Consider the following 226,560-nt stretch of genomic DNA (forward strand, 5'->3'; position numbering starts at 1 on the left):
CGACGCCTGCGCCAAGGGCCAAACCCGACGAACCGAGATCTACGACAACCTCATCACCAGCCTCGACAACACCGAAGCCTCTTGACACCGATCACCCACATAATGCCGATGACAGCGCGTGGCTTCAGCGAGATATGAGTGGTTGGTAGCGCCGCTTGCTGGTCACGAGTTCACCCGCCGCGGCCGACACGGCGAACTGGTAAGTCATCTGGGGTGCGCACGACGTGTGCTCCCGAGCACAGACACGGTCCGGTGCACGTAAGCACACTGAGGCATGACCACGACCAAGCACCCGCAGCACCGCCACAACAAGAGAAGGATCCGCGGCAAGCGCGCTGCCAAGAAGTGGGCCCCGGCGAAGTCCCCGGCGCAGCGAGCCGCGGCGAAGACGGCGGCGGAGCGGCTCGCGGCCGAGCGGGTTGCGGCCGAGCAAGCGGCCGCCGCGTCCAGCCCGCCCGAGCCGGCCCGGCGCAGCAAGAGCCTCTCGTGCCGCTTCGGTTGGCATCACTGGGAGTCCAAACGCGCCGAGGCCCAGAGCTTGCGTGAGTGCACTCAGTGCGGTCGACCCGGGTACCACGGGTGGTATGGCCACGGGGGCGGCCGTGACGGCGAGGGCGGCGACAATCAGAGCAGGCAGCTTTGGCCCATGAGCAATCAGGTCCGGGCAGACCATTCCGGTCGATTGTGCGCAGCCGAGCTCGAGGTGCTCTTGCGAGGTTGGGCGCCGTTCAGCCCCGGTTGGGCGATGACGTGGGCTTTGGATGAACTCCTGTGCCGCGGCCACTTTGTGCGCCTCACGGACAACGGTGCGGGGGTTCCGGGCCGGTTCGTGGGCTATCGGGTCACCATCAAGCCGGTCCCGCGCTCCGCGCGGCCAGCCCTCGCATCGTTCGCCCCGCTCTTCGACGGGCACCCGCGCGACATCACCCCGGAGCGTCTGGCGCGCTATGTGGCGCAGGAGTTCGGGGACAAGCTCGAGGTGGAAGACGGATACCCATGTGGAAGCCCTCAGCACTGGTACGAACGATGCGTGGTCGACCCGCTCCGCGCGGAAGGCCTGGTCAGCGTGTGCGTCGAACAGGCATTGCTCGGATCGCTTCAGCTCACGAGAAACTACCTCGAGCCCACGGCCGACGGCGAGGCTGTCGCCGCCCGGTACCGGGACATTCTCAGCAATCGGCACCGGCGAGACTGGCGACGCCCCTGGCGTGAATCGGAGCCTGTCGTGCCGGGCGACATTGACATCGCTGTCGCCACCCTGCAGCGCAGCCAACGGACGCGTTCGCGGGAAAGACTCTTCTTCAACGACGACGTCGGGGAAGCGCCCTGAGGCAGGGTTTCCGACGATGGCATGTAACCGCGCGAAGCCTTCGGCGGACGACGGGCGAGTTAACCGGATGACCCGTCCGAGCTGGCGGAGGATCTGGAACGGCTCGCAGAGCTCGTCCGCCGCGCGAAAGCCGCTGGCCACCGCCTCTACTGCTGGGTCTGCGTCGAGCCTTCGGCCCCTGCGCGGCGAACGTCCCCTTCTGCCGCTCTTCGAGCGACGTGCCGAGAAGCGGAAGTCGTGAACTGCCGGCCCAAGCGATGTACGTTCCCGCCTATGGGCTGGAGCAATCACATCTGCCGGCGAAACCTTCAAGCCCCTCGAGTGTCTATCGGTGCAGCGTCGGAACGAGGTGAATGCGTTGGCGACAAACACGAGTAAGGCGGCCGCGGCCCTATGCGTTGCGGCGGCCCTGGCTGGATGTTCAGGTACCAGCGGTGGGGTCACTGACGTGCCGTCCGCCGTCCTTAGCTGGGGCCCCGGAGTGCCGGATGACCTCGCACCTGTCGCCGTTGCCACATCACCGACTGCAAAGGGACCGGTACAGATCGCCGCAGGGTGGGATCTGCAACCAGATCAACTGAGGATCACTACATGGGGCAGTTCGGGCTGTCCCCGACTGCCCGATGTGGTCGAGACTCAGGACGACCGCATCGAGATCACGACCGTCGTCTACAACGCGCACGGAGGTGGATGCAACGCAGACGCTAGTCCGACCACCAGCGTCGTGCGAGTGCCTGCTGGGATCGACACCTCTAGCCGCGTCGCGGTCGTCATCGACGGGACAGAGCTGGTGCTCGCGAAGGCTCAGTAGCCCTGGCCCAAAGTGAGCGACGCCAGGTCCGCTTCTGCCGCCTGCCGAGCGGGCTTGGGAGGCCCCGTAGGGCCTCCCCGGACCCGGCCCGGCTTGAACGGGCGGCCTCCCTCTCCAAAGAGGGTGCGATCATCCGGAGCCATCGCACCTAGGGCGGGGACTCGCTGAGATTAGAGGTCATCGCGCTGCTGCGTCCAAGGGATTCCCGGTCGACCGAACGTCCTCTATTGCCGCGTCGAGGCGGTCGTTTCAGCCCTTCCCCGGTTCTACCAAGGCGATGGCGTCGGCCAACCGTCCGCGTCCCGACACGACGGGTGCCTGGTTCACCGACTCCACCTTCGGGGCCGGAGCGGCCTGTTGCGCCAGGGCGCGGTTCATGGTTTGGATGCTCTGCTGCGACAGGACCCAGCCGAGCGGGGCCGTGACTGCGGGAACGGTCGACTCATGGACGAGGACCACCGAGTGTCGGCGCCAGCCCTCGACCGCGGCGCGTACTGCGGCCACGTCCTGCCCTTCGGGAAGGATGGAATCGGCCGAGATGAGGCGTTCGGCTTCGCGCAGCAGCGCCGGGGTGTCGACGAGCGACGCCTTCGCGCGCCCGGTTGTGCGCTGGGGCACGAGCAGCTCCGGTGTCTTCTGCGGGGGCTCGGCCCGCAGGTCGGTGCCGGTGCCGTTGTCGAGGTAGATGACCACCGGCACGATGAGGTCGGGCTTCGCGCTCTGGAGGGCGGTCGCGTTGTGCGCCTGGACGAGCGCGAGCCATTGAGGGGCGAGGTCGACGATCGTCTTGATGCCGGAGTTCTCGACGTACCCGCCGTCGACGACCTGCTGGGCCAGCTGGTCCCCGCACGGGCCCGCGACCCCGCTCGGTGTCACGAACGGGAAGCGGGACGCAAGCAGTGCCGCGGTCGCAGCCGTCACCGGTCCGAGGCACAGGTCACCGGGGCGTGACTGCGCGCCGGCCGCGGCGGCGGAACGGTCCGTGCGGAGGGTCTCGAACAGGTCGAGGGTGTGCCCGGCCGGGGCGGAGCCGGAGTCGCACTCGGCGTCCGGGTTGGTGCTCAACGCGATCTGGCTGATCCACATGCGGCACCCGTCCGAGACCCGGGTGGAGTTCAGCACGAGGGCGCCGCTCCGGCTTGAGGTCGCGGCGTCCCGGCCCTGGTCGGTGGTCGGCAGGAAGGGGACGCCCAGCCCGGATGAGGTCGCCCAGGACTGTTCCATAAGGGCGCCGCGGTCCCGCCAGACCGGGTTGGTGCTCCCCGGTTCCAGCTCGTGGGCGGGGGTCCCGAACATCGGTAGCCCGGTCGCGGCGTAGAGCAGGTCCCGGACGAAGAGGCCGGCGGTGGCCTGCCCGAGCGCGTCTGGTCCGGCCATCTTCAGCACGCCGTCGCGGGCCGGGTTCTGACCGGCGAACCGGGCAACGGTGACCCCGACGGCGCCGCCGCTGGCGCCGCCGGCGAGCAGCGGGCTGGCGCACGGGGACGGTGGGCCCGCGGCCCAGGTGATGTCGTCCGCCTCCGCGTCCGCGCCTGCGGGGGCGGGCACGGACGCGGAGGTGCTCAGCAGGTCCAGCGCAGCCGCCGTCCAGTAGGCGGCGCGGATGCCGCCGCCTTCGGCTGCCACGAGGAACATCGGGCGGACCGCGATGGTTCGTGACCCGGACCCGCTGGACACCTCGTGCGTGCAATCGGCCGTCGCGGTCACCCAGTGGTTGAACGCGGTCGTGAAGTCCCACCGCTTCGTCAGTGCCGCTGAGGTCGTCGTGGCTGCTGCGGGCGCCTCGGCCGTGGCTGTTCCCGAGGCCGCACCAGTGGCCGTACCCGTGGCCGTGCCCGTGGGCGTAGCCGGGGGCGGTGTCCGGACGAGGCCGTTGATGCCGTGCAGGTTCGCGTCGTCACCCAGCGTCGAGGTGAAGAACAGCGCCGCGACGATGATCGTCGTGACGGGAACGGCTGGGGTGTTGATCGGTTTGAACCAGAACACCTCGGGGCTCAGCTTCAGCTCGAGCAGGACGACCGTGCCGCCGAGGACAAGGCACGCGGCCAGTAGAGCGAGCGCGGACGTGCCGATCACACCGACATGGTCGGCGAACCAGCCCGGCGCGAGGCCGATCGCCAGCAGGAGCACGACCCCGGCCGCGAGGACACCCAGGCGGGCCGGCAGGCCGGAAGGCGTGGGCAGCGCCGGCGACATGATCCGGCGCAGCGTCGCCGCAAAACCGGTCGCTGACTCGGGCAGGTCGGTGACGGTCACCAGGTCGGTGACCCAACGCATCACCGGCCACACGTCCACGGCTCCGACGGCGCCGACGAGCAGGCCCACCGCCGCCCAGCCGGCCGTGATGGGCGTCCCGGCCAGGTAGAGGGCCACGATGGAGGTGTAGGACCGCACCAGCCCGAGGGCGGCGATGACGATGGCGGTCGAGGCGATGATGTCGCCGGCGCGGGCCACGACCGCCTTGGTCGCCGCCGGCGGTGAGCCGAAGCTCGGCCTCGGGAACCAGTCCGACCCGGAGGTTTGGCCGGCCGTGCCGTGACGCCACCGGATCACGGCGGACGCTGCCGCGATGAGCATCGGGATCCCGACGAACAGGATCAGCGGCCACCACAGCAGCCCCGGGATCTGCGTCCAGGTCGCCGACCCGTGCACGAGCATCACGACCCAGCACAGGAGCACGAGGACGGGCATGATGACGACGAGCCACAACGACGCCCGCATCGGGTTGTCGTCCGTGGGTGTCGGCGGGTGCCACACCGTGGTGGACCGGAGCCGTCCCAGGGCTAGGAGGCTGACCGCGACGAGGACCACGACGATGGTGGCGGCCACGGCGTGCCCGAACCCGTCGAGGAGCCAGCGTCGCTGGACGTCGGGGAGCTGGTCGAGCAGGTCGTTTCCGGGCATCACGCCGATGACGGCGAGCGGCACCACGGCCAGCACGGAGAACCGCTGCCGGTACGTGCCGACGACCCAGCGACCCAGCCGTCGCCGGTAGGCGGTGTCCTCCCGCGCCCGGTAGAACACCGTGACGAGCGCCGCCACCAGCGAGAGCGTCTTCAGCAGCGTCGCCGCGTACAGCACCCCCGACAGGGCGCTCGCGACCCCCGAGGGCGCGCTGGCCCAGCGGGTCGCGACGAGGGCGAGCACGTCCTCGAGGAGGTCGAACCCGGCCATGAAGGTTACGGCGACCGCGAGCGCTTTCCACGAGGTGCGTTTCGCGGTCCGCGCGGCCCACAGGTAGAGCAGTACGAACGCGATGTCGAGGAGCAGGTAGATCGTCATCCACGTGGTCCGCGCATCCGCGAAGGCGCCGGTGAAGTGCGCGCCCCACCCCTCTCGTGCCGGCAGGCCGAGGCCCATCAACGTGGTGGCCGGCCACGACCGGCCTTCGGTGTCAAGCACCTCTCCGGTGAGCCGGTTGAGCTCGGACATCATGAGGAACAGGACGGCCAGGGCCGATGCCACCCTCCCGACACGGATCCGCATCCGGATGGGCGAGACTGGTGCAGCGACCTGGACCATCGTGACCCCCTGGTGGTGAGCGAGCAGTCACCTCACAGCATCGCGTGGAACCCGCACAGGCACTCCCGAAACGGACAGAAGGGAGCCCGGAACGGCGTATGGCTGAAAGTCGCTGACCTTGAGTGACGCGGAGCTCCTGGCCGTTAAGCGCCGGTCCGCCTGGGTTGAGCCCAGTGCGCCAGCGGAACGGATGCACTCTTCCTGTAATAGCCGATGAGCGTGCTTCGTCAGGTTCCGAGGACACGTGGGTAGCCGGCCCGTCGCGGGAGTCAGACTGGCATGGCCGGGTGAGCCTGGCCGTCGCATATACCCAGATTCCGGAGACTCCGGAGAGCAGCGAAGCAAGCGACTAGGCACCGAAGGCTACAAGCCAACCGCGGGCCGGCCAATGACCACGCGCTCGGGCAACGAACGCTGCGCCAGTGAGGCCCACGGCAAACGCGAGACCGACTGACTACCGGGTGCTGGTCTCGGACGGACGGTCGTGCGGTCGTCGTGGTGGATGCGCTGTTTGGTGTTCGCGGGTTACTGGTAGTGGCGGAAGGTCAGTGAGCGTCGGTCGCGGGTGTTCGCTTGGCGGTTGATGGCATGGTGGAACTCTTGTTGGGTGGCGGCGCCCATGGACGAGGACGTCGCCGTCGGCGAGGTCCAGGGTGGCGGATGCTGACCCCGGGCCCGCGGCTACGACGTCCTTCCGCGGCTCGATGCGAGTTGGTTGATGCAGGTCAGGGCTGTACGTCTGCGAGCATCCGCTCAAGCTGTGCGCGCACGGACTCGGACGAGGGGCCTTGGTCGAGCCGGGCTTGCAGCAGCGTCGCGGTCTGTCCGGGGCAGACGGCCATCATCGTGGCAGCCAGACCCTTGATGACGACCCTCATGTTGTGTTCATCGGGTGGCAGGTCGAAGGTCGGGTTGCTACACGGGGCGTGTGCCGCGGCGATGATGCCGTCCTCGTCGTACTGACCGACCTGTTCGGGGATCCCCCACCTCGTCGCCCACTCGTCATGAACCTGCACGACAGGGCTGGTCCCGCAGGAAGTGAGCGTAGCCAGAGCGACCAGCGCGCTGAGTGACCCTACAACGCGTCGACGGGCCTGCCCCCTGGTGAACTCTTCACGGGCCGGCCGGTCGACTCCGGGCACGGGGCCCACAGCGAGGAGCGGCCGTTCAGGGCTGGACTGGTCCGAGGTGTGCGGCGACATGGTGGCACGGTACGACAGAGCATGGACCCGCACCGATCGCCACGCCCGCTGCGACGGCTCTATGGCGGACCCGCTGCCTGCGGCAACGCGTCAAATCCAAGGCGCGCGTGCAGGCGGCACGGGGCTTCTCCGTGCGCGAGGAGCATCGTCCCGACCCAGGCCAGGGAGACGGTGGAAACGCGTGTCACCTCTGCCATCGCCATGTTCTGCTGCAGTGTGAGGCCGTGCAGGACCCGAGCCCGACGCGCATACGGTGAGGGTTTCCAGCGGCGCCATCGCCGGGGCGCGCCTGCGACGGTCTGCGTTGGTGTCGCAGAGAACCTCTAAGATCACTCACGCACCGGCGATGTGGTTGCGCGCTGCTGCGGGATGATGGCGGCGCTTTCGTGGGTCGGCCGACTCCGTTCACCCTGCAAAGATGACTACCTACGAGAACGTCTTGGTCCCCATCCCTCTGCCTCCAGAATCGGACACTCTCAGACGCGCGGTCGCCGCCTACCTGGCCCGGTTCGAAGGACAGTCCCGGGTTCACACCGAGTCCGACCTGCGCGCATTCCTGACCTGGTGCCGCGGACACGGCCTGGACCCGCTGACCGCGCAACGACCGCACATCGAGCTCTACATCCGGTGGATGCAGGAGACCCGCCGTTACAAGCCTTCGACCGTGAGCCGCCGCGTCGCGGTCGTCGCCGGGTTCTACCGGACCTGCGTCATCGACGCCGTCCTGGCGCAGTCACCGGCCGAGCACGTTCGGCGCCCGAACGTGCCCGCCGAGTCACCCACCCTCGGACTGACCCATCTGCAGTTCGAAGCGATGCTCGCCACCGCCCGCACCTCCACCAACGTCAAGGACTTCGCCCTCGTCGCGATGCTCGGCCTGCTCGGGCTGCGGATCTTCGAAGCCTGCGGCGCCGACATCTCCGACCTTGGCGAAGAACACGGCCACCGCGTCCTACGCGTGACCGGCAAAGGCGGCAAGGTAGTCCTGACACCCCTGCCACCGGCAGTAGCCCGCGCCATCGACCGCGCCGTCGACGCCCGCACCTCGGGACCGATCCTGCGAACCGGCCGCGGCACCCGGATGGACCGACACTGTGCCACTCGACGCCTGCACCACCTCGCCGAAGTCGGCGGCGTGCACGTCGCCCGGATGCACCCACACATGCTGCGCCACACGTTCGTCACGACCATGCTCGACGCCGGCGTTGACCTGCGCGACGTCCAGATCGCCGCCCGGCACGCCGACCCGCGCACGACCATGCGTTACGACCGGGCCCGGAAGAACCTCGACCGCCACCCCAACTACATCCTCGCCGCCTACATGGCCTCAGGCACCTAAACCCAGCGCCGTCACGAGAATGGCGGACATTTGTCGGCGGACGCCGATCGTGACACACTGGTACAAGAACCTGTACCAGTAGGAGATGTCATGGCTGTCACTGCAAGCGAGGCCCGGAAGAACTTGTTTCCGCTGATCGAGCAGGTCAACGAGGACCGCACACCGATCGAGATAACCTCCCGCCGCGGCGACGCGGTGCTGATGTCCCGCGCAGACTACGACGCGCTCGAGGAGACAGCTCATCTGTTGCGGGTCCCAGCCAATGCCCGACACCTGCTCGAGAGCCTGCAGCAGGCACGGTCCGGGCAGCGGGACGAGCACGACCTGGCGCGATGAGGCTGGTCTTCACACCGAACGGATGGGCGGACTACACGTACTGGCTTGCTGCTGACCGGCAGATGCTCAAACGGATCAACCGGCTCATCGATGACGCACTTCGCGACCCGGTGGCTGGCATCGGTAAGCCCGAGCCGCTGCGGCACATGCTGGCCGGCGCCTGGTCACGTCGGATCACTGAAGAGCACCGGCTCGTTTACCTCATCGACGGCGACGATCTGGTCATCCTTCAGGCCCGCTTCCACTACGACTGAGGAGTCATCCGCTCCTGCCGCCGGTAGTTCACGGCAGTTGGGCGAGCCAGTGCTCAACGGTGGGTACGCGCTGCACGAGCGGATGGAAGTAGAAGACGCTCTCGTGATGGATCTCGCCGATAAGTACGACGTGGTTCAGCTCACCGCGGCTGGCTCGCGTGAGTGCTGCGCCGAGCTCGACGAACATGCCCCTGCCGTCGTGCTGAGAGGCCACGACAAGAACGGCGTCCGCCGCGATCACCGCTTCGAGTTCGTCCTGCGCCATCCGGGCCGACCGCTCCGCTTGAGTGGCGTAGCCCTCAGCGAAGGACACATCCGCGCTCCAGTCCAAAGTCAGCTCGTGGCCCGCGGCAAGGGCGGTGTCCTGGACCTGCTGGACCGTGACCGTATCGCTGAGCGGGCCAGAGACGTAGATCTTCATCCGCGCAGCCTGCCAGTTGCCAATGACACTCCTGCGCAGGCCAGGCCAGCGGCTGAGACGACTACCGGATTTGCCGCAGATCGGTCGCGCTGACGAGCGGATGCGACGACCTATGACTCCGGAGGCTGCCCGACAAGGGCGACGGCTGCGACCACCTCTGAGAGGTCCGGGCTCAAGAACGCGACCGCCCACCGGGACTCGCCCTGAGTAGCCGCTTTGAGGACGGGGCGTCAGACCATGCCGCCGCGCGGTCGGGCCAATGTAGGGCGCTTTGTCACCAGGGTGGGCCAGTTTGTTCAGCCGCTTCAAGCGACGCAGATCGCTTCATCTAAGGGCTCATGCATCCACCAACGAGAGCCGAACCCTAGGTGGAACGGGGCCCGCGACCGGCCGTGCGTTGATGCCGAACCAGGCGGTGGTGGGTATGCGTCATGGAGATCGTCGGCGCCCGACCTAGGGCGACGACCCGACAAACGGAGGCCCCTCATGAAGAGACTGCTCATCGTCACCGCCGGCGCGGTCGGCTTCCTGCTCGGCTCGCGGGCCGGGCGGGAGCCCTACGAGCAGTTCATGCGCGCGATCGGCCAGCTGAAGGACGACCCCCGCGTGCAGGAGAAGGCACACCAGGGTGCACAGCTGGTGCGCGAACAGGCGCCGGTCGTCGCGGACAAGGTGGCCGATGCCGCGAGGACGGCGACCTCAAAGGTCACCTCGGCCGTGTCCGGATCATCGGACTCGGGCTCAGACGACGGCTCCGCCCCGTCGTCGCGGGAGGCCACGGCCGACGCCATCGAGGAGGCCGTGCAGTTCCAGAGGGACCACGGACCCAAGGGTCCGCTGCCCTGAGAGCCCGCCACCTGATCGCGGCGCCGGACTCCGGTCTGACTCGGCCAGCGACATGACGCCCATGACGCCGGCCAGATCACGGGACATCGTCCAGACCCAGCCTCCTGCGACCAGTGAGATACGCGCTTATGCCGTAGACCGCGAGCTTCGTCGCACCTCCCCATGGGGCAGCGCGGAGTCCGCGCTGTAGTGCATCAAGTCAAGCTCGGAGCTCGACCGATGCGCACCCTCGTATGTCCGCTACGAAGCCGGCGTGATGAAGACGACTGAGGTCCCGACCCCGTGGAAGGACCCTGTTGCGGTCTCCCGCACGAAGTCGAAATGGCAGGTCACGAGATCTCCGTGCACGTGCGGCTTGGACGTGTCGAGCTGCTGCACGACGACGGGGTCGCCACCGGTGGGCGTGAACGTCGCTGTCGCCTGAAGGGATTGAATGACGAACGTTTGCGTGCTGCCGACCACGTGCCCGGGAGTGAAGTCCCCGTTCCCGTTGAAGGCTGCCTCAAGCGTCTGACCGTTGTTGCAGGTCAACGGGATCGTCGTGGTCTTGGGATCCGCTGACGCTGCGGGCGCAAAGGCGATCATCGCGAATGCTCCGGCGATGGCTGTGGCAGATAAGCGTTTGATCATGGCTTGCCCTCCTCCGAGTACGAGCTTTGCAGACGGGCTGACCAAGCCCTTGGGACTCTGTGCGTTTGAAAGCCCAAGGTCCCGGCGTACTCCTCATCGGGTCGCTGCGCAGCACAACGGCCGAGAGTGGGTCACTTCACCCCCATATGTCCCTCGTGCCGCGTTGAGGGCATGACGCCCGACCATCCCGCGTTGCGCCGCCGGGTCTGCACAGGTCGTGGCGGGGGTCCTTACCGTGTCGCCATGCCCACAATGAGGAACTCAGAGACCATTACGGGTTCCGAAGCTCACGCCATTTCCGGATGTGGCGCTACGACGGCGGCCATGCTCTCGACGCGCAGAGCCGCGTTCAGGTCATGCTCGATATCGCGGGCAGCGAGCGCCAGCGCGCTGACGACGTCGACGAGCCGGGACTCGTCGAAGCGGACCGTCGGCATCGAGACGGTGACGGCTGCGGTGACCCGGTCGCCGACGCGGACGCCCCGGCCGACCGCGGTGACCCCGCTCTCCGTGCGGTCCTTGTTGATGGCGAAACCGCGCTCGCGCACCACGTCGAGCTCCTGGCCCAGCGCGCTCAGGTCGGGCCGCTCGTCGGTGCGTCCGTCCCAGCGGTCGGCGGCGTACAGCTCGGCCCGCTCCTCGACGGTGAGATCGGCGAGCATGAGCTTGCCGCCGGATGTCAGGTGGGCAGGAAAGACCATGCCCTCGCGGTTGCCGACCCGCAGGGCCTGGCTGCTCTCGACCGAGCCGATGAAGCGGGCGTAGTCGCCCGCGAGGACGAGCAGGTTGGCCGACTCGCCGAGGCGGCCCACGAGGGCGTGCAGGTGGGGCATCGCGATGGTGCGCAGCAGTGCGGTGCGTGACTGCGAGTCCGCCGTCAACGAGATCACGGGGCCGGCGTGGTAACGGCGGTCCTCAGCCTGCCGCGCGAAGTCGCGGTAGACGAGCATCGAGAGCAGCCGGTGGGCCGTCGACCGGGCGACGCCCAACCGCTCGGCGGCGTCGGTGACGCTGAGCGGGCCTTCGACCTGCAGCATGACGGCGAGACGGAGAGCGTGGTCGACGCTCGTCAGGGCGTACTGGGGGCGGTTCTTCTGGGCGCGATCCGGGGCCATCGATTCCTCATAGCAGAATTATCTGTTCCGGCATGGCGAACCTAGTCCACAGTCGTGCCTATGGCAATGACGCCCCCCACCCAGAACCGGCCCCTGGCCGCCCGTCGGCCCGCGTGGCTCGTGACGCTCCTCTGCTGGCTCATCGTCGTCTTCGACGGCTATGACCTCATCGTCTACGGGACGACCCTCCCCAGCCTCCTCGAGGAGAAGGGCTGGGACCTCACTCCGACCTCCGCCGGCTTCATCGGGAGCCTCGCCTTCACCGGCATGCTCGTCGGTGCCCTGGGCGCGGGACTGCTCTCCGACAAGCTCGGACGACGACGCACGATCCTCTGGGCCACCCTGTGGTTCTCGCTCTTCACCGCCCTCTGTGCCCTCGCACCGAATGCCGAGGTGTTCGGTGGCTTCCGTTTCCTGGCGGGTCTCGGCCTCGGCGGCCTCGTGCCGTCGGCCAACGCGCTGACGGCGGAGTTCGTCTCGCGCAAGCATCGTTCGACCGTCTCGACGATGATGATGTCGGGAGTACCGATCGGCGGCTCCGTCGCCGCGGTCCTCGGCCTCTGGCTTCTGCCCGCCCACGGCTGGCGCTCCATGTATGCCGTCGCCTTCGCTGCCGTGCTCGTGCTCCTGCCGCTCTGCTACCTCCTGCTCCCCGAGTCGCCGACGTGGCTGCGAGCCCACGGCCGGGTAGCCCAGGGCAAGGCCGTCGAGGCGCAGTTCGGCCTCGTCCACGACGAGAGCGAACACACCACCGAGACGCACGCCCCCGGCTTCCGCACGATCCTGCGCGGGCGGTTCCTCCGACCGACGGTGCTCTTCGCCGCCGCCACGGTCGCCACCCTCTTCGCCTGGTACGGCCTCGGCACGTGGCTGCCCAAGCTGATGGGCTCCGACCCCCGCTTCGAGATGGGTCAGCCCCTGACGTTCCTGCTGGCCCTCAACCTCGGCGCCGTGCTCGGCTCGGTCGTCACAGCCTGGGCCGGAGTGCGGTTCGGGCCGCTCCGGAGCGCGGTCGTCGCCGCGGCGGTGGCTGCCGTCGCCCTCGCGTTCCTGCTCACCTACCCGAGCGACGCCACCCCGATCTACGCCGCCCTCATCCTCGCCGGTGTCGGCACCCACGGCACTCAGTGCCTCATCATCGCGGCGGTCGCGAGTCACTACCCGCCCACCCTGCGCGGCACGTCGCTCGGCTTCGCGCTCGGCGTCGGCCGCCTCGGTGCCGTGCTCGCCCCGCAGGTCGGCGGCCTCCTCCTCGACGCCGGTCTCGGCGTCGGCAGCAACTTCCTCGCCTTCTCCGTCGCGGCCGGACTCGCCGCGGTCCTCCTCGCCGTGACCGCCGTCGTCACGAAGCCCGCCGTCCGGGCACGCTCCGTCGCCGACGTCCTCGTCCACTGATGAAAGGAACGACCATGACCCAGGCAGCCACCTCCCCCGTGCAGATCGAGGCGGTCGACTCCCCCGACCAGCCGACCCCCTCGCCCGAGCTCGAGGCCCTCTACCGCGGCTTCGAGGACGAGCTCCTCGTGCCGCTGTGGACCGAGATCGGTGACCTCATGCCGGCCCACCCCCAGAGCAAGGCGACGCCGCACCTCTGGCCGTGGCAGACCCTTCTCGAGCTCGCCGACCGCGCCGGCCACCTCGTCCCCGTCGGTCGCGGCGGCGAGCGCCGGGCGATCGCCCTCGCCAACCCCTCGCTCGGCGGTCGCCCCTTCGCGACCCCGACGCTCTGGGCCGCGATCCAGTACCTCATGCCGGGAGAGGACGCCCCCGAGCACCGCCACACCCAGAACGCCTTCCGCTTCGTCGTCGAGGGTGAGGGGGTCTGGACCGTCGTCGGCCAGGACGCCGTGCCGATGAGCCGCGGCGACTTCCTCCCCCAGGCCGGATGGAACCTCCACGCCCACCACAACGCAGCCGCGAAGCCGATGGCGTGGATCGACGGGCTCGACATCCCGTTCCAGTGCTACACCGAGTCCCAGTTCTTCGAGTTCGGACGCGACGAGATCTCCGACGCCGAGCGCGCCACGCCTGAGCGCTCGCGGTCGCAGCGGCTCTGGGGTCACCCGGGCCTCCGCCCCGTCTCCGTCCCCGGCCCGACGCCGGCCAGCCCGCTCCTCGCCTACCGCTGGGCCGACACGAACCTCGCCCTCCAGGACCAGCTCGACCTCGAGGACGAGGGGTATGCCGCCACGGTCGAGCCGGGGCACGCCGCGGTCCGCTTCACCAATCCCACGAACGGCGGTGACGTGCTGCCGACGATCCGCACCGAGTTCCACCGGGTGCGGAGCGGCGCCGAGACCGCCTCCCGCCAGGAGGTCGGCTCGTCCGTCTTCCAGGTCTTCGACGGCGCCGGCACCGTGACCGTCGGCGACACGAGCTGGAGCGTCACCCGTGGCGACCTCTTCGTCGTGCCGTCGTGGCAGCCCCTGTCGATCCGCTCCGAGGCCTCCGCCGCCGACTCCGACTCAGGCGCGCTCGATCTCTTCCGTTTCAGCGACAGCCCGATCTTCGAAGCCCTCAATCTCGCCCGCACCTCCGTCTCCGCCCCCGTCACAGAAGGACTTCCCCGATGAAGCTCGCCACCCTCCGCCACGCCGACGGCACGACCGGGGCGGTCCGCATCGACGGCACGACCGCGACGCGGCTGGGCGCCCCAGACGTGGGTTCGTTTCTCGCACAGCCCGACTGGCGCGAGGCGGCCGAAGCGGCAGCCGGCGCGACCGTGGACCTCGGCGCGGCGGCATACGCCCCCGTCGTGACCCGACCGGGGAAGGTCGTCTGCGTCGGGCTCAACTACCGCAACCACATCCTCGAGATGGGGCGCGACCTGCCCCACTATCCGACGCTCTTCAGCAAGTACGCCGAGACCCTCATCGGCGCGCACGACGACATCCAGCGGCCCGTCGAGACCGAGCAGCTCGACTGGGAGTGCGAGCTCGCGATCGTCATCGGTGCGCCCGTGCGGCGGGCGACGACTGCGGAGGCAGAGGCCGCGATCGCCGGCTTCGCGACGCTCAACGACATCACCGCCCGCGACTGGCAGTTCCGCACCAAGGAGTGGCTCCAGGGCAAGAGCTGGGAGGCCACCACGCCCGTCGGCCCGTGGCTCGTCACGCCCGACGAGCTGCCCGGCGGGGTGCGTCCGACCCTCGCGATCCGCACCGAGGTCGACGGGGAGGTCGTGCAGGAGAACAACACCGGTGACCTGCTCTTCGACCCGGTCGCCCTCGTCGAGTACGTCTCGACGATCATCACGCTCCAGCCCGGCGACCTCATCGCCTCGGGGACCCCCGGAGGCGTTGGACACGCCCGCACGCCGGCTCGCTACCTCATGGCAGGGCAGAAGGTCGTCACCGAGGTCGAGGGCCTCGGCCGATGTGAGAACGTCGTCGTGGACGACGGGCGCGGCTGATGTCCACCGCCCCCGAGCAGACCCTCGCGTGGATGCGGGAGGGCACCGACCTCTTCCTCAAGGCGCTGGAGAGCCTCGACGACGAGACCCTCGCCGCCCCGGGCACCCTGCCCGGTTGGACGGGCAGGCACGTCGTCGCCCACGTCGCCGCGAACGCCGACGCGCTCGGCAACCTCGTGCACTGGGCACGCACGGGCGAGGAGACCACGATGTACTCCTCCCCTGAGCAGCGCGACGCCGACATCGAGACCGGGTCGCAGCGTCCCGCGACCGAGCTGCGGCACGGGATGGCCTCGTCGGCGGCCCGCTTGGCGGACTCGCTCGACGCCCTCACCCCCGAGCAGTGGGCCAGGCACGTGCGCACCGCCCAGGGCCGCACCGTACCCGCGACCGAGATCCCGTGGATGCGGTCGCGCGAAGTCATGGTTCACGCCGTCGACCTCGGCGGGGTCGTGACCTTCGACGACCTGCCCGCGGACTTCATCGCGGCGCTGCTGGACGACACCACCGCCAGGCGTTCCGTGGGAGCCGACGGCCCGGCCCTCGAGCTGGCACCCACCGACGACGACCGAACTTGGGCCGCCCTGGGGGCGGGTCACCCGACCACCATCCGGGGGCCGCTCGCGCAGCTCACGGCATACCTCTCCGGCCGACCAGCCACCGGACTGCACGCCGACGGCGGCACCGTCCCCACCCTCCCCCGCTGGCTCTGACCGCGAAAGCTCTCGAAAGGACTCGTCATGACCGCTCACCGCAAGGACGTCGCCGAGGTCGCCGACCTCACGCCCCTCGCCGGCCACCCTGACGTCATCGTCGTTGGCGGCGGGATCGGCGGCCTCGCGAACGCGCTCGCCCTGTCCCGCAAGGGCCTTCGCGTTCGGGTGCTCGAGCGCGCCGCCGAGTTCGGGGAGGTCGGAGCCGGCCTGCAGATCGCGCCGAACTGCACGCGGATCCTCGACCAGTGGGACCTGCTCGACGAGGTCGTGTCCCTCGGCGTCGTACCCGAGAACCTGGTCATGCGCGATGCCGTGGACGGCTCCGAGCTGACCCGGCTCGACCTGGCCGACGCACGCGCTCGCTACGGATTCCCGTACGTCGTCATCCACCGCAGCGACCTGCACGGCACGCTGTTGCGGGCGTGCGAGCGTGCCGGTGTCGACCTTGTCACCGACGTGGCCGTCACCGCCTACGAGCAGGAGGTCGACGGTGCGACCGTCGTCCACGGCAACGGCCGGGAGACGGCCCGCGTCGTCATCGCGGCCGACGGGCTGCACTCCGTCGCACGGCGGCTCGTCTCCGACGACCAGCCCGTGTCGTCGGCGTACGTCGCCTACCGCGGCGCCGTCCCGACGGGCCAGGTCGAGCAGCTCGACATCGCGCTCGACGACGTCGTCGTCTACGTCGGGCCGAAGTGCCACTTCGTGCAGTACCCCCTGCGGGGTGGCGAGATGTTCAACCAGGTCGCGGTCTTCGAGTCCGCCAAGGCTCTCGCCGGCGAGGAGGACTGGGGCACCCCTGACGAGCTGGACGCCGCCTTCGACCAGACGTGCGAGAACGTCCGGGCCGGACTGCCGCTCATGTGGCGGGACAAGTGGTGGCGGATGTACGACCGGGACCCGATCGACCAGTGGGTCGTCGGACGCGTCGCCCTCACCGGCGACTCCGCGCACCCGCCCCTGCAATACCTCGCTCAAGGTGCCGTCATGGCCATCGAGGACGCCTGGGTGCTCTCGGAGCACGTCGGTGCACAGGTGTCCACCGGCGCCGCAGGCGCCACTCTCGACTGGGACGCAGCCCTCGCGGCCTATCAGGCAGTGCGCCCCGAGCACTGCCGACGCGTCCTGACGACGGCCCGCGCCTGGGGAGCGCTCTGGCACCTCACCGGTGAGGAGCGGCTGTGGCGCAACGACGTCATGCGCACGCGTGACGTACGCGACTATGCGTTCGTCGACTGGCTATACGGCGCGACCGCCCTCGTGCCCGAGGGCGAGCCGCAGATGTTCGAGCCGCTCGTCGTCCGGGTCACCGTCCCGTCCGGCGTCTGAGCCCGGGACCGACGCCCCGTCCGACATCGGGCGGCATCGGGGCGTGCTCGAGGCTCAGGCGCGGGGCTTCGTGCCGTGCAGCAGCAGAGGGACGAGGGAGTCGGCCCATCGCCGTCGCACACGGCCGTGCTGGAGCAGCTCGCCGAGACAGGCACCGAAGGCGAGTCCGGCGAGGGTCTCGGCGTCGGTACCGCTACGGATGCGGCCCGAGCGGATGTCCGCGTCGATCTGCCCCTGCAGAGCCTTCAGTCGACTCACGATCCGGGCTTGCAGGGCCGCGCTGAAGTCGGGGTCGGTGCCCGCGAGGACGGTCGCGACACCTCCACGGCCGACCTGCTCCTCGATGAGCGTGCGGGCCTGCTCGAGCACCCAGCGCAGCTTGTCCTCCAAGGGCAGCTCGGGTGCGGGGAAGGGCTCGTCCCCCAGCTTCTCGAGGGTCGCGGCCAGGAGGGCCCCCCGGTCCCGGTAGCGGCGGTAGATCGTCGTGCGCGCCACACCGGACCGGGACGACACCGCGTCGATGTGGACACCACCTGGCCCGTGCTCGCGCAACAGCTCCAGGGCCGCGCCGGCGATCCGGTCGTCGGTCCGGGGGTCACGGGGTCGACCTCGCTCAGGTGTCATGTCGCTCCTTCCGGGAACAAAACGACGATGATTATCGCTACACACAATGTAGCGATAATCAGCAGGTACAGCCTCTTTGGAAAGGAACCCATCATGACGCCCGGCGACGTACTCGTCCCAGCGGCCATCACCATCCTCTTCGTGGTCGCGTGGTTCGTCTTCGGCATCGTCGACAGCACCCGGGACGATCCGTCGACCCGCCCAGCAGACCCGACCTCGCGAGAGACCTCGGAGCAGCGGCTCCCCGAGCGCCGCTGACACAGCAGCGGCATGGACCCTGACGCCCCGGCAGCACCGTGGCGTCCCACCCATCACCACGAACAGACACACACTTGACGGCCCGGCCACCCCGAGCCCGTCGAAGAAGGAGGGCAGACGACGTGGTCGTCTACAACGAGCTGGTCGCCATCACTGCAGGGGCAGGACTGCTGGGCTTCGCCTGGTTCCTCGTCCACCTCATCCGCGGCAGACACATCGACAGCGAAGGGTGGGCCGGCTTCTTCGGCGTGACCGGCCTGATCCTGCTCGTGCTCGGCCTGCACACCACGGTGACCTGGCCCTTCGGCGGCAAGGGTTTCGAGTACGCCAACATCGCCTTCGGCCAGCCGGCGGCCGGCTTCGGCGCACTCCTGCTGTTCGCCGCCGTCTACCTGTGGCGTCATCGGGCACTGTTCGACGCCGACGCCGACGCCGACACGGCCGTCGAAACCGCCCTACGCGCCCTGAAGCCGGTGTCGGTCTTCGTCGGCGCCCTCGGCCTGGCCATGGGGGTCCTGGCCATCTCGTTCGTCCGCTTCCAGCTCGGCGCCGCTCCGCCCGAGGAGCCGATCAGCGGACGCTTCGGCCACCTGCCACTGCTCGAGGCCCTGTTCCTCGGCGGCCTCTGGGGCATCGTCGCGCTCGGAGCCCTGCTCTTCGCCGTGGCTCAGCTGACCGACCGAGCCGCCTTGCTCCTGTGGGCCGCTCGCGCCTGGTTCGTCGGTGGCACGGTGTTCCTCCTCTTCGGCGCGATGAACTTCTACACACACATCGGCATGTACTACAACATCGCCCACGGCACCTCCTACCTCTGGTGACGCCGCTTCGTCGATGACACGGGCCGAACACGCTCACGACCCCTCCACGTGCCGACGTGGAGGGGTCGTGTGCGTGCGCGCGTACGGACGTCTCGGGACGGCCGGTCAGCCGGCGAGACCCCAGTGCTCGCGGAACCCGTCCCGGTAGTCGGTCGAGCCGTACCAGGCACCGGACTTCTCCCCCTCGGCGGTGAGCTCGAGACCGCCGACGTTCCCCGCCGTGACCATCCGCCGGTAGGGGACGGCGACGTTCGTGGTGGCCGCAGCGCCCGGTCATCATCCGCAGTGCCTGTGGCCGGCACGTAGTAGACGATCCGGCCCTTGAGGCCTCCGACTCCCTTCAGTGGGCTGCCGGGCGCGGTGAACGTCTCGACGGCCTTGGTGGCCTGCTCGACGACGGCCTTCGCGGCGGCCGCCTCGGCGCGGGTCGGCTGGGGCGCACCGGTGCCTGCCGCGGTCCGGGCACCGATCGTGGAGGGCAGGGGCTTCGCGTGGTTCGCCAACCCCGGGATCGGCCGGCTCGTGGCGGAGTGACTTCCGAGACCCACACCTGGTTCACCGAGTGGCTCGACTCCGTCGCGCCGGAAGGCCGCCCGGTCGTCCTCGTCGGGTTCAGCCGCGGGGCCGCCTTCGCCGGCGGTCTCGTCCTGTCCGACCCGCGCCGGTACGCGGGGGCAGCGATCCTCCTCAGGACGCTGCCCTTCGAGGCTGGAGTACCCGTGACCGCACACGGCCTCGACGGAACACCGATCATCGTCGCGCAGGGGACGAGGACTCCGTGATCGCGAGGGATCTCCTCGACCGCACACTGAGTGGGGGTCACCCAGCTCAGCTCGACACCTTTCTCGCGGACCACACCTAGGTGCCACCCTGCGCCGCAATCAGTCCGCCGTGCCGATTGATGATGCGGCGCACGGCGTGCTGCAAGGCGGTCAGGCGTTCTTCCCCAGCCAGTCAGGCCCTCCGGCGTCAGGATCTGCCCCGGAGGGTACGCGCACCGACGAATAGGCACCGAGTGAGCCGCAGGGCGGCGTTTAGCGGTTCGAAAATGACCATCCATCGAGGTCGCCGTCTCCTGCGAGCGGGCGACTACTTCGACGTGGGTCGCTGCACGTGCACGTGCACGCAGTCGCGGCGTCGGCGATGGCGGCGGCTGGCCCACCGAGCGGCTCCACTCGCGGCTGCCGCCGCGGCGACCGCCAGGGTCAGAGCCGTAAGGGCCAGGTCTCCCTTGTCGTGGTCGCGTAGACGCATAGCTTCCATGTGCCCGCTATCCCGTTCCTGTAAACGCCTTCAGGCGTAGCCACCACAGGGAACTTGGCGGCGGTACGAATGCGTCCGGGACGAACAGGTGGCGGTAGCGGGCATCAACCCGCCGCCCTCGAACCGTCCGCGGAGATCCCCCACGGTCCGGCACGGGTAGTCGCCACACCGAGCACGTCGACCGCCTGGAGCCTGGACCGCGTCATGCTTTCAGCCTTCGAGCGTCTACGAGGGTGACGACGGCGATCCCCCTCCCCCTTACACCGTCGTCGGGGGCCCCGGGCCGGCCTGACGGCTCCCGGGGCCTCGCCAGACATCACCAACCAAGCGCCCTCGACGGAAGGGACGCAGCACGCCCGGCCTCACCGAGCCTGGCAGCGCCAGACCGGTGGGGTCCGTCGGGGCGGGCGGATGCTCCACAGACACGCTCACTCCAGCCCGGCAACACCGTCCGACCATCAGCGCTGCGTACAGCGTCGCGAACGCCCAGCAGGCGCAGGCATGGTCCCAGCCACGCCCGGACGCCCCCCTCCCCACGCATGGGTCGGGTGGAAGGCACAGGTTGGGTACGTAGAGCGCGTGAGCGCCACCGAACGCGCAGGGAGCCGCTCCGGTCACAGCGCTGAGGACGTCGCGGACCTGATACCCATGGTCCGCCGGATCGTCCACGCCCGCGTCGGCTCTCACCCGGCCGCGGAGGACCTGGTCCAGGAGACGCTCACCCGCGTCCTCGCGGCCAGCCCCACCATCGAGCCGGGCATGCTCGAGCCGTACGCGATCGTGACAGCCCGCAACGTCGTGGCGTCAATGTGGCGCGACGTGGACCGCAAGCATCGAAACCAGCACCGCGTCGTCGACCTGAGCACCCCCGATCCTCCGGAGACGCAGGTCCTGCTCGACGAGGAGCAGTCCGCGATGGCTACCGCGCTGGCCCGCCTGACCGAGCGCGAGCGCCGCACCCTGCTGGACCACGAGGTCAAGGGAACGGACACGCGCACTCTCGCCGCGCGCGAGGGCAGCACGGCAGGCGCTGTGGCAGCCCAGCTGAACCGCACGCGCGCTCGACTTCGTGTCGAGTACCTCTTGGCTGCGGCGCAGATCGAGCCTCCGACCGAGCAGTGCCGGGCGGTCCTCATGGCGCTCAGCAGCGGCGATCAGCGACGTCAGCGGGAGGTTCGCGCGGCCCAGCACCTGCTCGAGTGCGAGCCCTGCGCCGGGTTGAGCCAGCCGCTGCTCGAGCGGGGCCAGCCACGCGACGACCGTCTGACCATCCCGGTCACCATCGACCCCGACATCGTCACGGCCCGTGGGGCCGCGCGCGAGCTCGCGTCGCGCCTGGCCTTCGGGCCCACCGACCTCACGGTCATCGCCACCGCCGTGTCGGAGGTATGCCGCAACATCGTCCGTTTCGCCGGCACCGGCGAGGTCGTGGTCAACCTGCTCGAGGTCCCGCGGCGCGGCATCCAGATCGTCGCCCGCGACGGCGGACCCGGGATCCCCGATGTCGAACGCGCGCTCGACGACGGGTTCAGCACGTACGGCGGACTCGGCCTGGGCCTCCCGGGCGTCCGTCGCCTCATGGACGAGTTCGCCATCGCGAGCGAGCCCGGCCACGGCACCACAGTGACCATGACGAAATGGGAGAAGGCAGACCATGAATGACCGCACCACCGACCACCAGCCGGTGCACGCCGCACCCGAGCACGACTCCGCCAGGTCCGGACCGAGCGGCCACCTGCTGTCGCAGCTCGTGGCGCATCTGCGAGAGCACCGGACCCGGCTCCAGGAGGAGTGGTCACAACGCATCCAGCAGGCCCACCTGCTGACGGCGATGACTCCTCAGGAGATGGCCGCCGAGACCACGTCGGTCTACGACAACTACGTCGAGGTGCTCGAGACGGGGAATGTCGAGGCGCTGCAGCACTACGCGAGGGACCTTTCTGAGCGGATCATTCCGCGCGGCGTCGAAACCCACGAGGTCGTCGGGATCGTGCTGCTGCTACGCGACGTCCTGGCGCGTTCGCTCTTCGAGAAGTACCAGCGTGACTTCTCGATGCTCAACGAGGTGCTCGACGCTTACGAACCGGCGGCGAACCGCATCGCCAACACCGTCGCCGTCAGCTTCGTCGATGAGCGGGAACGCGTCATCCGCCAGCAGCAGGACGCCATCCGTGAGCTTTCGACCCCCGTGCTACCGGTGCGCGAGCGGCTCCTCATCCTGCCCATCATCGGGGTGCTGGACAGCGAGCGCGCGAAACAGCTCACCGAGCAGCTGCTCTCAGGGATCCGCAAGCACCGCGCCAAGGTGGTCGTCATCGACATCACCGGCTCCCCGGACGTCGACGAGGCGGTCGCCAACCACCTCGTGCAGACGGTCGACGCGTCACGCCTGATGGGTGCGAGCGTCATCATTACCGGGCTCTCCCCCAAGATCGCGCAGACCCTCGTGACGATCGGGGTCGACCTGAGCAAGATGAACACCATCGGCGACCTGCAAGGTGGGCTCGAAGAGGCCGAGAGGCTCCTCGGATACGCCGTGACTCGGAAGGAGGTCGACTCGACCTCGTGAACGGCGGACCAGCGCTCGTGTCCATCATGCGGCAGGGATCGACCCTGATCGCGTCGATCCACACTGCCCTGGACGACTCCGAGCTGGTCCGCTTCGAGCACGACCTCGTCAAACAGATCGGGGAGCACCGCTCGCGCGGAGTCATCATCGACGTCGCAGCTCTCGACGTCATCGACTCCTTCGCCGCGCTGACGTTGCGCCGGATCGCTGACATGGCACGACTGCGCGGCGCGCTGACCGTGCTTGTCGGGATCCAGCCGGAGGTAGCCTTCGCGATGGTCCGGCTCGGCATGGGCACGGGTCAGATCCCTACTGCCCTCGATCTCGAGGAAGGGGTGCAGCTCCTCGCGGAGGTTGCCGCGACACGGAACTTCCCCTCTTCTGGCTCCCAGCCCCAGAAACGCACGTGAGCCCCCATCGGCCGGCGCGGCTCGTCGTCGACGACCTCACCCAGGACTACCGCGCGACGCTGCGGCGCTTCCTGCCCCGCCGCGACGAGGCCGCCCGGGAGTCGGCATACGAGCTCGGGCGGCACGCCTTCACGGGCGGTATCAGCCTGCTGGTCATGACGCGCATCCATCAGAACGTCGCCATCGAGGTCCTGCGCGAGACCGGCCCGGACGATCGAGTGGACGTAGCCGAGCGTTCGGGCGAGCTCCTGCTGGAGGTGCTGGCCGCATACGACATGAGCCACCGCAGCGTCCTGGAGCCTCGACACGACGACCGGACGCCTTGACGGCGATCGCATGACGCGGGATCCATAGCCGATATCCGGACTGATCGGACCAGTTCGTGCTCGAACTTTGCGCAGGGCATCTCCCATAGGTCCTGTCAGCTCGCATCATGTGATGCGTGAGGCGTGCTCTTCAGAGGTGACCGACGGCCCACGAGGCCGCCCGTACGCCGATGAAGGAGTCACACCCATGAAGCTCACCTACAAGCTCTGCGCCGCCGGAGTCACCCTCGCCACCACCGCGGCCTTGGGCCTCGCGCCGGTTGCCAGCGCCTCCGCGGCGCCTGCCGCGGCCGCAGCCGCGCCCGCGGCCGCCACACCGAGGACGACGGCTTCGTCGACGATCAACCAGGTCGTCGCTGGCGTGGGCACGTTCACCGGCTCGTTCGCCCCGACGTCGTTCAGCAACCAGAACGGTCAGCTCGCCGTGACCGGAATCGTCACTGGCACCCTGACAACCCTCGCCGGTGCCACGATCCCGGTGACCCGGACGGTCACCACGACGGTGGCGAACGCCACCGCTGCCGGCACGTGCGACATCCTCAACCTCGTGCTCGGACCGCTGCACCTCAACGTGCTCGGCCTCACCGTCGACCTCAACCAGGTGGTCCTCAACATCACGGCCCAGTCGGGCGCCGGCAACCTGCTCGGCAACCTCCTGTGTGCAGTGGCTGGACTCCTCGACGGCAACGGCATCAATGGGCTCGCCAACCTGCTCAACCGCCTCCTTGGTCTCTGACGCGGTTCAGCTCGCCCCGCTGCACTCCCGGGTCTGATCTCGCTCGGGAAGGAGGGCTCCGGTCCGGCGAGGGACCGGAGCCCCTCCGGCGCCCCGGACGCGGTCCGTCACGACAAGCAGCGTGACGGAGTGCGCTTGTGGGGATCAGGTCTGAACGACGACACGGTCGGGGCCGTGTCTGCCGGAACCCGGCACCATTGAAAGGCACTCATGCTCGCCCTCTCCCTCACCTCTCCGCTGGTCGGCCTGGCGCTGATGCTCGTCATGCAACGCATCGAGGACCACATCGTCCCTTCAGAGCGTCGCTGAGCCCAGGATCCAGGTCACTCGACGACACTCCACACGCGGCCCGTCGTACACGCCACGTGCGGCATCGTCACCTTCGCCGGGCTCATCCTGTGGGCCCGCGGACCGCTCAGCCGTCGACGCCGGTCGAGCCGTGCGGCTGCCCCACGGGTTTCGACTCGGGCGAGCCCCGCTCTCGCAGGTAGATGCTCAGCACGACCATGCTCGCGACGGCCAGGAACTCGGACTGCCAGTTCTGAAACGTGCGGTTCCAAAAATCCGGGGCAGCCGCGTACTGAGCCCAGTCGAGAGGGGCCTTGAGGTCCTGGATCTGATCTGCGTTGTATGCCGAGCGTCCGGCGATGAACTGGGCCAGCCATGAGAGCAAGAAGATGGCCGCCATCGTCAGTCCGAGCGACCGCGAGAACAGCCGCAGGCGCCACCCGCCGGCCTTCGCCCAGGTTGGCGAGTCCCTTTGGGCGTACCGGCCGACTTTCTGGTCCTTGTCCGACTCCCGACCCAGCGTGTCCAGCGGCTTCGATTCGGGAGAGCCCTTCTGGGCCAGCCAGACGGTGAGCAGGATGAAGAGGAGGAACTGCAGGTACTCCGACTGCCAGTTCTCGGCCACGTCGACGGCGAACTGCGAGGAGGTCACGTACCGGAGAAGCGTCATCAACGGAAGGCCGGCGTCGGCCGCCTGCCGGTTGTAGGAAGCCAGTCCCGTCAGCGCTTGCCCGACAAGCGCCGCGACCAAGAGGGCCGTGAACGCCAAGGTCAAGCCCTGCTCACGTACCCGCTTCATCGCTGCGCCAGCCCGACGAAGATGCAAGCAGCCAGCACGACCCCAATGAACACGAGGATGGCGATGAATGCAGCGCGCACGGTCAAGCTCCCTTGAGCTCACACGAGAAGGGACGATCTTGTTCCTGGGGGGTGCAACCAGCAGCAGTCACACGCCAGCCGGAGCCGAACCGTGCCAAGAACACCGTGTCGTGCTCGAGCCGCACCATGGCGTCCTGGCCAAACACGTCCACGGAAATCACCCTCCCAGCGCTCGGCAAGTTGGCATCCTTGATCCCCTGGGCACACGGACCCGAGGAGTCTTCAAGTTCTTGACGGGTCTGTGGAGCCAGCAGCGCACAGGCTGCCTCTGGCTGCGCGTCGACGGACGCGGTGAAGCTGGTGGCGGCCCGAGCGGCATCCGTCGCCGCGGGCGAGCTGTCGCCGGAACAGGCTGCCAACGCCCAACAGGCGCACACCGCCAACACGGTAGGCACGCGAAGACGAGTCATGGCGCGACCCTACGGTCTTGACGCGTCCACGTGAGGCACCGGCGCCGGGTTGCCAGAGATCTCCCAGCCGCGCACCCACCTGTCTCCGCGCGACAGGAACCCAACAGCCGTCCGTCACCGCCGAGCTGGACAGCGTTCGCCGTCCCAGCCATGCATCGGGCGGCACTGCCGTGCCAAACCCGAGATGGGATGCACCGTCTCCCCTCACGCAAGCCGCGCCCGGATCACCAGGGCGCACCAGACGGTTGTGTGTCAGAGGCGTGCTGACCTCGGTGTCGGCGACGTTGGCGAGCGCCGTCCGCAGTCGCCAGGGCCCGAACCTCACAAGCAGCTCATGCGCGGTGACGACGACCTGGGCGGTGGCCGGAGTGATCCCGAACGCGAGCGCGGGCAGTCGGTAGCGACCCTCGAATGCGAACTCGAATTCGCGAGTCACGTCGTGCGCCGCAAGCTGGACGGCGGGTCGAGGAGCCCTGCGACGCCGCGTTGCTGCTCGCCGAGGTAGGCATCGAGCACGAGGAGCCCCGCGGTGGCCGCGGGGGTGGCCCATCGCAGCCAGCTCATGCGGTGGGTGAGTCGGTGGGCCTTGTCCTCCACCGCAGAATCCCCCTGAGCGTGCTCGAGCGCGTCGTCGAGCTCGGCACTGGATCGGTAAGTCTCGGCGCTGACCATGATCGCCGTCCCTGTCAGCGCCGTCTTGAGGATGACGGCCGCCGCCGTGGGAGGGTGACCGACGACGCGGCGCCTGTTATCGGCCAAGATCGCGAGGCCGCTCAGGAGGTGCAGGCCGATAGCCGCACCCTGAACTGGACCCCAACGGCGCCACCCCTCGTCGGCGATCTCGCCTCGGTCGCGGGCGTCAATACTCTTGCGGCTGGCTGGTTGCAGCGCGACAGCGCCAGCCAAGGAGCCGCCGAACCATGCTGCGTTGGTGAGCACGTGCGTGGCACGAACGAAGGTGCTGTATGCCGTCATGCGAAGTCCTGGTGCATCTGGCGCACGCGGCGCGGTGTTCGGTGGGGACTTGGCCGTACCCGTTTCCCACCCCGAGACACCTCGGCTCCGCTCTATGCCGTTACGCGTGCACGTCGTCGACACCGGTCCGGCTTCCGGGCTGACTGATCTCGCGACCAAGGCCGAGCCGTTGGCCTACGGCGGTGCGCCCTGGAGGCTGCGCCCCGCAGCGTCCGAGGGACTCGAGCAAGGAATCGCTCGGACGACGCCGCCTCCCAGACCACAGGGGAGGTCGAGGAGACGGCGCCGCCAACCAGGACGTACCCAGGGTCGGATTGGCCGAACTCCCGTGAGCCGGCCAATCCGCCAGACCTGACAGGTGACTCGCAGATCTTCACTGGGCGCCAAGGCGTAAGAGGTGTCGGCCTGCCCGTCCCGAGGGCGTTCCAAGCGCCGGTGGGTGTGGCACAGGACATCACGCCCACCCGTGTGGTTCGGGCAGTGTGCGATGGGTACGAAACGGCTGGACGGCACAGTTTGCCGGTCGTCCCCCGCCCCCCTTGCTCGAAGGAGCGCCTGTGTCCACCGATGCCATCGTCCTGCTCAAGCAGGACCACAAGGACGTGCGCGAGCAGTTCCGCGCCTTCCGCAAGCCCGACCAGACCCCGGTCCAGAAGCAGAAGATCGTCGACACGATCCTCGAGCTGCTGACCGTGCACACCTACATCGAGAACGAGGTCATGTACCCCCGCGTGCGGGACCTGCTGCCCGACCTCGAGGACGACGTGCTCGAGTCGTACGAGGAGCACCACGTCGCGGACGTGCTCTGCATGGAGCTCGCGGCGATGGACGCGACGGACGAGCGGTTCGACGCCAAGACGACGGTGCTCATCGAGAACGTCGAGCACCACATGGCCGAGGAGGAGCAGGACTGGTTCCCGAAGGTCCGCGAGGGCCTCGGGCGCAAGCAGCTGCAGGAGCTCGGTGAGGAGCTGCTCGCAGCGCGGAAGAAGGCGCCGCGCCGTCCCGAACAGCCCAGTGCGATGAAGAAGGCCATCGACGCGGTCGTCTCCTGACCCAACCTGAGCGAACGTCGGAGAAGTCCCCCTACAAGGAGAGTCCATGAGCGGCCAGATCCCCCCGGTCCCCATCGAGACGGAACCCAGCAGTCCCTGCGACTGCGACAACTGCCCTGCGGACTGCACGTGTGACTCGTGCTCATGTGAGGACTGCACGTGCGCAACATGTAGCCACGCCGCATGACGATCTGTCGGGCCGGCTGACAACGCGTCAGTTTCCGCCCGGCGCCTTAGTTTCCGGTTGGTCCGCACCCGCAGGCTGCTCGCGACGCCGCCCGCACTCCACGGGGAGTCGCCCGGTGACGCGCAGGACCTCGGCGATGTCGTGCAACTTGATGTTGCCGTCCTGTGAGAGCCGTCGAAGGTAGGCAAATGCCGCGTCAGGAGCCATCTGGTAGCGCTCCATGAGGATCCCGATCGCTTGCCCGATCTCCTGGCGGGTCACCATGGCCGTTTCGAGTTGAGCCACCTTCTGCGCCATCCCAATGGTGGCTCCGATGTGCACGGCAACACCCCGCGCCATGTCAATCTGTCCGTCCGAGGGACCAGTAGCCTCCTCGAAGCTCAGTGTGAGGACTCCCACCGGTCGGCCGTCCCACACGAGCCGAGAAGCCAGCACTGACGCCAACCCACTTCCGGGAAGCTCCTCGGCGAGCCGAGCCCACGGGTGGGGGCGCTCGTCTGCCGACCGCAAGAGGGCCCTCCCGCACTTCCCACGCAATGCGGACACGCTAGGGCCTTCACCCACGCGTTCTTCGAGATGATCGAGGCAGCGCGCCTGCTCGGTCGTCGCCAACAGCAGGCTGCTCACGCCACCGCGCTGGACGAGACGGATCGAGGCATGCTGTGCAACGGGAGATGCCTGGAGCCCGTCAGTGAGCACGGCGCAGAGTGTCAAACACTCACTCGTCGGATCGGTGCGGGCCGTGTCTGGAGACATGTGCAGCGACTTCACGCCCCTCACAAGGTTGTCTTGCGGGGGCATCGCGCGGTCGCGAGCGGTGCTCAACTCGGGAAAAATGGACATACAGATCACCGGAGTCGTCCTTGACGGCCGTGGCTTCCCTCGCGCCTTGAAGGTGCCGTCATTGACCCAGACCGTCAGGCGTGGCGGTTCAGACCAACGTGTCCGTCATTGCACTGGATCGTACTCGGCAGATACTCAGTCCGGGGCGAGGCCTAACCGGGAGTCGTATGACCATGCCGGCCGTATCCCCGTTTCGAGGGAGCTTTGGGCACGTGCCGCGTACGGCGGGACGTTCATGATCCTTCGCTTCCTTGCCTGGTCGATGGGGACGGCGGCGGCACCGTCGCCCCATCGATGTCGCGGCTCCAGACCTACTCCAGCAATGCAGTACCAAGGGGCCCTGGCTGTGCAGGCTCATCACCTGCGAACCGCCGGTCGTGATGCGGATGGCCGCCGTCGTGCCTCATGCCTCACCGGTGAACGCACTGACGATCGCCCGAGCCAATGCCACCACGCTCGTACCTGCCTGTGCGGCAGCAAGGTACAGGCGTTCCTCTGCGACGCTGGCCTCGATCCCGCGCGAGCTGACGAGCAGGCCCACGGCCTGGTCGACGTACGCCTGGCCCTTCAGTCTCTCCGGACTCCGGACTGCTTCGAGTCGGGTCGAGAACGACAGGTCGGCGTTGGACACCACGCCCGGAGCCCAACCGCCGAAAAGCCTCGCGAGCTCACTCTCCTGTCCTTGGAAGGATGAGGCGTGGCCGCCATAGAGATTGACACCTCCAGTCACTATCCCCTCCTCTCCGAAGGGGATTGACAGGGTGCTGCGGACACCTGCCGCCGCGGTCGCCTGAGCAAAAAGCTGCCAGCGCCCTTCGTCGAGGAGGTCCTCGACAGCGGTCCCCACGATCTCGTCGTCCGCGACCGCCTCGACGCATGGGCCCCCGTCGATGTACTGGACCGCGTCCATCACGGCGACCTCCAGACCCGTGGCGACATACGTCAGTACGAGCTGCTCGGCCACCAGTGTCAGACTCAGACCGACCAGCGTCGGGATCTTCTCCTTGGCCGTCGCTGCCACCTCCGCCAGGTCCCCACGAAGGTCACTGTCGCCGAACCGTTCCAGCTCCGACAGGGCTTCATCCGTTTCGGGTATCGGCTCCATCGCCGTCCGTCACCTCCCGCGTCCTCGACGTCATCGCCGTCGGCGCGCCTCACGTGCGCCTGTCCGTCACGTGCCCATCGACCAACCATGCAAACCCGCACGCGGCCGCGATTGTGTTCCGCTGGCGCGACAAGGGAGGCCTAGGCGGCTAGGGCGATCGCAGCATTTTGGTTGTCGCGCGTCGCCCCGGGGAGCAGAGCGATCGCGAGGCTCACCAAGGCCTGCCGGACCGGACTGCGTCAGAGCCTCGCTAGTCGAGCCAGGTACTTGGTCAGGTCAGGCGCTGCTCGTGCTCCGGCACTACGCCGTGACGAAGCGCTCCATCACTTGGGGCCCTGTCTTGGGTCGGCGTCGCCGCCGTCGGCTGCGGCTGCTCGGCGAACGAAGCGCGACGAGCCGCCAGCTCTGCGAGGAGCAGACGCTCTCGCCTGCGCAGGGCGGCCTCCCGACTCACCTGCCCGGGAAGAGGTCGCGGACCAGCATGATGGGCCTGCTCCCGGAGCCGGTCCTCGACACGAGTGAGCTCGGCCAGCAGGTCTCTGACAGTCAGCTCGGCCAGAGGGTGGAATTCGTCAGTCGACACGTCGATGGCGTACCCGGCCCAAGCCATCTCAAACGCTCACGCTCTGCGTCTGCAGCGCGTCAGGAAAGCGCAGATTCCCGCTCGGTCACGGCTGTCGTCAGGTGTTGCACGCAGACGTATGTCGTGGCACCGTCAGAGAGTCAGAGCGGTCCAAGACAGCGCCGACTCAGTCATCCCGGCACAGGGAGATGAGTCATGGCCTCACGCACTGTATATGCCCGCATGGTGCTGACCGAACGTGATCAGCGGACAACCGCCCTTTTCGAGCGCCTCCTCGAAGCCTGCGACGACGCCGTGCGGCAACCCATCGTCGAGGAGATCGTCATTCTCTACCTCGATCTATGCAGCTCCATGGCGAGCCGCTACGTGGGTCGCGGTGTCGAGCACGACGATCTCGTTCAAGTGGCCCGGCTCGCCTTGGTCAAAGCCATCAACGGGTTCGAGCCGGGGCGGGGTCCGTCCTTCGCCGCGTACGCGGTCCCGACCATCTCGGGCGAGCTGAAGCGTTGGTTCCGTGACCGCGGTTGGATGGTTCGGCCCCCCCGACGTCTGCAAGAGCTGCGGGCCCGGCTGAGAGGGGTGCGAGAAGAGCTCGAGCAGGAGCTGGGAGGCACCCCCTCGGACGATGACCTCGCGGCGGCCGTCGGCGTGTCGGTCGACGAACTCCGGGAAGTCGCACAGGCGTCGACGGCGTTCCATCCGCTGTCGATCGACTGCTCTCCGGGAGATGACGACCATTCGAGTCTCGCGACGTTCCTTTCCAGCCCGGACGGGGACCTCGAGCGCGCGGAGGACCGAGCCTGCCTGTCGGGCGTGCTCTCACAGCTCGATGACGACGAGCGAGAGCTGTTGCTCTTGCGCTTCGTCGACGGGCTGACGCAACGAGAGATCGGGGACCTTCGTGGGGTCAGCCAGATGCAGGTGTCCCGTCGTCTCCGGCGGATCGTTGTGCGTCTGCAGGAGCAGTTCGTCGATGAGTCGCACAGCCACTCGTCGAGCGAGCTGAGTTCCGCCTCGTGATCGGCGCCCTCGTCGGCGTCGGCCAACGGAGCGTCGTGCGTGGCCGATCGACGCTCGTAGGACCTCTGGTCCGAGCGACCTTGCAGTTATCGGCGCCCGCCCTCGTGGCCCTCTTGGGACGGTCGTTGTACCGGACGCGGCCCTGCGCTGCCTCGTCGAGGACCCGGCCGCCCCAGGACCTCGGGACCGATGCGCCACAACGGATTCCGGCGGTTTGACCGCCCGTCCGACGGGTATCTCAGCACCAGGAGCGCCGGCTCCGTGCTCGAGGAGGCCCTGATGGGTGTGTGCGACATGTGCGGCAACGACTACGACCGCAGCTTCACCATCACCCGTGGCGACCGCTCGCGCACCTACGACAGTCTCGAGTGCGCTGTCACGGACTGGGCGCCGGCGTGCGGGCACTGCGGTTGTCGTGTTCTCGGCCACGGGGTCGAGAAGAGCGGCACGGTCTTCTGCTGCTCACACTGCGCCGAGTCCCCCGATCGCGCCATGCCCCGTTTCGGCGCAGCACCGACGTGAGGTCGCCCGCCGTCCCCGCCCCAGCGGACGCGCCAAGGGGACGACGTCGTCGTGACCGATGTGCTCGGTCCGAATGAGAGAGCCTCAGGCGGGTTGCAGTCACTCTGAATGCCCCTGTCGTGCGGAGGTTCACCAGCCTTGCGCCGGGAGATGCGGGGGCGACCGACGATCATCGGTCGCCCCCGTCGCGCTGATGTCCCGAGGTCAGCCCTGCGACTGGTCGCGGACGGTGTCCGCCGACTCGGAGGCGCTCTCCCGCACGTTCGTCGCGGCTTGCTGGCCCTCGTCCTTGACGTCCTGAGCGGCCGCCTGTGCTGTCTCCTTCACCGACTGCACGGCGTCCTGCGACGGCTGCTTGAGGTGCTCGGCTGACTCCCTCGCCACGTCCTTGGCCACGGCTTCTGCCTCCTGAACCACTGGCTCGGCCTTCTCCTTGACGGTCTCCGAGAGCTGGCGCTCCTTCTCTGACGCCGGGAGCAGCGACCCGAGGAGCCAACCGGCTCCGAGCGCGATGACACCGGCCGCCAAGGGGTTGCCCTGGGCCTTGCGCTGAACGGTGTGGCCGGCGTCGCTCGCTGCGTCGCCGACGCTGTGCGCCAGGCCAGAGGACCTGTCCCCGGCGTCGGATGCCGTCCCCATGACGCGGTCCCGGACCGAAGCAGCGCGGCCTTTGACCTTCTCGGCCTGACGCTGCGCGATGTGTCCGGGGCTCACGGACTCACCGAGGGCGTTGACGTCGCGGCTCAGCCCCTCGCGGGTGCGCTCGATGTCAGCCCGGATCGCATCCGGGTCGTTGGTGGTCGGGTAGTTGGTGCTCATCGTTCCTCGTTTCCCTTCAGCGCGTCCGGGACCCGCTTGGCGGTCTCCGTCGTGCGCGGCAGTCCTTGGATCTCCTTGGTGGTGCGTCGCCCCATCGCGGCGAGGACCGCCGCGATGACGGCCCACACAGCCATGACGATGACGGCGGCCCAGCCGCGACTCTCGAGAGCGTTTGACAGCCACTCCCACACGGCGAGCGAGAGGAAGAGCAGCGTCATCCACGCGGCGAAGGCCGCGCCGCCGAACATTCCAGCGGCCTTGCCGGCCCGCGCCGTCGACTCGCGCACCTCGGCCTTGGCCAGTTCCACCTCTTGCCTGAGGAGCGTGCTGAGGCCTTGGCTGATGTCACCCACGAGTTCGCCGATGGACGCGTGCTCTGCCTTCTCGTGCGAGCTCTCGAAGCCGGCACGGGAGGTCGCGTATGCGGTGTCCTCGTCAGGACGACCGATGGGCAACGGGTCCGTCGTGGTCACCGCCGGGTCCGCACCGGCATACGGGCCTGCTGCCGTCGCACCCGCCGAGCCCCCCGGGCTCGTGTCCCTGTCGGTGCTGCTCTCCGGCCAGGTGCTCATCAGCGCACCCCGCCTCGGCCTTCGGTGTAGCTCTCTTCGGGCGGGTCGGACGTCACGCCCCCCGTCATGGACGTCAGGGCGTGGGTGTCGCTGTCGCGTACGCCAACCGTGTAGGGCTCGCTGCGCACTGGCGACTCGGACGGCGGGATCGCCGCCGACCTCGGCATGCCGGAGGCGACAGGCGTCGTCCCGGAGCGGGTCGGTGCCGTCGCGCTGCTGACGCCGGACCCGCCACCGCTCTCGGCGGTGAGCCCCCGCGTCAGGCGTCCGCCGACGACTCCGAGGACTGCCGCACCGAGCAGGAAGGCGCCGGGTCGACGTCGGGCCAGGGAACGCAGCTCGTCGAGCATGTCTCCCGGCTGACGGTTCTCGAGCCAGTCCGCGGCCGACGTAGCCCGGTCCGCGGCCTGCCCGGCCGCCTCCCCCGCAACACCCTGCTGCGAGGAGCTCGAGGCCATCTCCCGCAGCTCGTCCGCGAGCGAGCGCAGGCCGCTCACCGCTCGCTGTCCCTGCGTGGAGGCCTGGTCGTCGAGCTCACCACGCAGCTGGGTCAAGAGCTGGCGCAGCTGGGTCGCAGCCTCCGACGCGACGTCCTTGGCACCAGCCGCCGCGGTGTCGGCGACGCGACGGCTGCTGTCCGCGGCGTCGGAGGCCACCGACTTGGCCTCGGACTTGACGCTCGTGTTTCCGCCGTTGGAGCCGACCGACGCGGACGTCGCTCCGGCGCTGTGGGTGCCGGCGGTGGCGGAGGGCGATGTGGCGCCACCGGCCAGATCGTCGGGCACGGTGGTCTCGTACGGTCGTTCGGTCATGGTTCTGGTTCCTTCCGTCGACGCAGGAGCGGGCGGCCCCTTGCTCGAGCTGCCCGTTCGAGCCGGTGTTGCTAGTCCCCGGATACCCATCGAAGGAGAGTCGAACCATTCTCGAAGTGGGCGTGTGAATCGCGGTGGACTGGGTATGAAGAAGTTCTTATTTCATTGTGCGACAAGCCATTCGCGCCGCGTTCGCAGCACGTGTGCGTGGGCTGGCCGGTGCCGCCCTGCTCACAGCTCTTGACGCACGCCGGCCTCGTGTGCGACCGGGGCGAGCTCGTCTCGGGCCGGAGCCGTCATCGTGCTCGCTCCCGCGCCGCGCCGTCCAATGGGTAGGACCGTCGTATGACGCACGTCCTCGAGCTCGAAGGCCAGCGCGGCATACGCGGCGACGAGGGCGAGCACGACCCCCACCCATCCGGCCGCGGTGAGCCACGCGGGGGAGCCCGTGAGCTGGCCGATGCCAGTGATGGCGAAGCGGACAGAGCTGCAACCCAGGACGGCCAGTCCCGCCAGCTTGGTCGTCGCCGCCGCGGTCGGCACCGTCATCGCGACGGCTGAACCGAGCAGAAGGACCCCGAGCGCGGGTGACGTGACTCCGGGTGCTGAGCCGAGCATCGTGAACCCCACGGCGGCCCAGGTCCCGGCGAGGACTCCCATGCCCGTGCCGGCCACCGGGTCGCGCGCCAGGAATCCCAGGACGCAGGCGATGGTCTGGAGCGGCACGGTCAGCACGAGCAGGCCCAAGGCGACGACATGTCCCTGGTCAGGCTGGAGAACCCCGAGCTGAAGCATCGCGACCGCGGTCGTCGCGACCATGAGGGCGAGGAAGCCGAGGGGAAGGGGGTTCCCGAGCGGCCGCACCACGATGCGGGTCTCGCTCTCGTGGGCCGCGGAGCTCTGGGTGCTCATACGACCAGCGCCTGGGTCGAGCACTCCTTGATCTTCGCGTTGGCCCACGTGGCCTGTCGCTTCGTCTCGGCCTGGCATCGAGTTGCCAGCTCCAGCAGCTCGTCATGGACGATGGCCTGCGCGGCCTGCCCGATCATCTCCCAGTCGGTCAGCACGCTGGAGGCACGGAGGTAGACGTCACGCAGGTCGCGCACCATGACGAGCTCGGTCTCCGCGGAGCGTCCTCGGCGCTCGGACACCCACTGTCGTGCCCCGTCGACCAGCGTCGGCGTGCTGTCCGGGACGGGCTCGAGCTGCTCGCCGAAGGAGGTGGCGATGAAAGCGATCTCGCGCACGTGGCGGGTCGACCACTCTGCCAGGTGTCGGCCCATGCGGTGCACCTCGTGGTCCGCGCGGTGCTCGTCGGCAACCCGCAGGAGGGTGCGGGCGAGCTCGTTCTCGTCGTGGTGAAGGTCCCGCAGGACGGTCCCGATCCTCATCGACGTTCTCCTCCCAGCGGCGCTGAAACCGGCGCCGACGCGGTGTTGTCCGGGGCCGGGGCCGGCGTGCCGTCTCCGTCGGCGACCTTGCGCACGGCGCAGGCAGCAGTCTTGAAGATGGGCTGCTTGGAGGCCGGGTCCCAGTCGGTCGACGTCAGCTCGTTGGCGGCACGCCCGTGCTCCCCCGGTCGCCAGCCCTCGCCCGTGTCCCAGTAGCCGTAGTGGAACGGCAGGAACACGACTCCGGGACGGATGCCGCTCACGCGCACCCGGGCGCGAACCTCGCCGCGCGTGGTCACGACCTCCGCGAGGTCCCCCTCGCGCAGCCCGTACCTCTCGGCATCGGACACCGACACCTCGACCCAGACGTCCGGCGCCGCGGCCTGCAGCTCGGGCGCGCGCCCGGTGCGGGTGCGGGTGTGGAAGTGGTAGACGGTCCGTCCGGTGATGAGCTGGAGCGGATGCTCCTCGTCGGGCATCTCGTGCGGCGGCCGGTAGTCGGAGGCCTTGATGACGGCCCGGCCGAAGGGGTTGAGCGCGCGGTACTCCTGCTCCTCCACAGGCGCGCCCGTCTCGAGGTCGCGCCCGTAGGTCTCGCAGTCCTCCGGCGACGCCCAGAAGGCACCACCGGCGTACAACCGCTCCGTGCCGCCCGGGGCCTCGTCGGTGCAGGGCCACTGGATGCCGCTGCCGCCGCGCAGCTTGGCGTAGCTGAGGCCGCTGTAGTCACAGGGCCGCCCCCGGCTGCACTCCCGCCACGCGTCGAAGGCCTCCTCGGGGGTCGACCACTTGACGAGAGGCTGGCCGTCCTTGTCCTGCAGGTTCATCCGGTTGGCGAAGTCCACGAAGATGTCGAGGTCGGACCGGGCTTCTCCTGGTGGTTCGACGGCCTTCTCCGATAGGTGGACGGTGCGGTCGACGTTGGTGAAGGCTCCGGTCTTCTCGCCCCACGCAGCGGCCGGCAGCACGACATCGGCAAGCTGGGCGGTCTCCGTGAGGAAGATGTCCTGGACGACGAGGAAGAGCCGCTCCTGCGAGAGGATCGAACGCATGCGGGCCAGTTCAGGCATCGACACCACGGGGTTCGTCCCGGACACCCAGAGCATCCGGATGGAGCCGTCCTCGACGTAGCGCATGATCTGCATCGCGTGCGTGGGCGGCGTCGCGTGCGGGATCTGTTTGGGCTCGATGTTCCAGACCCGTGCGAGGTCCTCGACGTGTGCCTGGTTGCTCCAGTTGCGGAAGCCGGCCATGTCGCCGTCGGCCCCGCACTCGCGGGTGTTCTGCGCGGTGGGCTGTCCGTTCATCTGGAGGATGCCGCAGCCCGGCCGCCCGATCATGCCGCGCAGCAGGTGCAGGTTGTTGACCTGCACCGCGGCGGCCGTTGCCTGGTGCGACTGGTAGAAGCCCTGAAGGACCGTGGAGAGCAGCGCCTGCGCCTCCCCGACGAGACGGGCCGCCGCCCGGATGTCGTCGGCCGGCACGTCGCAGATCGTGCTGACGAGCTCGGGCGTGTAGCGCGCGACCGTGTGCACGAGGTCCTCGTAGCCCACGGTGTGGGACTGCACCCAGGCCTCGTCGACGTGACCGTTCGCGACGACCTCGTGCAGCAGGCCGTTCATGAGGGCGACGTTGGTGCCGGCTCGCGGTGCGAGGTGCACGGTCGCGGCCCGCGCGACGGGGGTGGGGCGGGGGTCGACGCAGATGACCGCCGGCGGCTCGTCCCCCGCCAGCCGGTCGAGGATCCGCATCCACAGCACCGTCTGGGTCTCCGCGACGTTGTGGCCGAAGAGGGCGATGACGTCCGCATGGTCCACGTCGGTGTAGGACCCGGGCTGACCGTCACTGCCGAAGGTCTCCTTGAGCGCCTCGGCCGCAGTAGCAGTGCAGAGACGGGTGTTGCCGTCGACGTGATTGGTCCGGATCCCACCGTGCGCCACGAGCGCCAGCGTGTAGTACTCCTCGAGGAAGAGCTGGCCGGTCGTGAAGAAGCCGACGGCGCTCGGGCCCTGCTCCTCGAGCAGCTGCTTCGTCCGGTCGACGACGACCGCCATCGCCTCCTCCCAGGAGCACGCGACGAGCTGTCCTTCGCGGCGCACGAGCGGGCGGGTCAGGCGGTCGGGCGACTGGATCGCCTGCCAACCGTAGAGGTCCTTGGGGCCGAGCCGTCCGCGGTTGACGCGGTCGTCCGGCCGCCCGCGGACCCCGACCATCCGACCGTCGCGGACCGCGATATCGAAGGCGTCCCCGTTCGAGTGCAGGGTGGAGGCCGTCTGCACCCAGCGGTCGACGTCATCGGAGCCGACACCGGGCGCGAGGTGGGCGTCGACCCGCACGGGCCAATCGCCACCTCGCGAGAACGGCGTGCGGACACCCCAGACATCGGCGATGCGGTCCTCGGTCGGCACAGGTGTCTCCTCGTCACTCGGCCGTCGGCGATCGGCACACGGTCAGGGTCAGGGCTGCGCCCTTCGGCCGTCCCTTACCCCACGGATGGCGCGTGAGTCGGCGCCGAGGCCCGTCCGGGGTCGGTTCGTCCCTCGGCGCCGCGCGCGACAGGACACGACGCCGACCCCTCGACGGCGACGACGACACCTGACCGGGGCAGCGCGGGGACCCTGCTCCACGACCAGCCGAGGTCCTGTCCGCGCACGAGCTCACCGCCGAGTTCCGCCAGACGGGCGCACGTCAGGGCCACGAGGCCGACGGCGACCATCTCCCCAGGGCATCGGTGCCCGTCCTCGGGACGGCCGCCACCCTGTGGCACGAACGGGGGGCTCCACTCGGCAGCGGTGCCGAGGAACCGCTCGGGGTCGAACTCGTTGGGCCGCTCCCACTCCTGCGGGTCGTGGTTCGTCGCCATGACGTCGAGCAGCACGCGCCGGCCCGCAGGAACCGGGCAGCCCTCGAAGTCGGTGTCCTTCGTGGCCACGGCGGCCAGCAACGGGACGAAGGGGAAGACGCGTCGCACCTCGTGAGCGAAGGCGGTGGCCAGAGGCCCACCGACGCCGACACCGCGTTCGTGCACCTCGTCGCGCAGCCGCCGTCGCCAGTCGGGTGACTCGGCCAAGGCGACGGCCCCGAACGCGGCGAAGCGGGCCACGGCGACGGTCGGCCGCAGCACGTTGAGCAGCTCTACGGCCGCAGTGTGGACGTCGAGCAGGGCGCCGTCGACATCTCGTTGGGCCGACACCCGGGACAGGATGGAGTCGGCCCGCACGGCCCGTCGTCCCTCACGCGTTTCGCGCACGAGCCGTTCGGCCCAGCGGTCGCAGACGAGCCTGCCGCGCCAGGCTTTGGCGTATGGCACCCCGGGGGTCGCGAAGCCGTCCACGATGKCGGCGAGGTCGCGGGATCGACGGTCCTCGACGTCGGGTGGCACGTCGATCCCGGCCCACCGGATCACGGCACGGCCGTAGACCTCCGTCGCCATGGGGTAGACGACACCTCCCCCACGGGCGCGCCACTGCTGCAGGGCTTCGTCGAGCAGGCCGTCAGTGATGTCGAGCAGCTCGGCCACGCGTTCTGCGTCCATGAGCGTCTCGACGAACATCGCCTTTCGGAGGCGGTGCTCCTGACCGTCGAGCGCGTGGATGGCGCCTCGTCCGAAGAGCGGCCGTGCGACGGCCTGCGGCATCGCGCCGCGACGGCGCATGAGCGACGAGTCGTAGAAGAGGCGTACGCCGTCGGACCCGCCGACGACGGTTGCCGGCTTCCCCAACAACCGCACCGTCACGGCATACCGCGGACGACCTGCTGCTTCAGCGGGTTCGCGGCGCTGCCGAGCCCGGGCCGTGAAGACGTAGCCCCTGCGGAGCAGGTCGAGCGTCTGGTCGAACCACATGGTCACCTCCTGGTCGGTCCTCACCCACTACCCGATGCCCGCTCGGGCAAATCCTCGACTCACCGCCCGGGTGCTTGGGACGGTCCGGACGGAAGGCCCTCCACGAGCCCTTCCGCGACAGCCCGGGCGAGCCGTGCCGGACCCTCGAAGACCTCGGCCGCACCGGCATCGCGCAGCTCGGCCTCGCTGAAGCCACCGGTGAGCAGACCGACCGACGGCATGCCTGCGCTCTTCGCTGCCTGGGCATCCCACGTCGCGTCCCCCACCATGACACCGGCCGAGCCGCCGACCCGTGAGAGTGCGACGTGCAGCAGGTCGGGGGCCGGCTTGCTCTCCTCCGCGTCGTCCGCCGTCGTCCACGCGTCCGCGAGCGCCTTCCCGTCGAAGAGCCCGAGGAACGTCTCGACGTGCTGCGGCTGGCCGGAGCTCGCGAGGACGAGGTGGTGGCCGCGGGCCTTGACCGCCTCGAGCAGCGTCCTCGTCCCGTCGAAGGGCCGGACCTCCTGGATGAGGCGGTCGAACTCCTGCGTCCAGCGGTCTCGCAACGGTCCCCCCACCCGCTGCTCCGCCTCGTCGCCGGCCACATGGGCGACGAGCTTGTCCCCGCCCATGCCCACGGCGCGGTGGATCCGCCAGATCGGCGGGAACAGCTCGTGGTGCGCGAAGGCGCGTGCCCAGGCGAGCGCGTGGTGGTAGTTGCTGTCCACGAGGGTGCCGTCGACGTCGAGGATCACGGTGTCGATGAGGGTGTCGCTGCTGCGGTGGGTCATGGTTCCGACATACCCACGGCGTCTGAACGGTCTCCCGAGCCGGAACGTTCGAGTGGTGTCACGAGGGGCGACGCCGCGCCGCCGACACTCGCACGCGGCGGTACCGAGGAGCTCCTCGACGCTGCCCGGGAATCAGCGGGTGTAGGCGCTCCGGACGATGGTCTCCGCCATCCGTGTGACGCTGAGTCGAGCTTCCCGCGCCTGCTGCAGCAACAGCGCGTATGCCTGCTCCGTGCTGATGGCGCGCTGGTAGGCAAGCACGCCCTTGGCCTGCTCGATCACAGTGCGCCCCGTCAGGGCGGCCTCCACGAGCGCCGCCACGGCGGGCTGGCTCAGCTGGCTCGGCGTGAGCATGACAAGGGTCGCCACGTCGGCGAAGGCCTGCCCCGGCTCCAGCGACTCGTGGGTCAGCTCGTGGTCGTGGAAGAGGTTCAGCGCGCCCAGCACCTGCCCGTGCCAGTGCAGTGGGTGGGCCTCTACCGCCAGGTAGCCCGCCGCCTCGATCATCGGCGCGAGATCGGGCCACCGAGCCCGGATCTCGACCAGGTCGTTGCCGACGACCGTCGAATCGGTCGTCGCTGCCTCTGCGCAGGGGCCACGACGTTCCTGTGCCTGGTAGAGCTCGAGGTCCAGGCCCCGGTGGGACGTGGCGGTGAGGACCTCGAGCACGCCGTGCGGTCGGAGAAGCAGCATGCCCGCCGCCGATGCGTCCATCGACTCAGCGGCATCGGTGAGCAGCTGCGCGAGCACGTCCGTGACGTCGTGGTCGCATACCAGCGTCGAGGCGGCCCGGGCCATGGCCTCCATGGGAGTGATCTTCATGGCCGGCCGGTCCCGTCCTGAGGGTCCCGCGTGATGTCCTCGTTGAGCTCCCCGGTGAAGTCGAGCTCCCGTTGCACGACCGCGGCAGCGACCCGAGCCAGGGTCCAGCCGTGCGCGAAGGCGTGGGCGCGAAGCAGGGCCAAGGCGTCCTCGGGGTGCACGTGCAGCTGAGCCGTCACCATGCCGGTGGCCTGGTGGACCTGGGCCCTACTGGCCCACGGCCCGGTCAGGTCGGTGGCCAACGTGTCGGGGTCCTGGAGCAGTGCAACGCCGACGGCGTCGGCGAGGAACTGTGCGATGGGCTCCTCGAGGAGAGGACTGGTCTCGAGGGACTGGTGACAGGTGAGGACACCCATGATCTTGCTGTCCGGGTGGATCGCGATGGCGGTGATGCGGACCCCGATGAAGGCGTCACGGACGGCGAGGTCGAACTCGGGCCACCGCGCGTCCACGTCGGCGACGCCACGCGGCGTCAGCATCCCGATGTCCGACCTGATCTGGTGGCCCGAGGCGTAGGCCGTCGGACCGGGTCCCTGGCCCAGGACGTCCTGGAGATCCTCGAGCCGACTCGCCCGATCGTCCGTGGAGCACAGAGTGACCCGGTGAGGCGTGGTGTAGGCGATGGTGAGTGACGCCCCGGCAGCACCCATGAGGTGCACGGCGGCCCGGCACAGCCGCTCGGGCAACGACGGGTACTGGCTCTGGGCGGCCACGGTCCGCGCCAGCTCGGCGAGCAGCGCCGCCTTGGCGCTCACGGTGGGCCCGGCCGGCTCATCGGCGGGGTGTGAGAAGGGGGCAGGGCCTGGGGTGCCGCCGACGGGCTCGGTCGTCGGCGCGAGCCGTGCGGTAGGTAGGCCGTGACATCCAGACAGCCGGTCTCCACGACGTCATCGGCGATCTCGGCGATCTTGCGGTTGCTGTTCTGGCTCGCGATGCGCAGCAGGTCGAAGGCCTGCTCGTCGGTCACCTTGTGGGTCGCCATGAGAACCCCCATGGCGACGCCGATCCTTCGGTTCGTCTTCAGGGCGCGCTTCAGGTGCTGCACCTGATGACCGTAGAACATCGCCGTCGCGACCTGAACGCCGTGCGTGGCCAGAAGGAGACCGAGGAGGGCGTCGTGGTCCGTGAAGGCGTCGGGCTGCTCGGCATAGAGGTTGAGCCCGGCAACTGTGTCGTCCGCGGGCAGCACCAGTCGGTAGGAGAGCATGCTGTCGAGGCCGAGCTCATCCGCGACGCGACGGCCGTAGGCCGGCCAGCGCTCGTCGGTGCGCAGGTCGCGTGGGCGATACATCGTGCGAGCAACGATGGCGTCAAGACACGGACCTGACCCCAGCTCGTACTGGATGGAGTCCGCTCGACGTGTCCGGTCGTCGGTGGCGGCCACGGTGACGAAGTGGTGGTGGCGCAACGTGGTGACGCTCGCGCCCGCTGCCCTGGGGAACTGTTCCCTCGCGACCGCGGTGATGGCCTCGAACGGATCCAATGGCTGCAGCTGGGCCAACCGCGAGCCGAGGTCGGCGAATGCTTCCGCAACGATCCGGAGGTCACCGAGATCGTTGTCGATCCTTCTGGCGCTGCTCGTTCCGCCCATTGCCTTCTCCTCCTGCCTGCGCCGCGGGCCGGAACCCGCGTCGCCGCCCTGAGGCTGGGACACCAACGGTCAAGGGAGACCTCAAGACCCCAGACTACGCCGGGTGGCCCCCGACGTACCCAGCCGCCCAAGCCTCTTCGCCGCGAGGGCAGGTTCCTATACATCGTCGGTGAAGGCCTCCATGAGAGCTCGGGCGAGCACGAAGACGGCCACACCAGCGCGGGCGGCAGCGGCTTGGAGCCGCCCTTCGGCGTCGTCCGGAGTCAGCCCTCGAGCGCTGATGAGCAGGCCGACGGCCTGGTCGACATAGGCCTGGCCCCGTAGGCGTTCAGGGCTCCTGACGGCTTCCAGTCGGGACTCGAACGACAGGTCTGCGTTGGCCACGGCACCGGGAGCCCAAGCGCCGAAGAGCTCGGCCAAGACCTCAGCCTTGCCCTCAAACGTCTCCTGCTCGGCTCCGTAGAGGTTGACTCCCCCCGTCACCACCCCGCTGTGCCGGATAGGCATCGACAGCGTGCTCCGGATCCCTGCGGCGGCCGTCGCCTGAGCGAAGAGCAGCCAGGTCGACTCGTCGAGCAGCCCGTCGCTGTCGCTGGTGATGATGGTGTCCTCGCGGATCGCCTCGAGGCAGGGCCCGTCATCGGCGTACTGCACGCCGTCGAGGGCCGCGATGCGGTAGTCGGAGGCGACATACGTCAGGACGAGGTCGTCGGTCGTCAGGGCCAGGCTGACGCCCACCAGACCGGGCACCGTCTCGCGAGCCGTGGCCGTGAGGCGTTCCAGATCCTGGCGTAGGTCCACGTCGCCATAACGTTCGAGCTCCAAAAGCGCCTCGTGTGTCTCGGGTATCGGTTCCACCGTCTCTCCATCGACGTCGTGGTGCCGCGGGCCGGTCCTGGTGGATGACCTGAGTGGCCGTTGGCCTCATCCGACACGTGCCCGGGATCGTCGATTCCAAACAGGAGCCCTGGCGTGCTCGACGCAGAACGCCCGATGGACGGGGGGAGCAGATGGGTACGGAACCCTCGGACCTGCAGCAGCGGGTTGTCGACCACCAACCACAGGCGACCGTGATTAGACAAGGAGTTGCCGCCTTCGACCCGTCCCGGTGCGCCCTGCGCGTGCAGGGACTGACGGGAGCTCAGCCCGATGACCGACACGATGAGCCATGACCGCGTCCCCGACTACCTGCGCGGCGTGGCAGAGGACTTCGACCGTCTCGGCCGCGCGCTCGGGCGGGCCGACGCGAGGAACGCCTTCGGCGCCGTCACACGCCTGGCCGTCGAGCGGGTGCCTCGGGCTCGAGCCGCGAGCATCACAACCCTCAGCCACAACCGGTTCGTCACCGCGGCCGCATCGGACGACGTGGCCCGTCAAGCGGACGCCATGCAGTACGAGCTCGGCTCCGGGCCCTGCGTCGACGCCATCGTCGAGCACACGATCTACCAGCCGAAGGACCTCGCCACCGACGAGCGGTGGCCGGTGTACGGCCGTCGCGTGGCATCAGAGCTGGGTCTGCACAGCATGCTGTCGTTCCGGATGAACCTCGAGTGGACCGACCTGGTGGCCGGCCTCAATTTCTACGCCGAGGAGCCGAACTCGTTCGACGACCACGACCTCGCGGAGGGCCTGCTGCTCACGACACACGCAGCGCAGGCCGTCACTGCCGCACATCTGCGCGACCGGGTCGACAACCTCGAACGGGCCCTGAGCTCCAATCGCGACATCGGCACCGCCGTGGGTGTACTCGTCGCCCAGCACAAGTTGACCCGTGACCAGGCGTTCGACCTGCTGCGGATCGCCAGCCAGAACACCAACCGAAAGCTGCACGACGTCGCGCTCGACGTCATCGACACCGGGGCACTGGACGTCACCCCGCACGGCCAGCCGTAGCAGCGGCGCGGGCCACCCGGCATACCACCTGCGCTCCTGACACCGAGCGCACACCGGCACCATCGGCGGCTCCAGGTGCTAGCAGGCCTCGAACCGGTGAAGCATCCTCGGCACGCTGCGGACCACGTCGCGGGCGAGGAACCCGGGCTGCGCGTCCTGCAGCGCCTCCCCGGCGCGCGCATGCAACCACGCCGCCCAGACCGCAGCCTGCTCGGGGGTCGCACCCCTTGCGAGGAGGCCGGCCGCCGCGCCGGCCTTGGCATCGCCTGAGCCTGCCGTCGCGAGACCGGTGGGCCCGGAGTCGCACGACCACGACTCGCCACCCGGACGAACGACATACGAGACCTCTCCCCCGCCGAGGACGACCGCCTCGGTGGCGTCGGCCACCGCCCGGACCGCCCCGAGCTGGTCGTCCGAGACGTCCTCTTCGGGTCGGTCCAGAAGGGCTGCCAGCTCCGACACGTTGGGGGTGAGCAAGGCCCTGCCTGCCAGATGACGGACGCCATCGAGCCGCCCGGTGAGGTATGCCGTCCCGAGGGCGTCGAGCACCAGCCGAGTGCCCAGGTGGGGAACGATTTGTGCCGCAAAGAGATTCGCGCTCTGGGGCTGACCCAGGCCAGGCCCCAGCAGGACCACGTCGGCGGCAGACGCCAGCTCGAGCACGCGGTCGGCCCCCGCAATCGCCAGCTCGCCGTCATGCAGCACGGGCAGCCCCTCGACGAAGGCCTCGGGCAGCGCAACAGCCAGGGTCGCGGCGGTGTCGGCGGCAGTGGCCACCTGCACCTTTCCGGCTCCGACCCGGAGCGCGGCCTCGGCGGCGAGGAGGACTGCACCCGGCGTCTGCCGGGCACCGCCCACGACCAGCACGGTGCCCCGATCGGACTTGTCACCGCCGGGGTCCGGCAGCCGCCAGCCCCGCAGGAGCGCCTCGTCCACCTGCGCGGGATGTTCGTCAGGCACCGGCCTGCCTCCTCTCGCGCGGAGTGGACGGTTCTGTCGCAGTGGGCTCGTGGGTCTCCTCGACGGCAGCGTCCTCGAGATGGCGTACGTCGGCGAAGGACTCCAGCTCCAGAGGCGTACCCGGGCGCCCTCGGTAGCGGGTCAGCGAACAGTTGGCGAGAGGCTGCGACCGGTCCAGATCGAGCAGTGTCGTCTCGTCGAGACCCTCGAGGGCGAGGCGGAAGCTCATGATGACGGCTTGGTGGCTGAAGACCCAGACACTGCGACCTGAGTGAGTCAGGGCCAGGTCGAGGAGCACCTGGCGCACTCGCAGGGCGACGTCGGTCCAGCTCTCTCCTCCCGGCGGACGGTAGTAGAACTTGCCGAGCCGCGACCTCCGCTCGGCCTCCTCCGGATAACTCGCCCGAATCCCCGAGCCGGTGAGCCCGTCGAAGACTCCGAGGTCGCGCTCCCGCAGCCGTTCGTCCCAGGTCGGCTGCATCCCGATGGCCTGGGCGACGATGCGTGCGGTGCTGGCCGCCCGCATGTACGGGGAGCTGAGCACGACGTCGGGGCGGCGCGCCTCGGTCTGGGCGACGTGCTGCGCCAGCACCATCGCCTGTCGCACGCCGCGCTCGGACAAGGGAGTGTCTGGGTCGCGGGTGTCGAGGTCGAGATGGCCTGCACCGGCCTTCCGCGCCTGAGCATCGGCGACGTTGCCCATGCTCTCGCCGTGGCGAACCAGGACGAGCGCGTCCAAGGTGCCGGGGATCTGCTGCCCCGCTTCACTCAGCGTCATGCCGTGCCCGCTCGGAGTCGTGGCTGCCCCCGGCGCGACACTTGGAGATGGAGTCTGCATGTCACACAGGTACCCGAGGTCACGTCTGCAAAACGCCCGCATGCTAGAGCGGTGGCGCTTGGTGGACGTCCACCGACGTCCTCTCAGCTTACAGGTCGTGCGGGTGCCGAGGCCGAGCTGACCGACTCAGGCGCAGGTCACCGAGGACCGCGTCGAGCCCCCGAACGTGCTCGACACCCACCATGCGGTCATGACGCTGCCACACACGGACCAGACGTCGCACCAGGGCCGGTCCCTGCTCCCGGTCGACCGAGTAGCCGAGCTCGGAACCGGCCAGGTGCGGCGTGTAGAGGACGAGCACGACGCGCATCGGCTCCTGTCGCTCGTCGTGCGGAGCGCCCATGCACCGCAGCTCGCTGACGCGTCCGGCTCTCACTCCGTCAGCCGAGAGGACCCACCGTCCGATGAAGGTGCTGACGCCCCGGGCTCCCTCACGCGGTGATCGGGCCGGCACCGGAGGCGGGTCGTGTCGGGTGCCCACCCGACGGGTCGCCGGGTCGAGGCCGTTCGACTGGTCGGTTCCCTTGCCGCCGAGAGCTCCCGGGAGGCGGGATACGACATACTCCCGCAGCCAGGTCTCGAGTCCGAAGGTGACCGAGAGCGCTTCTGCCGCCGCACGGTTCACGTGTACGGCCGAGTCGATCCGTGTCACGTGGACGATCGGGATGACCACGGGTCGCGGGTCCTCGGCTGTGTGCAGGCGACGCCAGACCGCCTGCACCCATTGACCGAGCAGTCCGGGGAGCCGCTGGCTCAGCGCGGCAGGCCCAACCATGAGCCCCGTGACGAACCAGTCGGGCCCCTCTGCGATGACCTCGAGGTCGTCGACGTTGCCCAGTAACGTGCCGCTCGGTCCGACGATCTGGTGGTCCAGCAGCCGCAGGACGATGTCGTGCGCCTCCTCGGCGCGCCTGGCTGTCACTGTCCCGCCCTCGTGACGACCATGAGCGGGATGGCTGCGACGGCGGCCACCAGCACGACCAGCAGATAGGCCGTGCCGAGGGTGTTGGCGAGGCGACCGTTCACGTGGCGACCCATGTAGGTCCGGTCGTTGGCGACGACGAGGATCGGGAAGTAGGTCAAGGGCAGGGCCACAGCGCTGAACACGACCGAGTACTCGGTGAGCATGATCGGGTCGGCCGTCGTGAGCAGCACCCCTACCGCCACGATGGTGGAGAGCAGGACCACGGTGTGGAAGCGGGCGGCCTGCAGGGGCGCGACGTACTTGCCCCACTGCCAGCCGAAGTACTGCGCGATGCTGTAGCCCACCGAGAGCCCGGTCTCACAAGCCGCTCCGAAAGTGGCAGCGAAGAAGCCCAACAGGGCGAGCGCGAGTCCGAGGACCCCCAAGGCCTGGCCGACGGGCATGCCGATCTGGCCCAGTGTGTCGACCTGGACCCCCTCGGGCAGATAGACGACCGCTGCCACCGCGGCGATGGCCACGGACAGGAGACCGCCGAGTGGGAAGCCGATGAAGACGTTCGCGCGCATCGTTCCGAGATCGGTATCGGTCCAACGCTCCTCGACTCCCCCGGACGAGAAGAAGAACACCTCGTAGGGCGTCATGGCCGCGCCGAAGAGCGCGACGGCGTAGTAGAAGTACGTCGTGTGGCTCTCGTCCTGCGGAACGGCCGGTCGAGTCACCTGATGCCACAGGTCAGCCCAGTCCGGTCCGAGCCGCCAGAGGGCAACGGCGAAGACCACCAGCGCCAGTCCCGCGAGGCCGAAGGCATTCTCCAGCACCGAGAACTTCACCCGCCACAGCACGATCCACACCGCTGCACCGACGACAGGGATCCAGAGGTACGGGTTGACGCTCGTCGCCAGCTGCAGGGCGAGCGCCACGCCCCCGATCTCGGCCGTGAAGGTGAGGAGGGTGACTGCCATCGACGCAGCGAGGTTGAGCAGCCCCATCCTGGGACCCAGCCGTTCCCGCACCAGATCGAAGGTGGCCCGCCCACTGACGGCCGCGACCCTGCCGCTCATCTCGGCGAAGACACAGATGCCGACGATGCCGAGCAGCACGACCCACACCAGGGAGAGACCGAACCGGGCACCGACGAGGCCGTTCGTGACGAGGTCTCCGATGTCGACGAAACCGCCGATGGCGGTGAGGATCCCGAGCGCGATTGCGAAGATCTTCTTCACGTCAGTCGCTCCGAGCGTGCCTCCATACGGTCGGCGAGGGCGCGCAGCTGCATCACGCTCCTGCGCATGCCGGCGCGGTCGTCACGGCGCACGGCGATGCGAGCGTCGGCGAGTGCGTCATTCGTGTCCGAGAGCAGGCCTCCCACCTCGTCCCGCAGGCGCACATCGGCCGCCGACGGCGGGTCCACCGAGCCGAAGCTGTCCTCCACCGGGCCGATGGCGTCCTCGCTCTCGGTGACCACCGTGTCGGCGTACGTTCGGGTCAGCCGTTCCTCGAGCAGGTTCTCAACCGCAATGGCGCCCGTACGCGCGTCGCTGACGGCCGAGTCCAACGCGCGGATCGCGTTGCGTTGGTAGGCGCCCGAGTCGAGGGCCGGAGCGATGCACCCGGACAGAAGGGACGCCGAGAGGGCGGCGCCGAGAGCGCCACGGCGTACAGCGGGCAGGAACCCGGCCGCCGGGATCATCGTGGTGCTCGCAGCATCCGCCAGGCCAGGTAGGCCAAGCCCGCGCCGAAGATGAGCCACCCGCCCGCCAGAGACAGCCCTTCGGTCATGACGAGCCCTTACCCAACCCTCCGATGCCCAGCGGGCGCCCTTGCCGGTCAGCTCGCAGAGGTCACCGCGGTCCTTGACAGCGAAGTGCCGCCGTTGTGGCGTTCAGCGTCGGCGTCGCCCGGCACGACATCATCCTGACCTACGTCTCGACGCGCCACGAGGCTGCCGTTCTCGACGGTGTGCAGTACGTCGATGACGGGCCGTGCCAGCTGGCCGCGCGGACCGGCGACATCGTGGCGGTGGACCACGAGGGACTCCTCGACGAGGGCCGCTGGCAGCTCTTCGCCCAGTCTGGTGCCGCCAGCGGCATCCTCAGCACGCTCTCCTTGCCCGTCATGGAGGGAGACCGCGTCATCGGCGGTGTCAACCTCTACGGCAGCCGCTCCGACACCTTCGCCGGTCGCGTCGAGGACGTCGCGTCCATCGTCGGCGGCTGGGCGACGGGCGCCGTCTCGAACGCCGACCTCAGCTTCGCGACGCGCCTCGAGGCAGCTCGCGCGCCCCAGCGTCTCGAAGACCTGCAGACCATCACCGAGGCGGTGAGCATCCTCGTGGACTCCAAGGGCGTGCCGTCGACCATGGCCAAGACCAAGCTTCACGAGGCCGCGGCGCAGGCGGGCATCCCGGTGGTGACGCTCGCCCTCATGGTCATCGGCGAGCGGCGCGGCGCCGATGAGGGCTGAGGCCATCCGCCGCCAGTCGGGCGCGGCGGTCGGGCCGGGCGATCTGTCGGCCGCCGCTCCTCGACTCGGGCCCGATGATCCGAGACGCTTGACCATTCTGCGTGGTCCGGGTGATGCCATCATTTGCGTATGACCACGTACCGCCCCGATCGAACCACGGGCGCTGCTTCCGGTTTGCGGGCAGCGGCCGCCCTCAGCACGCTGGCTCGCAACTTGGCGGAAACCCCAGGTGTCCTGCCAACCCTGCATGAGATCGCTGCCCAGTCGGTCGAGCTGGTGCCCTGTGACTGGGCCGCTGTCGTCGTTGCAGAGCGATTCACGTCGAAGCCGGCTCGGCTCGCGGGCGCGACCGACGATGAGCTGATGGTCACGGTCTCGGCGGTGGCTGGCGAGGTGGGCCGAAGCCCGGGGATCGCAGCATTCGAGTCCGGCGAACTCGTGTGCTGCAATGACCTGTTGGACGAGTCCCGCTTCTGCGAGTACGCCGCTCTCATCGTCGCCCGAACGCCCATCCGCGCCGTGCTGTCCGTTCCCCTGCGCATGAACGACACGACTCTGGGAGTGCTGACGATGTACAGCGCCCAGCCACACGTGTTCGACGAGGTGGCCGAGTCGCGGGCGGCACTGGTAGCCGAGCACGCCGCTGTCGCTGTGGAGGCGGCCCGCAGTGACGACCGCGCCGAGCACCTGGAGATGGCTCTGGAGCACAGCAGGACCATCGGCGCCGCCATCGGCATCCTGGTCGAGCGTCACCGCATCCTTCCCGACGAGGCCTTCCAGCGCTTGCGCGAGACAAGCCAGCACCACAACCGGAAGCTCGCCGAGGTCGCCGCGGACCTCGTGGAGACCGGCGCCCTTCCCGGCGAGTGATGGCACCGATGGCCCGATAGCACACCGGTGCGTCGGGAGAGCGAGGCATCAGCTGCGACCGATGTACCAGGCAACATCGTCGTCGGTCGCCGTTCCCTAGGCCGCGGTGTCGGCCATCATCGGCGAGCCCTGGTCGAGAATCGCCGTAACGTCCGGGCGTCCGATGCGTTGTAGGAGTAGCGGGACGGCGGTCTCACCACCCCGAGCGACTGCCGTCCTGCGACCCCTCGCCTAGCCAGAGACGACCCCGCGCCAGATCCAGGTGGTTGATGTGGACACGATCAAGGTTCCATGCACGACTCACGGCTGCGACGGCGAGGTCTACGCCGCGCGAGAGCTGAACGAAGAAGGCACCGTCTGGCAGATCGTCTGGTTCGAGGACGTCCCGGTGGTCCTTTGCTCCCGCGGGTGCAGGGCGCCCGAAGAGTTGGTCGGCCTCATCGAGCCCGACATACGCGCCGCCTGACGTGGCCGCCGTAAGGGTCACGCCGCCGGCAGCGATCGTACGGGTGGTGGGGCGATGGCCGGAACACCCGAGCGGCCGCCGCTGCGCCTCACCCTCCACAACCTGGGAGCGCGTCGTCATCCTGTAGACGCTCGAGCGCCGGATCATGACGCGCACTTGCGTGGGCGCACCCGCCGATGGTGCCCAGTTCCTGTGCCATCAACAGACCCACGTACCCGCCGATACCTCTGTCTCGGCGGGCACGCACATGGCCAGCGACATCCACTCCACTTGTGCATATGACGCGGCCGCTCACGCCACCTCTGCGAGCCGCGTCACCTGCACCCTGCCGGGCAGCCCGGAGCCCCGGCCGCGCCGGCGTCACGTGGAGGAACCGCCGGAACCCGGCGTCCAGCCGCCACCGATACCGTCCGAGCGACCGCGTGCCTTGCGCGCCTCTTCGTCAGCATCATGGGGCGACAAGGGTCGACCGCGGCGTCGGCGGTCGGACATGACGGCCCATGTGACGGCCACGGCGAGAACGACGAGTGCAACGATGAGGCCCGGCATGGGGCCCTCCTTCGGACATGCTCAATTTGCGCGCCGAGGCCAGAAGACCGCCTCGGTCCCCCGAACCGCTGGAGCTCACGCCCCCGCAGGCGCACCAGGACGTGGAGCCGGCGCCCTCCTACTGCTCGGCGATCCATCGGTCGAGCACGGCACTCGCTGCCCAATCAGCCGCGCGCCCACCGTGAACGCGCGAAGGGACGCACGCGCCCGAGCGGCGCCCCGCCAGACCTGAGTCGACGAGCGCATCGATGGCGCGGTGACCGGGTTTCACGCTCCCCGTGCCCACGTGTGCTCATGGGAACGATTGGGTGCGCCGCTCCAGGGCCTCGATGACGCTGGGACAGACGTCCACGCCGTAGAGGCGTTCCACGCTCTGCATCCCGCCCGGGCTCTCAGCGTTGATCTCGACCACCTTGTCTCCGATCACATCAATGCCCACGAGGAACATCCCGTCTGCCACGAGCTTCTCGCTCATCACGTCCACCACGGCGAGCTCGGCGTCGCTGACCTCGAGGGGAATGGAGCGACCACCTGTGCTGATGTTGGCTCGGGGGTCGTTGCCGGTGGGCACCCTCCGGAACGCCGCGAGCTTTCCCTCTCGCTCGAGGATGCGTCCTTCGAGGACGAAGATGCGTGCGTCACCGCGCTCTCCGCCGTCGATGAACTCTTGGACGATGGCATAGCCGTCGAGCAGCACCGATTCGGTCATCTGCGCGAGGTTGGTCTCATCGGCGTCCTTGATCATGAAGACGTTTCGGCCCTTGGCCCCGTACAGGGGTTTGACGACGGAGTGACCGACCGTCTGGACGAACCGCTCGATCGCCCCGGCGTCGCGCGTCACCAGAGATCGGGGTCGGATCTTCTCGGGGAACTCCTCCAGGTACAGCTTGCTGGTGGCGCGGATCAGGGACATGGGGTCGTTGACGACCACGACGCCTCGGGCCTTGAGCATCTGGCCGAAGACTGCACCGAGTGGGCTGGCCCAGGGGCGCTCCTGCAGGTCGGCGATCGACTCGTTGCGCAGGACCACGGCGTCGAGGTCGTCCAACACGATGCGTTCGGCGTCGCTGTCCTGGGTCCGTGCCATGAAGGTGCTCAGCGTGTCACCGTCGTCGATGTTGGCGAGCCGGGCCCGGCCGACCAGCTGCCCGTTCCGCTCTCCGAGCTCGACATCCCCGACGCCGAGGTACCAGACCTCGTGGCCCCGCTCGGCAGCGGCTCTCGCCAGCCTGGTGGTCGTGTACTCGTCGACCTCAGTGGCGACGTCGTTGACGAGGAAGGCAAGTCTCATGCCGGCACGGCTCCTTCGTAGAGGTCGATGACGGACATGCCCCGACGTATGCCGTCCAGCCGTTCCTGCGCGCCCGGCACGTCCAGCCATCGCGGACGCACCCATGGCGCTTCCAGTACCTCGCGGTCGAGCAGATCCTGAATCAACGGGACGTGGTCGACCGCGAGCTTGCCGACGAAAAGGACGTCGAGGTCGATGCCCTCTGCCAGCAGGTCAAGGAGACGGCTGATCCCCCTGAGGTAGATAGCGTCCTTGACGGACCCGCCCGCGACGAAGACGCGGATGGTGATGGACCACGCGGTCCGCGCCGGGATGTCGTGGTCCTCTCTCAGAGACTCGAAGATCTCCAGGAAGTCGGCCCCGTGCAGCATCTGATCTATGGCGACGACTCGCGCCGCGAGCACCCGCAGCCGGCGGGGGTCCAGCCCGCCGACCAAGTACTCGGCCAGCACAGCGAGTCCCTCCTGGGTCTCGTCATAGCCGGGCAGACCGATGGTCAAGAGCTTCAGCGGTTGCCTGGCACCGTTCTGGTACGTGACGACGTGAGTGCCGACTTCGTGGTGCAGCAACGCCTCGACGCGGTCAGCTCTGATCGCCGCGGCTTCGGGGATCAGCAGATGGCCGAACGAAACCATCAGCTCCGAGATGTCCTCGCGCACATGGACGTTCACGGGGAAGCCCGGGTACGAGGCGGCGTATCGGTGGAACTCGGCACGGGCAGCTTCCGCGAAAGCCCCGGCCGTGACGCAGATTGCCGCGGCGACCTGGGCGGGGATTGTCCGCAGCAGCTCTTGCGCGTCTGCTGCCAGGGCGCGGGTGATCCCCCCATACAGCTGCAAGGAGCCGTAGACGAAGCGCGACGTGTCGCGGTCCTCCAGAGCCGTCACTTGTCTGGCTATCTCGTCTCGCTTGGCTCGCAGGAGTGCATGCAGTGCAGGGTCCGTGACGGTCTCGATTTGGAGATCGTAGAGATCACGCCGGACCAGGTCCGGGTCGAACTCCAAGGGCCGCAACCGCAAAGTCGGCGCGCGGCTGAAGTCACCGCGTTCGAAGTCGACCCACGCCTCAGCCGCATTGACAGGCGTCACGTTCAGAAGCAGGTCCACAGCGCGCTCCAGGCCGGTTAGGCGAGAGTCGATCTCAAGAGCCGGACCCAAACGCTGCTCTGTCAGCGGTGACACGCCATCTACATACCCAGGCCGCCATCGCTTGCGCCCGCAGAGAGGCGACATCATGTAGAGAACGCGCGCCAAATCGTGGCAAACCGGCTGCTGGACGTTCGTCACATGCACCGTGAGGTGGCCCTCGAGGTGCTTCGCAACAGCGAGCCCGACGGGTAGGTGGTCTTCATCGAGAACGTCGGAAAGCTGCTGTTTGAAGTGCGTAGTAGCTGCCCACTCGGTCGCGATACGAAGGATCGTTGATGGCATCCTCGCCCAGTTCGGGCGAGTCCTTGATCTGGTCCTTCGTCCGGTCGATGTAGACGCTGTTGGCGTTCCAGTCGACACGCTCCAACGTTCCCGCCGGAAGTATGACCTTGCGCCCGAAGATCCAAGGCCAGGTGTCGACCACCACATAGCCAGCACCAACATCGCGGGTGGCTGCGTCGACCTTGCCGATGTCCCCATCTACCGCGTGCACCTTGAAACCCGTCAGGTCACCCTGACGGTCAGTCACCCCTGCGCTCTCCCGATAGTTCCAAGCGTCCCAGTCACGAGCCGACATTTCGCGTTCTCCTCTCGTTCGAGTCGTGCGGTGAACGTGAGGTACCCGCCCGAAGCATGGTGTAACGGGTCGGATCAATTGCCTGAAACTCGCATGTCAGGCCATTCAGACCATCAGGACAGCAGCGCGCTTCCGCGTACGGGCGGCCCGGTGAGCGGGTACCAACGAGGTGAGGCCACGGGGCGGGCCTCGATCGATATCCCTGAGCGGAAGGAGAGTCTGTGGCGACGCCGGCCGCCGTGGACGAACGAACGATGGATGACGCTACAAACACCGGAGGACTACCTACGTGCCCGACGTGTGGGGCAACCCGCGGCCGTGCGGCAGCCCCGTACCAGGAGGCGACGACTGGTTTCGCGGTCTACACGTGCGCCTCTTGCGGGGCACAGTTCGAGGGTTGGACACCCTCGACACCGGTCGAGGACATTACCGCCACCGATCCAGTCACGGAGCAGACCTCCTCGCAGGAGTCTTCTGACCCTCTCGAGTGAGACAGCCTCGCGCCCAGCCCACAATCAACCACGAGGTGAATGACGGCTTGAGGTCGAGGCGCCCACCGAGCCGGATGACGATGCGCGCGAGAAGATCTGCCTGCGACGGTGCAGACGGGCACCGGCGCCGCGACTCCTGCGCGCCCCGGACGATCTCGGGCAGAAGCGGGCCCGGGGAGGGATGGACGCTGGATGAGCCACCTCGTCCGGGCACACTCAGCAGGAGATGATGTCCAGTCGTCGGAGTAGGAAGAGGACGGTGGCGGCGAAGTCGTTGTCCGCGGTCTCATGCGCGACGCGGTCCCAGTCGACCTGCTCTCGCAGCGCCCGCGTGACCGGAAGGACCTTGGCGAGATCGCAGTAGTGCTCGTCGAGCGCGTTCAGCTTGTGCACGAGCAGCTCGGTGGCCTCGAGCACTGGCATCTCGACCGACAGAACGTCCATCGTCGTCGCGCGCTGGACCTCAGCACGATGGACCGCCCCGCCGACCGGGCCGTGGATGATGTCGACCATGGCCCCATCGGCGTAGACCTTGAACAGCCAGTCCTCCGGCGGTTGCACGACATCGAGGCCCTCGTCGGCCAGGTGCTGGGCCACATCGTCCGCGTCCTCGTCCGCGACGAGGAAGTCCACGTCGTGGTCGGGTTCCGGCCCTCCACGGGCCCATGCCGCATAACCACCCATCAGCGCGAACGGCACGCCCGACCGCTTGAGGGCCACGGCCACGGTCTTGAGCGCCTCACGAAGGTCCGGTGCATCGTCCACTCCCATGGTGTTGGTTTACCCATGCGAGCCCGTCCGACGCCAGCGCGCATTCGCGTGTGCCGGCCCGTCGGCGGGTAGGACCCTGTCATGAGAGTCGCGACGTTCAACATCCTCAACGGGCGCGTGCCGACCGACCAGCACGTCGATCTCGTCGGATTCCGCGAGGCGATCCGGCGCCTCGACGTCGATGTCCTGGCGATGCAGGAGGTGGACCACAACCAGCACCGCTCGGACCACGCCGATCTCACGGCCATCGCGGCCGAAGCGATGGGGGCACCCGAGCACAGGTTCGTGGCCGCTCTGTCCGGCAGCCCCGGTGCGACCTGGATCGCCTCAACCGGCGAGGAGCAGCCGGACGCCGCCGCGTACGGCATCGCCCTCGTGTCACGCTTCCCCGTGCGGGGGTGGCGGGTCGTCCGGCTCGCACCGGTGCCGGTGCGGATCCCGATGCGCTTCTCAGGTCGCCGCCTCCCTGAGCTGGTGCGCGACGAGCCTCGGGTCGCCGTCGTCGCCGACGTCGAGTCCCCTGACGGGGAGGTCACGGTGGTCAACACGCACCTGTCGTTCATCGACTGGTGGAACGGACGTCAGCTGCGCCGCCTCGTTGCCGACATCGCCGACGACACCGGGCCGGTGTTGCTCATGGGTGACCTCAACATGGGACCCGAGCGCGCGACGCGCCTCACAGGGATGACATCGGGCGTGCAGCTGCTGACCTATCCGGCGGCCGGACCGAACCAGCAGATCGACCATGTGCTCGTGCGTGGAAGCGTACGGACCCACCGCGGCGAGGCCGTGGCGCTCCCTGTCTCTGACCACAGGGCGCTGGCTGTGGACGTCGAACTGCTCCAACACCCGGTCTGAGCGACGCCGCGAGCGGGCCAGCCCCAGCCTCCCCAAGGAAACCGAGAATGCGCCAAGATCGTGACATGGCCGCTTCGCACCATGAAGAGACAGAGCGAAAGTTCGACGTCGAAACACGAACCGTCTTGCCGAACCTCACCTCCGTTGAGGGCGTGGTCTCGGTCGACCAAGCCAGCGAGTTCCAGCTCGATGCCGTCTACTTCGACACCCCGGACTACGACCTCGCCCGCAAGCGAATCACGTTGCGGCGCCGGACCGGCGGCACGGATGACGGGTGGCATCTGAAGCTGCCTGCCGGCCCAGACACCAGGACTGAGATTCGCGAGCCACTCGGCCCCGCAGGAGGTGACGTTCCTGACCCACTACGGATGCGGGTGCGGGCCATCGTCCGCGATCGACCGCTCGCACCGATCGTTATCGTGAACACGACGCGGCGTGAGTACGCCCTGCGGGATGCCGAGGGCTCCGTCCTCGCGCGGGTCTGCGACGACTCGGTGCTCGGTCAGCTGCTCGGCGACGACGAGCCCGACCAGACCTGGAGGGAATGGGAGGTCGAGCTAGACGTAGGTCCTGCCTCGGTGCTTGACGCCGTCACCGCGGTCCTGCTCGCCGCGGGCGCTGTCCCCGCGAGCACCGGGTCGAAGCTGGGTCGCGTCGTCGGCGAGATCCCAGTCGTCATGCAGCCGCGGCCGTCGAGGAAGCAGCTCGCCAGGGGCACCGCCGGCCAACTGCTGTCCGCGCACCTGACCCAACAGACTGCTCGTCTGCACGAGCACGACGCCGGGGTGCGGGCCGGCCACCCCGAGTCGGTCCACCGGCTTCGGATCGCCGCCCGGCGGTTGCGATCCGCCCTCAGCACCTTCCGGCCGATCCTCGATCGGACCGTCACCGTTCAGGAGGACCTGCGCTGGCTCGGCCAGTCGCTCGCGCCGGCGCGGGACGCGCAGGTGCTACGTGAGCACCTGCTCGCCCTGGCCTCGTCGGAGCCGGATGAGCTGGTCATCGGCTCTGCCGTGACGCGCATCGACGACCAGCTGCGCGCTGATCACCAGACCGGACTCGTGGGGGCCCGCGAAGCGCTCGACAGTGACCGATATCGGCGCCTGCTCGACACCCTCGACACTCTCGCCGCCAGCCCCCCGCTGCGGCCGCGCGCGGACACGTCGGCGCGCACCATGATGCCGCGTCTGCTCGCCCGTGACGTGAAGCGGCTTCGTCGCGCAGTGCGAGCCATCGAGGCCGCCCCGGACGCCGCCCACCGCGACATGGCGTTCCACGAGACCCGGAAGAAGGCCAAGCGCCTGCGTTACGCCGCCGAAGTTGCAGCACCCCCGCTGGGCAAGCGGGCTCGTTCACTCGCGAAGTCCGCCAGACAGACGCAGAAGGTGCTCGGCGCGCACCAGGACTCGGTCAACTCGCGCGGCCGTCTGCGCGAGCTGGGAGTGCAGGCGCACTTGGCCGGGGACAACAGCTTCACCTTTGGTCGGCTCCACGCTCTGGAGCAGGTTCGCGCCGAACGTGCCGAGGCCGAGTTCGAGACGGTCTGGACCAAGTTCAGGCACAAGCAGATTCCGCGCTGGACCGCCTAGCAGGGATACACCGACGGCCCCAAAGGGCTGACCGCGGCCGCCAACATGTGGTCCCCGGTGGGCCGACTCTGCACCATCTCATCACGGCGTTCGAGGGCGACCGATGACCGATCCCTCACCGATCCCCGACCGATCCCTTTCGGTGCCAGTCGCAGCAGCGGTTCCCGGTTCCCTTCCTACGGGGACCGGAACCGGTGCGACCGATCCCCGCGACCGGTTTCCCGACCACGACAACCCTCACCAGCCCGACCCACCGAGAGGAGCCTCGGACGAACGCGCACGCAGACCGCGACCGGACCGGGCCGCGGACATCTGAGGGCGCCCCGGGAGTGCCCCTCAGCAGTCACCGGGACGCCAACATCCAAGTACCCACAGATGACCGCGATCAGGCATTCCATGCGGTCGGCGGAAACCAGGCGGACCTCATGGACGACGCCGCCCATGAGGAGGTGACGCCTGGGGAGGGCGGGCGACGCCGTCACTTCCACGGACGTTACGGCCCACGCCTTCGAAATACCTTGGGCCCAGAGGGCCACGCATCACCCGCCCTCCCTTCTTGAGGCTGCGCGTGCGACGTGGGTCTCGAGCCGCATCGACGTGCACTCGAGATCGTCGACGATCGCTCCGGTGGCGGAAGCAGGACCCGCATCGGCTCTCCAACTACCGCATGACTGGCGCCGTCGATGGTCGTCAGGAGGCGCGCGGCCTCGCCGGCCTCGCCGGCGACGTGATGGCTGCTGGTGGCGCCCCAGGATCAAGACCCTGAGGCCCTGCCGAGGCGCCGAGAGTTGCCGCAACGAGCCACCCGCGGTGGGCGGGGCCGTCGTCGAAGGCGTTGCCTGCAGAGATGCTCACGAGACTCCAATCTTGAAGGCCGGCAGTCTGACTCGCTCCGGGTCCATCTGAGCGAGCTTCTTCAAACCCAGGGCAAAGGCCACAAGCCCCTCGTCCGTCCATTGCGGGTCATGCAGCTCACGCATGGACGTGAAGTGAACGTCAGTGGAGGTGTGCCCCGTCGGTATGCGATTAGGTCAGCGGCGTGCGATGCCCCTATGAACCGGACGATCTCATCACCACAGACGGCGGCAGGGCGCGCGAATGGTTGACCGGCTGAAGAGGTGTTCACCATGAGCACGGCACGCTCCGCCATGTGGAGATGCGCCGGCAGCAAGCTCACTGCGCAGGCGGATTCGCTTCACCGATGCATCAAGGTGCCCTAGCGCCAGGCGGAGGTGATGACTCGCGGTGCGAGATGTTGATCGCCTAGTGATTGCGCGACCCCACCAAGCCAAGTCGTGTACCTCTTGCGCGACGGGCGGGCACTATGGCCACCGGTGTGTGTACCTGACTCAGCAGGGCACGGCGAACATGCCCAGAGCTTCCGCCCAGCAGTCCCCGGTGGCCCCTAGAACCTAGAACAAGCAGGCTGGCGCCGCCGGCCTCGTTCATCAGGGCCTCTACTGCTCCGACTGGCAGCACGCGATGGCGCACTTCAACGTCCGGAAACGCTTCTTCGTACGGTCGCAGCAGGCGCCTGAGGTGCTCACGTTGTTCGCGCTCAGCAATGGCATTCTTGCCGCGCCGTAGATCAGGCGTGAGCGGTGACCAGGCGCGCACCGCGGTGAGACCGGTGCTGCGGCGCCGGGCCGCATCGAACGCGAACCCCAACGCGTCAAGGGGACTGCCCACTTGACTCACACCCACAACGACCCGGCCTTGGGATGATCCCGGTGACGGCCGCTCGGCCAAAGTCACTGCTACGAGGGGGGTGCGCGCCTTCTCGGCGATCCTGGTCGCGGTCGAGCCTCTCAACAGTGCCCACGCTGTCTGCTGCGCGCCGGCCCCTACTACCAGGAGTGCGTCCGTGGTCCCTTGGGTGAGCAAGGCGTCGATCCCCGACCCGTTATGAGGGTGGGTCGAGACCTCGAGGTCCGGGACAACCTTCAAGGCGTGGCACATTGAATCGTGTAGGACGTGCTGCGCAGCCTCCAACGCCACGGCGCTCTGAGCTGGCACGCTCAACGCCGCCCACGCGTCAGTCAGCGTCGGAAGGCGGAACGCGTGCACGATGCGCAGCGGAACGTTGCGGGCCGCCGCCTCCGCGGCCGCCCACTCCAAGGCGGCGCCACTGCGGGCGTCGTGAGCCACGCCGACGATCAGTTCTCTCGGCGGTACCGGCAACAGGGCAGCCTGGCCGTGACGCCACGACGGGTCAGGCACTGGTCCTTGCTGGGGAGACATGCCGGACTCATCTGTTAGCGGGTGTGACGGCCAACGGCCTCTGCACTGCTGACCCCGGCGAGGCAAGAGCGGTGCGCAGCCGGGCCCTGCCTCGGTGAATGCGGGTTCGCACGGTGGCCTGCTTGAGGCCGAGCTCGGTGGCGACCTCTTCGTTGCTCAGCCCGCGAAGGTCGCGCAGAACGATGACCTCTCGAAAAGCCGGCGGCAAGGTGTCCAGGGCTCGTTGCAGTCGGGGCTCGAGAAGGGTGGCGGTGACAGCGTCGGCCGGGTCCAGCTCGCTGCTGCGCAACAGGCGTTCCTGAGACTCGGACATTGGGCTGAAACGGAGCCGGTTACGACGCCGCACCTGGTCGATGTACAGGTTCTTGGTGATCCGGGCCAGCCACCCGCGAAAGCTGCCCCCCGGAACGTAACAGTGCAGTGCACCGAAGGCACGGACGAATACGTCCGACGTGAGGTCCTCAGCGTCATGCTGGTTGCGGGTCAGACCCCGCGCTTGGCGAAGAACGAAAGCATGGTGGTCTAGCACGATCTGCTCCCAAGACACACCCTTTGGATCGAACGTCTGCACTTGCGCCCCGAGCGGACGACGGGTGTCCTGACCTAGCCCGGGGACCCCGACGCGGCGGCCGCTGGCAGTTGCTGTTCTGGGCATGAGAACTCCTGTCTCGGGTATGCAGCTGGACGACGCACGTCGCTGGCCTAGTAGTCGCGGGGCAGGACCGCTGGCGTCAGCGCGGACGCTTCAGGTCCTGGCATCTACGGGGTCCGTACCGGAGGAGCTTGGGCCGACACTGGCCTTCCCCCGAGATGCTGATGGCGAACGAGGGCTGCGGCCATGATGGCAGCGATGGCGAACAGTCCGGCGTTGACGATCAGTCCCGCATGCACGCCGGAGGTCAGGGCGTTCTGCAGCGCGGTCCGCGCCGGCGCAGGTAGCGAACGAGGGTTCAGCGTGCCCTTGGAGAACGCGAGGACGATGTCGTCCTGGAGCGGACCGGTCACCCCCGAGGTGGTCAGTGCCGCCGGGAGGCGACTGGTGGCGCCGCTGGTCAGGATGGTGCCTAGCACGGCCGTGCCCATGACGGCGCCGACCTGCCGGAAGGTGTTGACGAGCCCGGATGCCATCGCCGCGTGTACGGGCGCGACGCTGGTCAGCGCTGCGGCGGTGCTGGCGGCCACGACGAAGCCGAGGCCGGCGCCGAACAAGGCCAACGAGAGTTCCAAAGACAGGTGGTAGGTGGTGGCGTCAGCAGAGAGCATGACGATGCTCGCCGCCGCGCTGAGGCTGAGCCCGGCGACCATCGGAATGGTGAACCCGATCTTGCGGACGAGCTTCGCGGTGACAGCCGAGGCGAGGATGAACGCGAGCATCTCTGGCAGCAACCTCAGCCCAGTGGCGAACTGCGTGAGGCCCAGTACGCGCTGGAAGAACAAGACGACCAACAACGTGACGCCGGTGAAGCCAAACAGGCCGACGGCGGAGACAACCATCACTACCGAGAATGACCGCGAGCGGAACAGTCGGACGTCGACCATGGGGTCTCGCGCGCGCAGCTCGACACCCACGAACGCTGCTGCAGCCACGGCGGCCACGGCGAAGGACACGACGACCCGAGGATCTCCGTAACCACGACTTCCGCCCTCGATGATCCCGAATACCCCGCACGAGACGGCCAAGGTCCCGAGGACCAGTCCGGCCGGGTCGAGCCGTTGGCCGGGTTGGCGAGACTCCACAACCCACGGGAGCGTGACCGCTAGGGCTACTGCTCCCAAGACAACATTCGTGAGAAACACCGAGTGCCAGCTGTAGTGCTCGAGTAGCACACCAGCGATGACGGGGCCGGCGGCCAATCCGATGCCTGACGCTGCGGCCCACAGCCCGATGGCTTCAGTGCGGCGATGCGGGTCGGTGAACGTCACGGTGATCAGGGCGATGCTGTTGGGCAGGATGAGGGCGGCGCCGAGCCCGGCGATTCCCTGCCCGGTCAGGAGAAGGGAGACGTCTTGTGCCGTCGCGACGGTCAGGCTGCCGAGAGCCAGCACGACCACACCGCACACCAAGAGGCGCTTGCGCCCATAGAGGCTACCCAGGGTTGAGGCGCTCAGGATCAGTGCTGCCACCGGGAGGGTGTACGAGCTAGCCACCCACACCAGGGTGCTGGGCAAGACGTGCAGGTCGTTGCCGATGGCGGTCAAGGTGCCGATGGTGGCTGTGATCTCCAGGAACGTCATTCCTGCTGTCAGGCACATCGCGAACAGGGTGATGCTAGGGCTACCAACGCGGCGAGAGCTGATGCGGGTGGCGTGGCTCATGACGGGCTCCGGTGCGTGATGGGAAAGAGGCAGGCATGCGCGATCCGAGGGCCGCGGCCCTCGCCCGTCCGCGCTCTGTGCACGGGGCGAGGGCCGTGACCTGCTCGGTGTCGGATCAGGGGACGGTGCCGAACGGACCGAGAGAGTTGAGGTCGAGTCGCAGCGTCTCGGCCATCGCCCAGGCGTTGGGGAGGGTGAAGACGTCGGCGCCCCCGAGACGGTCCTTCCAGCGGGGCACTAGCTCGTCAGTGGCCTGAGCCGCGACGGCGTCCAGGTACGCGCGGAACACCGCCCAGTTGTTGCCCGTGTCGATGCTGGACATGGTGGCGGCGAGGTCGACCGCGCTGAGCGCCGACTCGGTAGTCGCCTTCAGGTCGGCCAGGTACTCCACCTGTACGTGGACGTCGTGGCGCGTTCCGGGGCGGGTGACGTGACCACCGACCAGATGCTCGAAGTCGTAGCTCAGGGCTTGCTCGGTGACCGAGACGAACCCGGGCACGAAGGCCGAAAGGGCCAGGTTGGAGAACGGCACCCATCCGGGGAAGATGACGTCGACCAGCATGAGCACCCGTTGCCCCGGAGCGTGGATGAAGCTGTTGCCCTCGCTGTGGTTCGGTCCGGGGTACCGCATCTCCAAGGTGTGGTCGCCCGCCTCGATGGTCGCCGTGTGGTCGAACACGTGGGTGGCACGGGGCCGGTGCGGGTCGCCGAGCAGTTCCAGACGTTGCGCCGTGGCGCGGTGGGCGTACCTGGGCACGCCTTCGGGATAGATGGACATGGCCCCGCAGTGGTCGGAGTGGTGATGGCTGTACACCACCTCCGTGATGGGCTTCCTGGTGACCGTGCTGATGGCGCGAAGGATGTTGTGCCCCAAGGTCGGAGGCGCGTCGACGGCGATGACGCCCTCGTCGCTGACGACGAACATCGTCTGGTAGCTACCATCGCCGATCCAGAAGATCCCATCGGCGATTTCCTCAAGGGCGTATCCGGCGTCCGGGATCTGTGGGCCCTGGGCGATGTCGGGCACCGGGTAGGTCGGCGCCTCCCTGCGGCGCTTTGCCTCGTCGGCGAAGTAGGACGATGAGGCGGTGTCGGTGCTGGCGACTGCTGTGGACATCGGCCCGTCCCCTCAGACTCGACCGGGCAGGCGGGTGGTGAGCTCCTGCAGGATCCAGCGGTTGCCTTCGCTGTCGTGGAACGAGGCGTACGAGGCATAGGAACGTCGGTCGGGATCGGGACCGCTGGCGCGTCCTTCGGTGCCTCGGTGGAAGCCGCCACCGACGCCGCCCTTGGCGTCATGGAACACCTCGCTGACGTCGACACCGCGGGCAACGAGCTCGCTGCGGGCGGCGTCGATGTCCGCCACTGCCATCAGGACGTCTGACGACCCAGGCTGTGCAGTGGTGACCTCCGTGCCGAAGATGACCGATGCGGGCGACCCCGGAGGAGTCACCTGCAACAGGCGGTATCCGGTCGGCGAGTTCGCTTCCGCGTCCACACGCCAGCCGAGTCCGGTGTAGAAGGCCTTGGCGCGGTCGAAATCGGCGACCGGGATGATGACGACCTCGATGCGGAACGTTGTTCCGCTCGGCCCCGGGGACGTAGCGTTTGTGCCCGGTTCCACTTCAGTGCTGGTCATGGTCTTGCCCTCCTGGTTTGGGTGTGGGGCCGGAATCGGCAACTCGAGTGTTCGTCTTCGCGTGCGGCGGGCGCCCCCGTGAACGCCCCTTGAGTGACACGGGTCAAGCACGTCTCGCCCCCGGGGACGCGTCCCGGACGGACGTCGAGCAGGGCACGAACGGGGTTCCGCATCCACGGACCGAAGGCACCAGCAGATGGGGCAGATCTGCCGAAACCCGTCCCTTCGCCGGTTTCTCGTCGTCGCGTCATCTGGCCCGTGCGACATCAGCCCGTGATGCGGACCAGTGCTTCCACGGGCGCGGTATCCCCACGCCACGAGCAAGGTCGTACGTATCCCGAATCCGCATCGAGGGTCGGGCCCTTGAAAGGCACGAACATGAACCCCACACCCACCGGTGACAGTGACCAGCGCGCTGCCAAGCCCTCGACCCGGCGTGGTCTGTCGCGCCGTACCTTCGCCGGCGGCGCTGCAGCCGCGTCGGTCCTGACCGCGGTTGGCGTTTCGCAGGCCGTCGCCTCAGTGAGCGGTCGGCGCCCGACTGCACGACTGGGCACTGCCGCGAACGCACCCGGTCTTCCAACGGGTTTCGCCAAGACCTTCAAGAGCCGGTTCGTGACCGCGAACGGGGTGCGTCAGCATGTCGTCATCGGCGGCGACGGGCCGCCCCTGCTGCTCGTCCACGGCTGGCCGCAGACCTGGTACGCCTGGCGCTTCGTGATGCCGGAGCTTGCCAAGAGCTACACAGTGATCGCCGTCGACCAGCGCGGGATCGGGCTCAGTGACAAGCCGGCAGGCGGGTACGACAACGGCAACATCGCCATGGACCTGGCCAGTCTCATGACTTCGTTGGGGTACGCCAAGTTCGCCGTCGCCGGCCACGACACCGGCATGGTCGCCAGCTACGCCTTGGCCGCCGACTACCCCGACCGGGTGGCGCGGGTCGCCCTGATGGAGGTCCCCGGGCCGCCTTCGCGCGTGGCGTCGCCGCCGGCGTTCCTGCCTGGGCCCGCCAACAACAAGCTGTGGCACATCCCCTTCAACCGCATCGGCAAGACCGCCGAGCAGCTCATCACCGGCCGCGAAGACATCTTCTTCGGCTACGAGTTCAAGATTCAGGGCGGCACCCTGCCCGCCGACCTCGTCAGCTACTACATCGGCCTGGTCTCCGACCCGGTGTCCCTGTCTGGCAGCCTCGGCTTCTACCGGGACTTCGATGGAACCCTGGACCAGAACGACGAGCGCGCCAAGACGCCGCTACCCATGCCCGTCCTGGCCGTCGGTGGGGTCGAAGGGTGGGGCACTGCAGTGGGCGAGCACCTGGATGGTCTCGCGACCAGCATCCAGACCGTTGCCGTTCCCGGCGCTGGGCACTGGGTCGCCGAACAGGCCCCGGCCACGCTGGTGACGGAGTTCAAGGCGTTCTTCGCCCCGTACCGGGCGGCCGTGGGCTAGGAGCAGGCGTCCCCCTATTCATGCGTGCGCAGCAACGCTCTGGGCGGTCGTGGAGGAGCGGGGTCGGGCGGTTGCTATGCGAATGGCACCGCCCGACTTCGTGCGTTCCGCTCACTGGTGTGAAAAGAGGAAACACGGACTGCTTCCGCACCCACCACGCCGGCATCGCGACGGGCGGCGGGCATTCGCCTTGTGCGCCACCGACGAACGTTGGTGCGGAGATGATGATCCGCCACCGACGGCGCAGCCCGTAGGCGGACTCAGTCCGGACCGCCAGGCGTCGAGGTAACGAACGCAACTTAGAGGCACTGGAGACCAGTATGGAACAACCTGATCACCCGCCGGCCGGCGAGGTGAGCTCCGAATCTGCACCTTCCTACGCGATGAAGCTGGAGGTCGTGGTCATCCCCGTCGCGGACGTCGATGCAGCCAAGGCGTTCTACGCGCGGCTGGGCTGGAGGCTGGACGCAGACAAGACCAGCGGGCACACGTTTCGTCTCGTCCAGTTCACTCCCCCGGGGTCGTGTTGCTCCGTCCAGTTCGGGACCGGGCTCACCGGAGCCGCCCCTGGGTCCGCGCAGGGCCTGCACCTGGTCGTGTCCGACGTTCCTGCGGTGCGGAATGATCTGGTTCGACGCGGAGTAGACGTGGGACCGGTGTTCCACTGCGCCAGCGGTTTCGCCTGCCGGTTTCCCGGCAACGACGAACAGCTCCCCGGGCCGCACCCAGACCGCGCCACGTACGGGTCGTTCTTCAGCTTCCCCGACCCTGACGGCAACACCTGGATTGTCCAGGAGATCACGACCCGCCTTCCCGGCAGAGTCTCCGTCGGTGTGGTCACGTTCGCATCAGCCCACGTTCTGTCCCAGGCGCTGGCGCGCGTAGCGGCCAGCGCCTCGGAAGGTTCACCGGCCATCGATCTCGGGTGGGCGGATCGGGTGGCCTCCTCGTTGATCGCGCAGTACGCCGACGGCGTCGCCCACTCGTGACGACGCCGCCCTACGCGGTGGTGTTACCGGCCGCCGAGCAGCCGCTCCAGCGCCCGACTTGCTTCGTCGACGGCTTGGTCGGTCGTCCGGCCGCCTTGCCGAGCTGTGATGTACGCCGCGTACCAGTCGGACCAGTGATGTTTGGGCGCTGCCGCCTCGTACGGGCCGTGGTGCTCCTCGGCCTCACGCAGGAGCACCGCGAGAACTGACACGTCCATGATGTTCATCCCTTCTCATGTGGCTCATCGCAGCCTCTGTGCGGGTCTCCGATGGTGGACACCGCAGCTGCGCCGGCAACACCCAATGTTCCGACACAGCCAAAACGCTCGCGCCCGAGAAGCTACGGGTTGCAGCACTGGTCGGAGGGCGCCGCCACCAACTCGTCGTCATCTGCCTGCGAGTGATTGCCTAACCGAACGTGAACGCGTACGCCTCGGCACCAGATCCGTCGAACGTGATGGACAGTGTCCGAGCGCGCACCGGGCCGGCGGATCGCACCAGCTGATAGAGCCGCCCATCGCGCAGCACACCGCGACCGTCCACATCCACGTCGAGACCGTGGGAGGCGCCGGGAGGTCGATCGTCAAGCAGTACTCGGAACGCGACAGAGCCAGATCCGGGTTGAGAAGACAGGACCAGATGGGCGTCACGAGCTTGAAACCGGATACGTACAAGGCCTCCCGCCCGGGTGACAGTTGCCTTCTCCGTCGTCGTGGCCCAGCCGCCTTCCAAAACCCACCCGTTGAGTGGGAGGCCTACTCCATGTTCTCCCCCGGCCCTCGACGCCTTGACCGGACCGCTTCCACGGCCGCTACCTAGGTACGTCTCGGGCGAGGACAGGTTCGCCCAGTCCGCCTCGACCTCCACGCCCTCTGCATGCACCGGAGCCAGCGGTCGCTCCACTCCTAGCAGCCGCTGAACGGCTCTTTCACAGTCCCCATAGGACCCTTCGCCGAAATGATGCTCGACCAGCCTCTGGTTCCGGTCGAGAAGGTACAAGGCCGGCCAGTAGTCGTTGTGGAACGAGCGCCAGATCGCGTAGTCGTTGTCCAGAGCCACGGGGTAGTCGATCTGACGAGTCCTGGCCGCCTGCCGCACCAAGTCCAGATCGTGCTCGAAGCTGAACTCGGGTGTATGAACGCCCACGACGATCAACCCGTCATCGCGGTATGCCTGCGCCCAGGCTCGGACATGAGCTACGGTCCGCAACCAGTTGATGCAGGTCAAGGTCCAGAAGTTGACCAGGACCACATTCCCAGTGAGCTCTTGCGGTGCCAGCGGCGACGAGTTCAGCCACGAGCTGGCACCGTCGAATGTCTGCACGGCCGTCCGGTGCAGCTGACGAGCCAGTGCGCCGGCGGCCGCGACACCGCCGAGGCCGACGACTCCTAGACCGAACGTGCGACGAGACAGGCGCGGCCTGAGCCTTGAAGCACCTTCGGAGGAAAGGGCGTCCCTTGCCTCGTGGCTTGCATTGATGTCTGGCCCGGGCATGCCACAACCCTGCCCGGTGCCCTGCCTGTGCGCGCCCGTGAACACCACGGGCTGGTCTACGGGCGGTGTCTTGACCGAGCCATCCTCAGGCCCCGTTGGAAGGCGGCGTTCGGCCGGTGCCCCAGCCGGGCGTTCTTACGGGCGCGAGCAGCAGCGCTCAGGGCGATCGTGGGGTGCAGCGCTTATCGCGGCCCACAAACTTCGCCGCGGCAGCGTCGACATTGAGCATGAGCGCACGGGCACAGTGGAGGGCTTGAGCATGGAGACGTTGACTTATGATCTGGTCGTTCTGGGCGCCGGCGCTGTCGGTGAGAATGTCGCGGACCGAGCAGTCCAGGGCGGTCTTTCGGTTGCGCTGGTCGAGCGCGAACTGGTCGGCGGGGAGTGCTCGTACTGGGCATGCATGCCGTCGAAGGTGTTGGTGCGCCCCGCGCAAGTGCTGCATGCAGCACGCCAGGTCCCTGGTGCTGCCCAGGCTGTCGTCGGGGCCGTTGATGTGGAGGCAGTGCTCGCGCACCGCGACTACTTCACCAGCAACTGGGACGACCGCGGACAGGTGCGATGGGTGGCCCGCGCGGGCATCGATCTGGTCCGCGGCCATGGCCGGTTCACGGGGTACAAGCAAGTCACGGTGACCAAGAAGGACGGCCTGGTGCTTATCAACGCCCGTCACGCAGTGGCAGTCGCCACGGGCTCAGACCCCGACCTGCCTGACATCGAGGGTCTCGCAGACGCCGACCCGTGGACCAGCCGGGATGCCACCAGCGTGAAGGACGTGCCGACGTCCTTGGCCATCGTCGGCGGGGGCGTGGTCGCCGCGGAGATGGCTACCGTGTTCGCGAGCCTGGGCTGCCAGGTGCACGTCATCGCTCGGCACGGGCTGCTGGAGTCCATGGAACCGTTCGCCGGCGAGAGAGTCACCACCTCTCTGCGGGCCATGGGAGTCGAGGTGCTCCTCGAGACCGCGACCACAGGCATCCACCGCACCGATTGCGGCGTCGAGGTCGAGACCACGGCCGGGCTGATCGTCGCTGACGAAGTGCTCATCGCGACGGGGCGCACACCACGCACCACCGACATCGGTATCGAAACCATCGGTGGCATCCCCGGCCACTGGCTTCCCACCGACGACACTCTTCGCGTCCGCGGCTACGACTGGCTGTACGCCGTCGGGGACGTCAACCACCGCGCGCTGCTCACCCACCAGGGTAAGTACCAAGCCAGGGCTGCGGGGGACGTCATCGCCGCTCGTGCGGCGGGCAAGCGCCTGCTTGACGAGCCGTGGGGGCAGCACGTCGCCACGGCCGACCACGCATCCGTCCCGCAGGTCACCTTCACCATCCCCGAGGTCGCCTCCGTCGGGCTGACTTCGCACCAAGCCTCGGAAGCCGGGTTCCGAGCCCGGGTGGTGGACTACGACCTTGGTGGCGTCGCAGGGGCCGGCGTCCACGCCAACGGATACGTCGGTAAGGCGCGCATGGTCGTCGACGAGGATCGGCAGGTCGTCTTAGGGGTCACGTTCGTCGGTCAGGACGTCTCAGACCTGATTCAGGCCGCAACCGTCGCCGTCGTCGCCCAGGTCCCCCTCGAGCGGCTGTGGCATGCCGTCCCCGCCTATCCCACCCTCAGCGAGGTCTGGCTCCGGCTCCTGGAGACGTACGGCCGGCCGTGAGGCAAGGCCGTACAGCCCTTAGGCCGCGCGTAGTGCGAGGTCTATGATTTGGGCCACGGCGCCGCGTACTCCACGGCGCTGCCTGGAGGTGGCGGATGTCGTTTCACAGGGACCCAAGCACCACGCTGCGGGGTCGAACGAGCGAGTGCGCCCTTCTCGAGGCGCACGTGGAAGCGGCTCGGTCAGGCCACAGCCGCACGGTGGTGCTTCGCGGTGAGGCTGGCATCGGCAAGACCGCACTTCTGGAGTACGTCGCAGCTCACAGCAACGGTTGCCGGATCGTCCGCGCCGTTGGGGTCGAGTCAGAAATGGAGCTTCCATTCGCGGCGGTACACCAACTCTCTCGTCCCCTTCTTGACGATCTTGAGCGCCTACCGACACCGCAACGTCTCGCCCTCGAAACCGCCTTCGGTCTCACCTCAGGGCCACCACCAGACCGCTTCTTCGTCGGACTCGCTCTGCTGAGCCATCTTTCGGACCTGGCCGAGGTAAACCCGCTCGTGTGCCTCATCGACGACGCCCAGTGGCTCGATCGATCCTCCGCGCAAGTGCTGTCCTTCGTGGCGCGGCGACTTCAAGTCGAGTCGGTCGTCATCGTTCTAGCCGAGCGCGACGGGGATGTCCCCAGTGAGTTCGAGGGGCTTCCGGAGCTGCGCCTGCGCGGGCTGACGGAGGGAGACGCCTCCGAGCTGATTTCGTCGACGAACTTGGGACCGCTTGATGAGTCGGTTCGCGGGCGGATCATCGCCGAGGCCCGTGGCAATCCGCTGGCTCTGCTCGAACTGCCGCGCGGGCACACGTCGGCAGCCATTGCCGGCGGCTTTGCCGTACCCGACATGCTGCCGCTGCCCAGTCGCATACAAGCCAGCTACGGCGGCCGAGTGTCGCTGTTACCCATCGAGACCCAGAGTCTGTTGCTCTTGGCGGCCGCGGACCCAGTTGGAGATCCCAACTTGCTCTGGCGTGCTGCGTCTGAGCTCGGAATCCCTTTGGCCGCGGCGGCCCCCGCTGAGGCCGCCGAGCTTCTTCACATCGATACACGAGTGGCATTTCGACACCCTCTGCTGCGCTCGGCCGTGTACCAAGCGGCCTCGCCAGCCGAGCGCCGGAACGTCCACAGGGCCCTTGCGGCAGCTACCGATCCTGAGATCGACCCGGATAGACGTGCCTGGCACCGCGCTCAGGCCGTGCTTGGTCCCAATGACCTTGTGGCCGCTGAGCTCGACCGGTCAGCCGGTCGGGCGCAGGCCAGGGGCGGTATCGCCGCGGCCGCCGCGTTCATGCAACGCGCCATGGCGTTGACCCAGGATCCTGGCAAACGAGTCGAACGTGCGCTGGACGCCGGTCAGGCCAGCCTCGAGGCCGGCGCTTTTGACATGGCCCTTTCGCTAGTGGCTTCAGCCGAGGACGGGCCGCTCGACGATCTCGGTCGAGCTCGCGTAGATCGACTGCGTGCGGAGATCGCATTTGCCCAGAACCGAGGCGGTGAAGCCCCGGTCCTGCTGCTCGCGGCCGCCCGAAGACTAGAGGGGCTCGACGTCCGTCAGTCCCGGAACACCTACCTCGACGCGTGGGCTGCGGCGCTGTTCTCGGGCCGGCTGGCAGGTCACGGCGGCAGTCTGCTGGACGTCTCCCAGGCGGTGCGGACAGCGCCCGAGCCAGAGACCCGCCTCCCTTGTGATCTCCTCCTTGAGGCCTTGTCGCTGGTGTTCACGGCCGGGCGCCCCGCAGCCGCACCCGCCCTGGCGCGCGCCGTCGCGGCGTTTGCGAGTACCGAGGTCTCCGACCAGGAGATCCTGCGCTGGGGCTGGCTCGCCTCTCGAGCAGCCAACATGATCTGGGACCACGAGCAAAGCCTCAGGATCGGCATGCGCGCGGTTCGGCTCGCGCGCGCGTCAGGAGCTTTGGAGGCTCTCGCCGTCGTTGACAACGCCTGTGGGCAGGCAGCCGCAGTCGGCGGTGACTTCACGACGGCCGCGCTGCTGATGGCGGAAGTAGCGGCGCTCAAAGAGTCCACCAAGACCCGCATCGCTCCGCATGCTGCGCTTGCCCTCGCGGGACTTCGCGGCGGCGAGGCCGGCGCCTCGCAGTTGATCACTGAGGTGATCGCCCACTCCACGGTCGGTGGCCAAGGCACAGCAGTGCAGTACGCCTGGTGGGCGAACTCCGTGCTCATGAACGGTCTCGGCCGGTACGAGGAGGCGCTCGCCGCAGCCGTGGAAGCCACCGAGCACACACCTGAGCTGTTCATAGCCTCATGGGCTCTGAGCGAGTTGATCGAGGCCGCCACGCGAACCGATCACCCTGACCTCGCGCGAGATGCCTTGGATCGACTCGGCGAACACATTGAGGCCTGCGAATCTGAGTGGGCACATGGGCTGCATGCCCGAGCCCGCGCCTTGGTCAGCGAGGGTGAGGCCGCCGAGTCCCTCTATCGTGAGGCGATCGACCGGTTGAGCCTGACGCCGGTCCGCCCTGAACTAGCACGAGCCCACTTGCTCTTCGGTGAGTGGCTGCGGCGCCAAGGGCGACGCCTGGACTCACGAGAGCAACTTCGCACCGCCCACGACATGCTGACCACGATAGGCATGGAAGCCTTTGCTGAGCGAGCCCGAACTGAACTTCTGGCGACTGGCGAGAAAGTGCGTAGCCGTCCCAACGAGGCCGCTGAGCGCCTGACAGCGCAGGAGGCACAGGTCGCCCAGCTCGCGGGTGGCGGCCTGACAAACACGGAGATCGCGGCACGTCTCTTCCTCAGCGCACGCACTGTCGAATGGCATCTGAGCAAGGTCTTCGCGAAGATCGGCGTGAGTTCCCGAAGAGAGCTGAACGCCGCGCTTCCAAAAGCTGGCCTCGCAGCCATGCCGGCTTCTTAGGATCGGTGGTCGACCACGTCGGGGTTCTGGCTATCAGTTCGGGGCTGGCCAGGACCAGTTCAGACGGGCGTTATCCGCCGCGGTGGGGTGCGTGGTGGCGACGCCGTCAAGCTGCTGTGCTGGTGCGCAAATCACTCCAAGAGGCACCCGGCAGTTGCCCGTCGGGATTACGAACGTCGAGCACCTGGGCAGTGCCTCACCGTGAGCAGCCAGAGGCGGGATCTCATGTGGCGAAGCAGGACGCTCACCGCGGGCCCAAGGCCACGGCCCGACGGAGGGGCGGCGTGAAATCTTGCGGACTTATTGCGGACCAACGGGGATGACTAAACACATCACCGCAGGTCAGAGGCCTAAAAGTGGATGAGTCGGCCGATACGCCGGGTTCTGTTCCGCGTCCCCGTTACCGGTGACGTGGCGACGGCCATCCATCTAGGCCGACCATTGCTGGCCGGCTCGAGCGTCCTACCCGCGCACTCGACCGGGCCGGTCTCCTCGGCGCCCGAGGGCGCCATGCATACGCTGTCTGGACTTGCTCCGGGTGGGGTTTACCGAGCCGCTCCAGTCACCTGGAGCGCTGGTGGTCTCTTACACCACCGTTTCACCCTTACCGGCTGCCGAAGCGGCCGGCGGTCTGTTCTCTGTGGCACTGTCCCGCGGGTCACCCCGGGTGGCTGTTGGCCACCACCCTGCCCTGTGGAGCCCGGACGTTCCTCGGCAGGGCCGAGGCCCTGACGCGACCGTCTGGCCGACTCATCCGCGCACCAGCATAGGGGCGTATGCCGTCCGCTGCGTCCGCGCCCACCGGCGAGCCACTCCCCCGGCCGGCAGCTCGAACCGGCCCCTCCCGGCGCCGAGGGGGACCGGACGTCCGCTCAGACGACGCGGCGGAACGCCAGGACGGCGACGTCGTCGTGCCGGTCCGGGTCGGAGACCGCCTCGGTCAGCTGGTCGAGGACCTCGTCGAGGTCGGTGTCGTCGTCGGCGCCGGTGAAAAGCTCCTCGGCGGCAGCTCGCAGGCGCTTGAGCCCGATGTCGATGCTCTCTCCGCGGCGCTCGACGAGGCCGTCGGTGTAGAGCAGGAGCAGGTCACCGACCTCGAAGGGCACCCGGGCCGAGGCTCGGGGGACCTCACCGAGGCCGTGGACCGGCGAGCCGTCCTCGCTGACGAACCGGGTGCGACCGCCCTGGACGAGCAGCGGCGGCGGGTGCCCGGCGACGACGAGGGCGAGGTCGTCCCGCTCCGGCTCGAACAGCAGGTAGACGGACGACGCCATCTGGGTCGGCGGCTCGGTCGCCATGAAGCGGTCCATCGCACCGGCGAGCGCCTCGGGCTCCGGATCCTGGGTCGCCAGCACCCTTGCAGCAGAACGCATCCGCGAGCCAGCGACAGCCGCGTCGACCCCTCGGCCCATGACGTCACCGAGGACCACCGTGACCCGGCCGTCGTCGAGCCCGCTGACGTCGTAGTAGTCACCACCCACGTCGGTGCGCCCCGCCTGTCGGTAGACCGTCCCGATCTGCCAGCCGGGGATCTCGGGCAGGTCCTGGGGCAGCAGCGTCGCCTGGAGCACCGACGCGACACGGCGCGTCTGGGAGTAGAGGTCGGCGTTGTCGATGGCCAGACCGGCCCGTCGGGCGAGGTCCTCGGCGAAGGCGACGTCGTCGCGCGTGTAGCGGCGACCGGACTCGGCCGCCACGAAGGTCAGCACCCCGAGCACCCGGTCCTTGGCCATGAGCGGCACCGTCATGGCGCTTCGCAGTCCGAGCTCACGCGCCACCCGGAGGTGCTCCTCGTCGCGGGCCGCGGCGACGAGCATCTCGTCGGTGACGTTGTCGATGAGCAGGCTCTTCCCGGTGCGCGCCACCTGGGCCGCCCCTCCGGGCCGCTCGGGGTCAGAGGGCCATCGGGTCTCGAGCTCCTTCGCGAGCTGCACCTTGTCGGGGTCGACGTGCGCGACGGCGAGGGTCCGCAGGACACCGTCGTCGACCATCTGGACCGAGCACCAGTCCGCGTGCGTCGGCACGGCGAGCGACGCGACCTGGCGCAGCGTCTGCCGGTAGTCGAGGGTGGTGGCGAGCGCCTGCGACGCATCGGCCAGGAACTCCAGCTGGGCGGCTCGGGTGGCGCTCTGCGCCTCGGCGCGCAGGCGCAGCATCGTCTGCGCGCACATGTCCGCCAGCACGCCCAGCACCCACACCAGATCCGGGTCGACCGGTCCGACGAGCCCGTCGAAGCGGAAACCGACGGCCCCGATGGGCGAGCCGTCGGCTCGGGAGATGAGCGGCAGCGTCACCGACGACCGCTCCGTGCCGTCATCGAGCTCCGGGTAGCGCTCGAGGAGCTCGGCCCGGCCCGTGACCGACACGATCTGGGTGGTCCGGACGGCGTCGGTGAGCGGCGAGCGGGCGTCGAGCTCGAGGCTGGCCCACTGCCGGGCCTCGGACGCGGTGAGGCCGTGGGTGGCGATGGTGCGCAGACGCATCGGGCCGTCCTGGACCGCCAGGACGGCCCGCGAGGCGCCCATGACGGTCGACGCACGCTCGGTGATGGTCTCGGTGAGCTCCTCCAGCGTCGTGGCAGCCGCGACCTGGGCCGCGATGCCCGCCAACGCCGCCAGCCTCGGGGCGACCGACGCACGGCTCGCCGCCGGGCTCTGCCATGGCGCGTTCATGGGGTCATCCTGACAGCCGAAGGGCTTGGGCAACCACGGATGCCGCAGAAGTGGGAGCATGCAGAGGTGAGGGGTCAAGGGGTGGCCAGGGGACGCGAGCTCCGTCGTGTCGAGTTCGGCCCTGACGACCTGCGTCGCGTGCGTGAGATCGTGCGGGCGATCGCGGGCGAACGCATCCCGGACCGGGCCGACAACGCCGTGCTGGCCGTGCACGAGATCGCGGTCAACAGCATCGTCCACGGAGGCGGTCACGGCGTCCTGCTCATCGACGAGACGGCCGACTCCCTCGTCTTCACGGTCGAGGACGACGACGGCACCGGGTCGGTGCCGGAGGTCCTCGCGCTCGACGACCAGTCGACGAGCGGCCGCGGGCTGTGGATCGCGCAGCGGCTGAGCGACCGGCTGACCATCGAGGCCCGCCCCACGCGTACGCGCATCCGCGTGCACCTGAGACTGGCGTCCTGAGCCGACGGGGTCCCGGGAGGGCGGACCGTCAGGTCAGGATCGGTCCGCGTCGACCCGGTCCGGGTCCACGCCGTCCGCTGTCTCTGCGGGAGCAACCTCGACAGGCGCGACGTCGACGTCGGGCGCCTCGACGACGTCGATGACCTGGTCGAGGTGCATCAGCCTGACGAGCCGCAGGGTGATCTCGCCGCAGACGAGCTGGAGCCGGGCGTCCGCCGCCACGACGCGGTGGTAGAGCCCGATGATCGCCCCGAGACCCGAGGAGTCGAGGAAGGTGACGGCGCGCAGGTCGACGACCACCGCGGCGCCCGGTGCCACGGCGATCTCCTCGAACGCTGCCCGCACGTCCGGCACGGTGTACGTGTCGATCTCGCCCGCGAGCCGGGCTGTGGTGACGGCGCCGTTGACCGAGACCGTGACGCTCATCGAACCTCCTGTGGACGTCGGTGTCCTCGCCCTTACGTTAGGACGACTTCGGCTGATGTGGGAGCAGATGTGGCTCAGCCGGTGGTCTGGCGCTCGACCGCAGTGGTCGCCACGTAGACGCTGTTGGACGAGGTGCCTCCCGTGAGGGGGTTCGCGAAGGACACCTCGTGCGCGGCGACGTCGGCGAAGACCTCTGCCAGCAGGGCCGTGAAGGCGTCCTCGGGCGGGTCGTCGGACCACAGCGCGAAGACCCCACCGGGGTGCAGCGTCGCCGCCAGACGCGAGAGGCCGTCCCGGGTGTAGAGGTCCGCGTGGCTGGGGTGGAGCACGTGGTGGGGCGTGTGGTCGACGTCGAGCAGCACGGCGTGCAGCAGGGCCGGCGCGTCCCCGAAGCCCTGGCCCTGACGCGCCAGGGCGAAGAAGTCGCCCTCGAGCAGCGTGGTCCTCGGGTCGACGGTGAGGGACGCAGTGTCGGGGAGCAGCTGCCGCTCGTGCCACGAGATGACGGGTCCGAGCGCCTCGACGACGGTCAGGGAACGCACCCGGGCGTCCTCGAGCGCCGCCACGGCCGTGTAGCCGAGACCGAGACCGCCGACGACGACGTCGAGGCTCTCGTCGTCGCCACCGCCCTCCCCCACGGCGGCCAGCCCGAGGCGGGCCAGCTCGACCTCCGCGACCGTGAAGAGGCTCGACATGAGGAACTCCTCGCCGAGCTTCACCTCGTAGACGTCGACGAGCAGCGACGGCTCGAGCCGGCGACGGAGGCTGATCTCGCCCATCGGCGTCTGCTGCCAGTCGATCTCCTCGAAGCGCCGGCTCACGAGGTCAGCCGAAGATCGGGGTGAGTGAGCCGGCCGGCAGGTCCTTCTCGACGGACGCGAGGCGCCACTTGTCGGCGAAGACGGCGACGTGCAGCCCGTCCTCGCGCGTCAGCGACTCGGCCCCGGGCCGGCTGTCGACGATCGGCATCGCGGCCGCCGTGACGGCACGCGCCACGGAGTAGCCGAGCGGCTCGAGGCGGATCGGCGAGCCGAACTCGTGCTCCATCCGGTGCTTGGCGACGTCGAACTGCATCGGACCGACGGCCGCGAGCACCGGCGCCTGTGCACCGCGCCGGTCTGAGTGCAGCACCTGGACGACGCCCTCCTCGCCCAGCTGCTCGATGCCCTTGCGGAACTGCTTCTGCTTGCCGGTGACCGCCGCGCGGGCGACGGCGAAGTGCTCCGGAGCGAAGAGCGGGATGCGGGGGAAGGCGACCTTCTCGTCGGCGAAGAGGGTGTCGCCGACCCGGAGGGCGTTGGCGTTGACGAGGCCGATGACGTCGCCCGGGAAGGCCTCGTCGAGCGTCGACCGGTCGCGGCCGAAGACGCTCTGCGCGTACTTCGTCGCGAAGGGACGGCCCGTGTCAGCGTGCGTCACGACCATTCCGCGCGTGAAGCGGCCCGAGCACACCCGGACGAACGCGAGCCGGTCCCGGTGCGCCTTGTCCATGCCCGCCTGGATCTTGAAGACGAAGCCCGAGAAGGGAGCCGACACCGCCCGGGGGTCGCCGGAGCGGTCAGGTCGGGCCCCCGGGGCGGGGGCGAGCGTCACGAGCGTGTCGAGCAGCTGGCGTACGCCGAAGTTGAGGACGGCCGAGCCGAAGAGCACGGGCGAGGCCGCGCCCGAGAGGAACAGCTCGAGGTCGAGGTCGTGGCCCGAGGAGCGGAGCAGGTCGTACTCCTCGACCGCGTCGGTCCAGACCGAGCCCAGCAGCTGCTCGGCCTCCTCGGCGGGCATCCGCGTCGTGATGGCCTCGGTGGCGCCGCCGGGCGTACGCGTGAACTGGACGAAGTCGCCCGTCGCGCAGTCGAGCACGCCGTGGAAGTCGCCCGCGACGCCGACCGGCCAGGTGAGCGGCATCGGGTGCAGGTCGATCCGGTTCGTCAGCTCGTCCATGATCGCGAGCGCGTCGAGGCCGGGCCGGTCCCACTTGTTGACGACCGTGATGACGGGCACGCCACGGGCCCGGCAGACCTCGAAGAGCTTGAACGTCTGGGGCTCGATGCCCTTGGCGGCATCGACGAGCATGACGGCGGCGTCGACCGCTGCGAGCACGCGGTAGGTGTCCTCGGAGAAGTCCGCGTGACCGGGGGTGTCGAGCAGGTTGATGACCGTGCCGTCGTAGGCGAACTGGAGCACGGCGGAGGTGATCGAGATGCCTCGGTCCTTCTCCATCTCCATCCAGTCGGAGACGACGCCGCGCCGGTTGCCCTTGCCGTGCACCGCGCCGGCCTCGCCGATGGCGCGCGCGTGCAGCGCGAGGGCCTCGGTCAGGGTCGACTTGCCGGCATCGGGGTGCGAGATTACCGCGAAGGTGCGGCGTCGGGCCGCCTCCTCGGCGACGGCTCCCCCGTGGTGGCCCGCGCCGTCGGGGTCTCGGCGGTCCGCGAGCTCGCGGTCGTGCAGGGCGGTGGCGTCCATGGTCCTCCAGTGATCGCCCCAAGTCTGTCACCGTCGGGCCCGATCGCCCGAATCGGCACCGCCCGCCGGACCGCCGGCCCGAGGTGACCCGAGTCACACCTCGCCGATCCCGTCAACGATCCACGGCCGTCGTTCGTCGTGCATGGGAGATGACGATCGCAACCGACCCCAGGACCATGACGGAACCGCTGACCGACGACCTGCCCGACACCCGACCCGGCGCCTCCGCAGACGCGGAGCCCGACGCACGGCCCAGAGCGAAGCTGCTCGATCTCTCCCTGACCCAGCTGCTCGGCGGCTCGATGGCGGCGGCCACGGCAGCAGCCCTCGGCTCGCGACTTGGCGTCGTCGGCACCATCGCCGGGGCCGCGGTACTCAGCATCATCTCGGCGATCGCGGCCAGCCTCTACACGAACTCCATGGCGCGAGCCAAGGAGGCCGTCGTGCTCGTGCGCTCGCGCCGGGGGCCCGACGGCGTGGACGTCGAGGTCGTGCGGGAGACGTGGTGGCGCCGTCCCGATCGCGTGACCACGCGACGGGTCCTCGTCACGACCGGGGCCGTCTTCGCCCTCGCCGCGGCCTTCCTCACCGGCCTCCAGCTCGCCACGGGGGCCCAGGTGACCGGCACGGACCTCGGAGGCCGCACCAGCGCGGGCGCCGTGGTCGACAGCCCCGCCGGCACCACGGGCGACGCCGCGGGCGACGGCACCCGCACCGACACCGGCGCGCTCGACACGACGCCCACCGCACCCGCGACGCCGACCGGCGCAGCGACTGCGCCCGCCGGGTCCACGGCGGGTCAGGCGACCTCCACCGGTACACCGTCCGCGACGACCCCCGCGACGCCGGCCACCCCGGCCACTCCCGGTGGGGCGACAGGATCGACCGACCCGGCCGCGCCCACGACCCCGGCCACGCCCGACCCGGGCGCGAGCACCCCGAGCGCCCCCGTCACCGCTCCCTGAGCATCCGAGCCACCTGCTGACGTATGCCGTCCGCCCCACCGGGCGTGACGGCATACGTCGTCTCTGGCCGGTCGGCGTGTGCAGACAGTGGGGTCCTGACGCCGCTGGCTGCACACGAGGCGGCCCCGCCGTTCAGCGTCGCTCGGGCCAGGGCCAGTCGACGTCGACGGACCCGCCGACCGCGAGCCCGGACCACTGCTCCGAGAGCCGGTCGAGGTCGGCGAACACCGCGGCAAGCTCGCGGGCGCCGAGGTCGGTGGCTGCTGCCTCGGCCCGCTCGTGGTGGAGGTCGGGCGTCATCCCGCGCTGCCGGAGCCACGCCGGGTAGACCGCGGCCGCGAGCTGCTCCGACCGGCCGATCTGCGTGCCGCGCGCCTTGTTCCGTCGTTCGACCCGGCGCGCCCACGCCTTCGTGCGCGTCTCCTGGGTGGGCACGAAGGTGCCCGCATTGCCGCCTGCGGCGAGCTGGCCGAAGATGCCGTCGCGCAGGCCGAACCGGTGCTCGACGACGAGGTGGACGAGGTCGTGCGGCGCGAGGTCGCTCCACCCCGGCGCCGGGCTCATGACGAGGTCCGTCGCGAGGTCACGCTCCACGCACACCTCGTAGCGCCGTTCACCGGTCCTGACGAAGCGCACCCGCATGCCGACGATGCTAGGAGCGCTGAGCAGCCCCGAGCCAATGGATTTCGGCCGGCTCCGTCGCGCCGACGGGGTGTCCTCAGGCGACCGAGAGCGTTATCGTGCCGGTCCCGACGTCGGCGGCGTCGACCCGCAGGGTCACCGTCTCACCGGCCTTCGCCGACCCGCTCGCCTTGGCCACGACGGCGAGGTCGATGAGCTGGACGATGACGCCCTTGTCGTTCTCGTCGACGACGACGCCCTGCACGGTGCTCCCCACGAGCGGGTGCAGCTCGGCGGCCTCGACCGCGTCGGTGCAGGCCCGCTCGACCCCGTTGGTACGCCGGTCGGAGGTCGCCATGATCTCGGGGAGGGTGGGCAGCGCCTCACGGACCCAGCCCGGCACCTCCTCCCCCGCCGAGAGCGCCTCGCACACCACGAGCCCGAAGCGGTCGACGAGGCGCCGCAGCGGAGCCGTCACGTGCGCGTACGGGTTGGCGACGGCCGCGTGCGTCGGCTGCGCGGGCACCTCGCCGTCGAAGGGGGTGTAGCCGGCGCCGCGGAAGAGTGACGTCGCCTCGTGGATGAGCGCGAGGTGCCGCGGGTTGCTGCGGTCCAGCGTGCGCAGCAGCTCGCCGTACGACAGGTCCTTCGGCCAGTCGACACCGGCGGCCCTGGCCTGCCGGCGGAAGCGTGCCAGGTCGCGCGGGTCCGGCGGCGGCATGGTGCGCAGGATGCCGATCTTGCCCCAGAGCATGAGGTCGGCCCCGCCCATGCCGGTGAGCAGCGAGATCTGGGCGTTCCAGTCCTCCGCGGCGAGCAGCGGCCGGAACGAGATCCGGAAGCCGCCGTCCTCGTCCTCCTCGACCTCCTGCTCGGGCATCGGCAGGGTCGCCCCGCCCCGCTGGCGCTCGAGCAGGACGCGCTTCTCGCCGACCTCCTTGAGCAGCACGAGACACTCCTCGGCGGTGCCGGCGTCCACCTCCTTCTGCACCTGCTCGTAGTCGTAGCGACGGACGCTGCGCACCATCGCGCGGTAGACCTCGACCGCCGTGCCCTCGCCGTCGGCGGCGAGGGTCATGTCCCAGACGAAGGCAGGACGCACCTGGTCGGGCAGCAGGCTCGCGGCGCCCTCGCTCAGCTCCGAGGGGTGCAGCTGGACGCGCTCGTCGGGGCAGTAGACCGTCTGGCCGCGGCGGCGCGCCTCTGCGTCGACGGCGCCACCGGCGCGGACGAAGGCAGGCACGTCGGCGATGGCGTAGCGCACCCGGTAGCCGTCGCCGCTGCGCTCGATCGACATGGCCTGGTCGAGGTCCATCGACGTCGGCGGGTCGATGGTGATGAACGGGACGGCCGTCTCGTCCCGCTCCGGCAGGGTCGCGGCGCCGGCGGCTGCGGCGGCCTCGGCCAGCACCTCCGGCGGGAACCGGTCCGGCACCTCGAACTCGCGACGCACCGCCTCGAAGCGCGCCGTGAGCTGCCGTGCCACGTCGCCGGGCTTCGTCGCCGGGCGGAAGACGATGTGTCGCTGGGCCATGGCGTCACCCTACGCACCACGACGTGCTCGCCGGAGGTTGAGCACCCGCGCCACTCCGCGGCGGGCCGGGCGATCGTTCGTCGCCCGCGACACGCGCGGGGATGAGACATCACTGTCCCGTTTGCCTAGGCTGACCCCCGTGCTCATCCTGCTCCCCCCGTCCGAGGGCAAGACCTCACCCCGGCGGGGGCGGTCGCTCGACCTCGGCAGCCTCTCGTTCCCCGAGCTGACGCCCCTGCGCGAGTCGGTCGTCGAGACGGTGGAGCGGCTGAGCGGCGAGCCCGACGCAGCGCGCGTCCTCGAGATCAACCCGAACCTCGTCGCCGACCTCGAGCGCAACACGGTCCTGCGCAGCGCTCCCACGGCGACCGCCTCGCACGTCTACACCGGCGTGCTCTACCAGGCGCTCGACGTCGACTCGCTCGACGCGGCCTCCAAGCGCCGCGCCAACCGCTGGGTCGTCGTCGTGTCGGCCCTCTTCGGCGCGCTGCGACTCGGTGACCGCGTGCCGGCCTACCGCGTCAACATCTGCAGCACCCTCCCCGGCGTCGGCTACCTGTCGCACGAGTGGCGCAAGGAGCTGCCGTCGGCGCTCGACGCCGCGGTGAAGCCGCGCGAGCTCGTCGTCGACTGCCGGTCGAGCACGTATGCCGCAGTGTGGCGTCCCACGGGCGAGCGCGCCGAGCGCTGGGTGCACGTCACCGTCCCCGGCGCCTCGCACATGGCCAAGCACACCCGCGGCCTCGTGACGCGCGAGCTCGTGCAGGCCGAGGCGCCGCGCACGCCGCAGGCCCTGGCCGAGCGGCTCTCGGAGCGCTTCGACGTCGAGCTGACGCCCCCGCCGCGTCCGGGCCGGCCGTGGCAGCTCGCCACGACTCCGAAGGCCTGACGTGCTCGACCTCAGCCTGCTCGTCGAGCGCGTGGCGCCGATCCTCGTCTTCCTCGTCGCGATCACCCTCGTCGCCGAGATCTGCGACCTGTCGGGGCTCTTCGACGTCATGGCGCACCACGCCGCGCGCGTCGCCAAGGGACGCGTGCTCGTGCTCTGGCTGCTCATCGTCGGGCTCGCGGTGGTGTGCACCGTCGTGCTCAGCCTCGACACGACCGCGGTGCTGCTGACCCCGGTGGCCATCACGGTGGCCCGTCAGGTCGGCGCCCCACCCCTGCCGTTCGCCATGACGACGCTCTGGCTGGCCAACACGGCCTCCCTGCTCCTGCCGGTCTCCAACCTCACCAACCTGCTGGCCCTGCACCCGTTTGCGGCGCTCGGGGTCGGGACCCTGGGCTACATCAAGCTGATGGCCGTGCCGGCCGTCGTCGCGATCGTCGCGACCGTCGCCGTGCTCTGGCTGCTGCACCGGCGCGACCTCCGCAGCACCTACGACACGCCACCGCCGGCCGAGCCTCACGACCGGGTGCTCATGCAGGTCGCCGGCGGGGTCTGCGTGCTGCTCGCCCCGGCGTTCGTCGTCGGCGTCCAGCCGGCCCTGGCGTCCGCGCCGGCCGCCCTCGTCCTGCTTGCCGCGACCTACTGGCGTGCGCCCGAGCTGCTGCGGCGGATCAAGATGCCGTGGCTCACGGTGATGGGCATCTGCATCCTCTTCCTCATCATCGACGCCGCCCTGCGCCTGGGGCTCGAGGCGTGGCTGCGCACCATCGTCGGGCACGGCACCGGCCTCGGCGACCTCTTCAGGGTCAGCGGCCTCGGCGTGCTGACCTCCAACGGCATCAACAACCTGCCGGCGTACCTCGCGCTCGAGCCCACGGTGGCGGACGCCCCCGCCCGCCTGGCCGCCCTGCTCATCGGGGTCAACGCCGGGCCGATCGTCACGATGTGGGGCTCCGTCGCGACGCTGCTCTGGGCCTCGCGCTGCCGGTCCGCCGAGCTTGCGGTCGACGTCGGTCGCATCGCGCGCACGGGCGCCCTGTGCGCCGTCACGGTCGTGACCGCCGCCACCCTGGCCCTCGCCGCCACCACCTGACCGGCCGACCGGGCCGACGGCATACGCCATGCCGTCGACCCCACACCCTCGGGCCAGGCGCACGCCTTGGGCGGTGTGCGGCTGACCGCGAGGGGTGCAGACGCTCGCGTCAGCCGAGGGCGCGACGGAGGTCGTCGACGAGGTCGCGGACGTCCTCGAGGCCGACCGAGACCCGCAGCACGCCGTCCGTGATGCCGACCGCGGCCCGCGCCTCGGGCGTCAGGCGGCGGTGCGTCGTCGTCGCGGGGTGCGTGATGAGCGACTTGGAGTCACCGAGGTTGTTGGAGATGTCGATGACCTGCAGGGCGTTCATGAGGGCGAACGCCTCGTCCTTGCCCCCGTCGAGCTCGAAGGTGACGACGGTGCCACCGGCGAGCATCTGACGCTTGGCCAGGTCGTGCTGGGGGTGCGACTCGAGGAACGGGTGCACGACGCGGCGGACGCTCGGGTGCGCCTCGAGGAAACGCGCCACCTCGAGGGCGCTGTCGGCCATCCGCTCGACGCGCAGCGACATCGTCTCGAGCCCCTTGACGAGGACCCACGCGTTGAAGGGCGACATCGACGGCCCCGTGTGCCGCATGAGGTTCTGGACCGGCCCGTCGATGAACTCCTTGGGCCCGAGCACCGCGCCGCCCAGGGTGCGGCCCTGGCCGTCGATGTGCTTCGTGGCGGAGTAGACGATGATGTCGGCCCCGAGGTCGAGCGGCTTGGAGAAGACCGGCGTGCCGAAGACGTTGTCGACGACGACCTTCGCGCCGGCGGCATGGGCCAGCTCGGTCACGGCGGCGATGTCGACGAGCTCCTGCATCGGGTTGCTCGGCGTCTCGAAGAAGACGGCGGTCGTGGGCTCGGCGAGAGCCTCGCGCCACTGGTCGAGGTCGGCGCCGTCGACGAAGACCGTCTCGACGCCCCAGCGCGGCAGGATCTCCTCGAGGATGACGAAACACGATCCGAAGAGGGCCCGCGACGAGACGACGCGGTCGCCCTGGCCGAGGAGCGCCGCGAGCGCGACGAAGACGGCGGACATGCCCGACCCGGTGGCGAAGCACGCCTCCGCGCCCTCGATCTGGCGCAGCCGCTCCTCGAACATCGCCACCGTCGGGTTGCCGTAGCGGGAGTAGACGAAGCGGTCGACGTCACCCTTGAAAGCCGCCTCGGCGTCCTCCGCGGTGTCGTAGACGAAGCCGGACGTCAGGTAGAGAGCCTCCGAGGTCTCCTCGAAACCACTGCGGGACAGGCCTCCCCGCACGGCGAGGGTGTCGGGGCGCCACTGCTGGCTCGCGTCGCTCATCCCTGCACCCACGGCAGGCCCGCAACCTTCCACCCGGAGACCGCGCGGTGGCGCTGCTCGTCGTGCGGTCCCTCGAAACCCTCGAGGACGTTGTGCGACCGGGACCACCCGTTGCGGGTGGCCGCCTCGGCCGCGGCGACGGAGCGCACCCCGGAGCGGCAGAGGAAGTAGACGGGAGCGTCCTTGGGCACCCCGGCGGCCTCGAGGTCGGCGGTGAACCGCTCGTTGACCGCGCCCTCGGGATAGGTCTGCCACTCGACGAGGACGACGTCCTTGCCGATCCCGCCGAGGTCGGGCAGTCCGACGTAGGACCACTCCGCCCTCGTGCGCACGTCGACGAGCGCCGCACCGGGCTCGTCGCGCAGGACCGTCCAGGCCTGCTCGGGGGTCACGTCACCGGCATAGCTCATGCCCCGAATATCGCACAGCGTCCGTCAGGCGAGATGGTCGGTCCGATTGGTGAAAGCCACCGACGCGGACCCGTCCTCCCAGACCTCCACGGCGGTGAGGCTGCCGGCCGCCGTGGCCAGGGCCCAGAAGCGTCCGACGGGCGTGCCGAGCACGTCGCTGAGCACCGAGAGCACGCCTCGCCTGCTCGTCACCGCGACGACGGTGCCACCGGTCGCGGCGAGCGAGTGGTATGCCGTCCGCACCCTCTCGTCGGCACCCTCGCCGGGCGTCTGGCCGGACCAGTCCCCCGACGTGTCCGCCTCGACGTCGAGCGCCAGGGCGAGGTCGGCCGCCACGCGCGTCGCGAGGTCGTCGTCGGCGCCGACGACCCGCGTGCCGGGGCCGACGAGGCGACGCACCGCCGCGACGATGCGAGGCGCGGCGCCTGCGTCGTGCGGCTCCTGGACGAGCAGGAGGCGCAGCGGGCGGACTCCTGGCTGAGGAGTGGACACGTCGGAGATGCCCTGAGCCGCAAGCGATTCCGCGTCGGTCATCGAGTCAGTCTCGCCGTCACCCTCGACGGCGAGGACCCGGTGGACGCTCTTGCCGTCCATCGCGTCGTTGCTCAGGGCGTCGGCGTCCTTGTTCTTCTCCCGCGGGATCCACTCGAAGTCGACGCTGCCGCCGGCGTCGGAGATCTCGGCGCACAGGTCCCGGGCCTCGAGCGCGAGACGTCGCATGTCCTCGTGTTTGATCTTCCACCGCCCCGACATCTGCTCGACGACGAGCTTGGAGTCCATCTTGACGCGGACCGACGCACCGGGGTCGAGGTCGAGCACGGCGCGCAGGCCGGCGAGCAGGCCGGAGTACTCGGCGACGTTGTTGCTCGCCTTGCCGAGCGGCTCGGCGAGCTCGACGAGGACCCGGCCGGTCGCGGGGTCACGGACGAGGGCGCCGTAGCCGGCCACCCCCGGGTTGCCCCGGGACCCGCCGTCGGCCTCGATGACGAGCCGGCGTCCCGACCCGCGAGACGCAGCGGTCACAGACCGGACTCGCCCGTGCGGATCATGATGCGACGGCACTCCTCGCAGCGCACGACCTCGTCCTCCGGGGCGTTGCGGATGCGGGAGAGGTCGACGTTGCCGAGCTCGAGCCGGCACCCGCCGCACCGGCGGTGGCGCAGCTCTGCGGCGGCCATGCCACCGCTGCTGGCGCGGATCTTCTCGTAGAGGGCGATGAGCTCGTCACCGACACCCGCGACGATGTCGGCTCGTCCGGAGCCGACCTTCTCGGCCTCGGCGTCGAGCGTCGTCAGGGCAGCGGTGCGCTCGGACTCGAGGGTCTCGACGCGCGCGGCGAGCTCGACCCGGGCGGCCTCGAGCTCGGTCACCCGTGCGCTGAGCGACTCGGACCGCTCCATGACCTCGAGCTCGACGTCCTCGAGCTCGGCCTGACGGCGCGCCAGCGACGTCAGCTCGTGCTGGAGCGCCTGCAGGTCCTTGGCGCTGCCCTGGCCGGCGTCGAGCCGCGCCTGGTTGCGTGCGGCGCGGTCACGCACGAGCTGGACGTCCTGGTCGGACTTCGTCAGCTCGCGCTGCACGTCCCCGGCAGCCGTGCGGGCGTTGACGATCTCCGTCTCCAGCGCAGCGAGCTCGCCCCGGGCCGCCTCGACCGCAGGGGTCTGCGGCAGCGTCGCCTTCGCGTGGGTGATCTGGTCGAGACGCGTGTCGATGGCCTGCAGGTCGAGCAGGCGCCACTGGCGGGACGGGTCGGCTTTCAGGACACACCTCCGGTTTCGGGAGCCGCCCGGTCGACCCGGGCGGCGTTCGCACCGACGACGAACGTCCACGGCTCGGTGCGGATGGCTGAGACTCTGGACTCGACCCTAGTCGCTCCGGGGACCTGTTCCAGCGCCGTCATCAGCCGCTCGCGGCCGCTGGCGAGCCACAGCGACTCCGTCGCCCAGTGGCCCGCATCGATGAGGTAGGGCGTGCCGCCCCGCGCCTCCTCGCGCGCCTCGAGCACCGGGTGGTGGCGCAGGTCGGCCGTGACGTAGACGTCGGCGCCGCTCGCACGCACCTCGTCGAAGCGGTCGTCGCCCGAGCCGCCCATCACCGCAACGGTCCTCACGACCCCGTCGGGGTCGCCGCTGACGCGCATGCCCCCGGCCGTGTCGGGCAGGGCGGCAGCAACGATCTCGGCGAACTCGACCAGCGTCATTGGCGACGCGAGCACGCCCACCCGACCGATCGCGTTCGCGCCCTCGGTCGACAGGGGGCGCTGGTCGGCGAGGCCGACAGCGTCGGCGAGCACCGTCGAGACACCGGGGTCGGCGACGTCGGCGTTCGTGTGACCCACCCAGAGCGCGACACCGGCGCGGACCAGCGCCGTGACCGAGGCGCCCTTGGCCGACGACGTCGCGACGGAGTGCACCCCGCGCAGCAGCAGCGGGTGGTGCGTCACGAGCAGGTCGGCGCCCCACTCCCGTGCCTCGTCGATGACCGCGAGGGTCGGGTCGAGGGAGAAGAGGACGCGGCGTACCGGCTGGTCGAGGTCGCCGACCACGAGGCCGACGCGGTCCCAGTCGGCCGCGTTCTCGAGGGGGTAGAGCGACTCGAGCGCCGCGACGACGTCACGGAGGCTGAGGGTCGGGGCGAGGTCGTCCACGTGGGCCCGGCCGGGCTCGAACCGACGACACCCGCGGTGTAAACGCGGTGCTCTACCAACTGAGCTACAGGCCCTCACGCGCCGACAGGTGACACGCGGGGCTCACCGGCAGGCGGCGGTCAGCCTACGGCATCGCGCCCAGTCGCGCGGAGCGTCGCGAGCGCCTCGCGGTAGGCCACGAAGTCGCGTCCCTGACCGATGCCGCGGACCTCGGTCCAGACGATGTGTCCCGTGCGGTCGAGGAGGAAGGTGCCGCGCAGCGCGAAGCCGTCCTCGTCGTTGAGGATGCCGTAGCGCCGCGCCACCTCGCCGTGCGGCCAGAAGTCGGACAGGAGCGGGAAGAAGTGCCCCTCGGCGTCGGCCCACGCACGCAGCGTGTACATGGAGTCGCACGAGATGGCGAAGACCTGGATGTCGTCGTCCTGGAAGTCCTCGAGCCCGTCGCGGATCTCGCGCAGCTCGCCGCGGCAGATGCCCGAGAACGCAGCCGGGTAGAAGACGACGACGGCGTTCTTGACGTCGCGCACGGCCGACAGGCGGACGTCGACGCCGTACTGGTCGACGAGGGTGAAGTCGGGCGCCAGCGCGCCGACGCCCAGCGGGGCGGACGCCTGGACCGGGGACTCGGTCGGGTGCGCGTTCGTCATGGCGGCAAGTGTGACACCACTGCCCGGGTGTCGCCGCCACCCTCGACAGCGGGCCGGGGCCCCGGCCCGTCGGGCCGGTCCCGGGCCGGACGTCAGGCGTGGGTCAGCGGCGCGGACCCTTCGGGGGCATGAGCCGGGTGGCCGCCCAGTCGGCGGCGACGTTGACCTGCCCACCGGTCGTGAGCCCCGCCGTGGACGCGGCCTCCTCGACCTCGCTCGCGTCGACGTGGCCCGGCCGTCCGGCCTTCGGCGTCAGCAGCACGATGAAGCCCTGGTCGAAGAGCTTCGTCAGCCCGTCGACCATGAGGTCGACGAGGTCGTCGTCGCCGTCGCGGTACCAGAGCAGCACCCCGTCCGCGCCGTCGTTGAAGTCCTCGTCCTCGAGCTCGGTCCCGATGGCGTCCTCGAGCTCGAACCGCAGGTCGTCGTCGACGTCGTCGTCATAGCCGAACTCCTGGACGATCTGCCCCTTGGCAAATCCGAGCTTGCTCAAGGACGCCGCTCCCGCGGTCTCGCTCACTGTCACCGGTCCTCTCGATCGTTGGCGCGTCGTGTCATGGCGTGGTGCCACGACATCAGTGCACTGGCTCCGACGCTATCGCGCAAGCCCGACCCGGTGGGTGCGCAACGCGCACGCCGCGCCAGAGGGAGCACACGGCATACCAGCGGGTGGGACGGCGGAGACGCCGCAGTGGCCGTCCCGGGGCTGGACCCGAGTGTGACGGCCACCACGGTTTGGTAGAGGATGGGTGGGTGCAGCGCCGTGGCCGACCGGCCGCGGGCGCCGCCTCGCGACGAGAAAGGACCCACGACGTGGCATCCGAGGCCGGACCGATCCTCAACGGCATCCCCAGTCAGCTCCCGGACATCGACCCGGACGAGACGCAGGAGTGGATCGACTCGCTCGACGCCGTCCTCGACGAGAAGGGCCGGACGCGGGCGCGCTACATCATGCTCAAGCTCATCGAGCGCGCGCGCCAGCAGCAGGTCGGCGTCCCCTCCCTGACGGCGACCGACTACATCAACACGATCCCGCCGGAGCGCGAGCCGTGGTTCCCCGGCGACGAGGACGTCGAGCGCGAGATGCGCCGCTACATCCGCTGGAACGCCGCGATCATGGTGCACCGCGCCCAGCGCCCCGGCATCGGCGTCGGCGGGCACATCTCGACGTACGCCTCCGCCGCGACGCTCTACGAGGTGGGCATGAACCACTTCTTCCGCGGCAAGGACCACCCCGGCGGCGGCGACCAGATCTACTTCCAGGGCCACGCCTCCCCCGGCATGTACGCCCGCAGCTTCCTAGAGGGCCACCTCACCGAGGCTCAGCTCGACGGCTTCCGCCAGGAGAAGAGCCACCGCGTCGACGGCACCGTCGAGGCCGTCCCGTCCTACCCGCACCCGCGGCTGCTCCCCAACTACTGGGAGTTCCCGACGGTGTCGATGGGCATCGGCCCGATGAACGCGATCTACCAGGCGCAGTTCAACAAGTACCTCCACAACCGCGGCATCAAGGACACCAGCCAGCAGGACGTCTGGGCCTTCCTCGGTGACGGCGAGATGGACGAGCCCGAGTCGCGTGGCCTGCTCCAGCTCGCGGCCAACGAGGAGCTCGACAACCTCAACTTCGTCATCAACTGCAACCTGCAGCGCCTCGACGGACCGGTCCGCGGCAACGGCAAGATCATCCAGGAGCTCGAGGCGTTCTTCCGCGGCGCCGGCTGGAACGTCATCAAGGTCGTCTGGGGCCGCGGGTGGGACCCGCTGCTCGCCGCCGACCGCGACGGCGCGCTCGTGCACATCATGAACCAGACGAGCGACGGCGACTACCAGACCTTCCGCGCCAACGACGGCAAGTACGTCCGTGACCACTTCTTCGGTCGCGACCCGCGCACGGCCAAGATGGTCGAGGACTGGTCCGACGACCAGGTGTGGTGGGACCTGAAGCGCGGCGGCCACGACTACCGCAAGGTCTTCGCGGCCTACCAGGCGGCGCGCCAGCACACCGGCCAGCCGACGGTCATCCTCGCCAAGACGATCAAGGGCTACGGCCTCGGCTCGCACTTCGCCGGCCGCAACGCCACTCACCAGATGAAGAAGATGACGCTGGACGACCTCAAGGCCTTCCGCGACAGCCTCCGCATCCCGATCACCGACGAGCAGCTCGAGGCCAACCCCTACCAGCCGCCGTACTACCACCCGGGTGCCGACAGCGAGGTCATCAAGTACTCGATCGACCGTCGCCAGAAGCTCGGTGGCACGCTGCCGAGCCGGCGCGTCGACTTCGAGCCGGTCAAGCTGCCCGGCGACGAGGCGTACGCCCAGGTCAAGAAGGGCTCGGGCAAGCAGGAGGTCGCCACGACGATGGCGTTCGTCCGCCTGCTCAAGGACCTGTTGCGCGACAAGGAGTTCGGCCCGCGCATCGTGCCGATCATCCCCGACGAGGCGCGCACGTTCGGCATGGACGCGTTCTTCCCGACGATCAAGATCTACAACCCCAACGGGCAGAACTACACGCCGGTCGACGCCGAGCTGATGCTCGCCTACCGCGAGAACGTCAGCGGCCAGATCCTGCACCTCGGCATCAACGAGGCGGGCTCGCTCGCCGCGTTCACGGCGGCCGGCACGTCCTACGCGACGCACGGCAAGCCGATGATCCCGATCTACGTCTTCTACTCGATGTTCGGCTTCCAGCGCACGGGTGACTCGATCTGGGCGGCCGCCGACCAGATGACGCGCGGCTTCCTCATCGGCGCGACGGCCGGCCGCACCACCCTGACGGGTGAGGGCCTCCAGCACGCCGACGGCCACAGCCCGCTCCTCGCCGCGACCAACCCGGCCGTCGTGCACTACGACCCGGCCTACGCCTACGAGATCGCGCACATCATGCAGGCCGGCCTCAAGCGGATGTACGGCGAGGGCAACACGCCCGAGGAGTCGAACGTCATCTACTACCTCACGGTCTACAACGAGCCGATCCAGCAGCCGAAGGAGCCCGAGGCCGTCGACGTCGAGGGCATCCTGCGCGGCATGCACCGCATCTCGGTCGCCGACACCGAGGGCTGGACGCACGAGGCGCCGCGGGCGCAGCTGCTCGGGTCCGGCGTCGGCGTGCCGTGGGCGCTCGAGGCGCAGCAGCTGCTCGCCGACGACTGGGGTGTGGCCGCCGACGTCTGGTCGGTCACCTCGTGGAACGAGCTCCGTCGTGACGGCCTCGCGGCCGACGAGCAGGAGTTCCTCTCCCCCGACGGCCCGCCGATCAAGCCGTGGGTCACCCAGTGCCTCGAGGGCACCGAGGGCCCGGTCGTGGGCGTCTCCGACTACATGCGGGCCGTCCAGGACCAGATCCGCGAGTGGGTCCCGGGCACGTACGCCACCCTGGGCGCCGACGGCTTCGGCTTCTCCGACACCCGTGCCGCGGCCCGCCGCTTCTTCCACATCGACGGCCCGTCGGTCGCCGTGCGGACGCTGCAGCTGCTCGCCAAGGAGGGCAAGGTCGACGCCGACGTCCCCCGTCGCGCCGCCGAGAAGTACCAGCTCGACGACGTCACCGCCGGCACCTCCGGCAACGCGGGTGGCGAGAGCTGACGCTCCCCCGCTGACGTATGCCGTGTGGCCCGGTCCCTGCCCAGGGACCGGGCCACACGCACACCCGCCCACCCGTCCCACGGCATACGCCGTCGGGGCGATCCGCGCGATTGGATAGGTATGCGCTGCTGTGCATATACTTACATCCATGTCCAAGGTCCTGACCTCGCTCCCCGTCGGTGAACGTGTCGGCATCGCCTTCTCCGGCGGCCTCGACACCTCTGTGGCTGTTGCCTGGATGCGTGAGAAGGGCGCGGTCCCGTGCACCTACACGGCCGACCTCGGGCAGTACGACGAGCCCGACATCGACTCCGTCCCCGGCCGCGCCGGCCAGTACGGCGCCGAGATCAGCCGCCTCGTGGACTGCAAGGCCGCGCTCGTCGAGGAGGGGCTGTCCGCCATCGCGTGCGGCGCCTTCCACATCCGCAGCGGCGGCAAGACGTACTTCAACACGACCCCGCTCGGCCGGGTCGTCACCGGCACCCTGCTCGTGCGCGCCATGCAGGACGACGGCGTCTCGATCTGGGGCGACGGCTCGACCTTCAAGGGCAACGACATCGAGCGGTTCTACCGCTACGGCCTCATGGCCAACCCCAGCCTGCGCATCTACAAGCCGTGGCTCGACGCCGACTTCGTCACCGAGCTCGGCGGCCGGCACGAGATGTCCGAGTGGCTGACCGCACGCGAGCTGCCCTACCGGGCCTCCGCCGAGAAGGCGTACTCCACCGACGCGAACATCTGGGGTGCCACGCACGAGGCGAAGACCCTCGAGTTCCTCGACGAGTCGATCGAGGTCGTCGAGCCGATCATGGGCGTCAAGTTCTGGGACCCGTCGGTCGCCATCGAGACCGAGGACGTCACGGTGCGCTGGGAGCGCGGTCGCCCCGTCGCCGTCAACGGCACGGAGTATCCCGACCCCGTCGCCCTCGTCGACGCGGCCAACCGCATCGGCGGCCGCCACGGCCTCGGCATGAGCGACCAGATCGAGAACCGCATCATCGAGGCGAAGTCGCGCGGCATCTACGAGGCCCCCGCCATGGCGCTGCTCCACATCACCTACGAGCGCCTCGTCGCGGCGATCCACAACGAGGACACGATCGCCAACTACCACGCCGAGGGCCGCAAGCTGGGCCGCCTTCTCTACGAAGGCCGCTGGCTCGACCCGCAGGCGCTCATGGTCCGTGAGTCCATCCAGCGCTGGATCGCCTCGGCCGTCACGGGCGAGGTCACGATCCGCCTCCGTCGTGGTGACGACTGGTCGATCGTGGGCACCGCCGGGCCGGCCTTCAGCTACCACCCCGAGAAGCTCTCGATGGAGCGCACCGAGGACGCCGCCTTCGGTCCCGTCGACCGCATCGGCCAGCTGACGATGCGCAACCTCGACATCGCCGACTCCCGCGCCAAGCTCGAGCTGTATGCCGCCCAGGGCCTTCTCGGCGCCGATGCCCGCGAGCTCGTGGGCGAGCTGACGCCGGGTGGCGCGGCCGCGATCTCGGCCAACCCGGCTGCTGTGGGCGTCGACAACGAGGACGACGCGCTCGACCGCGCCGCCATGGAGTTCGGCACCGACTGAGCGTCCCTGACACCGTCGTTCGAGGTGATCCCGGTGGCCGGCCGGCTGCCGGGATCACCTCGACCCGGTGAGGAGGCGGTCCTGCGAGCACTCCGATCGGGTAGGGGCCCGGTATGAGCGACAACGGAAGAATCACCGTCCAGCGCACCATCGACGCCCCGGCCGCCGAGATCTTCGACGTGCTCAGCAACCCGAAGCGCCACCCCCAGCTCGACGGGTCCGGCTTCGTGCGGTCCGACGAGAAGGCCGAGCGCCTCCAGAAGGTCGGCGACGTGTTCCGGATGAACATGGCCGGTGACCACATGGGGGGCGAGTACCAGACCGACAACTCGGTCTCGGGCTACTCGCACAACTCCCTGCTCGCATGGAAGACGGCGCCGGCCGACACCCCGCCGCCCGGGTGGGAGTGGATGTGGGAGCTGTCGCCGGAGGGCCCGAACGCCACCCTCGTGACGCTGACCTACGACTGGAGCCACGTCACCGACAAGGAGATCCTGTCCAAGGTCAGCTTCCCGCTCGTCGCGAAGAGCCAGCTCGAGGACAGCCTCGGCAACCTCGCGTCAGCCGTCTCGAGCTGACCGACGCACCCGTCGGCGGTCCGGGGGTCTCCCCGTGGCCGCCGCTAGGGTGGCCGGTCATGGACTCGAGCACCCATCTCACCGAGAGCGACCACGTCGCCGGCCAGTACGCCTCCACGGACAACCTCCGCACACGGCGTGACGTCTGGCGCCCGGGCCCCGAGGGCGTGTCCCCCGTGGACGTGCTGCGGACGCTCGTCGTCTCGTCCCAGCCCAGGCGTGTGATCGAGATCGGCTGCGGCACAGGAGCGTTCGCTCGCTCCGTCCTCGACGAGGCCCCGGACGTCGACTACGTCGCGACCGATCTCTCCCCCGCGATGGTCGAGGCGACCCGAGCCTTGGGCGTCACCGCGGAGGTGGCGTCCTCCGACATCCTGCCCTTCGGTGACGGCTCGTGCGACGCCGCCGTCGCGGCCTGGATGCTCTACCACGTGCCCGACCTCGACGGCACCCTCCGCGAGGTGCGCCGCGTCCTGCGCGACGGGGGCACGCTCTACGTCGCGACGAACGGCCGCGAGCACCTCGCCGGGCTGCTGCGCGAGGCGGGCGGTGACGCGCTCGTCACCCAGTTCATGTCGGAGAATGCCGCCGAGGTGCTCGGTCGACACTTCGAACACGTCGTCCAGCGCGACGTCGAGACCCGCGCGACGTTCGCCGACCACGCGACCGCGAGCGCCTACCTCGCCACCTTCTCCCCCGACCTCGCGGCCTCCCTCCCCCACTTCGAGGGTCCGCGGACGTATGCCGGCCACACCGCCGTCCTGTCGGCCCGCTGACCCGATCCTCCCGCCGGGGCCCCGCCCCCGGCCACGACCGTCAGGTGCGCACCCACCGTTTGTGAGCGGCATACAAAGTCGGGGCAGCCGGACACCTAGGCTGGGCCCGTGAGCGGACCGCGGCAGCACCCGAGCGAGGCGACGTCGCGCGCCGTCGAGCGGAGCGCCGGCGAGCTCTCGACGCTGGCTGCCCAGCGCATGGAGGAGCACCTGCGGTGGTACCGCGACCTCTCGGCCGAGGAGCGCTCGCAGGTCGGGCTCGTCGCCCAGGCCGGCATCTCGCAGTTCATCGCGTGGTTCCACCAGGAGGAGAGCCACCCACCGTCGGCCATCTCGATCTTCGCGAACGCGCCGCAGGAGCTGACCCGATCGGTCAGCCTGCGCCAGACGCTCGACCTCGTGCGGACCGTCGTCGACGTCGTCGAGTCGCGGGTCGAGGGCCTCGCCGCCCCCGGGGACGAGCAGCTGCTGCGCGAGTCGGTGCTGCGCTTCTCCCGTGAGATCGCCTTCGCCGCCGCGGAGGTCTATGCCGGCGCGGCCGAGGCCCGTGGCGCGTGGGACGCCCGGCTCGAGGCGCTCGTCGTCGACGCCGTCCTGCGCGGCGAGGCCGACGACTCCATGCAGTCGCGGGCCAGCGCCCTCGGGTGGGGGGAGCTCGCAGACGTGACGTTCGTCGTCGGCAGCACCCCCACCGCGAGCGGCGGAGCGGTACCCGCCGTCGACGACCTGCGCCGGGCGGTCCGGCAGCACGGGGTCGAGGCGCTCGCCATCGTCCAGCGCTCGCGGCTCATCGCGATCCTCGGCGGCACCCGTGAGGCGCCGCGGGTCGTCGAGGCCGTCGCGGACTGCTTCGGGCCCGGACCGATCGTGCTCGGGCCGACCGTCCCGCACCTCTTCGCGGCCGGACGCTCGGCACGCGCCGCCCTGAGCGGGCTCGCGGCCGCGCCCGCATGGCCCGATGCGCCGCGCGTGCTCGAGTCGGACGCCGTGCTGCCCGAACGAGCCCTCGCCGGCGACCCCCCGGCCCGCCGCATCCTCGTCGACCGCATCCACCGGCCGCTGTCCGCGGCCGGTCACGCACCACTCCTCCAGACGGCGACCGCCTACCTCGAGCACGGTGGGTCGCTCGAGGCGACGGCGCGGGTCCTCTTCGTGCACCCCAACACCGTGCGCTACCGGCTGGGGCGCATCTCCGACGTCACGGGCTACGACCTCACGACTCCGCGCGAGGGCTGGGCGGTGCGCATCGCGCTCGCCCTCGGGCGCCTCACGACGACCCCGGCCACTGGCGCAGCCGGATCCGCCGGATCCGCAGGGTCTGCCGGGTCTGCCGGGTCTGCCGTCGTCGGTGCTGCCGGCAGCGAGGGCGACGGCGTCGCGGCCGCGGCGTCGCGGGTGCCCCGGCTGCGGCCGCGCACGACCGATCGTTCTCCCTTGGAGGAAACCTCCAAACTATCCCCGACGACTTCGTGACATTCGGTGGCGAGGTCCTCACCGGTAACCCGGAAAGGTTGAGCACGTGCTAGCGATCGTCTGCCCTGGACAGGGCTCCCAGACCCCCGGCTTCCTCGCCCCGTGGCTCGAGCTCGACGGCGTGCGCGAGCAGCTGTCCTCCCTCGGCCGCGCCGCCGGGCACGACCTCGTGGCCCACGGCACCGAGTCCGACGCCGAGACGATCAAGGACACCGCCGTCGCGCAGCCGCTCATCGTCGCGGCCGGCCTCGTGACCGCCTCGGCGCTCTTCCCGTCACGCGCCGAGCTCGCCGCCACGGGCGCCGTCCTCGCCGGACACTCCGTCGGGGAGCTCACCGCCACCGCACTCGCGGGCGTCATCACCGACGACCAGGCGATCGCCCTCGTCGCGACCCGCGGCCGCGCCATGGCCGAGGCCAGTGCAGTCACCCCGACCGGCATGGCGGCCGTGCTCGGCGGCGACCCCGAGGAGGTCCTCGCGGCCCTCGAGACCCATGGTCTGACGCCGGCCAACATCAACGGCGCCGGCCAGGTCGTCGCCGCGGGCACCCTCGAGCAGGTCGAAGCGCTCCGCGGGGCGGCGCCGGCCAAGGCTCGGGTCATCCCGCTCCAGGTCGCCGGGGCGTTCCACACCCACCACATGTCCCCTGCTGTCGACGCGCTGGCCGCCGCTGCGGCTGACGTGACGCCGTCGGCGCCGACCGTCCGCCTGCTGTCGAACGCCGACGGCGCCACCGTGGCCGACGGACCCGACGCCCTCGACCGGCTCGTGCACCAGGTCAGCAACCCCGTGCGCTGGGACCGCTGCATGGAGACGATGCTCGCGCTCGGCGTCACGGGCCTGCTCGAGCTCGCCCCGGCCGGCACCCTCGTCGGTCTCGCCAAGAGGGCCATGCCCGGAGTGGAGACCGTGGCCGTCAAGACGCCCGACGACCTCGAGGCGGCGCGCACCCTCGTCGCCGCTCACGCGTCCACCTGACGACACCGACGTCCCATGACTGGCGCACCGACCCCGACAGGGGCACGCTCGTGGAGAGGTCCCCGTCCGGCGGCGACCCCGTCTCACCAGGACCTCCCCCGCGCCGCACCACGACCCACCTGAAACCTCACCCTCGAGAAGGCCTCACGTGACATCCACCAGCGCCACCGCGCCGACGCCCAAGGGCACCGGCACCCTCGTCGACACCGGCGCCGCGCGCCACTCGCGGATCCTGGGTGTGGGCGCCTACCGCCCCGCCCGCGTCGTCATGAACTCCGAGATCGTCGACAAGATCGACTCGAGCGACGAGTGGATCCGGGAGCGGTCCGGCATCATCAGCCGCCACTACGCCGCCCACGACGAGAGCGTCATCGACATGGCCGAGGCCGCCTCCCGCCAGGCCCTCGAGCACGCCGGCGTCACGCCGGAGCAGATCGGCTTCGTCCTCGTCGCCACCGTCACGCACCCCTACCAGACGCCGGCCGCGGCGCCCGAGCTCGCCTCTCGGCTCGGCTCGACGGCCCCGGCCCTCGACATCTCGGCCGCCTGCGCCGGCTACTGCTACGGGGTCGCGATGGCGAGCGACATGGTCAAGGGCGGCTCGGCCGACTACGTCCTCGTCGTCGGCGTCGAGAAGCTCAGCGACTTCACCGACCCCTACGACCGCGGGAGCGCGTTCATCTTCGGCGACGGCGCCGGCGCGTGCGTCATCGGCCCGAGCGACACCCCGGGCATCGGCCCGACGGTCTGGGGCTCCGACGGCACCCAGCGTGACGCCATCACCCAGAGGCAGGCCTGGACCGACGTCCGCGAGTCGTGGCAGTCCGCGCAGGCCGACAAGAACGTCTGGCCCGCCATCGGCATGGCCGGTCAGACCGTCTTCCGCTGGGCCGTCTGGGGCATGGCCCCGGTGGCGCAGCAGGCCATCGACAAGGCGGGCATCAAGGCCGACGACCTCGACGCCTTCATCCCGCACCAGGCGAACATCCGCATCATCGACGCTATGGTCAAGCAGCTCAAGCTGCCGGCCGACATCCCCGTGGCCCGCGACATCGTCACCACGGCCAACACGTCCGCCGCCTCGGTGCCGCTCGCGATGACCCGCATGCTCGCCGAGAAGGAGATCCCCAGCGGCGGCCTCGCGCTCCAGATCGGCTTCGGTGCCGGTCTGGTGTATGCCGCGCAGGTCGTCGTGCTGCCCTGAGCACTCCCAGCACGGGCAGTCACAGCACTCCCGCCGGTCCCGACGGGTCATTCGGGCCACGGATCGCCATCCACCACGGATGACAGCCCCGAGCACCACCGCAAGCACGAACCGCCAACACGAACAAGGAGCAGACAGATGGCTCAGTCCGAGCAGGAGATCCTCGAGGGTCTTGCCGAGATCGTCAACGAGGAGACCGGCCTCGACACCGCGTCCGTCGAGATGGACAAGTCCTTCACCGAGGACCTCGACATCGACTCCCTCTCGATGATGACGATCGTCGTCAACGCCGAGGAGAAGTTCGGCGTGCGCATCCCGGACAGCGAGGTCAAGAACCTCAAGACCGTCCGCGACGCCGTCACCTTCATCGCCGGCGCGCAGTCCTGATGCACCCGGTCGGCGCCCGGCACCACCGGGCGCCGACCGAGCCGCACCAGCGGCTCTCGCCACCCACGCAGCACCGCAGCAGCCTCGTCAGACCCAGCACCACTCGCACCACCCCACCCCACTCGACTCAGAGGAGCACGTCACCATGACGTCCAATCGCGACCGACGCGTCGTGGTCACCGGTCTCGGAGCCACCACGCCCCTGGGCGGTACCGCCACGGAGACGTGGGAGGCCCTGCTCGCCGGCCGGTCCGGCGCCCGTACGATGGACTTCGACTGGGTCGCCAAGTACGAGCTCCCCGTCACGTTCGCCGCGACGATAGCGACCCCGCCGATCGACGTGCTCGCCAAGGTCGAGACGCGCCGTCTCGACCCGTCGAGCCAGTACGCCCTCATCGCCGCACGTGAGGCGTGGGCCGACGCCGGCGCCCCTGAGGTCGACCCCGAGCGACTCGGAGCCGCGATCGGCTCCGGCATCGGCGGCGTGTGGACCCTCCTCGACCAGTGGGACGTGCTCAAGGAGAAGGGCCCGCGCCGCGTCTACCCGCTCGCGGTCCCGATGCTCATGCCCAACGGGCCTGCCGCAGCCGTGTCGCTCGACCTCGGCGCCCGCGCCGGGGCCCACACGACGGTCAGCGCGTGCGCGTCCGGCGCCGAGAGCATGGGCTACGCCATCGACATGATCCGCACGGGCCGCGCCGACGTCGTCGTCGCCGGCGGCACGGAAGCCGCCGTCCACCCGCTGCCCATCTCGGGGTTCGCCGCGATGCAGGCGCTCTCGACGCGCAACGACGACCCGGCCCGGGCCTCGCGTCCCTACGACACCGGCCGTGACGGCTTCGTCCTCGGTGAGGGCGCCGCCGTCATCGTCCTCGAGTCGGAGGAGCACGCCCGCGCCCGCGGCGCCCGCATCTACGCCGAGCTCGCGAGTGTCGGCATGTCCGCCGACGCCCACCACATCACCGCCCCCGAGCCCAACGGCTCCGGTGCGGCACGGGCGATGCTGTTTGCGGTCGAGCGGGCCGACCTGTCACCGACCGACATCATCCACATCAACGCGCACGCCACCTCGACCCCCGTCGGTGACGTGGCCGAGTACAACGCCATCAAGCGGGCCTTCGGCGACCACACCGAGAACATGTCGGTGACGGCCACGAAGTCGATGACCGGGCACCTGCTCGGCGCGGCGGGTGCGCTCGAGGCGGTCATCACGATCCAGTCGATCTACCACCGTCTCGTGCCGGCGACGATCAACCTCGACGACCAGGACCCCGAGATCCCCCTCAACGTCGTCACGGGTGAGCACCAGAAGCTGCCCGACGGCGACCTCGCCGCCCTGAACAACTCGTTCGGCTTCGGCGGCCACAACGTCGCCCTGGCGATCCGCAGCATCTGACTCATCGCCACGCCGGAACCAGAGCCCTGACTGCTCAAGAGTGGTCAGGGCTCTGGTGTCCGTTCGTGATGCCATGCCGGAGCCTCCATCGGCGCACGGATACCGACCTCATGGTGCGCCCGAGGATCTCCGCGGTCTCGGCGAGCGATGCGACAGCAGCAGCTCGTCCTGCGCCGCCGTCCACTTCTCTCGCTTGACGCCGCAGCGACCGGCCTTCTCCGGCAGTGGCTGCCACGCCGCGACCTCGGCCGCGGCGCTCGCCTTTCGAGCCATGACCGGCCAGTCCCCCGCCTGCCAGCAATGCCCTGCCATCAGCGCTGCGGACGTGTTGGTCACCATCACGTTGAACACTCGGTCACGGGTGTTCCGCCGTGTGGAGCGTCGTACACCGCAGACCTCCCAGACCTGGTCCTCGAAGAACCGCGCCATGGGCTCGGAAGCGGTCACCAGGCTCACGAACGGCGCACCCGTCCGCGTGAACCCCACCGATCCATCCCCATCGAGCACCCCCCGCAGGTACGCCCTCGACACCAGCCCACATTCTCTCGGTGGAGCCACGTCGCGCTCATGTAGCTCGATGCCAACCTTGCCCTTGTGGTCAACACACCCCGAGTGCCATCCGTCCGTGTGCAGGAGTCCGAGCAGGTAGGAAACCTCGGGTCGGGACGGATCTAGCAACATGATCAGACGCTAGGCGGTGCCACCGACACAGCCTTCGCACTGGCAGGTCTCGGCCGGGTGGCGGCGTCCGTCGGGAGCGCGCCACCCGGCATACGTCCTCGGTGTCAGGCGCTGCGCGCCGTGTCGTGCGCCGACGGGCGCACGTTGCCGGGGAGCTCGGTCGTCGGGCGCCCCTTGGCGAGCAGCTGCCCGCCCCAGACGCCCCACTCGAGGCGCTGCTGCGCCACGGCCAGGCAGGCCTCGGCGAGCGGGCACGCCCGGCACACCGTCCTGGCCTGATCGGCCTCGGCCTCGGTGGCCGGCCAGAAGAGGTCCGGATCCTCCGCCGCGCAGAGCGGCAGGGCGCCGCCCAGCTCGAAGGGATGCTCCGACGCCGCGCGGAAGATCCACGCGTCGAGCGCCTGGCCGCCCCGGGTAGCCGGGCGGAGACCGACCTGTCCGAGGGACTGGGTCCGAAGGGTCGTACGGTTCCTCGTCATCTGGCGGGCTCCTTCCCGAGCTCGGTGACGTGCGTCGCGGTCGATGTGGTCGTCCGGGCGAAGTGCAGGTGCACCCGGGTCGGGACGTAGGGCTCCCAGCGAATCGGCATCCGCGCCTCGTCCGGGGTGCGGTCACCCTTGCGGAGGTTGCACGGCTCGCAGGCCGCCACTGCGTTGGTCCACGACGTCGCACCGCCGCGCGATCGCGGCAGGACGTGGTCCATGGTCGTGGCCGTGAAGCGGCCGCAGTAGGCGCACTGGTGCCGGTCGCGAAGCAGCACACCCTCACGCGAGTAGGCGGCCCGGGTGCGCGAGTAGAGCCACTTCTGCTCGACGTACCGCACCAGCCGCACGACGACCGGCACCTGGTAGGGGCCGAAACGCTCCGTGGCGTGGACCTCGACGGGGGTTGCGACGCCACGCCAGATCATCCGCACGGCGTGCCGCACCGAGACGCGGTGCAGCAGCGTCTCGTCGGCGTTCCACACCTCGACCTGGGTCATGGTCGGTCCTCCTCTCCGTGGTCTCGTCGGGTCGTCGTGGGTCGTCAGGTCGACAGGCGGCACGAGAAGAGCCGCCCCGTCCGGGTCTCCCGGGGGCGGCTCGACGATGGGAGCGGGTGAGGCTCGTCGCGTCAGCGAGGTCGCAGGCGGGGATGCCGTGGCTGGGGGTGCCGGATGCCGCACTCCCCGACGAACGGGTAGGCCACATCGGCGAGGCACAGGCTGCGCTTCGCTTTCATGGTGAGTCCCGTTGCCATGACAGGCCTTTCGTCTGCGGACGGTGAGAAGTATTGGGGCACAGCGGTCGCCGCGCCCCGGTCGATGATGACAGGCCGCAGCACGCGTCGGCCAGTGGTTTTCCGAGGACCGTTCGCTGCACCAGACATGACGAGGGCCCGGGAGCACGAACCGCCCGGGCCCTCGTCACCTCGTGCACCGCGCTGGAGCCGCGGCGGGCGAGACGTCTGGTGGTCAGCCCACCTGGTGCAGCCAGCGCACGGCGGCGCCGTCACCGGCGTAGCGGAAGACCTCGAGCTCCTCGTCCCACGGGACCCCGAGCAACAGGTCGATCTCGTCCTGGAGCGCCTCGACGTCGCCGCGCGTGCGCAGGATCGCCTCCCGCAGGCGGTCCTCCTGGACGACGGCGTCTCCGGACGCCGACGTCATGGCGTGGTGGATGCCGAGCCGCGGCGTGTAGGACCATCGAGCGCCGTCGCAGCCGGGCGACGGCTCCTCCGTCACCTCGTAGCGCAGCCCGTCCCAGCCGCGCAGCGCGCTGGCCAGCTCGGCCCCGGTGCCCGGGGCGCCGGTCCAGGACAGCTCGGTCCGCACCATGCGCGGCGCGGCCGGCTGGGGGATCCAGTCGAACGTCAGCGGCTGGTCCAGGACGGCCTCGATCGCCCAGGTGATGTGCGGGCAGAGCGCGGCCGGGGCTCCGTGCACGAACAGAACCCCGCGTGTCGTGGTGCGCGGCATCGCGACAGCCATCCGAACCTCCTGAAGTTGCAGGGACGTCTTCCCCAACGCCTGCTGCTTCACGTGCCGGTGGACTGACTCGGTGGTGCCGGATGAACGTGCTCGACTGCGAGCACTCGCCCCATTGTGCACCACGAGACACATCGGCACCAGCAGTCTCAGGAACCGATATGTGGCTTTCGCTCCGCTCAGCTACCGGCGGCCACGCCCGGGAAGAGGTGGACCTCGTCGCCCCGGACCTCCACCTTGTGGGTGCGCACCGGCTTCGTCGCCGGAAGGCACATCGGCTTGCCGTCGCTCAGGCAGAAGCGGGTGGCATGGAGCGGGCACTCGACCTCGCCGGCCTCGATCCACCCGTCGGCCAGGGAGGCGTCCTCGTGCGAGCACGTGTCGTCAAGGGCGTAGTACGTGCCGTCGTCGTCACGGAAGAGCGAGATCGGTTCGTCCGTGCCCGTGACCGCCGTGTCGAGGACGAGCGCCTCACCGGGCTCGACGTCGTCGACCGCTGCCACGCGGATGCCGTCACTCATGCTCGTCGTTTCCTCACGTGCCGGGGTCGGTGGTCAACGGCGAGCCTAGAGGTTGGGTGCCCGGCGACCGCGCCCGCCCCGTGCCCGCCCCGCGCCTGCCCAACGCCCGCCTCCACGACGGTCGCCGACCGGTCGCTAGACTCCGACCGATCTCAGCGGCCGAGCCGCTGACGGTCCCGGGGCAGTAGCTCAGCCGGTCAGAGCAGCGGACTCATAATCCGTCGGTCCAGGGTTCAAGCCCCTGCTGCCCCACCGGATACCGGAGGCGCCGGCCCGCCGCCACCGTGGGGCTGGCCGGCGGGGTGCGACCACCGCCGGCCAGTCCTGCACCGAGTGGCCCGCTCGCGGACCGGTCGGTACCCGGACGGTGTTGAGGGGAGAGCACGGACCCCGGGGGTGGGAGTCGGGCCCGGTGCTCGTCGACCACGAGGGCCGCGCCGTCCGCCGGGCCGCGCCGACCCTTCTCCCGAGAAGGGGCCTGCGGGCCCTGCCCCCAGTGTCCACCCGCGCCCGCACGTCCCGTGAGGAAACCCCACAGATCGGGGCAGTCAGGACACCCACCCACCACGGGCCACGACGTCGCCGGACAGCGGTCGGGGCGGGTCCCGCCGACTCCCCCGGCAGAACCCGCCCCGTCCTCACCCCCAGCCGGCTCCCCCGCCGGTCCTACCCCGACCCGTCCCCCCACGGTCCTGGTCGGGCTTCCTCCCCCACAACGACCACTGTGCCGTGCGGACTGCAAGATCGAAACCCCCCAAATGCCGTGGTTTCCGCAAGATTGCCGCAAGCCGGGCGACGGGATCCGTCGTGTCACACGGCCCGGGCCGACCGTTCCGCCGGTCAAACTTCGTGACCCGCCAAGGCCCCGCGGCGACCCCGGCGCCGAGTAGGTTCCGAGAACTGCACGCCGGCGCCACCACAGGGGAGATCACGTATGCCACGCAAGCCCGCCCTCCGCTGGATGGCCGTCACGGCCGCCGCGTTCAGCGTCGTCGCCGCCGGGTCCTCCGGCGCGACGGTCAGCGCCGCTCCGACCGGTGCCAGCCACGCCCCCACGGAGGCCTCGCCCGGTGCGGCCGCGTGCGAGACGGCGCCCGACGTCGCGCGCGTCCGTGCCGGCAGCACCGCCAAGGAGCCGGAGCTGTACTCCACGAACGAGGCGAACGCATACGGCGTCGTCAAGGACGCGCCACGGATGCCCAACGGCAGCGTCCACATCCCGACGGTCTTCCACGTCGTCTCCGACCACGCGCTCTCGGTCACCGAGAAGGCACGCTGGCAGCGACTCATCACCGCGCAGATGATGGTGCTCAACAACTCGTACAGCGGCAGGACCGCCCAGGGCGCGGCCGACTCACCGTTCCGCTTCTCGCTGGCGAAGATCGACTACACCGTCAACGCGCAGTGGTACACCGTCACGCCGGGCAAGACCGAGCGCGACATGAAGAAGGCGCTCTACACGGGCAACTCCGAGACGCTCAACGTCTACTCGGCGAACATCGGCGGGGGTCTGCTCGGCTGGGCCTATTTCCCCAAGGGCTACAACAACGGCCGCGACTTCATCGACGGCGTCGTCATGCTCGACGAGTCGATGCCCGGCGGCACGGCCGGCAAGTACGCCGAAGGTGACACGCTGACCCACGAGGTCGGCCACTGGCTCATGCTCGAGCACACCTTCAAGGGTGCCTGCTCCGCCAGCGGCGACTTCGTGGCCGACACCCCGCGGGAGGCCGTCCCGCAGTTCGACTGCCCCACGGGGGCCGACACGTGCAGCGCGCCCGGGCTCGACCCGATCCACAACTTCATGGACTACACGCAGGACTCGTGCATGAACATGTTCACCCGGGGCCAGGTCGAGCGGATGAACGACGCCTGGGTCGCCTTCCGCAGGGTCCCGACGACCTGACGGTCAGCGCCCACGCAGCTGCTGGCGTATGCCGGGTGCTGCGGACGTCGGAGCCCGCCGGCCTCGTGGCCGGCGGGCTCCGACGCGTGCGGGTCGGGTCAGAGGCCCGGGAAGACCGCCCGCAGCGCCGGCAGGTGCTCGGCGCCGGTGACGTCGTCGGGCGTGTGCTCGGCGTCGAGGCGGCCGTAGACGAGGCGAACGAGCGACTCCGCGGGCAGCACCACGTCGGTGGTGTCGGCCGAGGGCTCTCCGCCGGCCGTCGTCGCGGCGGCCTCGTCGACGGGCTCGAGGCGGATCGCGTCCGCGCCGACGTCGAGCCGGAAGCGCCGCTCGGTCCCCTGCGTGCCGACGACGACCGAGGTGGGGCCGACGTCCGCCGACGGCCGGCCGGCGAAGGCGACCGTGCCCGGCAACCGGTCGACGAGCAGGTCCACGGCCTCAGGCCCCACGGTCGCGGCGGGGTCGAGGACCACCTCGACGTCCCACGTATGCACGGCGTGCTCGGCCAGCCGGGCGGCGGCGACCCCTGAGAGGTCGGACGGGCCGCCGAAGAGCTCGACCTCGAACGGCGCTCCGGACGACGCGACCTCCTCGAGCCGCTCGACGAAGCGGTCGTTGGCCACGACGCTCTCGCTGACCTGGTCGGCCGGCGTCATGGCGTCCCACCGCGCCCACACGGCCTTGAAGGCGTCGCCGTCCGGGGCGGCGCCGTCGGCGAGACCCGAGTCGAGGAAGAGGCCGAAGATCTCGGCCTGGCTGCCGAGGTGGGACGCGACCTGGGCGATGCTCCAGTCGGCGGGGTAGGCCCTGCTCTCGTACTGCTGCGGCTCGACGCGGTCGAGGACGCCCCGGAGCCTTTCGTGAGACGTGCGGACGGCGTCGATCCAGGCTGCCTGCGGGGTCATTGCTGGCTCCATCTGCTCTACGGGATACGGTCTCATGCGCCAACCGCCCGACGGCGTCCCCGATTCCCGACCGGCCGAGAGACGGACATTGTCCCCATCAGTCACATACGTCACCGATTCCCGACGCATTTTCGCGGGAACCGCCCCCTGCACATCGGCCCGACCTATGGTGGTCGTGACCGGCCGGTCAGGACGTGGGGGCGTTCGTGGGGGCCTTCCGGTTGCGGCGGCGCGACCGCCGGGAGAGTGTCGATGGTGACAGTGGGTGTGCCTCGAGGGGGTGGCTTGACGGTGACAGATGCCAATGAGCGCAGCGGTCCGTTCGTCCTGAACATCAGGATGAGCGGTCGACTCGTGCCTTTCGCGACGATGCTGCTCCTCTTCGCCCTGCTGCCGTTCCTCGGGGGCAGCACCCCCCAGACCCCGACCGCCTCGGTCGTGCTCGCGGCCGGCTCGCCGGCCGCGGTCCAGGACGCCGTATCCGCCGTGGGACAGGCCCGCAAGGAGCTGACCGGCTCGGTCACCGGCTCGCCGACGGTCGCCCTCGCCCCGGTCGACTCCGCGTTCAGCGCCGCCATCGGAGGCGGCCTCTTCATGTTCCCGGCGATCAGCCTGGCACCCGCCACGGCCCAGGCCATCGCGGCCCCGATCATCGGCCGCCCGCTGTTCATCCACCCGGTCCCCGGCGGCGAGACCTCGCCCTTCGGGCCGCGCATCCACCCGCTCCTCGGCCGCCCGATGTTCCACACGGGCATCGACCTCGCCGCCGCCTGCGGGACCCCGATCCACGCAGCCGCCGACGGCACGGTCATCTACGCCCGCGTCTCCGCGTCCTGGGGTGGACGCACGATCATCGAGCACACCCCGACGCTCAAGACGGCCTACGGCCACCAGTCGAAGTTCCTCGTCACCGAGGGTCAGCACGTCAAGCAGGGCCAGGTCATCGGCCTGAGCGGCACGACCGGATGGTCGACCGGGTGCCACCTGCACTTCGACGTCATCGTCAACGACCGCTACGTCGACCCTGCGCCGTACCTCGGCTTCGCGCCGTCAGCCACGGCCTCCGTGCCGTATGCCGTCGTCCCGCACCTCGTGCTCGACCCGGGCGGCCGCGTCATCCGGACCGTCGCCGACGGCGACGTGCCGATCCCCCAGGCGACGCAGGCCCCGAGCGACATGACGAGCACAGGTGGTCGGCCGCCGACCTCGACCCCGACCACGTCGCAGCCCGGGACCACGACGGTCATTCCGACGACGGTCATTCCGACGACGCGTCCCTCGACGACGACGAGCGCCCCGAGCCCGACGACCACGTCGAAGCCCACGACCACCAAGCCATCGCCCACCACGACGACGAGCGCGCCGTCCACGACGGTCCCGCCGCCGACGACCCCCGCTCCGGCCACGAGCACGACGACGACCGCCCCGCCGAGCACGACGACGACCACGGCCGACCCGCCTCCCGTGACCACGAGCGACCCGCCGCCGCCCCCGCCGCCGTCGTCGTCGGTGGCTCCGAGTGCTCCTGCGGCCGCCCCGGTCGCGGCAGACCCCACGCCGACGGCCACCGTGACGGAGACGGCGACCCAGGTCCTGAAGACCGCCACGGAGATCGCGACCGCGATCGCCACGGCCATCGACACCTCGACGAGCCAGCCCACCGACTCGTCGACGACGGCCGCGGTCGGTCCCTGAGCGGGACGCCCAGTGGCCCCGGCCCGCGGGCCGGGTGGCGGCTGACCGGTCCGTTTTCGATCTAGGACCGGGTACGCGTGCTTCGACGGCACTCCTCACGATTCGAGCACGCTCGGCGCGGAGGGTGCTCGACGGTCCCCGGAGCCGATAGCTTTCCGGAATGGACGACGTGAACCCCGACACCGCGGCGCCGAGCGATCGCACCCCGGACACGCCTCGTGACCCCATGGTCGTCATCGACGGCGTCAACAAGCACTTCGGCGACCTGCACGTGCTGCGCGACATCAACCTCACGGTCGGCAAGGGCGAGGTGGTCGTCGTCCTCGGACCGTCCGGCTCGGGCAAGTCGACGCTGTGCCGCGCCATCAACCGCCTCGAGACCATCGAGTCGGGCACCATCTCGATCGACGGCAAGGCCCTGCCCGAGGAGGGCAAGCCGCTCGCGCAGCTGCGCGCCGACGTCGGGATGGTCTTCCAGTCCTTCAACCTCTTCGCGCACAAGACGATCCGCGACAACGTGACGCTCGGACCGATCAAGGTCCGCAAGAAGTCCAAGTCCGACGCGGACCAGCAGGCGACCGACCTGCTCAAGCGCGTCGGCGTCGAGGCCCAGGCCGACAAGTACCCCGCGCAGCTCTCCGGCGGACAGCAGCAACGTGTCGCCATCGCGCGCTCCCTCGCCATGGGGCCCAAGGTCATGCTCTTCGACGAGCCCACCTCGGCCCTCGACCCGGAGATGGTCAACGAGGTCCTCGACGTCATGGTCGGCCTCGCCAAGGAGGGCATGACGATGATCGTCGTCACCCACGAGATGGGCTTCGCCCGCAAGGCTGCCGACCGGGTCGTCTTCATGGCCGACGGCCAGATCGTCGAGACCGGCACGCCGCAGGAGTTCTTCACCCACCCGAAGAGCGACCGTGCCAAGGACTTCCTCGGCAAGATCCTCACCCACTGACCCACCCACCGAACCCACTCACCCCACGGGACCTAGCGACAGGGAGCGGCACGCAGCACCGCGTGCCGCGAGCAACCACTCAGGGAGGAACCCAGATGAAGGCACGACGAATCGGAGCCGTAGCTGCGGCTGCGACACTCGCTCTCACGCTCGCCGCGTGTGGCTCCGGCACCAGCGGGGGCGACGCCGGCAGCGGCGACGCGCTCAAGATCGGCATCAAGTTCGACCAGCCCGGCCTCGGCCTCAAGAAGGGCACCGAGTACACCGGCATGGACATCGACGTCGCCAAGTACGTCGCCAAGGAGCTCGGCACCTCCGAGGACAAGATCACCTGGGTGCAGGCGCCCAGCGCCCAGCGCGAGGACCTCATCTCCACCGGTCAGGTGAAGTTCATCGTGGCGACGTACTCCATCACCGACGCGCGCAAGGAGAAGGTCTCCTTCGCCGGCCCCTACTTCGTCGCAGGACAGGACCTCCTCGTCCGCGCCGACGACACGTCGATCACCGGTCCGGACAGCCTCAACGGCAAGAAGCTCTGCTCGGTCAAGGGCTCGACCTCGGCCCAGAAGGTCAAGGACAAGTTCGCCCAGACGGTGCAGCTGCAGGAGTTCGGGACGTATTCCGAGTGTCTGCCCGCTCTCGCCACCGGCGGCGTCGACGCCCTGACGACCGACGACGCCATTCTCGCCGGCTTCGCGGCCCAGCCCGAGAACAAGGGCAAGTTCAAGCTCGTCGGCAAGCCGTTCTCGACGGAGAACTACGGGATCGGCCTGAAGAAGGGCGACACGGCCCTCTGCCAGAAGATCACGGACGCGATCAAGAAGATGCAGAGCGACGGCTCCCTGCAGAAGGCCATCGACGCCAACCTCGGCCCGGCCAACTACAAGCCCGGCCCGGGCAACCCGCCCACGCCGGCTGCGTGCTCCTGACCGACTCCCACCTCGAGGGCGGGTCGCTCACCACACGGTGCGCGGCCCGTCCTCGGCGGGGGCCGGGACTCCGACCCGTGAACCCCTGACCCACTGACTCGACAGCGGAAAGGAGCGTCGTGCTCGACATCCTCGAGAAGTACGACATCCTCGGCGCGTTCTGGATGACCATCAGGCTCGCCTTCTTCTCGGCGATCGGCGCTCTCGTGATCGGCACCGTGCTCGCAGTGATGCGGGTGTCGCCGGTGGCGATCCTGCGCCGTCTGGGCGCGTTCTACGTCAACACGGTGCGCAACACCCCGCTGACGTTGCTCATCTTCTTCTCCATCGCCGGCCCGTACTACATCCTGCAGATCAGCCTCACCGACAAGAACTCACCGACAGCGCTCGTGGACAACGGCATCCGGTGGGCCATCGTCGCGCTCGCGGTCTACCACGCGGCCTTCGTCTGCGAGGCACTGCGTAGCGGCGTCAACACCGTTCCGCTCGGTCAGGCCGAGGCCGCCCGCTCGATCGGTCTCACCTTCGGCCAGAGCCTGCGCGAGGTCATCCTCCCGCAGGCCTTCCGCGGGGCAGTCGCCCCGCTGGGCTCGGTGCTCATCGCGCTGACCAAGAACACGACCGTCGCCTCCGTCATCGGCGTCGCGGAGGCCTCGCTGCTCATGAGCGAGATCATCGAGAACGAGACGGCGAGCGTCACGGTCTTCCTCGTCTTCGCGCTCGGCTTCGTCGTCCTCACGCTTCCCGTCGGCGTGTTCTTCACCTCGCTCTCGCGTCGTCTGGCGGTGAAGCGATGAGTGCCGAGTCCGTTCTGTTCGACGCCCCCGGGCCCCGGGCCCGGCGGCGGCACGCGATCCTCACCGTCTTCGGCGTGGTGCTCGCCGTCGCCACCATCGGCGCCGTGCTGTGGAAGTTCAAGGCCCAGGGCCAGCTGGAACCCGAGATGTGGACCGTGCTGTTCAGCGCCGACGTGTGGACGCAGTACATCGTCCCGGGACTGATCAAGACGCTCGAGGCCGCCGCGATCTCCATCGTCCTCGCCCTGGCCTTCGGGCTCATCTTCGGCATGGGCCGGCTGTCGCAGCACCGGGCGCTGCGCTGGGTGTGCGGCGTCATCGTGGAGTTCTTCCGGTCCGTGCCTGTGCTGCTGATGATGTACTTCACGTACTCGTACTTCTCGAGCAACGGCGTCTTCACGAGCGAGATCAACCCGCTCGCTGCCGTCGTGACCGCCCTGACGCTCTACAACGGCTCGGTGATCGCCGAGCTGGTCCGGTCGGGTGTGTTCAGCCTGCCGAAGGGCCAGGCCGAAGCCGGCGTATCGATCGGCCTCACGCCTCCCCAGGTGATGCGGTCGATCCAGCTGCCGCAAGCCCTCACCGCGATGCTGCCGGCCCTCGTCGGGCAGCTCGTCGTGATCCTCAAGGACACCGCGCTGGGCACGGCGGTGCTCTACCCCGAGCTGCTCCAAGCGGCCCGCGACATCGGCACCGGATACAGCAACACGATCCCGGCCTACATCTTCGTCGCGATCATCTTCATCCTGATCAACTACAGCCTGACGGTGGTTGCCGGCCGGGTGGAGCGCCGCCTCAGCCGCCGCGGACGCGGGCCCCGCAAGGGCGCACAGGCAACAGGCGTGGTCGGTGCCGACGCGGCGGGGACCCCGAGCCGCTGACGCGAGCCGACGACACGGCATACGAGAAGGGCCCCGACACCAGCGGTGTCGGGGCCCTTCTGCGCGGTGCTCCCCCGATTGGACTCGAACCAATAACCTGCCGGTTAACAGCCGGCTGCTCTGCCAATTGAGCTACAGGGGAATGCTGCTGCGCAACCATAGCAAAGCATCAGCGCCGTCGAGAAATCGGGTTCGGCGGGTCGCCGACGACGTCCGGACGAGCCTGCGGGACGCCGTGCAGGCACCCGTCAGAGCCCCACCTCGGAGCGCAGCCGGGCCATCCGCTCGGCGGCTTCACGAGCCACCTTCGGGTCGCTGAGGTCGGCGCCCTTGCCCGGGATCGTCTGCTCGAGCAGGGCGCCGCTGGCCAGGTCCTGGCGGATCACGACGCGCACCGTGCGGCGCCCGGCGGTGCGGAACTCGTCGGCGAGCACCACGCTCGCCTGCAGCCGCTCACGCAGGGTCTGCTGGAGGAGCGAGGGCTCCGTCAGGTGCCAGCGCGCCGGGACGCCCTGGTCGACCCACGTGACCGTGAGTCGGGACGACTCGCCCTGCCACGTGCCGGACTCGGCCTCGTGCCAGGCGCGGCGCCAGACGAGCCCGCCGTCGGCGTCGACGAGGACCAGGTGGTAGGTCGTCGCGACGACGTGCGAGCCGCTCGTCTCGTCACGGGACCAGGCGAGCACCAGCTCGCCCGGGTCGAGCGGGACGACCGCGCGGACGTCCGCGGGCAGCGCCGGTCGACGCCGCCGTTCGAAGAGTGCCATCAGCCCATCCCCGCCTTGATCGCCGCGAGCTCGCGCTGGAGCGTCTGCAGCTGGATGCCGAGCTCACGGGTGCGCTCGGGCGACGGTGTCTCGGCGTGGTCGAGCCGGCGCATCTCGCTCATCGAGTCGGCGATCTGGCGCGTCAGGGCGATGGTGCGCACCCGGTCGAAGAGCTCGTCGACGTAGCGCGACGTGGGCAGTCCGGTCGAGGCGTCCATCCGCGTCGGCAGGGTGTCGACGGCGAGCTCGCTGACGAGTCCGGCGACGGGCGACGGGGCGGCCTCGGTGACGGCCGAGGTCCAGGCGCGGGCGTTGCCCTTGTCGCCGCTGTGGTGGGCGATGCGGATGCCGTCGAAGACTGCCCGGTGTGCCGGCGCCGAGAAGGCGTCGGGGGTCAGCAGGTCGATGGCCCCCGGCTTGAAGACCGTGGGGAACTGGAGCAGGACCTGGAGCAGCTGTCGCTCGGCGTGGACGACGGGGTCGCGACGGTCGGGCACCGGCATGCCTCCACCGTCGGCCACGTGCGGTTCGGCGTCGTCGCGGCTGTCGCCACGATCGGGGCCGTTCCGCTCGCTCCGTTCGGTCCGCGCGTCCTCGTCGACCTTGATCTTGCCCGCGCGCGAGACCTCGGTGGCGACCTGCTCGACGTCGAGCCCGAGCATCCCGGACACCTCGCGGGTGTATTCGGGCCGCAGCGACTGGTCACGGATCGAGGCGATGATCGGCGCCACCGCGCGGACGGCCTGGATGCGGCCCTCCGCCGTCGCGACGTCGAAGCGCTTGATCGTCGTGCGCACCGCGAACTCGAACATCGGGACGGCGTCCTCGATGAGCGCCTGCACGGCGGGGTCTCCTCCGGCCTGGCGCAGCTCGCAGGGGTCCTTGCCCGACTTCTCGACGGCGACGAACGACTGCGAGGTCCACTTCTCGTCGTCGGCGAAGGCCCGCATGGCCGCCTTCTGGCCGGCGGCGTCGCCGTCGAAGGTGAAGATCACCTTGGCGGGCGCGAGGCCGGCCTCGTCACGCATGAGGCGACGCAGGGTCTTGATGTGGTCCGCGCCGAAGGCCGTGCCACACGTGGCGACGGCCGTCTCGACGCCGGCGAGGTGGCAGGCCATGACGTCGGTGTAGCCCTCGACGACAACGGCCTGACGGCCCTGCGAGATCTTTTTCTTGGCGAGGTCGAGGCCGTAGAGCACGGTCGACTTCTTGTAGATCGGCGTCTCGGACGTGTTGAGGTACTTCGCCTCGATGCGGTCGTCGTCGAAGATCCGGCGCGCGCCGAAGCCGACGGTGTCGCCCGTGATGTCGCGGATCGGCCAGACGAGACGCCCGCGGAAGCGGTCGTAGAGCCCGCGCGCACCGCGTCCGGCGATGCCGCCGGTGACGAGCTCGTCGTCGGTGAAGCCCTTGGCACGCAGGTGGCGCACGAGGTCCTCTCCCCCGCGCGGCGCGAAGCCGATGCCGAACTGCTTGACGTGCTCGCTGTTGAAGTCGCGGGCGCGGAGGAAGTCACGGGCCTGCCGAGCCTGGCCACCGGGCGCGAGGAGCAGCTCGGTGTAGTACTCCTCGGCGACGCGGTGGGCCTCGACGAGCCGGCTGCGGCGGCCGAGCCCCTCCTCGCGCGGGCGGTCGCCGTTCTCGTAGCGCAGCTCCATGCCGAGCTTCTGCGCGAGCCGCTCGACGGCCTCGGAGAAGCTGAGGTGGTCGACCTTCTGGATGAAGGAGATGACGTCGCCGCCCTCGCCGCAGCCGAAGCAGTGCCACGCACCGACGGCCGGGCGGATGTTGAACGACGGCGACTTCTCGTCGTGGAAGGGACACAGGCCCTTGAGCGACCCCGGACCGGCGGAGCGGAGCGTCACGTGCTCGCGCACGACGTCCTCGATGGACGACCGCGCCTTGACCGCCGCGATGTCCTCGCTGTTGATCAGCCCCGCCATCTGCCTCCTGTCGCCATCCGTGATTCTAGGTGCTCGCCCGGGTGCGACCCGTCACCGGCACCACCGGCTGTGGAGGGAGAGCGCCCGGACGTCGGTGAGCGAGGCCACCTGGTCGACGACGACGCGCAGCCGCTCCCCGTCGTCGACGGCGGCCTCGTGGTCAAGCCGGAAGGCCACGTCGAGGCGCTCCTCGGGCGCGGCGGCATACGCCTCGACGACGGCACGCACGACGTCGCGCTGCCCCGACATGATCGCCAGGCGCTCGTCGGTGGTCATGACGAAGTGGTTGGCGATCGCCTTGAGCACGGAGCACTCGGCTCGGGTGTCGTCCGGCACGACGAGGTCGGCCTCGAAGCGACACAGCTCGCCCGGCCCGTGCCGCTCGCGCGTGGCCTGCTCGACGACGAGCACGAAGTGCCCGATGAGCCGGCTGGTCATGTCCTTGAGCTGCGCGAGGTCACCCCGCGAGCCGTCGTATGCCGTTGGCACCGTTCCCGAGGCGAGGATGCGTTCCAGCGCGTCCCCGAGCGCGTCGGCGCCGAGGTCGGGCGCGTAGGTGCGGCCCGCGACGTCGATGACGTCGGCCATGTCGCGCGAGTGGAGCAGCCGGGGGTCGATCCAGCCCGAGGCGATCGCGTCCTCGACGTCGTGGACGGAGTAGGCGACGTCGTCGGACCAGTCCATGACCTCGGCCTCGAGGCATCGACGCTGCGGCTGCGCGCCGTCGCGGATCCACTCGAAGACGGGCAGGTCGGACGGGTAGACGCCGAACTTGTGGGTCTCGTAGGGGCCGTCACCGCGCACCCACGGGTACTTCGTCGTCGCGTCGAGGCTCGCCCGCGTCAGGTTGAGCCCGGCGGACGTGCCGTCGGGGTGCGCCCGTTTGGCCTCGAGCCTCGTCAGCAGGCGTAGCGTCTGTGCGTTGCCCTCGAACCCGCCGATCCCCGAGGCGATCTCGTCGAGGACCGTCTCTCCGTTGTGCCCGAAGGGCGGGTGGCCGAGGTCGTGGGCCAGGCACGCGGTGTCGACGACGTCGGCGTTACAGCCCAAGGCTGCCCCGAACTCACGGCCGATCTGCGCGACCTCGAGCGAGTGGGTCAGCCGGTTGCGGACGAAGTCGTCGTGGCCGGGGGCCAGCACCTGGGTCTTGGCGGCGAGCCGCCGCAGCGACGACGAGTGCACGACCCGCGCCCGGTCGCGGGCGAAGTCGTCACGGTCGGCGCGCTTCTGGGCAGGGTCCTCCGCGACCCAACGCTCCCGGTCCCGACCCTCGTAGCCCACACCGGAACTCTATGCGGCGCGGCGCGGCCGACCACGGCGCCGCTCCCGGGGCGCATACTTCAGGGATGGAGCCGCTCAGGCTTCCAAACTCAGGAGCGCGCCATGGGCGACAAGTCACCGAAGTCCCACATGTCCACGAAGGCCAGATCGCTCAAGGAGAAGCGTGCCGACAAGCACGCGAAGTCCGCCGCCAAGGACCACACCGAGATCATCCCGCCCAAGGCCAAGCGCTGACCACGGTCTGACGCGGGCACGGACCCGGTCCCGCCTCGGCGCGGCTCAACCGAGCTCGGCCTGCATGCGTCGCACCCAGGCCGGCTCGGTGCCGTAGCGCTGCGTCTTGATGAGGCGCAGGTGGGAGCAGTCGTCGACGAGCTCGGCCATGCGCTTGTCGCGGGTGGCCTCCTGCTTCGCCGTGAGCACCCAGTTCGTGGCGAGCTTGCGGTAGGACGGTGTCGCGCCGTCCCAGAAGGCCGACGCGCGGGGGTCGGCGCGCAGCATCGCCTCGTAGTCGTCGGACCAGGTGAGCTCGCGGTTCTCGTAGGCGTAGACGCCGGAGCGGTCCTCGCGTCGCTTCGCGAAGGCGGCGAGCCCGGCCGGACGCATGCGCCCGGCGGCGGTGAGCTCGGCGACGGCGTTGATGTTGATGGCGCTCCAGTTGCTGCCCGACTTGCGCGGGGTCCACCGCTGGCGCACCGCGTCCTCGTCGATGCGCTGGGCCATCGAGTCGATCCAGCCGAAGCAGAGCGCCTCGCGCACGGCGTCGGCCCACTGCAGCCCGCGGGGCTCGACGTGCTTCTTGTTGAGGCCCATCCACAGCTCGCTGGCGCTCTCGTGGTGCGCCTCGAGCCAGGCCCGGAAGTCCTCGGCGTCGTCGAAGAAGGTCGCGGGCCGCTCGCCCGATCCGCCCTGTCGCATGCCCCGATCCTGCCACCGGCCACCGACGCTGGGAGGATCGTCGGCGTGACCGACCGGATCCTGCTCGCCGCCCGCAACAACGCCCTCTGGTGCGACGCCGTCGCTCGCTCGCACGGTGTCGCGTGCACCCTCGACGACGTGGCGTGGACGGCGTCGACGCGCACGCCGCCCTACTACCCCGACGCCGTGACGCTGTCGCCGGACGCCGGCGAGTACGACGTCCTCGCGCGCGTCGACGACTCGGACGGCTGCTCGGTCAAGGACTCGTGGTCGCGTCTGGACCTGTCGATGGAGGACTTCGCCCGGCTCGTCGTGGGCGAGTGGGTCTGGCTCGACCCCTCCGGACCGGCGCAGCCTGCTCCCCCCGGCCGCTGGCAGCGCGTCACGACGCCCGACGCGATGGCGGCCTGGGTGCGCGCGTGGGCGAGCGACCCCGACGCCGAGGCGATCCTGCGCCCGTCACTCCTCGCGGAGCCCGGCGTCGCGTTCCTCGCGCAGCGCGCGTCCGACGACCCGCAGGCCCCTGTCGTCGCGGGTGCGATCGTCAACGTGACGGGCGCCGTCGCCGGCCTCGGCAACGTCTTCGCGCTCGACGGCGACGTGGAGCGGGCCTGGGGCGCTGCCGCTGCCGCCGCACGCGACGTCGTGGGCGGCACACCGCTCGTCGGGTGGGAGGCCGGCGCGAGCGTCGACGCGGCGGTCGCGGCCGGCTGTGAGCGGATCGGCCCGCTCAGCGTGTGGCTGAAGTGAGGCTCAGCCGCCGCTGACCGACAGCTCGGCCTCGGCGATGGTGCGCCGGTGCTCCTCGGAGAGCTCGCGCGACTCGAGCCAGCGATCGGGCAGCGCGACGGTGCGCGACGACCCGGCCCGCCCGCGCTGGCCCTCGGCGGCCTCGCCCGGCCACGGCACGTCGGGGTCGAGCGTCGCGAGCAGGCGGTCGAGCGCCGCCATCGAGTCGACGAGCGCGAGCGAGTTGCGGATCGTCGAGCCGGCCGGAAATCCCTTGAGGTACCAAGCGATGTGCTTGCGGATGTCGCGGCAGGCGCGCTCCTCCTCGCCGTAGAAGTCGCACAGGTAGGCCGTGTGCGTCCGGAGCGTCTCGGCGACCTCCCCGAGCGTCGGGGTCACCCGCGCCGAGGTGCCGGCGAAGGCGGCCGCGAGATCGGTGAAGAGCCACGGGCGCCCGAGGCAGCCGCGCCCGACGACGACGCCGTCGCAGCCGGTCTCGCGGACCATGCGCAGGGCGTCCTCGGCCGACCAGATGTCGCCGTTGCCGAGGACGGGGATGCTCGTCACGGTCTCCTTGAGCATCCGGATGGCGCTCCAGTCGGCAGTGCCCGAGTAGGCCTGTGCGGCAGTGCGGCCGTGCAGGGCGACGGCCGCGACGCCCTCGGCCTCCGCGGTCAGGCCCGCGTCGAGGAAGGTGAGGTGGACGTCGTCGATGCCCTTGCGCATCTTGACGGTCACCGGGATGTCGCGCTTGGCGCCTTCCTCGACGACGGCGCCGACGATGGCCCTGAAGAGGTCCTTCTTCCACGGCAGCGCGGAGCCGCCGCCCTTGCGGGTGACCTTCGGGACGGGGCAGCCGAAGTTGAGGTCGATGTGGTCGGCCCGGTCCTCGCTGACGAGCATGCGGGCGGCGGCGCGCGCGGTGGCGGGGTCGACGCTGTAGAGCTGGATGGAGCGGGGGTTCTCGTCGGGGTCGTGCTCGATGAGGCGCATCGACTCGGGGGTGCGCTCGACGAGGGCGCGGGAGGTGATCATCTCGCTGACGTAGAGGCTCGTCGCGCCGCTGGCACCGCCGATCGCGCGGCCCTCGTTGCCGTACTCGCGGCACAGCCGGCGGAAGGCACGGTTCGTGATGCCGGCCATCGGCGCGAGCACGACGGGTGACTCGATGACGTGGCGGCCGATGCGCAGCGGGGGCAGCACGGCACCCGTCGCGTCTGCGGGGGCGGCCTCACCGGCCTGCGTCACGGGGGTCATCACGTCGGTCACGGGCTCGATTGTCCCCGATCAGGCGCGCTCGGCCGAATCGGTGACCCTGCGCGCGAAGCGCAGGAGGGCATCGGCGAAGGCCTCGGGCTGGTCGAGGCCGGACAGGTGCCCGGCCCGGCCGACGATCTCCTCGCGCGCGCTGGGGCACGCGCGCAGGTAGGCCCGGGCCCCGATCCGCAGCTGGTCGAACTGGCCGTTGAGGAGCAGCACCGGGCACTGCACGTGCTCGAGCATCGACGGTCGGCAGAGCGCCATGACCTCCCGCCAGGCTGTCGCCGTCGGGGCGAAGAAGTAGCCACCGGCGATGACCGGGTCGATGCGCTCGGGCGGGTAGAGCCGGTGCAGGACACGGTCGTTGACCCGCGTCATCCGCTCGGCGCCGAGTCGGTCCGTCAGCGCCGCGACACCCCGGTAGACGGCGGCCCCCGGACCGGTCGGGACCGCGCTGGACCCGGCGAGGACGAGCCCGTCGAGCGTGTCGTGGCGGGCGGCGGCATACGCCATCGCGGCGTAGCCGCCGAGCGAGTGACCGACGAGCACGACGGGGGTGCCGGCGGGGACGGCCCCCACCGCTTCGCCGATGACGTCCGCGCACCGCGCGAGCGTGAAGTCCTCGTCCGCGCGGGCGCCGTGCCCGGGCAGGTCGACGAGAGTCAGGTCGACGTGGTCGCGCAGGAGCGGCACCTGGGGCGCCCACTGGGTGCTCGACAGGCGCGACCCGTGCACGAGGACCAGGTGAGCACGCACACGGCGAGGATGCCACGATGGCCTGGTGACCCACCTCATCACCGCCACCGAGCTCGCCCACGAGATCGAGGACGTCGTCGTGCTCGACGTCCGCTGGGCACTGACGACGGCCAACACGTCTGCGGGGCGGACCGACTACGACGCGGGCCACGTGCCCGGTGCCTACTTCGTCGACCTCGACGCCGAACTCGCCGCACGCCCGGGCGACGGCGGGCGCCACCCCCTCCCGGACCCCGCCGTCGTCGAGGCGATGCTCCGCCGCGCCGGCATCAGCGCGCACACCCGTGTCGTCACGTACGACGGCAAGGAGTCGTATGCCGCCGCGCGGGCCTGGTGGGTGCTGCGCTGGGTGGGCATCGCCGACGTCCGGGTGCTCGACGGGGGGTATGCCGCGTGGCTGGCGGCCGGACTTCCCGTCTCGACCGAGGAGCCCGCCGACCGGCACGGCGACGTCGAGGTGCGGCCCGGTCACCTGCCGACGCTCGACGCCGCCGGTGCGGCCGCCCTGGCCCGCGACGGGCTGCTCCTCGACGCTCGGGCGGCTGAGCGCTACGCCGGCGAGACCGAACCCATCGACCCCGTGGCCGGACACGTCCCGGGATCGCTCAACAGCCCCACGGCCGCGTGGATCGCCGCCGACGGCACCTTCCGCCGGGACCTCGCCGAGCACTGGGAGCGGGTGCGCGCCGGTCACGACGTCGGAGGCGGCGCCGTCGGCGTCTACTGCGGGTCGGGGGTGACCGCGGCCCACGAGATGCTCGCGCTGGCCGAGCTCGGCGTCGACGCCGTGCTCTACCCCGGCTCGTGGAGCGAGTGGATCCGCGATCCTGCGCGGCCGGTCGCGACCGGCCACTCCCCCGGCTGAGCTCCTCGCCTGTCGGAACCTGCTCCGCTCTCCGGAGCAGGATGCGACGGGTGACGGGCATGGCGCTTGCCCTCTGGTGGTTCAGAGGTCGCGGTCGAGGCGTCGCTCGAGCCTGCTGAGTGCTCGCGCGGCCGCGGCGCAGACGGTCTCGTCCGGGTCGTCCAAGGCCTCGTGCAGGGCGGCGGCGTGCTCTCCCTCGCCGGTGACCGCGAGGACACGTGCGGCGGCAGCCCTGACCCTGGGTACGGCATCCGTCCTCACGAGGTCGGCGCAGGCCTCCGCCGCGGGACCCACCTCCCAGCGGGCCGCCACCTTCGCGCACATCTCGCGGACCCGCCAGGCCGGATCACCCAGTCCTGCAACGACATCCGGTCCGGACCGCTCGGTCCAGACGTAGAGCAGGGTGCGGGCGGCCCACACCCGGGACCAGTAGCGGGTGGCGTCGTCGAGGTGGTCCGGCGAGCCCCAACCGGACGCGACCTGGCCGCCGACCCAGCCGATGTCGGGCAGGTCGGGGTCGCCCCACGCCGCCCGCCCGGCGAGCAGGTCGGCGCACCATGACGTCAGCACCTCGTCGCCGAGCGCATCGGCGGCCGCTCGCGCCCGGTCACCGGGCGTCGCGCGCAGCACCTCGTGCTCGACCATGCCGGCAGTATGCCGCCGATCCCGGACGTCCTGCGCCCGGGACGGGCCGGACCGCGGCGACCTCGCCGACCGACCCCGCCGCTGGCACGGCACCACAGGCGCACGTATGCCGCCCACCCGGGTGGGCGGACGGCATACGTCAGCGGTGCGGTGGCGTCGTGTCAGCAGCCGATGAGGCGCTGCGCGAGGTAGCCCTCGACCTGGTCGAGGGCGACGCGCTCCTGGGCCATCGAGTCACGCTCGCGGATCGTCACGGCGTGGTCCTCGAGCGTGTCGAAGTCGACGGTGATGCAGAACGGCGTGCCGATCTCGTCGTGGCGGCGGTAGCGCTTGCCGATGGCGCCGGCGTCGTCGAAGTCGATGTTCCAGTGCTTGCGGAGGGTGGCCGCGAGGTCACGCGCCTTGGGCGAGAGGTCGGCGTTGCGCGAGAGCGGCAGCACCGCGGCCTTGACCGGCGCCAGGCGCGGGTCGAGGCGCAGCACGACGCGCTTGTCGACGCCGCCCTTGGTGTTGGGGGCCTCGTCCTCGTGGTACGCGTCGACGAGGAAGGTCATGAGCGAGCGCGACAGACCTGCTGCGGGCTCGATGACGTAGGGGGTGTACTTCTCGCCCGTCTGCTGGTCGAAGTAGACGAGGTCGGTGCCCGAGTGCCTGCTGTGCGTCGACAGGTCGAAGTCGGTGCGGTTGGCGATGCCCTCGAGCTCGCCCCACTCCGAGCCGGCGAAGTTGAAGCGGTACTCGATGTCGACGGTGCGCTTCGAGTAGTGCGAGAGCTTCTCGGGTGCGTGCTCGTAGTGGCGCAGGTTGTCGGGGTTGATGCCCAGGTCGACGTACCAGCGGGTGCGCTCCTCGAGCCAGTACTGGAGCCACTCGTCGTCCTCGCCCGGCTTGACGAAGAACTCCATCTCCATCTGCTCGAACTCGCGGGTGCGGAAGATGAAGTTGCCCGGCGTGATCTCGTTCCGGAAGCTCTTGCCGGTCTGGGCGATGCCGAACGGCGGCTTCTTGCGCGAGGCCTGCATGACGTTGTTGAAGTTGACGAAGATGCCCTGGGCGGTCTCGGGGCGCAGGTAGTGCAGGCCCGACTCGTCCTCGATGACGCCGAGGTAGGTCTTGAGCATCATGTTGAACTCGCGGGGCGCGGTCCACTGGCCCTTGGTGCCGCAGTCGGGGCACACGATGTCGGACATCGGGATCGAGTCGGGGTCCTCGATGCCCTTCTTCTCGGCGAGCGCCTCCTGGAGGTGGTCCTGGCGGCGGCGCTTGTGGCAGCTGAGGCACTCGACGAGGGGGTCGGTGAACGTGCCGACGTGGCCCGAGGCGACCCACGTCTCGCGCGGGAGGATGATCGAGGAGTCGAGGCCGACGACGTCGTCGCGGCTCGTCACCATCGACTTCCACCACTGACGGCGGATGTTCTCCTTGAGCTCGACGCCGAGGGGGCCGTAGTCCCAAGCAGACCGGGTGCCTCCGTAGATGTCACCGCTCGGGAAGACGAAGCCCCTGCGCTTGCAGAGGCTGACGACGGTGTCCACGATGGAAGTCTGCTTGGCCATGCGGGACAGGTTATCGGGCCGCCGCCACTGCTTTGCCACGCGTCCGGGGTATGCCGTCGCGTCCCCTAGGCTCGTCGCGTGGCCCTGAGCTTCCGTTCCCGTCTCGAGCACGCCTCCTACCCGTGGGTGGAGCGCCTCAACGCCGTCCCGCGTCCCGTCGCGCTCGGCGGCCTCGTCGTCCTGCTGGCGGTCGGCATCCTCGCGCCACGCCCGTGGGGCGGCATCGCCTTCCTCGTCGTCGCGGCCTTCGTCGGCTGGCTGCTCTTCCTCACGTGGCAGCGACTGACCCTGCCCGAGCGGCTGATGCGCACGGCGGTGCTCGTGCTCGCCGTGGCCGTCGCCGTGGTGAGGATCGTCCCGGCCGGCTGACAGCCGCACCGTTCGCGAGAACGGTTTTGACAATCATTCTCACTTTGAGAATGATGGGTGTCATGCCCCCCGCTCCCCCACGCCGCGCCCTGTCCGCGATCGTCGCCGCGACGGCACTGGCGCTCACGACGGCCGCCTGCCAGAGCGGTCCTGACACCGGATCCGGCGCCGGCTCCGCGGACGGCTCGATCGTCACGTCCTTCTACCCCATCCAGTTCGCGACGCAGCAGATCACCGGTGGCCGGCTCCCGGTGACCGTCCTGACGAAGCCCGGCGCAGAGCCGCACGACCTCGAGCTGGCGCCGCAGGATATCGGTGGCATGACGAAGGCACGCCTCGTCGTCTACGCCGACGGCTTCCAGCCGGCGGTCGACGAGGCCGTCGGGCTCGTCGACGCCGCGAAGGTGCTCGACGTCGCTGATGTCGCGAAGCTCGTACCCGCGTCGACCGACGGCAGCGACCACGCTGACGAGTCCGGCACCGAGACCGAGCCGCACGACACCACCGACGCCGGTGACGGGCACGACGGCCACGACCACGGGGCGGACGACCCCCACTTCTGGCTCGACCCGTCGCGCTACGCCGCCGTGGCCGAGGCCGTCAGCGCGCGCCTGTCGCAGGACGACCCGGAGAACGCCGCGACCTACGCGAAGAACACCGCGGTCTTCGTCGAGAAGCTATCCGAGCTCGACGACGAGATGCGGACAGGCCTGCGCCAGTGCACGGTCAAGGAGCTCGTCACGAGCCACGCCGCCTTCGGCTACCTCGCGGCGCGCTACGGCTTCCACCAGCGCGGCATCACGGGCGTCTCGCCCGAGGCCGAACCGAGCGCGGCAGCCCTCAAGGCCGTCGGTGACCTCGTGAGGTCTGCCGGCGTGACCACGATCTACCAGGAGACGCTCGTCGAGCCGCACTTCGCCCAGACCGTCGCGGAGTCGACGGGTGCGAAGGTCGCGACGCTCGACCCCATCGAGGGGATCACGAGCGCCTCGGTCGGCACCGACTACTTCGAGGTCATGCGGAGCAACCTCGTGGCCCTGCGCGACGGTCAGGAGTGCTCATGAGGTCGGCACCGCTCGTCCCCCGGGATGCCGCACAGTCGGACGCGGTCGTCACCCTGCGCGGCGCGAGCTTCGGCTACGGCGACGGCACCGTCCTCAGCGACGTCGACCTGTCCATCCGCAAGGGTGAGATCGTGGCGATCGTCGGACCGAACGGGTCGGGCAAGTCCACGCTCATGAAGGGCGTGCTCGGCCTCAACGAGAAGGTCGCCGGCACGGTGACGCTCTTCGGCATCGACAGCACCGAGTTCCACGACCGCGCCCGCCTCGGCTACGTGCCCCAACGGCATACGCTCTCGGCGTCCGTCCGGGCCACCGCCGAGGAGATCGTCGCCACGGGGCGACTCCCCCGCATCGGCTGGCTCGGCCGGCTCCGCGCCACCGACCGGCAGATCGTGGCTCGTTCGCTCGACGTCGTCGGTCTCGCCGACCGCGCCGCGACCGAGGTGAGCACGCTCTCGGGCGGCCAGCAACGCCGGGTCCTCATCGCCCGCGCCCTCGCCGGGCAGCCCGACGTCCTCATCATGGACGAGCCGACCGCCGGGGTCGACGCCGCGAACCAGCACGTGCTCGCCGACGTCCTCGACCGCCTCGTCGAGCGCGACGTCACCATGGTCATCGTCACGCACGAGCTCGGAGCGCTCGAGCGCCTGCTGACCCGCATCGTCGTCATCGACGGCGGACGCATCCGCTTCGACGGGACACCCCGCGCGTATGCCACGGCGCGCGACAGCGTCCACCACGACCACGACAGCCACCACCACGACCTCGAGCTCGAGGGCCACCACCCGTCGCTGTCCCACGGCCCGCTCGACGTCGACCGCACCGACAGGAGCCGACCGTGATCGACCTGCTCTCCGTCGACTTCATGCAGCGGGCGCTCATCGCCGCCCTGCTCGTGGGCACCGTCGCGCCGATGGTGGGGATCTTCCTCGTCCAGCGCCGGCTCTCGCTCATCGGCGACGGCATGGGCCACGTCGCCCTCGCCGGGGTCGCGATCGGCCTCGTGTCCGGGGCCGCGCCGGTGCTGACGGCGCTCCTGGCCGCGGTCATCGCCGCCGTCGTCATCGAGCTGCTCCGCGCCCGCGGCCGCACCAACGGTGACGTGGCCCTCGCGGTCATCTTCTACGGCGGCATCGCCGGCGGCGTCGTCATCATCAGCAAGTCTCCCAGCGGCACTCCCGCGAACCTCATGAAGTACCTCTTCGGGTCGATCCTCACGACCCAGCGCACCGACCTCTACGTCTTCGCCGGGCTCGCGCTGCTCATCTCCGTCACGACGTGGGCGCTGCGGCCGCGCCTCTTCGCGGTGGCCAACGACGAGGAGTACGCCCGCGCCGTCGGCCTGCCCGTGCTGCCGCTCAACATCGTGCTGGCCGTGCTCACCGCGACCACGGTGGTCGTCGCCATGCGCGTCGTCGGGCTCCTGCTCATCAGCGCGCTCATGATCGTGCCCAACGCCGCGAGCCAGCTCGTCGCACGGTCCTTCAGCGGCGGCGTCCGGTGGGCCATCGCCTTCGGTCTCGTCTCCTCGGTCGGCGGCGTGGCGCTCTCCTACCCGCTCGACACACCGTCCGGTGGCACCATCGTCCTGCTCGCCGTCGCGCTCTTCGTCGTCACCGCCGTCGTCACCAGTGTGCTGGCCAGGGTCGGCGGGAGGAGGCACGACGTCGCGGAGACCCACGCGCACGAGCACGGCGCCGAGTGCGGTCACCCTGCGGTGACGCACGGCGACCACGTCGACTACGTCCACGACGGGCACCTGCACGCCGCCCACGAGGGCCACTACGACGAGCACGGCGTCCATCACGACCACCCCGCCCCGCCCGGCCCGGAGACGGCGGGCGCCGGCCCGGCCGGCACTACCTCCGGCACGACCTCCGGCCCGACGACAGGATCGAGATCATGACGAGCAGCACCAACACCTCGGGCTCCGCGGCGACCTCACGCAAGCCGACCCGGCAGCAGGTGGCCGTCGCCGAGCTGCTCGAGCGCTCCGACGACTTCACCTCCGCCCAGACGGTTCACGCCCGGCTCCGCGACGCGGGAGCCGGCGTCGGGCTGGCGACGGTCTACCGGACGCTCCAGTCGATGGTCGAGGCCGGCACCGTCGACGTGCTGCGCACCGACGACGGCGAGGCCGTCTACCGGGCCTGCTCGACCCACCACCACCACCATCTCGTGTGCCGGGCCTGCGGTCGCACCGTCGAGGTGGAGGGCCCGGCCGTCGAGAAGTGGGCCGACAAGATCGCGAGCGACCACGGCTTCAGCGGTGTGACGCACACCCTCGAGATCTTCGGCACCTGCGCCGACTGCACCGCCACCGCCGACTGAACCCAGCAGCTCTCCGCACCGAACGCCGCGTTCGGTCTCGAAAGCCGTGTTCTACCGAGGTTTTCGACACCGAACGCGGCGTTCGATCGAGAAGGCTGCGTGCCGCTGCCGTCAGGAGCTGGCTGTCGGGGCGTCGACGGCTCCGCCGTAGCGGCGGTCGCGGTCGACGTACTCCTCGATCGCGGCCCAGAGATCGCGACGGTCGTAGTCGGGCCACAGCCGGTTCTGGAAGACCATCTCGGCGTAGGCCGACTGCCACAGCAGGAAGTTGCTCGTGCGCTGCTCTCCGGAGCTGCGCACGAAGAGGTCGACGTCCGGCATCGTCGGCTCGTCGAGGTAGCGCTTGATCGTCTTCTCGTCGACCGAGCCCGGTCGGAGCCGACCGTCCTTGACGTCGTGGGCGATCCGTTGCACGGCGTCGGCGATCTCGGCACGCCCGCCGTAGTTGACGCAGAAGTAGAGGGTGAGCCCGGTGTTGTGCTGCGTCAGCTCCTGGGCGATCTCCAGCTCCTTGATGACCGAGCGCCACAGGCGCGGCGCCCGACCCACCCAGCGCATCCGCACGCCCCACTCGTGGAGCTGGTCGCGTCGTCGGCGGATGACGTCGCGGTTGAAGCCCATGAGGAAGCGCACCTCGTCGGGAGACCGCCGCCAGTTCTCGGTCGAGAAGGCGTAGGCGGACAGGTGGGTCACGCCGACGTCGATGGCTCCGGCCACGACGTCGAGCAGCGACGCCTCCCCGGCCTCGTGGCCCTTGGTCCGCGGGAGCCCTCGCGCGTTGGCCCACCGGCCGTTGCCGTCCATGACGATCGCGACGTGCTGGGGCAGCAGGGCAGGCGCGATGACGGGCGGGGTGGCGCCGGACGGGTGCGGGAAGGGCTTGGCGTACATGGGGCTCCGGTCGGTCGGGATCGGGTTCGCTGCTGGCTCAGGCGCGCTCGACGAGGCGCAGCGACCGCAGCCCTCGCTCGATGTGCCACTGGAGGAAGGCGGAGACGAGGCCGTTGCCCTGCCTGCGGCACCGCTCGTCGCTCGCGTCGGCGACGTCCCAGTCGCCGGTCAGCAGTGACGCGAGCAGCTCGAAGGTCTCGGGGGCAGGGGCGCTCGAGCCGGGCGGACGGCATACGGAGCACACGGCGCCGCCGGCCTGCACGTTGAAGGCCCGGTGCGGGCCCGGGGCGCCGCACTTCGCGCAGTCGACGAAGCTCGGTGCCCAGCCGGCGACGGCGAGCGAGCGCAGCAGGTAGGCGTCGAGGACGAGCCCGGCGTCGTGGCTGTGCTCGGCGAGGGAGCGCAGCGCGCCGGCGAGCAGGAGGTACTGCTGCGTCTGCGGCTCGTGCTCCTCGGTGAGCTGCAGCGCCGTCTCGAGCATCGAGGTGGCGCACGTGTACGCGATGTAGTCGCGGGCGATCGCGTCGCCGTAGGGCGCCAGGGTCTCGACCTGCGTGACGGTGTCGAGGTTGCGACCCTCGTAGCACTGCACGTCGATGACCATGCCCGGCTCGAGGCGCGACCCGAAGCGCGACTTCGTGCGGCGCACCCCCTTGGCGACGGCGCGGACCCGACCCCGCGTGCGGGTCAGCATCGTGATGATGCGGTCGGCCTCGCCCAGCTTGTGGGTGCGCAGGACGATCGCCTCGTCACGGTAGAGGGGCATGGGTCCATTGTCTCCCCCGCCGAGGCGTCGGCGGCACCGCACGCGCCGGTGTCCACGAGGTCGACGCGAAACACCGCCGGGAGTCGAACACCCGTTCGACCCATGGGCTATCGTGGGGCCATGGACCTCTCTCTCCAGGGTTCGCTCCTCGACCTCACCGACGCGATGACGCTGCGCGACGTCGGCACCGGGAAGACCCGCCACCACCTGGCCCACGGCGCGTGGGTCGACGTCCGTCCCGGCTGGCTCGCGGCCGGCGACGAGCTCTTCACGGCCCTGCTGCGTGACGTGCCGTGGCACGCCGAGCGCCGGCAGATGTACGACTCCGTCGTCGACGTCCCCCGGCTGACGAAGTTCTACGCCGGCGACGAGAGGCTACCCCACCCGATGCTCGTCGAGGCCCGCGACGCCCTGAGCCGTCACTACGCGCCCGAGCTCGGCGAACCGTTCGTCACGGCCGGCCTGTGCCTCTACCGCGACGGTCGCGACAGCGTCGCCTGGCACGGCGACCGCATCGGGCGCTCGCGCGACAGCGACACGATGATCGCGATCCTCTCGCTCGGTTCCGCACGCACACTCGCCCTCCGTCCCCGTGACGGTGGACCGATCCCCGGCTCGACGACAAAGAGCTTGCGCTATCCCCTGGGACATGGTGACCTCGTCGTGATGGGCGGCTCGTGCCAGCGGACGTGGGACCACTCGGTCCCCAAGACGTCCGAGCCGATGGGGCCGCGCATCTCGGTGCAGTTCCGTGTAGCCGGCGTTCGCTGACAGGAGACCCACGTATGCCGTCCAGCCGCTCAGGTGGCCCCCTTCCCTTCCTCGACCACCTCGCGGCCGACTCGGCCCGCTTCCGGACGGTGCTCGCGACGGCACCAGCCGACGCCCGGGTGCCGACGTGTCCCGACTGGAACGCCGACGACCTGCTGTGGCACCTCGGTGAGGTGCAGTGGTTCTGGGGCGAGATCGCCGAGCGCGGGCTCACCGACCCGGCCGACCTCGACGCGATGAACGCGACCCGTGAGCAGCGTCCGGGCGACCGCGCCGGGCTGCTCGCCTTCTTCGACCGCTCGAGCGAGCGGCTGCACCGGGTGCTCAGCGGCCTTCCGCCCGAGACGCCGCTCTGGATGTGGTCCGACGACAAGACCGCCGGCTACATCCGTCGGCGCCAGGCCCACGAGGCGATGGTGCACCGCGTCGACGCCGAGCTCACGGTCGGTGAGCGGAGCCCGCTCGACTGCCGGCTGGCCGCCGACGGCATCGACGAGGCCCTGCGGATCATGCGCGGCCACGAGCCCGAGCCCGACCTGACGCACGTGCCGGTCTCGGCGCCGGTGACGATCGCGACGGTCGATGCCATGCACGCGTGGACGGTCACCCCGGTGCGCGTCACCGGCACGTGGAACGGCGACGAGATCGACGTGCAGCGCTTCCTCGTCAGCGACGGACCGGACGATGCCGCGGCGGCCGAGATCAGCGGGTCCGCAGCCGACATCGACTGCTGGCTCTGGAACCGTCCTGTGGAGGGCGAGATCACGCGCGACGGCGACGCGGCAGCGCTGGCCGCGGTCGACGCCGTGCTCACCGACTCGATCGACTGACCCGGACGGCTCAGCCGGTGCGGCGCCCGAGGCGACCTGCTCGCCTCGGGCGAGGGAGCCAGGCGTGGACCATCGCGGCCAGGACGACGACGAGAGGGACGAACGCGAAGAGGTAGCGCGAGCGTCCCTGGAGCACGAGCGTGAAGGCCGCGATGCCGAGCAGCGAGGCGGCGACGAGCAGCGTCTCCCGCCGGTAGGGCGCGCGCAGCAGCCCGACGCCGGCCACGAGCAGCACGGCCAGCCACACTGCCTGGGTCACGTCGGCGCGCAGCTGGTAGCCCGACCCGTGGAAGCCGTTGAGGTCGTGGACGATCCCGGTCACGCCGGTCGCCGGCGCGAGCGTGCCGGGCAGCGAGTCGGGGCCTTCGCCCCACGCCCAGAACATCCCGTCGCCCCAGTTCCAGGCCGCCTTGCTGCCGTAGAAGGCGAGCGTGCCGCCGAGACCTCGCTCGGCCCACCGGTCTGCGAAGGCGCCTGCAGCATACGTCTTCATCTCGGCCTGGCTGCGGCCGGTCACCGCGTCGACCATCTCCCGTGAGAACGCGCCGTAGCTGACCACGCCGGTGGGCGAGTGCTGCTCGTCGGCGCCGAGCGCAACCCACCAGAGGATCGGGGGCGAGACCGCGGTGTCGATGCGCGCGGAGTCGACCCCGGAGGCCGCGGTGGCCGCGGCGCCGAGGCCCACGCCGAGGACGACGAACGCGAGGGCGGAGGCCGCGCAGGCGGCGATGACGCCCGCGCGCCGGGCCGGGAGGAGGTCGTGGTCGAAGATCGCCACGACCGCCGTCAGGACCGCCGCGATGGCGATGACGACCGGCGTGGTCTTGATGGAGTAGGCCACCGTGACCGACACGATCGCGAGCAGCCACAGGACGACTCGTCCCGTGCGCGGCCGCGGCGTCATGGCGCGGACGGCCAGGGCCACTCCCCCGACGACGAACGGCATCGCATAGAAGTCGGTGTAGGGCACCGCCAGCCACGGGCTCGTGCCGACGAGGACGAGGGTCGCGAGCTGGGCGCCGAGGGAAGGACCGCGACCCGCCACGCGCCCGACGAGGTCGTGGACGGCATACAGCGTCAGGCCCACGCAGATCCCGTTGAGCGGGATGAGGACGGCGTCGGGTGCGAGCGAGAACGCCTGTCCCACAGCGACGCCCATTCTGTCGATGGCGAGCAGCGGCAGGTTGTTGGGGTAGAGGGAGAGGTAGTCGTACTCGCCCTGGCTGAGCCGTCGCCCTGCTTGGAGGCTGCGTGCCATGTCCATGACGATCCGCGCGTCCCAGCCGTAGCGGTAGCGCGTCATGAGACCGACGAGCGTCGCGACGAGGCCTCCGCCGATCGCGATCACCACCGGCACCCAGCGCCGCTTCGCCCACGCAGGGACGCGGACGACCGCAGCGAGCAGCACCAGCCCGAGGGTGACGGGCACGACCACCTGCCAGCGGTGCTCGACGTTGACCGGTCGGGGCGCGACGAGTCCGACGACCGCGACCGCGACGAGCGAGACCCCGGCCAGTCGAAGCAGCGCTCGACCGACCGGGGACTCCATGGCGCCAGACGCTACCCCACGCGGGTGGGCGTCAGATCAGGCGTCCGACGAGGGGCTCGGAACGGCGTCGCGGTGGGCGCGGTTGACCGCCGAGACGATCGCCTTGATGGACGCCGTGACGATCGACGGGTCGACGCCGACACCCCAGAGGACGCGGTCGCCGACGGCGCACTCGACGTAGGCCGCGGCGCGCGCGTCGCCACCCGCGGAGAGGGCGTGCTCGGCGTAGTCGAGGACCCGGACGTCCGGGGTGCCCTCTACGGTCGAGAGCGCATCGACGAAGGCCGCGATGGGGCCGTTGCCCGTGCCGGTGACGGTCAGGGACTCGCCACCGTCGCGGACGGTCGCCTCGATCGTGCTCGCCCCGTCGACGGTCGAGTCGGTGACGACGTTGACGAGCTCGAAGCGGCCCCATGCCCGGCTCGGGTCGGGGAGGTACTCGTCCTGGAACTTCGCCCACAGGTCGGCTGGAGCGACCTCGCCGCCGTCCTGGTCGACACCGCGCTGGACGACACCGGAGAACTCGATCTGCAGCCGACGCGGCAGGTCCATCTGGTGCTCGGTCTTCATGATGTACGCGACGCCGCCCTTGCCGGACTGGCTGTTGACGCGGACGACGGCCTCGTAGGAGCGGCCGAGGTCGTGCGGGTCGATGGGGAGGTAGGGGACGCCCCAGACGAGGTCGTCGATCCCCGTGCCCTTCGCCTCGGCCTCGGACGCCATGGCCTCGAAGCCCTTCTTGATGGCGTCCTGGTGCGAGCCCGAGAAGGCCGTGAAGACGAGGTCGCCGCCGTAGGGGTGGCGCTCGCCCACGGGCAGCTGGTTGCAGTACTCGACGGTGCGGCGCACCTCGTCGATGTCGCTGAAGTCGATCTGCGGATCGACGCCCTGGCTGAAGAGGTTCATCCCGAGGGTGACGAGGCAGACGTTGCCGGTGCGCTCACCGTTGCCGAACAGGCAGCCCTCGATGCGGTCGGCGCCGGCGAGGTAGCCGAGCTCGGCCGCGGCCACGCCGGTGCCGCGGTCGTTGTGGGGGTGCAGGCTCACGACGATCGACTCTCGGCGCTCGAGGTGGCGGACCATCCACTCGATCGAGTCGGCGTAGACGTTGGGCGTCGCCATCTCGACGGTCGCCGGCAGGTTGACGATGATCTTGTGGTCGGGCGTCGGGTCGATGACGTCGACGACGGCGTTGCAGATCCGCATCGCGAAGTCGAGCTCGGTGCCGGTGTAGGACTCCGGTGAGTACTCGTAGTAGATCGTCGTGTCGGGGATCGTCTCCTCGAGCTTCTTGCACAGGCGCGCGGCCTGGACGGCGATGTCGATGATGCCGTCCTGGTCGAGGCCGAAGACGACCTTGCGCTGCAGCGCCGACGTCGAGTTGTAGAAGTGGACGATGGCCTGCTTGCTGCCCCGGATCGCGTCGTAGGTGCGCTCGATGAGGTGGTCGCGACACTGCGTCAGCACCTGGATCGTCACGTCGTCGGGGATGTGTCCGCCCTCGATGAGCTCACGGCAGAAGTCGAAGTCGGTCTGGCTCGCCGACGGGAAGCCGACCTCGATCTCCTTGTAGCCCATCTTCACGAGCAGCTGGAACATCCGGAGCTTCCGCTCGGAGTTCATCGGGTCGATGAGCGCCTGGTTGCCGTCGCGCAGGTCCACGGCGCACCAGCGCGGGGCCGACGCGATGCGTTTCGTCGGCCACGTGCGGTCCGGGAGCTCGAACGGGATCTGCTCGTGGAAGGGGACGTACTTCTGGAACGGCATTCCCGACGTCTGCTGGGGATGGATCATCGCGTCACTCTCTCGTCTGCGTTTCGCTCGGTGTCCGGCCGGACACGGGAAACTCCGCGACGAGGAGGGCCGGGGTCAGGCCTCGTCGCGGCAGAGAAGAAGGAGGCTCACCGCTCGCACCCGTTCACCGTATGCCGGTCGCTCCGCTCGCGTCCACCCCTCGGGACCGCTGCCCGGATCGTGAGACACGGGGCTGCTCAGGGAAGCGGCATGCCGTCCGGACCGGTGTTCGCCACGGTTCCGCGCGTGCCCGGCGGATCGGTGACGCCATAGCTGACGTCGTCGCGGTCAGAGCCCATCGCCGCCCATCCGAGCTCCACTCCGAGCGGAAGGGCGCCTCCTCCCGAGGCCCGTTGGTCCCGAGCCTCGCTGGGTCCCTTGCCGAGCGACCGCCAGACGCGCGCCTCGGACGCGACGATGTCGAGATCGGTCCATGCGTGAGCCTGCTCCGGCGTGAATCCTGCAGCGACCCAACGGTGCCGGACCGACGGGTCGATGCCCGAGGCATCGAAGGCACGTGCCTCAGCCGGGGTGAGGGTGGGATCGGCGAGAACCAGCTCCCGCGCCTCGCGCGCGCCGAAACCCGCATCGCTCCACCGCCGGGCCCGCTCGAGGTCATCTCCCTGCCACACAGCGACGTCGTCGACGGTGAGACCGGAATCGAGCCAGTGCGCCACGTCGCCCGGGTCTCGCTCGAGCAGGACCATGCCGAGCCGTTCGACATCGGCATCTGCAGGCAGCCCGGCCCGCCGCCAGTCGATGATGTGCCGGACCACGTGGGCACCCGGCTCCTCGCGCATCGCGATCACCTCGGCCCAGGCCCGGGCCTGCTCCAGGTCGAGCCCCGCGCCATCGCCCTCGAGAGGTGCCAGCAGGGTCTCCACGTGACGGGGACCCAGCCCCAGCCTGATCCAGTGCTCAGCGCCCCGCGGTCCACGCTCCGTCCCGATCCAGCTGCGCGCGGCGTCAGCCTGCCGTCCGGTCCACATGGCCCAGACCTCGTCCTCGGTACGCGACAGGAGGTCCTGAGCAGCCCGCATGTTCGCGAGGGAGTCCCAGCCGAACCCGTTCCGGTCACGGTGCTGGCCGATGACGAGCAGCAGGCTCGACAGCGGGATGGTCGCCCAGGGCGAGCGCAGCAGCCAGATACGGTCCCGGGGCGGGGGCGGGAGGTCGACGGACCGGGCCATCCGCGCGAGCATCCACCGCTGGTGGGCGTCACGTCCCGTCTCGGGGCCGAGCCGGGTCTCCTCGTCGTCGTAGGACATGAGTCCGAAGCACGGCATGCGGTCACGGACCCACCGACGGTGTTCTCTCGGCCAGATCGCCGGGAGCAGCGCCCACTCGAAGCCCATGAACCCGGCGGGCAACGGCTCCCAGCCCTCCGCAGCGAGGCTCGCGATCTCTGGCAGATCGGCCAGCCCTGGAAGCGTGAGCCGTTCGCCCGGGGCGAGCACCCGGTCCTCACCGATCTCGAGCATGGCCTCGATGTCAGCCAGGGCAGGAGGCAGCGGCTCGAGATCAGCCTCGGCCACCGCTGGTGCCTCGGCTCGACCCCACGGGTCGTCGTCCCTCACGCTGTCGCACCAGAGCCGGTGGTGTCCGCCTCGGTCGATTCCTCGCGGGCATCGGCGATCTGCTCCTCCGGACGCGGCGGCACCGTCTGGTCCTCCTCGAGGACCTCGAGCTCGTGGTCGTGCGCTGGCTGCTCGGACATGTCTGCCTCCTTGCCCGGAGTGTAGGGCGAGACGCTGACCTCAGGCGCCCTGGCAGACCATGAGCGCGTTGCCGTCAGGGTCCTCGAACTGCACGAAGACGACGACGCTGCCGACGTCCTCGACGTCCGAGGTGATCCTCACGCCGAGCGCCTTCGGGGTCTGCCCGTCCGTCGGGATGTCGTAGATCGTGCCGTCGTGGGAGGTCACGTCGGTCTCGAAACCGAGCACGGCGGCATACCACCGGATGGCAGCGGCCATGTCGCGGACCGGGAAGAAGACCTGACCGACGCGGCGCTGGATGGGGCTGCTCATCGCGGCAGGCTGGAGGACCGGGCCACGAACGAGAAACCCGTTGCGTTGCAGTGCCCGTCGCAGGTCAGAAGCCGAGGCGCTGGAGCTGCTTGGGGTCGCGTTGCCAGTCCTTGGCCACCTTGACGTGGAGGTCGAGGTAGACCTTCTGCCCGAGGAGCGCCTCGATGCCCTTGCGGGCGTTCGTGCCGACCTCGCGCAGCCGGGAGCCGCCGCGTCCGATGACGATGGCCTTCTGGCTGGGGCGCTCGACGAAGACGTTGACGCGCACGTCGAGCAGCGGCTTGTCGTCGGGCCGCCCCTCGCGCTGCACCATCTCCTCGACGACGACGGCGAGCGAGTGCGGCAGCTCGTCGCGCACGCCCTCGAGCGCAGCCTCCCGCACGAGCTCGGCGATCATGACCATCTCGGGCTCGTCCGTGAGCATTCCGTCGGGGTAGAGCTGCGGCGAGCGCGGCAGGAAGGACGCGAGGACGTCGCGCACCTCCTCGACCTGGCTCCCGGAGACGGCGGAGCACGGGATGATCGCGTCCCACTCCCCCAGCTGGTCGATGGCGATGAGGTGCTCCGCGAGCCGTTCGCGGTCGACGGCGTCGGCCTTCGTGGCGATGGCGACGACCGGACGGCGCCGGACCGAACGCAGCTCGGCGAGCTCGTGGGCGATGAAGGTGTCGCCGGGGCCGATGCGCTGGTCGGCCGGCAGGCAGAAGCCGATGACGTCGACCTCGAGGAGCGTCTCGCGGACGAGGTCGTTGAGGCGCTGGCCGAGGAGGGTCCGCGGCTTGTGGAGACCGGGGGTGTCGACGAGGATCAGCTGGGCCGTCGCGGTCGTGGTGACGCCCCGGATCGTGTGACGGGTCGTCTGCGGTTTCGAGCTCGTGATCGCGACCTTCTGGCCCACGAGCGCGTTGGTCAGCGTCGACTTGCCCGCGTTGGGCCGCCCCACGAGGCAGGCGAAGCCCGCCCGGTAGTCGGCGGACCGGTCGGTCGTCCCCGAGGCCGCGGTGTCGCCGTGCGTCGGGTCAGCGTCCTGGGTGCCCATGGGCGTCCTCCGTCTCGGTGTACGCGGCGTCGTCCTCCGGCACCGAGGCCCGGTGCACGATGACCGACGCGACGCGGTGGCGGCGTCCGGCCATGCGTTCGGCCGTCAGCTCCAGCCCAGCGACCGTACCGGACGACCCGACGATCGGGACCCGGCCGATCACCTTGGTGAGGAGTCCGCCGACGGTGTCGACGTCCTCCTCGTCGATGCTGACGTCGAAGAGCTCGGCGAGATCGTCGATGTCCATCGACGCCGGCACCCGCAGGGTGCCGTCCTCGAGCTGCTCGATGCCGGGCGCCTCGCGGTCGTGCTCGTCGGCGATCTCGCCGACGATCTCCTCGATGATGTCCTCGATCGTGATGAGGCCGGCGGTGCCGCCGTACTCGTCGACGACGATGGCGAAGTGGTTCTGGTCGCGCTGCATCTCGCGCAGCAGGTCGTCGACCGGCTTGCTCTCGGGCACGAAGTGCATGGGCCGCATGACCTCGGTGGCGGGGTGGCGGCCGTCCTCGGGGGCGGCGTTGAGCCGACGGGCGACGTCCTTGAAGTAGAGCAGGCCCCGGACGTCGTCGCTGTCCTCGCCGACGACCGGGATCCGGGAGAAGCCCGAGCGGAGGAAGAGCGACATCGCGCTGCGCAGCGTCTTGTCCGCGTCGAGGACGACCATGTCGGTGCGCGGCACCATCACCGCGCGGGCGAGGGTGTCGCCGAGCTCGAAGACCGAGTGGATCATCTCGCGCTCGTCGGCCTCGATGACGTCGGAGTCACCGGCCATGTCGACGAGGTCGCGCAGCTCGGACTCGGTCTGGAAGGGGCCGTCGGTGTAGCCCTTGCCGGGCGTGACCGCGTTGCCGAGGACGACGAGGAGCTTGGCCACCGGCCCGAGCACGCGGCGCAGGCCGACGGCGAAGGGGGCGCTCCACAGCGCGACGGTGTCGTAGTTCTGCCGTCCGAGGGTGCGCGGCGAGACGCCGACGACGACGAACGACACGACGGCCATGATCGTGATGCTGATGAGGGCGCGGCTCCACGTCGACTCGAAGCGCCCGGCGACGGCCAGGGTGACGAGCACCGCCGCGGTGGCCTCGGCGACGACGCGCAGGAACGCGATGACCGAGAGGTATGCCGGTGAGTCGCCGACCACGGTCATCAGCGACTTGGCGCCCGACCGACCTTCGTCGAACAGCTCCTGGGCGCGCACGCGGGACATGCGGAAGATGGCGGCCTCGGCGGCCGACAGCAGGAACGCCACGACGATGCTGATGAGGGCCGGGAGCGCGAACTGCGGGAACATCTCGGTCTCTCGTCCGCGGTCAGGCGCTCGGGCGGTTGCGCGTGGCGAGGAAGGTGAGCAGCAGCTGACGTTGCAGCTCGAACATCTCGCGTTCCTCGTCCGGCTCGGCGTGGTCGTAGCCGAGCAGGTGGAGGATGCCGTGCGTCGTGAGCAGCAGCATCTCCTCCATCGGCGCGTGACCGGCATCGAGCGCCTGCTTCGTCGCCACGGACGGGCAGAGCACGATGTCGCCGAGGGTGCCCTCCTCGGGCTCCTGGCCCTCGCGACCCGGTCGCAGCTCGTCCATCGGGAAGCTCATGACATCGGTGGGCCCGGGCAGGTCCATCCACTGCACGTGGAGGACCTCCATGGCGTCCTCGTCGACGAGCTTGATGCAGAGGTCGGCCTGCGCGTGGACCCGCATCTGCTCCATGACGTAGGCGGCGCAGGCCAGCAACTCGAGCTCGTCGACATCGCGGTCGGTCTCGTTGAGGACGTCGATGCTCACGCGCCGGCCTCCGTGGCGTCACGGCGTCCGCCGTGGTCGTCGCGGTCGTCGCGGTGGTCGCGCCCGTGGTCGTCGCGGTCGGCTCCCCGGTCCGGGGAACGGTCGGAGTTCCGCCGCGACCCACGGTGGTCACGGTGGTCGCCCGATGCGGCCCGGGACCGGGCCCGACGCTCGGCACGCACCTCGTCGCGCTCGTAGGCGTCGACGATGGCGCTGACGAGGCGGTGGCGCACGACGTCGTGCGAGGTCAGCTCGGCGAAATGGACGTCCTCGACGCCCTCGAGGATGTCGCGCACGACCCGCAGACCCGACCGGGTGCCACCCGGGAGGTCGACCTGGGTGATGTCGCCCGTCACGACCATCTTCGAGCCGAAGCCGAGACGCGTGAGGAACATCTTCATCTGCTCGCTCGAGGTGTTCTGGGCCTCGTCGAGGATGATGAACGCGTCGTTGAGCGTGCGACCGCGCATGTACGCGAGCGGGGCCACCTCGATCGTGCCGGACGCCATCAGCCGCGGGATCGTCTCGGGCGAGACCATGTCGTGCAGCGCGTCGTAGAGCGGGCGCAGGTAGGGGTCGATCTTGTCGTTGAGCGTGCCGGGCAGGAAGCCGAGACGCTCGCCGGCCTCGACGGCGGGGCGGGTCAGGATGATGCGGTTGACCTGCTTGGCCTGCAGCGCCGCGACCGCCTTGGCCATCGCGAGGTAGGTCTTGCCGGTGCCGGCGGGGCCGATGCCGAAGACGACGGTGTGCTCGTCGATCGCGTCGACGTAGCGCTTCTGGTTCAGCGTCTTCGGACGGATCGTGCGACCGCGGCTGCTGACGATGTTCATCGTCAGCACGTCGGCCGGGCGCTCGGCCGTCTGCCCGCGCAGCATCGAGATCGACCGCTCGACGGCGTCGCGGTTGAGCGGCTGGCCGGTCGAGACGATCGTCAGCAGCTCGTCGACGAGGGTGTCGATGATCTCGAGCTCACCGGCGGGTCCCGCGAAGGTCATCTCGTTGCCGCGCACGTGGGTGTCGACGAGCGGGAACTGGCGCTCCATGGTGCGCAGCAGCTCGTCGCGGGGACCGAGAAGAGTCACCATGTCGATCGGCGGCGGGATCTGCCGGGTCAGCACCGGCGTGTCACTGCCGCTCTCGGCTCCCACGGGGAGCTGCGTGCCGTCAGGGGCGTCAGGGCCGTCGCTGTCGGATGGTCGAGGTTGCGCGTCATTCATCGTGGTCACGAGTCTACGTGTCGCGGCCCGAGCTCCTCACCACGAATTCCGCAAGGTCCTTGCTCTGCTGCACGCGTGACGGCTCGTGGACGTACATCATGTGGCCGGCCTCGTAGTAGGCGTGCTCGACGTTCGCGAGCCGGTCGGCAGGAAGCTGCAGGTGGGCCACCACGTCCTCCGCTGCGAAGTGCGGCGTGGCGCCGTCGTAGTAGCCGTAGGCGATGTGGACCTTGAGGTGCGGGTTCTGGCGCATCGCGCGCTCGAGCTTCGGGGACACGTCGATGGGCCGCCCCTCGAAGTCCTTGAACGACCACGGGTGCACGAGACGCGAGATCTGCTCGTAGTGCAGGTCGCTGACGTAGCCGAGCTCGTCGCGGACGTAGTGGTTCCAGGCCGCGGCGTAGGGGCCGGCGATGGCGTCGTGAGACGGGTCGGCGTCCATGTTCTCGGCGATGGCGGCGGCGGCCGGTCCCGTGAACCGGGCGTCGAGCCGCCCCACGGAGAGGCGCTCGTCGCGCAGCAGCTCGGTGAAGTAGCGCCAGTGCTCGATGCGCAGGTCGGCGCGGTCGACGTAGTCCTCGGTCAGCCCCGAGAGCCGGGCCAGGGTCGAGACCGCCTCGGCGCGCTCGGCCTTCGTCAGCCGGTGGCCACGAGAGAGCACCCACGGGTAGTCGCGGGCGGCATACGCCTCGGCCTCGTCGAGGACGGACCGCAGCGAGCGGCGGCCGTGCTTGCCGTGGAAGTGGGCCACGGCGGCATACGTCGGCAGGTAGAGCGCGTGCGCGCGGTCGTTGCGCTGGTTCTCGAAGTCGACCGAGCTGAGGTCGAGGACGCTGCTGATGAGGACGAGCCCGTTGAGGTACATGCCGTAGCGGGACTGGAGGTGCTCGGCGAGCGCCGCGCCGCGGAGGGTGCCGTAGGACTCCCCCGCGACGAACTTGGGCGACATCCAGCGGCCGTTGCGCGAGGTCCAGAGCCGGATCAGCTCGCCGACGGACTCGATGTCCTTCTGGTAGCCGTGGTAGTCCCCCGGCTTGCCGCCCTCGACCGCGCGTGAGTAGCCGGTCGACATGGGGTCGATGAAGACGAGGTCGCTGACCGCGAGGAGCGACTCGGGGTTGTCGACGAGGTCGTACGGGGGCGGCTGGAGGGCGCCCACGTCGCCGCTGACGACGCGGCGCGGACCGAGCAGGCCGAGGTGCAGCCAGACGCTCGAGCTGCCGGGACCACCGTTGAAGGCGAAGGTGACCGGACGCGTGCGCGCATCGGCGTCGTCGAGGACGTAGCTCGTCATCGACAGCTCCGCGCGCGCCTTGTGGCCGCCGAAGGTGCCGTCCTTGTGCTCCTCCTCGCGGAGCACGACCCGCCCTGTCGTCGCGGTGTAGCGCAGCCGACGCCGGCCGATCTTGAGCGTGTGGTGAGTCGTCACGAGGTCGTCGACGGGGTCGACCGGCTTCGCCTCGGCGGCATCGGTCTTCGGCTTCTCGGCCGCCGATCCCGTTGTCGCGTCGGGCTTCTCGTCGATGGTGGAGGTCTCGTCGCTCACACCATCCTCCCCTCGGTGAAGGCCGCGCCGGCGAGCAGGTGGACGTGTGCGTGGAAGACGGTCTGGCCGGCGCCGCTGCCGGTGTTGACGATCATCCGGTGGGCGTCGGTCACGCCCTCCTGCTCCGCGACGCGGGCCGCGAGCCGGAAGACGTCGGTGAGGTCGTCACCGGACGCCGCCGCCAGGGCACCCACCGTCGGCTCGTGGCGCCTCGGCACGACGAGGACGTGGATCGGCGCGGCGGGGCTGATGTCGCGGAAGGCGATCGACCGCTCGCTCTCGGCGACCCGGTCGGACGGGATCTCACCGGCGACGATCTTGCAGAAGAGGCAGTCACTGGGGGTCTGCGAGGTCATGACTGCACCCTAGGCACGACGTGGTCGGCGCGCACCCGTGCGGCCCGGCGCGGCGCTGCTCGCCCGCACGACGAGCTGCGTCGGCACGAGGGTCGTGCCGGTGGTCGGCCCCGTGCCCCGCACCTGGCCGAGCACCTGCTCGACGCAGAGCCGGCCGATCTGCTCGAAGTCCTGGCGCACCGTGGTGAGCGGGGGGATGTATGACGCCGCCTCGGGCACGTCGTCGAACCCGACGACGCTCACCTGCTCAGGGACCCGCAGGCCGCGGTCGTGGAAGGCTCGGAGGAGCCCGAGTGCCATCTGGTCATTGGCGGCGAAAACCGCTGTGCAAGAGGGCTCGTCGGCCAGCCGAAGACCGATCTCGTAGCCGGACTCGGGCGTCCAGTCACCGTGCAGCACCCGAGGCACCTCGAGCCCCCTGGCCACGAGCCGCGCCCGCCAGGCATCGCGACGCCGCTGGGCGGCATACGAGCTCTCGGGGCCGGCCACGTGCCACACGGTGCGGTGCCCCAGGTCGAGCAGGTGGTCGGTCGCCGAGGCGGCGCCCGCCGCCTGGTCGGTGTCGACGACGGGGTGACGGTCGCCGGCGTCGTCGGAGTCGGCGACGACGACCTTGAAACCGGGCGGGTAGGGCGCGGGGGCGTCGCTCGCGAGGTGGGTCTCCATGATGGCGACCACGGCGTCGACGGCGAGCTCACCGGCCCGCGTGAAGGCTCCGCGGACGGCGTCCTGGGAGGGGGCGTTGACCGGGATGAGGGTCACCGCGTAGTCGTGCACGGCGGCCGCCGCGACGATGCCCTCCAGCGTGCGCACGTTTCCGGTCGTCGACAGGGTGAACGTCATGACCCCGATGGCGCGGAACGCCCCACGCTTGAGGGCTCGCGCCGCGCTGTTGGGACGGTAGCCGAGCTCCTCCATGGCGCGGAGCACCGTCTGGCGCGTGCTCTCGACGACGCTCGTCTCGCCGTTCGCCACGCGGGACACCGTCTGCGACGAGACGTTGGCGAGGCGCGCCACGTCGGCCATCGACACCGCTCGTCGCTCCCCCACCGTTCCTCCTGCTCGTCCCATTCGTCCTGCTCGCGTATGCCGTCCGCTTCCGACGCCATCCTGCCAGCCGCCGCGAGACGGCCCCTTGACACCCGTCCAGCCCGGCTGGGACCGTGTCGGCGGCCGATGTTTGCGCAAACATACGCTCATTCCGGGCGTGGGGTGCGCATTCACCCCGGACCGCCACCGCCGTCGCTCCAGGAAGGCACCAACCCATGAGACCCCGTCCCACCCGCGTCGCCTCGGGCGCCCTGGCGACCGTCACGGTCGCCGTCGGCTCGCTGCTCGCCGGTTCCGTCGCCGTTGCGGCGCCCGCACCGGCCGCTGCTTCCACGACCTCCGCCAAGGCCGCCTCCCCCAGCGGCGACGGTGTCCCCGTCGTGCGCCTCACGCCCGACCCGTCCTACCAGCAGCCCGCCTTCGAGGGCTGGGGCACGAGCCTCGTGTGGTTCGCCAACGCGACAGGCGACTACCCCGACGCCGTCCGCAACAAGCTCGCCGACCTCGTCTTCGGCAAGGACGGGCTCGCGCTCAACATCGCGCGCTACAACATCGGCGGCGGCAACGCGCCGGACGTCGAGGACTACCTGCGTCCCGGCGGCGCCGTGCAGGGCTGGTGGAAGGCACCGGCGGGCACGACGCGGACCGACGTCGACTGGTGGTCGCCCGACGACGCGGCCGACTGGAACTGGGATGCCGACCAGACCCAGCGCTGGTGGGTCGACCGCATCAAGGGCGGCATCACGAAGTGGGAGACCTTCAGCAACTCCCCGCCATGGTTCATGACCGAGAGCGGCTACGTCTCGGGGAACTACAACGCCGGCCAGGACCAGCTCAAGCGCACGAGCATCGGCGACTTCACGGCATACCTCGTCAAGGTGACCGAGCACCTGGAGGCGGCGCACGGCATCAAGGTGGACACCATCGACCCCTTCAACGAGCCGAACACGAGCTACTGGGGCACCCAGCTCGGCGCCGACGGCCGGCCCACCGGCGGCCGCCAGGAGGGCGCCCACATCGGACCACAGCTGCAGCAGGACGTCGTGCGCTCGCTCGACCAGCGCCTCGCGGGCTCAGGGACCGACGCGAAGATCGCGGCGATGGACGAGACCAACCCCGGGACCTTCGTCACCAACTGGATGAGCTACCCGGCCGACGTCAAGGCCGCCGTGTCGCGGATGAACGTCCACACCTACGGCACCGCCCAGCGGACGGCCGTGCGTGACCTCAGCAAGTCCGACGACAAGCCTCTGTGGATGTCCGAGGTCGAGGGCAGCTGGGGCAACGGCCAGAGCTTCACCTCCATGGAGCCCGGTATCGGCATGGCGCAGCGGATGACCGACGACCTGCGCGAGCTCGAGCCCTCGGCGTGGGTCTTCTGGCAGCCCGTCGAGGACTACGACAACATGAAGCCCGGCGGGGAGAGCGCGGCGGGCGCCAACTGGGGCAGCATCCAGATGCGCTTCGACTGCACGGCCAAGGACACGCTGGCCACCTGCCCCATCTACACGAACCAGAAGTTCAACACCGTGCGCAACTTCACGCACTACATCCGTCCCGGCGACCACGTCGTCAAGGTCGACGACACGAGCACGATCGCGGCGATCCGTCCGGACGCGCGCACCGCGACCCTCGTGCACACGAACGGATCGACGACAGCGCAGGACCTCGCGATCGACCTCTCGAAGTTCGGCAAGATCGGCCCCAAGGCCAGCGTGACCGTCGTCGTCACCGACGCCGACGGCGCACTCCGGTCGCAGACCCCGGTGGCGGTCGACGGCACCTCGGCCACGGTGCGAGTGCCGGCCCAGTCCGTCACGACCCTCGTCGTCTCCGACGTCCGTGGCGTCGCCACGGACGCGCCGACCTTCCAGGAGGGCCACGTGTACCGCTTCGTCGGCGTCCAGAGCGGGCGCTCCCTCGACGCCGAGCAGACCGGTATCGCGATCCGCACGACGGACACCGCGAGCGCCGACCAGCTCTGGACCGCGACGAAGGTCACGGGCGGCGACACGAACCGTGAGCGCTACCAGCTGCGAGCACTCGACGGTCGTCAGGTCGCCCTGCGATCCGGCGCTCTGGTCCTCGAGGCGGCGCAGACCACGCCGGACGCAACGGCACAGTGGTACCTCTCGACCACGGGCGACGGCACGTGGACGATCTCGAGCGCGACCGGTCCCGGCAACGTCGAGGTGGGCGGACAGGCCACGGCCGACGGCTCGTCCGTGGGGGTCTGGCAGCCGAACGCCGCCGCGAACCAGCGGTGGCGACTCGTCGACGAGACCGTGCGCGGCGTCGCCGACGTCGCGGTCTTCACGATGCCCGGAGTTGCTCCGACCCTTCCCACGGCGGTGACGCCCGACCGCGTCGGCGCCGCGACGGCCGCCCTGCCCGTGACGTGGCGCCCCGTGCCCGCGGTGCGGTGGGCCCGCCCGGGCCAGGTCTTCGTCTTCGGCACGGCCACCGACCCCGCCACCGGGCGGGAGTACGCGGCGCGGGCCGTCGTCACCGTTGACGCCATCTCGTCGACCACGCCGGCCGCGGCACGCACGTACGTCGGCGGCACGCCGGACCTGCCGGCAACCGTCACGGCGACGTCGGACCGCTACGACGTGACGGTCACCCTGCCGGTGGCGTGGGACACGACCGGCGCGGCGTACAACTCGGTCGGCACGGTCACGCTGCCCGGCCGAGCCACCCTGCCCGACGGGTCCACCGCACCGGCCACGGCGGTCGTCACGGTGACCGAGCCGGTCGAGGCCAATGCGGCCCTCGCCCCGGGCACGACGGCCTCGGCCACCTTCACGGAGCCGGGCTACTCCGTGCAGGGCATCGTCAACGGCGTGCTGACCGACAAGGCCTGGTCGAACTGGCGCTCGGGCACCCAGCGTCCCGGCGACACCCTGACGGTCACACTGCCCGGCGCTCGGGACGTCACCCGGGTGACGACCCGCTTCTACCAGGACGGCGGGAACGTCAGCTACGCCCGGACGCTCCACGTCGAGGCGCTCGTCGGCAGCACCTGGACCCCCGTGTCGAGCGAGGTGACGGTGGCTGCGAGCGGACCAGCCGCACCGGTGGTGACGGTGCCGATCACCCCCACACGTACCTCGGCAGTGCGGGTCGTCATGACGGCGGCGAGCTACATGACCGTCAGCGAGGTCGAGGTCCTGGCCAAGGCGGCCGGCTGACCCGACCGGTCGCTCGAACCGCAGGTCCACGGCAGCCCCCGGGCAGCCGTGGACCTGCGGCGCATTCCGGACCCTCACGCCTCCGACGTGTCAACCCTGTGCTCCCGTTGCGCGTCATCTGTCCGTGAGAACGTTGGGTATGCCGGCCGGCCAGCTCAGCGACCCCGCGGCCTCCGGGGCCGCTGGTCGTCCCGCCACTGGCGGTGGTGGGGCTCCCGCCCCGGACGCGGCGGGGGTGGTCACCCCCGGCGGGTCCGAGCTGCCGACCGACCCCGACGTCGCCATCACCGAGCTCTACCACGCGCACTGGCACCGGCTCGTCCGCCTGGCCTGGCTGCTGCTGCGCGACCAGCTGGCAGCGGAGGACGTCGTGCAGGACGCGTTCGTCGCGACGCACCGCAGCTGGTCGGCCATCCGGGACGGCGGCCGCGTCGTCGGCTACCTCCAGACCGCCGTCGTCAACGGGTGCCGGTCGGTGCAGCGGCACACCGTCGTCGTCGACCGCCAGAACGTCCGCGACGCGGGCGCCGCCGACGCCCCGGGTCGAGGCACCCACGGCAGCGCCGAGACCCAGGTGCTCCACACGGCCGACCGCGACGCCGTCCTGGACGCGCTGCGCACCCTGCCCTCCCGGCAGCGGGAGGTGCTCGTGCTGCGCTACTACTCCGACCTCTCCGAGGCCCAGATCGCCCACACCCTCGAGATCTCCCCCGGCGCCGTGAAGACCCACGCCCACCGCGGCCTGACGGCCCTGCGCCGCACCATCGACCCCCTGGAGCTGTCATGAACACCGAGCCGACGCGACCGGGCGAGACGCCCGGCGAGGAGCCGACCCTCATCGGTGCCGGCCTGCGCCCCGTCGAGGACCGGGTGCGCCGCGCCCTCGATGCCGAGGCGCGGTCGATCACCCCGACCGACCGACTCGGCGCGATCCTCGCCGACGCCCATGCGTCGGACGAGTCGTCCTGGGGGGCCGGCACCGGCGCCGGCCCCGGGTCCCGGCGCCACCGGTGGCTCGTGCCTGCGGTGGCGGCGGCCGCCGCCGTCCTCGTCGCCGGCACCGTCTGGGCCGTGAACCGGCCGTCCGCGCCGACACCACCGGTCGCCGGGACTCCGACCGCCGTGGCCACCTCGACCGCGCGGGCGTCGACCCCGACCTCGTCCGGCGCACCGTCGAGCGTCCCGACCCGGACCGCGCAGCGGCCGACCTCCCCGGCGACGACCGCGCTCCCGCCTCCGGCCACGACGACCGCGAGCGTGCCGGTCTACTACCTCGGCCCGGTCGTGGCCGGCAGCGACCAGCTCCGTCTCTTCCGCGAGTTCGTGTCGACCGGTGTCACGACGCCCGTGACCGGTGAGGCCAGGGCCCTGGCCGCGCTCCGCCTCGCGACGGGCACCCCGCCGAAGGGCTCCTCCTACGCGTTCGCGTGGTCGGGGGTGACCGTGCAGTCGGTGACGATCGGTCCGGGCGCGATCACCGTCCGCCTCTCGTCGGGCACGACCAGCACCGACTCCCTCGCCGCGGAGCAGCTCGGCTGGACCGCACAGGCCGCGGCGGGCACGGCACGGCCCGTCCGCTTCGAGCTCGCCGACGGCGGCAACGAGGTCTCACCGGGCCACCCCGTCTCGGCGTCCTTCACGCGGCCCACCGACCCGATGACGGTCCTCGACCAGGTCGCACCCGTCTGGGTCGACGAGCCGGCCCGGGGCTCCGCCGTCAAGGCCGGCGCACGGCTCACCGTCAAGGGCGTCGCCAGCACGTTCGAGGCCACCGTCGAGTGGGAGCTCCTCCGCGACGGCCAGCGCGTAGACCACGGCTTCACGACGGCTTCGGTGGGTGCCCCGGACCGCGGCACGTACCGGTTCACCACGAAGACGTCGCTGGCGCCCGGCGCCTACGTCGTCCGCGTCTTCGCCAGCAGCGCGAAGGACGGGTCGCCGATCGCGGAGCAGCTCGTCCCCGTGACCGCTCGCTGACCGGACCCGCTCCGCCCCGTTCGAGGTGATCGCGGCACCCAGACCCCTGACGGGATCACCTCGAACCAGAGGGCGTATGCCGTCAGGTCCAGCGGGTGCGTGCACTGAGGACGGCGAGGGCGGCGGGACCGGCGGACGACGCCCGCAGGATCGTCGACCCGAGCCGGACCGGTCGCGCTCCCGCGGCGCTGAGGGCCTCGATCTCGCGGTCGGTGATGCCACCCTCCGGACCGACGACCACGAGCACGTCGCCCGATGCGGGCAGCTCGACGGACGCGAGCGGCTCGGTGGCGTCCTCGTGGAGCACGAGCGTGAGGGCGGCCTCCCCGACACGGGCCACGAGCGGAGCGAGCCCGATCGCGGGGGACGTCACCGGCACACGCGACCGGCGTGACTGCTTGGTCGCCCGGGCCACCACCGCGGCCCACTTGGCCAGTGACTTGGCGGCGCGGTCTCCGCGCCAGACGACGACGGAGCGCTCCGCCTGCCACGGCACGACCTCGTCGACACCGAGCTCGGTGGCGGCCTCGACGGCCTGCTCGTCGCGGTCGCCCTTGGCGAGGGCCTGGACGAGGACGAGGCGTGGGGCCGGCTCGGCCTCGTCGCTGACCTCGATCACGCGGCCCCGCACCCACGCCCGGTCGACGTCGGTGGCCTCGAGCAGGGCGCGCCGGCCCGCACCGTCGGCGACGAAGTAGCGCTCACCCGGTCGGATGCGCACGACCGTCGCGGCGTGGCGCCCCTCGGCACCGTCGAGGAGCAGGGACGCCCCGACCACGGCGCCGGCGACCTCGGACGGCTCGCCGAGGAAGAGCTGGTGGGTCACCGGGCGCTCACGTGGGGGTCACTTCTCCTTGAAGGCGTCGCGCAGCTTGCCGAACAGCCCCTTGTTGGCGGGGGTGAGGCGACCCTCGTGCCGCTCCTCGCCGCGCAGGGTCGCGAACTGGTGCAGCAGCTCCCGCTGCTCCTCGGTCAGGCGGGTCGGCGTCTGCACCGTGGCGTGCACGAGCAGGTCGCCGCGACCCCCGTGGCGCAGGTGGGTGACGCCGAGGCCGCGCAGGGTCAGCACGTCGCCGCTCTGCGTGCCGGGCTTGATCTCGAGGTCCTGCATGCCGTCGAAGGTGGACAGCTTGAAGCTCGTGCCGAGCGCGGCCGCGGCCATGGGCAGCTCGACGTTGCAGTGCAGGTCGTCACCGCGACGGGTGTAGGTGTCGTGGTTGACGACGCGGATCTCGACGTAGAGGTCGGCCTTGGGCCCGTTGCCGGGGCCGACCTCGCCCTCTCCGGTCAGCTGGATGCGGGTGCCGGTGTCGACGCCCGCGGGCACCTTGAGCTTGAGCGAGCGACGGGTGCGCACGCGGCCGTCACCCGAGCAGTCGTGGCACGGGTCGGTGAGGGTCGAGCCGTAGCCCTGGCAGTTGACGCACGGGCGCGAGGTCATGACCTGGCCGAGGAAGCTCCGCTGGATCTGCTGCACCTCACCGGCGCCCTTGCAGATCTGGCAGGTCTGGCGACCGGTCCCGGGCTCGGCTCCGTCGCCGTCGCAGCGCTTGCAGCCGACCGCGGTGTCGAGCGTCAGCTCCTCCTCGGAGCCGAAGACGGCCTTCGACAGGTCGATGTCGAGGCGCACGAGGGCGTCCTGGCCGCGCTGCACGCGGGCCCGGGGTCCGCGCGTGCCGGCCTGGGCGCCCGCGCCGAAGAAGGCGTCCATGACGTCGCTGAACGAGAAACCCTGTCCCGCACCGAAACCGGCGCCACCGCCCGAGGCGAAGGGGTCGGCGCCCATGTCGAAGGACTGGCGCTTCTGCGGGTCGGAGAGCACGTCGTAGGCCTGCGAGACCCGCTTGAACTCCTCCTCGGCCTCGGCGCCGGGATTCACGTCCGGGTGCAGCTTGCGGGCGAGCCGACGGTAGGCCTTCTTGATCTCCTCCTGGCTCGCGTCGCGCGAGACCCCGAGGACGGCGTAGTAGTCGTTCAAGCTGAGATTCCTTTTGGTACGTGGTGCTTTCGGTTCCGGCGCGGCGCTGCGCCGGCGGACTGGCCGCTGTGCTGCAGGTGGGTCAGGTGGCCTGGTTCTCGTCGAGGATCTCGGAGACGTAGCGCGCGACGGCGCGGACCGAGGCCATCGTCGTGGGGTAGTCCATGCGGGTCGGGCCCAGCACTCCGAGGCTCGCGACGCGCTCGGCACCGGAGCCGTAGCCCATCGACACGAGGGACGTCGACTGGAGCCCGGTCACGGGGTTCTCGGACCCGATGCGCACGGAGACGAGGTCGGGGTCGTCGCCGAGCTGGCCGAGCAGGCGCAGCAGCGTCACGTGCTCCTCGAGGGCCTCGAGGATCGGGCCGATGGTGCGGGGGAAGTCGGTGCCGGCGCGTGCGAGGTTGGCCTGACCGGCGAGGACGACGCGCTCCTCACGCTCCTCGACGAGGGCGTCGCCGAGGGCGGACACCACGGCCTCCATGGCGGCACGGTCGGCCTCGTCGGCCTCGTCGACGAGGCGCCGAAGGCGGGTCGCGGCCACGGTGAACGGCACGCCGGCCGCCACCTCGTTGATGCGCGCGCGGATCGAGGCGACCAGCGCCTCGCCCGTGCCGTCGGAGAGCACGCGGCCCGTGTCGACGACGCGCTGCTCGACGCGCCCGGTGTTGACGATGAGCACGATCATCAGGTGCGAGGAGCCCATCGGCACGAGCTCGATGTGGCGCACCGTCGACCGCGTGAGCGAGGGGTACTGCACGACGGCGACCTGACGGGTCAGGCTCGCGAGCAGGCGCACGGTGCGGTCGACGACGTCGTCGAGGTCGACGGCGCCCTCGAGGAACTGGCCGATGGCCCGGCGCTCGCCCGACCCGAGGGGCTTGACGGCGCTCAGCCGGTCGACGAAGACGCGGTAGCCGGCATCGGTGGGCACGCGCCCGGCCGACGTGTGCGGCGCGTGGATGAGGCCCTCCTCCTCGAGCAGGGCCATGTCGTTGCGCACGGTCGCGGCGCTGACGCCGAGGTGATGGCGCTCGACGAGGGCCCGGCTCCCCACCGGCTCGGAGGTCTGGACGTAGTCCTGCACGATCGCGCGCAGCACCATCAGCCTGCGGTCCTCGCTCATCGCGTCCCCTCCTTCACGGGTCTGGCACTCTCGATCGACGAGTGCCAAGTCTACGTCGTGCCTCGCGGATCTCCGATTTCATCCAACCGTATGCCGTCGGGGCAGCTCCGACCCCGCCCGCGTGGCGGCTGCGTCCGGGTCCACCAAGCGGCATACCCTCCCTAGTCGTGTCCCCCAACGATCGCTACGGATCCGACGTGCTCAGCGGCGACTGGCGTGCCCCGCGCCGCGGCCGGTCGACCCCGACCCCGGCCGAGCCCGACCTCGTCGTCGAGGAGGTCGAGACCGGCTGGGTCGGCGCCGTCGTGCGGGTCGAGAAGGCCGGCGGCATGCACGTCGTCCACCTCGAGGACCGCCGCGGGCGCACCAAGGCCTTCCCCCTCGGCCCGGGCTTCCTCGTCGACGGCGCCCCGGTGACACTCACTCCCCCGCAGGCCGCCGCCGGCGCTGCCCTCGCCGACGCCCGCCGGGCCGCGTCCCGGACCGCGAGCGGCTCGGTCGCCGTCGAGGGAGCGCGAGCGCGCGTCGCGAGCGGGTCGCGGATCTACGTCGAGGGTCGTCACGACGCCGAGCTCGTCGAGAAGGTCTGGGGCGACGACCTGCGCGTCGAGGGCGTCGTCGTCGAGCTCATGGACGGCGTCGACGACCTCGCCGGCATCATCTCCGAGTTCCAGCCGGGACCCGGTCGGCGCCTCGGCGTGCTCGTCGACCACCTCGTCCCCGGCACCAAGGAGGCCCGCATCGTCGCGCAGGCCCAGGCGCTCCCGGGCCTGTCCCAGCACGTGCGCATCCTCGGCCACCCCTACGTCGACGTCTGGCAGTCCGTGCGCCCGGAACGGCTCGGCTGGCAGCAGTGGCCGGTCATCCCGCGCGGGACGTCGTGGAAGCACGGCATCTGCGCCGAGCTCGGCTGGGCCCACGCGAGCCAGGCCGACATCGCCAACGCGTGGAAGCGGATCCTCGGCACGGTGCGCACCTACGCCGACCTCGAGCCGACGCTGCTCGCGAGCGTCGAGGAGCTCATCGACTTCGTCACCGAGCCCGGCGCCTGAGCGGCGACGGGCGCCCGGGACGCCGTGGCGGGCAGGGCGCCCAGGTCGCCCAGGTCGCCCAGGTCCCCCAGGTCACTTCTTGAGGTAGCCCTGGACGTCGACGACGAGGTAGGACGCCGCGCTCGTGTGCACCGTGATCGCCCCGTCGGCGCCGACGGGGACGACGACGGCGTTGACCCGGGCGCGGCCCGAGGCCACGGTGACGTTCGCGGGGGTCGGTCGGGTCGTGCCCGAGGCGTACGCCGTCACGGCGGTCGTCGCCGTCGGCGCGATGGGCGTCAGGGTGATCGACACGGCCGCCACCCCGACGGTGGGCACCCCGGCCCGGCCGAGGACGGGCACCGAGACGGTCGAGCCCGCCGCGACGCGCCCCGTCGGGGCACCGAGCCCGATGCGCGTGTCGAGCACTCGTGACGGGGCGAGCGCGACGTGGTCACCGCCCGTCCTGAACCAGCCGACCACGTCGACGAGCAGGTCGGTCTCGGCCGTGGACTGGATGGTCACCTTGCCGCCGGTGCCGATCCGCGACACGACGACGCCCGTCATGGCGGCGTCCGCGTCGTAGCGCACGTGCGCGGTCGTCGGCCGGGTCGTCCCCGTCGGGTATGCCGTCAGCCAGCCGCCCGCGCTGGGCGCGGCCGCCGAGACGGCGAGGACGACGGCCGACGCCCCCGTGCTCGGGACGATGCCGGCGCCGGCCACCGGCAGGTCGACGCTGCCGTTCGCGGGCACGCGCACCTGGGCGGTGCCGAGACCGGTGCGCGTGTCGAGGACACGGGCCGGCGTGACGGAGACGAGGTGCCCCGTCGTGGGGTACCACCCGACGACCTCCGCGACGAGGTGCGCCGCCGCCGAGGTGTAGAGCCGGACCTTGCCGTCGGTGCCGAGCCGGGCCGGGACGAGCTCGCTGATCGTGCCGGCGGCCGGGTAGGTGACGCTGCGGGAGCCGGGCCGGGTCACACCGGACGGGTAGCTCGTGAGGTAGCCGGCCGCGGCGGGCGCGGTGACCGTCACGTTGAGGAACGCGGTGCCGACCCCGCCGCTCGGGACGCCGCCTCGGCCGCTGACCTGCAGGCCGATCGACGTGCCGGCCGCGACCTTGGCGGCCGGAGCCCCGAGGCCGGTGCGGGTGTCGAGCAGCCGGGTGGGGGTCACGGGGCGGTAGACATCGGTGTCGACGACCGTCGCGCCCTGGTCCTTGAGGTGGATGAAGCCGTTGGGCCACTTGCCGCCGGCCCGGGTGACCTTGCGCCACTTGAAGTCGCCACCCCAGTTGTCCTCCGACACGAGGATCTCGTCGGCCGACACCACCTTCTCGACGTAGGCGACGTGTCCAGTCGAGGAGAAGGAGGTGTTCCACCAGGCGACCGAGCCGACGGCAGGGTCGTCGTTGGTCTGGCTCGGGAAGGCCGGACCCCAGTTGTAGGCGTTGCCGGACAAGGTGGCGGGCTTGGTGTTGGGCAGGCCGTTCTTGACGAGGCGGTAGGCGACGTAGTTCGTGCAGTTGTGCCCCGTCGACTGGCGCCAGTAGCTCGTGGCGCTGTTGTCCTTGTAGCCTGAGTTCGGGTAGCCGGCCGCCTGGCACGGGTCGTAGCCGGTGCACAGCACGATCCACTCGGCGGAGCGGGCCGGTCCCGCCCGACCGACCGTCCCGACGGCGCCGAGCAGGAGCGCGACCAGCGCGAGGAGCACGGCGCCGGTGCGCGTCCGTGCGGGACGGCACCCCCGAGCGGCGGCGGTGCCGGGCCCGGAGAGACGTGGCTCGGCCATGGGGTCGCGCTCGAGTGGCATCGGTGTCTCCCGTGGTCGCCGTGGGTGCTCTCGGCAATCTAGGACAATCGGGCCACACGATCACTGGTTTCCCAGAAATCCCATGCGACACGCGAGAGATCTACGTGACCTCGGACCACTCCTGTGTTAATGACACGGCTGTCATTTGTGCTGCTGCGGCTCCGAGCGGTCCTCGCGTCGCCGGCGGCCGGGGACGGCGAGGCGGGCGATGACCTGCTCCTTGAGCGAGGTGAAGGGCGGTCGCACCCAGACCGTGGTGTCGGGCCTGGTGGGCAGCGTGAGCACGGCCTTGTCGTGCGAGAAGAGCGCGACGGACCGCTCGCCGTGGTACGCGCCCATGCCGCTGGGCCCCACCCCACCGAAGGGCAGGCCGGGGACAGCGAGGTGCGCGAGGGGGATGTTGAAGCCGAGCGCGCCGGACGAGGTGTCGCGCACGAAGCGCTGACGCACCTCGTCGGAGCTCGTGAAGACGTAGAGCGCCAGCGGCTTGTCACGGCGGTTGACGACGTCGATCGCCGCGTCGAGCCCGTCGACGGCGACGAAAGGCAGGACGGGCCCGAAGATCTCCTCACGCATGACGAGCTCACGCGGGTCGTCCGCGTCGTCGACCTCGACCAGAGTCGGCTCGAGGTAGCGCGTGGACGCGTCGGACCGACCGCCGGCAACGACCCTGGCCGGGTCGACGAGAGCGGTGAGCCGCTCGAAGTGGCGCGCGTTGACGATCCGGCCGTAGTCGGCCGATGCCGACGGGTCGTCACCGAACGCCTCTCGGATCGCTTGCCTGAGAAGGGGTTTGAGGGCATCGAGCGTCGAGCGGCTCGCGAGCACGTAGTCGGGCGCCACGCACGTCTGGCCGGCATTGGTGAACTTGCCCCAGACGAGCCGCCGGGCGGTCACCTCGAGGTCGGCATCGTCGGCCACGTAGGCCGGGGACTTGCCCCCGAGCTCGAGCGTCACCGGCGTCAGGTGACGGGCGGCTGCCTCGAGGACGACCCGGCCGACGACTCCGTTGCCGGTGTAGAAGATGTGGTCGAAACGCTCGGCGAGCAGGGCGGTCGTCTCCGGGACCGCACCCTCGACGACGTGGACTGCCGCGGCGTCGAGCTTCAGGGGCAACAGGCGTGCGAGCACCCGCGAGGTGGCGGGGGCGACCTCGCTCGGCTTGAGGACGACGGCGTTGCCGGCGGCGAGCGCGCCCACGAGCGGGGCGAGGCACAGCTGGACCGGGTAGTTCCACGGCGCGATGACGAGGACGACACCGAGCGGCTCCCGCACGACCTTGGCCCGGCCGGGTGCGAGCGAGAGCGGCACCGGCACGCGGCGCGGGGCGGTCCACGACCGAAGGTGTCGCAGCGTGTGGTCGATCTCGCGCACGACGAAGCCGGTCTCGGTGACCCAGGCCTCGGTGGCGCTCTTGCCGAGGTCGGCGTGCAGCGCCTCGGCGAGCTCGTCCTCGTGGTCGACGAGCAGCGAGCGCAGGGCCCGCAGCTGGGCAACGCGCCACTCCCGGGGCTTGGTGACCCCGTCGTCGAAGGCGCGTCGGGCCGCGGCGACGACCTCCGCGGCGTGGGACACCGCTCCGCGGCTCGCGTGGGAGTCCGCCGCGTCACCGGTGGTCGTCGACAGGGTCTCGCTCATCGGGGGCCTTCCTCGTCGAGGGCTCCTCAGGAGGCGAGGAGCCGGTGCACCACCGTGTCCGCGAGCAGGCGCCCGCGCCGGGTCAGGACGAGACGCGAGTCCCGCAGGACGGCCGTGCCGTCGAGCAGTCCGTCGGCGATGAGGCCGGCCACGGCGGTGCGACCCGATCCTCGCAGATCGGAGACCGGCAGTCCCTCGACGAGGCGTGTGCCGAGCAGCACACGCTCGTCGTAGCGCTGGTCGTCGGTGAGCATCTCGCGCGCTTGGGCGGGCGACTCCCCCGCACCCAGCCGGGCGGCATACGCACTGGGGTGCTTGACGTTCCACCAGCGGAGGCCGCCCACGTGGCTGTGGGCGCCCGGCCCGACGCCCCACCAGTTCGTCCCCGACCAGTAGGCGACGTTGTGGCGGCACCGGGTCCGCTCCGAGCGCGCCCAGTTGCTCACCTCGTACCACCCGAACCCGGCGGCGGAGAGCAGCTCGTCGGCGAGCTCGTACTTGTCGGCCTCGTCGTCGTCCTCCGGCGCGGGCACGAGCCCGCGGCGCACCTGGGCCGCGAGCTTGGTGCCGTCCTCGACGACGAGCGCGTAGGCCGAGATGTGGTCGGGCTCGAGGGCGACGGCGGTCTCGAGGCTGCGTCGCCAGTCCTCGTGCGACTCCCCCGGCGTGCCGTAGATGAGATCGACGCTGACCTGCATCCCGGCCGCCTTCGTGGCGGCGACGGCTCGCGCGACGTTGTCGGGGTCGTGGGTGCGCTCGAGCGTGCGGAGCACGTGGGGCACCGCCGACTGCATCCCGACGGAGACGCGCGTGAAGCCGCCCTCGGCGAGCTCCCGGAGCGAGTCGGGCGTCACGGAGTCGGGGTTGGCCTCGGTCGTGACCTCCGCGTCGGGGGCCAGTCCGAACCGCGTGCGTATGCCGTCCAGCACCGTCACGAGGTCGGCGGACCTCAGCATCGTGGGAGTGCCACCACCGACGAACACCGTTGACACCGCGGGCGCTTCGTCGCCCAGGACCGAACGGGCGAGGTCGAGCTCTCGCAGGGCGGCGTCGGCGTACGTGTCGATGCCGATGCTCGCGCCCGGGCCGCCGAGCTCGGTCAGCGTGTAGGTGTTGAAGTCGCAGTAGCCGCAGCGGACCGTGCAGAACGGCACGTGCACGTAGATGCCGAGGTCGGTGCCCGGGAGGTCGGCCAGGGCCGCGGCGGGCAGCTCACCCGTGCTGGGAGCGGGGTCGCCGTCGGGGAGGGCTGAGGGCGGCATACGTCCATTGTCCCAGTCCGGAAAGCATGTCCCGTCCACTCCGCCGGTCGTACGCTGCCCCCATGCCCGAGGCGCCCTCGTCGCGACGCAGGAACGTGCGGTTCCTCGCGACGGTCACGCTGGTCGTCGCCGCACTGGCGGTCGCGCTGTACGTCGCCGTCGTCGCACTGCGCGGCGGGGAGCCGGCATCCGCGCCCGCCGCGGACGGGGTCTCGTGCACGGCTCCCCCGCTACCGCCCTCGGCGTTCCCGACCTTCACGGCAGCTCCGGACGCGTCCGTCGCAGCGGGCTCGAGCTGGATCGCCGACGTCCGCTCGACGTGTGGCGACCTGACGTTCCGCCTCGACGGGAGGCGCGCCCCCAGGAGCGTCGCATCGTTCGTCACGCTGGCCCGGGCGGGCTACTGGACCGACAGCGTCTGCCACCGGCTCACCACGGACCCGGCGCCGACCGCCTTTCTCCAGTGCGGTGACCCGTCAGGACGCAGCACGGCCGAGCCCGGCTACGACCTGCCTCTCGAGAACGTGCCCGCGGATCGGACCTACCGGGTCGGCGACGTCGGGCTGGCCCGGGGGGACGGCTTCCCCGGGACCGCCGGTGAGTTCTTCGTCGTCCACCGCGACTTCACGGTGCCGGCCGGGGCACCGGTCTACTCCCTCATCGGCAGGGTCACGTCGGGGCAGGAGGTCGTGCAGCACATCGCGGGGCTCGGCGGCGAGGACTTCCGGTCGGACGGGCCCCCCTTCACCTCGATCAGCGTGCTCTCCGTCGGAGTGCACGCCGGTTGAACGCCCTCAGCCGCGCCGTCGGGACAGCGGCCCGAGGGAGTCTGCGCGGTCGAGCCGCTCGGCGAGGAAGCGACCCTCGTCGTCGAGGTCGAAGGTGAAGCTCGACGCGAACGCCTGCTGGGTCCATGAGCCCTCGGGGTGCTCGAGGTCCGACCGGCTGCGCACCGCCGTGAGGTCGTGACCGCGCAGGGCCGAGATGAGGTACTCGTTGCGGGCCGTGTAGGCATCGGGTCCGAGCGCGAAGACGCGCTTGGGCGTCCGGCAGAAGGCCAGCGAGAAGAGGCCGCTGCCGGCGAAGCCTGCGATCGTCCCGGCGGCGCGGAAGAGGGCCACCTGCTCGGCGAGCGGGTGGTCCTCGGGGTGGACGACCTCGAAGCCTCGATCGACGAAGAACGCCTCCACCTCGGCGACGTTGTGGCACGAGCGCTTGAGGGAGGGCCGACGGGAGACGAAGATCCGGCGAGGGCGCTCGCGCTTTTCGGCCGAGGCGACGACGTGGTCCCCGACGCGGTCCCAGATGGCCGCCATGGAGGGGTGGACGAAGCGCGGCAGCGAGAACATGCCCGTCGAGGTGTAGAGCCGCTCGGGTCGGCAGGGGGCCGTGAAGACGTGGATGTCGTCGGGCGTGATCCCGAACGCACCGAGGATGTCGATCTCGAAGGGCGCGAGGACGGCCGGCTCCCGGTCGTGCTGGAGCGTCAGGAGCACCTTGACGTCGGGTTCGAGCTCGCGGACCCGCTCCCAGGCCCACATCCGGCTCAGCTGCTCGGTCATGAGGTGACCGAAGTGCCCCGGCCACTCGGAGTCGAGGTGGAACCAGGCACCGGGCAGCTCGTCGGGGGCGCTGATGTCCCGCCGCACCGTCCCGAACCGGGGCGCGCGCTCGACGACGTAGACGTTGGCGATCCGTTCCATCCAGCTCTGGCGGAACGTCTCGGGAAAGAGGATGTCGTCTCGCGTCACGATCTGCCCGCGCGAGCACGTCGGGGCGTCGTAGCGCCGCAGGACCATCTCGGGTACGGCGAGGCGGGACTGGATGTAGGGGTCGGCCTCCCGGTTGACGTCGTAGGCGCACGTCGCGGTCCACGTCACCGGCGGCAGGGCATCGAGCCGCTCCCCGAGCTCCGGCCGCCCTGCGAGGACGGCGTCGACCTCCGCCTCGCGCAGCTTCGGGGCGACGCGCACGCCGTTGACGACCCGGAGCACCTTGCTGTGGACGTGGACCTGCTCGAGCGAGCGCCCGAGCCCCTCGACGTCCCGGTAGGCAGGCGCCTCGACCCGGTCGTCGTGGAAGTCGCGGGTGCGCGCCTCCAGCGCTGCGGCCACGAGGCCCCACAGGTCGCCGGCATAGGCAGCCTCGGGCGGCAGGTTCTCATTGGGCAGGGCGTCGTCGACCGCGATCCGGGTGCCGCCGTCCGATGCCGTCAGCGACGCGGAGAGACGCTGCAGGAGCAGAGCCTCCGGGCCCGGAGTGGCGGCGGAGTCCTCGACCGGGTGCGGGACGAGCCGGCGGGCGACGTACTCGCCGCCCCGGCGCAGGTGCATGAAGACCCGCTGGAAGAGCAGTGCCTGGTCGTTGCCGTCCTCGTCGGACGCGTCGACGACGAGGTCGAAGGGTCCTTCGACGGTGAGCCGCGCATGCGTCGTCGAGGCGTCGTCGGGCAGCTGCACCGTCGACACGCGCAGGCCCGGCCACTGGCCCGCGAGGATGGTCGACCACGGTGCGGCGTCAGGGCCGCCCACGACGAGCACGGCGCCGTCCGTGCGCCCCTGCAGGGCGTCGACGACGACCTCCATGGCGGCGAGGTGCGGCCGCACGTCGGCCCACCGCTGCTGGTCGGCGCGCCGGACCAGCTCGCTCGCCGGGTGCACCGCCGGCTCCCCCACGGCGGGGTCGGCGGCATCACCGTCCGTGGGTCGCGTGGCTGGCACAGGGGACATCCAAGCACGCCCTCGCCACCGGGAGGGTCAGGACGGGACGGTTGCCGGAGAGCTCACAGGCCGCGCTCAGCCCGAGTGCGTCGTGACGCCGTAGCGGCCCCGGGAGGCCAGCGCCCAGCGGGCCGCGGGCACCGACACGAGCGCGATGACGACCATGGAGGCCGCGAGGACCAGCCAGCCGGTCTCGCCGAGGTCGACACAGAGGTAGGTGACGACCGGCGGCGCAACGACCGCGAGGACGCTGAACCCGAGGCCGGCGAAGCCTTGGTACTGACCCTGCCGCTCGTGCGGCGCGAGGCCCATCTGCAGTCCCCACTGCCCACCCGAGCCGATCATCTCGCCGACGACGTGCACGAGGGAGCCGGCGACCAGGGCGGCGACGGCGAGCCACGTCGACCCCCTGTCGGCGAGGGCGACGATCGCGAAGCCTCCGGCGATCCACCACGCCCCACGCACGAGCGCCCGGGCGCCGGCCACGACGGAGTCGGCGCGACGTGACAGCCGGACCTGGAAGAGCGCGACGGCTGCGGTGTTGATGACGAGCAGGACGGCCACCATGACCGTGGGCGCGGCCGTGTGGGCCGAGACGTAGAGCGCGAGGCCGAGCTCCATGACGAAGAAGTGGAGGGAGAAGAGCCCGGTGATGACGGTGATGACGACGTAGGGCCAGTCGCGGATGACCGCGAGCCGCGGCTCGCCGACGGCACGCGCGTGCGGGGCGATGTCGGGCAGCCGCGTCGAGTTCCAGGCGGCGAACCCCGTGAAGACGGCGTTGAGGACGAAGACGGTGACGTAGGCCCACCGCTCGTCGATGATGAGCGCCGCACCACCGAAGACCGACCCTAGGCCGAGCGCCGTGTTCGTGACGGCCCGGAGGTAGGCCTTGAAGAGCACTCCCCGACCACCGGTGGCGAGCTGGGCGATGACGCCCTGGTTGACCGCGCCCGCACCCCGTTCGAAGAACGCGAGGACGCCGAGCAGCAGCGCCAGCATCCACGGGGTCGTGGCCAGGACCGGCGGCGCGCTGAAGACGGCCGCGCCGACCATGAACGCCGTGAGCACCCGGCGCGGGCCGCGCGTGTCGCCGAGGTGCCCGGCCGGCACCTGGACGACGATGCCGACCACCGCCGACACCGACATCGCGAGCGCCACCTCGGTGGCGCTGAAGCCGACCTGGCGGGTGAAGTAGAGGGCGCTCGTCGTGAGGACGGCGCCGGCGCCGAACCGGTTGGCGAACGACCCCAGCGCGAGGATGCGCAGGTCGCGGTCCACCGGGATGCCCCGCCGGGTCAGCGGTTGGGTCGTCGTCGACGTCATGACACTCTCCTCGTCCCACATTTCTCTCGACGTCAAGATATCTGGCGGTGGGCACATCGGTGCAAGTCGTTATCGACCGTCGCATATGGTGCTGGGGTGTACCGCCCCAACTGGATCGAGCTCGACGGCGTCGTCAACATGCGTGACCTGGGAGGCATGGTGACAGCCGGTGGCGACACCGTCCGACCGCGCCGGCTGCTGCGCTCCGACAACCTCCAGGACCTCACCCCCGGCTCCGTCGACGCCCTCGTCAACCGCTACGGCGTCAGTGACGTCGTGGACCTGCGCACCGACGTCGAGGTCGCCAAGGAGGGCGACGGCCCGCTCCGCGCGCTGGACGGCATACGACACCACCACCACACGCTCTACCGCGAGGACACGACCGAGTCGGGCATCCCGGCCGCGGAGCGCGCTCTCCCCTGGGAGACCGACGAGCGCCGCGACGCCGCGGCGGCCGACGCCGCCGAGCGCAACGGCGGCCACCGCCCGAGCCACGACCAGTTCTGGTCGGAGCACTACCTCAGCTACCTCGCGAGCCGCCCCGACTCGGTGGTCGCGGCGCTGCATGCCATCGCCTCCAGCCAGGGCGCGGCCATCGTGCACTGCGCCGCCGGCAAGGACCGCACCGGCACGGTCGTGGGACTCGCGCTCAAGGTCGTGGGCGTGCCCGACGACCTCGTCGTGGCCGACTACGCGGCGTCGGCCGAGCGCGTCGCCGCGATCATGGACCGGCTGCGCGCCAAGGAGGCGTACGCCGCGAACCTCAAGGACAAGACGGTGGCGCAGCAGTCGCCGACCACCGACACGATGCGCCTGCTGCTCGCCACGCTCGACGAGCGCTACGGCGGCCCGCTGGGCTGGCTCGACTCCCAGGGCTGGACGGCGGCCGACACGGAGCGCCTGCGCCGCAAGCTCCTCGAGGCCTGAGCCGCCACGGCCCATGGCGTTGGGGCGACAGCCCGACGGCACCACAGAGGCTGCGGCTGTGGCTACTTCTTCTTGTCGCCCTTGTCGCCGTCGCTCGACAGCGCAGCGACGAAGGCCTCCTGCGGCACCTCGACCCGTCCGACCATCTTCATGCGCTTCTTGCCCTCCTTCTGCTTCTCGAGGAGCTTGCGCTTGCGGCTGATGTCGCCGCCGTAGCACTTGGCGAGCACGTCCTTGCGGATGGCGCGGATGTTCTCGCGGGCGATGATCCGCGAGCCGATGGCGGCCTGGATCGGGACCTCGAACTGCTGGCGGGGAATGAGGTCCTTGAGCTTGCTCGCCATCATGACGCCGTAGGCGTAGGCCTTGTCCTTGTGGACGATGGCCGAGAAGGCGTCGACGGTCTCGCCCTGGAGCAGGATCTCGACCTTGACGAGGTCGGCGACCTGCTCGCCGTCGGGCTCGTAGTCGAGCGAGGCGTAGCCGCGGGTGCGCGACTTCAGCTGGTCGAAGAAGTCGAAGACGATCTCGGCGAGCGGCAGCGTGTAGCGCATCTCGACGCGGTCCTCGGAGAGGTAGTCCATGCCGCGCAGGTTGCCGCGCTTCTGCTGGCACAGCTCCATGATCGCGCCGACGAACTCCGACGGCGCGAGGATCGTGGCGCGCACGACCGGCTCGCTCACCTCGCGGATCTTGCCGTCGGGGTACTCGCTCGGGTTGGTCACGTGCACGGCCTTGCCGTCGTCCATCGTGACGTCGTAGACGACGTTGGGCTGGGTCGAGATGAGGTCGAGGTCGAACTCGCGCTCGAGCCGCTCGCGGACGATCTCGAGGTGCAGCAGGCCGAGGAAGCCGACGCGGAAGCCGAACCCGAGAGCCGCCGACGTCTCGGGCTCGTAGACGAGCGCGGCGTCGTTGAGCTTGAGCTTGTCGAGGGCGTCGCGCAGGTCGGGATAGTCCGAGCCATCGATGGGATACAGACCCGAGAAGACCATCGGCTTCGGGTCGCGGTAGCCGCCGAGGTCCTTGGAGGCCGGCTTGCTCGCGTTGGTCACCGTGTCGCCGACGCGCGACTGTCGCACGTCCTTGACGCCGGTGATGAGGTAGCCGACCTCGCCGACGCCGAGACCCTTGCCGGGCACCGGCTCGGGGCTGATGACGCCGATCTCGAGCAGCTCGTGGGTCGCCCGGGTCGACATCATGACGATCTTCTCGCGCGGGCTGAGGTTGCCGTCGACGACGCGGACGTAGGTCACGACACCGCGGTAGGTGTCGTAGACCGAGTCGAAGATCATGGCGCGCGCCGGGGCGTCGGGGTCGCCGACGGGGGCAGGCAGCGTGCGGACGATCTTGTCGAGGAGTGGCTCGACGCCCTCGCCGGTCTTGCCCGAGACCCTGAGGCAGTCCTCGGGCTCGCAGCCGATGAGCTTGGCCAGCTCCTCGGCGTACTTCTCTGGCTGGGCCGCCGGCAGGTCGATCTTGTTGAGGACCGGGATGATCGAGAGGTCGTTCTCCATCGCGAGGTAGAGGTTCGCGAGGGTCTGTGCCTCGATGCCCTGGGCGGCGTCCACGAGGAGCACCGCACCCTCGCAGGCGGCCAGCGACCGGGACACCTCGTAGGTGAAGTCGACGTGCCCCGGGGTGTCGATCATGTTGAGGGCGTACGTCGTGCCGTCGAGCTCCCACGGCATGCGCACGGCCTGGCTCTTGATCGTGATGCCGCGCTCGCGCTCGATGTCCATCCGGTCGAGGTACTGCGCGCGCATCGCGCGCGCGTCGACGACGCCGGTCAGCTGCAGCATGCGGTCGGCCAGCGTGGACTTGCCGTGGTCGATGTGCGCGATGATGCAGAAGTTGCGGATCAGGTCCGGCGGCGTTGCGTTGGGTGCCAACGCGGATCGGGCCATGGGCGACACGTGGGACGAACCTCGCAGAGTCAGGGTGACGGGGATGGTGCTGGTCGGTGGGCGGGCGGCGCTCGAGTCAATCGAGCCGCTCGGAGTGCCCCCGCAGCCCCCACAGTCTCCCATGCTTTGGGGATCTGCCGCTCACGCCCTCGTGGCCCGCGCCGACCACCGACCCGAGAGGTGACGCACAATGGCGGCCATGCGCGCCCAACCCATGCAGGTCCTGCCCGTGGCCCCCGGGTCGCACGTGCCGCTGCGCCGTCACGTGCGGCACCCGCGGGAGATCCTGACCCTCGTCGTCGCGATCATCGCCTCGCTGCTCCTGCTCCTGGCCGCCTTCGCAGAGGTGTCGGCCGCCATCGACGAGCAGCGCACGCCGGACGTCTACGCGCTGGCGCTCGTGTTCGCCCCGCTGCTCGTCTGGTTCGCGCGCGGGCAGCTGTGGGCGCAGCAGCGGCTCACCGGCATCAAGCTGACCCCCGAGCAGTTCCCCGAGGCGTACGCGATGCTCGTCGACGCCGCGAGCCGCTCTGGCCTCTCCTACGTGCCCGACGCGTACGTCGTGCTCGGCAACGGTGTCATCAACGCGGCGGCGTCCGGCCACGGCTTCCGACGGTTCGTGTTCGTCAACAGCGACCTCCTCGAGGTCGGTGGAGCAGCACGCGAGCCCGACGCGCTCCGGTTCGTCATCGCCCACGAGGTCGGGCACATCGCCGCGGGTCACGTCAGCTACTGGCGCATCCTCGGCACGTTCGCCTCCCAGTGGATCCCGCTCGTCGGGTCGACGCTGAGCCGGGCCCAGGAGTACACCGCGGACAACTACGGCCACGCTCTCGCACCGCAGGGTGCCCGGTCGGCGATGGCGACGCTCGCCGGAGGCAAGTACCTCGGCCGGTCGGTCGACGTCGACGCGATGGCCGACCGCGCCGTCACCGAGCCCGGCTTCTTCGTGTGGGTGACCAACGCCGCTGCGAGCCACCCGGTGCTGCTGTGGCGCATGCACGCCCTGCGCGACCGACGCCGTCCGGGGCGGCTGCTCTGGCGCCCGAGGGAGCCGTGGCTGTGGGGCACTCCCGCGGCGCCCGGCGCCTACGCCCTGCCCGCCATGGTCGGCTTCTCGCCGACGCCGCTGGCCGAGGTGCTGTCCACCCGGCAGGTGGCCGATCGCGTCCCCGTCGACGCCGTGGCCAACACCGCGTCGGGTGCCCTGTCCAGCGCCGTGCCGTATGCCGTGCCCGCCGTGGTGACTGAGGGCGCGGACGCGGCCCCGGAACCTCGTCGCGACCCGACCGGCCAGCCGGAGCCGGTCCGTGACGACGACCGCTGGCGCCCCTGACCCGTCGGGCGAGCGCCCCGCCGCAGTCGAGCTGGGCGCTTCGCCCCAGTCGAGTGAGCGCACCGTCCCAGTCGAGTGAGCGCCCCGTCCCGCCGTCAGGCGTTCGTCGTGGCCGACACGGCGGCAGCGTGCTCGACCTGACGCCCGGAGCCGGTGGCAGCAGCACTCGCGCGGCGCTCGAGCACCGCTGACAGCACCGCCACGCCGACACCGAGCACGGCGAGACCGGCACCGACGAGGCTCGGCGCGCCGTAGCCCCAGCCCGCCGCGAGTACGATCGAGCCGAGCCAGGCGCCGAGGGCGTTCGCGGTGTTGAGCGTCGAGTGGTTGAGCGCGGCCGCGAGCGACTGCCCCTCGTGCGCGACGTCCATGAGGCGCGTCTGGAGCAGCGGCACGACGATCGAGGGCAGCAGACCCAGGACGAAGACCATGACGACCGCGAGCCAGAGGATCTGGGCGGCCCACCCGAAGAGGGCGAGGAGCACGGCGATGGCCGCGAGCGCCCCGATGATCCCCTTGAGCACGCCGACCCGGTTGGCGACCCGGCCGGCGAGCACCATGCCGACGACCATGCCGACGCCGTAGGCCGCGAGGACCCACGGGATGTAGCGCTCGTCGAGCCCGGCGAGCTCGGTCATGGTCGGGGTGATGAAGGAGTACATCGCGAACATGCCGCCGAAGCCGACGACGCCGATGAGGAGCGCGAGCCAGACCTGAGGCCGGCGCAGCGCCTGCATCTCGGCCCGCATCGACTCCTCACCGCTCGGCGGCTGGTGCGGCAGGAAGACCGCGATGGCCGCGACGGTGAGGGCGGCGATGACGCCGACGAGGACGTAGGGCAGGTGCCACGAGAAGCGCTGCCCGAGCAGGGTCGCGAGCGGCACGCCGACGACGTTGGCGACACCGAGGCCACCGAGGATGGCGGCGACGGCCGCCGTGCGGCGCCGGTGCGACACGAGGGACGCGGCGACGACCGAGCCGATGCCGAAGAAGGCACCGTGCGGCATACCCGCGAGGAAGCGGGCAGCCATGACCGTCGGGTACGTGTTCGCCGCGAGGACGGCAAGGTGCGCGACGGCGAAGAAGGCCATGAGCCCCATGAGCAGACCCTTGCGCGGCGCCTTGGCGAACGCGATGGCGATGAGCGGCGCACCGACCACGACGCCGAGGGCGTAGGCGGAGACGTAGTGACCGGCGGTGGCGATGCCGACCCCCGTCCCGTCGGCGATCTGCGGCAGCAGGCCCATCGTCACGAACTCCGTCGTGCCGATGGCGAACCCACCGACGGCGATGGCGAGGATGGCGAGGGTCGTGCGGCGTGCTGCGGGACTCACAGGGCTCTCCGGGTTCGGTCGTTCGTCGGCATCCACGATGGTGGCGGCGGGCATGAGTGGTGCGGATCGCCGTCGACCCGGTCTCGGACCCCAACGGTAACGGTGCCGCGGCTACGGTGATTCCCATGCCCAGCACCTTCGAACGCCTGGTCGGTCGCCTGCGCGGCCTCGTGCGAGCCTCGCCCTCAACGACGCGCACCCGTTCGTCCGCGCCCAGCGCGCCGCAGCGTCCGGCTGCCACCTCGACTCCGTCCGCCACCGCGAGGCCCTACCCCGGCGACGCGACGACCTTGCCGGACACCACGTATGCGCCGCGACCGGACGGCCGCCCCGATCCCGGCGAGATCGTCTGGACCTGGGTGCCCTACGAGGAGGACCACAGGCAGGGCAAGGACCGGCCGGTGCTCGTCATCGGGCGCGAGGGCGACTGGCTCGTCGCACTGCCCCTGACGAGCAAGGACCACGACCGCGACGAGCAGCAGGAACGACGCTCGGGCCGCGAGTGGGTCGACGTCGGCACCGGCGCGTGGGACGGCCGAGGGCGCCCGAGCGAGGTCCGGGTCAACCGGCTCGTCCGGGTCGACCCCGACGGCGTGCGCCGCGAGGGTGCCGTGCTCCCCCGCGACCGCTACGACGAGGTCGTGGCCGCTGCGCGCGCCCACCACGGCTGAGACGCAGATCGGGCCCGCCACCACGAGGTGACGGGCCCGTTCAGACGAGAGGGTGGTGCGTCAGAGCGACGCGACCTTCTTCGCCAGCGCCGACTTCTTGTTGGCAGCCTGGTTCTGGTGGATGACACCCTTGCTGACAGCCTTGTCGAGCTTCTTCGAGGCGGTCTTGAGGGCCTCGGCAGCAGCGTCCTTGTCGCCGGAGGCCGTGGCCTCGCGGACCTTGCGGACCCACGTGCGAAGCTCGCTCTTGACGGCCTTGTTGCGCTCGGTGCGCGTCGCGTTCGTCTTGATGCGCTTGAGCTGCGACTTGATGTTTGCCACGTTGATGGTTTCTTTCGTTCGGTCGGATGGTTGCCGTTAGAGGGCGGCAAAGCTGCTCGGGACCGGGCGTGGGGACACCCTGCGTGAGCGGCTCTGGATGGTGCATGCATGCGCGCACGACCTGAGCGCGCACGCAAGGGTCAAAGTTACCAGCGGGCGGGGCGCTCGACCAAACCGGAGGTATGCCGTCCGGCGCGGTCCGCGCGGTCGTCCGGTGAGCTCGACCTCAGCGGGCCGCTCGCGCCCGGGAGATGGTCAGGATCGCCCGCTCGACGGCGTACACGGGGTCGCGGCCGCCGCCCTTGACCTCGAAGTCCGCGGCTGCCACCGCCTGCACGGCGACGGCGAGCCCGTCCGCGGTCCAGTGGCCGACGGCGCGGCGGGCCTTGTCGATCTGCCACGGGGCCATGCCGAGGCTCTTGGCGAGCTGGGCCGAGCTGCCCCGGCCGGCCGCGCCGACCTTGATGAGCTGACGCAGCTGCGAGGCGATGACGGCGACGATCGGGACCGGGTCGACCCCGGTGGCGATGGCGTGTCGGAGCAGGCGCAGCGCCTCGCCGGACTGCCCGGCGATCGTCGCGTCGGCGACCCGGAAGCCCGTGGCCTCGACCTTGCCCCCGTGGTAGGTGTCGACGACGGCGTCGTCGATCGTGCCCTCGGTGTCGGAGACGAGCTGGGAGCAGGCCGCGGCGAGCTCGCGGACGTCCTTGCCCACGGCCTCGATGAGGGCCCGCACGCCCTCGCTCGTGATCTTGCGCCGGGCCGCTGAGAACTCCTTCATGACGAAGTCGGTCTTGTCGCGGTCGGTCTTGATGGCCGGGCACTCGATGACGCGGGCCCCGGCCTTCTTCATCGTGTCGAGGACCTTCTTGCCCTTCATCCCTCCCCCGTGCGCGACGACGAGGCCGACGTCGGGGTCGGGCGCCGCGAGGAGCGCGAGCAGGTCGAGCTGGAGCTCGTCGGGCGACTCATGGAGGTCGCGCACGACGATCGTCTTGGCGCCGCCGAAGAGCGAGGGGCTGGCGTGCATCTGGAGGGCGCCGGACTCGTAGGTCGCGGCCTCGATGCGGATGACCTCGACGTCGGCCTCCTTGGCGCCGGCGAGGACGCCGGCGACGGCCCGCTCGACGAGGACGCCCTCGGGGCCGGTCACGAGCACGAAGGGAAGGATGGCCGGGTCGGTCATGGCCGCAACTCTGCCATGCGACGGCGACACCGCGGGACGCCCGGGATCCCGGCAAGCCCGCTGACGCGTGTCAGTCGAAGAGGGCGCCCGACGCGATGGTCAGCCCGAGCTGCTCGACGCGAGCGGCGATCGTCTCCTCGGGCAGCTCGAAGTGGTCGACGAGCTCGTCGAGCTGCATGCCGGTCTCTGCTGCGTCGCGCAGCTCCTCGTCCTGCTCGTCGGTCCACGCGTGCCCGGACGTCACCGCGCTGCGCGAGGAGACCGGAGCCGGCGGGGCCACCGCGACCGGCCTCGGGTGCTCCGTGCCGTCGGCGTCGGACCGGGCCCCGGTGAGCGACCGCAGGGCCGGCTCCTCGACGGCGACGGGCGGCGGCGCCATGGCGTCGAGCCGGGCCAGCGCGGAGAGCACCATCTTCCTGTCGGTCGTCGGGTAGAAGGGGGGCAGCGAACGCTGGAGGAAGCCGGCATACCTCGCCGTCATCATCCGGGAGTCGAGGAAGGCCACGACGCCGCGGTCGTCGGCACGGCGCACGAGACGTCCGGCGCCCTGGGCCAGGCGCAGCGCGGCGTGGGTCGCCGAGACGGCCATGAAGCCGTTGCCGCCCATCCGCGCGATCGCCTGCGACCGGGCGGAGGCGAGCGGGTCGTCGGGTCGCGGGAACGGGATGCGGTCGATGATGACGAGCTGGCACGACGAGCCCGGCACGTCGACGCCCTGCCACAGGGTGAGCGTGCCGAAGAGACAGGTGCGAGGGTCGCGCGCGAACTGGCGCACGAGGGTCGTGATCTGGTCCTCGCCCTGGCAGAGGACCGGGATGTCGTCGCCGAACCGCGCGCGCATGACCTCGGCGGCCGTCTGGGCCGCCCGCATCGACGAGAAGAGACCGAGGGTGCGGCCTCCGGCAGCACGCACGAGCTCCTCGATCTCGTCCAGCGTGTCGTCGCCGGCGCCGTCACGGCCGGGCGGCGGCAGGTGGGCGGCGACGTAGGCGATGGCCTGCTTCGGGTAGTCGAAGGGGCTGCCGACGTCGAGGCCCTGCCACGTGGGAGCGCCCTCGCCGCGCAGCCCGATCGTGCCGGCCACCGCGTCGAACGTGCCGCCGAGCTCGAGCGTCGCGGACGTGAGGACGACGGTGCGCGCCTCGAAGACCTTGTCGCGCACGAGCATCGCGACGCTCATCGGCGCGACGCGCAGGACCGGCCCGCGGCGCTGGTCGCGATTGAGCCAGACGACGTCGAGCTCGCGCTCCTCGAGGATCCGCTCGGCGTTCTCGTGGATCTCGTCCACGGCGGCACGGGCCACCTGGCGGGCGCCGTCGGCCTCCTGGCCGGGCGGTGGCTTGAGGTCGCTCTGGACGGTGCGGGCCGTGTCACGCACCCGGGCGAGCGCGAGGCCGACGGAGTCGGGGATGCCGAGCATCCGCCCCTCCTCGAGCGGCTCGAGCGCCTGGGCGAGCATCTCCCCCGCCTCGTCCATGGCGGCGGTGTTGTCGGACATGCGACCGGCCTTCTTCGCAGCCGTCATGACCATGGTGCCGGTCAGCTCGTCGGTGATCGTCGCCGTGACGCGGTCGACGAGCTCGTGGGCCTCGTCGACGACGAGCACGTCGTGCTCGGGCAGCATCTGCCGGCCCTCGAAGGAGTCGATGGCCATGAAGGAGTGGTTGGTGACGATGACGTCGACGTCCTTGGCGGCCTCGCGGGCGCGCTCGACGAAGCACTCGGCGACGAGCGGGCACTTGCCACCCATGCACTCGTGCGCCGACACCGAGACCTGCCGCCACGCGCGCTCCGAGACGCCGGGCACGAGCTCGTCGCGGTCACCGGAGTCGGTCGTGCTCGCCCACTCGCGCAGCCGGACGACCTCCTGGCCGAGACGGCCGACGGCGGCGTCGACCTGCCCGACCGACAGCAGTCCGTCCTCGTCGTCGGGGAAGCCACCCTCGAGCTTGTTGAGGCACACGTAGTTGCGCCGCCCCTTGACGAGGGCGTAGGTCGGTCGTCGCCCGAGCACGGGCGCGAGCGCATCGGCGACCCGCGGCATGTCGCGGTCGACGATCTGTGCCTGCAGCGCCAGGGTCGCGGTCGCGACGACTGCCGGCTTGCCCGCCTCGAAGGCGTGCGCGACGGCGGGCACGAGGTAGGCGAGCGACTTGCCGGTGCCGGTCCCGGCCTGCACGAGCAGGTGCTCGCCGCCGTCGATGGCGTGAGCGACGGCCTTGGCCATCTCGACCTGCCCGGGGCGCTCGGCACCGCCGACCCCCGACACCGCTGCGTGGAGGAGGTCGTCGAGCGCGGGTCGCTGAGGCATTGGATCAGCGTATGCCGCAGGGCCGACTCGCCGTGCCACCCGTCCCCCGCGTCGCGTGACCCGCGGTCCGGTCCGCGCGCAGGGGCTGTGGCTCGGAGGCTCGGAGGCTCAGTGACTCCGTGCCCAGCGTTCGCCGAGCTCGGTGCCCGTCGGCGCGGTGGCGTCGAGCGTCGAGGGCTCTGGCGTGCACAAGGCGTCGAGCTGCAGGCCGAGGTAGCGGCGCCGGAGGGCGACGGTCCGCTCGGGGTCGTCGACGCGTACGGCGGTCAGCTGCTCGAGCAGCATGGGGACGTCAGCTGCCTCGACGTCGCTGCGCAGGCGACCGGTGGCCTGCGCCCGCTGCACGAGAGTGTCGACGAGGTCGCCGCCGCGGACGGCGAGGTCGCGCAGCTCGACCGTCGACCGGAACGTGCCGGCCAGCCGGACGGTCAGGGCGTGGACGTCGGCCTCGACCACGTCGGCGAGGAAGGCCTCGAAGGCTGACCACGCGTCACGGTCGTCGGCGAGCGCCCGCTCGGCCAGCTCGACGAAACGGCGTAGCCCGTCGCCGCACACCCGCTGCAGCAGCTCGTCCCGGCCGGCATAGCGACGGTAGAGACCACCGACACCGACTCCGGCCGCCTGCGCGACCGCGGCCATCGAGGCCTCCGGATCGCGCAGCAGCACCTCCCGCGCCGCCTCGACGATGGCAGCGTCGTTGCGCGCCGCCTCCGCCTGGCGACCGCGTCGCGGGCGGTCCCGCGCGTCGTCGGCGTCGGGCTCCCCTGGCGTGCGGCTCGGCATGGACCGACCGTACCACTTGAACGGAACGCACCATTCCGTTAATGTCTATACGGAACGAACCATTCCGATAGAGAGGCACCCCGATGGACACGACGCAGACCGCCTGGACGATCCTCGACGCGGCGCACGCGGCCCTGCGCGACACCGTGACCGCGGTGCGCACCGACGAGTGGGACGGCCCCACCCCGTGCTCCGACTGGACCGTGGCGCAGGTGCTCCAGCACGCAGCCGGCGACCAGCAGGCCTACGCCGCGTTGCTCGGCGAGGGCGACTTCCCGGCATACGACCCCTTCTCCCCCACGGGCACGCTGGAGACGAGCGCGCTCGAGCTGCTCGACCCGCCGCTCAGGGCATCCCGCCTTGCCTTCTCGCGCGTCGGCGCGGACGACCCCGCGGTCGCCGTGCCGCTCCCGCAGGCACGGCTGGTCGCTCCGGTCGCCGTGGGCGCGGCCGCGCTGGACGCAGCGGTGCACGCCTGGGACATCGCGGTCGCGACCGGCCAGCCGTCCCCCATGGACGCCGGGCTCGCCGCGCAGCTGTACGCCGTGGCTGTCGAGATCGTCGAGCCCCTGCGCGGATTCGCCTATGCCGCAGCACTGCCCGGCGTCCAGGGTGATGCCGTCGACCGGCTGCTGCGCTACCTCGGACGAGACCCCAGCTGGTCCCCGACGCGCTGAGCCGCAGCCGTCCGTCTCCGACCGTCCGTCCGGACGTGCCGGCCTGGGACGGACGTCACGCCACCGACTGCGCCGATCTCGTTGTGCCGAGGCAGGTCCGGGGGTTGTATCGAGGTATGAGCGCACCCCTGCCCACCGACCTCGACATCGCGAACGCGGCGACCCTGCGTCCGCTCGCCGACGTCGCCGCCGACCTCGGCGTCACGTCCGACCACCTCGAGCCGTGGGGGCGTGACGTCGCGAAGATCGACCTCGCCGTCCTCGACGAGCCACCCCACCAGCCCGACGCGAAGTACGTCGTCGTCACCGCGATCACGCCGACGCCGCTCGGCGAGGGCAAGACGACGACCTCCGTCGGGCTCGCCCAGGCGCTGCAGCGGCTCGACAAGCGTGCCGTCGTCGCGCTGCGCCAGCCCTCGATGGGTCCGACGTTCGGGATCAAGGGCGGTGCGGCCGGCGGCGGCTACAGCCAGGTCGTCCCCATGGAGCGGCTCAACCTGCACCTGACGGGTGACTTCCACGCCGTCACGTCGGCCCACAACCTGCTCGCCGCGATGATCGACAACCACCTGCACCACGGCAACGCGCTCGGCCTCGACGTCCGCAACATCACGTGGCGCCGGGTGCTCGACGTCAACGACCGGGCCCTGCGCAGCGTCGTCATCGGGCTCGGTGCACGTCAGGACGGCGTGGCCCGCGAGACGGGGTTCGACATCACGGCCGCGAGCGAGGTCATGGTGCTGCTCACCCTCGCGACCTCGCTGCGCGACCTGCGCGAGCGCCTCGGCCGGATCGTCGTCGGCTACACGACCGAGGGGAAGGGCGTCAGCGCCGAGGACCTGCACGCCGCCGGAGCGATGACGGCGATCCTCGCGGACGCCCTCAAGCCCAACCTGCTCCAGACGCTCGAGGGCGGGCCGGCCATCATCCACTGCGGGCCGTTCGGCAACATCGCGACGGGCACGTCGTCCGTCACGGCCGACCTCATCGCCATGCGCGGCAGCGACTACGCCATCACCGAGGCCGGCTTCGGGGCCGACATGGGAGCCGAGCGCTTCTTCGACGTCAAGTGCCGGGTCAGCGGGCTCAGGCCCGACGTCGCCGTGATCGTGGCGACGGTCCGCGCGCTCAAGACCCATTCGGGGAGGTATGCCGTCAAGGCCGGAAAGCCCCTGCCCGCGGGCCTGCTCAAGGAGAGTCCCAAGGACGTCGAGGCCGGGTTGGCCAACCTTCGCAAGCACGTCGAGATCGTGCGTCGCTTCGGCGTGCAGCCCGTCATCGCGATCAACGCCTTCCCCGACGACCACGACTCCGAGCACGCCGTCATCCGCCGCTTCTGCAACAGCCTCGGGGTCCGCTCAGCGGTGACCCGTCACGTCGCCGAGGGCGGGGCGGGAGCGCTGGAGCTCGCCCAGGTCGTCATCGAGGCCGCGCACGAGCCGACGAGCTTCGAGTTCCTCTATCCCCTCGACCTGCCGCTCGAGCAGAAGATCGAGGCCATCGCCACACAGATCTACGGCGCCGACGGGATCGACGTCAGCCCGGCGGCGGCCAAGGCGCTCAAGGACTACGAACGGCTCGGCTACGGCGGGCTGCCCGTGGTCATCGCCAAGACGCACCTGTCGATCTCGTCCGACCCCTCGCTGCGCGGAGCCCCACGCGGGTGGCGGATGCCGGTGCGCGAGGTCCGGGCAGCGGTCGGGGCCGGCTACGTCTACGCGATCTGCGGAGACATGCGGACCATGCCGGGCCTGCCGACCTCCCCCAACGCCGAACGCATCGACATCGACGAGAACGGTTCCGTCACCGGCCTGTCCTGACCCCGGTAGGCCTCCTCACGACCGCTCCGACCGCCGCGGCACCGTCTCGTCGGAGCTCGGCCGAGCTCGTCACCGGTCAGTCCAGGGGCAGGCCGTCGACGCGACGGGCCATCGCGACGTCGTCGCGGTAGTCGGTGGCGGTGAGGCGGAGCCCGCGTGGCACCCGGCCCACCTCGGTCCAGCCCGACCGCTCGTAGAACTCCCCCAGACCGAGGCCGTCGCGGTAGTCGAGGCGCAGCAGCTCGACCCACGGCAGCTCGCGTCGGGCGATGCCGACCATGCCGCCGAGGAGGATGCGGCCGAGGTTGCGCCCGTGGGCGGCCGGGTCGACCATGAGCCGCTTCAGCCCGGCGACGTGGTCGTAGGGGAAGCCTCTCGAGTGCTCCCAGAAGCCGATGCCGAGCAAGGAACCGCCGGGATCCCTGAGCACACAGAGCAGCGAGCGCCGCGCCCGGACGTCGTCGAGGTGCCCGTCGAGCGCGGCCGCCACGTCGTGCCGGGTCGCGCCGGGCAGGAAGCCGACGGAGCCACCGGCGTCGTTGACGCGCACCCAGAGGTCCACGACGGCCTCCCGGAGCTCGGCGCCGACCGCCTCTCGAGGCACGGACGCGACCTTCGGCGCCTCGAAGTAGGGCATCGGCTCGCTGTCCGGCTCGCCCTTCATCCGCCGGGTGCCGACCTGGACGAGTCCCGCCGACACCGCCGTGCGCATCGACGCCGCATTGACGGCGTCGACCATCGCCGTCACGAGCGCGTCCGGGCGGTGCTCGACGCCCCACGCGACGACCGCGCGCGAGATCTCCCGCCCGAGACCTGCACCCAGGCGGTCGTGCGCGAGTCGGTAGTAGAGGTTGAGGCTCGAGGCGTCGGAGTCCTTGTGCCGCAAGCCCGCCCACCCGATGACCTCGCCGGTCGCGCGGTCGACGACGGCGGCATACCCCAGCTCGTCCCGCTCCCAGTCGGCGACGTCGTCCGCGAGACGCTCACGGCACCGCTCGGGGCTCGGCATGCTCGAGGGCGAGTGGGCATACGTGCGCGGGTCGCTGTGGAGGCGGACGTAGTCGTCGAGGTCATCGGCCCGCGGACGGCGCAGGACGAGCCGCTCGGTCGTCAGCCAAGCTCCCCCGTCGTCGGCAGCAGCGGTCACGGCGCCTGTCGCTCGGGCGCGCGCGTCTCGCAGGCGGCCAGAGGCGCGCCGTCGCAGCAGGGCTCGATGTAGAGGCACTTCGGGCAGCGGTTGTGCGCCTGCTCGGCATACATCTGGGTGCCGCAGTAGGGGCACGGGATCTCGAGGGCCATGCTCCTCATCCTCCCCGACACCCCCGACGGCCGGGCACCGACATGCCGAAGGGCCCGGTGAGGGGCCCTTCGGCGGTGTCCGTCAGCTGGCGACGACGGCGTAGGCCGCGAGGTCGGGCTCCATGCTGGGCGTGACCTTGGCGCGCAGCCGGGTCCCTTCGGCCACGTGCTCGCTCTCGAGGATCTCGCCCTCCTCGTGGAGGCGCGAGATGAGGTCGCCGCGCTCGTAGGGCACGAGCACCTCGACCTCGATGTCGGGCTTGGGCAGCTCGTGGTCGATGAGCGCGCGCAGCTCGTCGAGCCCGGCGCCGGTGCGCGCCGACACCGTGATGCAGTGCTTCTCGTGGCGGCGCAGCCGGTCGAGCACCTCCGGGTCGGCGATGTCGGCCTTGTTGACGACGATGATCTCCTTGATCTGGTCGCCTCCGACCTCCGCGAGCACCTCGCGCACGGCCGAGATCTGGCCCTCGGGGTCGGGGTGCGAGCCGTCGACGACGTGCAGGAGCAGGTCGGAGTCGCCGACCTCCTCGAGCGTCGAGCGGAACGCCTCGACGAGCTGGTGGGGCAGGCTGCGCACGAAGCCGACCGTGTCGGCGAGCGTGTAGACGCGACCGTCCTCGGTCTCGGTGCGGCGCACCGTCGGGTCGAGGGTCGCGAAGAGCTGGTTCTCGACGAGGACGCCGGCGCCGGTGAGGCGGTTGAGCAGCGAGCTCTTGCCGGCGTTGGTGTAGCCGGCGATCGCGACGGACGGAACGCCGCCGGCGCGGCGCGAGTGGCGACGGGTGTCTCGGCTCGTCTTCATGCCCTTGATGTCGCGGCGCAGCTTGGCGATCTTCGTGTTGATGCGACGGCGGTCGAGCTCGATCTTCGTCTCACCGGGTCCACGCGAGCCGATGCCCTCACCGCCGGCGACCCGGCCACCAGCCTGACGGGACATCGACTCGCCCCAGCCACGCAGGCGCGGCAGGAGGTACTGGAGCTGGGCCAGCTCGACCTGGGCGCGGCCCTCACGGCTCTTGGCGTGCTGGGCGAAGATGTCGAGGATGAGCGCCGTGCGGTCGATGACCTTGACCTTGACGACGTCCTCGAGGGCGCGCCGCTGGCTCGGGGCCAGCTCGCCGTCGCAGATGACGGTGTCGGCGCCCTCCTCGACGACGATGTCGCGCAGCTCGATCGCCTTGCCCTTGCCGAGCCAGGTCGCCGGGTCGGGCTTCTGACGACGCTGGACGACGCCCTCGAGCACGGTCGAGCCGGCGGTCTCGGCGAGCGCCGCGAGCTCACGGATGGAGTTCTCGGCGTCGTCGGCGGTGCCCTCGGTCCAGACACCGGCCAGCACGACCCGCTCGAGGCGCAGCTGGCGGTACTCGACCTCGGTGATGTCCTCGAGCTCGGTCGAGAGGCCCTGGACGCGGCGGAGCGCGGCGCGCTCCTCGCGGTCGAGCTGGTCGCCGTCGTAGAGCGGGTATGCCGTCTCGTCGGTCTCGTGGAGCTCCTCGGCCAGCGCGTCGGCGCGGGTGGCGAAGAGTGTGCGCTCCCGCTGCACGGCGCGGTCGGTGTCGCTGGGGTGGTTCGTGTGGTTGCTCGTCATGTTCTCCCTATGGTCCCACCCCTAGAACGCCACGAGCCACTCGTTTGTGCCCGAACCGGCGTGCAGGGCACGGCGGGTTGGGTGCCGCGGACGACGGGCCGGGGCCGATACGGTGACCGTGATGAGCGAGCCGACCGACCACTACTTCACCGCCGAGCCGGCCACCCCGGAGGAGCGTCGCACCATCGAGGTCACCCTCGACGGGCACCGGTACACGCTGACGACGGCCCGCGGCGTCTACTCCCCCGACCGCCTCGACCCGGGCACGGCCGTGCTGCTCCAGGGCGCTCCCGACCCGAGCCCGACCGGCGACCTGCTCGACGTCGGCTGCGGCTGGGGCCCGATCTCCCTGACGCTCGCGCTCCGCTCCCCCGGCTCCAGGGTCTGGGGTGTCGACGTCAACCGCCGGTCGCTCGACCTGGCGCGGACCAACGCCGCGGCGGTGGGGGTCGACAACACGACCTTCTGCGAGCCGGACGACGTGCCCGACGACGTGCGCTTCACGACGATCTGGTCCAACCCGCCGATCCACGTCGGCAAGGCCGCCCTCCACGCCCTGCTCGAGCGGTGGCTCCCACGCCTGGCCGACGACGGCGTCGCGCACCTCGTCGTCCAGAAGCACCTCGGCTCCGACTCGCTCCAGCGGTGGATCACCGAGCAGGACTGGGGCCTCAGGTGCACCCGCCTGTCGTCCGCCAAGGCCTTCCGGATCCTCGAGGTGCGCCGTTCCTGACATGGACGGGGCCGTCGACGACGCGCGTGCCCTCGTGGCGCACTGGTTCCCCGAGGCGCGGGCTGCGTGGCTCGGCGGGAGCGTCGTCCTCGGCTCCGCCACCCCGGGCTCCGACCTCGACGTGACCGTGCTCCTGCCCGGGCCACCAGCGCCGTACCGCGATGCGCGGCGCTTCCGCGACTGGCCGGTCGAGCTCTTCGTGCACACCGAGACGTCGCTCGGCCACTACGTGCGGCGCGACGTCGCCGGCGGGCGGCCCACCATGGTGCGGCTGCTCGGAAGCTCGGTCGTCCTCCTCGACAGCGACGGGTCCGGTGCCCAGTGGCAGCGGACGGCGCAGCAGCTGCTCGCCGCGGGACCTCCCCGGCTCACCGGCGACGACCTCGCCACGATGAGGTATGCCGTCACCGACCTGCTCGACGACGTGACCCACGCGCACGACGCCCACGAGCGGCTCGTCTGCGCCGTGCTGCTCGCCGACGAGGCCGCCCACCTGCTCCTGCACGGATCGGCTCACTGGTGGGGCCGCGGCAAGTGGGTGGCGCGCGAGCTGGCCGACTTCGACGAGCGCGAGAACACCTCTTGGCGGGAGAGGCACGAGAAGGCGCTCGTCACGGCGGCTGCCGGCGACGTGTCGCTGCTGCTCGCCTTCGCCGACGACGTGCTGGCCCGCCATGGCGGTCCGCTGTTCGAGGGCTTCAGGCTCTCCGGCACCGACCCTGCTGCGCCACCGGCTCCCGGTTCGACCTGATCCCGAGCCCCGGGTGGCTGCCGCCACCACCCGAACGGGAGCCGACGGTCGTCAGAGCGGGAAGTCCCCGTCGGCGACGAGCACCGCGGGTCCTGCGAGCTCGACCCGCTGGCCGGCCAGGGGCGTGACGGTGAGGCGCCCACCCGGCACGTCGACCGTCCACGGGCTCAGGTCCTCCACCCCGGACCAGAAGCGCGTCGCAAGGGCGGCCGCAGCAGCGCCCGTGCCGCACGACCGGGTCTCGCCGACCCCACGCTCGTGGACGCGCATGGCGATGTGACCGGGTCCGACGGCTCGGACGAACTCGACGTTGGACCCGTCGGCCGGCTCCGGATGCAGCTCGGGCGCCTCACCGAGGTCGAGGTTCTCGAGGGCGATGCCCTCGGGCAGCATGACGACCGCGTGCGGGTTGCCGAGGTCGAGGGTCAGCGCCGGCACGGGCTTGCCGTGGCGCGGCTTCACCATGACGTCGAAGCCGTCGCGGCGGGCACCCTCCTCGTCGCCGAGACGCCACGGACCAAGGTCGACGGCATACCCCTGCTCGACGACGCGCACCGTCTTGACACCGGCACGCGTGGCGATGCTGAACGTCGAGCCGAAGGCGAGCCCCTCCCGGCGGAGGTACTCGGCGAAGACGCGCGTGCCGTTGCCGCACATCTCCGCCAGCGAACCGTCGGCGTTGCGGTAGTCCATGAACCACTCGGCCTCGCGCGACTGGGCGCGGACGGCCTCGTCGGTCGACAGCGCCGTGCGCACGACCCTGATGACGCCGTCGGCCCCGAGGCCGGCGTGCCGGTCGGCGATGCGCTGCACCTGGGCGGGGGTGAGCTCGAGCGAGCCCTCGAGGTCGGGGACGAGGACGAAGTCATTCTCGGTGCCGTGGCCCTTGGTGAAGCGCGTCATGTCAGTCATTCTCCGGTATGCCGTCGCGCACCCGCGCATCCGCCTCACGAACCGCCGCGAGGGCCCGGTCGAGCAGGTCCGGGTCGGTGGCATCGAGCCACACGATTCGGGGGTCGGGCCGGAACCACGACTCCTGCCGGCGGGCGTAGCGGCGCGTCGCCTGGGCCGTGTCGCTGCGCGCCGTGGCCTCGTCGAGGGCGCCGTCGACGACGGCGATGGCCTGGCTGTAGCCGATGGCCCGACTCGCGGTGACGCCGTCGCGCAGACCCACGGCGAGCAGGGCCTCGGTCTCATCACGCAGCCCCGCCTCCCACATGCGCTCGACACGCCGCTCGATGCGTTCCACGAGGACGTCACGGTCGACGCGGAGGCCCAGGACCACTGCCGGAGAGACGAACTCACGCGTGGGCATCGACGCACTGAACGGGCGGCCGGTGAGCTCGATGACCTCGAGGGCCCGGATGACCCGTCGGCGGTTGCCGGGCAGGATCGCGGCGGCGGCCCGTGGGTCGAGAGCGAGCAGCCGCGCGTGCATCGCGTCACCACCGACCACCTCGGCCTCGGCCTCGAGGCGCCCGCGCACGGCGGCGTCGGTGGGCGGGATCTCGAGCCGGTCGAGGGCGGCTCGGACGTAGAGCCCCGAACCGCCGACGAGGAGCGGCCGGTGGCCCCGCCCGCGGATCGCGGCGATGTCGACGCGGGCCGCCGCCTGGTAGCCGGCGACGCTGGCCTCCTCGGTCACGTCGAGGACGTCGAGCTGGTGGTGGGCGATGCCGCGCCGCTCGGCGGCGGGGAGCTTGGCCGTGCCGATGTCCATGCCGCGGTAGAACTGCATGGCGTCGGCGTTGACGATCTCACCACCGAGCCGCGCGGCGAGGTCGAGGGCCAGGTCGGACTTGCCCGTCGCCGTCGGCCCGACGACCGCGACCACGGGCGCACCGACCGTCGGCGCGTTCTCGGGCGTCACGGCGTACGGGACCGGAGGCCGGGCGGGTCCGTCACGAGGGGCGCGCGCTCAGCCGATGAGGTCGTCGGCGTACTCGTCGACCTCGTCCTCGTCGTGACCGAAGGGGTCCTTGTCGACGCCCGGGTGCCACGAGCTGCCGGGCTTGCCCCACCCGTTGCGCTTGACGGCCTTGCGGGCCTTCTTGGACTGGCGGTCGTCGAGACGGTCGACGTAGAGCGTGCCGTTGAGGTGGTCGTACTCGTGCTGCATGCACCGGGCGAACCAGCCGGAGGCGTCGAACTCGACGCGGTTGCCGTCGATGTCGAAACCGATGACGTGGGCGCGGTCGGCGCGCTTGAGCGGGAAGGCCTCACCGGGCACGGAGAGGCAGCCCTCGGTCTCCTCGTCGGGGTTCGGGCGCTCCTGCGGGATCTTCGAGGTGGTCACCGTCGGGTTGATGACGTGTCCCTGCTCCGGGACGCCGTCCTCGTTGGCCATCTTCCAGATGAACACCCGCAGCCCGACGCCGATCTGGGGTGCCGCGAGCCCGACGCCGTTGGCCGCGACGTTCGTCTCGTACATGTCCTCGACGAGGGTGCGGAGCTCGTCGTCGAAGTCCGTGACGAGGGCGGCGGCCCGGTGCAGGACGGGCTCACCGGTGATGACGATGGGGCGCACACTCATGCACCAAGTCAAGCACGTGGGGACGCGCTGACCCGAATCGGCTCAGACGACAGAGCAGCCCGACGCCACCGGGGTGACGGCCGGTCGACCGATGGACGGCATGCCGAGGCTCACGGCCGGCTTGCCCGTGCCTTGCGGCGCGTCCTGGAGCGCCGCCCAGGCGTCACCCCCGGGGGTGCGCCGGACGGCATACGTCCCGCCCTCGAGGCCCGAGTCGGCCACGAGGTGGTGCGGCGCGCCGTACGTGACCTTCACGGTGACCATGTCGCCGGGGCGGGGCACCTCAGCGCCCTCGGGAACGGCGAAGTGGACGAGCCGGTTGTCGCGGGCCCGCCCTGACAGCCGCTTCGTCTCGACGTCCTTGCGACCCTCCGACGGCGCGACGAGCACCTCGACCTCACGGCCCTCGACGGCGCGGTTGCCGGCCCAGCTGAGCTCCTCCTGCAGGGCGATGAGTCGCTCGAAGCGCTCCTGCACGACGGCCTTGGGGACCTGGTCATCCATCGTCGCAGCGGGGGTGCCGGGCCGGATGGAGTACTGGAAGGTGAAGGCGCTGGAGAAGCGTGACTCGCGGACGACGTCGAGCGTGCCCTGGAAGTCCTCCTCGGTCTCGCCGGGGAAGCCGACGATGATGTCGGTCGTGATCGCCGCGTCCGGGATGTGCTGGCGGACGGTCTCGATGATCCCGAGGAACTTCGTGCTCCGGTAGGAACGGCGCATGTCCTTGAGCACCTTGTCCGAGCCGGACTGGAGCGGCATGTGCAGGCTGGGCATCACGTTGGGCGTCTCGGCCATCGCGAGGATGACGTCCTCGGTGAAAGCAGCCGGGTGCGGGCTCGTGAAGCGGACGCGCTCGAGGCCCTCGATCTCGCCGCAGGCACGCAGCAGCTTGCCGAAGGCGAGGCGGTCGCCGAACTCCACGCCGTAGGTGTTGACGTTCTGGCCGAGCAGGGTCACCTCGACGACGCCCTGGGCCACGAGCGCCTCGATCTCGGCGAGGATCTCGCCGGGGCGACGGTCCTGCTCCTTGCCGCGCAGGCTCGGCACGATGCAGAAGGTGCACGTGTTGTTGCAGCCGACCGAGATGGAGACCCAGGCGCTGTAGGCCGAGTCCCGACGGGTCGGCAGGGTCGAGGGGAAGACCTCGAGGCTCTCGAGGATCTCGACCTCGGCGCGCTTGTTGTGGGCCGCCCGGTCGAGCAGGGCGGGCAACGACCCGATGTTGTGGGTGCCGAAGACGACGTCGACCCACGGCGCGCGCTGGACGATGGTGCCACGGTCCTTCTGGGCCATGCAGCCGCCGACCGCGATCTGCATGTCGGGGTTCTTCTGCTTCGCCGGGCGCAGCTGACCGAGGTTGCCGTACAGCTTGTTGTCGGCGTTCTCGCGCACGGCGCACGTGTTGAAGACGACGACGTCGGCGACCTCCGGCCGCTCCCCGGTCGGCAGGCTCGCGAGGTCGACGTAGCCCGCCGTCTCGAGCAGCCCGGCGAGTCGCTCGCTGTCGTGGACGTTCATCTGGCACCCGTGGGTGCGGACGTCGTAGGTGCGGGGCGAGCCGGCGGGCGCGGTCGTGGCGGCCTCGGGCGTGGGCGCGAAGTTCTGCATTGTCATGGCACCGACAAGGGTACGTCGTGCAGCGCGCTCCCACGGCCGGGCGCCGTCGACGCTCTGGTCCGGCCTCGATCCCAGCGCGCGAGACGAAGGAATAGGGGCGACGGTGGACCTGTTGACCCCATTGCTTGACAGTTCAACAACTTGGGTGAATCATAGTTGTTGAAGATTCAATAACCTACTCCGAAGGACACATCATGGGCCTGTTCAACCGCACCAAGGACGAGACCGTCTCCGAGACCCCCTCGGTCGCTGTCGAGAACATCTCCGGCGACTACACCATCGACCCGAGCCACACGCGCATCGGCTTCTCCGCCCGCCACGCGATGGTCACGAAGGTCCGCGGCCACTTCGACGAGTTCGAGGGCTCGGCCCACGTCGACACCGTGACGCCGGCGAACTCCTCGGTCACCGTGACGATCCAGGCCGCCAGCGTCACCACGGGCAACGAGCAGCGCGACGGTCACCTCAAGACCCCTGACTTCTTCGACATCGCCACCTACCCGCAGATCACGTTCGTCTCGACGAACGTCGAGCGCGACGGCGCCGAGTGGGACATCACCGGCGACCTGACCATCAACGGTGTCACCAAGTCCGTGACGATCCCCTTCGAGGAGACCGGCTCGGCCAAGGACCCGTTCGGCAACACGCGCGTCGGCTTCGAGGGTGACGTCACCATCGACCGCACCGAGTGGAACCTCTCCTTCAACGCGGCCCTCGAGACCGGTGGCGTTCTCGTCAGCGAGAAGGTCAAGCTCGAGTTCGACGTCTCCGCGATCGCCAACGTGCCCGCCGAGGTCTGAGCAGCACCGCACCACAGCACACCCAAGGGGGTGAGGACCACACGGTCCTCACCCCCTCGTGGTGTCCGGAGGGCATGCCGTGAGCACCGCGACGCTCCTCAGTCACGACGGTGCTCGGGCAGCCCGTCGACCGCGTCGCGGATGATCGGCCACGCGACCTCCCCCGAGTAGCCCTTGCGAGCGAGCAGCCCGGCCAGACGTCGGGTCTGGACCTCGGGAGCCAACCCGCGCATCGAGCGCAGCTTCTTGGCCACGAGCTGCTCGGCCCGAAGCCTCTCGTCCCCGGCACCCACCTGACCGAGCGCCTCGTCGGCGATCTCCTGGTCGATGCCCTGCTTGCGCAGCTCGTGCGCGAGCGCGCGCCGGGCCAGGCCCTTGTCCGACTGCTTCGAGCGGACGAGCATCTGGGCGTACGCCTCGTCGTCGATGAGACCGACCTCGGCCATCCGGTCGAGGACCTTTGCCGCCACGTCGTCCTCGCAGCCGCGCTGGCGCAGCTTCTTCTCGAGCTGGGCACGGCTGCGCGGCGCCATGCTCAGCTGTCGCAGGACGATCGCGCGTGCCACCGACTCGGCATCGGCCTCGGGCACGGCCGTCTCGACGTCCTCCGGCGGGGGCGCCCAGTCGGGTCGCTCCCCCACGTCAGCGGAACCCCAGCCGGAGCGCGGTTTGGCAGACCGGCGCCCCTGACGGCCGGAGCCGCTGGCACCGCCCGACCGGCCCGAACGCCCGCCGCCGCGGGACCCTCCCGACGGGCTCGACCCGTCGGATCGGGTCATGCGTGTGCTCGCGGGCCGCGCGCTCTCATGCCCGGTCGGCTCGGCGCGGACGGGCACGGACCACGGCAGTACGGACCGGCTCGCACCGGCCTCGGCCGCCGACTCCCCCGAACCTGCATCCGAGCCTTCCGCCGACGCACCGCCGGCTCGCACCCCGGCCACCCCCTCGGCCTCAGCCAGGGCGGCCGCGGCGCGAGCCAGACGGTCCCGTGCGGTCTCCTGTTCGGAGAGACCCATGATCAGAAGTCGACAGGCACGTCCGAGACCTCGGCGGGCTGGTCGACGCGCGGCCCGACGCCGAGCTTCTCCTTGACCTTCTTCTCGATCTCGTCGGCGAGGTCGGGGTTGTCCTTGAGGAAGTTGCGGGCGTTCTCCTTGCCCTGGCCGAGCTGGTCGCCGTCATAGGTGTACCAGGCACCGGCCTTGCGGACGAAGCCGTGCTCGACGCCCATGTCGATGAGGCCGCCCTCACGCGAGATGCCGTGGCCGTAGAGGATGTCGAACTCGGCCTGCTTGAACGGCGGGGAGACCTTGTTCTTGACGACCTTGACGCGGGTGCGGTTGCCGACCGGCTCGGTGCCGTCCTTGAGGGTCTCGATGCGACGCACGTCGAGGCGGACCGAGGCGTAGAACTTCAGCGCCTTGCCACCGGTCGTCGTCTCGGGCGAGCCGAACATGACGCCGATCTTCTCGCGGAGCTGGTTGATGAAGATCGCCGTGGTGCCGGTGTTGTTGAGGGCGCCGGTGAGCTTGCGCAGCGCCTGGCTCATGAGTCGCGCCTGCAGGCCCACGTGGCTGTCGCCCATCTCACCCTCGATCTCGGCGCGCGGCACGAGGGCCGCCACGGAGTCGATGACGATGATGTCGATGGCACCCGAGCGGATCAGCATGTCGGCGATCTCGAGCGCCTGCTCGCCCGTGTCGGGCTGCGACACGAGCAGGGCGTCGGTGTCGACACCGAGCTTCTTCGCGTAGTCCGGGTCGAGCGCGTGCTCGGCGTCGATGAACGCCGCGATGCCACCGGCCTTCTGCGCGTTGGCGACCGCGTGGAGCGCGACGGTCGTCTTGCCCGAGGACTCCGGGCCGTAGATCTCGACGACGCGTCCGCGCGGCAGACCGCCGATGCCGAGAGCGACGTCGAGGGCGATCGATCCGGTGGGGATCACCTCGATGGGCGGACGGATGTCGTCGCCGAGGCGCATCACCGCACCCTTGCCGTAGCTCTTCTCGATCTGGCCCATCACCGAGGAGAGGGCCTTGTCCTTGTCCTTTTCCTGCACCGAAGCCATGTCGGTCACCTATCTGCCGTCTGCGTTGCGGTCGTCTACCTTCGACCCGGGCCACGGCCTCGTGCTGCGAGGTCCGCTGTCGGGTCAGACGCTAGGTGCCGGCGCCGACATCGGGAGGATCCACGAGACGGCCTGTGGACGATGCGGGTGGTGGCGCAGGACCTGTGGAGAACACTACCGAACAGGTGTTCGAAGTCCGTACGACACGCCGATCCCGGGTCAGCGTGTCGCTCTCAGCCGCGTCAGCGCCCGGTCGAACGCGGCGTAGGCCGTGTCGGAGAAGAGCCAGAACCGCGCCTCGCGCACCCCGCCGTGCACCGTGAGCGCTCCCGCCAGCGCCTCGAGCGACACCACCGCCGCCGCGTCGAGCGGGTAGCCGTAGACCCCGCACGACACGGCGGGGAAGGCGAGCACCGCGCAGTCGGCGGCGTCGGCGACCTCGACCGACCGCACGTAGCAGCTCGCCAGGAGCTCCGGCTCACCGTCACCTCCCCCGCGCCAGACCGGGCCGACCGTGTGGATGACGTGCCGCACGGGCAGCCGACCGGCGCCGGTGATCTTCGCGTCGCCGGTGTCGCACCCGCCGAGCAGCCGGCACTCGGCGAGCAGAGCCGGCCCCGCTGCCCGGTGGATCGCCCCGTCGACACCGCCGCCGCCCAGCAGGGACCGGTTCGCGGCATTGACGATGGCGTCGGCCGAGGCGTCGCTCGTGATGTCGCCGTGCCGCAGCGTGATCCGCGACAGACCGGGGTCGAGCGACGCCGGCATCAGCGACCGGCCTGACCGCCCTGGGCTCCCCGGGCGACACGGGTGTCACGTCCGAGACGTCGCTCCGGTGGCACGTCCATGTCGACGCACAGCGCTTCCCACACCGCACGCGGCGCCTCGCCATCGGCGAGGGCCTGCACGACGGTGCGGTTGCCGAGCGCACCCAGCACGTGGTCACGGGCGAGCGACCCGGCATACGCCGCGCCGAACTCGTCGTCCATCAAGGTCCAGAAGTGGCTGATCCGCACCACTGCAGTGTGCCACCCGGAGCACCGGAACCGTTCCGCGCGAATCCGTCGTCGGAGCGTTATCGCAACCGGCCGCGGACGTCCGGCGCTGCCGGTATCGTCCTCTCGTCCCGCGCGCAACCGCAGGACGCACCGAACTCTTCAGGGGAGCACACCATGACCGAGCCCACCGAGCCCACCGAGCCCACCGAGCCCACCGAGCCCACCGAGCCCACCGAGCCCACGCACGGGGCGAGCCAGCCCTACACCTACCCGACGCCCGCCGGAGCGGCCGAGACCGTTCCCGGCGAGGTCACCCTCTCCGACGACCCGCAGCCGCCGACGTCCGGGGGCCGCAAGCGCACGGGTCTGCTCGTCGGTGGCGTCGTCACCGCCCTCGTCCTCGGTGGCGCCGGCGCCTTCGCCTTCCAGACGCTGAGCGGCGGCGGTTCGCAGCCCGCTGACGTGCTGCCCGGCGACGCCTACGCCTACGTCCGTCTCGACATCGACCCGTCCGCCGGCCAGAAGATCGCCGCCGTGCGCTTCTTGGGCAAGCTGCCCCAGGTCAAGGACACGCTCGGTGCCGACGACCCCCGCAAGCAGCTGTGGCAGCTCGCCTCGAAGGACGCGAGCAACGACTGCGTCGCCAGGTTCAGCTACGACACGGACATCGCGCCCTGGCTCGGTGACCGGGTCGGCGCCGCGATCCGTCCCGGTGGCACCGCGGACGCGCCCAACGTCGCCATCGCGATCCAGGTCAAGGACGAGTCCGCGGCCAAGGACACCCTGACCAAGCTGTTCGCCTGCGACAAGGGCGGGTCCGACACCGAGCTGCGGATGAAGGACGGCTACGCCATCGTCACGCCGCCCGGCGTGGGCGACGCCACCCTCGCGGCTGCCGCCAAGGGCACGCTCGCGCAGAACGCCGACTTCACCGCCGACATGGCGGCCCTCGGCGAGCAGGGCATCCTGTCGGCCTGGTTCGACATGGGCACGGGACTGAAGGAGATCCAGAAGTTCAGCGGCACGACCGGCATGGACGCGACGGCCCTGGCCTCGGCCAAGGGACGCTTCGCGACGGCGGTGCGCTTCGACGCCGACTACGTCGAGATGGCCGGCGTCGTGCGCGGCGCCGACGCGACGAAGTCCGTCAAGGGCGACGGCAGCGAGGTGGCCTCGCTGCCGGCCAACACGATGGCTGCCTTCAACGTCTCCGGCGCCGACCAGATGCTCGACTCGGCGTGGCCCCAGCTGAAGAAGCAGATCGAGAGCCTCGCCGCCGCCGACGGTGAGTCCGACCCGATCGGCATGGTCGAGCAGCAGCTCGGCATCAAGCTGCCCGACGACCTCAAGGTGCTGCTCGGCCGCTCCTTCACCCTGGCCATGCCCGAGCAGGACCTCAAGAGCGACGTTCCGGTCCTCGGGGCCAAGGTCGTCTCGAGCGACGCCAAGCGCGCCGACGAGCTCGTCGGCCGACTCATGGAGTCGGTCGGCGTCGGCGGCGACGTGCTGACCCACAAGGTCGAGGGCGACAAGGTCTTCGTGGCGACGACGCCCGACTACGCCGACGACCTCAAGTCGGGCGGCAAGCTCGGCGACAGCGACACCTTCAAGGTCGCGGTCGGTGACGTCAGCAACGCGACGGCGACGCTCTTCGTCGACCTCGACAAGGTCGACGCCATCGTCAAGGGCGACGTCCACGGCGAGGCCAAGTCCTTCCTCGAGTCGCTGCGTGCCGTGGGCTTCACCGCCACCAACACCGGCAACGGTGAAGGCTCGTTCACGTTGCGCGTCCTGGGCGACTGACACCACCTCGCACGCACGAAGGGCCCCGCTCCGGCGGGGCCCTTCGTGCGTGCGGTGTGCGGTGGGTCAGTCGTGGTGGACGAACCCGCTGATCCCGAGACCGCCGGTCATCGGCACACGGATCTGGTTGCCCGAGTAGGCGATTCCACCCACGACGGGTGACGTGACCGACCACCATGCGGCGTCGAGGTCACTCACCTCGGTCGTCGGTTCGGCAGCCACGAGCGCTGCCGCGGCCCCGACCCCGACGTGGCTCTCCATCATCGAGCCCACGATGGTGCGCAGGCCGACGTCGTGGGCGCGGCGCAGCATGTCGCGGCCCACGGTGAGCGATCCGCACTTGGCGAGCTTGACGTTGACGAGGTCCGCCGCGCCGAGCCGGATGATCCGTTCGAGGTCGTAGGGCCCGTAGCACGACTCGTCGGCCATGACCGGCAGCCCGACCCGCTCCCGCACCCAGGCCAGGCCCTCGACGTCGTCGGCCACGACCGGCTGCTCGACGAACTCGACCCCGAGGTCGGCGACCTCGAGTGCGCGGATGACCTGGACGGCCTCCTCGCGCGTCCACCCCTGGTTGGCGTCGAGCCGGATGCCGACGTCGGGTCCGACGGCGTCGCGCACCGCCGCGACGCGCTGCACATCGGTGCTCGCGTCGGTGCCCACCTTCATCTTCAGGGTGCGGAAGCCGTCGGAGACGCGCGCGCGCGCCGTGGCGGCGAGGGCGTCAGCCGCACCTGCCGACAGGGTGACGTCGGTCGTCAGCACCTCGCGTATGCCGTCGGGCCGGGTCGCGAGCAGCGCCGCCACCGACGTGCCCTCCGCCTGGGCGACGAGGTCGTGCAGGGCCGCGTCGACCGCGGCCTTGGCACCGAAGTTGCGGGCGACGGACCTCTGGACGACGGCAGCGGCAGCGGCGAGGTCGCTGCGGTCGTCGAGCCGGTGGCCCGTGACGGCAGGCGCGAGCATCTGCTCGATGCACGCCGTGGCGCTCGCGAGCGACTCCCCCGTCACCTGCCACACCTGGGGCGCCTCGCCCCAACCCGTGCGGCCGTCGCTGTCGGTGATCGTCGCGACGACGGTGTCGGTGGTCTCGGTGCGGCGCAGGGCCGTGACGAACGGGGTGTGGAGCCGCACGGACGAGGTCGTCGTCGTGACCCGCGCGACGGTCGTCATGCCTGCTCCCCCTCGGACCCCGGCTGCGCCGCGAGGTCGGTCACGGACTCGGTCACGGACTCGGTCACGGGCTCGGTCGGGTCGTCGGTCGGGTCGTCGGTCGGGTCGTCGGTCGGGTGCTCGGCACGCCAGACGTCCCGGGCGATGCCGGCAACGAAGACGGCGGCCTCCGTCTCGTCGAGGTCGATCGTCGTGCAGACGGCGATGACGAACGGCTCCTCGCCCACCGGCCGCACGAGCGCGACGTCGTGGGAGACGCCCGGGATCCAGCCTGACTTGCTCGCAGTCGGGGTGCCCGGGGGCAGGCCCGCCGGCGCCTGGTCGACGTGCTCCTGCCGGGCCAGCATCGCCTCGACGGGCGCCAGCACCTCGTCGCCACCGAGCGCGGGCTCGCGGCGCCCGACCGCGGCCATGACGAGCCCGAGGTCGGCGGCGGTCACGGTGTTGGTGATGCCGGCTCGACGGGCCACGGCGTCCTCGATGCCGCGCCCGACCACGGTGGCCGGCGAGCAGCCGACGATGCGCAGCACCTCGGCGACCTCGTCGAGACCGACGACGTCGACGAGCAGGTTGGTCGCGATGTTGCTCGAGTGGGTGATGGCCTGCTCCGCCAGCTCTCCCAGCGTGCGGGTGCCGCCGAGCGCCGCCCAGGTCTGCGGGTCCTGGTCCTCGGCCTCGTCGAGGTCGAACGGGGAGCCGTCGAGCACCGAGGCGAAGGTGCCGGTCACCGCGACCGGCGCGTCGAGGTCGAGCTCGCCGCGCACGACGCGGCGGAAGGCCGCGATGACGAGCGGGAGCTTCATCGTGGACGCGGCGTAGTGCGGCGCGAACGCGTCGTGCTCGTAGCGGGGCCGTCCGTCGAGGTCTCCCAGCCACACCGACACCGTCGCGTCAGGGTCCGAGGGGTTCGTGGGGTTCGTGGCTTCCGAGGGGTCCGAGGCCGAGACGGCCCGGTCCAGTCGTGAGTCGAGGTCCGAGAAGGGGCTGGGCACCCCAGCACGGTAGACGATCAGGCAGCGGAGGCGGACACCACGTCGCCCGACGGGACGGGCAGCGAGACGGTCGGGGCGAGGCCCTCGCTCTCGGCCATCCGGTTGGACACGTCGATGAGGACCTGCGACAACGGCAGGGCCAGCGCCCCGCAGATCGAGGCGAGCAGCTCGGACGAGGCTTCCTTCTCGCCGCGCTCGACCTCGCTGAGGTAGCCGAGGGAGACGGAGGCCGTCGCGGAGACCTCACGGAGGGTGCGGCCCTGGGCGCGTCGGCGCTCACGGAGGACGTCGCCGAGCTCGCGCCGCAGCAGTGTCGTCATGTCGTCCTCCTTCAGGTCGCTGGTGTCGTGCGTTCGGGTGCCGTGCCGTCGTCGGGGTGACCCGACAGCCCTACCGTACCCCGAGGGCCCTACGGCGGCGCAGGTGTTTGGCGCGTGGCGCCCGTCTCCTCCACCGCGAGCCGGAGCACCGCGTCGACGGTGGCCGACCGGATCTGGGCCCTGGTCCCGTTCAACTCCAGGGCACGCGTCACTGTTCCCGACGGGCCGGAGACTGCCACGTGGACGGTGCCCGCGGGCTTGCCCTCCGACGGTCCCGGGCCGGCCACACCGGTCGTCGCGAGGCCCCACGTGGAGCCGAGCCGACGGCGTACGCCCTCGGCCATGAGGGCGGCCACCTCGGGGTCGACGGTGCCCACCCGTGCGACGAGCTCGGCAGGCACGTCGAGCAGCGCCGTCTTCACCGCGGCGGCATACGCGACGACCCCACCGAGCAGCACCACGGACGCGCCGGGGGTGTCGGCCACGGTGGCGGCGACGAGCCCCGCGGTCAGCGACTCGGCACAGGCCACGGTCTCGCGTGCCTCGGTCAGCCGGGCCACGAGACGTGCCCCCGGCGCCTCGGACACGTCGTCCACGTCAGTCCCGCTTCGCCGTCCGGGGTGGCGCCGGGTCGCCGGTGGACCCGTCCGGCGTCTCGGACCTCGCCTCCCGGGCGGCGGCGCGGGCGGCCCGCCGGGCCAGCGTGCGCTCACTCGTCTCGCGCAGCCGTGCCGCCTTGAAGACGTAGTCGATGCCGCTGACCACGGTCATGACGAGCGCCGCCCCGAGCACGACGTAGGCCACGAGCAACCACGCGCTGCCGAACGGGAGCACCCAGAGCGGGAAGGTCAGGGCCCCGAGCGACAGCGTCTGGAGCATCGTCTTGAGCTTGCCGCCACGGCCGGCCGGCATGACGCCGTGCCGGATGACGACGAAGCGCAGCACGGTGATGCCGATCTCGCGCACGAGGATGACGACGGTGACCCACCACCAGACGACACCGAGCACCGACAGCCCGATGAAGGCGGTGCCCGTCAGCGCCTTGTCGGCGATCGGGTCGGCGACCTTGCCGAAGTTCGTGATCTCGCCCCGGCGGCGGGCCAGCTTGCCGTCGATGCCGTCGGTCACCGCGGCGAGCGCGAAGACGACCCACGCCCAGAAGCGCCACCAGGGGTCGCCGCCGCCGTCCAGGAAGAGGAGCACGCCGTAGACGGGCACGAGGAGGAACCGGAGCACCGTCAGGGCGTTCGGCAGGTTCCAGTCGGTGGGGCGGGGCGCGGGACCCTCCCCCCGGTGGAAGGTCTGCGGGGTCATCGCGGCTCCGCGACGAGGTCGATCCCCTCGGTGCCGACGACGACGGCCCGCACGAGATCGCCGACCTGCGGCGCCGGGGCGTCGCCGAGGACGCGCACGATGGTGACGCCGTCGACGTCGGGACCCTGGAACGCGGCTCGGCCGACGACCGAGCCGTCCTCGTCGTCGATCTCCTCCACGAGCACCTCGACGTGGTCGCCGACCCGCTCCTCGGCGCGCTGCGCGTTGAGCTCCTCGACGAGACGCGTGAAACGGTCGAGACGCTCGGCGACGACCTCGGGAGCCAGCTTGCCGACATACCCCTCGGCCTCGGTGCCGTCCTCGTCGGAGTAGCCGAAGACGCCGACGACGTCGAGACGGGCCTCCGTGAGGAAGGCCTCGAGCTCGTCGAGGTCGGCCTCGGTCTCGCCCGGGAAGCCGACGATGACGTTGCAGCGGATGCCGGCCTCGGGTGCGTCGGCACGCACCCGCCCGAGGAGCTCGAGGAAGGCCTCGCGCGAGCCGAACCGGCGCATCGAGCGCAGGAGCGGCTCGGACGCGTGCTGGAAGGAGATGTCGTAGTAGGGCACGACGCCGGGGGTGTCGGCCATGGCGCGCAGCAGGCCGGGCCGGATCTCGGCCGGTTGGAGGTAGGAGACGCGGACGCGCTCGATGCCCTCGATCGCGGTCAGCTCGGGCAGCAGCTTCTCGAGCAGGGCGAGGTCGCCGAGGTCCTTGCCGTAGCTCGTGGAGTTCTCGGAGACGAGGAAGAGCTCCTTGACGCCCTGCTCGGCGAGCCAGCGGCCCTCGGCGACGATGTCGGCGGGACGGCGCGACAGGAACGCGCCACGGAACATCGGGATGGCGCAGAACGAGCAGCGACGGTCACAGCCCGAGGCGATCTTGAGCGGCGCCCACGGACGACCGTCGAGGCGCGCGCGGATGACCCGGGGACCGGAGGCGGGGGTCGGCACGTCGTCGTCGAGGTCGGGGCGGGGGTCACCGTGGCCCGGCAGCGCGACGGACGCGGAGCCCTGCTGGCGCTCGACCGGGGTCAGCGGGAGCAGCGTGCGGCGGTCGCCCGGCGTGTGGCTCTCGACGTGTCCACCCGCGAGGATCGTCTGCAGGTGCGTGCTCATGTCGCGGTAGGAGTCGAAGCCGAGCACGGCGTCGGCCTCGGGCAGCTGGTCGGCGAGCTCCTTGCCGTAGCGCTCGGCGAGGCAGCCGACGGCGACGACCTTCTGCGTGCGGCCGCCCTCGCCCTTGAGGTCGGAGGCCTCGAGCAGCGCGTCGATGGAGTCCTTCTTGGCCTGCTCGACGAAGCCGCACGTGTTGACGACGGCGACATCGGCCTCGGACGCGTCGTCGACGAGACGCCATCCCTCCGCGAGCAGCCGACCGGCCAGCTCCTCGGAGTCGACCTCGTTGCGCGTGCACCCGAGGGTGACGAGTGCGACGCTCTTGTCGGCGCTCGGGTGGGGAGGGGTCATGCGTCCACTCTAGATGCCGGGGTGTTCAATGGCCGACATGCTCGGAACCGCCCCACACGGCCACGACGACCTGCTCACGAGGGCACGCGACCTGCTGCGGGCGCACCCCCTCGTCGACGGCCACAACGACCTCCCCTGGGAGGCGCGCGAGCAGACCGGCTACGACTTCGAGGCCCTCGACATCTCCGGCCGCCTCACGACGACGCAGACCGACCTGCCCCGCCTCACCGAGGGCGGGGTCGGCGCGCAGTTCTGGTCGGTCTTCGTGCCGAGCACCCTCCAGGGCGACTCGGCCGTCACGGCGACGCTCGAGCAGGTCGACGGCGTGCACCGGATGATCGGGTCGTATGCCGACCGGCTGGCGCTCGCCCGCACCGCGGACGAGGTGGAGGCTGCCACCGCGACGGGCCGCGTCGCGTCGCTCCTCGGCGCCGAGGGCGGACACTCCATCGGCTGCTCGCTCGGGACCCTGCGGATGCTCCACGTCCTCGGCGTGCGCTACCTGACGCTGACGCACAACGACAACACGCCGTGGGCCGACTCGGCCACTGACGTGCCCGTCGTCGGCGGCCTCAGCGAGTTCGGCCGCGAGGTCGTGCGCGAGATGAACCGCCTCGGGATGATGGTCGACCTCAGCCACGTCGCCGCGACGACGATGCGGGACGCGCTCGAGACCACCGACGCACCGGTCATCTTCAGCCACTCCTCGGCGCTGGCCCTGTGCGACACCCCCCGCAACGTGCCTGACGACGTGCTCGGCGCGCTGCCCGCCAACGGCGGCGTGTGCATGGTGACCTTCGTCCCCGAGTTCGTCTCGCCCGCGACCGCCGCCTGGCGCGTCGAGGCCGCCGCCGCCGCGGCGGAGGTCGGCGTCGAGGCGCGTGACTGGGAGGCGTTCGGCCGGTTCACCGCCGGGTGGCAGCGTGAGCACCCCAAGCCCGACGCGACGGTCGAGCAGGTCGTCGCCCACCTCGAGCACGTCCGCGAGGTTGCCGGCATCGACCACATCGGCATCGGCGGAGACTACGACGGCACCGACACCTTCCCGGTCGGGCTCGAGGACGTCAGCGGCTACCCGCGGCTCGTCGCGGCCCTGCTCGCACGGTCGTGGTCCGAGGCCGAGGTCGCGCAGCTCGTCCGCGGCAACACGCTGCGCGTCATGCGCGACGTCGAGGCCGTGGCCCGCGACCTCCAGACGACCCGCACCCCGAGCCTCAGGACGTTCGCCGAGCTCGACGGCACCCGCTGAGCAGCTGAGCCCGACCCGGGCACACGGCATACGCCCTCGGTGGGCGCAGCCCGCTACTGACGGAATCGGGCGATGGTGAGCCCGACGAGGCGGGCGACGACGAGCGCGACGTAGAGCATGCCGGCGATCTGCTGGAGCAGCACGAACGACCGCGCGTGCGGGGTCACCGCGTAGATGTCGGAGAGGCCGGTCGAGGTCATCGTCGTGATCGAGAGGTAGAGCAGCTCGTACCAGGTGCGCACCCCCGGCAGGGTCTCGCCGTAGATGGTGAACGAGTTCGGCCAGATGAACTGCACGGCGACGTAGAGGTAGGCGAAGCCCCAGGCGACGACGGTGAACGTCGCGCCCGTGGCGTAGAGCTCGTCACGGGTCACCCAGTTGTCGGCGAACATGTACCGCAGCAGGCCGTAGCCCGTGTAGAAGTAGAAGAGCGCGTGCAGCAGGGCGCTCCAGAAGGCGATCGGGCTGTTGTCGGGCCACACGGCCTCGGCCACGGTGAGCAGGACCACCGGCCCGCCCAGCACGACGGCGACCCACGTCAGCGCCGGGGTCGCCCGCACCGCGCGCACGGCGAGGAAGAGCACGAGCAGGCCGATGAGGCCGAAGACCGCGCGTCCCGCCTCGCGGTAGTCACCGAGGGTCGCGGTCTCGACGAAGGGGTAGGCCAACAGCGCACCCAGCTGGACGAAGAGGAGCAGGGCGCACGGCAGCTCGTTGACCTTGCGCCGCAGCTGGTCGAGCCGTGAAGGCGGCCCGGCGCGACGGGGCGATGACGGCCAGAGCTCCAGCGACGCACTCACGACTCGGACTCTAGTGGCGGGCCCGTCAAGAACGCGTCAAGAGCCGTCAGCGCGCGGTCAACGGCTGCAGGGCGCCCGGCGGGCGACCCTAGGAAGGAGTCATGTTCACCTCCATCCTCCTGCTCGTGGTCGGCGTCGCCGTGCTGGTGTACCTCGTCCACGTCCTGCTCCACCCGGACCGGTTCTGATGAGCGACACCGTCAGCGGGCTGCTCACGATCGCCGTCCTCGTCGCCGCGCTCGCCGCCGTCCACGTGCCACTCGGGTCGTGGATGGCACGCGTCTTCACCGACACCCGGGACTGGCGCGTGGAGCGCCTCGTCTACCGCCTGTGCCGCGTCGACCCCGCGTCCGAGCAGCGCTGGAGCACGTATGCCGTCGCTGTCCTCGGCTTCTCCGTCGTCGGCGTCGTCCTGCTCTTCGCGCTCATCGCCCTGCAGGGCTTCCTGCCGTTCGCCCGCGGTGCGTCGATGAACCTCGACACCGCTCTCAACACGGCCGTCTCGTTCGTGACGAACACCAACTGGCAGTCGTATGCCGGGGAGTCGGGCACGTCGCCGCTCGTCCAGACGCTCGGGCTGACCGTCCAGAACTTCGTCTCGCCGGCGGTGGGGCTGGCGGTGGCCGTGGCGCTCGTGCGCGGCCTCGCCCGTTCGAGCGGGGCCGAGATCGGCAACTTCTGGGTCGACCTCGTGCGTGGGTCGCTGCGTGTCCTGCTGCCCCTCGCCGTCGTCGGGGCCGTCGTCCTGCTGCTCGGCGGCGTCATCCAGAACCTCACGGCGCCGACGGAGGTCACGACGCTCTCCGGCGGGTCGCAGGTCGTCCAGGGCGGCCTCGTCGCGTCGCAGGAGGCGATCAAGGAGCTCGGCACGAACGGCGGCGGCTACTTCAACGCCAACTCCGCCCACCCCTTCGAGAACCCGAACGCCATCACGAACCTCGTCGAGATCTTCCTGCTGCTCGTCATCCCGTTCTCCCTGCCGCGGACCTACGGCATCCTCGTCGGCGACCGGCGGCAGGGCTGGGCAGTGCTCGGCTTCATGGCGACGCTCTGGGGCCTCATGGTCGCGGCCGTGACGTGGGCCGAGGTGAGCGCGGCGAGCGGCCCGCTCGGCGGACTCGAGGGCAAGGAGGTGCGTTTCGGCGTCTGGCCGTCCGCCCTCTTCGCGGCGAGCACCACCGGCACCTCGACCGGCGCCGTCAACTCGATGCACGAGAGCTACAGCCCCCTCGGTGGAGGCGGTGCGCTCGTCCACATGCTCCTCGGCGAGGTCTCCCCCGGCGGTGTCGGGTCGGGACTCTACGGCGCCTTGCTCCTCGCGATGCTGACCGTGTTCATCTCCGGGCTCATGGTCGGGCGCACGCCCGAGCTGCTCGGCAAGCAGATCGGTCGGCGCGAGATCACGCTGGTCGCGCTGGCCCTGCTCGTCATGCCGGCCCTCGTGCTCGTCTTCACGGGGATCGGCATGGTGGCGCCCCTGGTGTCGTCGCAGATGCTCGCGAGCGGCCCGCACGGGCTCACTGAGGTGATGTACGCCTACGCCTCGGCCGCCAACAACAACGGCAGCGCGTTCGCCGGCTTCTCGGCCGACACGCCGTACACGAACCTCACCCTCGCCCTGTGCATGTTCCTCGGCCGCTTCGTGCCGATCGTCCTCGTGCTGGCCCTTGCCGGTTCCCTGGTGGCGCAACGACGTCGGCCAGCCAACGCTGGCACCCTTCCCACCCACACACCCACGTTCGCGGGCCTCTTCGTCGGGGTGGCGATCATCGTCACCGGACTCACGTTCTTCCCTGCCCTGGCCCTCGGTCCCCTCGCGGAGGCACTGTCATGACCCCGTCCCCGACGACGACCCCGTCGTCCCCCGACACCACCGACCCGCGCGCCCCCGGCGCCCACGGCGGCTCGGCCCACCGGCGCGGCGGCTCCGGCAGCGAGATGCCTCTCATCAGGGCGGGGAAGGCCCCGCTGTCGCTCGGCACGCTCGCGCGCCAGCTGGTCGCGACCTTCCCCGAGGCCGTGCGCAAGCTCGACCCGCGTCACGTGTGGCACAGTCCCGTCGTCTTCGTCGTGTGGATCGGCTCGCTCCTGACCACCGTCGTCGCCATCGTCGACCCCTCGTGGTTCGCGTGGAGCATCACCCTGTGGCTGTGGGCCACCGTCCTCTTCGCCAACATGGCCGAGGCCGTCGCCGAGGGCCGCGGCAAGGCGCAGGCGGCCACGCTGCGCGCCACCCGGACCACGACGACGGCGCAGCGCCGGAGCGCCGACGGCTCCGTCGAGACCGTGGCTGCCTCCGACCTCACGATCGGCGACGTCGTCGTCGTGCGTCCCGGCCAGGTCATCCCCGGTGACGGGGACGTCGTCGAGGGCATGGCCACCGTGGACGAGTCGGCGATCACCGGCGAGTCCGCTCCCGTCATCCGTGAGTCCGGTGGTGACCGGTGCGCCGTCACGGGCGGCACGACAGTGCTCTCCGACGGCATCACGGTGCGCATCACGACCAAGCCCGGTGAGACCTTCATCGACCGGATGATCGCCCTCGTCGAGGGCGCGGCACGGCAGAAGACGCCCAACGAGATCGCGCTGACCATCCTGCTCACCACGCTGACGATCATCTTCGTCCTCGCCGTCATGGCGATCCAGCCGCTCGCCGTCTACTCCGGCCAGGAGCAGTCTGTCGTCGTGCTCGTGGCCCTGCTCGTCTGCCTCATCCCCACGACGATCGGGGCGCTGCTCTCCGCGATCGGCATCGCCGGCATGGACCGGCTCGTGCAGCACAACGTCCTCGCGATGTCGGGCCGTGCCGTCGAGGCAGCGGGCGACGTGTCGACGCTGCTGCTCGACAAGACCGGCACCATCACGTTCGGCAACCGCCGTGCAACCGAGCTGCTCGCGGCCCCCGGCCTTCCGGACGTGGAGGTCACCGAGGAGGCATACCTCTCCTCACTGGCCGACGAGACGCCCGAGGGGCGCTCGATCGTCGAGCTGTCCGCGCGGGGCCTCGCCGACGAGACGCGTACGCGCTTCGACGGAGTCCGGCGCGAGGGTGCCACGTTCGTGGAGTTCACCGCGCAGACCCGCATGTCGGGGATCGACCTGCCCGACGGCACGGCCGTGCGCAAGGGCGCGTCCGATGCCGTGTGCCGCTGGGCTTCCGACCACGGAGGTGGCGTTCCGTCCGGGGTGCTCACCGAGGTCGCCGGGATCGCCAGCTCCGGAGGGACCCCTCTGGTCGTCGCGTCGAAGCAGCCGGGCGGGCCGGCCCGGGTGCTCGGCGTCATCCACCTCAAGGACGTCGTCAAGCCCGGCATGAAGGAGCGCTTCGCCCAGCTGCGCGCGATGGGCATCCGCACCGTCATGATCACGGGCGACAACCCGCTCACGGCGAAGTCCATCGCGGAGGAGGCCGGGGTCGACGACTTCCTCGCCGAGGCCACACCCGAGGACAAGATGGCCCTGATCCGGAAGGAGCAGCAGGGCGGCCGTCTCGTGGCGATGACCGGCGACGGCACGAACGACGCCCCCGCTCTGGCCCAGTCGGACGTCGGCGTGGCGATGAACACCGGAACCTCGGCGGCCAAGGAGGCGGCCAACATGGTCGACCTCGACTCCGACCCGACGAAGCTCATCGACATCGTCTCCATCGGCAAGCAGCTGCTCATCACCCGCGGGGCGTTGACGACCTTCTCGATCGCCAACGACATCGCGAAGTACTTCGCGATCATCCCGGCGATGTTCGTCGTGCTCTTCCCCGGCCTCGAGGCCCTCAACATCATGGGCCTCTCGACCCCGAAGTCGGCAATGCTCTCGGCCGTGATCTTCAACGCCCTCGTCATCGTCGCGCTGATCCCCTTGTCGCTGAGGGGGGTTCGCTACCGGCCCTCCGGAAGCACTGCCCTGCTGCGGCGCAACATCCTCATCTACGGAGTCGGCGGCGTCATCGCCCCGTTCATCGGCATCAAGCTGATCGACCTCGTCGTGAGCCACCTCCCCGGAATGATGTGAGACACGTGGACAACGTCATCAAGCAGTCCCTCGCGGGCCTTCGGGCCATGCTCGTCCTCACCGTGCTGTTCGGCGTGCTCTACCCCGCCGCAGTGTGGGGCGTCGGCCAGGTTGCCGGACGCGACCAGGCGGCCGGCTCGCTCGTCTCGTCCGGAACCAGGGTCGTCGGCTCGAGCCTCATCGGCCAGCAGTGGCAGGGCGACGAGTGGTTCCACGGTCGCCCCTCGGCCAGCGACTACGCCGGCGACACGAGCGGTGGAACCAACCTCGGGCCCGGTGCTGACCTCGAGGCCGAGGTCGCCAAGCGCGTGGGGGCAGCGGGTCTCGACCCTTCGACCGCTCCCGCCGACGCGCTCACCGCATCGGGCAGCGGGCTGGACCCCCACATCACGCCGGCGTATGCCGTCGCCCAGGTCGAGCGCGTCGCCGCAGCCCGCGGTCTCGACGTCACCCGGGTCCGGGCCCTCGTCGAGGAGCATTCACAGGACCGCATCGCCGGCTTCCTGGGCCAGCCGCGGGTCGACGTCCTCGAGCTCAACCTCGCCCTTGCGCGTCTCTCGGCGCCGAGCGCCGGGTGACCTGAGAGGATCAGCGCATGGGTCGAGGGTCGCTTCGGATCTACCTCGGGGCCGCGCCCGGAGTCGGCAAGACGGTCGCGATGCTCGACGAGGCGCACCGGCGCCTCTCGCGGGGCACGGACGTCGTCGTCGGCTACGTCGAGACGCACGGGCGGTCCCACACGGCGGCCATGCTCGAGGGCCTCGAGGTCCTCCCTCGTCGCACGGTCGAGTACCGCGGCAACCGGCTCACCGAGCTCGACGTCGCCGCGGTCCTCGCCCGACACCCTCACGTGGTCCTCGTCGACGAGCTCGCCCACACCAACGTCCCCGGCTCGGGCGCCCCGTCGGGCGGCGGGGCCGGGGACGCGTCGCGTGGCGGGCACGAGAAGCGCTGGCAGGACGTCGAGGAGATCCTCGAGGCCGGCATCGACGTCATCTCGACCGTCAACATCCAGCACCTCGAGTCGCTCAACGACGTCGTCGAGTCGATCACGGGCATCCGACAGCAGGAGACCGTCCCCGACGAGGTCGTGCGCCGGGCCGACCAGGTGGAGCTCGTGGACATGTCACCCGAGGCGCTGCGCCGTCGGATGGCGCACGGAAACATCTACGGACCCGACAAGGTCGATGCCGCCCTCGCCAACTACTTCCGGACGGGGAACCTCTCCGCGTTGCGCGAGATCGCGCTGCTGTGGCTCGCGGACCGGGTCGACGAGGCGCTCGAACGCTACCGGGCCGACCAGGGCATCAGCGAGCAGTGGCCGACTCGCGAGCGCGTCGTCGTGGCCCTGACCGGCGGCGCCGGCAGCGAGACGCTGCTCCGGCGAGGTGCCCGCATCGCCACCCGCGCGGCCGGCGGTGACCTCATCGCCTGTCACGTCCGGTCGTCCGAGGGCCTCACGTCGACCGACCCTGCCGTGCTGGTTCGGCTGCGGCAACTGGCTCGCGACCTCGGGGCGGAGTTCCAGGACGTCTCCGGCCAGGACGTCGCAGAGGCGATCCTCGACCACGCCCGCGGCGTCAACGCGACGCAGATCGTCGTCGGCGTCAGCCGGCGAGGCCGGTGGCAGCAGATCCTGCGTCCGAGCATCGCCTCTGAGGTGGCCGACGGCTCGGGCGACATCGACGTCCACCTGGTTCCTCACGAGGGGTCGAAGGTTGCCAGCCGTCGCCGGAACGCCACTGGCCTGCCCGCCCGCCGGGTCGTCGGCGGGATGCTGTTCGCCGTCGTCGCCCTCGTCGGGCTGACCGCCGTGCTCGTCGCCACCCGGGAGGGGCACACGCTCTCGCTCGACCTGCTCCTCTACCTCGCGCTGACCGTCGTGTGCGCCCTCGTGGGTGGCATCTGGCCGGCGCTCTTCTGCGCCGTCGTCGGCTCGCTCGTCGTCAACTGGTTCTTCACCGAGCCACGGGGCACGCTCACCATCAGTGACCCACCCAACGCCCTGGCTCTCGCCGTCTTCGTGCTCGTGGCCATGGCGGTCTCGTCGGTCGTCAACGTCGCAGCCCGGCGCACCGAGCAGGCGGTCTCGGCCGAGCGCGAGTCGTCGGCGCTCGCCGCGATGAGTCGCGACCTGCTCGCCGAGCCGCGACCCCTGCCGGCCCTGCTCGACCGTGCGCGCGACGACCTCGGCATGCGCGCTGCCGTGCTCACCGAGTCGCACCCGGACCAGCCATCGACCGTCGTCGCCTCGACCGACCCCCACCTGCCCGCGGGCACCGTGCTCCCGGCCGGCGCCGTGTGGGCTCTGGACATCACCGTCGACGACGGTGTCCACCTGCTGCTCGACGGACCGCCCGTGGCGGCAGAGGACCAGCGCGTCGTCAACGCGTACGCCACCCACGCCGCGATCCTGCACGGACGCGAGCAGCTCGTCCGGGCCGCGCGCGAGGCGGCCGGGCTCGCCCGCGACAACGCCGCGCGCACGACCCTGCTCGCCGCCGTCTCGCACGATCTGCGCACGCCCCTCGCGAGCATCAAGGCGGGGGTCTCCACGCTGCGCCAGTCCGGTCTCGACCTGACGGCCGACGACGAGGCAGAGCTGCTCGAGTCGATCGAGGAGAGCGCGGACCGCCTCGACGCCCTCATCGGCAACCTCCTCGACCTGTCCCGGCTCGAGACCGGTGCCGTGCGCGCGCACCACCACTCGATCGACCTGCTCGACGCCGTGGTGTCGACGGTGCGCACCACCTCCGCCCCCCAGCGCGTCGAGGTCGACCTCGAGCCGGACCTCCCCCTCGTGCGGACCGACCTGGGACTGCTCGACCGCGTGCTCGCCAACGTCGTCGAGAACGCCCTGAGGCACAGCGGCGACGCAGAGGTGCGCCTCACGGCAGGCCGGATCGGAGACACCGTGCAGCTGAGGGTCATCGACCGCGGACCGGGCGTGTCCGATGCCGACAAGGAGCGCATCTTCGCTGCGTTCCAGCGGGCCGGGGACGCCCCGCAGGGCGACGGCCTCGGCCTCGGCCTGGCCGTCGCCCGGGGACTGATGACCGTGCTGGGCGGCTCGCTCGTCCCGGAGGACACCCCCGGCGGTGGCCTCACGATGGTCGTCGAGCTGCCCCTCACCCCGACGGTCCCCTCGGTTCGAGGTGATGACGGCACCGACGTGGCTGACCGCATCACCTCGACCGAGCCGGCCGGGCCTGCCGAGCCTGCCGAGCCTGCCGAGCCTGCCGAGCCTGCCGAGCCTGCCGAGCCTGCCGAGCCTGCCGAGCCTGCCGAGACGAAGGAGGACGCGTGACCCGAGTGCTCGTCGTCGACGACGACCCGCGGCTGCAGCGCACCCTGACGATCGCGCTGCGGGCCCACGGCAACGAGGTCGTCACGGCCGCCGACGGTCGCACCGCGGTTCAGTCGGTGCTCGAGGACGCACCCGACGTCGTCATCCTCGACCTCGGGCTGCCCGACCTCGACGGCACCGAGGTGCTCCGCCGCATCCGCGCCGCCTCGGTCGTCCCGGTCATCGTCCTGTCGGCACGTCACGAGTCCGACGACAAGATCGAGGCGCTCGACCTCGGTGCCGACGACTACGTCACGAAGCCCTTCGGCGTCGAGGAGCTCCTCGCTCGGGTGCGCGCGGCCGTGCGCCGCGGCGGCGACCTCGGCCGGCACCTCGGGCCGGTCGTGACCGACCACTTCGTCCTCGACTTCGCCGAGCGGAGGGCGACCGTCGAGGGCGAGGACGTCCGTCTCACGCCGACCGAGTGGCGGGTGCTCGAGGCGTTGTGCCGCGAGCCCGGTCACCTCGTCCAGCAGCAGGACCTGCTCCGAGCCGTCTGGGGCCCTTCGTACGGGCGCGAGTCGAACTACCTGCGCGTCTACGCCAACCAGCTGCGCCGCAAGCTCGAGCCCGACCCGACGAACCCGCGCCACCTCGTCACCGAGCCCGGTCTCGGCTACCGCTTCAACCCCTGAACCGCCGGGGCGGGCGGGACTCGCGGCTGTCGGGTGTCGGGCCCTCGGGGGTCAGTAGCGCTCTCGGCCGCCGCGGTCGGTGAGGTTCCAGGCGTCCTCGGACTCCTCGTCGTGCTCGTCGACCGTGCGCGTCATGTCGCCGGGCGTCCACCGCGCCATCGGGACCGCGGTGGTCTCGTCCTCGTGGGCACGCTGCTCACCGCGCTCGGCGACGAGCGAGGCCGTGCGCTGCGGCGCGACCTCCTCGTCGGGCTCCTCGGCGTAGCCGGCCGACGCTTCGGCAGGCTCCACGTCGACGGGCGGGGCGGCATACGGCTCGGCGGGCTCGATGATCTCGGCGAGGTCATCGGCGTCGACGGGCTCGTTGGGGTGCGGCACGTCCTCGCCGCGCAGCAGCGCGAGCGTCTGCTCGAGGTCGTCCGGGCGCACGAGCACGTCGCGGGCCTTGGAGCCCTCGCTCGGGCCGACGACGCCGCGCGACTCGAGCAGGTCCATGAGCCGTCCGGCCTTGGCGAAGCCGACGCGCAGCTTGCGCTGGAGCATCGACGTCGAGCCGAACTGGGTCGTGACGACGAGCTCGGTGGCCTGGAGCAGCACGTCGAGGTCGTCGCCGATGTCGTCGTCGATCTGCTTCTTGGGCGCCGCGACGGTGACGTTCTCGACGTAGTTGGGCTTGAGCTGGGTCGTGACGAACTTGACGACCTCGTGGATCTCGGACTCGTTGACCCACGCGCCCTGGACACGCATCGGCTTGCTCGCGCCCATCGGCAGGAAGAGCGCGTCACCCTGGCCGATGAGCTTCTCGGCGCCGGGCTGGTCGAGCACGACGCGGGAGTCCGCGAGCGAGGACGTCGCGAACGCCATGCGCGAGGGGACGTTGGCCTTGATGAGGCCCGTGACGACGTCGACCGACGGACGCTGCGTCGCGAGGACGAGGTGGATGCCGGCGGCACGGGCGAGCTGGGTGATGCGCACCACCGACTCCTCGACGTCGCGCGGGGCGACCATCATGAGGTCGGCGAGCTCGTCGACGACGACGAGGAGGTACGGGTAGGTCGTGATCTGGCGCTCCGAGCCCGGCAGCGGCTTGACCTTGCCGGCGCGGACCGCCTTGTTGAAGTCGTCGACGTGCTTGAAGCCGAACGCCGCGAGGTCGTCGTAGCGCTGGTCCATCTCCTTGACCACCCACGCGAGGGCCTCGGCGGCCTTCTTGGGGTTGGTGATGATCGGCGTGATGAGGTGCGGGATGCCTTCGTAGGCCGTCAGCTCGACGCGCTTCGGGTCGACGAGGATCATCCGGACCTCCTCGGGCGTCGAGCGCATGAGGATCGAGGTGATCATCGAGTTGACGAAGCTCGACTTGCCCGATCCGGTGGCGCCCGCGACGAGCAGGTGCGGCATCTTCGCGAGGTTGGCGATGACGTAGGCGCCCTCGACGTCCTTGCCGACACCCATGACCATCGGGTGCTCGTTGGTGCGGGCCGTGTTGCTGCGCAGCACGTCGCCGAGGGACACGTTCTCGCGGTCGAGGTTCGGGATCTCGATGCCGATGGCGGACTTGCCCGGGATGGGGCTGAGGATGCGCACGTCGGCCGAGGCAACGGCATACGCGATGTTCTTGGAGAGCGCGGTGACGCGCTCGACCTTGGTGCCCGAGCCGAGCTCGACCTCGTAGCGCGTGACCGTCGGGCCGCGGGTGAACCCCGTGACGGCGGCGTCGATGTCGAACTGGTCGAAGACGTTGGTCAGCGACTCGACGACGCGGTCGTTGGTCTCGCTGCGCGTCTTGTGCGGCGGCCCCGGCGTCAGCATCGCGTGGTCGGGCAGCTGGTAGGTGATGTCGCCGCCGAGACTGAGCTGCTCGACGCGAGCCGGCAGGTCGGACATGGGCGGGGGGATGAGCTCGGCCTTGGGTCCGACCTTGCTCGTGTCGGGCGCCCCGAGGGTCTTCGGGTCGGTGGCGTCGATGACCTTCTCGCCGCCCTTCTCGCCGCCGGGACGGGGAGCCAGCAGCCCGGGAGGCGTCGGGCGCTTCTCGCCGGGTCGCAGCTGCGTGGTCGCCTCGTCCTCGAGGGCCTTCTGCGCGGCCTGGCGGAACGCCTCGTCGCCGTCGCGGTCGGCGAGGTCGACGGCCTTGCGGCGCGCGCGCTTCACCGCTGCGGCAGGGGCGTCGAGCGCCTCGTCGGGCTGCTCGTCGACGTGGTCGCGGTCGATGACGAGGGCGCGCAGCTGGCGCAGGCGGGTCGGGATCATGTTGACCGGCGTCGCCGTGATGACGAGCAGGCCGAAGAGACCGAGCAGGACGAGCAGGACGAGCGCCCCGTAGGTCGAGACGGCCGCCGCGAGCGGGCTCGAGGCGAGGAAGCCGAGGATGCCGCCGGCGGCACGCATGCCGTCGGCGCCGTCGGGCGGGTTGGGGATGCCGTCGGCAAGGTGCGACAGACCGCACGCGGCGAAGGTCAGGGCGATGGTGCCGACGACGACGCGGTTGGTCGCCGCGTCGTCCTGGGGAGCTCGAAGCATGCGCAGGCCGAGGGCGAGCAGCACGAGCGGGACGGCGTAGGCGACGCGGCCGAAGGTGCCGGCGAAGACGGCGTGCACCACCTGGCCGAAGGTGCCGGAGACGCCCCACCACTCACGCGCGGCGACGACCACGGCGAGCGCGATGAGCGCGAAGCCGATGCCGTCGCGGCGGTGCTCCGGCTCGAGGTCGGCGGCGCTGTGCCCGACGCGGCGCACCGCTCCCCCGGCCATGTGCGAGACGCCCATCCAGGTGTTGCGCATCGCGCCGAACGGGAAGGGGAGGCCTCCGCCCCGCGTCTTGGACGCGGTCTTGGCGGCGGGCTTGCGGGCCGCGGGCTTGCGCTGCGCGGGCCGGCCGCCCCGGGCTGCGGGAGGGCGTGACGAGGCGCTGCCCGCGGACCCCTTGGCGCGGGTGGCCGCGGCGGAGCTCGAGCGCTGGCTGGTGGACGGACGTGACGCCATGCTCGCACCGTACGTCAACGCACCGCTGAACTCACGCGTCACACGCGCAACAGGGCTGACCAGTCGGACGCGGCTGCCGTATGCCGTGGGCGCGCCCGTCACCGTCCCGCGAGGTCCCCGGCGGGGTCGGCGTCTCAGATCGCGACACCCGGGGACCGACCGGTGGACAGCCGGTGACCGACCCCTTTATCGTCGTGCGCAGGTCATGAGTGCCAGTGACAAGCCCCGGCTCGCTGGCCAGCAACCCTCCTCCGCGGTGGGGTGCTCCGGGTGACGACCAGGCCACCCTCGGTCTGAACGCGTGATCGAGGTCGGCAAGCGCGGACCTGCACCGGGTGGGTCCCATGACCCAGGAGCACTCCCATGTCGGTCCTTCCCTCGACGCACCCAGCGGCCTCCCTCTGTGGCGGCTCCCCCGCACCCGTCGTGCGCACCCGCGCCCTGCACGTCGTGCCCGAGGCGCGCACCCTGCCCACCGTCGTCGGCGCCGGACTGCGCGTGCCCACGCTCCACGGCGACACGGCATACGCCAACCTCGACCACGCGGCCTCGACGCCGGCGCTCGAGACGGTCCAGGCGGCCGTCGACCGCGCCCTCGAGACCTATTCCTCCGTGCACCGCGGCGCCGGGTTCGCCTCGCGGCTGACGAGCGCGTGGTACGAGCAGGCCCGCGCCGAGGTCGCCGCCTTCGTCGGCGCGCGTGAGGGCGACTCCGTCATCTTCACCCGGACGACGACCGACTCGTGGGCCCTGCTGAGCAAGGCGCTGCCGAGCCGCACGACGGTCTTCGTCTTCGGCACCGAGCACCACTCGACCCTGCTGCCCTGGGGCCGCTTCCGCACCGTGCGCCTCCCCGTCCCGCAGACCGTCGAGGACGCGCACGCGCTGCTCGAGGAGGCGCTGACCGACCACCCGTCGCGCCACCGCCTCGTCGTCGTCGCGGCCGCCTCGAACGTGACGGGAGAGGTCTGGCCGGTCGAGCGCTTCGCCACCCTGGCGCACGAGCACGGCGCCCGGATCGCCGTCGACGCGGCCCAGCTCTCGGCGCACCGCACCATCGACCTCGCCGCGTGGGACGCCGACTACGTCGCGTTCTCGGGGCACAAGACGTACGCCCCCTACGGCGCGGGCGTCCTCGCCGGGCGCTCCGACTGGCTCGACGCCGGCAACCCCTACCTGCTCGGTGGCGGCGCGACGCGCTCGGTGACCGAGGACGGCACCACGTGGGCGACCGGGCCGGCGCGCCACGAGGGCGGCAGCCCCAACGTCATCGGAGCCATCGCCCTCGCCGCGGCCTGCTCGACGATCAGCCGGCACCGCGACGCCATCGAGGAGCACGAGACCCGCCTCCTCGAGCGGCTCCGCGCCGGACTCGACGACGTCGCGGGCGTCGAGGTCCTGTCGATCTTCGGTGACGACAGCGACCGGGTCGGCGTCGTCGCCTTCACCATCGACGGCTGGGACTCCTCGCTCGTGTCGCAGGTCCTCTCCGTCGAGCACGGCATCGGCGTGCGGGACGGCAAGTTCTGCGCCCACCTGCTCGTCGACGAGCTCCTCGAGGACCCGTGGGGCGAGCGTTCCCCCACCGCGGTCCGCGCCAGCATCGGCCTCGGCAGCACGCTCGAGGGCGTCGAGCGTCTCGTCGCCGCCGTCGCGCGGCTCGTCGAGCAGGGCACCGACGCGGAGTGGTCGCTCACGGAGACCGGATGGGCGCTCGAGGGCACCGACCCGCGCGACGTCGAGGTCGAGCGACCCTGGTGACCGCGGACGTACGCCGCTGAGCGGGTCCGTGCCCGAGCGCGGGCGCGCGGTCGGTGCGCTCGAACGCTCAGGGTCGGGTCAGCGCGCCGGCAGGGCGTAGCTCGCCCAGACCGCGGCGTGGTCGGCGCGATTGAGAGCCACCTGCCCGGCCTCGACGACCGTGAGGCCGCGGCTCAGCAGGTGGTCGAGCTGGACGAAGGCCGGAAGCCGGTTGCCCGCGAAGGGCCAGGTGCGCACCCACCCCTGTCCGTCGGTGCGCTGCGCGTCGTCGAGGCCCGCGGCGAGGTCGCGGAAGCCGGGGTGGCCGAAGCCGGCGTTGAAGTCGCCGGCCATGACGAGGAGCTCGTCGCCGTCGAGACGCTGCTTCCACGACTGGAGCGCCCGCAGGCCCGCGCGCCACTCGACGGTGTCACCGCGCAAGGGCGCCGTGGGATGGGCGACCTTGAGACGCACCGTGCCGTTGGGCACGGTCACGTCGACCTCGGGCTGGACGCTCCGGGTGCCCTCGAGCGCCGGGTCGGTGCCGAGGCTGCGCACCGAGAGCGGGTAGCGCGACAGGACCATCGTCCCCGTGTAGGTGCTGGCCCGGGCGACGCCCTCCCGCTGGCTGAAGTAGTCGGCCGCCCCTTCGGCGTCGAGCCGCCGCAGGATCGCGGGCGTCGCCTCGGTGAGCACGAGGACGTCGACGGAGTGAAAGCGCACGGCGTCCATGAGCTGGCCGGCGTTGGCCGACCCGATCCAGACGTTGGCCGACATGACCGTGAGGTCGCGGTCGGCCTTCGGCGAGGAGGTGGCCCGGAAGGCCGGCGCCGCGACCGTCGCCGCCACGACGAGCGCGACGACGACGGGGACGAGCATCCACCACCGCCGTAGCACGAGCGTCGCCACGGCGAGCAGGCCCAGGCCGATGACGACGAAGGGCCCTGCCGTCTGGAGCACGACGACGACGTATGCCGTCGAGTCGTACCAGCGCAGCGCCCCGACGGCGACGAGCCCGAGCAGGACGACGCCGATGACGACGTCGACCCAGCGCCGGCGGGGACGACGCCCGGCCGGCTCCCGCGTCGACGACTCGGCGGGCTCCCCCGGACGACCGGAGGGCCCGTCGTGGCCGTCGTCGCTGTCGAGGTGCCCCCGGTCGGCCTCCTGCACCGTCACGTCAGGCCTGCAGCACGACCGGGATGATCATCGGCCGGCGGCGGATCTTGCCACCGACCCACGAGCCGACCGCGCGCCGGATGACCTGCTGGAGCTGCTGGTCGTCGCGGACACCCTTGGCGACGGCCTCCTCGATGGCCCGCTCGACCTTGGGGATGACCTGCTGGAAGATCTCGTCGTCCTCGACGAACCCGCGGGCCGTGATCTCCGGGCCGCTCGCGATCTTGCCGGTGGCCGCGTCGAGCACGACGACGCAGGTGATGAAACCCTCGTCGCGCAGGATCCGACGGTCCTTGAGCAGCGCCTCGTCGGCGCCGCCCACGCTGCTGCCGTCGACGTAGACGTAGCCGCACTCGACGACACCGGTCACCTCGGCGACCCCGTTGACGAGGTCGACGACGACGCCGTCCTCGGCGAGCACGACGTTGTCCTCGTGGACGCCGGAGGCGATGGCGAGCTGGGCGTTGGCATACATGTGCCGCCACTCGCCGTGCACGGGAAGGACGTTGCGCGGCTTGACGATGTTGTAGCAGTAGAGCAGCTCGCCCGCGCTGGCGTGGCCCGAGACGTGCACCTTGGCATTGCCCTTGTGCACGACGTTGGCGCCGAGGCGCATGAGGCCGTTGATGATGCGGTAGACGGCGTTCTCGTTGCCGGGGATGAGGCTGCTCGCGAGCAGCACCGTGTCGCCGGGGCCGACGTCGATGCGGTGCTCGCGGTTCGCCATCCGCGAGAGGGCCGCCATCGGCTCGCCCTGGGAGCCGGTGCAGATGAGGACGAGCTCGTCGTCGCGCAGGCTGTCGATCTTCTTGATGTCGATGAGGATGCCGTCGGGCACGCGGAGGTAGCCGAGCTCGGCGGCGATGCCCATGTTGCGCACCATCGAGCGCCCGACCATGGCGACCTTGCGGCCGGCCTTCTCCGCGGCGTCGAGCACCTGCTGCACGCGGTGCACGTGGCTGCTGAAGCAGGCGACGATGACGCGGCGCTGGGCGTGACGGAAGACCTTGTCGATGGCCGGAGCGATCTCGAGCTCGGGCGTCGTGAAGCCGGGGACATCGGCGTTCGTCGAGTCGGTGAGGAAGAGGTCGACGCCCTCCTCGCCGAGACGGGCGAAGGCACGCAGGTCGGTGAGGCGACCGTCGAGCGGCAGCTGGTCCATCTTGAAGTCGCCGGTGTGCAGCAGCGTGCCGGCCTCGGTGCGCACGAAGACGGCGAGCGCATCGGGGATCGAGTGGTTGACCGCGACGAACTCGAGGTCGAAGACGCCGAGCTTCTCGCGCTGGCCCTCCTTGACGGCCATGGAGTACGGACGGACCCGGTGCTCCTTGAGCTTGGCCTCGACGAGCGCCAGGGTCAGGGTCGAGCCGATGATCGGGATGTCGCCCTTGAGCTTGAGCAGGTAGGGCACGGCGCCGATGTGGTCCTCGTGGCCGTGGGTGAGGACGATGGCCTCGATGTCGTCGAGCCGGTCGGCGATGTAGGTGAAGTCCGGCAGGATGAGGTCGACTCCGGGGTGGTGGTCCTCGGGGAAGAGCACGCCGCAGTCGATGACGAGCAGCTTGCCCTTCGTCTCCAGCACGGCCATGTTGCGGCCGACCTCGCCGAGCCCTCCGAGCGCGACGACCCTCAGGCCGTTGTCGGGGAGGGCTGGCGGCGTGGTCAGCTCGGGGTGGGGGTGGCTCACAGGTGTCCTGTCATTCGGTGGTGCTGCCGGGCCGTCGAGGGCTCCGGTCAGAGGTCAGCGGGGCGGTCATCCGACCGCCGGGTGGGCCGCGGTGGCGGCGAGAGCGGCGAGAGCGGCCCGGACGAGGGCGGTCTGCTCCTCGTCGGCGGGCACGAGCGGCAGCCGCACGGCCGTCGACTCGATGATGCCCTGCTCGGCGAGGCCGGCCTTGGCCATGATGGCGCCCTGGGTGACGTTCATGACGGCGTTGACGATCGGGGTGAGGCGTCGGTGCACGGCTCGGGCGTCGTCCCAGCGCCCGTCGACGACGGCGTCGGCCATCTCCCGGTAGGCCGCCGGGGCCACCTGGGACGTGACGCCGACGAAGCCGACGGCCCCGTTGAGGAAGTGGCCGAGGTTCATGGCGTCGTCGCCGGAGTACCAGTCGAGGCCCGTCTCCTGCATCATCTCGCTCGCGAACCAGAGGTCGCCGCGGGCGTCCTTCACGGCGGCGATGCGGTCGTGCTCGGCGATGCGCAGGTAGGTCTCGCGCGCGATGGCGATGCCCGAGCGGCCGGGGATGTCGTAGACCATGACGGGCAGGTCGCTCGCGTCGGCGAGGGCCGTGAAGTGGGCGACGAGGCCGGCCTGCGGTGGCTTGTTGTAGTACGGCGTCACGGCGAGCACCGCGTCGGCGCCGGCCTTCTGCGCGTGGCGCACCGCCTCGACGCTCTTGGCGGTGTCGTTGCTGCCGGCGCCCGCGATGACGACGCAGCGGTCGCCGACGGCCTCGATGACGGCGCGGAGCAGCTCGTCCTTCTCGTCGGACGAGGTGGTGGGCGACTCGCCGGTCGTGCCCGAGACGACGAGGCCGTCGTGACCAGCGTCGACGAGGTGGGCCGCGACCCGCTGCGCGGCGTCGAGGTCGATCGAGCCATCGGGCCGCATGGGCGTGACCATCGCCGAGAGAACACGTCCGAGGGCGGGTGCGTCAGCCATGAGGCCAAGGTTAGCGCCCGGGCCCTCGCTCACGACGCCACGCCCACGCCGGAGACCCGGGCCGGTTCGCCGCGGGCACGAGAGAGGCGAGGCACTACTCGCTCGGGGGTCCGAGTAGTGCCTCGCCACCTCCTATATCGGCGGGTTCGCCCGGGCGTTACAGCCCGATCCGGGCTTTCTTTCGAGTGATCGCGTATGCCGTGTCAGCCGCGCCGCTCGTAGGTGACCCAGGCGAAACCGGGCTGCTCGTCGCGGGCGGTCTCGGTCCAGACGGCCGGGTCGATGGCCGGGAAGGTGACCGGGCCCTCCGGGGACTGGTCGACGTCCGTCACGAGGAGGCGGACGGCATACGCCATCGCCTGTCGGTAGATCTCTCCCCCGCCGACGACGAAGACCTGCTCGGCCTCGGCCACGAGCGCGAGCGCCTCGGGGAGGGAGTGCGCGACCTCGACGCCGGGAGCGCTCCAGTCGCGCTGGCGGGTGACGACGACGCTGCGCCGGCCGGGGAGCGCGCCCATCGAGTCGAACGTGCGGCGGCCCATGACCATCGGGTGGCCCATCGTCGTGCGCTTGAAGAACTTGAGGTCCTCGGACAGGTGCCACGGCATCGTCAGCCCGTCACCGATGACGCCGTTGCGTCCGACGGCGGCGATCATCGTCACGTTCGGCAGCGCGGTGGTCATGGCGCCAAGGCTCCCAGACCCGGGCCGCTCAGACGGCGATGGGGGCCCTGATGCCCGGATCGGCGACGTAGTCGACGAGCTCGAAGTCGTCGAGGTCGAAGTCGTCGATGTTCGTCTTGCCCGGCGTGATGCGCATCGTCGGGAGCGCGTGCGGGGTGCGGGTCAGCTGCAGGCGGGCCTGGTCGAGGTGGTTGAGGTAGAGGTGCGCGTCGCCGAGCGTGTGCACGAACTCCCCCGGCTCGAGGTCGGTCAGCTGGGCGACCATCTGCGTCAGCAGGGCGTAGCTCGCGATGTTGAACGGCACGCCGAGGAAGATGTCGGCGCTGCGCTGGTAGAGCTGGCACGAGAGGCGCCGGCGGCCGTCGGGTCCAGGCGGCGAGACGTAGAACTGGAACATCGTGTGGCACGGCGGCAGGGCCATGTCGTCGACGTCGGCGACGTTCCAGGCCGAGACGATGAGGCGGCGACTGTCGGGGTTGGTGCGGATCTGCTCGATGACCTTGGCGATCTGGTCGACGCGTCGGCCGTCGGGCGTGGGCCACGATCGCCACTGGTAACCGTAGATCGGGCCGAGGTCGCCCGTGGCGGGGTCGGCCCACTCGTCCCAGATCGAGATCCCCCGCTCCTGGAGCCAGCGCACGTTGGTGTCGCCGCGCAGGAACCACAGCAGCTCGCCGATGATCGAGCGCAGGTGCAGCTTCTTCGTCGTCACGGCCGGGAAGCCGTCGGCGAGGTCGAAGCGCATCTGGTGGCCGAACACGCTGAGCGTGCCCGTGCCCGTCCGGTCGGACTTCTCCTGACCGTGGGTCAGGACGTGGTCGAGGAGATCGAGGTACTGCCGCACGATCCGCAGCCTAACCCGTAGGCCCTGCAGCGGCCCGACGCCGTGCCGCCACCCGCTGTCCGAGCGCGTACGTGTGCAGGAGGCGCCCCGTGCAGGGCCGCCGGCGCACACGGAGCCCTTGCCTGCAGGGCGTCGGCTGAGGCTGTGGATGGGCTACGCACCGGAGGCTCCTGCGCCGACAGGCTCATGTCATGGATCCTCTGCTCGCGGCCCGCATCCGGGGACAGTCGGGCCTCGTGACGCGCGAACAGGCTCTGGCGGCGGGACTGACCGAGAAGGCGATCCGCTGGAGGGTTCACTCAGGTCGGTGGACCGTGGTGCACCCGCGCGTGTTCCTCACCGAGCCGGGCCGGTCTGGTTGGGACCTGAGGGCCGTCGCCGCCCTGCTGCACGTGGGTCGGCCGGCGGCGCTGCACGGCGTCAGCGCAGGCCACGCCTGGACGCTGCTCAACCGCCCGGATGACCCGATCGAGGTCGTCGTTCCGCTCGGGCGGTCGGGACGCGCGCGCGACGGCATCACGATGGTGCGGAGCCGGCACTTCGACGAACGCCTGGACCCCACTGCGTGGCCGCATCGGGTCACGGCCGCGCACACCGTCTTCGACCTCTGCGCCGGCCAGACCCTCGATCGTTCGGTGGCCGTGATGGCCAAGGCGCAGCAGCTGCGCCTCTGCACACCGGAGCAGCTCCTCCGTGCCCTCGCAGCGCGGCCGCGGCAGCCGCGGCGGAGGATGTTGCTCGAAGCCCTCGGTGAGGTCCGAGACGGCGTCGAGAGTGCAGCGGAGTATCGCTACGTTCGCGACGTCGAGCGTGCGCACCGGCTCCCCGTCGGACGGCGGCAGGCACCCGCTGCCGGACAACGACACCGGGACAGCGCCTACGACGAGGTGAAGGTCGTCGTGGAGGTGGACGGTCGACTCGGGCACGAGGGCTGGGCCGCCCAGTCCGTCGACCGGCGGCGAGACCTCGACGGCGCGGTCGCGGGCTGGCTGACCGTCCGCCCCACATGGCTCGAGGTCGCTCATGCACCGTGCGGGCTCGCGGCCGACCTCGACGCGATCTTCAGGGACCGGGGGTGGGCCGGCAGGGCCGAGCCCTGCCACCTCCCAGCGTGCCTCGTCACCCGGCAAAGGCTCGGATGACGGTCGTCAACCCGACTCCGTGTGCAGATGCAGCCCTCAGAAGGGCAGCGAATGCACACGGACCCGCGCTGGCAGGCGGCCCCGCCGCGGTCAGGCGTCGTAGTCGAGGCTGACCTCGTCGGTGACCGGGTGGCTCTGGCAGGCGAGCACGATGCCGGCTGCCACCTCCTCGGGTTCGAGCGCGTAGTTGCGGTCCATCCGGACCTCGCCCGAGACGAGCCGGGCACGACAGGTGCCGCACACGCCGCCCGTGCACGAGTAGGGCGCGTCGGGCCGGGCGCGCAGGGTCGCGTCGAGGATCGTCTCCTCGCGGCTCGGCATCGGGATGACCGTCGTGCGGCCGTCGAGGTTCACCGTGACCGTGGCCTCGGGCGGTGCGCCGGCGTCGACGACGACCTTGCGCCTCGGCTCCGTGCCGTCGTCGACGTGGAAGATCTCGTGGTGGATGTGCCGCGGGTCGACGCCGCGCCCGGTGAGCAGCGCCTCGGCGCCGGTGACCATGCCGAACGGCCCGCAGAGGTACCACTCGTCGACGGATCCGACCGGCAGCAGCGTGCCGAAGATCGCCTCGAGCCGCTCGCTGTCGAGCCGCCCGTGGAAGAGCTCGACGTCCTGGGCCTCCCGGGACAGGACGTTGACGAGGTGGAAGCGCCCCGGGAAGCGGTTCTTGAGGTCCTCGAGCTCCTCGAGGAACATGATCGAGCTGGTGCGCCGGTTGCCGAAGAGCAGCGTCGCGCGCGACCCGGGCTCCTCCTCCAGCGCCGTGGTCAGCAGCGAGATGACGGGCGTGATGCCCGAGCCGGCCGCGATCGCGACGTGATGGCGTATGCCGTCCGGCCGGGTCGGGCACGTGAAGGACCCCTGCGGGGTCATGACGTCGACGACGGCGCCGGGCGAGACGCCGTCGTTGAGCCAGTTCGACATACGACCCTCGGGCACGCGCGCGGCCGCGACCCGCAGGCTGCGCCCGGCCGGGTCGGTCCGACGTGACTGGCAGATCGAGTAGGACTGGCGCACGTCCTCACCGCGGATCTCGGCGCGGAGCGTCAGGTGCTGGCCGGCCTCGAAGACGAACTCGTCGACGAGGTCCTCGGGCACGGCGAAGGTGACGGCGACGGCCTCGTCGGTGAGGCGCTCGACCGACGAGACGGTCAGCGGGTGGAAACGCGCGCGGTGTCGGGCGCTCGTGGCCTGGGCAGGGGCCGGGTCCGCGGCGGGGTCGGCTGCGGTCGGGGTGGAGACGTCGGTCATTCAGATGGCCTTGAACTCGTCGAAGGGCTCGAGGCACGCGTTGCAGCGGCGCAGGGCCTTGCACGCGGTCGAGCCGAAGTGGGCGATCTCGGTCGTGTCGGCGGAGCCGCAGCGGGGGCAGGCGACGACGTGGCGGCTCAGGGTCACGGCCACGGGACCGTGCGGCTCCCCCACCGGCACCGCGCCGGGGGGCGCGATCCCGAAGCGCAGCAGTGCCGCTCGCCCGTCGTCGCTCATCCAGTCGGTCGTCCACGCCGGCGACAGCTGCGTGCGGACGTCGGCGGCATACCCCTGACGTGCGGCCTCGAAGACGATGCGTGACGCGATCGCCTCCATGGCGGGGCACCCGCTGTAGGTCGGGGTGATCGTCACGGCGACGGTGTGCGCCTGCTCGTCGACGTCGACGTCTCGCAGGATGCCGAGGTCGGCGATGCTGATGACGGGCACCTCGGGGTCAGGGATGCGCGAGATCGCCTCTGCGACAGCGGACTCCATGGCCACGGCGGTCACCACGTCGCGCCGGGATGCGACCGTGCGATGTGTTGCATCTCGGCCAGGAGCGAGCCCATGGGACGCGAGTGGATGCCGGCACGACCTCCGCGCGAGCGCCACCGCGAGCCGTCGGGCAGCGTCAGGGTCCCCTGCTCGACGACGCGCGCGACCCGGGCCACGACGGCGTCATGGAGGGTCGAGGGCAGCACGCCGACCTCGAGGTCGGCCGCGAGCACCGAGGCCTCGTCGTCGTCGAAGAGCTCGGCGAGATGCGGCAGCACGCGCTCGAGCGCCGCCTGCATGCGTCGGTGGGACTCTGCGGTGCCGTCGCCGAGGCGCACGACCCAGAGCGAGGCGTGGTCGAGGTGGTAGCGGACCTCCTTGAGGGCCTTGCCCGCGACGCCCGCCACGACGTCATCGCCCGAGCCGGTCAGGGCCGTGTGCAGCTCGACCTGGTAGGCGGAGAACCAGAGCAGCCGGGCCATCTCGTCGGCGAAGTCACCGCGCTCCTGCTCGACGAGGTGGACGTTGTGCCACTCCCGCTCGTCGCGCTGCATGGCGTAGTCGTCCTCGCCGCGACCGGTGCCGTCGATGGAGCCGATGTAGGGGTAGAGCCCACGCGCCTGACCGAGGAGATCGAGCGCGATGTTCCCCAGCGCCATGTCCTCCTCGATCTGCGGCGCGTTCGTCATCCACTCGCCGAGGCGCTGGGCGTAGACCATGGCGTCGTCGGCGAGCCCGAGGAGGTAGGCGGCGTACGGCTTGGCCCCGGGGGCGGCGCCGGTGTTCTCGGCGGCGCCGGGCAGGGACTCACGCTGCGCGGACTCCGAGGCAGAGCTCACGGCGCCGGTGACCGGCTCGGTGACCGGCGTGGTGCCGGTGTCGGTCGAGGGCGAGCTGGCTGAGGTGCTCACAGGTACTCGACATCCTCGGGCACGTCGTAGAAGGTCGGGTGCCGGTAGATCTTGTCGCCGGCCGGGTCGAAGAAGGAGTCCTTCTCGGACGGGCTGCTCGCGGTGACGTCGTCGGCCTTGACGACCCAGATCGAGACACCCTCCTGGCGGCGGGTGTAGACGTCGCGGGCGTTGCGCAGCGCGAGCTCGGCGTCGGGCGCGTGGAGCGAGCCGACGTGCACGTGCGACAGTCCGCGCTTGCCGCGAACGAACACCTCCCAGAGGGGCCAGCTGCGCTCCCCCTGGGCAGGCTCGGACGGGGCCCCGGCACCGGTGGTCGGGGTGGTGGCTCCGCTCACGCGGCACTCTCCTTCTGCTGCTGCTCCCGCTCGCGGGCGGCCTGCTTGGTGGCGTACGCGTTGGCGGCCTCGCGCACCCAGGCACCTTCGTCGTGGGCCCGGCGGCGGTGCTCGATGCGCTCGGCGTTGCACGGGCCGTCGCCGCGCAGCACCTGCCAGAACTCGTCCCAGTCGATCTGGCCGAAGTCCCAGTGGCCGCGCTCCTCGTTCCAGCGCAGGTCGGGGTCGGGCAGGGTGAGGCCGAGCTTCTGGGCCTGCGGGACGGTCATGTCGACGAACTTCTGGCGGAGGTCGTCGTTGCTGAACCGCTTGATGCCCCAGGCCATCGACTGCTCGGTGTGGCCACCCTTGGCAGCGTCACCGGTGTCGGGCGGACCGAACATCGCGAGCGCCGGCCACCACCAGCGGTCGGCGGCGTCCTGGGCCATCGCCTTCTGGGACTCGGTGCCGCGCATGAGGTTCCAGAGGATCTCGAAGCCCTGCCGCTGGTGGAAGGACTCCTCCTTGCACACGCGGATCATGGCGCGGGCGTACGGGCCGTAGGAGCACCGGCACAGCGGCACCTGGTTCATGATCGCCGCACCGTCGACGAGCCAGCCGATGGCGCCGCAGTCGGCCCACGTCAGCGTCGGGTAGTTGAAGATCGAGGAGTACTTCTGCTTGCCGTCGTGGAGCCGCTCGAGCAGCTCCTGCCGGTCGATGCCGAGCGTCTCGGCCGCGGAGTAGAGGTAGAGCCCGTGGCCGGCCTCGTCCTGCACCTTGGCGATGAGGATGGCCTTGCGGCGCAGCGACGGGGCGCGCGTGATCCAGTTGCCCTCGGGCTGCATGCCGATGATCTCGGAGTGCGCGTGCTGGGCGATCTGGCGGATCAGCGTCTCGCGGTACTCGTCCGGCATCGCGTCGCGGGGCTCGATGCGCTGGTCGGCCGCGAGCAGCGCGTCGAAGTCGCCACCGACGGTGTCCCGCCCGCCCCGCTGGTCCTCGTGCTCGGCCGCCGCGTCGTAGGCGCCGGTCTCGGCCGCGTTCAGCGGTTCGTTCGGGTCGATGACGTCATTGCCATACATGAGTCCAGTATGCGAGATGCAGCCGAGGGCGTCCAAAGCCGGGGTGCACCGGGGTGGACATCGGGCGCGTCCACGCCTGAGAGGATGCCGGGGTGGCACACGAGGACGCGAACGCACATCAGCACGGGCACGACCACGGACCCGACGACGGACACGACCACGCGCACGACCGCGGACCCGTCGCCGACGCGTCGGTCCGGGTCGCTCGCGGCTCCGACGCCCCCGCGGTGGGCCTCGTGCAGGCCGTCGTGTTCCGGGAGGCGTATGCCGCCGCGCTCGCTCCCGAGGTGCTCGCCACGTTCGAGCCCCGGGCGTTCGCGAACGCCTGGCGTGCCACGCTCGAGGGCGAGCGGTCCGGGGACGGCGTGCTTCTCGTGGCGTGTGCGGGCGAGCAGGTCGTCGGCTTCGCCGCCGTCGGCGCGTCCGACGACGCGGACACCGATGCCGGCACCGCCGAGCTGATCGTGCTCGGGGTCCACCCCGACGCACGTCGTCAGGGGCACGGCTCGCGCCTGCTGCACGCGGTCGTCGACACGGCCCGGGCACGTGGCCGCTCCGCGCTCGCCGCGTGGCTGCTCGCCTCGGACGACGCGACCCGCGGGTTCCTCACGGCTGCCGGGATGGTGGCCGACGGGGCGCACCGCCAGCGCGTCGTCTCACCGGACGGCAACACGGCGGGTGAGGTCCGCCTGTCCGCGCTCCTCGCCGACGACTCCGACGCCGCCGACGCGGCCGACGCGGCCGACGCGGCCGACGCCGCCCCCGTGCCCGCGCCCGCCGAGGACTCCGCAGCAACCTCCGCCGACGACAGAGCACCGGCCGCCGACGACGTCAGGGCCCCGGAGGGCCCGTGACCGCGACGGCCGACCCGGGCCCACGACGGGACGTCGTGCGCCAGAGCCTGTCGGTCGGGGTCGCCACCGGCGCCTACGGCATCAGCTTCGGCGCCCTCGCCGTCGCGGCCGGCCTCGACACGTGGCAGGCGATGGCGCTCTCCCTGCTGATGTTCACCGGCGGCTCGCAGTTCGCCTTCGTCGGCATCATCGCGAACGGTCTCCACGCCGCACCCGCGGCGATTGCTGCCTCGTCGATGCTCGGCGTCCGCAACGGCCGCTACGCCCTCGAGCTGACGCACGTGCTCGGTGTCCGTGGCACCCGCCGGGTCGCGGCCGCCCACCTGACCATCGACGAGTCGACCGCGGTCGCCGTGGCGCAGGACGACGAGCGCACGTCGCGGCTGGGCTTCTGGCTCACCGGCCTCACGGTCTTCGCCCTCTGGAACCTCAGCACCCTCGCCGGGGCCCTCGTCGGCGGTCACGTCGGCGACCCGCGCACGTACGGCCTCGACGCCGCGGCGTGCGCCGCGTTCACCGCCCTGCTCTGGCCGCGGCTGCGGGACCGCGACGCGGTGGCCGTCGCCGTCGTCGGCGCCGTCGTTGCGGTGCTGCTGTCGCCGACCATGCCACCCGGCATACCCGTCGTGGCGGCAGCCGCGGCCTCGCTGCTCGCGTGGCGCACCCCGAGGAGGGAGCAGGCGTGAGCCTCTGGACCGCCGTCCTCGTCTCGGCCGCGATCGCCTTCGGGCTCAAGCTCGCCGGGCACCTCGTGCCTGCGCACCTGCTCGACGCGCCACGGGTCCGCCGCATCACGGCCGCCCTGCCGATCGCGCTGCTCGCCGCCCTCGTCGCGACGCAGGCGTTCACCCGTTCCGACGGGTCGTTCGTCCTCGACGCCAGGGCCGCTGCCGTCGGGGTCGCCGTCGTCGTGCTCCTGCTGCGCGCGCCGTTCATCGTCGTCGTCGTGCTCGGCGCCGCCACCGCCGCCCTCCTGCGCGCCGTCGGCTGGGCCTGACCCGTGGCCGACGCGGACGACGTGCGACGACTGGCCCTCGCGCTGCCCGGCGTCGAGGAGATCGCCAGCGCGCGGGCTTCGACTTCCGGGTGGGCGGCCACGGCTTCGTCTGGTCCTATCCCGAGCGCGTCCCCGGACAGCGGCGCGTCATCCGCACCGACGTCGCCGTGCTCTACGTCGGAGACGAGGCCGAGAAGCAGGCCCTGGTCCTCGGCGAGCCGGACCTCTTCTTCACGACTTCCGCCTACGACGGCTCTCCGCTCGTCATGGTCCGGCTCGAGCGCGTGGACACCGACCGGCTCGACGAGCTCGTGACGGACGCGTGGCGCATGCGAGCACCCTCGGACCTGGTCGCCGAGGCCGACCTCGGCACTGACGGCACGGGCCATCAGAACGCCTGATCCGAGGCGGGGCGCAGCACCCCCGCACGGCGGTGCCGGGACCGGCCGGGTTGCCATGTCCCGCAGGACGCTCAGGCGTGGGCGTCGCAGACCGGCTGGAGCGGACGACCCGGCAGGTCCTCGCGGTTGTGCATCCGGCTCGTCGGCGTCCCGCAGACGTGGCACGCGGCGAGGTGGACGGCCTCGTCGCTGAACCCGACGCTCATCCGCTCGTCGAAGACGTAGAGGTGGCCCTCCCAGAGGCCGCGGTCACCCCGCTCCTCGCCGTAGCGCACGATCCCGCCGTCGAGCTGGTAGACCTCCTCGAAGCCCCGCGAGCGCATGAGGCTGGTCAGCACCTCGCAGCGGATGCCGCCCGTGCAGTAGGTGACGACGGGGCGACCCTTGAGCTCGTCCCACCGGCCGGCGTCGAGCTCGCGCACGAAGTCGCTCGTGTGGCGGATGCCGGGCACGACGGCTCCACGGAAGCGCCCCACCTCTGCCTCCACGGCGTTGCGCCCGTCGAAGAGCACGACGTCGTCGCCGCGCTCGGCCACGAGGGCGTCGAGCTCGGCCGGGCGCAGCCGAGTGCCTCCCCCGACGATGCCCTGCTCGTCGACGACGACCTCGTCGGGCACGCCGAACGACACGATCTCCTCGCGCGCCTTGACGACGAGCCGCGGGAAGTCGAGGCTGCGGCCCTCGGCGTCGAGCCCGGTGCCGTCGCTCCACCGGACGTCGACGTCATGGAAGGGCGCATACTCCCTCGTCTTGCGTACGTACGTCTTGAGCACGGAGACATCGCCACCCACCGTCGCGTTGATCCCGTGGCGCGAGAGCAGGATCCGCCCGCGCAGGCCGAGTCCCTCGCAGAGGTCACGCTGCCAGAGGCGGAGCGCGTCGGGGTCGACGAGCGGCCGGAACGCGTAGAAGAGGACGACCTTGGGGATGGCCATGTCGGTCTCGTCGGCTGCGCGGCGGCTCAGTCGAGACCGAGGTAGTGCTCGAGCCCGACCGTCAGGCCGGGGTGGTCGGCGACCGCGCGCACCGCTGCGATGACACCCGGCATGAAGCTGCCGCGGTCGAAGGAGTCGTGTCGCAGCGTCAGCATCTCCCCCGCATTGCCGAGCAGCACCTCCTGGTGCGCCGTGAGACCGCGCAGCCGTACGGAGTGCACGGGTATGCCGTCCACCCGGGCGCCGCGGGCACCGTCGGGGTCGTGGGTCGTCGCGTCGGGCACCGGCGAGCAGCCGGCATCGGACCGCGCCCGGCCGATCATCACCGCGGTGCGCGCGGCGGTGCCGGACGGCGCATCGACCTTCGCCGGGTGGTGCAGCTCGATGACCTCGACGGACTCGAAGAAGGGAGCAGCCTTGGCGGAGAACGACATCATGAGCAGCGCGCCGATGGCGAAGTTCGGCGCGATGAGGACGCCGACCCCGGCACCCGACGAGGCCGGGGGTGCGTCGGCGAGCTGGCCGCGGAGCGCCTCGAGACGTGCGTCGTCCCAGCCGGTCGTGCCGACGACGACGTGGACCCCGTGCTCGACGCAGTGGGCGACGTTGGCGGGTGAGGCCGCGGGGACGGTCAGCTCGATGGCGACCTCGGCCCCACCGAGGTCACCGAGGTCGTCGCCCGAGCCGTACGCACCGACGAGGGTCAGACCGGCGGCGCCCTCGACGGCACGCACCGCCTCCGACCCCATCCGGCCGCTCGCACCGATGACGGCGACCTTGGTGTCGCGGGACGGCTGGCCTGTCGTGTCGCTCACGCGGCCAGCCTAACGAGCCCACGGAGGCGCGCGACGCGGCACACGGCATACGGACTCGTGCGTCACGAAGCCGTGCTGGGAGTCGGCTGTGCGGCGCACACTGGAAGGGATCGAGGAAGTGGTCGCATGTCCGTCCGTCCGCGCAGCAGCACCGTCGTGGGCCGGCTCCGTCGCCTGGCCCTGGCCCCTCTCGCGGCCATCGGGCTCATCATCGGTCTCCTCGTCGCGCCCAGCGCCCAGGCAGCGGTCCTCCTCGGGCACGACATCTCGTGGCCGCAGTGCCCCTCGACGTTCCCGCCGACGTCCACGCAGTTCCTCGTCATCGGCCTGACGAACGGCCTGCCGTTCACGGAGAACCCTTGCGTCGCAACGCAAGCCGCCTGGGCAAGGGACCACGCGAAGCCGACCCACGCATACACCATGGCGGGCTTCCCGACGGCCGCGCAGCTGACGACCTACGGCGGCAGCGGCCCGTGGTCGTCCTCGACGCGCGCCGGGCGCCTCAGCAACGTCGGCTACGCCGAGGCGACGTATGCCGTCGCGACCGTGCACGACGTGCCCGGCTGGGCACCGCGGATGGTCTGGGTCGACGTCGAGCCGAGGGCCGCCCAGCCCTGGCCCACGTCGACCACCGTGCAGCGCCTCGAGAACCGCTACGTCGTCGAGGGCATCATGCGTGGTCTGCGGGCCGCGGGCTTCTCCTACGGCGTCTACTCCAACGCCTCGGGGTGGCAGTCGATCACTGGCTCGTGGTGGCTGCCCGGCGTCCCCGTGTGGGCGACGGCCGGCACCCTCGACCACCCGACCGAGGCGCTCGAGCGGTGCACCCAGCCGAGCTTCTCGGGCGGCAAGGTCTACCTCGCCCAGTGGTGGGACGCCACGTGGGACTACGACCGCACGTGCGACCCGTACGCCTTCACGCGCCTTCCCGTGGCGCCGGCGTCGCTGTCGGGTGGCACCGGTGACTTCAACGGCGACTGGAACAACGACGTGCTGGCGCGCTGGACCGCGACCGCGGCTCTCAAGCTCTACGCCGGCACGGGCACGGGGAGCCTGGGCCTCGGCGCCCAGGTCGGCACCGGCTGGGGTGGCATGTCCGCTCTGGAGACCCCGGGCGACCTCAGCGGGGACGGCGCGCAGGACGTGCTCGCCCGGGAGACGTCGACCGGCGACCTCTGGACGTACAAGGGCAACGGGTCGGGCGGTTGGCGTCTCCCCCGCGTGCGCGTCGGGACCGGCTGGCAGGTGATGAACGCCATCGTCGGGGTCGGTGACCTCACCGGCGACAGCCGGATGGACATCGTGGCCCGGCGGGCCACGACCGGCGAGCTCTACCTCTACCCCGGCACCGGTAGCAGCGGCTGGAAGGCCCGGTCGAGCCTCGGCACCGGCTGGAACCGCTACAACGTCCTCGTCGGTCCGGGTGACCTCACCGGAGACGGCCGACCCGACCTCCTGGCCCGGGAGCCGTCGACCGGCATCCTCTGGCTCATGCCCGGGGCCGGCGCCGGCACGCTGGGCACCCGCGTGCGGGTCGGCACGGGCTGGAACGGCATGACGGCGATCATGAGCCCCGGCGACCTGAACGGCGACCGTGTGCCTGACGTGCTGGCCCGCGACACGAGCGGGCGGCTGTGGCTCTACCCGCGGACCGCCGCGGGTGGCTGGAGCCCGCGTGTGCTCGTCAGCACCGGCTGGAACATCGTCAACGCGATCTTCTGACCCGACGGGTCAACCGACAGGACGCTGCGCTCCGGACCGGGGTCTTGGCCCCGACCGGCGCCTGCATCCTGTTGCTCGACCCGTCGCCGAGACGACGGAGCGGCCCGCCACCCCCTGAGGGGTGACGGGCCGCTTCGTGACCAGGAACGGTCGACCGGTTCGGTCAGGCGTCGGCAGACTCCGTGGCCGGCGCGTCGGCCTCGGCGGCCGAGTCACCGTTGTCGCCCTCGGCGAGAACCGCAGCGAGGCTGAGCTTGCCGCGCGGGTCGATCTCCTTGAGCTCGACCTGGACCTTCTGGCCGACCTTGACGACGTCGTCGACGCTGTCGATCCGCTTGCCGCCGACGAGCTTGCGCACCTCGGAGATGTGCAGCAGGCCGTCCTTGCCGGGCAGCAGCGAGACGAACGCGCCGAACGTCGTCGTCTTGACGACGGTGCCGAGGAAGCGCTCGCCGACCTCGGGCATCTGCGGGTTCGCGATGGCGTTGATCGCCGCGCGAGCCGCCTCGGCCGAGGGGCCGTCGACCGCACCGATGAACACGGTGCCGTCGTCCTCGATCGAGATGTCGGCGCCCGTGTCGTCCTGGATCTGGTTGATCATCTTGCCCTTCGGGCCGATGACCTCACCGATCTTGTCGACGGGGACCTTCACCGTGATGATGCGCGGGGCGTACGGGCTCATCTCGTCGGGCACGTCGATGGCCTCGGCCATGACGTCGAGGATGTGCAGACGCGCGTCGCGGGCCTGGGTCAGCGCGCCGGCGAGGACCGACGCGGGGATGCCGTCGAGCTTCGTGTCGAGCTGGATGGCCGTGACGAACTCCTTGGTGCCGGCGACCTTGAAGTCCATGTCGCCGAAGGCGTCCTCGGCACCGAGGATGTCGGTGAGCGCGGCGTACTGCGTCTCACCGTCGACGGTGTCGGACACGAGGCCCATCGCGATGCCGGCGACCGGGGCGCGCAGCGGCACACCGGCGTTGAGCAGCGACAGGGTCGAGGCACAGACCGAGCCCATCGAGGTCGAGCCGTTGGAGCTCAGCGCCTCGGAGACCTGGCGGATGGCGTACGGGAACTCCTCGCGGGTCGGCAGGACCGGCATGAGCGCACGCTCGGCCAAGGCGCCGTGACCGATCTCGCGGCGCTTCGGCGAACCGACGCGGCCGGTCTCACCGGTGCTGTAGGGCGGGAAGTTGTAGTTGTGCATGTAGCGACGGCGCGTGACGGGCGACAGGGTGTCGACCATCTGCTCCATCTTGAGCATGTTGAGCGTCGTGACACCCATGATCTGGGTCTCGCCACGCTCGAAGATCGCCGAGCCGTGCACGCGCGGCAGGACCTCGACCTCGGCGCCCAGGGCGCGGATGTCGGCGAGGCCACGGCCGTCGATGCGGACCTTGTCGCGCAGGATGCGCTGGCGGATGAGCTTCTTCTGCACGGAGCGGAAGGCGGCCGAGACCTCCTTGTCACGCCCCTCGAACTGCTCGGCGAGCTGCGCCTTGACGGCGGCCTTGATCTCGTCGAGGCGCTCCTCGCGCTCCTGCTTGCCCGCGATGGTGAGGGCAGCGGTCGTGTCGGCCTCGATGGCGGACTCGACGGCGGCGTACACGTCGTCCTCGTAGTCGAGGAAGATCGGGAAGTCCTGGACCGGCTTGGCGGCCGCGGCAGCGAGCTCGGCCTGGGCGTCGCACAGGACCTTGATGAACTTCTTGGAGGCCTCGAGGCCCTCGGCCACGACCTCCTCGGTCGGCGCCTGCTTGCCCTGGTTCTTGACGAGGTCCCACGTCGACTCGGTGGACTCGGCCTCGACCATCATGATGGCGACGTCGTCACCGACGACACGACCGGCGACGACCATGTCGAAGACCGAGCGCTCGATGTCGGAGAAGTTCGGGAAGGCGACCCACTGGCCGTCGATGAGCGAGACGCGCACGCCACCGATCGGACCCGAGAACGGGAGGCCGGAGATCTGCGTCGAGGCGCTGGCCGCGTTGATGGCGAGCACGTCGTACTGGTGGTCGGGGTTCAGCGAGAACACCGAGATGACGACCTGGACCTCGTTGCGCAGACCCTTCTTGAAGGTCGGGCGCAACGGGCGGTCGATGAGGCGGCAGGTGAGGATGGCCTCGGTCGAGGGACGGCCCTCACGACGGAAGAAGCTGCCCGGGA

The 226,560-nt window shown here is 70.7% G+C and carries 216 protein-coding genes, 3 tRNA genes, 1 other RNA gene and 1 riboswitch (1 of these 221 only partly in view); of the genes, 90 read left to right on the forward strand and 130 right to left on the reverse strand.

Translation table 11 applies throughout. The annotated features are described in order from the left end of the window. Positions 1-274: 274 nt before the first annotated feature. Positions 275-1,330: a hypothetical protein gene (locus ASH01_RS19040; RefSeq protein ID WP_056779795.1), complete on the forward strand. Its 1,056-nt coding sequence runs from the start codon at positions 275-277 to the stop codon at positions 1,328-1,330. Between the two features lie 1,060 nt (positions 1,331-2,390). On the opposite strand, the gene ASH01_RS19050 is transcribed toward ASH01_RS19040, so the two are convergent. After that, the gene (locus ASH01_RS19050) at positions 2,391-5,606 is read right to left on the reverse strand and encodes a hypothetical protein (protein WP_156415669.1); all 3,216 of its coding nucleotides are present in this window, start codon (positions 5,604-5,606) and stop codon (positions 2,391-2,393) included. A 782-nt stretch (positions 5,607-6,388) separates the two neighbouring features. Then, complete coding sequence (locus tag ASH01_RS23110) at positions 6,389-6,865, reverse strand: hypothetical protein (RefSeq protein ID WP_156415670.1); 477 nt, start codon at positions 6,863-6,865, stop codon at positions 6,389-6,391. A gap of 664 nt (positions 6,866-7,529) precedes the next feature. Here ASH01_RS23110 and ASH01_RS19060 point away from each other — a divergent pair. The 3 genes from ASH01_RS19060 (at position 7,530) to ASH01_RS19070 (ending at position 8,794) form a co-directional block, all read left to right on the forward strand. Continuing rightward, positions 7,530-8,204, forward strand: coding sequence for a tyrosine-type recombinase/integrase (locus ASH01_RS19060; protein WP_200961830.1), 675 nt, complete (start codon positions 7,530-7,532; stop codon positions 8,202-8,204). Between the two features lie 90 nt (positions 8,205-8,294). After that, positions 8,295-8,540: a type II toxin-antitoxin system Phd/YefM family antitoxin gene (locus ASH01_RS19065; protein WP_056779810.1), complete on the forward strand. Its 246-nt coding sequence runs from the start codon at positions 8,295-8,297 to the stop codon at positions 8,538-8,540. After that, positions 8,537-8,794, forward strand: a complete 258-nt coding sequence (locus tag ASH01_RS19070) for a Txe/YoeB family addiction module toxin (RefSeq protein ID WP_056779813.1) — start codon at positions 8,537-8,539, stop codon at positions 8,792-8,794. Before ASH01_RS19065 ends, ASH01_RS19070 begins: the two co-directional genes overlap by 4 nt. Positions 8,795-8,822: 28 nt before the next feature. Here the strand turns inward: ASH01_RS19070 and ASH01_RS19075 are convergent, their stop codons facing one another. Next, positions 8,823-9,215, reverse strand: coding sequence for a hypothetical protein (locus ASH01_RS19075; RefSeq protein WP_056779816.1), 393 nt, complete (start codon positions 9,213-9,215; stop codon positions 8,823-8,825). Positions 9,216-9,701: 486 nt separating this feature from the next. Between ASH01_RS19075 and ASH01_RS19080 the strand changes: the two genes are divergently transcribed. Beyond that, a complete protein-coding gene (locus ASH01_RS19080) occupies positions 9,702-10,061 on the forward strand; it encodes a hypothetical protein (RefSeq protein ID WP_056779818.1) in 360 nt (119 codons plus the stop codon). A 240-nt stretch (positions 10,062-10,301) separates the two neighbouring features. On the opposite strand, the gene ASH01_RS19085 is transcribed toward ASH01_RS19080, so the two are convergent. Both ASH01_RS19085 and ASH01_RS19090 read right to left on the reverse strand, forming a co-directional pair. Continuing rightward, a complete protein-coding gene (locus tag ASH01_RS19085) occupies positions 10,302-10,691 on the reverse strand; it encodes a hypothetical protein (protein WP_056779821.1) in 390 nt (129 codons plus the stop codon). A 287-nt stretch (positions 10,692-10,978) separates the two neighbouring features. Beyond that, on the reverse strand, positions 10,979-11,806 hold the full coding sequence (locus ASH01_RS19090) for an IclR family transcriptional regulator (protein ID WP_056779824.1): 828 nt from the start codon (positions 11,804-11,806) through the stop codon (positions 10,979-10,981). Between the two features lie 60 nt (positions 11,807-11,866). Here ASH01_RS19090 and ASH01_RS19095 point away from each other — a divergent pair, with 60 nt between their 5' ends. From ASH01_RS19095 to ASH01_RS19115, 5 genes are read left to right on the forward strand one after another with little or no spacing between them, the layout of a single operon-like run. Beyond that, positions 11,867-13,201 (forward strand): MFS transporter, encoded by a 1,335-nt coding sequence (locus ASH01_RS19095; RefSeq protein ID WP_200961831.1) that lies wholly within the window; start codon positions 11,867-11,869, stop codon positions 13,199-13,201. Positions 13,202-13,215: 14 nt separating this feature from the next. Continuing rightward, positions 13,216-14,379 (forward strand): cupin domain-containing protein, encoded by a 1,164-nt coding sequence (locus ASH01_RS19100; RefSeq protein WP_056779833.1) that lies wholly within the window; start codon positions 13,216-13,218, stop codon positions 14,377-14,379. Continuing rightward, positions 14,376-15,218 carry a fumarylacetoacetate hydrolase family protein gene (locus tag ASH01_RS19105; RefSeq protein WP_056779836.1) on the forward strand — a complete coding sequence of 281 codons (843 nt, stop codon included), beginning with the start codon at positions 14,376-14,378 and terminating at the stop codon, positions 15,216-15,218. Before ASH01_RS19100 ends, ASH01_RS19105 begins: the two co-directional genes overlap by 4 nt. Further along, positions 15,218-15,931 carry a maleylpyruvate isomerase family mycothiol-dependent enzyme gene (locus ASH01_RS19110; RefSeq protein ID WP_056779840.1) on the forward strand — a complete coding sequence of 238 codons (714 nt, stop codon included), beginning with the start codon at positions 15,218-15,220 and terminating at the stop codon, positions 15,929-15,931. Before ASH01_RS19105 ends, ASH01_RS19110 begins: the two co-directional genes overlap by 1 nt. Positions 15,932-15,958: 27 nt before the next feature. Then, complete coding sequence (locus tag ASH01_RS19115; RefSeq protein ID WP_082619999.1) at positions 15,959-17,263, forward strand: FAD-dependent monooxygenase; 1,305 nt, start codon at positions 15,959-15,961, stop codon at positions 17,261-17,263. 54 nt (positions 17,264-17,317) lie between these two features. Here ASH01_RS19115 and ASH01_RS23270 read toward each other — a convergent pair whose 3' ends face one another. Then, on the reverse strand, positions 17,318-17,887 hold the full coding sequence (locus ASH01_RS23270; protein WP_056779843.1) for a TetR/AcrR family transcriptional regulator: 570 nt from the start codon (positions 17,885-17,887) through the stop codon (positions 17,318-17,320). A gap of 93 nt (positions 17,888-17,980) precedes the next feature. Between ASH01_RS23270 and ASH01_RS23275 the strand changes: the two genes are divergently transcribed. Both ASH01_RS23275 and ASH01_RS19125 read left to right on the forward strand, forming a co-directional pair. Continuing rightward, a complete protein-coding gene (locus ASH01_RS23275; RefSeq protein ID WP_162263903.1) occupies positions 17,981-18,145 on the forward strand; it encodes a hypothetical protein in 165 nt (54 codons plus the stop codon). A 122-nt stretch (positions 18,146-18,267) separates the two neighbouring features. Further along, positions 18,268-18,963, forward strand: coding sequence for a DUF981 family protein (locus ASH01_RS19125; RefSeq protein ID WP_056779846.1), 696 nt, complete (start codon positions 18,268-18,270; stop codon positions 18,961-18,963). Between the two features lie 105 nt (positions 18,964-19,068). Here the strand turns inward: ASH01_RS19125 and ASH01_RS23875 are convergent, their stop codons facing one another. Beyond that, positions 19,069-19,191 carry a hypothetical protein gene (locus ASH01_RS23875; RefSeq protein ID WP_268807413.1) on the reverse strand — a complete coding sequence of 41 codons (123 nt, stop codon included), beginning with the start codon at positions 19,189-19,191 and terminating at the stop codon, positions 19,069-19,071. Positions 19,192-19,284: 93 nt separating this feature from the next. Between ASH01_RS23875 and ASH01_RS23480 the strand changes: the two genes are divergently transcribed. The 7 genes from ASH01_RS23480 to ASH01_RS19155 all read left to right on the forward strand — a co-directional run bounded on the left by ASH01_RS23480 (position 19,285) and on the right by ASH01_RS19155 (position 24,267). Beyond that, positions 19,285-19,497: a hypothetical protein gene (locus ASH01_RS23480; protein WP_200961832.1), complete on the forward strand. Its 213-nt coding sequence runs from the start codon at positions 19,285-19,287 to the stop codon at positions 19,495-19,497. Further along, the gene (locus tag ASH01_RS19130) at positions 19,494-19,745 is read left to right on the forward strand and encodes a hypothetical protein (protein ID WP_056779849.1); all 252 of its coding nucleotides are present in this window, start codon (positions 19,494-19,496) and stop codon (positions 19,743-19,745) included. Before ASH01_RS23480 ends, ASH01_RS19130 begins: the two co-directional genes overlap by 4 nt. Positions 19,746-20,805: 1,060 nt before the next feature. Beyond that, complete coding sequence (locus ASH01_RS22690; RefSeq protein ID WP_082620001.1) at positions 20,806-21,888, forward strand: sigma-70 family RNA polymerase sigma factor; 1,083 nt, start codon at positions 20,806-20,808, stop codon at positions 21,886-21,888. Beyond that, positions 21,881-22,795, forward strand: coding sequence for an STAS domain-containing protein (locus ASH01_RS19140; RefSeq protein ID WP_156415672.1), 915 nt, complete (start codon positions 21,881-21,883; stop codon positions 22,793-22,795). Before ASH01_RS22690 ends, ASH01_RS19140 begins: the two co-directional genes overlap by 8 nt. Further along, positions 22,792-23,205 (forward strand): STAS domain-containing protein, encoded by a 414-nt coding sequence (locus tag ASH01_RS19145; protein ID WP_156415673.1) that lies wholly within the window; start codon positions 22,792-22,794, stop codon positions 23,203-23,205. Before ASH01_RS19140 ends, ASH01_RS19145 begins: the two co-directional genes overlap by 4 nt. After that, positions 23,202-23,531 (forward strand): phosphatase RsbU N-terminal domain-containing protein, encoded by a 330-nt coding sequence (locus ASH01_RS19150; protein WP_056779853.1) that lies wholly within the window; start codon positions 23,202-23,204, stop codon positions 23,529-23,531. The genes ASH01_RS19145 and ASH01_RS19150 overlap by 4 nt, the downstream gene beginning before the upstream one ends. A 187-nt stretch (positions 23,532-23,718) precedes the next feature. Continuing rightward, the gene (locus ASH01_RS19155; RefSeq protein WP_235509673.1) at positions 23,719-24,267 is read left to right on the forward strand and encodes an ABC transporter substrate-binding protein; all 549 of its coding nucleotides are present in this window, start codon (positions 23,719-23,721) and stop codon (positions 24,265-24,267) included. A 415-nt stretch (positions 24,268-24,682) separates the two neighbouring features. Here the strand turns inward: ASH01_RS19155 and ASH01_RS19160 are convergent, their stop codons facing one another. From ASH01_RS19160 to ASH01_RS19165, 3 genes are all read right to left on the reverse strand, one after another. Then, the gene (locus ASH01_RS19160; RefSeq protein ID WP_056779857.1) at positions 24,683-25,354 is read right to left on the reverse strand and encodes a DUF6766 family protein; all 672 of its coding nucleotides are present in this window, start codon (positions 25,352-25,354) and stop codon (positions 24,683-24,685) included. An 82-nt stretch (positions 25,355-25,436) separates the two neighbouring features. Next, complete coding sequence (locus ASH01_RS22695; RefSeq protein WP_082620002.1) at positions 25,437-25,844, reverse strand: hypothetical protein; 408 nt, start codon at positions 25,842-25,844, stop codon at positions 25,437-25,439. Between the two features lie 432 nt (positions 25,845-26,276). Beyond that, a complete protein-coding gene (locus tag ASH01_RS19165) occupies positions 26,277-26,819 on the reverse strand; it encodes a hypothetical protein (RefSeq protein WP_056779860.1) in 543 nt (180 codons plus the stop codon). Between the two features lie 557 nt (positions 26,820-27,376). On the opposite strand from ASH01_RS19165, the gene ASH01_RS19170 reads away from it, so the two are divergent. After that, on the forward strand, positions 27,377-27,874 hold the full coding sequence (locus ASH01_RS19170) for a hemerythrin domain-containing protein (RefSeq protein ID WP_056779863.1): 498 nt from the start codon (positions 27,377-27,379) through the stop codon (positions 27,872-27,874). A 214-nt stretch (positions 27,875-28,088) separates the two neighbouring features. Here ASH01_RS19170 and ASH01_RS23485 read toward each other — a convergent pair whose 3' ends face one another. Beyond that, the gene (locus ASH01_RS23485; protein WP_200961833.1) at positions 28,089-28,382 is read right to left on the reverse strand and encodes an ANTAR domain-containing protein; all 294 of its coding nucleotides are present in this window, start codon (positions 28,380-28,382) and stop codon (positions 28,089-28,091) included. 925 nt (positions 28,383-29,307) lie between these two features. Further along, positions 29,308-30,009, reverse strand: coding sequence for an ANTAR domain-containing protein (locus ASH01_RS19180; RefSeq protein ID WP_056779869.1), 702 nt, complete (start codon positions 30,007-30,009; stop codon positions 29,308-29,310). Between the two features lie 805 nt (positions 30,010-30,814). On the opposite strand from ASH01_RS19180, the gene ASH01_RS19190 reads away from it, so the two are divergent. After that, entirely contained in the window at positions 30,815-31,612 is a 798-nt protein-coding gene (locus tag ASH01_RS19190; protein WP_056779877.1) for a sigma-70 family RNA polymerase sigma factor, read from the forward strand. Between the two features lie 279 nt (positions 31,613-31,891). Further along, entirely contained in the window at positions 31,892-32,134 is a 243-nt protein-coding gene (locus tag ASH01_RS19195; protein WP_056780311.1) for a hypothetical protein, read from the forward strand. 204 nt (positions 32,135-32,338) lie between these two features. Here ASH01_RS19195 and ASH01_RS19200 read toward each other — a convergent pair whose 3' ends face one another. The 12 genes from ASH01_RS19200 to ASH01_RS19255 all read right to left on the reverse strand — a co-directional run bounded on the left by ASH01_RS19200 (position 32,339) and on the right by ASH01_RS19255 (position 43,556). After that, a complete protein-coding gene (locus ASH01_RS19200; RefSeq protein ID WP_056779880.1) occupies positions 32,339-32,953 on the reverse strand; it encodes a DUF3618 domain-containing protein in 615 nt (204 codons plus the stop codon). Continuing rightward, complete coding sequence (locus tag ASH01_RS19205) at positions 32,950-33,525, reverse strand: phage holin family protein (RefSeq protein ID WP_082620004.1); 576 nt, start codon at positions 33,523-33,525, stop codon at positions 32,950-32,952. The genes ASH01_RS19200 and ASH01_RS19205 overlap by 4 nt, the downstream gene beginning before the upstream one ends. Then, on the reverse strand, positions 33,525-34,337 hold the full coding sequence (locus ASH01_RS19210) for a hypothetical protein (RefSeq protein WP_056779882.1): 813 nt from the start codon (positions 34,335-34,337) through the stop codon (positions 33,525-33,527). The genes ASH01_RS19205 and ASH01_RS19210 overlap by 1 nt, the downstream gene beginning before the upstream one ends. Positions 34,338-34,568: 231 nt before the next feature. Continuing rightward, on the reverse strand, positions 34,569-35,249 hold the full coding sequence (locus tag ASH01_RS19215; RefSeq protein ID WP_056779885.1) for a GPR1/FUN34/YaaH family transporter: 681 nt from the start codon (positions 35,247-35,249) through the stop codon (positions 34,569-34,571). Further along, positions 35,246-35,728, reverse strand: a complete 483-nt coding sequence (locus tag ASH01_RS19220) for a hypothetical protein (RefSeq protein WP_056779889.1) — start codon at positions 35,726-35,728, stop codon at positions 35,246-35,248. Before ASH01_RS19220 ends, ASH01_RS19215 begins: the two co-directional genes overlap by 4 nt. Further along, positions 35,725-38,136, reverse strand: coding sequence for a molybdopterin oxidoreductase family protein (locus ASH01_RS19225; RefSeq protein ID WP_056779892.1), 2,412 nt, complete (start codon positions 38,134-38,136; stop codon positions 35,725-35,727). The genes ASH01_RS19220 and ASH01_RS19225 overlap by 4 nt, the downstream gene beginning before the upstream one ends. 74 nt (positions 38,137-38,210) lie before the next feature. Beyond that, the gene (locus tag ASH01_RS19230; RefSeq protein ID WP_156415674.1) at positions 38,211-39,572 is read right to left on the reverse strand and encodes a cytochrome P450; all 1,362 of its coding nucleotides are present in this window, start codon (positions 39,570-39,572) and stop codon (positions 38,211-38,213) included. A gap of 59 nt (positions 39,573-39,631) precedes the next feature. Further along, positions 39,632-40,342, reverse strand: coding sequence for an HAD family hydrolase (locus ASH01_RS19235; RefSeq protein ID WP_056779898.1), 711 nt, complete (start codon positions 40,340-40,342; stop codon positions 39,632-39,634). A 132-nt stretch (positions 40,343-40,474) separates the two neighbouring features. After that, positions 40,475-41,149 (reverse strand): GAF and ANTAR domain-containing protein, encoded by a 675-nt coding sequence (locus tag ASH01_RS19240; protein WP_162263904.1) that lies wholly within the window; start codon positions 41,147-41,149, stop codon positions 40,475-40,477. 11 nt (positions 41,150-41,160) lie between these two features. Continuing rightward, complete coding sequence (locus tag ASH01_RS19245; protein ID WP_056779903.1) at positions 41,161-41,919, reverse strand: ANTAR domain-containing protein; 759 nt, start codon at positions 41,917-41,919, stop codon at positions 41,161-41,163. After that, on the reverse strand, positions 41,916-42,755 hold the full coding sequence (locus ASH01_RS19250) for a GAF and ANTAR domain-containing protein (RefSeq protein WP_082620032.1): 840 nt from the start codon (positions 42,753-42,755) through the stop codon (positions 41,916-41,918). Before ASH01_RS19250 ends, ASH01_RS19245 begins: the two co-directional genes overlap by 4 nt. A gap of 156 nt (positions 42,756-42,911) precedes the next feature. Further along, a complete protein-coding gene (locus ASH01_RS19255) occupies positions 42,912-43,556 on the reverse strand; it encodes an ANTAR domain-containing protein (RefSeq protein ID WP_156415675.1) in 645 nt (214 codons plus the stop codon). A 348-nt stretch (positions 43,557-43,904) separates the two neighbouring features. On the opposite strand from ASH01_RS19255, the gene ASH01_RS19260 reads away from it, so the two are divergent. Then, positions 43,905-44,648 carry a GAF and ANTAR domain-containing protein gene (locus ASH01_RS19260; protein ID WP_056779910.1) on the forward strand — a complete coding sequence of 248 codons (744 nt, stop codon included), beginning with the start codon at positions 43,905-43,907 and terminating at the stop codon, positions 44,646-44,648. Positions 44,649-44,726: 78 nt separating this feature from the next. Here ASH01_RS19260 and ASH01_RS19265 read toward each other — a convergent pair whose 3' ends face one another. From ASH01_RS19265 to ASH01_RS19285, 5 genes are all read right to left on the reverse strand, one after another. Then, positions 44,727-45,608 carry an NAD(P)H-hydrate dehydratase gene (locus tag ASH01_RS19265; protein ID WP_056779913.1) on the reverse strand — a complete coding sequence of 294 codons (882 nt, stop codon included), beginning with the start codon at positions 45,606-45,608 and terminating at the stop codon, positions 44,727-44,729. Then, positions 45,601-46,386, reverse strand: a complete 786-nt coding sequence (locus tag ASH01_RS19270) for a histidine phosphatase family protein (protein WP_056779916.1) — start codon at positions 46,384-46,386, stop codon at positions 45,601-45,603. Before ASH01_RS19270 ends, ASH01_RS19265 begins: the two co-directional genes overlap by 8 nt. 148 nt (positions 46,387-46,534) lie before the next feature. After that, complete coding sequence (locus tag ASH01_RS19275) at positions 46,535-47,368, reverse strand: hypothetical protein (protein WP_056779920.1); 834 nt, start codon at positions 47,366-47,368, stop codon at positions 46,535-46,537. After that, positions 47,365-48,594 (reverse strand): NRAMP family divalent metal transporter, encoded by a 1,230-nt coding sequence (locus ASH01_RS19280; protein ID WP_056779923.1) that lies wholly within the window; start codon positions 48,592-48,594, stop codon positions 47,365-47,367. Before ASH01_RS19280 ends, ASH01_RS19275 begins: the two co-directional genes overlap by 4 nt. Then, positions 48,591-49,061 (reverse strand): hypothetical protein, encoded by a 471-nt coding sequence (locus ASH01_RS19285; protein ID WP_056779927.1) that lies wholly within the window; start codon positions 49,059-49,061, stop codon positions 48,591-48,593. Before ASH01_RS19285 ends, ASH01_RS19280 begins: the two co-directional genes overlap by 4 nt. Positions 49,062-49,246: 185 nt before the next feature. On the opposite strand from ASH01_RS19285, the gene ASH01_RS19290 reads away from it, so the two are divergent. From ASH01_RS19290 to ASH01_RS19300, 3 genes are all read left to right on the forward strand, one after another. After that, positions 49,247-49,834, forward strand: coding sequence for a GAF domain-containing protein (locus ASH01_RS19290; protein WP_056779928.1), 588 nt, complete (start codon positions 49,247-49,249; stop codon positions 49,832-49,834). 129 nt (positions 49,835-49,963) lie between these two features. Beyond that, positions 49,964-50,704: a GAF and ANTAR domain-containing protein gene (locus tag ASH01_RS19295; RefSeq protein ID WP_056779930.1), complete on the forward strand. Its 741-nt coding sequence runs from the start codon at positions 49,964-49,966 to the stop codon at positions 50,702-50,704. 271 nt (positions 50,705-50,975) lie between these two features. Next, on the forward strand, positions 50,976-51,170 hold the full coding sequence (locus tag ASH01_RS19300) for a hypothetical protein (protein ID WP_156415676.1): 195 nt from the start codon (positions 50,976-50,978) through the stop codon (positions 51,168-51,170). A gap of 841 nt (positions 51,171-52,011) precedes the next feature. On the opposite strand, the gene ASH01_RS19305 is transcribed toward ASH01_RS19300, so the two are convergent. From ASH01_RS19305 to ASH01_RS19315, 4 genes are all read right to left on the reverse strand, one after another. Further along, positions 52,012-53,010: a glutathione synthase gene (locus tag ASH01_RS19305; RefSeq protein ID WP_056779936.1), complete on the reverse strand. Its 999-nt coding sequence runs from the start codon at positions 53,008-53,010 to the stop codon at positions 52,012-52,014. Beyond that, the gene (locus ASH01_RS19310; RefSeq protein WP_235509674.1) at positions 53,007-54,116 is read right to left on the reverse strand and encodes a flavohemoglobin expression-modulating QEGLA motif protein; all 1,110 of its coding nucleotides are present in this window, start codon (positions 54,114-54,116) and stop codon (positions 53,007-53,009) included. The genes ASH01_RS19305 and ASH01_RS19310 overlap by 4 nt, the downstream gene beginning before the upstream one ends. A gap of 241 nt (positions 54,117-54,357) precedes the next feature. Beyond that, a complete protein-coding gene (locus ASH01_RS22700; protein WP_082620006.1) occupies positions 54,358-54,735 on the reverse strand; it encodes a hypothetical protein in 378 nt (125 codons plus the stop codon). A gap of 707 nt (positions 54,736-55,442) precedes the next feature. Further along, positions 55,443-55,997: a nucleotidyltransferase family protein gene (locus ASH01_RS19315; RefSeq protein ID WP_056779939.1), complete on the reverse strand. Its 555-nt coding sequence runs from the start codon at positions 55,995-55,997 to the stop codon at positions 55,443-55,445. An 81-nt stretch (positions 55,998-56,078) separates the two neighbouring features. On the opposite strand from ASH01_RS19315, the gene ASH01_RS19320 reads away from it, so the two are divergent. Together ASH01_RS19320 and ASH01_RS19325 are read left to right on the forward strand one after the other, a co-directional pair. After that, positions 56,079-56,855 carry an endonuclease/exonuclease/phosphatase family protein gene (locus ASH01_RS19320; RefSeq protein ID WP_056779942.1) on the forward strand — a complete coding sequence of 259 codons (777 nt, stop codon included), beginning with the start codon at positions 56,079-56,081 and terminating at the stop codon, positions 56,853-56,855. A gap of 65 nt (positions 56,856-56,920) precedes the next feature. After that, positions 56,921-58,444, forward strand: a complete 1,524-nt coding sequence (locus ASH01_RS19325) for a CYTH and CHAD domain-containing protein (RefSeq protein WP_056779944.1) — start codon at positions 56,921-56,923, stop codon at positions 58,442-58,444. A gap of 1,263 nt (positions 58,445-59,707) precedes the next feature. Here the strand turns inward: ASH01_RS19325 and ASH01_RS24085 are convergent. The 5 genes from ASH01_RS24085 to ASH01_RS19345 form a co-directional block, all read right to left on the reverse strand. Beyond that, positions 59,708-60,685 carry a universal stress protein gene (locus ASH01_RS24085; RefSeq protein WP_082620008.1) on the reverse strand — a complete coding sequence of 326 codons (978 nt, stop codon included), beginning with the start codon at positions 60,683-60,685 and terminating at the stop codon, positions 59,708-59,710. Between the two features lie 7 nt (positions 60,686-60,692). Continuing rightward, positions 60,693-61,256 (reverse strand): sigma-70 family RNA polymerase sigma factor, encoded by a 564-nt coding sequence (locus ASH01_RS19330; protein WP_056779946.1) that lies wholly within the window; start codon positions 61,254-61,256, stop codon positions 60,693-60,695. 188 nt (positions 61,257-61,444) lie between these two features. Further along, on the reverse strand, positions 61,445-63,001 hold the full coding sequence (locus ASH01_RS19335; RefSeq protein WP_056779949.1) for an MFS transporter: 1,557 nt from the start codon (positions 62,999-63,001) through the stop codon (positions 61,445-61,447). A gap of 115 nt (positions 63,002-63,116) precedes the next feature. Further along, on the reverse strand, positions 63,117-64,028 hold the full coding sequence (locus ASH01_RS19340; protein WP_162263906.1) for an MBL fold metallo-hydrolase: 912 nt from the start codon (positions 64,026-64,028) through the stop codon (positions 63,117-63,119). 102 nt (positions 64,029-64,130) lie between these two features. Further along, a complete protein-coding gene (locus ASH01_RS19345; RefSeq protein ID WP_235509676.1) occupies positions 64,131-64,640 on the reverse strand; it encodes a VOC family protein in 510 nt (169 codons plus the stop codon). 378 nt (positions 64,641-65,018) lie between these two features. Here ASH01_RS19345 and ASH01_RS19350 point away from each other — a divergent pair, with 378 nt between their 5' ends. Together ASH01_RS19350 and ASH01_RS19355 are read left to right on the forward strand one after the other, a co-directional pair. Continuing rightward, the gene (locus ASH01_RS19350; protein WP_056779958.1) at positions 65,019-66,095 is read left to right on the forward strand and encodes an alpha/beta fold hydrolase; all 1,077 of its coding nucleotides are present in this window, start codon (positions 65,019-65,021) and stop codon (positions 66,093-66,095) included. A gap of 383 nt (positions 66,096-66,478) precedes the next feature. Continuing rightward, positions 66,479-67,084: a VOC family protein gene (locus tag ASH01_RS19355; protein ID WP_056779961.1), complete on the forward strand. Its 606-nt coding sequence runs from the start codon at positions 66,479-66,481 to the stop codon at positions 67,082-67,084. A gap of 23 nt (positions 67,085-67,107) precedes the next feature. Here ASH01_RS19355 and ASH01_RS19360 read toward each other — a convergent pair whose 3' ends face one another. Next, entirely contained in the window at positions 67,108-67,311 is a 204-nt protein-coding gene (locus tag ASH01_RS19360) for a hypothetical protein (protein ID WP_235509677.1), read from the reverse strand. Positions 67,312-67,492: 181 nt separating this feature from the next. Then, positions 67,493-68,578: a thioredoxin gene (locus tag ASH01_RS19365; RefSeq protein ID WP_162263907.1), complete on the reverse strand. Its 1,086-nt coding sequence runs from the start codon at positions 68,576-68,578 to the stop codon at positions 67,493-67,495. Between the two features lie 259 nt (positions 68,579-68,837). On the opposite strand from ASH01_RS19365, the gene ASH01_RS19370 reads away from it, so the two are divergent. Together ASH01_RS19370 and ASH01_RS19375 are read left to right on the forward strand one after the other, a co-directional pair. Beyond that, entirely contained in the window at positions 68,838-70,250 is a 1,413-nt protein-coding gene (locus ASH01_RS19370) for a dihydrolipoyl dehydrogenase family protein (protein ID WP_056780322.1), read from the forward strand. 95 nt (positions 70,251-70,345) lie between these two features. Then, entirely contained in the window at positions 70,346-73,126 is a 2,781-nt protein-coding gene (locus ASH01_RS19375) for an ATP-binding protein (RefSeq protein ID WP_056779968.1), read from the forward strand. A gap of 357 nt (positions 73,127-73,483) precedes the next feature. On the opposite strand, the gene rnpB is transcribed toward ASH01_RS19375, so the two are convergent. Together rnpB and ASH01_RS19380 are read right to left on the reverse strand one after the other, a co-directional pair. After that, an RNA gene (gene rnpB, locus ASH01_RS20120) (RNase P RNA component class A) lies at positions 73,484-73,879 on the reverse strand. Positions 73,880-73,998: 119 nt separating this feature from the next. Further along, complete coding sequence (locus ASH01_RS19380) at positions 73,999-75,798, reverse strand: PP2C family protein-serine/threonine phosphatase (RefSeq protein WP_056779971.1); 1,800 nt, start codon at positions 75,796-75,798, stop codon at positions 73,999-74,001. Between the two features lie 81 nt (positions 75,799-75,879). Between ASH01_RS19380 and ASH01_RS23115 the strand changes: the two genes are divergently transcribed. Continuing rightward, entirely contained in the window at positions 75,880-76,263 is a 384-nt protein-coding gene (locus ASH01_RS23115; protein ID WP_056779974.1) for an ATP-binding protein, read from the forward strand. A 33-nt stretch (positions 76,264-76,296) separates the two neighbouring features. Here the strand turns inward: ASH01_RS23115 and ASH01_RS19390 are convergent, their stop codons facing one another. From ASH01_RS19390 to ASH01_RS19400, 3 genes are all read right to left on the reverse strand, one after another. Beyond that, positions 76,297-76,689: an STAS domain-containing protein gene (locus ASH01_RS19390; protein WP_056779976.1), complete on the reverse strand. Its 393-nt coding sequence runs from the start codon at positions 76,687-76,689 to the stop codon at positions 76,297-76,299. 74 nt (positions 76,690-76,763) lie between these two features. After that, entirely contained in the window at positions 76,764-77,510 is a 747-nt protein-coding gene (locus ASH01_RS19395) for a spermidine synthase (protein ID WP_082620011.1), read from the reverse strand. Between the two features lie 4 nt (positions 77,511-77,514). Continuing rightward, positions 77,515-79,152 (reverse strand): peptide chain release factor 3, encoded by a 1,638-nt coding sequence (locus ASH01_RS19400; RefSeq protein ID WP_056779979.1) that lies wholly within the window; start codon positions 79,150-79,152, stop codon positions 77,515-77,517. Between the two features lie 176 nt (positions 79,153-79,328). Between ASH01_RS19400 and ASH01_RS19405 the strand changes: the two genes are divergently transcribed. Further along, the gene (locus ASH01_RS19405) at positions 79,329-80,117 is read left to right on the forward strand and encodes a hypothetical protein (protein WP_156415678.1); all 789 of its coding nucleotides are present in this window, start codon (positions 79,329-79,331) and stop codon (positions 80,115-80,117) included. 132 nt (positions 80,118-80,249) lie between these two features. On the opposite strand, the gene ASH01_RS19410 is transcribed toward ASH01_RS19405, so the two are convergent. Both ASH01_RS19410 and ASH01_RS19415 read right to left on the reverse strand, forming a co-directional pair. Next, a complete protein-coding gene (locus tag ASH01_RS19410) occupies positions 80,250-80,759 on the reverse strand; it encodes a hypothetical protein (RefSeq protein WP_056779984.1) in 510 nt (169 codons plus the stop codon). 76 nt (positions 80,760-80,835) lie between these two features. Further along, a complete protein-coding gene (locus ASH01_RS19415) occupies positions 80,836-82,272 on the reverse strand; it encodes an RNB domain-containing ribonuclease (RefSeq protein WP_056779986.1) in 1,437 nt (478 codons plus the stop codon). Positions 82,273-82,411: 139 nt separating this feature from the next. On the opposite strand from ASH01_RS19415, the gene ASH01_RS19420 reads away from it, so the two are divergent. Together ASH01_RS19420 and ASH01_RS19425 are read left to right on the forward strand one after the other, a co-directional pair. Further along, a complete protein-coding gene (locus ASH01_RS19420) occupies positions 82,412-83,161 on the forward strand; it encodes a YaaA family protein (RefSeq protein ID WP_056779989.1) in 750 nt (249 codons plus the stop codon). A gap of 1 nt (position 83,162) precedes the next feature. Next, positions 83,163-84,254 carry an SLC13 family permease gene (locus ASH01_RS19425; RefSeq protein ID WP_056779993.1) on the forward strand — a complete coding sequence of 364 codons (1,092 nt, stop codon included), beginning with the start codon at positions 83,163-83,165 and terminating at the stop codon, positions 84,252-84,254. 109 nt (positions 84,255-84,363) lie between these two features. Here the strand turns inward: ASH01_RS19425 and ASH01_RS19430 are convergent, their stop codons facing one another. From ASH01_RS19430 to ASH01_RS19465, 8 genes are all read right to left on the reverse strand, one after another. Continuing rightward, the gene (locus ASH01_RS19430; protein WP_056779996.1) at positions 84,364-85,545 is read right to left on the reverse strand and encodes an O-succinylhomoserine sulfhydrylase; all 1,182 of its coding nucleotides are present in this window, start codon (positions 85,543-85,545) and stop codon (positions 84,364-84,366) included. Continuing rightward, positions 85,542-85,955: a rhodanese-like domain-containing protein gene (locus ASH01_RS19435; protein ID WP_056780000.1), complete on the reverse strand. Its 414-nt coding sequence runs from the start codon at positions 85,953-85,955 to the stop codon at positions 85,542-85,544. Before ASH01_RS19435 ends, ASH01_RS19430 begins: the two co-directional genes overlap by 4 nt. A gap of 24 nt (positions 85,956-85,979) precedes the next feature. After that, the gene (locus ASH01_RS19440; RefSeq protein WP_056780003.1) at positions 85,980-86,978 is read right to left on the reverse strand and encodes a reverse transcriptase-like protein; all 999 of its coding nucleotides are present in this window, start codon (positions 86,976-86,978) and stop codon (positions 85,980-85,982) included. Further along, positions 86,975-87,784, reverse strand: a complete 810-nt coding sequence (locus tag ASH01_RS19445) for a zinc ribbon domain-containing protein (RefSeq protein ID WP_082620012.1) — start codon at positions 87,782-87,784, stop codon at positions 86,975-86,977. Before ASH01_RS19445 ends, ASH01_RS19440 begins: the two co-directional genes overlap by 4 nt. Beyond that, on the reverse strand, positions 87,712-88,602 hold the full coding sequence (locus ASH01_RS19450; protein ID WP_056780332.1) for a Nif3-like dinuclear metal center hexameric protein: 891 nt from the start codon (positions 88,600-88,602) through the stop codon (positions 87,712-87,714). Before ASH01_RS19450 ends, ASH01_RS19445 begins: the two co-directional genes overlap by 73 nt. A 1-nt stretch (position 88,603) precedes the next feature. Next, a tRNA-Val gene (locus ASH01_RS19455) sits at positions 88,604-88,676 on the reverse strand. 45 nt (positions 88,677-88,721) lie between these two features. Beyond that, positions 88,722-89,249: a peroxiredoxin gene (locus ASH01_RS19460; RefSeq protein ID WP_082620013.1), complete on the reverse strand. Its 528-nt coding sequence runs from the start codon at positions 89,247-89,249 to the stop codon at positions 88,722-88,724. 103 nt (positions 89,250-89,352) lie between these two features. Beyond that, the gene (locus ASH01_RS19465; protein ID WP_056780006.1) at positions 89,353-89,769 is read right to left on the reverse strand and encodes a DUF3052 domain-containing protein; all 417 of its coding nucleotides are present in this window, start codon (positions 89,767-89,769) and stop codon (positions 89,353-89,355) included. Between the two features lie 293 nt (positions 89,770-90,062). Between ASH01_RS19465 and aceE the strand changes: the two genes are divergently transcribed. From aceE to fabF, 9 genes are all read left to right on the forward strand, one after another. Continuing rightward, positions 90,063-92,834 carry a pyruvate dehydrogenase (acetyl-transferring), homodimeric type gene (aceE, locus tag ASH01_RS19470; protein ID WP_056780010.1) on the forward strand — a complete coding sequence of 924 codons (2,772 nt, stop codon included), beginning with the start codon at positions 90,063-90,065 and terminating at the stop codon, positions 92,832-92,834. A 148-nt stretch (positions 92,835-92,982) separates the two neighbouring features. Next, on the forward strand, positions 92,983-94,407 hold the full coding sequence (gene argG / locus ASH01_RS19475; protein WP_056780013.1) for an argininosuccinate synthase: 1,425 nt from the start codon (positions 92,983-92,985) through the stop codon (positions 94,405-94,407). Between the two features lie 113 nt (positions 94,408-94,520). Beyond that, a complete protein-coding gene (locus tag ASH01_RS19480) occupies positions 94,521-94,985 on the forward strand; it encodes an SRPBCC family protein (protein WP_056780015.1) in 465 nt (154 codons plus the stop codon). A 59-nt stretch (positions 94,986-95,044) separates the two neighbouring features. After that, entirely contained in the window at positions 95,045-95,761 is a 717-nt protein-coding gene (locus ASH01_RS19485) for a class I SAM-dependent methyltransferase (RefSeq protein WP_056780018.1), read from the forward strand. A 108-nt stretch (positions 95,762-95,869) separates the two neighbouring features. After that, a complete protein-coding gene (locus ASH01_RS19490) occupies positions 95,870-97,234 on the forward strand; it encodes a PucR family transcriptional regulator (RefSeq protein ID WP_056780021.1) in 1,365 nt (454 codons plus the stop codon). A gap of 46 nt (positions 97,235-97,280) precedes the next feature. Continuing rightward, positions 97,281-98,213, forward strand: coding sequence for an ACP S-malonyltransferase (locus ASH01_RS19495; protein WP_056780024.1), 933 nt, complete (start codon positions 97,281-97,283; stop codon positions 98,211-98,213). A 148-nt stretch (positions 98,214-98,361) separates the two neighbouring features. After that, positions 98,362-99,417, forward strand: coding sequence for a beta-ketoacyl-ACP synthase III (locus ASH01_RS19500; protein WP_200959039.1), 1,056 nt, complete (start codon positions 98,362-98,364; stop codon positions 99,415-99,417). A 138-nt stretch (positions 99,418-99,555) separates the two neighbouring features. Continuing rightward, positions 99,556-99,804: an acyl carrier protein gene (locus ASH01_RS19505; protein WP_020145270.1), complete on the forward strand. Its 249-nt coding sequence runs from the start codon at positions 99,556-99,558 to the stop codon at positions 99,802-99,804. A 145-nt stretch (positions 99,805-99,949) separates the two neighbouring features. Further along, positions 99,950-101,200, forward strand: coding sequence for a beta-ketoacyl-ACP synthase II (gene fabF / locus ASH01_RS19510; RefSeq protein WP_056780027.1), 1,251 nt, complete (start codon positions 99,950-99,952; stop codon positions 101,198-101,200). Between the two features lie 108 nt (positions 101,201-101,308). Here the strand turns inward: fabF and ASH01_RS23955 are convergent, their stop codons facing one another. From ASH01_RS23955 to ASH01_RS19535, 5 genes are all read right to left on the reverse strand, one after another. Further along, positions 101,309-101,881 carry an LAGLIDADG family homing endonuclease gene (locus tag ASH01_RS23955; protein WP_156415679.1) on the reverse strand — a complete coding sequence of 191 codons (573 nt, stop codon included), beginning with the start codon at positions 101,879-101,881 and terminating at the stop codon, positions 101,309-101,311. Positions 101,882-101,985: 104 nt separating this feature from the next. Continuing rightward, positions 101,986-102,360 carry a WhiB family transcriptional regulator gene (locus ASH01_RS19520; protein WP_056780035.1) on the reverse strand — a complete coding sequence of 125 codons (375 nt, stop codon included), beginning with the start codon at positions 102,358-102,360 and terminating at the stop codon, positions 101,986-101,988. Next, positions 102,357-102,863: an HNH endonuclease gene (locus ASH01_RS19525; RefSeq protein WP_056780039.1), complete on the reverse strand. Its 507-nt coding sequence runs from the start codon at positions 102,861-102,863 to the stop codon at positions 102,357-102,359. The genes ASH01_RS19520 and ASH01_RS19525 overlap by 4 nt, the downstream gene beginning before the upstream one ends. Before the next feature lie 471 nt (positions 102,864-103,334). Then, the gene (locus ASH01_RS19530) at positions 103,335-103,850 is read right to left on the reverse strand and encodes a DUF3145 domain-containing protein (protein ID WP_082620014.1); all 516 of its coding nucleotides are present in this window, start codon (positions 103,848-103,850) and stop codon (positions 103,335-103,337) included. A 176-nt stretch (positions 103,851-104,026) separates the two neighbouring features. Next, positions 104,027-104,368: a bifunctional 3-phenylpropionate/cinnamic acid dioxygenase ferredoxin subunit gene (locus ASH01_RS19535; protein WP_056780041.1), complete on the reverse strand. Its 342-nt coding sequence runs from the start codon at positions 104,366-104,368 to the stop codon at positions 104,027-104,029. 178 nt (positions 104,369-104,546) lie between these two features. Between ASH01_RS19535 and ASH01_RS19540 the strand changes: the two genes are divergently transcribed. After that, positions 104,547-104,620, forward strand: a tRNA-Ile gene (locus tag ASH01_RS19540). 682 nt (positions 104,621-105,302) lie between these two features. Further along, positions 105,303-106,274 carry a zinc metalloprotease gene (locus ASH01_RS19545; RefSeq protein WP_056780044.1) on the forward strand — a complete coding sequence of 324 codons (972 nt, stop codon included), beginning with the start codon at positions 105,303-105,305 and terminating at the stop codon, positions 106,272-106,274. Positions 106,275-106,372: 98 nt separating this feature from the next. Here ASH01_RS19545 and ASH01_RS19550 read toward each other — a convergent pair whose 3' ends face one another. After that, entirely contained in the window at positions 106,373-107,179 is an 807-nt protein-coding gene (locus ASH01_RS19550) for a maleylpyruvate isomerase family mycothiol-dependent enzyme (RefSeq protein WP_056780047.1), read from the reverse strand. Positions 107,180-107,518: 339 nt separating this feature from the next. On the opposite strand from ASH01_RS19550, the gene ASH01_RS19555 reads away from it, so the two are divergent. From ASH01_RS19555 to ASH01_RS19575, 5 genes are all read left to right on the forward strand, one after another. After that, complete coding sequence (locus ASH01_RS19555; protein ID WP_056780050.1) at positions 107,519-108,874, forward strand: M23 family metallopeptidase; 1,356 nt, start codon at positions 107,519-107,521, stop codon at positions 108,872-108,874. Positions 108,875-109,100: 226 nt separating this feature from the next. After that, positions 109,101-109,829 carry an amino acid ABC transporter ATP-binding protein gene (locus ASH01_RS19560; RefSeq protein WP_156415683.1) on the forward strand — a complete coding sequence of 243 codons (729 nt, stop codon included), beginning with the start codon at positions 109,101-109,103 and terminating at the stop codon, positions 109,827-109,829. A 95-nt stretch (positions 109,830-109,924) separates the two neighbouring features. After that, positions 109,925-110,758 (forward strand): glutamate ABC transporter substrate-binding protein, encoded by an 834-nt coding sequence (locus tag ASH01_RS19565; protein ID WP_056780055.1) that lies wholly within the window; start codon positions 109,925-109,927, stop codon positions 110,756-110,758. A gap of 119 nt (positions 110,759-110,877) precedes the next feature. Further along, a complete protein-coding gene (locus ASH01_RS19570; protein WP_056780058.1) occupies positions 110,878-111,555 on the forward strand; it encodes an amino acid ABC transporter permease in 678 nt (225 codons plus the stop codon). Then, entirely contained in the window at positions 111,552-112,436 is an 885-nt protein-coding gene (locus ASH01_RS19575; protein WP_056780062.1) for an amino acid ABC transporter permease, read from the forward strand. The genes ASH01_RS19570 and ASH01_RS19575 overlap by 4 nt, the downstream gene beginning before the upstream one ends. 69 nt (positions 112,437-112,505) lie before the next feature. Here ASH01_RS19575 and ASH01_RS19580 read toward each other — a convergent pair. The 4 genes from ASH01_RS19580 to ASH01_RS19595 all read right to left on the reverse strand — a co-directional run bounded on the left by ASH01_RS19580 (position 112,506) and on the right by ASH01_RS19595 (position 116,427). Beyond that, positions 112,506-112,578: transfer RNA gene (locus ASH01_RS19580), tRNA-Asn, on the reverse strand. Between the two features lie 106 nt (positions 112,579-112,684). After that, positions 112,685-113,203: a hypothetical protein gene (locus tag ASH01_RS19585; RefSeq protein ID WP_056780065.1), complete on the reverse strand. Its 519-nt coding sequence runs from the start codon at positions 113,201-113,203 to the stop codon at positions 112,685-112,687. Continuing rightward, the gene (dnaG, locus tag ASH01_RS19590) at positions 113,203-115,146 is read right to left on the reverse strand and encodes a DNA primase (protein ID WP_056780069.1); all 1,944 of its coding nucleotides are present in this window, start codon (positions 115,144-115,146) and stop codon (positions 113,203-113,205) included. The genes ASH01_RS19585 and dnaG overlap by 1 nt, the downstream gene beginning before the upstream one ends. 51 nt (positions 115,147-115,197) lie before the next feature. Continuing rightward, positions 115,198-116,427: a deoxyguanosinetriphosphate triphosphohydrolase gene (locus tag ASH01_RS19595; protein ID WP_056780072.1), complete on the reverse strand. Its 1,230-nt coding sequence runs from the start codon at positions 116,425-116,427 to the stop codon at positions 115,198-115,200. Between the two features lie 102 nt (positions 116,428-116,529). Between ASH01_RS19595 and ASH01_RS23880 the strand changes: the two genes are divergently transcribed. Beyond that, the gene (locus ASH01_RS23880) at positions 116,530-116,661 is read left to right on the forward strand and encodes a hypothetical protein (protein ID WP_020142547.1); all 132 of its coding nucleotides are present in this window, start codon (positions 116,530-116,532) and stop codon (positions 116,659-116,661) included. 45 nt (positions 116,662-116,706) lie between these two features. Here ASH01_RS23880 and ASH01_RS19600 read toward each other — a convergent pair whose 3' ends face one another. Then, on the reverse strand, positions 116,707-117,345 hold the full coding sequence (locus ASH01_RS19600) for a YdeI/OmpD-associated family protein (protein WP_056780075.1): 639 nt from the start codon (positions 117,343-117,345) through the stop codon (positions 116,707-116,709). A 45-nt stretch (positions 117,346-117,390) separates the two neighbouring features. Here ASH01_RS19600 and ASH01_RS19605 point away from each other — a divergent pair, with 45 nt between their 5' ends. Then, positions 117,391-118,095, forward strand: coding sequence for a hypothetical protein (locus tag ASH01_RS19605; RefSeq protein ID WP_056780080.1), 705 nt, complete (start codon positions 117,391-117,393; stop codon positions 118,093-118,095). A gap of 3 nt (positions 118,096-118,098) precedes the next feature. Here the strand turns inward: ASH01_RS19605 and dusB are convergent, their stop codons facing one another. Together dusB and ASH01_RS19615 are read right to left on the reverse strand one after the other, a co-directional pair. Further along, positions 118,099-119,331, reverse strand: coding sequence for a tRNA dihydrouridine synthase DusB (gene dusB / locus ASH01_RS19610; protein ID WP_056780345.1), 1,233 nt, complete (start codon positions 119,329-119,331; stop codon positions 118,099-118,101). A 30-nt stretch (positions 119,332-119,361) separates the two neighbouring features. Continuing rightward, a complete protein-coding gene (locus ASH01_RS19615) occupies positions 119,362-120,090 on the reverse strand; it encodes an alpha/beta fold hydrolase (protein ID WP_056780084.1) in 729 nt (242 codons plus the stop codon). Positions 120,091-120,115: 25 nt separating this feature from the next. Between ASH01_RS19615 and ASH01_RS19620 the strand changes: the two genes are divergently transcribed. Continuing rightward, positions 120,116-120,955 carry a sulfurtransferase gene (locus ASH01_RS19620; protein WP_056780089.1) on the forward strand — a complete coding sequence of 280 codons (840 nt, stop codon included), beginning with the start codon at positions 120,116-120,118 and terminating at the stop codon, positions 120,953-120,955. A gap of 81 nt (positions 120,956-121,036) precedes the next feature. Here the strand turns inward: ASH01_RS19620 and ASH01_RS19625 are convergent, their stop codons facing one another. Together ASH01_RS19625 and ASH01_RS19630 are read right to left on the reverse strand one after the other, a co-directional pair. After that, the gene (locus ASH01_RS19625) at positions 121,037-121,600 is read right to left on the reverse strand and encodes a HEAT repeat domain-containing protein (protein ID WP_056780091.1); all 564 of its coding nucleotides are present in this window, start codon (positions 121,598-121,600) and stop codon (positions 121,037-121,039) included. A gap of 161 nt (positions 121,601-121,761) precedes the next feature. Beyond that, positions 121,762-123,156, reverse strand: a complete 1,395-nt coding sequence (locus tag ASH01_RS19630; RefSeq protein ID WP_056780093.1) for a glycine--tRNA ligase — start codon at positions 123,154-123,156, stop codon at positions 121,762-121,764. A gap of 78 nt (positions 123,157-123,234) precedes the next feature. Between ASH01_RS19630 and ASH01_RS19635 the strand changes: the two genes are divergently transcribed. The 5 genes from ASH01_RS19635 (at position 123,235) to ASH01_RS19655 (ending at position 126,920) form a co-directional block, all read left to right on the forward strand. Next, positions 123,235-123,525 carry a DUF6703 family protein gene (locus ASH01_RS19635; RefSeq protein WP_020142556.1) on the forward strand — a complete coding sequence of 97 codons (291 nt, stop codon included), beginning with the start codon at positions 123,235-123,237 and terminating at the stop codon, positions 123,523-123,525. Positions 123,526-123,587: 62 nt separating this feature from the next. After that, positions 123,588-124,589 (forward strand): metal ABC transporter substrate-binding protein, encoded by a 1,002-nt coding sequence (locus ASH01_RS19640; RefSeq protein ID WP_056780348.1) that lies wholly within the window; start codon positions 123,588-123,590, stop codon positions 124,587-124,589. Continuing rightward, positions 124,586-125,431: a metal ABC transporter ATP-binding protein gene (locus tag ASH01_RS19645; RefSeq protein WP_056780351.1), complete on the forward strand. Its 846-nt coding sequence runs from the start codon at positions 124,586-124,588 to the stop codon at positions 125,429-125,431. The genes ASH01_RS19640 and ASH01_RS19645 overlap by 4 nt, the downstream gene beginning before the upstream one ends. After that, complete coding sequence (locus ASH01_RS19650; protein ID WP_056780095.1) at positions 125,428-126,495, forward strand: metal ABC transporter permease; 1,068 nt, start codon at positions 125,428-125,430, stop codon at positions 126,493-126,495. Before ASH01_RS19645 ends, ASH01_RS19650 begins: the two co-directional genes overlap by 4 nt. Continuing rightward, positions 126,492-126,920: a Fur family transcriptional regulator gene (locus ASH01_RS19655; RefSeq protein WP_056780097.1), complete on the forward strand. Its 429-nt coding sequence runs from the start codon at positions 126,492-126,494 to the stop codon at positions 126,918-126,920. The genes ASH01_RS19650 and ASH01_RS19655 overlap by 4 nt, the downstream gene beginning before the upstream one ends. 111 nt (positions 126,921-127,031) lie before the next feature. On the opposite strand, the gene ASH01_RS19660 is transcribed toward ASH01_RS19655, so the two are convergent. Together ASH01_RS19660 and recO are read right to left on the reverse strand one after the other, a co-directional pair. Continuing rightward, on the reverse strand, positions 127,032-127,811 hold the full coding sequence (locus tag ASH01_RS19660; protein WP_056780100.1) for an isoprenyl transferase: 780 nt from the start codon (positions 127,809-127,811) through the stop codon (positions 127,032-127,034). A 37-nt stretch (positions 127,812-127,848) separates the two neighbouring features. Beyond that, complete coding sequence (gene recO / locus ASH01_RS19665) at positions 127,849-128,577, reverse strand: DNA repair protein RecO (protein ID WP_020142562.1); 729 nt, start codon at positions 128,575-128,577, stop codon at positions 127,849-127,851. A 120-nt stretch (positions 128,578-128,697) separates the two neighbouring features. Here recO and ASH01_RS19670 point away from each other — a divergent pair, with 120 nt between their 5' ends. Continuing rightward, positions 128,698-129,348: an alpha-ketoglutarate-dependent dioxygenase AlkB gene (locus tag ASH01_RS19670; RefSeq protein WP_056780102.1), complete on the forward strand. Its 651-nt coding sequence runs from the start codon at positions 128,698-128,700 to the stop codon at positions 129,346-129,348. A gap of 14 nt (positions 129,349-129,362) precedes the next feature. Then, a complete protein-coding gene (locus ASH01_RS19675; RefSeq protein WP_056780105.1) occupies positions 129,363-130,178 on the forward strand; it encodes a maleylpyruvate isomerase family mycothiol-dependent enzyme in 816 nt (271 codons plus the stop codon). Positions 130,179-130,188: 10 nt separating this feature from the next. On the opposite strand, the gene ASH01_RS19680 is transcribed toward ASH01_RS19675, so the two are convergent. The 12 genes from ASH01_RS19680 to ASH01_RS19730 form a co-directional block, all read right to left on the reverse strand. Then, positions 130,189-131,727 (reverse strand): hypothetical protein, encoded by a 1,539-nt coding sequence (locus ASH01_RS19680; protein ID WP_056780109.1) that lies wholly within the window; start codon positions 131,725-131,727, stop codon positions 130,189-130,191. A gap of 36 nt (positions 131,728-131,763) precedes the next feature. Next, the gene (gene leuA, locus ASH01_RS19685; protein ID WP_056780111.1) at positions 131,764-133,521 is read right to left on the reverse strand and encodes a 2-isopropylmalate synthase; all 1,758 of its coding nucleotides are present in this window, start codon (positions 133,519-133,521) and stop codon (positions 131,764-131,766) included. A gap of 197 nt (positions 133,522-133,718) precedes the next feature. Continuing rightward, positions 133,719-135,056: a hypothetical protein gene (locus ASH01_RS19690; protein WP_056780114.1), complete on the reverse strand. Its 1,338-nt coding sequence runs from the start codon at positions 135,054-135,056 to the stop codon at positions 133,719-133,721. Positions 135,057-135,094: 38 nt separating this feature from the next. Continuing rightward, positions 135,095-135,238 (reverse strand): hypothetical protein, encoded by a 144-nt coding sequence (locus ASH01_RS23490; RefSeq protein WP_200959037.1) that lies wholly within the window; start codon positions 135,236-135,238, stop codon positions 135,095-135,097. A 40-nt stretch (positions 135,239-135,278) separates the two neighbouring features. Next, positions 135,279-135,551: a VOC family protein gene (locus ASH01_RS19695; protein ID WP_056780116.1), complete on the reverse strand. Its 273-nt coding sequence runs from the start codon at positions 135,549-135,551 to the stop codon at positions 135,279-135,281. Positions 135,552-135,615: 64 nt separating this feature from the next. Then, positions 135,616-136,590 (reverse strand): GTPase Era, encoded by a 975-nt coding sequence (gene era / locus ASH01_RS19700; RefSeq protein ID WP_056780119.1) that lies wholly within the window; start codon positions 136,588-136,590, stop codon positions 135,616-135,618. Continuing rightward, positions 136,571-137,884: a hemolysin family protein gene (locus ASH01_RS19705; RefSeq protein WP_056780121.1), complete on the reverse strand. Its 1,314-nt coding sequence runs from the start codon at positions 137,882-137,884 to the stop codon at positions 136,571-136,573. The genes era and ASH01_RS19705 overlap by 20 nt, the downstream gene beginning before the upstream one ends. Positions 137,885-137,903: 19 nt before the next feature. Continuing rightward, the gene (ybeY, locus tag ASH01_RS19710) at positions 137,904-138,371 is read right to left on the reverse strand and encodes an rRNA maturation RNase YbeY (protein WP_056780123.1); all 468 of its coding nucleotides are present in this window, start codon (positions 138,369-138,371) and stop codon (positions 137,904-137,906) included. After that, positions 138,368-139,591 carry a PhoH family protein gene (locus ASH01_RS19715; RefSeq protein ID WP_056780353.1) on the reverse strand — a complete coding sequence of 408 codons (1,224 nt, stop codon included), beginning with the start codon at positions 139,589-139,591 and terminating at the stop codon, positions 138,368-138,370. Before ASH01_RS19715 ends, ybeY begins: the two co-directional genes overlap by 4 nt. 13 nt (positions 139,592-139,604) lie before the next feature. After that, positions 139,605-141,137, reverse strand: a complete 1,533-nt coding sequence (locus ASH01_RS19720) for a S10 family peptidase (protein ID WP_200961834.1) — start codon at positions 141,135-141,137, stop codon at positions 139,605-139,607. Next, on the reverse strand, positions 141,134-141,493 hold the full coding sequence (locus tag ASH01_RS19725; protein ID WP_056780126.1) for a histidine triad nucleotide-binding protein: 360 nt from the start codon (positions 141,491-141,493) through the stop codon (positions 141,134-141,136). Before ASH01_RS19725 ends, ASH01_RS19720 begins: the two co-directional genes overlap by 4 nt. A 9-nt stretch (positions 141,494-141,502) precedes the next feature. Then, positions 141,503-142,543, reverse strand: coding sequence for a LacI family DNA-binding transcriptional regulator (locus tag ASH01_RS19730; RefSeq protein ID WP_327191927.1), 1,041 nt, complete (start codon positions 142,541-142,543; stop codon positions 141,503-141,505). Between the two features lie 215 nt (positions 142,544-142,758). Here ASH01_RS19730 and ASH01_RS19735 point away from each other — a divergent pair, with 215 nt between their 5' ends. From ASH01_RS19735 to ASH01_RS19745, 3 genes are all read left to right on the forward strand, one after another. Beyond that, complete coding sequence (locus ASH01_RS19735) at positions 142,759-145,734, forward strand: glycoside hydrolase (protein WP_082620017.1); 2,976 nt, start codon at positions 142,759-142,761, stop codon at positions 145,732-145,734. 139 nt (positions 145,735-145,873) lie between these two features. Then, positions 145,874-146,521, forward strand: a complete 648-nt coding sequence (locus tag ASH01_RS19740; protein WP_235509679.1) for an RNA polymerase sigma factor — start codon at positions 145,874-145,876, stop codon at positions 146,519-146,521. Further along, complete coding sequence (locus tag ASH01_RS19745) at positions 146,518-147,711, forward strand: Gmad2 immunoglobulin-like domain-containing protein (RefSeq protein ID WP_056780133.1); 1,194 nt, start codon at positions 146,518-146,520, stop codon at positions 147,709-147,711. The genes ASH01_RS19740 and ASH01_RS19745 overlap by 4 nt, the downstream gene beginning before the upstream one ends. Before the next feature lie 82 nt (positions 147,712-147,793). Here ASH01_RS19745 and ASH01_RS19750 read toward each other — a convergent pair whose 3' ends face one another. The 3 genes from ASH01_RS19750 to hrcA all read right to left on the reverse strand — a co-directional run bounded on the left by ASH01_RS19750 (position 147,794) and on the right by hrcA (position 150,815). Then, on the reverse strand, positions 147,794-148,537 hold the full coding sequence (locus ASH01_RS19750) for a 16S rRNA (uracil(1498)-N(3))-methyltransferase (protein WP_056780136.1): 744 nt from the start codon (positions 148,535-148,537) through the stop codon (positions 147,794-147,796). An 18-nt stretch (positions 148,538-148,555) separates the two neighbouring features. Then, positions 148,556-149,689, reverse strand: coding sequence for a molecular chaperone DnaJ (gene dnaJ / locus ASH01_RS19755; protein ID WP_020142578.1), 1,134 nt, complete (start codon positions 149,687-149,689; stop codon positions 148,556-148,558). 82 nt (positions 149,690-149,771) lie between these two features. After that, on the reverse strand, positions 149,772-150,815 hold the full coding sequence (gene hrcA / locus ASH01_RS19760) for a heat-inducible transcriptional repressor HrcA (protein ID WP_056780141.1): 1,044 nt from the start codon (positions 150,813-150,815) through the stop codon (positions 149,772-149,774). Positions 150,816-150,982: 167 nt separating this feature from the next. Between hrcA and ASH01_RS19765 the strand changes: the two genes are divergently transcribed. Further along, positions 150,983-151,867: a DUF3097 domain-containing protein gene (locus ASH01_RS19765; RefSeq protein WP_235508610.1), complete on the forward strand. Its 885-nt coding sequence runs from the start codon at positions 150,983-150,985 to the stop codon at positions 151,865-151,867. 72 nt (positions 151,868-151,939) lie between these two features. Here ASH01_RS19765 and ASH01_RS19770 read toward each other — a convergent pair whose 3' ends face one another. The 3 genes from ASH01_RS19770 to hemW form a co-directional block, all read right to left on the reverse strand. Beyond that, positions 151,940-153,658: a CHAP domain-containing protein gene (locus tag ASH01_RS19770; RefSeq protein ID WP_056780147.1), complete on the reverse strand. Its 1,719-nt coding sequence runs from the start codon at positions 153,656-153,658 to the stop codon at positions 151,940-151,942. 141 nt (positions 153,659-153,799) lie between these two features. Then, a complete protein-coding gene (locus tag ASH01_RS19775; protein ID WP_200961835.1) occupies positions 153,800-155,296 on the reverse strand; it encodes an aldehyde dehydrogenase family protein in 1,497 nt (498 codons plus the stop codon). Between the two features lie 26 nt (positions 155,297-155,322). Further along, positions 155,323-156,558, reverse strand: a complete 1,236-nt coding sequence (gene hemW, locus ASH01_RS19780) for a radical SAM family heme chaperone HemW (protein ID WP_056780150.1) — start codon at positions 156,556-156,558, stop codon at positions 155,323-155,325. Between the two features lie 62 nt (positions 156,559-156,620). On the opposite strand from hemW, the gene ASH01_RS19785 reads away from it, so the two are divergent. Then, complete coding sequence (locus ASH01_RS19785; RefSeq protein ID WP_056780153.1) at positions 156,621-157,346, forward strand: peptidylprolyl isomerase; 726 nt, start codon at positions 156,621-156,623, stop codon at positions 157,344-157,346. Positions 157,347-157,352: 6 nt separating this feature from the next. Here the strand turns inward: ASH01_RS19785 and ASH01_RS19790 are convergent, their stop codons facing one another. Both ASH01_RS19790 and ASH01_RS19795 read right to left on the reverse strand, forming a co-directional pair. Next, positions 157,353-159,287: a glycosyltransferase family 61 protein gene (locus ASH01_RS19790; RefSeq protein WP_156415680.1), complete on the reverse strand. Its 1,935-nt coding sequence runs from the start codon at positions 159,285-159,287 to the stop codon at positions 157,353-157,355. 66 nt (positions 159,288-159,353) lie between these two features. Next, positions 159,354-160,604, reverse strand: coding sequence for an MFS transporter (locus tag ASH01_RS19795; RefSeq protein WP_162263909.1), 1,251 nt, complete (start codon positions 160,602-160,604; stop codon positions 159,354-159,356). Between the two features lie 96 nt (positions 160,605-160,700). Here ASH01_RS19795 and ASH01_RS19800 point away from each other — a divergent pair, with 96 nt between their 5' ends. Continuing rightward, complete coding sequence (locus tag ASH01_RS19800) at positions 160,701-161,531, forward strand: tyrosine-protein phosphatase (protein ID WP_056780161.1); 831 nt, start codon at positions 160,701-160,703, stop codon at positions 161,529-161,531. A 62-nt stretch (positions 161,532-161,593) separates the two neighbouring features. On the opposite strand, the gene lepA is transcribed toward ASH01_RS19800, so the two are convergent. Next, complete coding sequence (gene lepA / locus ASH01_RS19805) at positions 161,594-163,438, reverse strand: translation elongation factor 4 (protein WP_056780165.1); 1,845 nt, start codon at positions 163,436-163,438, stop codon at positions 161,594-161,596. Positions 163,439-163,637: 199 nt separating this feature from the next. On the opposite strand from lepA, the gene ASH01_RS19810 reads away from it, so the two are divergent. Beyond that, positions 163,638-164,774 (forward strand): M48 family metallopeptidase, encoded by a 1,137-nt coding sequence (locus tag ASH01_RS19810; protein WP_235509680.1) that lies wholly within the window; start codon positions 163,638-163,640, stop codon positions 164,772-164,774. Between the two features lie 95 nt (positions 164,775-164,869). Here ASH01_RS19810 and ASH01_RS19815 read toward each other — a convergent pair whose 3' ends face one another. Then, complete coding sequence (locus ASH01_RS19815) at positions 164,870-166,108, reverse strand: MFS transporter (RefSeq protein WP_082620035.1); 1,239 nt, start codon at positions 166,106-166,108, stop codon at positions 164,870-164,872. Between the two features lie 125 nt (positions 166,109-166,233). Between ASH01_RS19815 and ASH01_RS19820 the strand changes: the two genes are divergently transcribed. Beyond that, a complete protein-coding gene (locus ASH01_RS19820) occupies positions 166,234-166,779 on the forward strand; it encodes a type II toxin-antitoxin system PemK/MazF family toxin (protein WP_056780361.1) in 546 nt (181 codons plus the stop codon). Between the two features lie 60 nt (positions 166,780-166,839). Here the strand turns inward: ASH01_RS19820 and rpsT are convergent, their stop codons facing one another. The 4 genes from rpsT to ASH01_RS19840 form a co-directional block, all read right to left on the reverse strand. Then, complete coding sequence (gene rpsT / locus ASH01_RS19825) at positions 166,840-167,100, reverse strand: 30S ribosomal protein S20 (protein WP_020142594.1); 261 nt, start codon at positions 167,098-167,100, stop codon at positions 166,840-166,842. A gap of 226 nt (positions 167,101-167,326) precedes the next feature. Then, on the reverse strand, positions 167,327-168,286 hold the full coding sequence (holA, locus tag ASH01_RS19830; RefSeq protein ID WP_056780172.1) for a DNA polymerase III subunit delta: 960 nt from the start codon (positions 168,284-168,286) through the stop codon (positions 167,327-167,329). A 70-nt stretch (positions 168,287-168,356) separates the two neighbouring features. Then, positions 168,357-170,597, reverse strand: coding sequence for an ATP-dependent DNA helicase (locus tag ASH01_RS19835; RefSeq protein WP_056780175.1), 2,241 nt, complete (start codon positions 170,595-170,597; stop codon positions 168,357-168,359). A 108-nt stretch (positions 170,598-170,705) separates the two neighbouring features. Next, on the reverse strand, positions 170,706-171,380 hold the full coding sequence (locus ASH01_RS19840; RefSeq protein ID WP_056780177.1) for a TetR family transcriptional regulator: 675 nt from the start codon (positions 171,378-171,380) through the stop codon (positions 170,706-170,708). An 83-nt stretch (positions 171,381-171,463) separates the two neighbouring features. Between ASH01_RS19840 and ASH01_RS19845 the strand changes: the two genes are divergently transcribed. Both ASH01_RS19845 and ASH01_RS19850 read left to right on the forward strand, forming a co-directional pair. Next, positions 171,464-172,057: a TIGR03086 family metal-binding protein gene (locus ASH01_RS19845; RefSeq protein ID WP_056780180.1), complete on the forward strand. Its 594-nt coding sequence runs from the start codon at positions 171,464-171,466 to the stop codon at positions 172,055-172,057. Positions 172,058-172,173: 116 nt separating this feature from the next. Next, positions 172,174-173,877, forward strand: coding sequence for a formate--tetrahydrofolate ligase (locus tag ASH01_RS19850; RefSeq protein ID WP_056780182.1), 1,704 nt, complete (start codon positions 172,174-172,176; stop codon positions 173,875-173,877). A 76-nt stretch (positions 173,878-173,953) separates the two neighbouring features. Here the strand turns inward: ASH01_RS19850 and ASH01_RS19855 are convergent, their stop codons facing one another. The 3 genes from ASH01_RS19855 to hflX all read right to left on the reverse strand — a co-directional run bounded on the left by ASH01_RS19855 (position 173,954) and on the right by hflX (position 176,764). Beyond that, complete coding sequence (locus ASH01_RS19855; RefSeq protein WP_056780185.1) at positions 173,954-175,024, reverse strand: GNAT family N-acetyltransferase; 1,071 nt, start codon at positions 175,022-175,024, stop codon at positions 173,954-173,956. Then, positions 175,021-175,176, reverse strand: coding sequence for a hypothetical protein (locus ASH01_RS23120; RefSeq protein WP_020142601.1), 156 nt, complete (start codon positions 175,174-175,176; stop codon positions 175,021-175,023). The genes ASH01_RS19855 and ASH01_RS23120 overlap by 4 nt, the downstream gene beginning before the upstream one ends. Positions 175,177-175,258: 82 nt before the next feature. Beyond that, positions 175,259-176,764: a GTPase HflX gene (gene hflX, locus ASH01_RS19860; RefSeq protein WP_082620021.1), complete on the reverse strand. Its 1,506-nt coding sequence runs from the start codon at positions 176,762-176,764 to the stop codon at positions 175,259-175,261. Positions 176,765-176,885: 121 nt separating this feature from the next. Between hflX and ASH01_RS19865 the strand changes: the two genes are divergently transcribed. Beyond that, the gene (locus ASH01_RS19865; RefSeq protein WP_056780187.1) at positions 176,886-177,497 is read left to right on the forward strand and encodes a class I SAM-dependent methyltransferase; all 612 of its coding nucleotides are present in this window, start codon (positions 176,886-176,888) and stop codon (positions 177,495-177,497) included. Position 177,498: 1 nt separating this feature from the next. After that, positions 177,499-178,248: a nucleotidyltransferase domain-containing protein gene (locus ASH01_RS19870; protein WP_056780190.1), complete on the forward strand. Its 750-nt coding sequence runs from the start codon at positions 177,499-177,501 to the stop codon at positions 178,246-178,248. 51 nt (positions 178,249-178,299) lie between these two features. On the opposite strand, the gene dapF is transcribed toward ASH01_RS19870, so the two are convergent. From dapF to miaB, 4 genes are read right to left on the reverse strand one after another with little or no spacing between them, the layout of a single operon-like run. Next, positions 178,300-179,151, reverse strand: a complete 852-nt coding sequence (gene dapF, locus ASH01_RS19875; RefSeq protein ID WP_056780194.1) for a diaminopimelate epimerase — start codon at positions 179,149-179,151, stop codon at positions 178,300-178,302. Between the two features lies 1 nt (position 179,152). Beyond that, positions 179,153-180,118: a tRNA (adenosine(37)-N6)-dimethylallyltransferase MiaA gene (miaA, locus tag ASH01_RS19880; protein WP_056780197.1), complete on the reverse strand. Its 966-nt coding sequence runs from the start codon at positions 180,116-180,118 to the stop codon at positions 179,153-179,155. A 48-nt stretch (positions 180,119-180,166) separates the two neighbouring features. Beyond that, positions 180,167-180,781, reverse strand: coding sequence for a peptide deformylase (def, locus tag ASH01_RS19885; RefSeq protein WP_056780200.1), 615 nt, complete (start codon positions 180,779-180,781; stop codon positions 180,167-180,169). 42 nt (positions 180,782-180,823) lie between these two features. Continuing rightward, the gene (miaB, locus tag ASH01_RS19890; protein ID WP_056780202.1) at positions 180,824-182,389 is read right to left on the reverse strand and encodes a tRNA (N6-isopentenyl adenosine(37)-C2)-methylthiotransferase MiaB; all 1,566 of its coding nucleotides are present in this window, start codon (positions 182,387-182,389) and stop codon (positions 180,824-180,826) included. Between the two features lie 203 nt (positions 182,390-182,592). Between miaB and ASH01_RS19895 the strand changes: the two genes are divergently transcribed. Then, positions 182,593-183,198 carry a YceI family protein gene (locus ASH01_RS19895; RefSeq protein ID WP_056780206.1) on the forward strand — a complete coding sequence of 202 codons (606 nt, stop codon included), beginning with the start codon at positions 182,593-182,595 and terminating at the stop codon, positions 183,196-183,198. A 98-nt stretch (positions 183,199-183,296) separates the two neighbouring features. Here ASH01_RS19895 and ASH01_RS19900 read toward each other — a convergent pair whose 3' ends face one another. From ASH01_RS19900 to ASH01_RS19915, 4 genes are all read right to left on the reverse strand, one after another. Beyond that, positions 183,297-183,839 carry a regulatory protein RecX gene (locus tag ASH01_RS19900; RefSeq protein WP_056780209.1) on the reverse strand — a complete coding sequence of 181 codons (543 nt, stop codon included), beginning with the start codon at positions 183,837-183,839 and terminating at the stop codon, positions 183,297-183,299. Between the two features lie 377 nt (positions 183,840-184,216). Then, positions 184,217-185,266, reverse strand: a complete 1,050-nt coding sequence (gene recA / locus ASH01_RS19905; protein WP_028785358.1) for a recombinase RecA — start codon at positions 185,264-185,266, stop codon at positions 184,217-184,219. 219 nt (positions 185,267-185,485) lie between these two features. Further along, positions 185,486-186,034, reverse strand: coding sequence for an O-acetyl-ADP-ribose deacetylase (locus ASH01_RS19910; protein ID WP_056780211.1), 549 nt, complete (start codon positions 186,032-186,034; stop codon positions 185,486-185,488). After that, positions 186,034-186,282: a DUF3046 domain-containing protein gene (locus ASH01_RS19915; protein WP_082620036.1), complete on the reverse strand. Its 249-nt coding sequence runs from the start codon at positions 186,280-186,282 to the stop codon at positions 186,034-186,036. The genes ASH01_RS19910 and ASH01_RS19915 overlap by 1 nt, the downstream gene beginning before the upstream one ends. 156 nt (positions 186,283-186,438) lie before the next feature. On the opposite strand from ASH01_RS19915, the gene ASH01_RS19920 reads away from it, so the two are divergent. Continuing rightward, positions 186,439-188,067 carry a DUF3352 domain-containing protein gene (locus ASH01_RS19920; RefSeq protein ID WP_056780216.1) on the forward strand — a complete coding sequence of 543 codons (1,629 nt, stop codon included), beginning with the start codon at positions 186,439-186,441 and terminating at the stop codon, positions 188,065-188,067. A gap of 66 nt (positions 188,068-188,133) precedes the next feature. Here ASH01_RS19920 and ASH01_RS19925 read toward each other — a convergent pair whose 3' ends face one another. The 6 genes from ASH01_RS19925 to rimO form a co-directional block, all read right to left on the reverse strand. After that, positions 188,134-189,240 (reverse strand): dipeptide epimerase, encoded by a 1,107-nt coding sequence (locus ASH01_RS19925; protein ID WP_056780219.1) that lies wholly within the window; start codon positions 189,238-189,240, stop codon positions 188,134-188,136. Continuing rightward, a complete protein-coding gene (locus ASH01_RS19930) occupies positions 189,237-190,232 on the reverse strand; it encodes a serine hydrolase (RefSeq protein WP_056780223.1) in 996 nt (331 codons plus the stop codon). Before ASH01_RS19930 ends, ASH01_RS19925 begins: the two co-directional genes overlap by 4 nt. Before the next feature lie 17 nt (positions 190,233-190,249). Beyond that, positions 190,250-190,552: a helix-turn-helix domain-containing protein gene (locus ASH01_RS19935; protein ID WP_056780226.1), complete on the reverse strand. Its 303-nt coding sequence runs from the start codon at positions 190,550-190,552 to the stop codon at positions 190,250-190,252. A gap of 89 nt (positions 190,553-190,641) precedes the next feature. Then, entirely contained in the window at positions 190,642-191,148 is a 507-nt protein-coding gene (locus ASH01_RS19940; RefSeq protein WP_082620022.1) for a CinA family protein, read from the reverse strand. A 1-nt stretch (position 191,149) separates the two neighbouring features. Then, on the reverse strand, positions 191,150-191,866 hold the full coding sequence (gene pgsA, locus ASH01_RS19945) for a CDP-diacylglycerol--glycerol-3-phosphate 3-phosphatidyltransferase (protein WP_056780230.1): 717 nt from the start codon (positions 191,864-191,866) through the stop codon (positions 191,150-191,152). After that, positions 191,863-193,335, reverse strand: coding sequence for a 30S ribosomal protein S12 methylthiotransferase RimO (rimO, locus tag ASH01_RS19950; protein WP_056780232.1), 1,473 nt, complete (start codon positions 193,333-193,335; stop codon positions 191,863-191,865). The genes pgsA and rimO overlap by 4 nt, the downstream gene beginning before the upstream one ends. A gap of 28 nt (positions 193,336-193,363) precedes the next feature. On the opposite strand from rimO, the gene ASH01_RS19955 reads away from it, so the two are divergent. After that, positions 193,364-194,584 carry a dipeptidase gene (locus tag ASH01_RS19955; protein ID WP_082620023.1) on the forward strand — a complete coding sequence of 407 codons (1,221 nt, stop codon included), beginning with the start codon at positions 193,364-193,366 and terminating at the stop codon, positions 194,582-194,584. 53 nt (positions 194,585-194,637) lie between these two features. Here ASH01_RS19955 and ASH01_RS19960 read toward each other — a convergent pair whose 3' ends face one another. After that, positions 194,638-195,384, reverse strand: coding sequence for an ion channel (locus ASH01_RS19960; protein WP_056780235.1), 747 nt, complete (start codon positions 195,382-195,384; stop codon positions 194,638-194,640). Between the two features lie 101 nt (positions 195,385-195,485). Between ASH01_RS19960 and kdpF the strand changes: the two genes are divergently transcribed. The 6 genes from kdpF (at position 195,486) to ASH01_RS19985 (ending at position 203,373) form a co-directional block, all read left to right on the forward strand. Beyond that, positions 195,486-195,572, forward strand: a complete 87-nt coding sequence (kdpF, locus tag ASH01_RS24090; protein WP_082620024.1) for a K(+)-transporting ATPase subunit F — start codon at positions 195,486-195,488, stop codon at positions 195,570-195,572. Next, positions 195,572-197,218 (forward strand): potassium-transporting ATPase subunit KdpA, encoded by a 1,647-nt coding sequence (gene kdpA, locus ASH01_RS19965; RefSeq protein WP_056780238.1) that lies wholly within the window; start codon positions 195,572-195,574, stop codon positions 197,216-197,218. Before kdpF ends, kdpA begins: the two co-directional genes overlap by 1 nt. Positions 197,219-197,322: 104 nt before the next feature. Further along, positions 197,323-199,392 carry a potassium-transporting ATPase subunit KdpB gene (gene kdpB, locus ASH01_RS19970; RefSeq protein ID WP_056780371.1) on the forward strand — a complete coding sequence of 690 codons (2,070 nt, stop codon included), beginning with the start codon at positions 197,323-197,325 and terminating at the stop codon, positions 199,390-199,392. A gap of 5 nt (positions 199,393-199,397) precedes the next feature. After that, complete coding sequence (gene kdpC / locus ASH01_RS19975; RefSeq protein ID WP_082620025.1) at positions 199,398-199,970, forward strand: potassium-transporting ATPase subunit KdpC; 573 nt, start codon at positions 199,398-199,400, stop codon at positions 199,968-199,970. Between the two features lie 17 nt (positions 199,971-199,987). Further along, positions 199,988-202,699 (forward strand): sensor histidine kinase, encoded by a 2,712-nt coding sequence (locus ASH01_RS19980; protein WP_056780242.1) that lies wholly within the window; start codon positions 199,988-199,990, stop codon positions 202,697-202,699. Next, on the forward strand, positions 202,696-203,373 hold the full coding sequence (locus ASH01_RS19985; RefSeq protein ID WP_056780244.1) for a response regulator transcription factor: 678 nt from the start codon (positions 202,696-202,698) through the stop codon (positions 203,371-203,373). The genes ASH01_RS19980 and ASH01_RS19985 overlap by 4 nt, the downstream gene beginning before the upstream one ends. A gap of 51 nt (positions 203,374-203,424) precedes the next feature. Here the strand turns inward: ASH01_RS19985 and ASH01_RS19990 are convergent, their stop codons facing one another. Then, on the reverse strand, positions 203,425-206,358 hold the full coding sequence (locus ASH01_RS19990) for an FtsK/SpoIIIE family DNA translocase (RefSeq protein ID WP_056780377.1): 2,934 nt from the start codon (positions 206,356-206,358) through the stop codon (positions 203,425-203,427). Positions 206,359-206,559: 201 nt separating this feature from the next. Continuing rightward, positions 206,560-206,685, forward strand: a riboswitch (SAM riboswitch). Positions 206,686-206,721: 36 nt separating this feature from the next. Here ASH01_RS19990 and ASH01_RS19995 point away from each other — a divergent pair. Next, entirely contained in the window at positions 206,722-208,119 is a 1,398-nt protein-coding gene (locus tag ASH01_RS19995; protein WP_082620026.1) for an aminotransferase class V-fold PLP-dependent enzyme, read from the forward strand. 78 nt (positions 208,120-208,197) lie between these two features. Here ASH01_RS19995 and ASH01_RS20000 read toward each other — a convergent pair whose 3' ends face one another. From ASH01_RS20000 to ASH01_RS20020, 5 genes are all read right to left on the reverse strand, one after another. Beyond that, complete coding sequence (locus ASH01_RS20000; protein ID WP_056780246.1) at positions 208,198-209,277, reverse strand: endonuclease/exonuclease/phosphatase family protein; 1,080 nt, start codon at positions 209,275-209,277, stop codon at positions 208,198-208,200. A 1-nt stretch (position 209,278) separates the two neighbouring features. Beyond that, on the reverse strand, positions 209,279-210,964 hold the full coding sequence (locus tag ASH01_RS20005) for a ribonuclease J (RefSeq protein ID WP_056780250.1): 1,686 nt from the start codon (positions 210,962-210,964) through the stop codon (positions 209,279-209,281). 66 nt (positions 210,965-211,030) lie between these two features. Then, positions 211,031-211,942, reverse strand: coding sequence for a 4-hydroxy-tetrahydrodipicolinate synthase (gene dapA, locus ASH01_RS20010; RefSeq protein WP_056780253.1), 912 nt, complete (start codon positions 211,940-211,942; stop codon positions 211,031-211,033). 203 nt (positions 211,943-212,145) lie between these two features. Continuing rightward, positions 212,146-212,625: a dihydrofolate reductase gene (locus ASH01_RS20015; RefSeq protein ID WP_056780256.1), complete on the reverse strand. Its 480-nt coding sequence runs from the start codon at positions 212,623-212,625 to the stop codon at positions 212,146-212,148. 28 nt (positions 212,626-212,653) lie between these two features. Next, complete coding sequence (locus tag ASH01_RS20020) at positions 212,654-213,469, reverse strand: thymidylate synthase (protein ID WP_056780260.1); 816 nt, start codon at positions 213,467-213,469, stop codon at positions 212,654-212,656. A 191-nt stretch (positions 213,470-213,660) separates the two neighbouring features. Between ASH01_RS20020 and ASH01_RS20025 the strand changes: the two genes are divergently transcribed. Next, positions 213,661-214,611 carry a type IV toxin-antitoxin system AbiEi family antitoxin domain-containing protein gene (locus ASH01_RS20025; RefSeq protein WP_056780262.1) on the forward strand — a complete coding sequence of 317 codons (951 nt, stop codon included), beginning with the start codon at positions 213,661-213,663 and terminating at the stop codon, positions 214,609-214,611. A gap of 90 nt (positions 214,612-214,701) precedes the next feature. Here ASH01_RS20025 and paaE read toward each other — a convergent pair whose 3' ends face one another. Genes paaE through paaA form a run of 5 tightly spaced genes read right to left on the reverse strand, consistent with a single transcriptional unit; the run spans position 214,702 to position 218,670 of the window. After that, on the reverse strand, positions 214,702-215,862 hold the full coding sequence (gene paaE, locus ASH01_RS20030) for a 1,2-phenylacetyl-CoA epoxidase subunit PaaE (protein ID WP_082620027.1): 1,161 nt from the start codon (positions 215,860-215,862) through the stop codon (positions 214,702-214,704). Further along, on the reverse strand, positions 215,863-216,357 hold the full coding sequence (paaD, locus tag ASH01_RS20035; RefSeq protein ID WP_056780387.1) for a 1,2-phenylacetyl-CoA epoxidase subunit PaaD: 495 nt from the start codon (positions 216,355-216,357) through the stop codon (positions 215,863-215,865). Between the two features lie 11 nt (positions 216,358-216,368). Beyond that, positions 216,369-217,268, reverse strand: coding sequence for a 1,2-phenylacetyl-CoA epoxidase subunit PaaC (paaC, locus tag ASH01_RS20040; RefSeq protein ID WP_082620028.1), 900 nt, complete (start codon positions 217,266-217,268; stop codon positions 216,369-216,371). Then, positions 217,265-217,606, reverse strand: a complete 342-nt coding sequence (gene paaB / locus ASH01_RS20045; protein WP_056780265.1) for a 1,2-phenylacetyl-CoA epoxidase subunit PaaB — start codon at positions 217,604-217,606, stop codon at positions 217,265-217,267. The genes paaC and paaB overlap by 4 nt, the downstream gene beginning before the upstream one ends. Then, positions 217,603-218,670 (reverse strand): 1,2-phenylacetyl-CoA epoxidase subunit PaaA, encoded by a 1,068-nt coding sequence (gene paaA, locus ASH01_RS20050; protein WP_056780268.1) that lies wholly within the window; start codon positions 218,668-218,670, stop codon positions 217,603-217,605. Before paaA ends, paaB begins: the two co-directional genes overlap by 4 nt. Positions 218,671-218,762: 92 nt before the next feature. Between paaA and ASH01_RS20055 the strand changes: the two genes are divergently transcribed. From ASH01_RS20055 to ASH01_RS20070, 4 genes are all read left to right on the forward strand, one after another. Beyond that, on the forward strand, positions 218,763-219,524 hold the full coding sequence (locus ASH01_RS20055; protein WP_056780271.1) for a GNAT family N-acetyltransferase: 762 nt from the start codon (positions 218,763-218,765) through the stop codon (positions 219,522-219,524). Further along, positions 219,521-220,210, forward strand: a complete 690-nt coding sequence (locus ASH01_RS20060) for an AzlC family ABC transporter permease (RefSeq protein WP_056780274.1) — start codon at positions 219,521-219,523, stop codon at positions 220,208-220,210. Before ASH01_RS20055 ends, ASH01_RS20060 begins: the two co-directional genes overlap by 4 nt. Next, entirely contained in the window at positions 220,207-220,521 is a 315-nt protein-coding gene (locus ASH01_RS20065) for an AzlD domain-containing protein (protein WP_056780276.1), read from the forward strand. Before ASH01_RS20060 ends, ASH01_RS20065 begins: the two co-directional genes overlap by 4 nt. Positions 220,522-220,610: 89 nt before the next feature. After that, the gene (locus ASH01_RS20070) at positions 220,611-220,922 is read left to right on the forward strand and encodes a hypothetical protein (protein ID WP_200961836.1); all 312 of its coding nucleotides are present in this window, start codon (positions 220,611-220,613) and stop codon (positions 220,920-220,922) included. Between the two features lie 71 nt (positions 220,923-220,993). Here ASH01_RS20070 and trhO read toward each other — a convergent pair whose 3' ends face one another. Both trhO and dapB read right to left on the reverse strand, forming a co-directional pair. After that, the gene (trhO, locus tag ASH01_RS20075) at positions 220,994-221,857 is read right to left on the reverse strand and encodes an oxygen-dependent tRNA uridine(34) hydroxylase TrhO (RefSeq protein ID WP_056780279.1); all 864 of its coding nucleotides are present in this window, start codon (positions 221,855-221,857) and stop codon (positions 220,994-220,996) included. 26 nt (positions 221,858-221,883) lie between these two features. Beyond that, a complete protein-coding gene (gene dapB / locus ASH01_RS20080) occupies positions 221,884-222,672 on the reverse strand; it encodes a 4-hydroxy-tetrahydrodipicolinate reductase (protein ID WP_082620030.1) in 789 nt (262 codons plus the stop codon). Positions 222,673-222,798: 126 nt separating this feature from the next. Between dapB and ASH01_RS20085 the strand changes: the two genes are divergently transcribed. Next, positions 222,799-224,394, forward strand: a complete 1,596-nt coding sequence (locus tag ASH01_RS20085) for an FG-GAP-like repeat-containing protein (protein ID WP_056780282.1) — start codon at positions 222,799-222,801, stop codon at positions 224,392-224,394. Positions 224,395-224,557: 163 nt separating this feature from the next. Here the strand turns inward: ASH01_RS20085 and ASH01_RS20090 are convergent, their stop codons facing one another. After that, on the reverse strand, positions 224,558-226,560 hold the 3' portion of the coding sequence (locus ASH01_RS20090; RefSeq protein ID WP_056780285.1) for a polyribonucleotide nucleotidyltransferase. 241 nt of this gene lie beyond the right edge of the window; 2,003 of the gene's 2,244 nt are visible here — the last part of the coding sequence; the start codon falls outside the window, past its right edge; it ends in the stop codon at positions 224,558-224,560.

The organism is Terrabacter sp. Soil811 (assembly GCF_001429655.1).
In the GTDB taxonomy this organism is placed as follows: Bacteria; Actinomycetota; Actinomycetes; order Actinomycetales; family Dermatophilaceae; genus Terrabacter.

Coding starts and splice junctions, on each gene's coding strand:
- ASH01_RS19040 (WP_056779795.1), top strand. CDS start 275: ATGACCACGACCAAGCACCCGCAGCACCGCCACAACAAGAGAAGGATC.
- ASH01_RS23110 (WP_156415670.1), bottom strand. CDS start 6,865: ATGTCGCCGCACACCTCGGACCAGTCCAGCCCTGAACGGCCGCTCCTC.
- ASH01_RS19065 (WP_056779810.1), top strand. CDS start 8,295: ATGGCTGTCACTGCAAGCGAGGCCCGGAAGAACTTGTTTCCGCTGATC.
- ASH01_RS19070 (WP_056779813.1), top strand. CDS start 8,537: ATGAGGCTGGTCTTCACACCGAACGGATGGGCGGACTACACGTACTGG.
- ASH01_RS19075 (WP_056779816.1), bottom strand. CDS start 9,215: ATGAAGATCTACGTCTCTGGCCCGCTCAGCGATACGGTCACGGTCCAG.
- ASH01_RS19080 (WP_056779818.1), top strand. CDS start 9,702: ATGAAGAGACTGCTCATCGTCACCGCCGGCGCGGTCGGCTTCCTGCTC.
- ASH01_RS19085 (WP_056779821.1), bottom strand. CDS start 10,691: ATGATCAAACGCTTATCTGCCACAGCCATCGCCGGAGCATTCGCGATG.
- ASH01_RS19090 (WP_056779824.1), bottom strand. CDS start 11,806: ATGGCCCCGGATCGCGCCCAGAAGAACCGCCCCCAGTACGCCCTGACG.
- ASH01_RS19095 (WP_200961831.1), top strand. CDS start 11,867: ATGGCAATGACGCCCCCCACCCAGAACCGGCCCCTGGCCGCCCGTCGG.
- ASH01_RS19100 (WP_056779833.1), top strand. CDS start 13,216: ATGACCCAGGCAGCCACCTCCCCCGTGCAGATCGAGGCGGTCGACTCC.
- ASH01_RS19105 (WP_056779836.1), top strand. CDS start 14,376: ATGAAGCTCGCCACCCTCCGCCACGCCGACGGCACGACCGGGGCGGTC.
- ASH01_RS19110 (WP_056779840.1), top strand. CDS start 15,218: ATGTCCACCGCCCCCGAGCAGACCCTCGCGTGGATGCGGGAGGGCACC.
- ASH01_RS19115 (WP_082619999.1), top strand. CDS start 15,959: ATGACCGCTCACCGCAAGGACGTCGCCGAGGTCGCCGACCTCACGCCC.
- ASH01_RS23270 (WP_056779843.1), bottom strand. CDS start 17,887: ATGACACCTGAGCGAGGTCGACCCCGTGACCCCCGGACCGACGACCGG.
- ASH01_RS23275 (WP_162263903.1), top strand. CDS start 17,981: ATGACGCCCGGCGACGTACTCGTCCCAGCGGCCATCACCATCCTCTTC.
- ASH01_RS23875 (WP_268807413.1), bottom strand. CDS start 19,191: ATGGTCACGGCGGGGAACGTCGGCGGTCTCGAGCTCACCGCCGAGGGG.
- ASH01_RS19140 (WP_156415672.1), top strand. CDS start 21,881: ATGAATGACCGCACCACCGACCACCAGCCGGTGCACGCCGCACCCGAG.
- ASH01_RS19155 (WP_235509673.1), top strand. CDS start 23,719: ATGAAGCTCACCTACAAGCTCTGCGCCGCCGGAGTCACCCTCGCCACC.
- ASH01_RS19160 (WP_056779857.1), bottom strand. CDS start 25,354: ATGAAGCGGGTACGTGAGCAGGGCTTGACCTTGGCGTTCACGGCCCTC.
- ASH01_RS22695 (WP_082620002.1), bottom strand. CDS start 25,844: ATGACTCGTCTTCGCGTGCCTACCGTGTTGGCGGTGTGCGCCTGTTGG.
- ASH01_RS19165 (WP_056779860.1), bottom strand. CDS start 26,819: ATGACGGCATACAGCACCTTCGTTCGTGCCACGCACGTGCTCACCAAC.
- ASH01_RS19180 (WP_056779869.1), bottom strand. CDS start 30,009: ATGGAGCCGATACCCGAAACGGATGAAGCCCTGTCGGAGCTGGAACGG.
- ASH01_RS19190 (WP_056779877.1), top strand. CDS start 30,815: ATGGTGCTGACCGAACGTGATCAGCGGACAACCGCCCTTTTCGAGCGC.
- ASH01_RS19195 (WP_056780311.1), top strand. CDS start 31,892: ATGGGTGTGTGCGACATGTGCGGCAACGACTACGACCGCAGCTTCACC.
- ASH01_RS19200 (WP_056779880.1), bottom strand. CDS start 32,953: ATGAGCACCAACTACCCGACCACCAACGACCCGGATGCGATCCGGGCT.
- ASH01_RS19205 (WP_082620004.1), bottom strand. CDS start 33,525: ATGAGCACCTGGCCGGAGAGCAGCACCGACAGGGACACGAGCCCGGGG.
- ASH01_RS19210 (WP_056779882.1), bottom strand. CDS start 34,337: ATGACCGAACGACCGTACGAGACCACCGTGCCCGACGATCTGGCCGGT.
- ASH01_RS19215 (WP_056779885.1), bottom strand. CDS start 35,249: ATGAGCACCCAGAGCTCCGCGGCCCACGAGAGCGAGACCCGCATCGTG.
- ASH01_RS19220 (WP_056779889.1), bottom strand. CDS start 35,728: ATGAGGATCGGGACCGTCCTGCGGGACCTTCACCACGACGAGAACGAG.
- ASH01_RS19235 (WP_056779898.1), bottom strand. CDS start 40,342: ATGACCCACCGCAGCAGCGACACCCTCATCGACACCGTGATCCTCGAC.
- ASH01_RS19240 (WP_162263904.1), bottom strand. CDS start 41,149: ATGGAGGCCATGGCCCGGGCCGCCTCGACGCTGGTATGCGACCACGAC.
- ASH01_RS19250 (WP_082620032.1), bottom strand. CDS start 42,755: ATGGGCGGAACGAGCAGCGCCAGAAGGATCGACAACGATCTCGGTGAC.
- ASH01_RS19260 (WP_056779910.1), top strand. CDS start 43,905: ATGACCGACACGATGAGCCATGACCGCGTCCCCGACTACCTGCGCGGC.
- ASH01_RS19270 (WP_056779916.1), bottom strand. CDS start 46,386: ATGACGCTGAGTGAAGCGGGGCAGCAGATCCCCGGCACCTTGGACGCG.
- ASH01_RS19285 (WP_056779927.1), bottom strand. CDS start 49,061: ATGATCCCGGCGGCCGGGTTCCTGCCCGCTGTACGCCGTGGCGCTCTC.
- ASH01_RS19295 (WP_056779930.1), top strand. CDS start 49,964: ATGACCACGTACCGCCCCGATCGAACCACGGGCGCTGCTTCCGGTTTG.
- ASH01_RS19305 (WP_056779936.1), bottom strand. CDS start 53,010: ATGAGACTTGCCTTCCTCGTCAACGACGTCGCCACTGAGGTCGACGAG.
- ASH01_RS22700 (WP_082620006.1), bottom strand. CDS start 54,735: ATGTCGGCTCGTGACTGGGACGCTTGGAACTATCGGGAGAGCGCAGGG.
- ASH01_RS19315 (WP_056779939.1), bottom strand. CDS start 55,997: ATGGGAGTGGACGATGCACCGGACCTTCGTGAGGCGCTCAAGACCGTG.
- ASH01_RS19320 (WP_056779942.1), top strand. CDS start 56,079: ATGAGAGTCGCGACGTTCAACATCCTCAACGGGCGCGTGCCGACCGAC.
- ASH01_RS19325 (WP_056779944.1), top strand. CDS start 56,921: ATGGCCGCTTCGCACCATGAAGAGACAGAGCGAAAGTTCGACGTCGAA.
- ASH01_RS24085 (WP_082620008.1), bottom strand. CDS start 60,685: ATGTCTCCCCAGCAAGGACCAGTGCCTGACCCGTCGTGGCGTCACGGC.
- ASH01_RS19335 (WP_056779949.1), bottom strand. CDS start 63,001: ATGAGCCACGCCACCCGCATCAGCTCTCGCCGCGTTGGTAGCCCTAGC.
- ASH01_RS19345 (WP_235509676.1), bottom strand. CDS start 64,640: ATGACCAGCACTGAAGTGGAACCGGGCACAAACGCTACGTCCCCGGGG.
- ASH01_RS19350 (WP_056779958.1), top strand. CDS start 65,019: ATGAACCCCACACCCACCGGTGACAGTGACCAGCGCGCTGCCAAGCCC.
- ASH01_RS19355 (WP_056779961.1), top strand. CDS start 66,479: ATGAAGCTGGAGGTCGTGGTCATCCCCGTCGCGGACGTCGATGCAGCC.
- ASH01_RS19360 (WP_235509677.1), bottom strand. CDS start 67,311: ATGAACATCATGGACGTGTCAGTTCTCGCGGTGCTCCTGCGTGAGGCC.
- ASH01_RS19365 (WP_162263907.1), bottom strand. CDS start 68,578: ATGCCCGGGCCAGACATCAATGCAAGCCACGAGGCAAGGGACGCCCTT.
- ASH01_RS19370 (WP_056780322.1), top strand. CDS start 68,838: ATGGAGACGTTGACTTATGATCTGGTCGTTCTGGGCGCCGGCGCTGTC.
- ASH01_RS19375 (WP_056779968.1), top strand. CDS start 70,346: ATGTCGTTTCACAGGGACCCAAGCACCACGCTGCGGGGTCGAACGAGC.
- ASH01_RS19380 (WP_056779971.1), bottom strand. CDS start 75,798: ATGAACGCGCCATGGCAGAGCCCGGCGGCGAGCCGTGCGTCGGTCGCC.
- ASH01_RS19390 (WP_056779976.1), bottom strand. CDS start 76,689: ATGAGCGTCACGGTCTCGGTCAACGGCGCCGTCACCACAGCCCGGCTC.
- ASH01_RS19400 (WP_056779979.1), bottom strand. CDS start 79,152: ATGGACGCCACCGCCCTGCACGACCGCGAGCTCGCGGACCGCCGAGAC.
- ASH01_RS19405 (WP_156415678.1), top strand. CDS start 79,329: ATGACGGAACCGCTGACCGACGACCTGCCCGACACCCGACCCGGCGCC.
- ASH01_RS19410 (WP_056779984.1), bottom strand. CDS start 80,759: ATGCGGGTGCGCTTCGTCAGGACCGGTGAACGGCGCTACGAGGTGTGC.
- ASH01_RS19415 (WP_056779986.1), bottom strand. CDS start 82,272: ATGGCCCAGCGACACATCGTCTTCCGCCCGGCGACGAAGCCCGGCGAC.
- ASH01_RS19430 (WP_056779996.1), bottom strand. CDS start 85,545: ATGAGCGACGCGAGCCAGCAGTGGCGCCCCGACACCCTCGCCGTGCGG.
- ASH01_RS19435 (WP_056780000.1), bottom strand. CDS start 85,955: ATGAGCTATGCCGGTGACGTGACCCCCGAGCAGGCCTGGACGGTCCTG.
- ASH01_RS19460 (WP_082620013.1), bottom strand. CDS start 89,249: ATGACGAACGCGCACCCGACCGAGTCCCCGGTCCAGGCGTCCGCCCCG.
- argG (WP_056780013.1), top strand. CDS start 92,983: ATGTCCAAGGTCCTGACCTCGCTCCCCGTCGGTGAACGTGTCGGCATC.
- ASH01_RS19480 (WP_056780015.1), top strand. CDS start 94,521: ATGAGCGACAACGGAAGAATCACCGTCCAGCGCACCATCGACGCCCCG.
- ASH01_RS19485 (WP_056780018.1), top strand. CDS start 95,045: ATGGACTCGAGCACCCATCTCACCGAGAGCGACCACGTCGCCGGCCAG.
- ASH01_RS19505 (WP_020145270.1), top strand. CDS start 99,556: ATGGCTCAGTCCGAGCAGGAGATCCTCGAGGGTCTTGCCGAGATCGTC.
- fabF (WP_056780027.1), top strand. CDS start 99,950: ATGACGTCCAATCGCGACCGACGCGTCGTGGTCACCGGTCTCGGAGCC.
- ASH01_RS23955 (WP_156415679.1), bottom strand. CDS start 101,881: ATGTTGCTAGATCCGTCCCGACCCGAGGTTTCCTACCTGCTCGGACTC.
- ASH01_RS19520 (WP_056780035.1), bottom strand. CDS start 102,360: ATGACGAGGAACCGTACGACCCTTCGGACCCAGTCCCTCGGACAGGTC.
- ASH01_RS19525 (WP_056780039.1), bottom strand. CDS start 102,863: ATGACCCAGGTCGAGGTGTGGAACGCCGACGAGACGCTGCTGCACCGC.
- ASH01_RS19530 (WP_082620014.1), bottom strand. CDS start 103,850: ATGGCTGTCGCGATGCCGCGCACCACGACACGCGGGGTTCTGTTCGTG.
- ASH01_RS19535 (WP_056780041.1), bottom strand. CDS start 104,368: ATGAGTGACGGCATCCGCGTGGCAGCGGTCGACGACGTCGAGCCCGGT.
- ASH01_RS19545 (WP_056780044.1), top strand. CDS start 105,303: ATGCCACGCAAGCCCGCCCTCCGCTGGATGGCCGTCACGGCCGCCGCG.
- ASH01_RS19550 (WP_056780047.1), bottom strand. CDS start 107,179: ATGACCCCGCAGGCAGCCTGGATCGACGCCGTCCGCACGTCTCACGAA.
- ASH01_RS19555 (WP_056780050.1), top strand. CDS start 107,519: ATGAGCGGTCGACTCGTGCCTTTCGCGACGATGCTGCTCCTCTTCGCC.
- ASH01_RS19560 (WP_156415683.1), top strand. CDS start 109,101: ATGGTCGTCATCGACGGCGTCAACAAGCACTTCGGCGACCTGCACGTG.
- ASH01_RS19565 (WP_056780055.1), top strand. CDS start 109,925: ATGAAGGCACGACGAATCGGAGCCGTAGCTGCGGCTGCGACACTCGCT.
- ASH01_RS19575 (WP_056780062.1), top strand. CDS start 111,552: ATGAGTGCCGAGTCCGTTCTGTTCGACGCCCCCGGGCCCCGGGCCCGG.
- ASH01_RS19585 (WP_056780065.1), bottom strand. CDS start 113,203: ATGGCACTCTTCGAACGGCGGCGTCGACCGGCGCTGCCCGCGGACGTC.
- dnaG (WP_056780069.1), bottom strand. CDS start 115,146: ATGGCGGGGCTGATCAACAGCGAGGACATCGCGGCGGTCAAGGCGCGG.
- ASH01_RS23880 (WP_020142547.1), top strand. CDS start 116,530: ATGGGCGACAAGTCACCGAAGTCCCACATGTCCACGAAGGCCAGATCG.
- ASH01_RS19600 (WP_056780075.1), bottom strand. CDS start 117,345: ATGCGACAGGGCGGATCGGGCGAGCGGCCCGCGACCTTCTTCGACGAC.
- dusB (WP_056780345.1), bottom strand. CDS start 119,331: ATGACCCCCGTGACGCAGGCCGGTGAGGCCGCCCCCGCAGACGCGACG.
- ASH01_RS19625 (WP_056780091.1), bottom strand. CDS start 121,600: ATGGTCGAGCACGAGGTGCTGCGCGCGACGCCCGGTGACCGGGCGCGA.
- ASH01_RS19630 (WP_056780093.1), bottom strand. CDS start 123,156: ATGGCCAAGCAGACTTCCATCGTGGACACCGTCGTCAGCCTCTGCAAG.
- ASH01_RS19640 (WP_056780348.1), top strand. CDS start 123,588: ATGCCCCCCGCTCCCCCACGCCGCGCCCTGTCCGCGATCGTCGCCGCG.
- ASH01_RS19645 (WP_056780351.1), top strand. CDS start 124,586: ATGAGGTCGGCACCGCTCGTCCCCCGGGATGCCGCACAGTCGGACGCG.
- ASH01_RS19655 (WP_056780097.1), top strand. CDS start 126,492: ATGACGAGCAGCACCAACACCTCGGGCTCCGCGGCGACCTCACGCAAG.
- ASH01_RS19660 (WP_056780100.1), bottom strand. CDS start 127,811: ATGTACGCCAAGCCCTTCCCGCACCCGTCCGGCGCCACCCCGCCCGTC.
- recO (WP_020142562.1), bottom strand. CDS start 128,577: ATGCCCCTCTACCGTGACGAGGCGATCGTCCTGCGCACCCACAAGCTG.
- ASH01_RS19670 (WP_056780102.1), top strand. CDS start 128,698: ATGGACCTCTCTCTCCAGGGTTCGCTCCTCGACCTCACCGACGCGATG.
- ASH01_RS19675 (WP_056780105.1), top strand. CDS start 129,363: ATGCCGTCCAGCCGCTCAGGTGGCCCCCTTCCCTTCCTCGACCACCTC.
- ASH01_RS19680 (WP_056780109.1), bottom strand. CDS start 131,727: ATGGAGTCCCCGGTCGGTCGAGCGCTGCTTCGACTGGCCGGGGTCTCG.
- leuA (WP_056780111.1), bottom strand. CDS start 133,521: ATGATCCATCCCCAGCAGACGTCGGGAATGCCGTTCCAGAAGTACGTC.
- ASH01_RS23490 (WP_200959037.1), bottom strand. CDS start 135,238: ATGTCCGAGCAGCCAGCGCACGACCACGAGCTCGAGGTCCTCGAGGAG.
- ASH01_RS19695 (WP_056780116.1), bottom strand. CDS start 135,551: ATGAGCAGCCCCATCCAGCGCCGCGTCGGTCAGGTCTTCTTCCCGGTC.
- era (WP_056780119.1), bottom strand. CDS start 136,590: ATGGGCACCCAGGACGCTGACCCGACGCACGGCGACACCGCGGCCTCG.
- ASH01_RS19705 (WP_056780121.1), bottom strand. CDS start 137,884: ATGTTCCCGCAGTTCGCGCTCCCGGCCCTCATCAGCATCGTCGTGGCG.
- ASH01_RS19715 (WP_056780353.1), bottom strand. CDS start 139,591: ATGAATGACGCGCAACCTCGACCATCCGACAGCGACGGCCCTGACGCC.
- ASH01_RS19725 (WP_056780126.1), bottom strand. CDS start 141,493: ATGACCTCGCAGACCCCCAGTGACTGCCTCTTCTGCAAGATCGTCGCC.
- ASH01_RS19735 (WP_082620017.1), top strand. CDS start 142,759: ATGAGACCCCGTCCCACCCGCGTCGCCTCGGGCGCCCTGGCGACCGTC.
- ASH01_RS19740 (WP_235509679.1), top strand. CDS start 145,874: ATGCCGGCCGGCCAGCTCAGCGACCCCGCGGCCTCCGGGGCCGCTGGT.
- ASH01_RS19745 (WP_056780133.1), top strand. CDS start 146,518: ATGAACACCGAGCCGACGCGACCGGGCGAGACGCCCGGCGAGGAGCCG.
- hrcA (WP_056780141.1), bottom strand. CDS start 150,815: ATGAGCGAGGACCGCAGGCTGATGGTGCTGCGCGCGATCGTGCAGGAC.
- ASH01_RS19770 (WP_056780147.1), bottom strand. CDS start 153,658: ATGCCACTCGAGCGCGACCCCATGGCCGAGCCACGTCTCTCCGGGCCC.
- ASH01_RS19775 (WP_200961835.1), bottom strand. CDS start 155,296: ATGAGCGAGACCCTGTCGACGACCACCGGTGACGCGGCGGACTCCCAC.
- hemW (WP_056780150.1), bottom strand. CDS start 156,558: ATGCCGCCCTCAGCCCTCCCCGACGGCGACCCCGCTCCCAGCACGGGT.
- ASH01_RS19785 (WP_056780153.1), top strand. CDS start 156,621: ATGCCCGAGGCGCCCTCGTCGCGACGCAGGAACGTGCGGTTCCTCGCG.
- ASH01_RS19790 (WP_156415680.1), bottom strand. CDS start 159,287: ATGTCCCCTGTGCCAGCCACGCGACCCACGGACGGTGATGCCGCCGAC.
- ASH01_RS19795 (WP_162263909.1), bottom strand. CDS start 160,604: ATGACGTCGACGACGACCCAACCGCTGACCCGGCGGGGCATCCCGGTG.
- lepA (WP_056780165.1), bottom strand. CDS start 163,438: ATGGCCCGATCCGCGTTGGCACCCAACGCAACGCCGCCGGACCTGATC.
- ASH01_RS19810 (WP_235509680.1), top strand. CDS start 163,638: ATGCGCGCCCAACCCATGCAGGTCCTGCCCGTGGCCCCCGGGTCGCAC.
- ASH01_RS19820 (WP_056780361.1), top strand. CDS start 166,234: ATGCCCAGCACCTTCGAACGCCTGGTCGGTCGCCTGCGCGGCCTCGTG.
- holA (WP_056780172.1), bottom strand. CDS start 168,286: ATGACCGACCCGGCCATCCTTCCCTTCGTGCTCGTGACCGGCCCCGAG.
- ASH01_RS19835 (WP_056780175.1), bottom strand. CDS start 170,597: ATGCCTCAGCGACCCGCGCTCGACGACCTCCTCCACGCAGCGGTGTCG.
- ASH01_RS19840 (WP_056780177.1), bottom strand. CDS start 171,380: ATGCCGAGCCGCACGCCAGGGGAGCCCGACGCCGACGACGCGCGGGAC.
- ASH01_RS19845 (WP_056780180.1), top strand. CDS start 171,464: ATGGACACGACGCAGACCGCCTGGACGATCCTCGACGCGGCGCACGCG.
- ASH01_RS19850 (WP_056780182.1), top strand. CDS start 172,174: ATGAGCGCACCCCTGCCCACCGACCTCGACATCGCGAACGCGGCGACC.
- ASH01_RS23120 (WP_020142601.1), bottom strand. CDS start 175,176: ATGGCCCTCGAGATCCCGTGCCCCTACTGCGGCACCCAGATGTATGCC.
- hflX (WP_082620021.1), bottom strand. CDS start 176,764: ATGACGAGCAACCACACGAACCACCCCAGCGACACCGACCGCGCCGTG.
- ASH01_RS19865 (WP_056780187.1), top strand. CDS start 176,886: ATGAGCGAGCCGACCGACCACTACTTCACCGCCGAGCCGGCCACCCCG.
- ASH01_RS19870 (WP_056780190.1), top strand. CDS start 177,499: ATGGACGGGGCCGTCGACGACGCGCGTGCCCTCGTGGCGCACTGGTTC.
- dapF (WP_056780194.1), bottom strand. CDS start 179,151: ATGACGCGCTTCACCAAGGGCCACGGCACCGAGAATGACTTCGTCCTC.
- def (WP_056780200.1), bottom strand. CDS start 180,781: ATGAGTGTGCGCCCCATCGTCATCACCGGTGAGCCCGTCCTGCACCGG.
- miaB (WP_056780202.1), bottom strand. CDS start 182,389: ATGCAGAACTTCGCGCCCACGCCCGAGGCCGCCACGACCGCGCCCGCC.
- ASH01_RS19895 (WP_056780206.1), top strand. CDS start 182,593: ATGGGCCTGTTCAACCGCACCAAGGACGAGACCGTCTCCGAGACCCCC.
- recA (WP_028785358.1), bottom strand. CDS start 185,266: ATGGCTTCGGTGCAGGAAAAGGACAAGGACAAGGCCCTCTCCTCGGTG.
- ASH01_RS19910 (WP_056780211.1), bottom strand. CDS start 186,034: ATGCCGGCGTCGCTCGACCCCGGTCTGTCGCGGATCACGCTGCGGCAC.
- ASH01_RS19920 (WP_056780216.1), top strand. CDS start 186,439: ATGACCGAGCCCACCGAGCCCACCGAGCCCACCGAGCCCACCGAGCCC.
- ASH01_RS19925 (WP_056780219.1), bottom strand. CDS start 189,240: ATGACGACCGTCGCGCGGGTCACGACGACGACCTCGTCCGTGCGGCTC.
- ASH01_RS19935 (WP_056780226.1), bottom strand. CDS start 190,552: ATGACGACACTGCTGCGGCGCGAGCTCGGCGACGTCCTCCGTGAGCGC.
- pgsA (WP_056780230.1), bottom strand. CDS start 191,866: ATGACCCCGCAGACCTTCCACCGGGGGGAGGGTCCCGCGCCCCGCCCC.
- rimO (WP_056780232.1), bottom strand. CDS start 193,335: ATGACCCCTCCCCACCCGAGCGCCGACAAGAGCGTCGCACTCGTCACC.
- ASH01_RS19955 (WP_082620023.1), top strand. CDS start 193,364: ATGGCCGACATGCTCGGAACCGCCCCACACGGCCACGACGACCTGCTC.
- kdpF (WP_082620024.1), top strand. CDS start 195,486: ATGTTCACCTCCATCCTCCTGCTCGTGGTCGGCGTCGCCGTGCTGGTG.
- kdpA (WP_056780238.1), top strand. CDS start 195,572: ATGAGCGACACCGTCAGCGGGCTGCTCACGATCGCCGTCCTCGTCGCC.
- kdpB (WP_056780371.1), top strand. CDS start 197,323: ATGCCTCTCATCAGGGCGGGGAAGGCCCCGCTGTCGCTCGGCACGCTC.
- ASH01_RS19980 (WP_056780242.1), top strand. CDS start 199,988: ATGGGTCGAGGGTCGCTTCGGATCTACCTCGGGGCCGCGCCCGGAGTC.
- ASH01_RS19990 (WP_056780377.1), bottom strand. CDS start 206,358: ATGGCGTCACGTCCGTCCACCAGCCAGCGCTCGAGCTCCGCCGCGGCC.
- ASH01_RS19995 (WP_082620026.1), top strand. CDS start 206,722: ATGTCGGTCCTTCCCTCGACGCACCCAGCGGCCTCCCTCTGTGGCGGC.
- dapA (WP_056780253.1), bottom strand. CDS start 211,942: ATGGCTGACGCACCCGCCCTCGGACGTGTTCTCTCGGCGATGGTCACG.
- ASH01_RS20015 (WP_056780256.1), bottom strand. CDS start 212,625: ATGACCACCGCGCTGCCGAACGTGACGATGATCGCCGCCGTCGGACGC.
- ASH01_RS20025 (WP_056780262.1), top strand. CDS start 213,661: ATGGATCCTCTGCTCGCGGCCCGCATCCGGGGACAGTCGGGCCTCGTG.
- paaE (WP_082620027.1), bottom strand. CDS start 215,862: ATGACCGACGTCTCCACCCCGACCGCAGCCGACCCCGCCGCGGACCCG.
- paaD (WP_056780387.1), bottom strand. CDS start 216,357: ATGGAGTCCGCTGTCGCAGAGGCGATCTCGCGCATCCCTGACCCCGAG.
- paaA (WP_056780268.1), bottom strand. CDS start 218,670: ATGTATGGCAATGACGTCATCGACCCGAACGAACCGCTGAACGCGGCC.
- trhO (WP_056780279.1), bottom strand. CDS start 221,857: ATGGCCATCCCCAAGGTCGTCCTCTTCTACGCGTTCCGGCCGCTCGTC.
- ASH01_RS20085 (WP_056780282.1), top strand. CDS start 222,799: ATGTCCGTCCGTCCGCGCAGCAGCACCGTCGTGGGCCGGCTCCGTCGC.